Genomic DNA, 225,528 nt, shown 5'->3' on the forward strand with positions numbered 1-225,528 from the left:
AACGCCACCCTGATGCCGGTGATCGAGGCCATTTCAGGCAACGCCGATCTCAGGCCCATCCAGGACGAATATGACGAGCAGATCATCGCGCTTTACGCCGCCTGGCTGCGGCATGTGAATCCTGCTCTCGAAGACAAGATCGCCAAACGGCTCGGCCTTGTGATGATGGAGGTCGGGCACGCCTGCCGGCTGGTCGGACTGAAGAGAGATCGCAGGACATACAACCTCATCGAGGACGATGTCGAAGCCATGTGGCTGGCTCTGGTGAGTCCCTATCTCAACCTTGACTGATTGCGCATTTCGAGAGGAATTTCATGAAGACTGTCTATTCGCCGCTTCATGCTGGCCATGCAGGCCAGATGGAACTGGTCACCTCGGCCATCGTGCCGGGTTTTGAAAAACCCTCGCGGGTCGAATTCATCAAGGCGAGGGTCGAAAGCGAGAAGCTCGGTCCGATCGTCCTGCCGCTCGAGCACGATCTTGCCGCCGCCAAGCGCATCCACAAATCGGACTATATCGACTTCCTGCCGACGGTCTGGCCGCAATGGGTGGCTTCCGGTCATGAGGGCACGGCCATGCCCTTCACCTGGCCGACACGCGGCCTGCGCGGCGACGTGCCGCCAAAGCGTGTCGATGCGCTGCTCGGCTACTATTCCTTCGATGCCGGCGCCACCTTCGTCGAAGGCACCTGGGCCGCGATCAAATCGTCCTATGACGTGGCGCTGACCGCGGCCGGCCTGGTCAAGGGCGGCGAGAGGTCGGCCTTCGCGCTCTGCCGCCCGCCAGGCCACCATGCCGGCGCCGGCTTCATGGGCGGCTATTGCTACATCAACAACGCCGCCGTCGCCGCGCAGTGGTTCCTCGACCAGGGCGCCAAACGCATCTCCATCCTCGATGTCGACTACCACCATGGCAACGGCACGCAGGAAATCTTCTATGACCGCGCCGACGTGCAGGTCCTCAACCTGCATGGCGATCCGATGGTCGAGTATCCCTTCTTCCTCGGCCATGCCGATGAACGCGGCGCCGGCGCCGGCGAAGGCTTCAACATCAACTACCCCATGCCGTTCGGCACCGGCTGGGACGCCTGGAACGCCTCGCTTGAGGATGCCTGCGCCAGGCTCACCGCCTACGCGCCCGACATCGTCATCGTCTCGCTCGGCGTCGACACTTTCGAGAAGGATCCGATCAGCCAGTTCAAGCTGACAAGCCCCGACTATCCCAAGATCGGTCGCCGCATCGCCAGGCTCGGCCTGCCGACCCTGTTCGTCATGGAAGGCGGCTATGCCGTCGAGGAGATCGGCATCAACGCCGTCGGCGTGCTGACCGGTTTCGAGGACCGCTAAGCCCGCCCACAAACCCGGAGCGGACAACGCAGGTAGGAAGAAAAAGGGCGGCATATCAGCCTTTTTTGCAAGCTACGTTGCGGCGCCGGCGCTCGGCGCGGCCATCGGTGCGGCTGCCTTGCGTGAGCGGCCCAGATAATAGACGGCCGCCGCCGCGATGGCGCCCGCCGCCAGTATGCCTGCCGCCAGAACCGGCCGATACCAGAACCACGCAATCGCGATCGTCGTCGTGCCGGCCAGGATCGCCAGGAAGAAGGCGATGATGCCGGTTCCCATCCGCGCCATGCTGCCGAGGAACGGGATGACGTCGAGGATCACGCCGATCGGGCCGAGGAACAGGGCAAAGCCGATGGTCAGCAGCAGAAGGCCGGCGGCGCGCAGCAGCCAGGTGATCAGCGTGTTGGCGCTCACCGCCTCGGCGAACATCTTGTCGGCCGGCACATTGCCGGTATCGACCATCAGCAGCGCGTCGCCCGCTTGCGTCTGGTACGGTTCCAAGCGGCTGCCGGCCTGCCGCGCCACAATGCTGACCACGCCGAGCGGCGCAAGTTCGTAGCCGATGCGGTAATCGCCCAATGCGGGGGTCGTGTTGTCGCTGCCGAGATAGATCTTGCCATCGACGATGCTGAGCGGCTTCGTGCCGGTATAGGCGGCCTTTATCGCCGCCGACTGATTGGCCGACAGTGAATACGCCTTGTCGCCGTCGATGCGATCCAGCACCGGCGTGTCAAGATCGAAGGCGACGAGCTTGCCTTCAGGGATCTGGAAGGCGCGGCTGTGGATCGCCATCGGTGGATTCTGATGGCCGTCCGGCTTCCTGAAGTCCGACGAATCGATCTGGCCGTCGTCCCACACTTTCGAATAGCTGTAGGTGGTCTCTGTCTCCTCGCCGCCGCCAAGCTTCTTGGTGGTTTCGGATCTGGACTCTTCCTTCCACTGGTACATCTCGACGCTGCGCGACAGCCGCAGTCCTTGCGCGGCGATGCCGAAATCCGGATCCGACAGGCCGCTATCGGCCGTCACCGGCCCGCTGACATGCACCAGCCTGCCGTCATTGCCGGCATCGACGCTGTCGGCGTTGATCGACGCCACGGCGCCGGCGCCTTCGGCCAGTGAGCGCGCCGTCTGCACCGCGCGGCCCTCGTTCCAGAACAGCCCGATCACCATCAGCACGATCAAGAGCAGGCCGAAGATGACCCCGCCGACCGCGCGCTTGATCCGCCCGAACCACGAGACGGAAGTAACTTCCCGAAATGAATCGCTCATCGTTTCCCCCGAAACAAAAGATGCCAGGAGCCCGCATGGCACTGCCGCGAACGACCGCGGCCGTAATGCAGCTATGAACTCCCTTGCCGAAGGTGCCCACCCCTTCGACACTTGCGAATCTATCGCATCGGGCCGAGCGCGGATATGGCCCGCTTGCGCAGTCCCGGCATTTTCGCACGCTCGAAGGCGGCGAAAATCGACCTCTGAGTCGCACGCGAGTCCGTCGGATTCGATTTTGTCAAATCGCGTTTGATGTCGGATTCATCTGCGGGTAGATTAGACCCGAATCAGCCGGTCCTCGGGGGGCGCGGCGACCACCCAAAGTCTCACGTTCCGGAATTTTCCGGCGCCAGACGCGGATGTTTTCGCGTTCCCTGATGGATTCCGTCTGGTTGGGCGCGACCCCGCGCCTCGTGTGTGTCTCGTAAAAGTAACGCGTTTTCGGGTTCGGCGGCTGGCCTCCAGCATCCGGACGGCAGAAACGATTCCGGCCAAAAGCAGCAAATGAGCAGTTCCGCCGCGCTTCTTCAATCCGACACATTGGGCTCGCGCCTGACGTCGCGCGGCGATCTGACCAGCTTCTTCATGGAGCTGACCGCCGAGATCGGCGCCGACAGCTACATGCTGGTCGCCATCGTCCACGACCAGGACCGCAATGACGCGCGCATTGTCTCCTCGAACTGGATCTTCGACGCCATCGAGCTGATCGGCAAGCGGCTGATCGCCAGCCTTGCCCAAGGGGCCCTCACGGTCGCGCCCGGCATCCGGCCTAGACCACTGGTGGCCGCGCAGGCGCCCGATGCCGACGGGCTGGTCTCCGGCGAAGAGGCCCGCCTGCTCGACGTGCTCGGCCATGCCGAGATCTATTCGCTGCGGCTGAATGTCGGCCGCCAGCGTCTGTTCGCCCTGTTCTCGGCGGCGACAGCAGGCCATATCGACCAGCCGGCGCTGATGAAGGCGCAGTTGAAATGCTGCTACGCTCTCTCGCATATCCCGCAGCTGATCGCCGCCGCCGCCATGCAGGATCCGCTGTCCGATCGCGAGCGCGAATGCCTGTTCTGGGTCTCGGAAGGCAAGACCACCGATGAGGTGGCGGTCATCCTTGGCGTCTCCTCCAACACCGTCAACAGCTACATCACCCACGCCATCCAGAAATTCGCGGCCAGCAACCGCGCGATGGCCATCGCCACGGCGATCAGGAGCGGCATCATTTGAAACACGCCGACATCAAGGACGCCGCGGAGGCCCTTTTCAACGAGCAGCGCAGCCCCTTCGGTGCCTTCTCGCTCAGCTCCGAGACACATCACGCCGTCACCATTCCCGATGCTGTGCGCCGCTGTCGCTGGGTATCGGTCGACATCAACGCCTCGGCCTTCGGCCTGTACTTCGTCAGCCCGTCGCCGGAACGGGCGCGGCTGGTGCCGTGCTTCGATTCCGACTATCCCGGCATTGCCGTGGCGACGAAGTTCATCTCGGGCGCCAATGGCGAGGAGATCGTGCGCCACACCCACAACTCGACGGAGCCACGCTGGTGGACGGATGACGGCGTCGCGGCCATGGCCGAAATGTTCGGCAACCTTGCCTGGACCGCGCAGATATCCCCCCTGGCGCCCGGCACCAGCGGCATTGCCTTTCCCGTCCACGCCGATCGCGGTCAGTGCGGCCTTGTCGTCTTCCTGGGATCGGAGATCGCGCTGCCGCAGGATATGCTCTACGAAATCCACGCCCGCTGCTTTTCCCTGTTCGCCGCTGTCGCGCGCATCCGTCCGAGCGATGCCGGCAGGATGCGAGCCATCTCCAAGCGCGAACTCGAATGCCTGAAGCTGACCGCCAACGGCAACACCAGCGAGGAGATCGCGCGGCTCCTGAAGCTGTCGGTGCATACCGCCAACCAATACCTGACCCAGTCGACGCAGAAGCTCAACGCCGTCAACCGCAACCAGGCGGTCGCCAAGGCGCTGCGGTTGGGCCTGATCGAGTAACCAAACGATGAGCCGCTTAGGTTTGTTGAGATTCAGGTCAGGCCGAGTCGAAAATGGTTGATACCGAGAACCGGAGCGGAGCGTACTTTTCGTACGTGAGCACCGGAAGCGCAGGTGTCAGCCATTTGCAGGCCGGCCTCACCTGAATATCAACGGACCTCAGAACGCCATAGGCTCGACCTTGCGGATCCGGGCCTGTTCGATCACCGCCTCCAGCAGCGCCGTATTGTGCTCAGGGTCCTCGCCGGGCTTTTCGAACGACACATAATTGACCACGACCGAATTGCCGGCCTCGCTCAGCGTCAGCTGGAAATAGACGGTCACACCGGGTGGCCTGAGCTCCAGGTCGAGCACGATGCGCGGACTGCCGCTCCAGTCGACATGCGCCTCGCCGCCATGACCGAGTTTGAGCGTGCCCGGCATGAAGAACAGCTCCACCGCTGAATCGACCAGATCCGAAAGGCAGGCGAAATGCTCCAGCCGGATGAAGGCGATGTAGTCGGCGACATCGATCAATCTCAGTTCGCCGACCACCTGCTCGATGGCGCTGGCGACGATGATCTCGCGGGATTTTGCGTGTGGTTGGCGGTTCATGAAATCTGTCTGCGCTCAGCCTTTTTCGAGTACACGATCCGCACCAGTTCGGCGACGGCCTGGTAGAATTGCGACGGGATCACATTATCGACCGAAACTTGCTTGTACATGGAGCGGGCGAGCGTCACGTCCTCGAAGATCGGAATGTTGTGCTCCTTCGCGATCTCGCGGATTTTCAACGCCACCAGATCCTGCCCCTTGGCCACCACGAGCGGCGCCGAATCCTCGTCGCGCACATATTTCAACGCGATCGAGAAGTGGGTCGGGTTGGCGATGATCAGCGTCGCGCGCGGCACCGCCGTCATCATCCGCTTGCGCGCGCGGTCGCGTGCCAGCGAGCGCAGCCGCGACTTGACGATCGGGTCGCCTTCGGACTGCTTGAACTCGTCCTTCACCTCCTGCTTGGTCATGCGCAGGTCCTGCTTCCAATGGAAGCGAGACCAGACGATGTCGATCGCCGCGATCAGCCCCATGACGAAGACGATCGCCACCAATATGTCGACCGCGATGCCGCGGATGACGAGGCCGAAAGCAACCGGATTGGTGATCATGCCGGCAAGCAGCTTGCGATGATCCTCCGACAGCGTGAAGGTGAGCACGGCAATGGCGAAGCCGACCTTTGCCAGGGATTTCAGGAACTCGACCCAGCCCTGGGCACCGAACATCCGGTTCCAGCCCTTGGTGATCGAAATGCGCGACAGCTGCGGCCTGATCCGCTCGCCGACGAATTGCGGCATGTTCTGGAGCACCGAGGCGCCGATGCCGGCGACGGTCAAAAGCACCAGCAGGCTGACGACCGCGCGGCCAACTTCCAGCATGACGATCTTGTAGAGATCGATGACATCGGTCTCGGTGTTCATCGGCCAGGCCTCGGGCTTCTCGAGGAACATCGACAGGAACATGCCGAGGTTGATGACGGCGTCCTTGGCATAGAAGACGGTGAACACCAGTATGGCGACGAAGGAGGCGAGGATCGCGGTTTCCCTGGAATGGGGCAGCTTGCCCTGTTCGATGGTGTCGCGGACTTTCTTTTCCGTCGCCTCTTCGGTTTTTGAGTCCTTGTCGGCGGCGTCGGACATGCCTTAGGCGGCGTTCTGCGTCGCGGGAAGTTCGAATGCGCCCTCGCGCGACAGCCGGATCGTCGTCGTCACGATGGTCTTGCGCGCCGCCAGTATGTCGGCGGCCGGAACCCCCTCCGACCCCTGTCCAAGTTCGGCTTCGATCATGCGCCGCGACCGCGCGCCGATTGCCGAGAGCACCGCTTCGGCGAGTGCCGCCGATGTGCCGCGCAGCGCCAGCGTGACAAGCTCGGTCGACAGTCCGTCGAACAGAAGGACGCGTGCCTTCTGGGTGAGCAGCGGCAGGTCGTCGAAGGCAAAAAGCCTAGCCCGCACACCATCGAGGTCGGGCGTGCCGGCGGCTTCCAGGTCCTGCATGACCTCCTCGAGCAGCGGCTTGTCCAGCTCGTTGAGCACGCTGGCGACGCGCGCCTGCCCGGCCGAAGTGTCCTTGGTCGAGGTTTCCGAAAGCACGCTGGTGCGCAACCGGTTCTCGACGATCCTGGTGGCCGCGGCCGGAACATTGGCCATCGTCACCATGCGCTTGATGATTTCGCCACGCATCTCCTTCGTCAGCGTCAAAAGCACGCTCGCCGCCGCCTGCGGCGCAAGCTTCGACAGCACCATGGCCGCCGTCTGCGGATGTTCGCCGGCGAGGAAGGTGCCCAGCCGCGAAGGTTCGAGTTTTTCGAGATCGGGCCAGATCGGTGGCGGCCCTTCGGGTGCCGCCTCCGGCTTCTTGTTGCCCATGATGGCGTTCATCTCTTCGGGCGACAGCGATTCGTTGAGGATGGTGTCCATCCTGTCGGCGGAATCGAGCAGGCCGGCACCCTCGGTGAACTCGGCCTCAAACTCGGCGACGATGCGCTCGAGATCGCTCTGCGGAATGGTCCTGAGCAGCCGGGCGCCGTCGATCAGCGCCTTCAGCTCTTCCTGCTTGAAGAATTTCAACAGGCGGCTGGCGGACGGCTTGCCCATCGCCACCAATATGGCGGCCGCCTTCTGCGCGCGCGTCAGGGTCGTCAGCGGCGTCATGCTGCCTCTCGCCTCCGCTGCAACCGGCAAGCCCCACCAGCCATGTCTAGGCGCCCTTCGTGCCGGCGATGATTTCGGTCAGCCTGATGCCGAAGCGCGAGGGATCGCTTTCGAGCACCGTGATCTCGCCGCGGGCGATCTTGCGGCCATTGACCACGACGTCGACCGGCTCGCCAATGCGGCGGTTGAGTGCAACCGTGGAGCCCTTCTGCAGCGCCATCAGGTCGGCCACCGCCATCTCGGTGCTTCCCAGGATGATCTGGACATCGACGGGGATGTTCATGATGACGTTCGAATTGGCGCCCGCGGCGGCCCTGAAAGCCGCATCTGGGCGTTGCTCCTCTTCATGCAGGACCCCACGCAATTCTTCGATGGCGCGGTCGAGCTGCTCGTCCGGCTGGTCGAGTTCTGCTTCCACTTTGGTCTTGGCCATGAATCGTCTCCAAAAGCTCAGGCGCGCCCGGCACCAGCCGGCATGAGCCCATCGATGAAATCCTGCCCGGCATCGAAGGGATGCTTGATTCGGACGGTGTAATTCTGCCCCAGTTTGCCGAACTCGCATACGAACAGCGTCTGGCCGCGCGCGCTGAGGCGAGCCCGTGACTGCGCCGTTTCGTCGAAGTCGATGACCTGGCCCACTTGGAGATTGGCAAGGTCGCCAAGCGTCAGCCGCGTCAGCGGCATGGTGGCTTCGAGCGCCACCGTCGAGCGCATCACCTCTTCCGAAAAGCGTGCGCGCCAACTGGTGCCATGATCGTCCTCGCCGATGCCGGTGGTGCCGTCGCGGCCGGCAAGGACGACACGCTGCGGCATCGTCACCGTGATGGAGCCGCTGTCGACCGGCGTCGAGATGCCAAGGACGATGCGGATGGCGGCACCGTCGCGCAGCACATGCCGTTTCGCCTCGGTACCCGACATCGCCCGCGGCACGGGCAGCCGCAGGTCGAGCGAGCGCCGCCCGGATCCGTTCAGCGCCTGCGCCACCTCCTGGAACACCATGGTCGAGACATCGGCCTCGATCGGCGACAGGTCGCGCTCGATCGGCGACGCCGGCATATCCGGATCGCCGCCAAACAGCGTCGAGACCATGATCGCGATCGCGGCAGCGTCGATGACGAGCGTCATCGCATCCGAGGATGCCGGCGAACCAACGACTGTCATGGCGAAATTGTCGCCGGCGCGCGAACGCGCCTCGGGGACGCGGCTGACCTCGACGGACTTGAGGTCGACGATGACGGGAACGCCGAGTTCGCCCGAAAGGCCCTTCTGCAGCAGCGGCACGGCGCGTTCGGCCATGGCGCGGCCGGCATCGATGACCTGATCGGCCTCGCCGCTGTCGCCGACCAGGCGCTCGATGATCAGCGAGCGCGCTTGCGCGGGGCTGCCTGGGCTGGTCATGACCGTGTCGGCACCGATCTGTCGTGCATCGCTCAAGCGGCCTTCTTCTCGGCGCTGCCGGTGTTCATCGTGCTCTGCTCGACGGCGTCGATGGTCGGCCGCTCATAGGACGAGATGGTCTTGCGGCCGAATTCGATCGCCACCTGCGGCAGCGCGCCGTTCATGTAGGCGAGCAGCGTCTGCTTGACGATGATGTAGAGGCGGTTCTTCTTCTCGCGCACCGTCTTGATCTTGGTGGCGACAGGCCCGACCACGGCGTAGGACAGGAAGATGCCGAGGAAGGTGCCGACAAGCGCCGCGCCGATCAGGCCGCCGAGGATTTCCGGCGACTGGTCGAGTGCGCCCATCGCCTTGACCACGCCAAGCACGGCGGCGACGATGCCCAGCGCCGGCAGGCCGTCGCCGACCGCGACCATCGCGTGATAGGCCTTCATCTTGTCGGACTTGATGGTCTGGATCTCCTCGTCCATCAGCGCCTCGATCTCGTGCGAGCGGGCATTGCCGATGATGATGATGCGGCAGTAGTCGCAGATGAAATTCATCAGATCGTGATTCTTGAGCACCGTCGGAAAGGCCTGGAAGATGGCTGATTCTTCCGGATTGTCGATATGCGCCTCGACCTCGCTGCGCGACTTCGAGCGCAATTCGCGCATCAGGCTGTGCAGCACGCCGAGCGTTTCCAGGTAATCCTGTTCCTTCGGCACCGCCTGCTTGAAGGCCTCGATAATGCCCCTGCCGGTATCCTTGACCGTCTTCATCGGGTTGGCGACCAGGAAAGTGCCCAGTGCTGCGCCACAGATGACCACGGCTTCCCATGGCTGGACCAGCACGTGCAGATGCCCGCCCATGGCCATGAAGCCGCCAAGGACGCAGCCGAGCGTCACCACAAGTCCAATCAGAATGCCCACGACAGGTCCTTCCGCATTTCACGACAGATCCAAGGGATAGTCCCCGTGCCTTGTGTGAGGCTTGAATCCGGGCCGCCACGGAACCGAATGTTGGGCGATTCAGTTTCGCGCAAGGAAGTGAGGTTACTGTCGCGACACTAAGCTTCGGCCGGAGGCATGACGTTGCTCAATACCTTTACCAGCTACCAGTTGATCACCAGGGACATCAACAAGTCGATCGACCGCATCGAGCAGCAGCCGACTGTCGATCGCGATACCAAATATTACCTGGCCAACATAACCAAGGTGAAATCGATCGACGATTTCGTCAAAAATGACCGGCTGTTCAAATATGCCATGAAGGCCTACGGGCTGGAGGACATGGACTACGCCAAGGCCTTCATGGTCAAGGCGCTCAAGGAAGGCGTCACCGACCCTAACAGTTTCGCCAACAAGTTGACCGACAAGCGCTACGCCCAGTTCGTCAGCGCCTTCAACTTCGCCGCCAATGGCGCCAACGCCACCATCTACAACAAGGCGCAGCAGCTGGTGACGAAGAATTACGCCACGCAGGCGACGATCGCCGGCCTTGATCCGAATTCGGACTATGTGAAGGGCGAGACGACCTACTACCTCGCCAACATCACCAAGGTGAAATCGGTCGACGACCTGATGTCGAACAGCCGGCTCTACACCTACGCGCTGGCCGCGTTCGGTCTCGATTCGGCGACGGAGAATAAGGACCTCATCAAACAGGTTCTGCAGGGTGGCGTGCGCGACCCCAACAGCGTCGCCAACAAGCAGACGAACCCGGCCTACGCGGCATTGGCCTCGGCCTTCAACTTCGAGCAGTACGGCGAAGCCGCAACCACCATCAATCCGGCGCAGCAGCCGACTGTCGACAAGTATATGCGCCAGACGCTGGAGGAGGATGCCGGCAAGACCAATGAGGGCGTGCGGCTGGCGCTTTACTTCCAGCGCAAGGCGCCCGACATCACCAGCTGGTACGACGTGCTGGCCGATACGGCCCTTGCCAGTGTCGTGCGCACCGCGCTGGGACTCCCCGATTCCTTCGCCACCGCCGACATCGACAAGCAGGCGCAGCTCTTCGAACAGAAGCTCGACATCTCGGATTTCACCGACCCCGTGAAACTCGGCAAGTTCCTGACCCGCTTCACCAGCATGTACGAGATCAACAATCCGACCTCGACGGCCGTGACGTCAGTCAGCGTGCTCTTTGCCCAGCCGGTCACGGCGGGCATCTCCACCGACCTGATGATGGCCATGCAGAAGTTGAAGTTCTGATCATGCAGGACAGTCTCTACGTCGCCCTATCCGCGCAGATGGCGATCGAGCGCCGGCTCGACACCATCGCCGACAATGTTGCCAACGCCAACACTGTCGGCTTTCGCGCCACCGGCGTGAAATTCGAGGACATGGTGTCGGGCACCGGGCAGAAATCGGTGTCCTTCGCCTCGTCGGGCAAGACCTATCTTTCGGGCGCCCACGGTTCCCTGACCGAGACCGGAAATCCGTTCGATTTCGCCATCCAGGGCGACGCCTGGTTCGCCATCGACACACCGGCCGGCACCGTCATGACGCGCGACGGCCGCTTCTCAATGAACGAGAATGGCGAACTGATGTCGATCGAAGGCCATCCGGTGCTCGACGCCGGCGGCGCGCCGATCCAGCTCGACCCCCGCAACGGTCCGCCCAAAGCCGGCGCCGACGGCTCGCTGCGCCAGAACGACCAGCTTGTCGGCTCGATCGGCCTTTACAATTTCGACCCGGGCGAGAATTTCGTGCGCTACGGCAATTCCGGCATCGTGCCGGCGCGCACCCCCGAGCCGGTCACCGACCGCTCCGATGTCGGTATCGCGCAGGGTTTCGTCGAAGAATCCAACGTCAATCCGGTGCTGGAGATGACCCGCCTGATCATGGTCCAGCGCGCCTTCGAGAACACCGCCGCGCTGATGCGTCAAACGGATTCTTCCACCGACGAGGCGATCAAGACGCTCGGCTCGAAGTCGTAGCATGTCGCTCGACCGGTCCTCCATCCGTGCACCCGAAAGGCAGCTCCCACCGGCGCCCGAAGATCGGCTCGCCGCACTGGAACGGGTAATTCGGCGTTTCAGCAACACCGACGGGCTGGTCAAGCGTGGCGGTCTCGTCACCGAAGTCACGTCCACGCACTACAAGGTGCGCGGCCTTTCCGATTTCGCCAGGCTGGGCGACATCGTCGAGCAGCGCGGCCAGTCCGGCGCGCGCCGCGGCGAGATCGTCAAGATCAGCCGCGACGAAGTCGTCGTCGCCCCCTTCGAACGCAGCGCCGATGCCGGTATCGGCGATGCGGTGTTCCGCAGGGGTCCACTCGCGGTGGCGCCGCATGATTCATGGCGCGGCCGCACCATCGACGCGCTCACCCGGGCGATCGATGGCGGTGCGCCGCTGATCAGGGGCGAAGACCTGTCGGGCGGCGCCACGACGCCAGGCGCCATGGCGCGGCAGCGCGTCGGTACCGCCTTCATGACCGGCGTCAAGGTCATCGACATCTTCACGCCGCTGTGCTTCGGTCAGCGCATGGGCGTCTTTGCGGGTTCGGGCGTCGGCAAGTCGACGCTGCTCGCCATGCTCGCCGGCGCCGACGCGTTCGACACCGTCGTCGTCGCGCTGATCGGCGAACGCGGCCGCGAGGTCCGCGAATTCCTCGAGGACACAATCGGCGACAGCATGGCCAAGACCGTGGCCGTCGTCGCCACCAGCGACGAGAGCGCCATGATGCGCCGGCGCGCGCCCGACACCGCCATGAGGGTCGCCGAGCACTTTCGCGACCAGGGCCACCGCGTGCTGTTGGTGCTGGATTCGATCACCCGCTTCGCCCATGCCTTGCGTGAGGTGGCGACGGGAACCGGCGAGCCGCCGGTCGCCCGCGGTTATCCCGCCTCGGTATTCACCGAACTTCCCAAATTGCTCGAGCGCGCCGGACCGGGGGCCGAAGGCAAGGGGTCGATTACCGCCATCATTTCCGTGCTGGTCGACGGCGACGACCACAATGATCCGGTCGCCGATTCCGTGCGCGGCATCCTCGACGGCCATGTCGTGCTCGACCGCGCGATCGCCGAACAGGGTCGCTATCCGCCGGTCAATCCCCTGTCATCCATATCGCGCCTGGCCGGCAAGGCCTGGAGCGTCGAACAGCGCGCTTTGGTGACGCGGCTGAAGTCGATGATCGCCCGCTTCGAGGACACGCGCGACATCCGCCTGCTCGGCGCCTATCAGGGTGGCGCCGACGCCGAGCTCGACATCGCCGTGCGCCAGGTGCCGCTGATCTACGAGGCGCTGACGCAATCGCCCAGGGACCGCCCGTCAGCCGATCCGTTCTCCGATCTCGCCCGCCATCTCAAGGGAAAGCTGAATGCCGAATCAGGAGACTGAACGCCAATACACCGAGCGCATCCTGAATGAGATGATCGCCGCGGCGAACGCCGCCGAGGAGGCTCAAGCCGAGGAGGAGAGGAGGGCCAAGGCAAAGGCCGCCAGCGCCATCGCAGCCAAGACCGCGGCTGTTCTGGCCAGAGCCGTCAAGCCGGTCCTGCCCCGATCCGAACCTGTCGCTCGGGCTGCCGCGCCCGTGGTTCCCCGCGTCGAGGCCGCCGAGATCACGCAGGCAAGCCGCGAATCGCTGATCGATGGCCTGTTTCCCGTCACCGAATGGCCGCAACCGCCAAAGGCGCAATTTCCAAAATTGAGCAAGAAGGCGGACCGGCGCAGCGACTTCGTCATCGCCGCGCTCGGCGTCACGCTCGGCCTGATCTGCGCCCTGTTTCCCTGGTATATCTTCTTCAACCAGGAGCAGTTCGGCGTTCAGGCGATCAAGTTTGGCGGCACCGGCACCAATTCGGGACGCGAGGGTGGCGGCGTGGTGACCTCGCGCAGCGCGCCGCTGACGGCCAAGGACCTTCCCAACACCAGCATCGACCTGCTCGCCACCGGGACGGTGCAGGATGACGCCACCCCGGCGCAGCCGCCCGGCGACCAGCCCTTCCCGGCCGATGTCGCGAAATTCCGCATGGTCCATGTCGCCAACGGCCGTGCCATGATCGAGGACGACACCGGCCTGTGGATCGTCCAGCGCGGCTCGATACTGCCGGACTCGAGCACCGTGTCGTCGATCGAGCAGCGCAACGGCAAATGGGTCATGCTGACCAGCACCAACCAGCTGATCCAGCTTTCCAGGTAGCGGCTGCCCGCAAGGTCCGCGCAAGACTGGCGGCCTAGTCTTTGGGCACATGCCCGGAGATTCCCATGGAGCCCGTTTCCCTTTTCGATCTCGCCGCCAAGCAAGCGCAGTGGCTTTCCGTGCGCCAGTCGGCGATCGCCGGCAACATCGCCAACGCCAACACGCCGGGCTACACGGCAAACGATGTCGAGCCCTTCGAGAAGGTGCTCGACCGCACGGCTGTGTCGTTGCAGACCACCGAGGCCGGCCATCTCGGCAGCGCGGCGACCAATGCCGGCTTCACCATCAAGCCGCAGGAAGATGACGGCGTGGTCATGCCGTCCAAGAACACCGTCGTGCTTGAGGACCAGCTTCTCAAGGCCGGCGAGGTGCGCCGTTCCTTCGAGCTCAACACGGCGATCGTCAAGGCTTTCCACTCGATGATGATGATGGCGGTGAAGAGCTGACATGGACGCACTGACCGCAGCCCTGAAAGTCGCAGCATCCGGCCTCGGCGCCCAGTCCGAGCGCCTGCGCGTGGTCTCTGAAAACCTCGCCAATGCCCAGTCGACCGGCACGACGCCCGGCGCTGACCCCTATCGCCGCAAGACCATCAGCTTCGTCTCCGAGCTTGACCGGGCGTCCGGCGCCTCAACGGTTGAAGTGAACTCGATCGACCGCGATCCAAGTGTCTTCCCCGTCGAATTCCAGCCTGGCAACGAGGCCGCCGACGAGAAGGGCTACGTCAAGATGCCCAATGTCAACGCGCTGATCGAAATGGCCGACATGACCGAGGCCAACCGCTCCTACGAGGCCAACCTGCAAGTCGTGAAGCAGGCGCGCGACCTCATTTCAATGACCATCGACCTGATGAGGAACCAATGATCGTGAACGGCATCGGCGCGCTCAACCTGAAGCCCGGGCTGGGCGATACGGCGACCGACCTGCTTCAGGGCGGTGTCGCGCCGGCGACATCAGGCAACCTTGGCAGCTCCTTTGCCGAAGCGGTGAGCCAGGCAGCCTCCAAGACCGTCAACACGCTGCAGAATGCCGAACAGGTGTCGCTCCAGGCGCTCAAGGGCGATGCCGACACCCGCCAGGTCGTCGATGCCGTGATGAGCGCGCAGCAGGCGCTTCAGACCGCCGTCGCCATCCGCGACAAGGTCGTTTCGGCCTACCTCGAAGTCAGTCACATGGGTATCTGAGGAATAGGTCATGAAAGCACTTTCCATCGCCGCCACCGGCATGAATGCCCAGCAGACAAATCTGGAAGTCATCGCCAACAACATCGCCAACATCAACACCACCGGCTACAAGCGGGCGCGCGCCGAATTCTCCGACCTGCTCTACCAGGTTGACCGCACGCAAGGCGTACCCAACCGCTCCAACGCCTCGCTGGTGCCGGAAGGCGTTTCGATCGGTCTCGGCGTCAAGACGACGGCCGTGCGCAACGTGCACACCCAGGGCGAACTGACCAGCACCGGCAACAGTTTCGACATGGCGCTGACCGGCAGGGGCTGGTTCCAGATCGAGGGCGCCGATGGCGGCACGCTCTACACCCGCGCCGGCGCCTTCAACACCAACGCCACCGGCCAGCTGGTGACGGTGGATGGCGCCAATGTCATTCCGGCGATCACCGTGCCGACCGACGCGGTCGAGGTGATCGTCAACAAGACCGGTCAGGTGTTTGCCCGCATCGACGGCCAGACCGACCTGCAGAATCTCGGCCAGCTCCAGATCGTCAACTTCGCCAACGAGGCGGGCCTCGCGCCGCTCGGCGACAATCTGTTCCAGGAAACGACCGCCTCCGGCCCGGCCAATGCCGGCGTGCCCGGCGATCCCGGCTTCGCCACCATCCAGCAGGGCTATCTCGAGGCCTCCAACGTCGACCCGGTCAAGGAAATCACCGAGCTGATCTCGGCGCAGCGCGCCTATGAGATGAATTCCAAGGTGATCCAGGCCGCCGACGACATGGCCTCGGTCGTCTCCAAGAACATCAGGTAAGGGATGATGGCCATGCCGATCTCCTGCTCCGCATTCCGCCGCACCGCGCTGATCCTTGCGCTGGTAGTCGGTGGCTTGCCGGCTTTCGCACAGGAATCGGCAAATCAATCGACAAATCAGTCGGCAACGCAGATCGCCAGCGATCAGCCTGCCGGCGAGGTCGTGCTGATCCCCAGTCGCGTCATCTACCCCGGCGAGACCATCGAACTCGCCGCCCTGAAACAGGTGACCCTCATCGCGGGCAAACACAAGCCCGATGCGATGGTGACCCGCGCCGAAGAGCTTCAGGGCAAGATCGCCAAGCGCACGCTGCTGCCCGGTCGCTACATCCCGGCCGCCGCCATCCGCGAGGCCTGGCTGGTCGAACAGGGTGCAGCCGTGCAGGTCTTCTTCATCGCCGGCGGACTGACGATATCGGCCACCGCGGTAACCTTGCAGCCAGGTTCAGCCGGCGACCTCATCAAGGTTCGCAACAGCGATAGCGGCAAGATCCTCTCCGGCACAGTGATGGCCGACGGAACCATCCAGGTCAGCGCTTCATGATGCGCCCGCTTGCCCTTCTGCTTGCGGCCGTACTCGGCCTGCAGCCGGCGCTGGCCGACGGCCTGACACCCAAGGCGAAGCGCGAACTCGCCGCCAAGAACGGCGGCGTCTACGACGATCCGGAATATGATCCGGCGACCACCACCCGCATGTTCCGCGTTTCGCCCGGACCGAGCTCGCTGCCGCCTGGCCAGGTCGCCTCGCGCATCAAGGACATCGCCCAGCTGCAGAGTTCGCGCGACAACCAGCTGGTCGGCTACGGCCTGGTCATCGGCCTCGCCGGCTCGGGTGACAGTCTGCGCAATTCGCCGTTCACCGAGCAGTCGATCCGCGCCATGCTCGAAAATCTCGGCATCGCCACCGAAGGCGGCCGCGCGCGCGCCAAGAACGTCGCCGCCGTCATCGTCACCGCCAACATGCCCCCCTATGTGCAATCGGGCGCCCGCATCGACATCGACGTCTCCTCTATGGGCGACGCCACCTCGCTTGCCGGCGGCACGCTGATCATGACGCCGCTGAAGGCGGCGGACGGCGAGATCTATGCCGTCGGTCAGGGCGCGGTCATCGTTTCCGGCTTCACCGCCAAGGGCCAGGCCGAACAATTGACGCAGGGCGTGCCGACCGCCGGCCGGGTGCCGAACGGCGCCATCGTCGAGCGTTCGGTGAAGGCCGAATTCGACGACCAGTCGACGCTGACGCTGCAATTGCGCAATCCCGATTTCTCGACCGCCATCCGCATCGCCGACGCGATCAACGACTATACCAGCCAGCGCTTCGGCATGCGCGTCGCGGGTGAGCGCGATTCTCGCACCGTGCAGATCAGAAGGCCAAAGGGCGTTTCGGCCGCGCGCTTCTATGCCGAGATCGAAAACCTGGTGGTCGAATCCGATACGCCGGCCCGCGTCGTCATCGACGAGCGCACCGGCACCATCGTCATCGGCAACGACGTCAAGATCTCGCGCGTTGCCATCAGCCACGGCACGCTCACGGTGCGCATCACCGAAGCGCCGCGCATCGTGCAGCCCGAACCTTTCTCCAAGGGCGAAACCGCTGTCGAGCCGTTCACCGCCATCGACGCCAGCCGGCCCGATGCCCGCGTCGCGGTGCTCGACGGACCCGACCTGCAAACCCTCGTTTCCGGCCTCAACCGCCTCGGCGTCAAGCCGGACGGTATCATTGCCATCCTGCAAGGCATCAAGTCGGCCGGCGCCCTGCAAGCCGATCTGGTCCTCCAATAGGCGATGCCGATGATCCCCTCCCTTCTATCCCACGAAAGACGCTCCTGCCGCGCAATCCTGTCCGCGGCCGCGGCTCTCGCGGCCATGGCCGTTGCCAGTGGCGGCGCACATGGCGAGGATGTCGTTCGCCAGGTTCTGCCCGGAGCGCAGCCCGCGGTGGCGCCGCAGCAATTGGCCCGGGAGAAGGCGCCCGACCAGAGCGAGATCGAGCGCTTCTGCTCCAACATCGCCGACGCCGCCCGCGACCGCCGCTACGCCTTGCAGGCCGAGGAACTGAAGCAGCTGCAGGCCGGCATCGACGAGCGCATGAAAGCGCTGGACGCGAAGAAGGCCGAATACGAGACCTGGCTGAAGCGGCGTGAAGTGTTCCTGGCCCGGGCCGAGGACGGCGTCGTCAAGATCTACGCCGGCATGAAGCCCGATGCGGCGGCCGAACGCCTGGCGATCGTCAACGCCGACCTGGCCGCGGCCATTCTGATGAAGCTCGATTCACGCAAGGCCGGGGTCATTCTCAACGAAATGGACCAGAAGGCGGCGGCGACTCTCACCGGCATCATGGCCAGCGCAGCCCGAAGGGTAGATCCGTCATGATCCGCAGAACGCTCATCCTGTGCGCGGTGGCAGCCCTGTCCGGCTGCGGCACCAACCTCAGGGAAGTCGGCAAGGAACCGTCGCTGTCGCCGGTCGGCTCGGGCATTGACGGCGGCAACACGTCTTCCCTGTACAGATACCCCGAGCCGCCTCGGGCACCGGTGAAAAAGTTCTCGCTGTGGGACGATCGCCAGAGCCGCCTCTTCACCGATCCCCGGGCGCTCTCACAGGGCGACATCCTGACCGTCACGATCAAGGTCAACGACCGCGCCAATTTCAAGAACCAGAACGACAGGAGCCGCACCGCCAACCGCAAGCTCGGCTTCGACCTCAGCGCGCAATGGGACAAGTGGAGCACCGCCGGCAAGGGCGCCGGCACGCTCAACTCCGCAACGGACACGACGGCCGATGGCGAGATCAAACGATCGGAAACGCTTGAACTCAATGTCGCGGCGATCGTCACCGATGTCTTGCCGAACGGCAATCTGATGATCACGGGGTCGCAGGAAGTGCGCGTCAACGCCGAACTGAGGGTGCTGACCATCGCCGGCATCGTGCGGCCGGCCGATATCGGCGCCGAGAACACGATCCCCTACGAACGGATCGCCGAGGCGCGCATTTCCTATGGCGGGCGCGGCCGCATCACCGAGATCCAGCAGCCGGCCTACGGCCAGCAGATCCTCGACCAGGTTCTTCCGTTCTAGGGATTGGAGAACAGAGCGCCGTGGCCAATGTCGAACAACTCCAGCCTCGCAAGGGTCCATCCCTTGTGGTTCAGGGCGCCATGCTGCTGGTGGTGACGGTCGCCGCCATCGGCATGGGCTGGATGTCCGGAGGTTATCTCAAGGGCGCCGGCGCACCGCCATCGGTGCCGGCTGCTCCTGAAAATGCGGGCAAGGTTGCCGAACCCTCTGCTGCGCAACAGCCTGGCACGGGGCCGACGCTTGTCGCGCTGGCGCCGATCACCACGAATATCGCCTCACCCGCCGACACCTGGATCCGGATGGAAGCATCCGTGGTCTACGACGCGCCGCAGCCGCCGGCGATGACGGAGGACATCCATCAGGACCTTCTGGCCTTCGTGCGTACGCTGAAGATGCATCAGGTCGAGGGCGCCAGCGGTTACCAGCACCTGAAAGCCGATATCGAGGAACGCGCCTCGATCCGCAGCCAGGGGCACGCCAAACAGGTTCTCATCAGGACATTGCTGCTCGAATGAAGAAGTTCCTTCTCGCCGCGGCGCTGATCGGCGCCGCCACCTCCGTCGCGGCGGCGCAGCAGCTGGACCTAGGCGGCATCGGAAAGGCCGACGGTACCACCGTCGGCTACATCATCCAGATGTTCGGCCTGCTGACCGTGCTGTCGGTGGCGCCCGGGCTGCTGATCATGGTGACGAGCTTCACCCGTTTCGTCATCGCCTTCTCGATCCTGCGCGCCGGCATCGGCCTGCAGTCGACGCCGGCGAACCTCATCCTCATTTCGCTGTCGCTGTTCATGACCTTCTACGTCATGGCGCCGACGTTCGATCAGGCCTGGAACACCGGCGTCAAGCCGCTGATGGACAACCAGATCAGCCAGACCGAGGCCTTCGAGAAGATCTCGGATCCGTTCCGCACCTTCATGCTGCACAATGTGCGCGACAAGGATTTCGACCTTTTCGCCGACCTCGCGCGCGAGCGCGGCCAGGTCGTCGCCAAGGAGACGGTCGACCTGCGCATCCTGGTGCCCGCCTTCATGATCTCCGAGATCCGCCGCGGCTTCGAGATCGGCTTCCTGATCGTGCTGCCCTTCCTGGTCATCGACCTGATCGTCGCCACCATCACCATGGCGATGGGCATGATGATGCTGCCGCCCACCGTTGTCTCGCTGCCGTTCAAGATCCTGTTCTTTGTCCTGATCGACGGCTGGAACCTGCTCGTCGGCAGCCTGGTGCGCTCCTTCACCTGACCCTGCTCTCCGGCCCGAGGCCGCGTCTGCCCGACAGGACCGGGCAGTGCGCCGGACATCGTCGATTTTTTCTCGAATTATTTTCGATTAACCGTCCGATTTAGCCCTTTGGTAGGAACTCGCCGCCATAGTCGCTCGCAGATGGCGGGTGATCTCTCGACGATCATTGGCATGATGCCGCTCCGTCATACCGGAAAAGCCGGTATGTCAAAAAAACACCTGTAAAAACAAGGTACGAGTAGCCATGGCCAGTATCATGACCAACAGCGCCGCATTGACGGCCCTGCAGAGCCTTAACGCCACCCAGAACAACCTCTCCACCACCCAGGCCCGCATCTCGACGGGCTACCGCGTCTCCCAGGCTTCGGACAACGCCGCCTATTGGTCGATCGCCACCACGATGCGTTCCGACAACCAGGCCATGTCCACCGTTTCGGACTCGCTCGGCCTCGGCGCCTCGAAGGTCGACACCGCCTACACAGGCATGAACAGCGCGATCACCACCATCAATGCGATCCAGCAGAAGCTGACCGCGTCCTACGGTCAGACCGATGCCGCGAAGGAAAAGACCCAGGTCGAAATCGCCGCTCTGCAGCAGCAGCTGAAGGGTTACGCCGACTCCGCCACCTTCTCCGGCACCAACATGCTGTCGGTGTCCACCGCCACGGGCACGGCCGCCGACGTCAAGATCGTCTCGGCCTTCAACCGCAGCTCGACCGGCGCGGTTTCGCTCTCGACGATCGATGTCAACGTGGAAAGCATCAAGCTCTATGACTCCGGCGCCGCGCCGACCGCCAAGGGCCTTCTGGATACGGCCCGCCTCGGCACCACTGGCGCTGCAACCACCACGGCACAGAACCCGACCCTTGGTGCCGCTCCCGCTGCCGGCGATACCTATTCGGTCGCCTCGCTGAAAATCTTCTCGGGCACCACGGCCGCCAGCGACGCTCAGATCTCGCAGATGATGACCGTCGTCGACGCCGCGCTCAAGGACATGACGACCGCCGCCACCAAGCTCGGCGCCGCCAAGAGCTCCATCGACCTGCAGAAGACCTTCACGCAGAGCCTGATGGACTCCATCGACCGCGGCGTTGGCCAGCTGGTCGATGCCGACATGAACAAGGAATCGACCCGCCTCCAGGCGCTGCAGGTCCAGCAGCAGCTCGGCGTCCAGGCGCTGTCGATCGCCAACGGCTCGTCGCAGTCGATCCTGTCGCTCTTCCGCGGCTGATCGCTCTACACCGACCAACCAAGAAAACGGGCCGCGCCAAAAGCGCGGCCCGTTTTGCGTTTGCTCCAGCCCCGCGCAACCCTCGTTTCTTAACCCTCGAAAGCGAGCCTTTAACAGGCCGTTAACCATAACGCGCTAGTCATGGTTAACCAAAGCTTACAACGGATTGGCGAATCGGCCCGGTCGGGGCGACGGCAATCGACGGGCGGGCCAGCGGCTCGCGAGGGCAATGCCGGTTTTTGAGAAAGACCGGCCTGGGAAAAAGGAGCGAGTTTCTTGGCGAGCATCATGACAAACGCCGCGGCGTTGACCGCACTTCAAAGCCTCAACGCCACCAACAAATCGCTTGAGCAGACACAGTCGCGAATCTCGACGGGCTACAGGGTCTCCGAGGCCTCCGACAACGCCGCCTACTGGTCGATCGCCACGACGATGCGCTCCGACAACGCAGCCTTGTCGACGGTGCAGGACGCGCTCGGCCTCGGCGCCTCGAAAGTCGACACCGCCTATACCGGCATGAACAATGTTCTGACGTCGATCGGCCAGCTCAAGACCAAGCTGCTCTCCACCATTGGCCAGACAGCTGCCGCAAAGGCAAAGACGCAGACGGAAATCACCACGCTTCAGGCGCAGATGAAGTCCTTTGCCGATGCCGCCACCTTCTCGGGCTCGAACTACCTTTCGGTGACGTCAACGCAGGTCGCTGCCCCCAATGACGGCGTTCAGGCCGACGCCAAGATCGTCGCGTCCTTCAACCGCTCCTCCTCCGGCGCCATCTCGCTCGGAACGATCGACATCGATGTCGAGAGCACGAAACTGTTCGACAACGGTCTTGCCACCGCCGTCAAGAACCAGGGCACGCTCGACCGCCAGACGTCCGTATACGCGACAGCGGCCGCCCAGAACCTGTACGACACAGCCTATGCGGCTACGATCGCTGGCGGTGGCACGGACATCGCCGCCAACACCGCTGGCCAGACGGCCGCGGGCGCGGTGGTCCCCAGGATTGACAATGTTTCCGCCTTCAATCTCGACATCACGGCGGCGGGAGTGACCGACGACATCATCACCCAGATGATCGGCAAGATCGACAAGGTCATGAGCCAGCTGACCGACCAGGCCACCATCCTCGGCGCCGCCAAGAGCTCCATCGACCTGCAGAAGACCTTCACGCAGAGCCTGATGGACTCCATCGACCGCGGCGTCGGTCAGCTCGTCGATGCCGACATGAACAAGGAATCGACCCGCCTGCAGGCATTGCAGGTCCAGCAGCAGCTCGGCATCCAGTCGCTGTCGATCGCCAACAGCTCCTCGCAGTCGATCCTGTCGCTGTTCAAGAACGGCTAATCCGGCTGTAGCCGACAGATACCCCTCCCTCCAATTCACGGGCCGCGCCGCAAGCGCGGCCCGATTTCATTTTCGCACAAGCTTCGAGGGCTAGTGTTCCGGCGGACAATCATGCTGGGAGTCGCTCTATCGTGCCGGAACAGATCCAGAGCATCATCTCGAATCTCCGCGGTTTTGGTGTGAAGCGCCTCGCCATGCTGGCGGGCATCGCCGTTCTGGTGATGGGCGTCATCGGCATCGCCTCGGTCTACCTCAACCGCCCGGCCTACGACACGCTCTATGTCGGGCTCGACCGCTCCGACGTGAACCAGATCGGCCTGGTGCTGGGCGAGGCGGGCATCGGCTTCGATGTCGGCGCCGACGGAACCTCGGTTCTGGTGCCGGCCGGCACCACGGCACAGGCGCGCATGCTGCTTGCCGAAAAGGGTCTGCCGACCAGCGCCAATGCCGGCTACGAGCTGTTCGACAATGTCGGGGCGATGGGCCTGACCTCGTTCATGCAGCAGATCACCCGTGTGCGGGCGCTGGAAGGCGAGATTGCCCGCACCATCCAGTCCATATCAGGCATCAAGGCGGCTCGCGTCCACATCGTCATGTCCGAGCGTGCCAATTTCCGCCGCGACGAACAGCAGCCCTCGGCATCGGTGGTCATCCGCTATGCCGGCATCGACGCAGAGAAGAGCGCCCAGTCGATCCGCCACCTGGTCGCCGCCGCCGTGCCTGGCCTGTCGGCCGACAAGGTGACGGTGCTCGATTCCAACGGCAACCTGCTGGCCGCCGGCGACGATCCCTCCAACACCAGTGCGGCCCGCACGCTCGGCGTCGAGCAGACGGTCGAGGCGCAGATCGGCGACAACATCCGCCGCGCGCTGGCGCCATACCTCGGCCCTGACAATTTCCGCGCCAGCGTCAAGGCCGAGGTCAACACCGACACCCGCCAGACGGAAGAAACCATTTTCGATCCCAACTCGCGCGTCGAGCGCTCGGTGCAGTCGGTGCGCGCCAATGAGAACAGCAACCAGAAGCAGGCCTCGACCCCGGCCAGCGTCGAGCAGAATCTGCCGGAGACCCAGGCGACCAGCACCGAGGGTCCGCAAACGACCTCGGCGAACGACCGCAAGGAAGAGATCACCAATTACGAGATCAACTCCAAGAAGATCGCCACCGTCTCCAACGGCTACACCGTCACCAAGATGTCGATCGCCGTCGTCGTCAACCAGGATCGGCTGAAGGCGATCCTGGGCAAGGACGCGACCCCGGAGCAGATCGCCAAGCGCGTCGCCGAGATCCAGAAGATGGTGACGTCGGCCACCGGCCTCGACGACAAGCGTGGCGACGTCATCGACGTCTCGGCGGTCGAATTCATCGACGGGCTCGACGGCGAAGCGATCCCGCAGGCTGGAATGCTGGATTCCATCGGCCAGCACGCCGGCACGCTGATCAACGCCGGCGCTTTCATCGTCGTGGTGTTCCTGGTGGCCTTCTTCGGCTTGCGACCGATGGCGGCCGCGCTGACGGCAAAAGCGATGCCCGCTTTGCCGGGCCCGAATTTCGATGAAGTCCAGCGGTCGCTGCCGACACCCGAGGCGGCTGCTTCCGCCGATGCGGGTGCCGCCATCGGCGCCTTGCCCGGCTCGCGGCCGGGCACCAATCCGCTCGATGATCTTCGCCAGAAGATCAGGCCGGCGCCACAGGAGCGGCTTGCCCGCATGGTCGACCTCAACGAGGAGCGCACAGCGCAGATCCTGCGCAAATGGGCGGCCCAGGAAGTCGCGGCGTAAACCATGGCCTCCGCAGCCCTTTTCGATCTTCTCCCTGATTTCGGTACGCGCGCGCCGCGTGTCAGTCAGCCCCAGGCCGCATCCGAGCACAGGCCGGAAGCATCCGCACCGCAGGCCGATATCGGCACGCTGATCGCCGAGGCGGTTGCCCAGGCAGAAGCAGCGCTGACGGAACGGCTTGTCGCCGCCCACGACGCTGCGCTGGAAGCGGAGCGCCAGGCGCATGTTGAGGAAGCGAGGGTTTTCCTCGAAAGCTTCGGCGGCGACGTCGGCAAGGCGGTCTCGCTGCGCATCGACGCCATGGAGGCGCGCGTAACGGACCTTGTCACCGCCACGGTCGCACGCATCATCGGCGGTATTGTCAGCGACGATCTGCAGAAGCGCTCGCTCGAAGCGCTCGCCGGCGCGGTTCGCGAAGCCGTCGGCGATGGCGAAGCGGTGCGCATCGCCGTCCGTGGGCCACTGTCGCTGTTCGAAACGCTGAAGGCATCGCTTGGACCACGCATTGCAAATCTCGACTTCATCGAGGCACCAGGTTTCGACCTGACCGTGACCATTGACGAGGCCGTGTTCGAGACACGCATCGCCGAATGGTCGGCCACCCTTTCCGAGGTCTTGTCATGAGTGTCGCCGAGGCCGATCACGGCAGGCACGAGATCATCATCGTGCGGCGGGGTCATGACGACCACGACGAGGGCCATCACGGTGGCGTCTGGAAGATCGCCTTTGCCGATTTCATGACCGCCATGATGTGCTTCTTCCTGGTGATGTGGCTGATCAACGCCGCCAACGAACAGACCAAGGCGGCCGTCGCCAGCTACTTCAACCCGGTCAAGCTCGTCGACCGTGAGTCGAGCCGCAAGGGCCTTGAGGACCTCGGCAATGGGCCGCGCGCGGTCGGGATGACGACCGACGACCCGCAGGAGGCGACAAAAAAGTCTGGACAGGACGGCATCGGTGCGGCGGGCTCATCCAACCGCAAGCAGGACAAGCAGGAGCCGAACAAGGCTGAACAGTCGGATGAGCATCTGTTCGCCGACCCCTACGCCGTGCTCTCCGAAATCGCCACCGACACCGGCGTCATGCAGAATGTCAGCCAGAAGGGCGACGGCGGCGCGCAAAGCGCCGGGCCGGCGACGGGCGCCTCGGGCGGCGCGTCCTACAGGGATCCCTTCGAGCCGGACTTCTGGTCGCAGCAGGTGGCCACACCCGCCGCCGAGGCGAGTGCCCAGCGCCCCAAGATCGAGGGCGATCCGCTCAAACCAGGTGACAAGGCCGCCGAAACGCAGGTCGCCAAGGTCCAGGCCGTACCACCGGCGCCGCCCGTCAAGGACGCCCCGCTCGAGCCCCTGGATGGCAAGGACGCCGCCGCAACGATGGCCAAGGCCGGCGAAATCAAGGCCGGCGAAACCAAGGCCAGCGGTGCCAAGGCCGGTGATGCCAAGGCCGGCGATGCCAAGACGGGCGACAGCAAGGCCGTGGCTGCCGCCAAGGCGGATACCGCGGCCGCCGTGCAAGAGACGACCGCGCCTGAAGCCGGGGAGAAGCAGCCGACCGCTGCTGCCGTGAAGGCCGCGGCCGACGTCAAGCGGCAGCTGGCCGAAGCGTTCAAGCCTGGCGACAAGCTGCATGACGGCGTCTCGGTCGAAGCCACCGACAAGGGTGTCGTCATCTCGATCACCGACCAGCTCGACTTCGGCATGTTCGAAGTCGGATCGGCGGTGCCGAGCCGCGAACTGGTGCTGGCGATGGAAAAGATCGGCCGCATCGTCAACGGCCAGAAGGGCACGATCAGCATCAACGGCCACACCGATGCGCGCCCCTTCCGCAGCGCCAGCTACGACAATTGGCGGCTGTCGACGGCGCGCGCGCATTCCGCCTACTACATGCTCGTGCGCGGCGGCGTCGACGAGCGCCGCATCACCGAGGTCGCCGGCTTCGCCGACCGGCAGCCGAAGGATCCGGCCGATCCGCTGTCGGCGGCCAACCGCCGCATTGAGATCCTGATGGCGACCGGCGGATGAAGCGGGCGGCCGTCACCAGCCGGCTGATGGGCCTGTTGCTGCTGGCAGCCGGATATCCGTCGGCCGGCTTCGCCCAGGACACGCTGCAGCCCTACCAGCTGGTGCGCTCGCTGCAGCTGGTCCAGGACCGCATCGCCGCCGGCGATCACGCCGCGATGCCGATGCAGGCCAAGCTGCTCGAGATGATCGATACCCGCTTGCGCGAAGCGGATGCGGAGGACTTCAAGGACCCCAAGAATTTTCGCGCACTCCTGGTCTACGGCATGAGCGGCGGCAATCCGGTGACCGTCGAGGCGGCGGTTTCCCGTGCCAAGTCCGTGGATGCCGAAGACCTCTCAATCGCCAAGGGCGTCATAAACTATCTGGTTGGCCGGCCCGCCGGTGCTATCGAAGTCCTGAGGCCAATCGATCCTATGACGCTGCCCAGCGACCTCGGCGCCTTTCTTGCCTTGGTCAAAGGATCGCTGATGGCGACGGACGACCCGGTGATGGCGCTCACGCTGCTCGACGAGGCCAAGCTGCTCAGCCCCGGCACACTGGTCGAGGAAGCGGCCCTGCGACGTTCGGTCGGCATCGCCGCGAGCCGAGGCGATGCGGCACGGTTCGCGCGTGCCTCCACCCAATATGTCGAGCGTTACCTCTATTCGCCCTATGCCAGCCAGTTCGCCGATTCCTTCGTCTCCGGCGTCATCACCCTGCATATGTCGATCAGCCAGGACAAGCTCGCCGACATCACCTCGATGATGGATCCCGAGCGCGAGAAGGTGATCTATCTGCGCATCGCCCGCCGCGCCGCGATCGACGGCCTCAGCGAATTGTCGGCCTTTGCCTCCGCGCGGGCCGAGCAGGGCCGCGACGGCAACACCAACCAAGGCGATCCGCGCGCCGAGCTTTACTCGAGCCTGTCCACGGTGACTTCCGGTACGATCGAGGATGTGCGCACCAAGCTCGGCAAGATCGACCGCAGCAAACTGTCGGACGGTGACCGTGCCCTGCTCGACGCCGCTCAGGCGATCGCCGGTGAGGTGGTGGCGCCGCCTGCTTCCCTTCCGGCCACAACTCCGGCGTCTGCACCCCTAGCGCCGCAGCCCAAATCCGAGGTCGCCGCCACGCAGGCCGCCGACGCGGCCGGATTGCCGCCCGTCGAGGGTGCCGTCTCCGAACAGCCCGCCGCCTCGCCATCCCAGCCATCCCCGCCATCTGACGGGGCCGCGGCCGCAACGAGCGCGCCGCCGCCATCAGCCGATTCGGCGACGGTCCTGCCGGCATCGGCGCCGGCAGCTTCTGCCGGTCTCGACACAACCGACCCGACCGACGCCGCCATGATGAAAACCCGTCGACAGCTCGACCTGATCGACCAGATGCTTGGAGCCGCCCCGAAATGACCCCCAGTCTCGGCCCGGCCCTGCCAGGATTCACCGCCGCGCGCACGGCGGAGCAGCCGGCCGCCCCCGGCAAGAAGGATGATGCCGGTTTCGGCAAGATGGTGCATGGCCGCGCAGGCCAGGCGGAAAAGCAGCCAACCACCGAGGCAGGCGGGCGCGATCCGCGCTGGAGCAAGCTCGCCGCCGGCCTGGCGGCACAGGCAGGCGAGGACGAGCCGATGCCGGCCGGCAAGGCGAGGACCACGCCCATCGGATCGACGGCAGCGAAATCCACGAAGGACGGCAAGGGCGTTGAGGCGGACAAGGACGCCGATACCGAAAAGCCGGCGACCGACGCCGGTGCAACGCCGCTCGACGATCATCTGCCTTTGCTGATGGCGTTTCATGACCTGCGCCATTTCTCGACATCGGCCAAGTCAGCCGATGCAAGCGAGGCCGGACAGGAACCGGCGCTCGACGGGCAGCTCCTTTCGAAAGCCTATCGCGCGGCGTCCGCCGCCGGGCAAGACGACTTCGAACCTATGCCGAAACCCGAGCGGGTCTCACTCGTGGACGGGCCGTTGAAGAAGCTCGACGGCCAATCCGGCCGCGACGCGAGCGCCGGCACTGGCGCGCCACGGCGTGACAATGCAACCGCCGCCGGCCCGCTGCCCGAGATGACAACCGCCGATGTGCCGGGCGTCGAACAGAAGCAGGCGGCGCCACAGCTGAAGTCCATCGCCGACGTCCAGTCCTCGTTGCGGTTGGAGCCAGGAAAACAGCCCTCGGCCCAGGCGCGCGTCGACGTGGTTTCCGAGCGCAGCTTCCCCGCCCCGCCGCAGGCGCCGATGAGCCAGGCAGCACTCAACGTAATCAACGCCGTAGCGGCCGATGTTGGCCCGCAGCAGGCGTTTTCGACAGCCGCCGCGACCACCCACATGGCCGGCTCTGTTGCCGTTCCGACACATGTGTTGAAGATCGAACTTCACCCGGCCGAGCTGGGCATGGTCACCGCCCATCTTCGCCTCTCGGGAGAACAACTCTCGATTGAATTGAAGCCCGAAACACACGACGCCTACCGCCGGCTTTCCAGCGACAGCGAGGCAATCGTCAGGTCGCTGCGCGGGCTGGGTTTCGAGGTTGATAAGGTCACCATCATGCAACCTTCGGTAGCAGTTCCAGTTGCAACCCGGACGGATGCGACCGCCTCGCTTACCGCCGCGCCTGGCCGCGACCAATCCGCCTTTCAGCCCGGAAACTCCAGTGGCGGCAACGGTGGAGCCGGCGGCCAGCAACCGGGCCAGCAGTCCGCAAGGGGTAATCATGATGACGCGCAAGCCCGCGGCCGCGCCGCTTCGCCATCTCGCGAGCACGCTGGCGGCGATATGTTTATCTAGCCTCGCAACCAGCGCCCTCGCCGCCACCAATCCCTGCGAGCCCGAGATCCTGCGCGCCGCCGATCGCTATGGCGTGCCCGCCGGCATCCTCTATGCCGTCGGCCTGACCGAGACGGGCAAGAAGGGCAGCCTTCAGCCTAACGCCTTGAATATAGAAGGAAAAGCGATCTTTCCAAGGAGCCGGGCCGAAGCGCTTGCCACCTTCGCCAATGCCCGGCGCGAAGGCAAGACGCTGATCGATCTCGGCTGCATGCAGATCAACCACCACTATCATTCCTCGCACTTCCGCAGCGTCGAGGACATGCTCGACCCGCGCCAGAACGTCGATTATGCGGCGCGTTTCCTGGCCAGTCTCCACGCCCGCCACGAGACCTGGTCGATGGCCGTTGCCCGCTACCATGCCGGCCCCGACAACGACCCGGCGCAGAAGGTCTATGTCTGCAGGGTGATCGCCAATATGGTTGCCGCCGGTTTTGGCAAATGGACAACCAACGCCCGCGCCTTCTGCAACCCGTAAGCGTATCTTCTGCTCCTAATACGCCCGTGGCACTGCTCAGGGCTTGCCGTTTTGACTTACCCAGAACTTCCCCCCGTAAGCATATCTGGCTGCACGCTAATGCAACCGGCACGATTCCAGACTCCCAAGAAACTAGTTACAAGAAATGACGGTTGTTCAGGATTCCCGCCAACGGTTAGGCCTTTCCCCACGGGGCAAATGTGTTGATTCGGAGGCGGGGCCGATGATCGTGATCGTTGACGAGCGAGAGCTCGTAACTGAGGGATACAATTCACTTTTTGATCGCGAGGGCGTCGCCTGCGCGGGCTTCGCGCCCGGCGAATTCGGCGAGTGGGTCAACTCGGCCGCCGACACCGACCTGCGATCGGTGCGGGCCTTCCTGATCGGCGACTGCCGCGACGGCGCCATCTCTCCGCGCCAGATCCGCGACCGCACCGGCGCTCCTGTCATTGCGCTCAGCGAGCAGCATTCCCTGGAAAACACGCTGCGGTTGTTCGAGAGCGGCGTCGACGACGTCATCCGCAAGCCCGTCCACATCAGAGAGATCCTGGCCCGCATCACCGCCATCCGCCGGCGCGCCCATGAGGATGTCGCCTACACCGAGATCGGCGCCATGCGCATCTTCATGGACGGCCGCGACCCCGAGATTGACGGCCAGCCGCTGCCCCTGCCGCGCCGCGAACGCCGCATCCTCGAATATCTGGCGAGCAACCGCGGCCGGCGTGTAACCAAGACCCAGGTCTTCAACGCCATCTATGGCATCTTCGACGAAGAGGTCGAGGAGAACGTGGTGGAGAGCCACATCAGCAAACTGCGCAAGAAACTGCGCGAGAAGCTGGGCACCGACCCGATTGATTCCAAACGCTTCCTCGGCTACCGGCTCGTCTTCTGATGCCGCGCCGCGCCAGCCTCGCGCAAGACAGGACGCGTAGCCTCGCCGCCAGTGGCATGGATATTGCGGAGACATCTCGATGAGCCTCTACGGAATGATGCGGACCGGCGTTTCCGGCATGAACGCCCAGGCCAACCGCCTGTCGACAACCGCCGACAACATCGCGAATTCCGATACCACCGGCTACAAGCGGTCCTCGGCCGAATTCTCGACCCTGATCATGCCGTCGACGGGCGGCGCCTATAATTCCGGCGGCGTCACCACGACGATCCGGCAGGCAGTGAGCGATCCGGGCGTGCTGCAGTACACGACCTCTGTCTCCGACCTTGCCGTCAGCGGCGATGGTTTCTTCGTCGTCCAGGATCCGAGCGGCACGCCTTTCCTGACCCGCGCCGGCGCCTTCGTTCCCGACGCACAGGGCAGGCTGGTCAACGCGGCCGGTTTCCAGCTGATGGCCTACAGCTACGCCAATGGCACGCCGGCGGCGACGGTGAACGGCTTCGAGGGTCTGCAGCCGGTCGTCATCTCCGACCAGGGCCTAACCGCGACGCCGAGCACCCTGGGTACTTACAGCGGCAATCTGCCGGCAGGTGCCACGCCGGTCGTCGCCGCCAACCTGCCAGGTGCCAACGCCGCCACCGCGCAGTACACCTCGAAATCGTCGATGGTCGCCTATGACAACCTCGGCAACAAGAAGCTGCTCGACGTCTATTTCACCAACACCGGTACCGGCACCTGGCAGGTCGCGGTTTTCGATCAGTCGAAGGCGACGCCGGGAACATCATTCCCCTACACCGGCGGCGCGCTCGGCACGGCCAACCTGACCTTCGACACCACGACCGGCAAGCTCACTGGCGCGACCACCAGCGTTTCATTCACCGTGCCGGGCGGCGCGAGCCTCAATCTCGATCTGTCGAAGCTGACGCAGCTCGGCACCGGCTTCACGGTTTCCGACGCCCAGGTCAACGGCAACGCGCCCAGCACCATCGACAAGGTCCAGATCAGCAAGGACGGCACCATCTACGCCCAGTACAAGGATGGTTCCACCAAGCCGCTCTATAAAATTCCACTGGCCGACGTGCAAAGCCCGGACCAACTCAAGGCCCTGCCCGGCAACGTCTATGCGCAAGGCACCGACTCCGGCGCGATCCGTGTCGGCTTTGCCAATGAGGGCAAGGCCGGTTCGATCATCTCCGGCGCGCTCGAGAATTCCAACGTCGATATCGCCGAGGAATTGACCGACATGATCGCGGCGCAGCGCAGCTACACCGCCAATTCGAAAGTCTTCCAGACCGGTTCCGACCTGATGGACGTCCTTGTCAACCTGAAGAGATAAACCGGGCGCGGCCCGTGAAAGACCAGCATGTCGTTATCTTCCGCATTGAGCATCGCCCAATCTGCGCTTATGAGTACCGCGCGTCAGACCAGCGTTGTCACGCGCAACGTCTCGGACGCCTCCAATCCGGACTATGCGCGCCGCATCGCCGTCGTCACCAGCACGGCGCCCGGCGCGCGTTCGGTTGATATCCAGCGCGTCGCCAACGACCTGCTCTTCCGGCAGAATCTCGGTGCCTTGTCGGCCTATAGCGGCCAGAACGCGCTCTACAGCGGCATGGATCAGCTGGACGTTTCGGTCAATGGCGTCGACAATGCCTCCTCGCCCTCGACGGCAATCGCCAATCTGCAGCAGGCGCTGCAGCTCTACGCCACCTCGCCGTCCAACCAGAATCTCGGCTCGAGCGTCATCGACGCGGCCAACCAGGTCGTGCGCTCCCTGAATGAAGGCTCCAAGGCCATTCAGGATTTCCGCACCCAGACCGACGGCCAGATCGACACGGCGGTCAAGGACCTCAACGCGCTGCTCGGCCAGTTCCAGGACGCCAACCAGGCGGTCATTTCCGGAACCCGTTCCGGCACCGATGTTTCCGATGCGCTCGACCAGCGCGACGCGCTGCTGAAGAAGATCGCGGACTATGTTCCGATATCGACCTTCACGCGCGGCGACAACGACATGGTCATCACCACGGGTGACGGCACCACGCTGTTCGAGACGATACCGCGCACGGTAAGCTTCACGCCGGCGGCCGGCTATGCCGCCGGCGTCCCCGGCAACACCATCTATATCGACAATGTGCCGGTCTCGGCGGGAAGCGGCGGCAACACCACCGCCAGCGGCAAGCTCGCCGGCCTGCTGCAGTTGCGCGACGGCGTCGCCTCGACCATGCAGAGCCAGCTCGACGAGACCGCGCGCGGCCTGATCACGGCCTTTGCCGAAACCGCGCCCTCGATGCCCAACGCCGCCGGTCTGTTCACCTGGTCCGGCGCGCCGGCGGTGCCGGCTGCGAGCACGCTGGTCAACGGACTGGCCGGCACGATCAGCATCAATACCGCGATGGATCCGAGCGCCGGCGGCAATCCGACATTGCTGCGCGACGGCGGCGCCAACGGCGCGGCCTACGTCGCCAACACCACCGGCGGCCCTTCCTATTCCACCCTACTGATTGCCTATGGCGACCGGCTCGACCAGCCGATGACGTTCGACCCAGCCGCCGGCATTTCGGCAACATCAAGCGTTTCCGACTACGCTGCCAATTCGATCGGCTGGCTGCAGGGCATGCGCCAGCAGGCTTCGACCGCAGCCGATGCGAAGGAAGCGCTGGCACAGCGCAGCTCCGAGGCGCTATCCAATGCGACCGGCGTCAATGTCGACCAGGAAATGTCGCTGATGCTCGACCTCGAACATACCTATCAGGCATCGGCGCGGATGATGAAGACCGTCGACGACATGATGACGGCCCTGTTGAACGCGGTGGGATAATCCATGACCTCAGTCTCTTCGGCCGCCCTCACCAACGCCATGCGCTATCAACAGATGCGCATGCAGGCCGACCTCGTCAAAGCCACGAAAGAATCGTCGACCGGCAGGGTCGCCGATGTCGGCCTGGCACTGGGCGGACGCACCGCCCAGTCCGTCACTTTCTCGCGCGACCTCGACCGGCTGAACGTGATCGTCGATTCCAACGGGCTGGTCACCGCAAGGCTTGCGTCGACGCAGACGTCCCTCGCCCAGCTCTCCGGCGTGGCGCAGACCTTCCTGTCCGCCCTGACCACCGCGTCGTCCGGCGACAACTCCAACAGCCTGACCCAGTCGACCGGCCAGACGACCCTCCAGCAGCTGACCTCGATCCTCAACACCAGCATCAACGGCGAATATTTGTTTGCCGGCACCAACACCGACGTCAAGCCGATCAACGATTTCACGGCCGCCGGCTCACCGGCCAAGGCCGCCTTCGACGCCTCCTTCGTCGCCAAATTCGGCTTCACGCCCAACGATCCGGCCGCGGCCAACATCACCGCCGCCCAGATGGACGATTTCATCACCAACGACGTTGCGCCGCAGTTCCTCGGCGCCGGCTGGCAGACCAACATGTCTAACGCCACCGACCAGCAGATCGTCAGCCGCATCGCGCTCAACGAAACCACCGAGACCTCGACCAGCGCCAACAGCGACGGCATCAGGAAGCTCGCCATGGCCGCGGCAATGGTCTCCAGCCTGATGTCCACCAACATCAGCCGGGCGGCGAAGGACAGCATCGTCACCCACTCGCAGACACTGGTCGGCGAAGCGCTGAGCGGCATCGCCCAGATCCAGTCGGAGACCGGCATCGTGCAGAAGCGCGTCTCCGATGCCAGCGACCGCATGAAGACGCAGATCGATCTGTTCGAACGCCATATCCTCGATCTCGAAGCCGTCGACCCGGCCACGGCCGCCACCAGAGTCGCGGATCTGACACAGCATATCGAGACGTCCTTCGCCCTGACAGCGCGCCTGCAGCAGCTCAGCCTGTTGAATTACCTGACCTGACAACTTCCAGCGGAACGGTAGAGCCGACGATGTACCAATTCTCCTACGCCGACGTCCAAAGCACCTCCGTCTCGGACGCAAAGGACCGTGAGCGCGAACTCCTGACCCGCTCGATCGACATGCTGTCGGCGGCCGCCACGGCCGGCCAGGATTCGATGGAGGCGATCGAGGCGCTGAATTTCACCAACCGCGTGTGGACAATCTTCGTCGAGGATCTTGGCTCCAGCGACAATGCGCTTCCCAAGGAATTGCGTGCCAACCTGATTTCCATCGGCCTTTGGTTGCTGCGCGAGGCGGAGGACATCCGCCAGGGCCGCACCAACAATTTCGAAGGGCTGATCGAAGTGTCCCAGATCATCCGCGACGGCATTCAATGACCAACACACTGAAGATATCGCTGAAGCCCAACGAGAAGATCTACATCAACGGGGCGGTCATCCGCGTCGACCGCAAGGTCACCATCGAACTGATGAACGACGTGCAGTTCCTGCTCGAAGGTCATGTGATCCAGGCCGACCAGGCATCGACGCCGCTCAGGCAGCTTTATTTCATCGTGCAGGTCATGCTGATCAACCCGGCCGGCGCCGATGACGCCCGCGAGATGTTCCGCCGCTCGCTGCCGTTGCTCATCGCAAGTTTCGAGGATGCCGAGATCTGCGGCGCACTGAAGCAGATCGACCGTATGGTCGGCGAGGATCATATTTACGAGGCATTGAAGGCGATCCGTTCGCTCTATCCTCTCGAACGCCGCGCGCTTGGCGGCAATGACGATGTTCCGGGCGCACCGCGCCCGCTGGCCGTGGGAGCAAGCTACTGATGACCGTGGACATGACGACGACGATACCGGTTGGCGCCAATTCGACCACCAAGTCGACCTCCAAGACGGCGGTCGACTACCAGTCCTTCCTGAAGCTTCTGATCGCCGAGATGAAGAACCAGGATCCGACCAAGCCGATGGATTCGACGCAGTACGTCGCCCAGCTCGCCACCTTCTCGCAGGTCGAGCAATCCGTGCAGTCCAACACCAAGCTCGACCAGATCATGCAGTCCTCCGCACTGTCGCAGGCCGATGCGATCATCGGCCGCTCGATCACCTCGGCCGACGGCAAGACCACCGGAATAGTGGCTTCGGTGACGCTCGCCAGCAGCGGACTGATCGCGGTGCTGCAAGATGGCACCAAGGTCCCCGTCGGCCCAGGCGTGTCGGTCAAGCCGGCAAGCTAGGCCAGCCGCCCGCATGAACGAAGCCGACGCCCTCGACATCGTCCAGTACGCGGTGTGGACGGTGCTGACCGCGTCCGCTCCGGTGGTGCTGGTCGCCATGGCGGTCGGCATCGGCATCGCCCTCATCCAGGCGCTGACGCAGATCCAGGAAATCACCCTGACCTTCGTGCCGAAGATCGTCGCCATCATGCTGGTGGTGGCGCTCACCGGCCCGTTCATTGGCGGCCAGATATCGGCCTTCACCAACGTCATCTTCCAGCGCATCCAGAACGGGTTCTGAAGAAAGTCGCGGAAAACCGCTTCAGAACGTAACGGCTCGAAAAGCCGGCGCCGGCTATCGGCCGATTTCACCGCGGGCATGCAAGGCGTGCTGCGCGAAGGCGACCCCGGCCCTCGCAGCAAAGCTGGCCTTCCTCTATCCTCTTGTTGGACCATGATCTTGCGCGCATGACGTTCGCCCTTTGCGGCGCGATGCCATAGTTTCGGCAAACGATGCGGAGAAACCGCAAGGATCAGCACGTTCTGGCAGGAACCCATCCATGATTGACGAGAAACCGGATAGCGAAGGCGTTTCGGCGCTGGCGCCGTTCCGGCATGGCATTTTCCGCGCCGTCTGGTCGGCAAGTCTCGTTTCAAATTTCGGTGGCCTGATCCAGGGCGTCGGCGCCGCCTGGATGATGACCACGATCGCCACCTCGCCCTATCAGGTCGCTCTGGTCCAGGCCTCGACGACCTTGCCGATCATGCTGTTCGCGCTTGTCGCCGGCGCCATCGCCGACAGCTTCGACCGGCGCAAGGTGATGCTGGTGGCGCAGACCTTCATGCTGGTCGTTTCGGTGCTTCTGACCGTGTTCACCTGGTATGGCCTGATCACGCCCTGGACGCTGCTTGCCTTCACCTTCCTGATCGACAGCGGCACGGCGCTCAACAGCCCGTCCTGGCAGGCGTCCGTCGGCGACATGGTCCCCCGCAACAAGGTGCCCGCGGCCGTCGCGCTGAACTCCATGGGCTTCAACCTGACACGTAGCGTCGGTCCGGCAATCGGCGGCATCATCGTCGCGGCCACGGGCGCCGCGGCCGCCTTCGCGGCGAACGCGGTGAGCTATATCGGCCTCATCATCGTGATGGCCCGCTGGAAGCCGGATGTGCCGGTGTCGACCTTGCCGCGCGAGTCGCTGGGTGCGGCCATGGGGGCCGGCCTGCGCTATGTCGCCATGTCCCCCAATATCGGCAAGGTGCTGGTCAGGGGCGCGGCCTTCGGCTTCTCAGCCGGCGCCGTCCTGGCGCTCTTGCCGCTCGTCGCGCGCGACGTCGTCAAGGGCGATGCCTTGACCTACGGCATCATGCTGGGCTCCTTCGGCATCGGCGCCGTCGGCGGCGCGCTGATCAGCGTGCGGCTGCGGCAGTTGCTTTCCAGCGAGACGATGGTGCGCTGTGCCTTTGCCGGCTTCGCCGTCTGCGCCTTCAATGCCGCGCTCAGCCATCATGCCTGGCAGACCTCGCTCGGCCTGCTGGTTGGCGGCGCCTGCTGGGTGATCGCGCTCTCGCACTTCAACGTCACCGTGCAGATGGCGACGCCGCGCTGGGTGGTTGGCCGGGTGCTGTCGGTCTACCAGACCGCGACCTTCGGCGGCATCGCGCTGGGCAGCTGGATCTGGGGCGTCGTCGCCGATGCGCATGGCGCCGAGACGGCGCTGATCGCCGCCGCCATCGCCATGCTGGCCGGCGGCGCCATCGGCCTCGTGCTGCCGCTGCCGCAGCAGCAGGTGCTGAACCTCGACCCGCTCAACCGCTTCAAGGAGCCGCATCTGGCGCTCGACCTGAAGCCGCGCAGCGGTCCCATTGCCATCATGATCGAATACATCATCCGGCACGAGGACGAGGCGGAGTTCCTTGCCACCATGGCCGAACGCGGCCGCATCCGCCGCCGCGACGGCGCCCGCAACTGGACACTGGCGCGCGATCTCGAAAACCCCTCGATATGGATCGAGCACTACCACACGCCGACCTGGCTCGAATATGTGCGCCACAACGGCCGCATCACCCATGCCGACGCCATGGTCGGCGAGCGCCTGCGGGCGCTGCACAGCGGCGACGAGCCGCCGCGCGTGCGTCGCGTCATCGAGCGTCCGACCACCGCCGGCACAGCATTGGTGATGGCCAGGGGGCCGATCGAGCACTGATCCCGGGTAGCTGGTATCAGTCGATCAGCCGGCCGACTGGATCATGTAGAGCTTGCGCGTGGTCTCGCGGATGCTCCATTCGCCCTTCCATCCCTGCGGCAGCACGAGCAGGTCGCCTGGTCCCAGTTCGCGCGCCTCGCCGTCGGCGCGGCTCACCTCGACCCGCCCCGAAATGATATGGCATATCTCCGACGAAGCCGAGCGGTCGGCGGTGAAGCGGCCGGGCGTGCATTCCCAGATGCCGATGTCGACGCTCCCGTCCGGCGATTGGAAAAGCGAGCGCACGGCCTCGACCTGGTCCCCCTCGATGGAGGTGGGCTTGGGTGAGAACGCGCCGATGTCGGCCTTGGCGAGATCGTGGAAGGTCGAAAGGTCGATCAAACTGGTCTCCATCAGTCAGTGGCCGGTAATGCCGTCGGCGAGCGCGGCCAGTTTCGACGTATGCGCAAGCCCAGCGGCCTCGCGCCCATCGGCGATGCGATAAAGCTGGTACATCGAATGCACGCCAAGCCAGCGGAACGGCTCCGGCTCCCATGGCCTGACCTTGCGGTTGACCCAGGGCAGCTTCGTAAGCTCGGTATCCTGGCCGAGGATCAGGTCGGCCAGCGTACGCCCCGAAAGATTGGAGCTCGACACGCCAAGCCCGACATAGCCGCCGGCCCAGCCGATGCGGGTCGCGGGATCGAGCCCGACGGTCGTGCACCAGTCGCGCGGCACGCCGAGCACGCCGCACCAGGCGTGCTCGATGCGGCAGTTCGCCGTCTGCGGCAGCAGCGTCGTCAGGATCCGATGCAACTGGTCGATCGTGGCCTGCTGCGTCTGCCCATTGACGTCGGTCCGCGAGCCGTAGCGATAGGGCACGCCGCGCCCGCCCATGGTGATGCGCCCCTCGCGCGTGCGCTGGGCATAGCAATAGGCGTGGGCGGCGTTGCCGAGAAGCTCGTGACCCTCCCAGCCGATCTGGCGCCAAAGCTCCTCGGACAGCGGCTCGGTGACGATCTGCGCGCTGTTGAGCGCCAGCCAGGTCCGTTCCTCGCCGGGAATGCCTGATGTAAACCCCTCCGTCGCGCGGATGATGGTTTCCGCCCGCACCGTGCCGCGGTTCGTCGTCACGCGGCCCTCGGCGATGGCCGTCACCGTCGTCTGTTCGTAGATCGGCACGCCCAGGCGCTCGACGGCGGCGGCAAGCCCGCGCACCAGCTTGGCCGGCTGCACCCGCGCCTGGCCGTGGACGACGAAGCCGCCCATGACATTGCGGATGTTGATGCGCGCCCGCGTCGCCGCTTGATCCAGCATTTCGACGCGGGTCGGATCGACATCCCAGGCGCGGATCGTTTCGCACTCCTCGCGCGCGCGTTCGAGCTGCGCCAGGTTGGTGGCCACCGTCAGATTATCGACCCGGCGGATATCGGCATCGATGCCTTCCGCGCTCGCCACCCGGATCACCTCGTCGACGCAGCCAGCCATGGCCGCCTGCATGGCGCTGACACCTTGCCGGGTCGAGGTCTTGAGATATTTTTCGCGCGACCAGGAGAAGCCGCCCGACAGCCAGCCGCCATTGCGGCCCGAAGCGCCGAAACCGGCAAATTCGCGTTCGATCAGCGCGATGCGCAGCGAGGGCCTCGCCTTCTTCAGATAATAGGCGGTCCACAGGCCGGTATAGCCGGCGCCGACGATGGCGATATCGGCCTCGATATCGCCAGGCAAGGGCGGCCGGGGCGCGGGAACCCCTCCCAGATCCGCATACCAGAACGATATGTCGCCGTTGCGCTTGGCTTGCATGGGATGACTTTCGAATTGATTGGATCAGGTCAGCGTCGCATCGGCCGAGCTGTCATCGGCCAGAAGCTTGGCGTCGGCACCGTCGAAGCAGAGCTCCACCTTGTCGCCAAGGCCGAAACTGTCGCCGGTCAGCGGTGTGCGCACGATCGCCATGGAGCCGTCGGCGAGCCTGACTTCGTATTTCGATCCCGAGCCGAGATAGATGGCTTCCGCGATCGTCCCCGGCAGCCGGTTGGAGGTGCCCGCCGCGTCCTGACCGGGCCGGCGGATGGCGAGCTTTTCGGGGCGCAGCAGCATGACCGGGCTGGCTTCGCCCGCGATCCGGCGCGGCGCAGTCACCGTCTCGCCGGCAATACGCAGCGCCGTGCTCACGCCGTCGCTGCGCGCCTCTCCGCGCAGCACCGTGGAGTCGCCGATGAAGCGGCCGACGAACAGCGTCGTCGGCTCATCGTAGAGCTCGCGGCCGGTGCCGACCTGCTCGATGCGCCCGCGATTGAACACGGCGATGCGGTCCGACAGGACCAGCGCCTCTTCCTGGTCGTGCGTCACATAGACGAAGGTCGTGCCGAGCTCGCGATGGATGCGCTTGATCTCGAGCTGAAGCCATTCGCGCAGCTTCTTGTCGAGCGCGCCGAGCGGCTCGTCCATCAGCAACAGTGGCGGATCGAAGACGATGGCGCGGGCCAGCGCCACGCGCTGCTGCTGACCGCCTGACAGCTCACTGGGATAGCGATGCGCGAAGTCGCCCATCTTGACCATATCGAGCGCCCTGGCCACGCGCGCCTTTCGCTCTGCCTGATCGACGCCACGCAGCGTCAGCGGATAGGCGACGTTGCGGCCGACGCTCATATGCGGGAACAGCGCGTAGTGCTGGAAGACGACGCCGATATTGCGCTTGTGCGCCGGCACGCCGACGACGTTCCTGCCGCCGACCAGCAGCTTGCCGCTCGTCAGGTCGGTGAAGCCGGCCACGACATTCAGCGTCGTGGTCTTGCCGGAACCGCTCGGGCCGAGCAGCGTCATGAACTCGCCGGGCTCGATGCGTAGCGACACGCCGTCCAGCGCCTTGAAGCCGCCATAGGCCTTGCTGATCGATTCGAGATCGATCGCCGCGCCCTTGCTCTCCTGTCCCGGCTTCATTGGGATCCTTTCCGCTCGCGGCCAAGAAGAAGCATGCCGCCGCCGATCAGGATCGTGGTGGCGAAAAGCAAGATGGTGCCGACGGCGGCAACGGTCGGGTCGGCGTCGCGGGTGATGGAAGAGAATATCTGCACGGGCAAGGTCTTGAGATAGGGGTTGGTGATGAACAGCGACACGACGATCTCGTCGAAGGAGGTGGCGAAGGCGAAGAGCAGGCCGGACAGGATGCCGGGCAGGATCAGCGGCAAGGTCACCGTGCGGAACGCGGTCAGCGCTCCCGCGCCGAGACTCGCCGCCGCCGTCTCGAGGCGCCTGTCGAACACTTCGAGGCTGGCCGAGACCGCGATCAGCACGAAGGGAAGCGCAAGGATGGTGTGGGCCAGCACAAAGCCGGTCAGCGTGCCGACGAGATGGGCGTCGAGATAGACCGCGTAGATTCCGATGGCCAGCACAACGCCGGGGACCACCATGGGCGTCAGCATGAGCATGCGCAGGAGGTTGGCCGGCCGCGCTTTCATGCGGTCGAGGCCGAAGGCGGCAAGCGTGCCGAGCACTGTCGCCAGCACCGCCACGATCGAGGCGACCTTCACCGAGTTCAGGAAGCTCGACATCCAGTCCGGATTGGTGACGAAGTTCAGGTACCATTGCCAGGAGAAGCCCTGCGGCGGGAAGGCGAGCGACTTGTTCTCATTGAACGACATCGGCACCACGACCAGCGTCGGCGCGACAAGCCATATCGCCACCAGCAGGCAGACGAGGCCGAGGATGACGCGTGTGAGCGGCTTCATTTCCATCAGCGCCGCCCCGCTTCCCGATAGCGAGAGCGCATCACCGGGGCCGCCAGCGCCAGGAGCACGAAGGTGGTGACCAAAAGCACCACGCCCATGGCACCGCCGCGGCCCCATTGCAAAAGGCTCAGCACCTGGGTCTGCACCAGGGTCGACAGCATGGTCGAGCGCGGGCCGCCGAGCAGTGCCGGCGTGATGTAGAAGCCCAGCGCCAGGATGAAGACGATGATCGCGCCGGCATAGACGCCCGGCAGCGACAGCGGCAGGTACACCGTGAAGAACGCGCGCGAAGGCCGGGCGCCCAGGCTTTGCGCTGCCCGCATCAGCCTGAGGTCGATACCTTTCATCACCGAGTAGAGCGGCAGGATCATGAAGGGCAGCAGCACCTGCGCCATGCCGATGACCACGCCGGTCTGGGTGCGGATCAGACGGATGCCATCGAACCCGGCCGCGCGTAGCAGCGAATTGATGACACCTGAATCCTGCAGCAGAATCACCCATGAGAGCGTGCGTACGACCCCGCTCACCCAGAACGGGATCAGTACGCAAAGCACCAGGACAAGCCGCACGCGCGGCCCGACGGCGGTCATCAGATAGGCATAGGGATATGCGCAGACCACACAGACGACCGTAACCCACGCCGAGATGACAAAGGTGCGCTGGAGCACCGTGAGATTGACGGGCGCGCCGAAGAACCAGAGGTAATTCTGCACGCCCCATTGCGGTTCCGAGAGGCTGCGCACCATGATGGTGAGCAGCGGATAGCCGATGACGGCTGCCAGCAGGATCAGCGCCGGCAGCGTGAGCGCGAACGGCCGCGATACCCAACCCCGTTTCGCGACGGAAGGCGTTGTCGGTTCGAGCGCGCTCACGGGCTTTGCCTCCGTCAGCCGGTCAGTTGCCGGCCATCAGCGCCGACCACTTTTCCTGCGCCACCGCGAAGTTCGGAACCCAGAACTTGAAGTTCTGCTTGTAGCCCTGCTTCTGGCGTTCCGGCGTGTTGGTCAGGAAGGCGGAGACGGAAGCGTCGACCTTGGGCTGGGCATCGCTGTTGATCGGCGTGTAGGAGGTCTGCTCCGCCAGGACCTCCTGTGCGTGCTTGCCGAGATAGGCATTGAGCAGCGCGTAGGATGCATCCGTATCCTTGACGCCGACCGGGATCGTCATCTGGTCCATCACCACCAGCCAATCCTGCCAGGCCGGCGCGTATTTGGCGCCGTTCTTGACCGCGGTCATGGCGCGGCCCGTCCACATCATCAGCATGTCGGCCTCGCCGGATTCGGCGAGTTGCTGCGATTCAGCGCCCGTTTTCCAGAAGATGGTATCGGGGCCGAGCTTGCGGACCACATCGATGGCCTTGTCGATATCGGCCACCGTCATCGCCTTCGGATCGCCGCCGGCAACCTTGAACGCCTGTTCCAGCAAGCCGCCCGTCGGGCTGCCGGAGCCGTCGATTCCGCGCACGCCCGGGAACTTTGCCGTATCGAAGAAGTCGGCCCAGCTCTTGGGCGGATTATCCTTGTACTTCTCCTTGTTGTACATCAGCACGACGCCGTAATTCATCGCCGGCACCGAACATTCGCCAACCTGGCCTTCCGGGATTTTCGAGACGTCGAGCTTCGTCAGATCCAGCTTCTGGAACAGCTTGCCGCAATAGACATAAGGCGGCAGGTCGTCGGTATCGACAACGTCCCAGGTGACATTGCCGGACTCGACCTGCGCCTGCAGCTTGGCGATCTCGGTCGGACCGTCATTGAGCAACTTGACACCGGACTTGTCGACGAACTCCTTCAGCGCCGCGGCCTGGCCATCCTGGTAGATGCCGCCATAGGAGACGAACGTCAGGGTCTTGCCCTTCAGCGACCCCTCCTTGACCTCGCCCGCCACCGGCTTCTCCTGCGCGAATGCTGCGGTTGCCAGCACGCCAAGCGCCATCACGGCGCTGAGATACAAAGCTTTCGTTTTCTGCATGATTGTCATTCTCCCATTGATGCCCGCATTGGATTGGATCTACCTGGCCGCGAGCGGTTTCCAGGCCGTGTATTGATCGAGCTCGGCGCGCACCGAGGTCGGCGGCGCGATGATCCACATCACTTCGGCTCGGCCGCTGCCGATGTTCTCCGAGCGATGCGGCGTCGAAGTCGTGTATTCGATGCTGTCGCCCTCCTCGAGGACGTGACGGGCGTCGCCGAGCGAGACCTCGACGACCCCGCGCAGCACGACGAGCATCTCGTGCGCGTCGCCATGGGTGTAGCGATCGGGCCCGGTCGAGCCGCCAATGTCGAATTCCCCGACATAGACCTCCATGTCGCTCAGCGGCGGGCGCGACAGTAGCATCTTGCGGCAGCCGTCGCTGGGCGGCAGGCTCGGCCGCTCGCTTCGTCTCAGAACGCCATGGTTTTGCGCCGTGCTTTCCTCGAACAGCATGGCGACGCTGACGCCGAGCGCCGAAGCCATCTGGTTGAGCGAGGCGGTGCTGGCCCCTGTCAGGCCGCGTTCGAGCTGGCTGATGAAACTGGCGCTCGTCCCGGTTGCTTCCGCAAGCTCGCGCAGGGACAGCCTGCGGGCGAGGCGAAGGCTTTTGAGGCGCATGCCCAGCACTTGGTGGGCGTGCGTCGCGACCGGTGTCTCGCCCGTTTTCGACGAAGCCTTGTCCGACCCCTTGCTCATGCCGTCTCCTCACCGCACTTAACAAGATGTACAGTACCACTGTACAACTGACAAGCCATGTATGGGCGCCAGAACAGGGCCAGTCGCTGGGCCAGGCTGCAAGTCGGAAGGGTCACGTGAGCAAGCCGCGCCGCCGATTGACAAGGGGGCGCGTAGGGAGAAGCCTTATCCTTCGCCCGACAGGTCCCGGCGCGCCTTTTCGAGTTCCTCGGCATAGCGCCGCATCAGATGGCCCTCGGTTAGCAGACCGAGCACGATGTGGTCGGTGAAATCCTCGACGACGGCCAGTTCCTCGGCGCCGGCGCGCTGAAACGTCTCGGCGGCGGCCTGCACGTTCATGCTGGGCACCAGGACGGCATCCTTGTACTGCGCGAGATCGCGCACCGGCGCCTCGCCGCCGGCGGGATCGCTGTGCAGTTCGGCCACGATCAGCACGCCGACATACTGGTCGCCCGGGTCGACGGCGATGACGCGCTGCGCCGAACCCAGCGGGATCTGCTTGCGGAAGTCGGCCAGCGTCGTCGCGGCATCGATGGTCTTGATGTCCTTGCGCATCATCGAGCCGACGGTCAGGCTGCGCATCCAGCCGACATCGTGGGCGCTGCGGATCGTCTCGCCGCGCAGATGGAAGCGCCATGTCGAGAACGAATAGCCGAAGGTTTCGCGCACCAGGATCGCCGCCATGATCGAGGCGGCCAGCACGACGCCGGTGAGCGTCAGGTCGCGGGTCGATTCCAGCGCCAGGAAGGTCATCGTCAGCGGACCGCCGACGACACCGACGGCAAGCGAGGTCATGCCGACGACGGCGGCAACGGAAGGGTCGATGCCGGTGGCAGGCGAGACCAGCGCCATCACACCGGCGAATGCCTTGCCAAGCAGCGCACCGAGGAACAGCGAGGCGAAGAACAGGCCGCCGCGAAAGCCCGAGCCCAGCGAGATGGCTGACGCCGCCAATTTCAGCACGAAGACGCTGGCCACCACGGTCAGCCCATAGTTCATCGCGAATTCGCGGTGCAGCGCGCCATGGCCGCTGGACAGGACCTGCGGCGTGATCAGCCCCAGCAGGCCGACGATGACACCGCCGACGACGGGACGCAGCGAGGCATCGACCGACAGCCTGTTGAAACCGCGCTCGATCAGCGTCACCAGCTGCATGATGGCGATCGAGGCCGCGCCGCCCAGCAGCCCGAGCAGCAGGAACGGCACATACTGGCTGGGGGTCAGTTGCGGCAGCCCAGAAAGCTCCAGCGGAAACGGCACGCCGCCGAACATTTCCGCGGTCAGCGAGGCCGAGATCGCGGCCGTCATGACCGGCGCGACATTGGCGACCGAGTAGATGCCGATGACCAGTTCGAAGCCATAGAAGGCCCCGGTCAGCGGCGCGTCGAAGGCGGCGGCGATGGCCCCGGCCGCACCGCAGCCGACGAGGATGCGGACATCATTGCGGCGCAGCCTGAAGATGCGCGCCAGCCGCGACGCCAGGCCGGAGCCGACCTGCGTGTAGCCGGCTTCCAGGCCGACCGAAGCGCCGAAGCCGCTGGAGATCATCGTCTGGCCGGCGATGATGAAGGTGTCGGTCAGCGACATGCGACCGCCATAGAGCGCGTTGGCCTCGATCGGATCGACGGGTGTGCGGAATTTCCGCAGCCGCAGCCATATCACCGTCAGGCCGAGCAGGGCGCCGCCGACCGGCGGGATCAGCGCCTGCGTGGGATTGGCGAGCGAGAACATGCCCGAAAGCCGGCCACCGGGCTGAACGCCGAACAACAACCCGTGCAGATCCTGCACGATCTGGCTCATCGCGGTGACCAGTATACCCGCCATGACGCCGACGGCGCCCGCCAGCATGACCACTGCGATGCCGCGCGCCTCGAGCAGCGGAATTGACCTCAGAAGCACCGCACGCAGCCGGCGGGCGTAGACTTGTGGCTGGTTTCTGGAAAGCACCGGGCGGCTCGCCGATATCAAAAGGGACGTGGAAGGCTGATACGCCTAGGGATACCGCATGGCAACCGCGATGCCGGCTCCCCGAATGCCAGGATCGCTTTCGAACAGTCTGGAGGCTTCCTTTGATCAACCCGGAGCCAAAAAGGCATAAGTGAATTGGGCATCTGAAATCGGACACCGGATTCGCGGCAAAGGCCCTCCTCCCCCTCGCCTGCGAAATCGACGCAAGGCCTGAAAAGTGGTATTTTGGCCCGTCTCTATTTCCCTCCAGGAGGAGAACATGATTGCGCGGGGATTGTTTTCATTGGCTGCTTGCACGATTTTTTTGAGCTCGTCTGCAATGAGCCATTCAGACATAGACATGCCAGTTAAGTTGAGTATTTCATACCCCATGTCTCCTTTTGCGGGAGGCAATACGGAAAAACGGAGCCGGCCCGCAGAAGAACTTCTTCGGACCGCACAGCAGGATGTCTGCTGTCCTGGCGGTTATCCTTGGTACCGTAATTCAACGAACACGTGTTACGGCAGCTATGAAGATTGCCACGATACCGATGGCGGAGGTTGGTCCTGCAGGCAGGTCAACGCCTGCTAGGCGATAAGAGATTGGCCGGTGCGCAAGCGAGCTTGATTGCCGATCATATCGACGTCTCCGAATTCAGGCAGGCAAACGGAAGTCCGCTCGCCAACCCAGCTCCTCGACCGCCTTTTGCGTCGAGACCGCCGGGTTGGGTTCCGCCACGTTGAAGACGCCGGCCGCCCCCTTGTCGAGCGCGAGCAGCGCGGCATAGGCGGCGGCATCGACATGCAACGGCGATGCGCCGGCGGCCGTATCGGTTCCCGTTCCCGGCCCATAGAGCTGGCCATATCGCAGCACGACGCCGGCGAATGGCGCGCTGAGAACGGCCTTTTCCAAGGCGATGACGCCACTGACGCTGATGCCGCGATTGCCACTCGCGCCGCCAGCCAGAGGGTCGGCTTCGCCATGCGGCTCCGAGCCCGGCGCATAGGCCCAGGCGATGCTTTGCGCCACCATGCGCCGGACACCGGACGCAAGGGCGGCCGCGACCAGATTACGCGTGCCTTCGTCGCGGATGCGGGCATTGCGCACGACCGCCTCGCCCATCCGGCTCGGATCCAGCCCTGGCGGCAGGTCGGTCAGCTGATGGACGACCATATCAGGCTTGGCGGCGAGCATCGCGCGCGACAGCGCCTCGGCATCGAAGACGTCCACGACCACCGGCCCGACTCCGAGGGCGCGCAATGTCGCGGCCTTGTCCGCATTGCGCGTGGTGCCCGTTACCTGATGGCCGGCGGCCAGAAGTTGCGGGATCAGTCGCTGGCCGATGGCACCGGAGGCACCGGCAAGAAAGATTCGATGACCCATCGTCAGGGACTCCGCATTGTCTTAATATCAGTGCACGAACAATATATAAGAGCTCTTACATTATGCGCAAGCCGAATCCGCACGCATCGATACCCGCCGCCGGCGAAGGCAAACGCGGCGAGGAAGGCTATCTCGGCTATCTCCTGCGCCAGGCCGCCGGCGCGCATCGGCTCAGAATGGACCGGGCGCTGGGCGATCTCGGCGTGACGCAGCCGCAATTCGCCACGCTGACCATGCTTGCGGCCTATCCCGGTCTCTCCAATGCCGATCTGGCCCGGCTGGCGCTGCTCACCCCGCAAACGCTCAGCGTCATCGTCGCCAATCTCGAGCGGGCCGGCTCGCTGGTGCGCAAGCCGCATGCCGTTCACGGCCGCATCCAGCACATCGATCTCAGCGACAGCGGTCGCGCACTGCTGCACGCCTGCCGCCGGCGCGTGCGGGCGATCGAGAGCGAGCTGACGCAGGGGTTGTCGGAAGCGGAAGAACGCGCCGTCAGGCGCTGGCTGGTCGGCGTCGCCACGGCCACCGCCGCCGAGTCCTGATTATTCCCGGTTGCTGACCAGCCGAGCAGCGGTCGATCAGGTGGGCATGGGCTCACCGGCCTCGTAGAGCACAAGGTTGCGCTCGCCTATGCCCAGCGCCGGCCAGCTCGCGCGCCACTGTGCGATATGCGGCGAGCGGAAATGCGCATCGAGCGCCGCCCTGTCGCGCCACACCTCGGTAACCCGGATCAACCCCGCATCGAGCACATCCCGCGCGTAGGAATATTCAAGGCAGCCATCCTCGGCGCGGCTGCCCGAGATCATGCGCTCCATCGCCGGCCTTGCCTCCTCCAGCTTTCCTGCAGGCAAGCGGATCGTGCCGATGATGAGAAGCATGGGTCTTCCTCCTTGCGGGATCGTCGAGCTGGCCACTCTCCCACCCTCGCGCAAGCTTGGCCAGCTACCCTCGCCGGGCTGTCCCATGCGCGGCAGTCTATGGTTCGAGGACTTTTATGGCGATCAGCGAAAGCATCCAGCCCGGCGCGGTGGCCAAGAACGGCCGCGACATCTTCTTCGCGCTCGGCATCGTCATCATCCTGGCCGTGCTGTTCCTGCCGATCCCGGCCTTCCTCATCGATATCGGCCTGGCCTTCTCGATCGCGCTTTCGGTGCTGATCCTGATGGTGGCGCTGTGGATCCAGCGGCCGCTCGACTTCTCCTCGTTCCCGACCGTGCTGCTCATCGCCACGATGCTGCGGCTATCCCTCAACATCGCCACCACGCGCATGATCCTGTCGCATGGCAATGAGGGCACGCACGCCGCAGGCTATGTCATTGCCGGCTTCTCCAAGCTGGTGATGGCCAGCGACTTCGTCATCGGCCTCATCGTCTTCATGATCCTGATCGTGGTGAACTTCATCGTCATCACCAAGGGCGCCACGCGTATCGCCGAAGTCGGCGCCCGCTTCACCCTCGACGCCATCCCCGGCAAGCAGATGTCGATCGACGCCGACCTTTCCGCCGGCATGATCGACGACAAGACCGCGCAGTTGCGCCGCCGCGAACTGGAAGAAGAAAGCTCTTTCTTCGGCTCGATGGACGGCGCCTCGAAATTCGTGCGCGGCGACGCCATCGCCGGCCTCATCATCACCGCCATCAACATCGTCGGCGGCATCGCCATCGGCTACATCAGGCACGGCATGGGCATGGGCGAGGCCGCCGACGTGTTCATCAAGCTGTCGGTCGGCGATGGTCTCGTCACCCAGATCCCGGCGCTGATCGTTTCGCTCGCCGCCGGCCTGCTGGTTTCCAAGGGCGGCACCCGCGGCTCGACCAACCAGGCCGTGTTCGGCCAGCTCGGCGCCCATCCGCGCGCGCTTTACGTGGCGGCGGCGCTGCTGGTGCTGCTCGGCCTGATGCCCGGCCTGCCGCTGTTCCCCTTCTTCGCACTGGCCGGCGGCATGGCTGGCCTCGGCTACGTCATCCCGATGCGCGCCAACCGCGTCCTCGCCGAGGCCGAGGCGCTGAAGACCCAGGAAAAGGCGACCAAGGCCGAGGAAGAGAAGAACTCGGTCAAGGCCTCGCTCGCCACCGCCGAGATAGAACTGCTGATCGGCAAGCAGCTGTCGACCCGGCTGCTCGTGTCACATCAGGAGCTGGTCTTCCGCATGGCCAAGATGCGCAAGAAGTTCGCCCAGCAATACGGCTTCGTCGTGCCGGAAGTGCGCGTTGCCGACGATTTCGCCATCCCGCCGAAGAGCTATCAGATCAAGGTGCATGGCACGGTGGTCGCCGAATATTCGATGCGCGTCGGTGAGATCATGGTTCTGCTCGGCAGCCGCGAAGTTCCCGAAATCCCCGGTGAAGAGATCCGCGAGCCGGCCTTCGGAATGCGTGCCTATTCCGTCATGGAAACCTTCGCCGAGGATTTGAAACGCGAGAACTACACCTTCGCCGACAACATGTCGGTGCTGCTCACCCATCTCTCGGAAGTCATCCGCAACAACCTTCCGCAGCTCCTGTCCTACAAGGACATGAAGGCGCTGCTCGAGCGCCAGGACCAGGAATACCGCAAGCTGGCCGACGAGATCTGCACCACGCACATCTCCTATCCCGGCCTGCAGGCGGTGCTGAAGCTGCTGCTCGCCGAACGCGTCTCGATCCGCAATCTGCATCTGATCATCGAGGCCATCGCCGAGATCGCGCCGCATGTGCGCCGCACCGAGCAGATCGTCGAGCATGTCCGCATCCGCATGGCCCAGCAGATCTGCGGCGACCTCTCGGAAGGCGGCGTGCTCAAGGTGCTGCGGCTCGGCAACCGCTGGGATCTCGCCTTCCACCAGAGCCTCAAGCGCGACGCCAAGGGCGAGGTGCGCGAGTTCGACATCGATCCGCGTCAGCTCGAGGAATTCGGCCAGGACGCCACCAAGGCGATCAAGAAATTCCTCGAGGCCGGCGAGCGCTTCGTTCTCGTCACAGCGCCGGACGCCCGCCCCTATGTGCGCATGATCATCGAGCGGTTGTTCACCACGCTGCCGGTGCTCTCCCATGTCGAAATCGCCAAGGGCGTCGAGATCAGGGTGCTCGGGACCATATCGTGAGCCTTCTCTCGCAGAGCGTCGTCATCGCGGCGTTCCTCGCCTTCTGCCGCATCGGCGCCTGCTTCATGCTGATGCCGGGCCTGTCCAGCGCCCGCGTGCCGGTGCAGGTCAGGCTGTTCGTGGCGGTCGCCGCCACCGGTGGCCTGCTTGCGTTCCTGTGGGACCGCATCATTCCTTTCGTCGATCCGCGCCCGCAGATCCTGGTGCCGATGATCATCTCGGAACTCCTGGTCGGCGGGCTTATCGGCGCCATGACCAGGCTCTACATGGAAGCGCTGCGCTTCATGGGCTCGGCCATCGCCATGCTGATCGGCTATGGCGGCTCGGGCGGGCCGGCGATCGAGGAACCGGAACCGCAGGCAGCCCTTGCCGCCATCATCTCGTTCTCGGCGCTGTTGATGCTGTTCGTCTTCGACTTCGACCACGAAATCGTCCGCGCTTTGGTGGCGTCCTACACGGTCGCACCGGTCAACGTCTTCTTCAACCCGCAAGCGGCGCTGGTCGACATCACCGACACCGTGTCGGACACCTTCTTCCTGGTCATCCGCCTCGGCAGCCCGTTCGTCGCCTATGCCATTCTGGTCAATCTGACGATCGGCTTCGTCAACAAGCTGACCCCGCAGATCCCGATCTATTTCATTTCCCAGCCCTTCGTCATCGCCGGCGGCATGATCATCTTCTATTTCGCCATCGGCACCATGCTGTCGCTGTTCGTCGACGGCTTCGTCGACCTGACTTTGGCGAGGTGAGATGAGCACGCGCAAGGACCGTCTGCGGAAACTGGTCAAGGTGCAGGAGCAACTGAAGGCGCTGCACGAGACCCGCCACGCCACTTTCCTCGCCGCGGCAAACGCGGCGGAGACCGAGGCCAAGGAATTGATCGGCCATTTCGACCAGGACAATTCGCTCTCCGGCCTGTTCCCCGATCTCTATCACCGCCGCATCGCCCAGGCGGTGGTGCGCCAGGAGAAGAGCCTGGAAAGCGCCAGGCAGGAGGCCGGCCTCATCGCCACGGCAAATGCCCGCACCAACATGGTCGAGCGCGCCTACAAGGAGGTGCGCAACCGCGACGAGCGCGAACGCTCCGACCGCGAACGGCTGGATCTGATCGCGCAGAAGCGGAACGAGGAATAGCTGCGGGAATCGCTTCCCTCGCTACGATTCGTTCAACGACAAATGTGCGCGTTCGTGCCTCCAACGGCACCCCAGCTGACATCACTGGACGAAGGCGGCACCGCCTTTGCTCCGATCGACACAGTCATTGGAAGTCGCCTTGGTGTTTGAGATCACGGCAAGAAGCTCGTTCCATCTCGACTCCAAAGTAGGGTGCTCTAACGCGGGATCTTTCGCCCAGTCAAAAACCCTACTCGCGTCCTTCTGGTCATCGAACTTTGGAATGTCCCTGCTGAACAAAGCAACGACAAGCTTTTTGAGGTCAGCCGAATATAGCGTCACCGATCCCTGCGTCGGCTCCGTGAAGGTGAGTGATCCCGGCAGCAGCCAGTGCGTGCCGATGCCGTCGCGCAACACCCGAGGCATATCGAGCTCATGCCGGGTAGCGATCGATCGGTGCTCGCAATAGATGTCGTGTATGTCGGAGAACACTTCACCTTCCATTCCCAAGCCGAGTTGCCCACCCGCCTGCAGCACCGAATTGAAGCCAAAGCTCTCAGTATAGCCTCCAGCCGAAGCAGATACGTCGGCAATGACGATGTGAAGCGGCGCCAGAGGCACGGACTTGTCCAACGATTTCAGGGCGTCTCGAACAAAAAGGTAAAGCGTCATTGTACCGCGGTTTTCAACCGCGCCGCCGTCCGTCACCCAATAGCGCTGTCGGACAGAGTCTGTTCCATCCGGCAATACATCGATGGCTGCGTCGGAGAAAACGGGCGGAAAATTCGAACTGAGGGCGGCGGCGCGGGCGATTGAAAGGTTTACGTCATCGATAGGGACGACTTTCATCACGGCCGGTTCATTCGCCGCCGCCCCCTGGTTGGGCGCCTTGAGGTTCGTCAGCACCAGCCGCCCGCCCGCAACGCTGCCGTCAAGCAGTTTTGGACATTTCGCGGCGAGTTCTGGAAATGAAAGATTGTCATCAGTACAGGTTGTTGGCTTGGCTTCAAACGAACCCAGCAACGACGTGTTGAACATCAAGCCGAAAGGCGGCGATCCCATCACTCCCGCACCCATGTTGCAGACGAACGACTCTGCAAGGATATTGCCCAAACGGGTTCGCGCCGGGATCCATCCGTCCACGTGCTCATCTTTCAGGGGATTTTCACCGCACACAGCCGGCTGCCAGCTTCGCCGTCCAAAGGTTGTCCGCAGATCACCGGCTCTTTCGAGAACGTCCTCGATGAAGGGATCCGCCATGACCTTCGAAAAATTCCCCCAAGCGTCATTGTCTGGATCACCGGGTCGCCGCAGTTCGCGCTCATGCAAGGCAAAGTAGGCTAGAGCGGCACTGCCACCGGATACACCACTGACGAGGACGACGTTACAGATCTTGCCTTGTTGTGCGAGCCCGTGAAGGACTGATGCCGTGTAGATGGCGGCGCGAGTGCCACCGCCAGAAGCGGCAATGGCAATTCTGGCATCGCTCGGGCCTAAGGGCGGGCAAGCGCCTGTTTGCCCGGTCTCAGACCGCAAAAAGCTGGCGGGGTCGAGGTTCTTGGGCGCCATCGAATGGATTTCCAGTTCGGCAGGCTGAGCCGCGTGGAAGAACGAGACCCAAGACGGCCCGGCTATCAAAATGAAGGCCAAGGTGCTTGTGATTACCGGAAAGACCAGTGCGGAACGTTGAAAGTCGCGCAAGCTCGGCAGTGGGTCGGGGAATACGCTCTTTGATGCCGGCATCTGTTCGATCTGCCGGCGAAAAGTGGACAGCAGTTCCGATGGAGTCTGGAACTGTAAGGCTGCCCCCTGGGCTTCGTATCCCTTCTTATACTCGCCCTGAATTTTCAATCGTCCCGCCCCATGCAGCGCTACCAGGCGACCGTTCGGCTTGATGGGGCTGGTAGGCTGGTTACCGATGTAGTCGTATCGCAGCTCAAAGGGAGGCCCAGCGGCAACACTGCCACCAAGTAGATGGAGAATTCTCCGCGCCGCGAATTGATCGCACCAGAACGCGTAGTACCACGCCGCCAAATAGAAAAAAGCGAGGTAGCCCATGATCTTGGTATTGCCGTATCCGGTGCTGCCTGCGTTGAACAGATAAGTGATGTAGTGCACGTCACCCAAGCGCGCCAGGGCAACGACAATCACCAGCAAGCTTATGGCAAGTTGCGGGCCTATGAAGAAGAGACGACCGATAGTTTTAAGAACTTCCATCAATCTTTCGAAAAGCACGCCGAGGAAGAGCACTGCCCAGCAGAGAACGCCGACAATTGCAAACACCCACCAAAGAAATCGATCCGGTACAAAGAGCACCAATAGCGATCCAGGCAAAAGCAGCTCGACCGGGTAGCGGACGGGCACAATAAGCAAGGCGGAAACCAGCGCTGCGAAAGGGCTGGTCCCCATGAAGTCGTAGCGATTCGTCGGTGGAAACAGGTCGACTGCGGGAAGCGCCTGCGCAAGTTCACTTCGTCCTTGGGGATTGAACAATCGCACGGCTACACACCAGGCCATGCCGAGTGCGATCGCCAAGATGATGACAATCGCGACACCAATGTGCAGGCGTAGTGATCCTGAATGATCGTCGTAGGTCTCAGGTTGGGTGAAGAGAAGCATTGGGGCGATCAAGACACCCAGGATCGCAAGCTGCCCAGCGAGAAGGTATCGCTGGACCCATGGTTGCAACCACGCTCCGATATGTAGCGCCAGCAACAGTGAAAGCCCGAATATCAACAGTCCGATCGTGGCCAACGTAAAGTGGAATGTCGGGCAGCCGAGCGCGATAACGACGATTAACATGAGAGACAGGACCGGGACGAACCAGGCGTAGCCATCGGGCGCAATCCAGCTCCAATACCACGCTCTGCCCGTTGGCAACGGCTGGTTCACAAAACCATCAAACCTTCGCCACCAACGAACGAAACTCCTCGTCTTGGCACCCAACCAATTGTAAAGGCCTGGTTGGTCATTCGCGGTAGCAGCTTGATCCACAGCAAACCTCTTGGCTTTCGTCATGTCTGGATTGCCCATTGCTGTGCCATCCACCGTGAGGACGCGAGTACGAAAGCTGGGTGTTCTTGGAAGCCCCATGGCTCAATGCGGCTTCTGGCCCTAGCGCGGCCGGGCCAGCCGACACGCAACTGCCATGGGGAACACTCAGCCGGGCCACTTGAGTAGGGCGACCCGTTCATGCAGGTCAATCTAGTGGGATTGTAGGCATTCCCTGGTTCCACTTTTCAAGCTTTCCCAAGAAGCCCCACGCCGCAAGGCCAAGAAATAACGGCATTGCGAAAGGGCTTAACCCCATGGCTGGCGTGATATTGGACACTGCAGTGCCTACCGCGGTCAGATCACCCGACACGCCAGGCGAAGTCGCCAATTTGGAAAGCAGCTGCGTAATTATCGCCCCGCCAATACCAATCGCCGATTTCTTTCCGTCGAGCAGATTCCCGATCGTCTGACCGAGCGCACCGTTCACTGGGCCTAACGGCGCATCCTTGGCTTGGCCAGGGAGCAAGATGGCCGAGACCAGGTCGATCGCCCTTCGCAAGCGATCTTGCTGACTACCGCCCTGATTGACTGGCGGGACGGTGTTCGCCACGCGCTGAACTGCACCTCCCAACGCACTGACAATGCCCGCGAGGTCGCTGTTCACGCCAACCGTATTTACATGGACAGGTGAAGGCACCTTGTCCGATCTATCGGTCAAGGCGCGAATAGCGGCCTGCAAAGATTCGAGCTTCTCGCGAATATCACTTGCGGCGCCATCCGAGCTGGGCTGCAGCTGCCGGTCAATCGCCGCAATCGTAAGGGGATCTGCTAACCCCGTATCGTCCAGTCCGTTTTGTTGTTGAAAGCGCGACAGAGCTGTCCTGGTTAAAGGTCCGCTCCGCCCGTCTTCTACCAATTGCGGGTCTGCCCCCAGAGCGTTCAATGAATGCTGAAGCCAGACAACATCCTTTGCCATCTCATCGTCTGGTTCCAAGCCCGGCGAACCGCCGTTTGAACCGATGCTGATTGTTGGGTCAAGGCTGAGGAGAGCCTTCAAGATCACTGCCGTCCCGAGCTGCGTATCCGCAAAATTGGGGTCGAAAACATGGTCTTTGACATACTTGCCGGCTCGCGCCTCGGGCGGCCCGTACAAGGTGGAACCACCGTAAAGGTACGGAGAATTCACACCTTTTCCGTGGTAGCCAAAACCATTGAACCCCTCGAGCCTGAACAGAGTTCGCGCAATCCCCCAATCGCTGGCGCCGACAAAGCCCTCCAGCCGCAAAGCGTCCAACGCTCCGTCGACAAAAGCGTTCGGCCCGGTGAATGGCCCACGGCCCTTCGGAACAATGGTGGTACGTTGGCCAAGAGGCTGGCCATTGCCGAGATAAGTGCCGAAATTCAGCGAAGACTCACGGTAGTGACAGAGGCCGACAAACCACCATGGAACACCCGTCCGGCTTTCGATCTGAGCATAGATCGTCTTGCCATCCAGAATGCGCTTGGCTTCCTTTTTGACGACGCTGGCTCGGTTGGATCGGATTTCCAGCCTCTCCCAGTTGCGCTCATATCCCTCTTTATATTCATCAAAGAGTCCCATTGCCCATATCCCCTTCGAGTAGTGATTGACCAAATTCGACTAACGCTAAACCTCCGCCAAACTGGAAAGCCGGGCACACCTTTGTCAGGCGCCGGCAGGGGCGGACATCTCAAGAATCTCCGCCCTGCTTCGCCCCCGCCGAATTGTCGAAGATTGTCACGACATATCCGGTCGTCCCCTGACTTCACCCGCTGCCAAGGACTGGTTGTCACCGGTAGTGAAGCGGCGGCCCCATGCCGAGCCCGTAGGAGACCAGGTCCTTCAGTCTGAAGCCTGCCCCGCTCACAGGCTTCCACAAAGGATCGAGCGACAGGTAAGACCTGCCGTCGCCAAACAGCAATCCGAGGAAGACCTCCGCCACAATCCGGCCGCCCACCGGTCCAAGCTGCGGCGTGGAACGTGTGCCGCCGCCTGTAATCGGGATAGCCATGTTGGTCTTGTGTGTTGCCGCTTCGGCAAGGACATAGGTCCAAAGTGGGCAGTTGTCGGCGAAGGCCTTGCCGTCGCCACCCTTGGCTGTGACGGCATCGATGATCGGGCCTACGACATCACCATCCTCGGGAGCGTCCACAGCCTTGCCGATTATGATGTCCGCATCGGCCAGGGGCTCGATGGCCATGGCACGTGCGACGCTCTGGCCGGACGGCAGGCCGAGGAGCCAGCCCCGCAAGAGATTGCGCTCGCCGAGGGAGGCCGGCGGGTCACCCGCCACAGCTTTCGGCAGATCGTGCAGGAAACCGACGAGGGATGTGTCGATCCTGTAGGCAAATTGCAGCCGACGCACGTTGGCAGGATCTCCAGTCTCGGGATCCGATCCGCCTGCGCGCTTGTCAATGTCGATAAATCGACCCCAGTCCAGGGCGCGACCCGGCTTCATCGTCTGGAAGCCGGTAAGCGCCTCCTCATGCGGCTTGCCGGCGCGTGGGAAGATCGGCAGCAGCTTGTCGTCGTTCAGCCGATAACCGGGCCTTACCATCGAATGGCCAAGCCTGTAGGCGGCGACCGAAAACTCGACTGGCATGAACGGCAGGTTGCGCCAGTGATAGTACCGCAATCGCTTTTGATCGAAGCGGCCGTCCGTCTTGAGTGCGTCAAGGATCGGTTGCGAAACGATCCTGGCGAGGAAGTCATTCACGACAACATACTGGTAGTGGAAGCGGACGAGCTGCTGGACCGCTTCAAAATCCAGGCCCGGATTGTCATCGACCATCCGGTTGTGCACGTTGAGCATCAGCCCTTGCAGTTGCGAAACCAGACTGTTTTCATCGTTGCGGGGGTCGCCGATGATTGCGCGTCCGGCGAAGCGCGGCAGATCGTGTCCGGGCTGGCCACCGGCTCCTGTCATTGCATCGCCGTGGCGGAAGCGGCCTTCTTTCGTATACATGTAAGGCTGGTCGGCGGGACCCCGGCCATAGACATTATCCAGATTAAAGCTCGGCGTGCGGAAATCCACCAGCCCATCGGGATCCAGCGATTTACGCAAGGTGCTGACGGGATCGAAGGTGATGTCGTGATCAACGAACTGGCCAAAATAGGTATAGAGGGCAGGAATCCCGCTTTCCTCGGCGTCGAGCCCATCTTTCGGCTCGTCAATATCAGCAGACATGGCGGCGCCGAGCGCCTTGAGGTTGCGACGGTTGTCATCGTCGTTTGCCCCGAACGTTGCGGGTGCCAGATTTCGGAACATGCGGCCGAAGCGGCCTTCGAACAACGGCGATCGTGTCGCATCAATGCCACGGGGCGGGGTGCCATGCGCTGCCATTTTTGATCTCCTGTCTTGTCGAATTTCTGATCCGAGGATGGCCTTGTGTCGACGAAGCCGCTTCGCCCTTCCGAGTGGGCCGCGAGGCACAGGCCGGCCCCATCCGGTCATGGCCCCGCGGCGCCGCTCCCGGGAGGAAACCCGAAATGGGCCTTGTGTCGAAGAAGCCGCTTCGCCCTTCCCAGTGGGCCGCGAGGCACAGACCGGCCCCATCCGGTCATGGCCCCGCGGCGCCGCTCCCGGGAGGAAATGAATTGGCGCCGATTTTCCATCGTCTCGTCCGGTGCGGGTCGTTCAGCTCCGGGGCAGTCGAGATGACGTCTCGGAAACAACCATTAGACCAGCTAGCGTGAAATCAGCGTGAGATGACCGCCATCTTCGGCTCTCGCGTCTTTCAGAGATCGCTTTGCCTTGCCTGCGACGCTTGTTGACCCGATCAAAATCGTGAGGCGAAAGTGGCAGCCAGGAGTGAGAAGGCTTTCTTCAACAGCGAGGATGGTGAATTGACCGCCGCGAATGCGTTTGAACTGGCAGCGCGATTTTGTTCAAAGCCGCAAGATTTGGCACCTGACCAGGCTGCAATGGCACGCGGGTTGCTCACCTCACTTGGGTACTTTGGCTCCCGCGACACAGATCCCGACCCGGTGGTGGTCAACAACCGCCAAGGACTACTGTTGGCCGCAGCGAATTTTGGCAATCTGTTCCGCTTGCACGCCCGCCACGCACCGGGGCTGCACTTTTTTGGTGCGCAGGTACATCGCAGTTGGAGAGATTCGGCCTCACCCACTTCGGCGAGCTTCAGCGGTGTCGGCCTCACCCCGGGGCGCGCATTCGAGGCCTGCATCGGCGAGGGCATCGAATATCATAGCGAATGGCAAGTGCCGCACGGGACGACGCACGGCACGCCAGTAGATGGTGTAAGTCATTGGCAGGACATTCGGCTGGCTGAACACCTCGACGATTTCCAGGTGCAATCCGGTTTCGGTGAAAGTGACCGATGGGTGCCCGTGCGCCGGCTGGACGACGGTCGGCAGGGCTATCTGCCCGAGACACTTTTCATTCGCGGCGCAAACCGAAGCGCCTGGGTAACCAGTTGCGGATGCGCCGCAGGGATAACCCACGAGGCTGCCCTGACCTCGGCGCTGCTGGAAGCAATCGAGCGCGATGCGGCTGCCGCCTGGTGGCGCAGCAGGCGCGGCGGCCGGTTGATCGGACTGGAAGCGCTTGCTGGCGCGGGCGTGCTCGATCTGCTTGCGCGGATAAGGCAGGAGAAGCTCGGCAGATGCACCCAGTTTCTCGACATATCGGGTGAGTTTCCCTCGCCTGTAATCGCGGCGCTATCCTTCGACGCGGATGGTCGCGGCCCGGCAGTCGGGCTGGCTTGCAGGCTGGACGCGGGCAACGCCCTGAGGGCGGCGCTGCTGGAAATGTGCCAGATGGAACTGGCTCTCGATCTGGCGGCAATGAAACGCGCAGAACAGGGGGTTGAGAGGCTCGACGAGGTCGACCGCCTGCAGGCGGAGCGCGCCGAGACCCCTGGCGCAATCGACACGGGCCTCGTCTCACACCTGTCCAGTGGCGTGCTGATGCACAAAAATGATGAAAGGGACTTGAATTTCGTATCCTTGGTTGGCGAAATGCTTAAGAAGCAATACCGCATATACGCAGCAGATCTGACCACGCCGATGTTTGACATTCCCGTCGCCAAAGTCTTCGTCCCAGGGCTGCAGCCATTTCCGTCGCCGTTCCAGTCGCGTCGGCTTCGTTCCCTCATTGACCAGGCCGGCCCGAGCGGCCGCGCCGATCTTATGTAGACGGAGGCAGTTGCGGGACAACGATGATCGGGCACAACTCCCCAACGAGGACTGCGCCGCTGATCAGTGTCACGACGCTTGACAAGGTAGCGCTGAGCCAATTTGGGCGAGACGTCGCCGTGAGAAACCGCAAATCGCGTGCCGTCCTTGCCTATCTTGCACTGAGCCCTCATGGTTTTGAAACCCGCGAGCGCATCTGCGGCTTGCTCTGGAGTGAATCGGACGAGGCACGAGCGAGGGCCTCGCTTAGGCAAACCGTAGTCGATCTCAAGACCTGCCTGGCTGAAGTCGAAGGGGTCTTCCTCGGAGACCGGCTCAACGTGACGCTGAAGCAGTCGCTCGTCACAGTGGATGTGAGTGAGATCAGGCACGAGCTGAAGGCTGGAAGGATTCCGCCCGTCCTTCTGGAGAGGCAACGTGTCGCAGAAAGCTTTCTCAATGGCCTGGACGACATCGACCCCTCGTTTCGCAACTGGGTCCTCGTCCAGCGGCAATGCCTTCAGGACGAATTTATCTCATGTCTGGAAGCGATGGCCAAGGCCGCGGCAGACTGGCCAGCGCTAAAGCGAGCCGGACAAGCCCTGCTCAATCTCGATCCGACCAACGAGATCGGCTGCCGAGCAGTCATGGAAGCGTCGGCTCGGATGGGCGACCAAGCAACGGCCTTGAGGGCCTATAAGGGGCTTTGGGACCTGCTTGAAACAGAGTTCGACAGCGAACCTTCAGCCGCCACGCAGGCACTAGTCAGTGACATCAAGCTCGGTACGATCGGGGCCACGGACAGGGGGGCGGTAACCGCGATTGCCGCCGAGGCATTCGGGTCCCAGGCGCAACGGCTGCAAGAGCCCGCCGCCGGCGTGCTGCTGTTCGTGCGGGAGTTCGAATTGGTGAGCGGTTCCGTCCGCGCGCGGAACGCGGTGCAAATCTTCCGCAGTGAACTGGTCGCGTCGCTGGTGCGGTTCCGCGACTGGGCGGTAATGGAATGGGAAGGGCATCCCCCCCGCTTCACCGAGAATGCCTACTGCATCGAGGCGACCGGATTTGTCGACGGGCCGGCATTGCGTCTCAGCATGACGCTTAAGCAGCTTGCATCGGGGCGCTACATCTGGAGCGAGCAGTTTGTCATCGAAAACAGCCAGTGGTACCAGACCCAGCAGAGGCTCATCCGCCGCATCGCTGTCGCGCTGGGTGTCAGCATGTCGTCCGAACGGCTGGTTCAGATCGCCAGCATCCCGGACCTGTCGCTGGAGCAGTTCGACCGCTGGCTGAGGGCGCAGGAACTGATCTTTCAGTGGCGCCCGGAGTCAGAGGAGAGGGCCGAGGCTCTGTTCAGATCAATCATCGCGGAGTCACCGCGGTTCGCTGCCGCCTACGCCGGGTTGGCCGGCATCATCAATTCACGGCATCTGATCTTTCCCGGCATCGGCCGGCGACGCGAACGCCACGCAGAAGCGCTGACGTTTGCCAAGCAGGCGACCCAGATCGATCCGATCGATTCGCGAAGCCAACTGCATCTGGCGTGGTCCTACGCCATGAACGGCATCCCGCAGCAGGCGGCCATCAGCTTCCTTCTGGCCTGCGAACTCAATGGCAACGATCCCTGGACACTGGTCTCCGCTTCTCTCGGGCTTGCCTATTGCGACGATCGCGAGAACGCGCGGCGTATCGCCACTCTGGCGTTGCAGACCGGACTCGGCGTTTCACGCCTGCAATGGAGCTATCAGGCGGGCGTGCGGTTCCTGCTTGGCGACTATGCGGGTTGCGTCGAAGCAGCTGAGCGCGCCGCCGATAGCGTGTCGTACATCGGCGGCTGGAAGGCTGCGGCGCTCGCCTTGCTCGGCAATGAGCAAGCCGCGCATCAAGAGGCCGACCGATTTTTGGCGCAGCTGAAGACGACGTGGTTTGGAAATGAGTCACCGGAGCCGGGCAACGTCGGCACATGGCTCATGGACAGCTTTCCGATCTACAGTCCAGACGCCCTCGAGGCGCTGCGCCGAGGGCTAGCCGGGGCCGGCATTGTCGTCAGCCAGATACCTTTACCAGAGCCCGTTCTATCGGCAGCCCCGAATGGTGTAGTCCGCGATGCGTGAGTAGAAGAAACTGTCGCGGTTGAACGGCACCGTTTCGAGAATCGCATCGAAATAGAATTCCGGAATGCCATAATCGGCCATGCCGCCTTGTTCGGTCTGGAGCTTCTTTTGCGATTGCGTCACTTGATTGTTGGGCGGTAACCGCAGGAAGAAGACGTGGTCGTATCCCTGAACGATCTGGATTTCCTTATAGCGGTCCGGCACGACGACGAGTCCATCGAGTTGGGCCTTGAACTCGGCCAAGTCGCGCGGACGCGTGCTGGGGTCCTGTGCCCATTGCACCACCTTGCGGCCGGTCGCCTCGAAGTTAAGGGTTCGGATCGGTTCGGGAAAGGCGTCCAAATTGTCGACGGGGTCAGCCATGTTCAAGCTCCAGGAGTTGTAGGCGGGGTGATAAACCGGGGCCAGGCATCGCCCAGATTGAGCGCGCTGGCGACGAAAAGGATCAGGTCGGCCATTGTTCGCGGGATGCCGGTGGGAAACAGTCTGGCGACGAGGTCCTGCGTAATTGGGTCGTCTTCGATCATGGCGCGCGAGGCCGCGAGCCTTGCCATGAAGACATCCCCTACAATCACCGATCCGATGGTACCGAAACACAGCCCGTCCTGTTCGATCGCGGCCTCCAACAACAGCCAGAACAGCAACGGCGGATTTTCTGCCAGCTCAGTCGCCTCGGCCGCGGTGAAGGCAACGGTCGATCCTTGAAGCCAGGATCGAATAGCCTGGTGCCGTTTCCCGGCATCGCCGAGTAACGGCGCGGTCGCGAGAGCGGCCTGAGGCAATTGCTCGATCAAGGCATCGAGCCTGAGCAGGCCACCAATGGTTCCTCGGACCAGATCGCTGAACAAAAGTCCCGACGCATTCGGATCGGGTAGTGCAGCTCTGTCTGCTTCGCTCAACAGCCCCGCTGTGGCGGGGTCAAGTGGCTTTGAATCGGGGCCGACGCACAGGATCGGCATGCTGTAGGCACTCAGCAGCACTTCGTTGACCGTTGGTCCGATCCGCCGACTGAACTGCGGCGTCGAGCCGGCGATCTGGAAGAAATGCGACCAATCGGCGATCCAGTGTTCGGAGACCGGGAATCTGTGCGGGCGTGATGAGGAGCGGTTGAGCAACACGTTCTCCAGCCCTTCGCCTTCCGGATGCTGGTCATTGAAGACATAGGAAAGCCTGACCATGGAATGGCCCAAGCGGTATGCCGCGTGGGAAAACTCAATCGGGATGCCTTGCGGCATGTCGACCAGTGGTCTGAACCCGTTCGCGTTGTAGAGGTCCCATATCGGCTTGGCGATGAGGCGCGGCAGCAAATCATTTTGCAGCACATTCCGGTAAATCGCCGTCGTGACGCGGCGTGTCCGGTCGAAAAGATACGCGCCTGCCGGCAGTTCGACGTCCTTTTTGGGTATTCCGCTGCTGCTCAGTGCACCGGCCACGGCATTGTGCAGGTGCAGGAAAAGCGCCGTCATTTGCGCAATGTTGGCGTTGTCGTCGCTACGCTGGTCTGCGACCAGGACATCCGTCCGACCCCTTTCGACTCCATCGCTCAGATCGGCCTGTTGAAAGCGTGGCAAGTCGCGTATGGCAAAGGGACAGGCGCCCGCGGGAATCGCCATGGCGTTCGGTGACGGCGGTGCCATCGGCCCGGTACGCATGAGCGACCTGACGACTTCACCAGGCTTGGCCACGACATACATGCCAGGGTTCGAGAACGGTCCTCCGCCGTAAAGCACGTCGAGCAGGAGTGCCTCCTCGCGTTCGTTGCGGCGCTCTGCCTCGTGGGCCGCCAACAAGGGACTGAGCGAGGAATTGCGGATAATGTCGTGCGCGGCGAACTGGGCAAGATAGGTGTATCCTGCCGGAATCCGCTCGTTGGTTTTGTTGCCACCTCCGGCGGATGCCACACTCATCCTGCGCAGCAGCTTGGCAAACAGGCACTGAGTGGCCCAAGGTGTCTCCAGGCCATGATAGAGCTTGGCTTCGTCCGCGCCGGCAGCATTGCCGAAGTTGCGAAACTGCACCTGACGCGGATCAACAGTGCCGGCGATGCCTTGAACACCGCCCGACACGGCCAGCCCGGCGGTAGTCGTGCCGCGATGAGCGTTCATTCCGGTTCTCCCCGTCCCTTGGACCGTATTCCATACGTGTCGTGAAACCAGCGTGAAATGCTACTAATTTCGCGGCGCGCGAGCAAAGTTGACGGCCCAAAATCTGCCGGTCAGCAATGCGCCGCATGGTCGCCGTCCGCCGATCCCCGCCAAGCCTGGAAGCTGCCGTACTGTATCTTTGAACGGCGACATAAACAAAGTGCTTCGTGCCCGCTGGTGACCTTGGCCTCGAATCCAAGCTTCGCTAGAGTTCACGACATGCTGAACGCCATTCACCACGTCGCGCTCATCTGCACCGACTACGACCGGTCGCGACGGTTCTACGTCGATCTCCTCGGCCTCGATCTGATCCGGGAGGTCTATCGGGAGGAGCGACAGTCATGGAAGGCCGATCTGCGGATCGGGTCCGTCCAGCTGGAATTGTTCTCCTTCCCCGCCCCAGTGACGAGGCCGTCCTATCCAGAGGCGACGGGCCTGAGGCATCTGGCATTTGCCGTGGCCAATCTCGATCCCGTAATCATGCGCCTGGAAGCCGCCGGCGTCGCCGTTGAGCCAATCCGCATCGACCCATATACAGATCAACGGTTTACCTTCTTCAGCGACCCGGATGGATTGCCGCTGGAACTCTGCGAAGTCCCATAAGCAACGGTACGCTTTCGCCACCATGCCGGTCGCGGCCTGCCCGCGCCGTTGCATTGGCGCCGCCTCGGGTCGAAAATGCCCCCATGGAAGCAGTCCGATTTCCCAAACTCATGACACCAAGGCTCGTGCTTCGGGCGCCCAGCGAAAGGGATGTCCCGGCATGGTTTGCGCGCGCGACGGATGTCGAATCCGCCTCCCTCGCCGGTGATCCCATTCCCGGCGACATAAGCGCGGGCGAGCGATGGTTGGCCCGCTCGCGTCAGCGGTTCGCCGACGGCAAGGCGATCCAGTGGTCGATGGACCAGACGGGAGTATCGGACGCGATCGGGACGATAACCCTGACCTTCGGCGCAACCGATGCCAAGGCAGCCGCATTGGGATTTGTGCTGGCACGCGCGCATTGGGGGCACGGGCTGGGTAGCGAGGCGGTGCGCGAAGTCCTGCGCTACGCCTTTGAAACCCTGGCGCTTGAACAGGTGACGGCCGAGGCGGCGGCGCGCAATTTCGCGTCGCTGCGGATATTGGCGAAGCTCGGCTTCAGGCATATCGAGAGCTTCATCGATGAGTCCGATGGCGAGCGCTGCGAGCGTTTCGCACTCGACGCGGATATCGGATCGCCACTGTCGACGAGCGACCGCTAGGTCCCGTGCTTGCTCGATTCAATTGCAGGTATTCGCAGCCTTAAGCGCTTCGGCACGGGAGGGTTCGTGCAAATCCGCGATCCGGCGGACAGCAGCGTAGAACCTTGGATAGTCGCCGGAACACAAATCGAACAGATGAAGGAACGCCGGAACCTGTTCACCGTAGACGGCAGTCGCGGCGAGCTTTGCATTGTTGATCGGGGCATCGAACCAGGCATCGTATCCCCGGTATCCGGCCCAGCTTTTGTCGCGCATCTGTCGGTAGCGCATCCGCAGCCTGTCGATCGTGGCTGCCTTGGCAGCCGCCATCTGCTCAGGGGCGCGGGGACTTCCATAGACCTGCCGCAACTCATCCCGCGTTTTCGCGATCAGTCCGAGAAAATCCGCCTGGCGCTTGCGGTTCGTTTCGTAGCGGCGCAATCCGGCGCGATTTCCCATGGCGCGGAGCCATTTCCTCACACCGCTGGTTTCGACGGCTACCGCGAAAGCCTCGTTGAACGCGGAGTCGTTGTTCACATAGATTTTCTGATGCGCCAGCTCATGAAAGACAAGGCTGGCGATATAGGTGTCGTCCTGACGCAGCATGGTGCTGAGCAGCGGGTCGCTGAACCAGCCCAGCGTGGAGTAGGCGGTGACGCCTGACACATAAACGTCCAGTCCTTGCCGCTGCAGTTCGGCGGCGCTTTCAACCGCTGATTTGCGGGAAAAGTAACCCCGGTACGGAACGCAGCCGAAGACCGGAAAGCACCATGTTATCGGCGTAAGCGAGAATCGCGGCGCGGCAAAAACGGCAAGGGTCACATCGGCCCGGCCGATGTCGAAATAGCTGCGATAGCTGCTGTTGTCGGGCAGCGCCAGTTCTTCCGTGGCAAAGCGGCGTATGGCGCTGGCCGACGTCAATTTGGCGCGCAATGCCTCGGGCGTCGAGGGATCACGGATGAGCCTTCCGACATTTTTCCGCGCGGCCATGATCTGCACGTGGCCCTCCACCGACTGCGCGTAGTAGGAAATGCTGGTGCACCCGGCCAGGCCGGACGCCACAATCACAGCGGCAAGCATTCGAAGAACGCGCTTCACTGTTTGCCCACCGCTTGCCCATCTCCCATGCAGCAAATGTCTCGATCCCGTTCTCAAACAGGCGCACCAATTCCCGTCAAGATGTACAGGGGCAGCGGGCCGGACTTTCGACGTTGGCAGGATTGGCGATGCGGCCATTCGCCTACGGCGTGCCGTGTCCCCCTGGCTGTCGTCAGCTTGCGGGCTGCCGCGGTCATTCGAGAACGGCGGCGGATGCCCGCTTCCGGCCCGAAGCCGACACCTCGTCTCTACCCCACATTCCGCGCCCTCCCCTCGCGCAAGCCTGCCACAAGCTTGTTGAGGCATGGTCTGGCCAAGGAAAACCGGTAAAAGGCGGACTTTCTTGGCGATTTCTCCACCCAGCGACATCGTTATGGATGTCGCCCGAGCTGCCGATCCGATGGATATCGAGGCTGCCCGTGCCGCGCTGACCAGGCGCGCGGGTGGCGCGGCCGGTGCCTTTTCGGTCGACACCTCCGGTTCGCTGGATACCGCGGCGTCGGTCGACGCCGGCTCGATTCTGTCGCGCGCCACGGCTGACAAGGCGGCGGCGACAGCCGATCCGGCCAAGAAATTCAAGAAGTTCGAGGCGATGGTCTTGCAGACCTTCATTCAGAACATGCTGCCCAAGGACACGGAGGGCGTCTATGGCACGGGTCTGGCCGGCGACATGTGGAAGTCGCAGCTCGCCGAGCGCGTTGCCGACGTGATGGCCGAGCGCGGCGGCATCGGCATCGCCAAGTCGCTGCTTGCCGACCACTATATGGACGGCAAGCGCAAGGTGCCGATCGGCCCGGTTTCAAACGGACCGGAAAAGGCCGAGATCGATCAGCAGACCCGTCTGTCCAGCTCGCTCGTCCAGGAATTGCAGCGCAAGGCCGCCAGGTCGATGACCGGCGACGAGACAACCATAAAAACAGACATCAAGATCTAGACTGGGAAACACCATGGCCGATTCTTCCGAATTCACTGCCAACCTGCCGGCGCGCACGACCGCGTCGGAGGCTCCGATCCCGTTCGCGCGGCCCGGAAACCTTGCCGCCATCATCGGCCGCATCGAGGAGGTGGTCGAGGAAGAGACCGCCGGCATCCGCAGCGATACCGGCTATGATCTCAAGGCGTCGAACGCCCGCAAGAGCCGCTATCTCTACGAGCTGACCCGCGCCATGAAGGGCGGCAGCGAAGCCGAGTTCCTCGAACAGCACCGCGAGGGCCTGACCCGGCTGCGCCAGAAACTGGCGAAGAACGAGGCGGCGATCCTGGCGCATCTGAGCGCCGTCAATGAGGTCGCCGGCCTGCTGCGCAGCGCCATCCAGCGCGCCGAAACCGACGGCACCTACTCCGCCGGCGAGTTCGGCCGGATGAAAGGTTAGCGCGATGATCTCGGGCTCGGGCTCTGAATGATCAAGATCATCGCCATCGCGGTCTGGGTCTGCGCCGCCACGCTCGGCGCCGTCTTCTATTCGTTCCAGGCAGCCGGTGAACGCGGTGTCGGCGAGAAACCCAAGCCGATGCTGGGCGGGCTGGACTACGTCAAGACCGACGTCATTTCGGTGCCGCTGATCCGCGATTCCAAGATCGGCGGCTATTTCCTGGCCAAGCTCGTCTATACCGTCGAACCGGAGCAGATAAAGAAACTGTCGATTCCGGCCGAAGCGCTCATTACCGACCAGGTCTACAGCTACCTCTACGCCAATCCCCAGATCGACTTCACCAAGAAGGCGACGATCGACCTGGATGCCTTTCGCGCCGCCATTCGCGACACCGTCAATGCCCGCGTCGGCGCGAACCTGGTGCATGAGGTTCTGATCGATCAGGTCAATTTCCTGAGCAAGGACGAGATCCGCGACAACTGGCTACGCCGTCGGCAGGATTCCGACACCGCGGCTGCCGGGACCGTCAAGCCGCCCGAAGCGGACGCGCCGCCAGCCCACTGACCACCGGTGCCCCGACAGGCTACCTGGTGCGGCGATAGGAACCAGCCTCCAGGATTTGCGTTGACGTAAACGTCAACCAGAAGCTATATGCGGCAGCGACCGTGATCGCCAGAGATGCCGCATGGACTTCGGCCAGACCGAAATGCCCTGCGCGACAGGTGCAACCAGACAGGGAGAACAGCGTGAGCGTTCAGGAGATTGCCGAGAAGATCAAGTCGCGCGTGGCCAGCAGCGGGTTTGATCGTTCCGTGAAGTTCGACACCGGCGGCGACGGCGTCATCGTCATCGACGGCGCAACCGTCTCGAACACCGATGCCCCCACCGACTGCACCATCAAGCTCTCGCTCGACGATCTCGATTCACTGATCGCCGGCGACCTGAACCCGACCATGGCGTTCATGACCGGCAAGATCAAAGTCGAAGGCGATATGACGGTGGCCATGGCGCTCAGCCAGTTGATTGGCTGAACACACACGATTACCCGGTCGTCAATGGATCGTAAAACGCCGCCGCTTCAGGCGGCGTTATGTTTGAGGAATAGCGTGGTCGATTCCTCAGGCGGCCAGTGTCGGCGCCTGGGCCTTCAGCTTGCGGCCGCAGGCCTTCAGCGTGCCGTGCACGCCGTCGAGCGCACCGTCCACCAGTTCCAGCGCCAGCAGGCGATGCCGCTCATAGGGGCCTGGCATCGCCAGCCGGCCCGTCTTGTCGGCCGAGAAACCGAAGCGTCCGTAATAGGGCGCATCGCCGACCAGCAGGATCGCCGCGTGACCGAGACGCGCCGCCTCGGCCACGGCGTGGCGCATCAGCGCCGAGCCGATGCCGGCATTCTTGAGTGACGGATCGACGGCGAGCGGGCCAAGCAGCAATGCCGGCGGGCCGCCCTCGCCCAACCTGACATCCCACAGCCGCACCGTGCCGGCGACGCCGCCCGACGCGTCGCGCGCGACGAAAGCCAGGCCTTCCGAGGGCCGGCGGCCACGCCGCAGCTTCTCCGACGATTTTTTCCGCCGCATCGGCCCCATGGCACGATCGAGCAAGGCTTCGCGTGCCGCTACGTCGGCGACGGTTTCGGCGACCATGGAGAAGGCCGGCGCATGAGCTACGATTTCAACTGACATTTCCATTTCCGCAATCCCTGGCAAGCGGAGATCTGTTCCACAAGCGAGCCCGGGCGGGCGGCAAGCGCCCACCTGGGATGATCTGATCGGCTCTCAGCGCATTTTCAGGCGAGGTGGTATCCGGTTCGCCGTCCGAAAATGCGCCAAATAAAGAACCGTCAGATCACGTAGGATCGGAGAGGTTCGAAGCCGTTGAAGGCGACCGCCGAGTAGGTGGTCGTGTAGGCACCGGTGCCTTCGATCAGCACCTCATCGCCGATCGTCAGCGACAGGGGCAGTGGATACGGCGTCTTCTCGTACATCACGTCGGCCGAATCGCAGGTCGGGCCGGCGAGCACGCAAGGCGCGGTCTCCGAGCCGTCATGGCGGGTGACGAGGGGATAGCGGATCGCCTCGTCCATGGTCTCGGCCAGACCGCCGAACTTGCCGATGTCGAGGAACACCCAGCGCACATTGTCATTGTCGGCCTTCTTCGAGATCAGCACGACTTCCGACTTGATGACGCCGGCATTGCCGACCATGCCACGGCCCGGCTCGATGATGGTTTCGGGAATGGCATTGCCGAAATGCTTGCGCAGCGCCGAGAAGATCGCCTGGCCATAGGCCTGGGCCGCCGGCACGTCACGCAAATAGCGCGTCGGGAAACCGCCGCCCATGTTGACCATCTTCAAGACGATGCCTTCCTCGGCCAGCGTCGCGAACACCTTCTTGGCGTCGGCCAGCGCACGGTCCCAGGCGGTCAGGTCGGTCTGCTGCGAGCCGACGTGGAACGACACGCCATAGGCGTCGAGGCCGAGCGCCTTGGCATGGCGCAGCACGTCGACGGCCATGGCGGGCACGCAGCCGAACTTGCGCGACAGCGGCCACTCGGCGCCTTCGCCGTCGGTCAGCACGCGGCAAAACACGCGCGCGCCGGGAGCGACGCGGGCGATCTTCTCGACCTCCTCGACGCAGTCGACCGCGAACAGCCGGATGCCGAGCTGGTAGGCGCGTGCGATGTCACGCTCCTTCTTGATGGTGTTGCCGAAGGAGATGCGGTCCGCGGGCGCACCCGCGTCCATCGCCATCTCGACTTCGGCAACGGAAGCGGTGTCGAAGGACGAGCCCATCGCAGCAAGGAGGCGCAGGATTTCCGGCGCCGGGTTTGCTTTCACCGCATAGTAGATCTTGGAATCGGGCAGCGCCTTCTCGAAGGCGCGGAAATTGTCGCGCACGACATCGAGGTCGACGACGAGGCAAGGGCCGGACGGACGTCGGGTGGCGAGGAAATCGAGGATGCGCTGGGTAGCCATCGGGTTCTCCAAACACGCCTTTCGGCGCGCACAAGGGTGCGGACGCGGGCTGTCGGCCTCGCGAACACGCGGTGGACAAAGGCGGGACGGAAAATCCATGGAACCAGCCGGTGGAGACCCCGGAACCATGAAACGCCGTCTCGCGGCGATGAACCTCGGCCTTGCCCGGCTTCGGTCCGCTTTGTCTGCCTTGGCTTGGATTGGGAGAACCCCGTTCCGCACTGCAGGCAATGAAGGTGTGCCTCTTCAGTAACCCCGGTCTTTGGACAACCGGCAGAGAACCAGAAAGGCCCGCACCGTCGTTGCTTCAAGGTGTCCTCGGTCTGGCGGTTGGCCGCTAAACCGACTGGAGGGGTTGGCTCCAGTTACCTTACCGATTTCCCTCACCATTCGAGGATCGGCGGACACCCACAGGCACGTGCGACTTTGGGCAAGCGCGATATAGGGGCGAAGGATTTCACAATCAATAAAAATCGTATCGCAGGTTGTAAAATTTCCGGCATCGAACAATGTAGGTGCAACCGTATCCGGATATCGAACGATGACAGGCACGCACGGCCCCTACAACGCCTTCCTCGATCTTCGCCAGATACCGGTGGCCCATGCCAACCTCGGCCCGCTCGCCGGCCTGCGGCTGGCTGTCAAGGACATCTACGACGTCGCCGGCTACCGTACCGGCTGCGGCAATTCCAGGAAATTCGCCGAAAGCAATGCCGCCTCGAGCACGGCGCCGGCCGTACAGATGATTCTGGATGCTGGCGCGCGCTTCGTCGGCAAGACGCAGACCGACGAACTGGCTTTCGCGCTGTTCGGCCAGAACGCGCATTTTCCCTTTCCGGTGAACCCGGCGGCGCCCGACCGCGTCACCGGCGGCTCGTCGTCCGGATCGGCAGCGGCTGTGGCTGGCGGGCTGGCCGACATCGCCACCGGCTCCGACACCGGCGGCTCGATCCGCGCGCCGGCGAGTTTTTGCGGCCTGATCGGGTTGCGCACCACGCATGGCCGCATCGCGCTCGATGGCGCCATGAAGCTGGCGCCAAGCTTCGACACGTTCGGCTGGTTCGCCGACGACATCGAGACCTACGAGACCGTCGGCAAGCTGCTGCTTGGCCGCGACCCGCACCAGCATTCGCTGGACCGCCCGATATCGCTCACCTGGCTGGACGAGATGGTCGCTGGCCCCGCCCTTGCCGAATATGCCAGGATGAAGGCACTGGCGGGTGCGGTTTTCGGTACGCCGGCGACCTCCACCACGCGCTTCAGCTCTTCCCCTGATGAACTCTACTGGTGCTTTCGTCGGCTGCAGGCCAGGGAAGCGTGGGGGGTGCATGGCGAATGGATCACCAGCGGCGAACGCGACCTTGGTCCCGGCGTCGAGGAGCGTTTCGGCTTCGGCCGCGCCGTCGATGACCGCACGGCGCAGGCCGAAAACGTGCGCCGGCTGACCTTCCGCGGTGAACTCAGCGCCCTGCTCGGCAAGGACGGCTTCCTTGTGCTGCCGACCGTGCCGGGTCCGGCGCCCTATGTCGACTCGACGCCGGAGCAGTTCCAGGCCTATCGCGAGCGCGCCCTGCATCTTCTGTGCCTCGCCGGGCTTTCCGGCTTTCCACAGATCACCTTGCCCATCGGCTCGGTCGCCGGTGCACCGTTCGGGCTTTCGCTGCTTGGCCCTTCCGGCAGCGACATTGCCCTGATACGGCTCGGCCGAAAACTTCTCGACGCAGCACAAAAGGCCTGAACCATGGACACCCTGACCCGCATGCGCGCCTTCATCGACGTCGTCGAGGCCGAGGGCTTTTCGGCGGCGGCGCGCAAGATCGGCCGCTCCAAGGCGCTGCTGTCGAAATATGTGCGCGAGCTGGAAGACGAACTCGGCGCGCTGCTGCTGAACCGCACGACGCGCCAGTTCTCGATGACCGAGGCCGGCCATACCTATTACCGGCGCGCCTCGGAGATCGTGCGCGAGGTCGACAGCCTGGCGGACGCCGTGCGCGAATCCTCCGGCGACGTGCGCGGCAGGATCAAGGTGTCGGCACCGCGCACCTTTGCCGACGCGCCGATCGGCCAATCGCTGATCGACTTCGCCAAGCAGCACCCCGACATCGTGCTCGACATTCAGCTCGACGACCGCTTCGTCGACCTCGTCGAGGAAGGTTTCGATCTCGCCGTGCGCATCTCACGCCTGGAGAATTCGTCGCTGATCGCGAGACGCCTGGCGCCGTTTTCGATAAAACTCTGCGCTTCTCCCGAACTGATCGCCAAGCATGGCATGCCGACGCGGCCGCAGGATCTCGGCCACATGCCCTGCATCGTCGACACCAATGGCCGCGGGCTGAACAACTGGCCGTTCAAGGGCGACAACAACGATCAGCTGAGCGTCGCCGTGTCAGGTCCGATCGAGGTCAACAGCCCGATGGCGGCGCGCGCCGCCGCCGTGTCGGGTCTCGGATTTTGCGTCCTGCCGGATTTCATCGCCGGGCCCGATCTTGCCAGCGGCCGGCTGGTGACAGTGCTCGACGACCGTATCCTGTCCGGCGGCGGCATCTTCGCCGTCTACCCGCACCGCCGCTATCTGCCGGCCAAGGTCCGTGTTTTCGTCGACTTCCTGGTGCAGTGGTTCAAGACGCGTGAGGTCGCTTGACCTGTCCAGGGCTTCTGTTGCGTGCGTGTCGTAGTTCCAAAGCCGCCACGCACTTTTGGCTGACACGCTTTGGGTTTGTGCGTGTCATAAATCCCAAAACCGCCACGCACTTTTGGGTGACACGCACCGGCGGTCCCACTTTCGCCCCCTTTCTGGTAACTTTCGGTTCCTCTCCAAGGCCAAGGGAATCGCGACCGGGAATGCAGCTCAAACGGCACGCAATCATACTGGGTTCGGCCCTGGCGGCGACCTTTGCCTCGACGGAGCCGGCTTACGTGCATCCGCACGTCTTCGCCGAGGCACGCCTGGATGTCATCTTGTCCCCGGATCACCAAAGTGTGAAAGCGCTGCGTCATCTCTGGCGCTTCGACGACCTGTTTTCGAGTACCGTGATGATGGAGTTCGACAAGAATTCCGACCTGAAGCTTGACGACAAGGAGCTGAAGGAGGTCGCCGACACCGTTCATGCCTCGCTCGCCGAGTTCAACTATTTCCAGCTCGTCACGCAGGACGGCAAGGACGTGGCGATGACGCCACCGCCGCATCTGATGGCCAATTTCGACAACGACCAGTTGATCATCCTGTTCGAGTCCGAGCCGAAGGCGCCGATCAAGCTGACCGGCAAAATCGATATCGGCGTCTACGACCCGACCTTCTACACGGCGATCGACTTCACCGAGGATTCCAACATCACGGTCGAAGGCCTGCCGCCGAACTGCACCAGCAAGGTCGTGCGGCCGGATCCGGACGAAGCGATCAAGGAAAACCAGAAGACCCTGACGGATGCCTTCTTCAACGATCCGACAGGCACCGACATGAGTAAGATCTTCGCCACCAAGCTCGAACTGACCTGTCAGCCAGAAGGATGAAGCCAGTGACGAAACCGTCCCTGCGTTTGGCATTCGGCCTGTTGGCCCTCACCTTTGCCGCGATGCATTTCGCCAACGCCGCGCATGCCCAGTCCTCGCTCGGCATCGGCGTCAATGACGGCATGGCCCCCACCACCGGTCCGTTCGCCCACATACTGATGTGGATCAACCTGCGGCAACAGGAATTCTACCGCGCGCTGGCAACGGCCATGAAGGCGATGCGCCAGGACAACAGCAAGCTCTGGCTGCTCGTCGGCCTGTCCTTCGCCTATGGCATTTTCCATGCCGCCGGCCCCGGCCACGGCAAGGCGGTGATCTCGTCCTACATGGTGGCCAATGAAGTGGCGCTGCGGCGCGGCATCCTGTTGTCCTTCGTCTCGGCGCTGCTCCAGGGCCTGACGGCGGTCGCCGTGATGGCGGTCGCCTATTTCGTCCTGCGCGGCACCACGATCTCGATGACCGACGCGGCCTGGTTCATGGAGATCATGAGCTTTGTCTTCGTCACCCTGTTCGGCGCCTGGCTGCTGTGGCGCAAGCTCGGCCCGTCCATCCTGCGCCTGTTCGGCAGGGCGCCCGCCTACAGCCTGTCGGCGGCGCACGCCGGCCATTCGCATGCGGGTCATGCGCACAATGGGCATTCTCACGCGGGTCATTCCCACGCCGGCCATTCGCATGCCGCGCACAGCCATTCGGCGCACGGCCATTCACACGCGCTTCATGGGCAAGGCGACCACGACCATGACCATTCGCACGACCATCACGACCACGCCGCGCATGACCACCATCACGACCATGGCGCGCACGACCATGCGCATCATCATGACCATGCGCATCACGATCACGCCGCGGGCGAGGTCTGCGAAACCTGCGGCCACTCGCATGCGCCCGATCCGGCGCTGCTTTCGGGCGACCGTTTCGACTGGCGCACCGCCTGGTCGGCGGTAGCGGCCGTCGGCATCCGCCCCTGCTCCGGCGCGCTGATCGTGCTGAGCTTCGCGCTGCTCAACGGGCTCTGGCTCGGCGGCCTGCTGTCGGTGCTGGCGATGTCGATCGGAACCGCCATCACCGTCTCGGCGCTGGCGACGATCGCGGTGACCGCCAAGAACTGGGCGGTGTATTTCGCCGGCGACGGCCGCATGGGCAACCGCATCCATTCGATCGTCGAGATCGGCGGCGCTGCCTTCGTGTTCCTGTTCGGATTGCTGCTGCTGTCGGCCAGCCTGACGGGCAGCGTCTAGGTCTGTCCTATCCCATTGAAGTGGGATGGGGCCGGCAAATTCCTAACCAATCTTCCCGCCCAGTTCATCCTCGATATGCGCGCGGATGATCTCGTCAAAGCTCTTCTCGGCGCTGAAGCCGAGTTCCCGTGACCGCTTCGCCTCGAAGCGGGTCGGCCAGCCCTTGACGATCGCCCAGATCGTCGCGTCCGGCACCTCGCGGATCAGGCCTGCCGTCTTCGGCCCGGCGATGCGCTCCAGCGCCTCGATCTGCTCGCCGACGGTGACGGCGACGCCCGGCATCGTCAGGTTGCGGCGCGGCCCCACAGTGGCGCCGTCGATCTCGGCTGCATGGATCAGGAAATTCACCGCCGAGCGCGGGCTGGCATGGGTGTGCACGACCGAGCGTGGCACCGGCAGGATCGCCTCATGCCCGCTCAACGGCTCGCGGATGATGCCGGAGAAGAAACCGGAGGCCGCCTTGTTCGGCTTGCCGGGCCGCACGCAGATGGTGGGCAGGCGGATGCCGATGCCGTCGAAGAAGCCGCGCCTGGTATAGTCGGCGAGCAATGCCTCGCTCATCTGCTTCTGCGTGCCGTAGGAGGTCAGCGGCGTCGGATGGAAGTCATCGGGAATGACATCCGGGAACGGCGCGCCGAAGACGGCGATCGACGAGGTGAAGACCACACGCGGCGCAAAACCCGCCAGCCGGATGGCGTCGAACAGCGCCCGCGTGCCGTCGAGATTGACGCGGTAGCCAAGTTCGAAATTCGCTTCCGCCTCGCCCGACACGATGCCGGCGAGATGAAAGACGACATCGGGGCGCGACGCGACGAGGCTTTCGGCGGGGCCCGCCTCCGCGAGGTCGCCGGTGTGGGTGCCGATGCTGACGCCTTCCATGGTCGGGGCATGGGGCGGCACGATGTCGTGCAGATCGAGCGCGGTGATCGTCTTGCCGCGCAGCGTGCCGTCCTTGGCCAGCCGGGCGATGAGCTTGCGGCCGACCATGCCCGCGGCGCCGGTGATCAGAATGCGCATGTCAAAATTCCCTTACTTGCCCTGATTTTTGCGCTGGCTGCGCGCGCGCAGCCAGAACACGAGAAAAAACGCCAGCACGAAGACAATGCCGAATATGCCGGCGAGCACGGTCGAAAGGCTGCCCAGTGCCAGCATCACGGTCGGCAGGTAGAACGCCGCGATACCGAAAAGGAGCATGATCCACAGCGCGGCGATGGCGGCATTCCTGGTGTCGCGATCCATCATGCCGCACCGGGACAGCAAGCATTCGTAGGACTGGCTTTCAAAGCTGTGGAACTCCTGAGGCAGGGCCGGTTACCGACCGGACCTAGTGATGGTGGCTGTGATGCGCGGTCGCATCATGCTCATGCTCATGCTCATGATCGTGGTCGTCGGCCTCGTCGGCGCATTGGCCGAATTCCGGTTCCACGGTGGCATGGCTGATGCCGTGCTCGCTGGCAAGCCGCTTCTTGACGGCGCTGACCGCCTTGTGCGCATCGACGCCCTCATCGAGGCAGGCGTGCAGCGTCGCCATGTTGCTCGATCCATCGATCGACCAGACATGCATATGGTGTACTTCGCGCACGCCCTGGATCGTGGTTTCCAGGTCCCTTGCGATAAGATCGCGGTCGAGGGTTGGCGGCACGCCTTCGAGCAGCACGTGGGCGGCGGCGCGCATCAGCGACCAGGCCGTCGACAGGATCAGCAGCGAGACCAGCACGGACAGGATCGGGTCGATCGGCGTCCAGCCGGTCGCCAGGATAACCAGCGCCGCCACGATTGCCGCCGCCGAACCGAGCAGGTCGCCCAGCACATGCAGGATGGCGCCGCGCATGTTGAGACTTTCGTGGTCGCCGCCATGCAGCACCAGGAAGGAGCCGATATTGACCAGCAGGCCGAGGATCGCCACCACCAGCATCGGTCCGCCCAGCACCGGCGCCGGTGTGAGCAGGCGCTGCCAGGCCTCGTAGACGATCCACAGCGCGATGACGAAGATGGCGATGCCGTTGGTGTAGGCGACCAGCGTCTTGACCCGGCCGAAGCCATAGGTGAGGCGGACGGTCGCCGGCCGCCCGGCAAGATGGAAGGCATACCAGGCAAGGCCGAGCGCGATGGCGTCGGCAAGCATGTGGCCGGCATCCGCCAGCAGCGCCAGCGAACCGGTGAAGAGACCGCCAAGCGCCTCGGCCACCATGAAGCCCGCCGTCAGGCAGGCGGCGATCAGCACACGCTTCTTGTCGGTCGTGCCATGCACATGGACGGCCGCGCCGCGATCATGGCCGCTATGGTCGTGGGAATTCGCCAATGGCAGCTCCTGTCATGCGCCCCAAGCCGGACTTAAGCGCCGAATTCCGCGCGACAATCCTCAAGCCGTCGCTTCTGCTGGCCGGCGCCGTCGAAATTGGCCGGGTCGAGCCACGCTACATAGGCTTTGCGCAGGGCCGGCCATTCCTTGTCGATAATCGAATACCATGCAGTATCGCGGTTTTCACCCTTGACGATGAGATGCTGGCGGAAAATGCCTTCGAACTTGAAGCCGAACCGTTCCGCGGCCCGCTTCGAGGGTTCGTTGCGATTGTTGCACTTCCATTCGTAGCGGCGGTAGCCGAGTTCGTCGAAGATGTATTTCATGAACAGGAACTGCGCTTCCGTTGCGCCCGGCTTGCGCGAGATCAGCGGCCCCCAATAGATGTTGCCGATCTCGATGACGCCGTAGGCGGGATCGATGCGCATCAATGTCTGGCGGCCGGCGACCTTGCCGCTGGCCTTGTCGATGACGGCAAAGAACAGCGGGTCTTCGCTCGCCTCGACCTTGTCCAGCCAGGGTTGGAAGGCGGGGCGGGTTTCCGGCGGATAGTCGGGCAGCCAGGCGAAGCGGCCGTCGACATCGGACACGGAAGAGGCCTCATAGAGCCCGTCACCGTGCTTTGCGGCGCTCAGCGGTTCGAGCCTGACATAGCGGCCGTCGATCGCCTTGCGCTCGGGTCGCGGACGCGGTTGCCAATCTTTGAGATTTTCCGACACCGAAGACTCCAATCCGTTTGACTTTTGCGGGCCGAAGCTCACAAAAACGCAACCCCACAGTAAGAACCACACGGACGGGAAAAATGCTCCACACGATTTCGGCCTTCGACCGTCTCGGCGAGGAAAATGCCTTCGCGGTGCTGGCGCGGGCGACCGCATTGGCCCAACAGGGCCGCGACATCGTCAATCTCGGCATCGGCCAGCCCGACTTCAAGACGCCGCAGCACATCGTCGAGGCCGCGATCAAGGCGCTGCGCGACGGCCACCACGGCTACACGCCCGCCAACGGGCTTCTGGCGACGCGCGAGGCGGTGGTGCGGCGCACGCTGACCACCACCGGCATCGAGGTCTCGCCCGAGACGGTGATGATCCTGCCCGGCGGCAAGCCGACCATGTTCGCCGCCATCCTGATGTTCGGCGAACCCGGCGCCGAGATACTCTATCCCGACCCCGGCTTTCCCATCTACCGCTCGATGATCGAATTCACCGGTGCCGCACCCGTTCCCGTGCCGATGCGCGAGGAAAACGGCTTTGCCTTTTCGGCCGAGGAAACGTTGGCACTGATCACGTCCAAGACCAGGCTCTTGATCCTCAACTCGCCGGCCAACCCGACCGGCGGCGTCACGCCGCGCGCCGAGATCGAGAAGCTGGTCAAGGGACTGGAGAAGCACCCTGATGTCGCCATCCTCTCCGACGAGATCTACGACGTCATGACCTATGACGGCGAGACGCACTGCTCGCTGCTCGGCTTCCCCGAAATCCGCGACCGGCTGATCGTGCTCAATGGCTGGTCCAAGACCTGGGCGATGACCGGCTGGCGCATGGGCTGGTCGATCTGGCCGAATGGCGACAAGGGCGCCCATCTCTACGACAAGGTGCGGAAGCTGGCGGTCAATTGCTGGTCCTGCGTCAACGCGCCGAGCCAGTTCGCCGGCATCGCGGCCATCGACGGCCCGCAGGATGACGTCGACAAAATGATGGGCGCCTTCGACCGCCGCCGGAAGGTCGTGGTCGAGGGGCTGAACGCCTTGCCCAACATTTCCTGTATCACGCCAAAGGGCGCGTTCTACGCCTTCCCCAATGTCTCGAAGACCGGCTGGAAGGCAAAGAAGCTCGCCTCCGCGCTGCTCGACGACGCCGGCGTGGCGCTGATCGGCGGCCCTGATTTCGGCATTCTCGGCGAAGGCTATGTCAGGCTCTCCTACGCCAACTCCGAGGAGAACATCTTGCGCGCGCTGGAACGGATCGGGGCGTTCCTGGCCAAGTGAGCTTCGAGGTAGGCCGGAGCTCCTTTCCCGGATGGTCTGCGGCCGGCCGGCATGTCGGTGTCATGATCCGTCGGCAGGCTCGCGGCCAAGACTGTGCGTGCATGTCGGGAACGGTTACCGTCCAACGATCAGGATCGGAGTGAGGTTCCTCGGATGTTCTATGCAATCCTTGCCTATCACGTGGAAGATGCGATCAAGGCGCTGACGCCGCAGGAAGATGCGGCACTGATGGCCGAGCTGCTGAAGATCAACACAAGGCTTCGTGAGGAAGGCACACTTGGACCGTCCGCGCGTCTGGGGGCGACGCAGGATGCCTTCACCCTGCGCGGCCCAGGCGACGGCGTGGTCATCGACGGCCCTTTCGCCGAGACCAAGGAACAATTGCTTGGCCTCTATGTCGTCGACTGCGCCACGCGGGACGAGGCCATCGCGATCGCCCGCGACCTTCGCCGTGTCAATCCGACCGCCGTTTACGAGATCAGGCCCATTCTGCTTTTCAAGCCCGGCGCACCGCTGGCGGGCAAATAAGTCGGCGGCGGAGGCCCTGCCAGCGTCGGCTGCTCACCCACGCCCGACGAACGGCATCTTGGTTGCCATCACGGTCATGAACAGCACGTTCGCCTCGAGCGGCAGGCTGGCCATGTGGACGACGGCATCGGCGACGTGCTGGACATCCATCACCGCTTCAGCGGCGATCGAGCCATTGGCCTGCGGCACGCCGACGGTCATCGGCTGCGCCATGTCGGTCAGCGCATTGCCGATGTCGATCTGGCCGCAGGCGATGTCGTAGGGACGGCCGTCGAGCGCCAGCGTCTTGGTCAGCCCGGTGATGGCATGCTTGGTCGCCGTATAGGGCACCGAGCCCGGGCGCGGCGCATAGGCCGACACCGAACCATTGTTGATGATGCGCCCGCCCATCGGCCGCTGCTTGCGCATAGCACCGAAGGCGGCGCGGGCGCACAGGAACGAACCGGTGAGATTGACGCCGACAATATCGTTCCACACTTCGACCGGGATCTCGTCGATCGGCGTCGACTTGTAACCCATGCCGGCATTGTTGAAGAGCAGGTCGACGCGACCGAAGGCTTCCGCCACCGTCTCGAACAGATCGTCGACCTCGCCGGCCTTGCTGATGTCGCAGGCGACCGCCAGTGCCTTGGCCTCGGTCCGGCCGGCCTCGACGATCGCGGCATCCAGCACCGCCTTGCGGCGGCCACAGAACACCGTGTTCCAGCCGGCCTTGAGCAGCGCCGTGGCGACGCTCTTGCCGATGCCCGTGCCGGCGCCGGTGACGATGGCGGTTCTTTCCTCGGTCATGGCTGATGTCCTCCGGCAGCGCCGAGCGTGCCCGACTGATTTTCAGGATTTGGCTCGGCAGAAGGCATCGCAAATGACGGCAGCGATGGCAAGCGGACCCGCACGAACATGCCTTGAAAAATGCCGCTCGATTTGCGGAGCACGCCGCGGCGTGGACCGACAAAAAGGGCGGTCATTGGCGACCGCCCTGATCTGAACCGGGCTTGGGAGGAGGAAAAGCCGATCCGACTGTGTAGAATCATGCGCTTCCTGAGTTAACGAAAGGTTAACGCCGGAAAGACGGCCTGTCCCGATCTGACCCTACCAGCGTGGATTGGGCGAAGTCCCGGCCGTTGTTGCGGGAACCTTGACTGCCGAAACCGTCGCCTCGACATGGTCGACCAGCGCGTCCGGCAGGCCGAGCCGGCCGGCAAGCAGGTCGAGATAGCCGCGCTCGGCGCGCGTGTCGGGATCGATGGTGAGACGCGATGCCGTGTAGAGTTCGAGCTTCTGCGCGTCGGTCTTGGCCTGCGCCACCAGCGCGTCGAGGTCGAGCGGGCTTTCCAGCTCCGCCATCAGGAATTTCTCGGCATCGGAGCCGATCGCCGAAAGGCTGAGCTTGCCGGCGATCTTCTTGCGCTCCTCGTCGTCGACATGACCGTCGGCCTTGGCCGCCGAGATCATCGCCCGCACCAGGGTCAGCGTGAATTCATCCTCGCCCTGCGGCGCCTGTGACGGATGGAAGGCGGTGTCTTTGGGCGGCGGCAGCAATTCCGGTTCGCCGGCGGAGGGCGCCTGCTCCGGTGCGTTGCCGGCCTTGTAGTTCTGGTAGGCCTTGTAGGCAAGGCCGCCGATCGCGGCCAGGCCGCCGAGCTTCACCGCCGCACCTGTCACCTCGCGGCCGGCCCCTGTTCCAAGCAGCACGGCGGCAAGCGCACCCGCTGCCAGCGGGTTGTCCTTGGCCATCTGCACAGCCTGGCCCGCCTTGTCGCGAACGGTGCCGCTGGTGCCGGGAATTTGCGAACCGAGCAGATCGTCGAGAAGCTTCTTGGGATCGAACATTCAGTGCCTCCAGCATGTGCCCGGCCGAACGGGCAGGTTTCGAACGCCGAAGACGTAGGTCCCGAAACCTGACATTGCAATGACAGGCCGCCGCTTGCCGGGCTCGCTCTCCCGGATCAGGACCCGATATGCGGCCCCTTGCCCCGCGCCTGCGCAAGCTCGACCTGCCGCTGGCGCTCGGCGTAGCGCTGACGGTCCTCGTCGGTACGAGCGTCGAAGCAATGCGGGCAAGAAATGCCTGCGGCATATCTGGGCGATGCCAACTCACTTGCCGTCAGCGGATGGCGGCAGGCACGACAGAGTTGCGCGTCACCCTCGGCGAGACCGTGCGACACCGAAACCCGCTCGTCGAAGACGAAGCACTCGCCTTGCCACAGGCTCTGCTCGGCCGGAACCTCCTCGAGGTATTTGAGGATGCCGCCCTTGAGATGGAACACATCCTCGAAGCCGAGCGATTTCACGTAGGCGGTCGCTTTTTCGCAGCGAATGCCGCCGGTGCAGAACATCGCCACCTTGCGGCCCTCGAGTTCCGCCCGGTGCGCTTCCACCCAGGCCGGGAATTCGCGAAAACTCGCGGTGGCCGGATCGACCGCGCCCTGGAAGGTGCCGATAGAAACCTCGTAGGCATTGCGCGTGTCGATCACGATCGTGTCGGGCTCGGAAATCAGCGCGTTCCAGTCGGCGGGCGCGACATAGGTTCCGGCGCTTGTCGCCGGGTCGATGTCCTCGACGCCCATGGTGACGATCTCGCGCTTCAGCCGCACCTTCATGCGATGGAAAGGCATGTCCGTGGCTGCGCTGTATTTGATCTCGAGCCCTGCCAGCCCGTCGATGGCCTCGATATGGTCGATGAGCTCGGCGATCGCTGCTTCGCTGCCGGCGACGGTGCCGTTGATGCCCTCATGCGCCAGAAGCAGCGTGCCCTTGATGCCGCGTCCGCAGCAGAAGGCCGCGAGCGGCGCGCGCAGCCTCTCGAAGGCGTCGAGCCGGGCAAACCGGTAGAGCGCGGCGACGCGGACAGGCTGGGATGGAGCGGACAGTGTCATTGCCAGAGCAACTAGACGCTCGTAAAAGCCGATTCAAGGCGAAACCGGCTTCGGCGCCTGTCATGGCCCTGTCGGGAAAGAGCCGGTAAGCTGTCCGGTGGCGCGTGACATCGCGACGCGACCGGTTTCGTGGACAGGCAAACACCCGTCTGCTAATCGGTTGAAATCACCCCTTGGCAATGGAGAGACAGATGCCCAGCAAGACCGAAAAACTCCTGTCGCTCCTCGACGGCCAGCTGGTCATCCCGGTGCTGAAGATCAATGATGTCGCCAATGCGGTGCCGTTGGCCCGTGCCCTGGCACGCGGCGGCCTGCCGGCGATCGAGATCACACTGCGGACCGCCGATGCGCTGGAAGCGATCCGACGGGTGGCGGCCGAAGTCGAGGAAGCCATTGTCGGCGCCGGCACCATTCTGGACAGCAGGCAGTTCGACGAGGCCGCCAGCGCCGGCTCCCGCTTCATCGTCAGCCCCGGCATCACGCGCGAGCTTCTGGCGGCCGCCGCCGACAGCGAGGTTCCGCTGCTGCCCGGTGCCATCACGCCCGGCGAAATCATGGCCGCGCGCGAGGCGGGCCTGCGCTTCCTGAAATTCTTCCCAGCCGAACAGTCCGGCGGCATCGCCTCGCTGAAGGCTTTCGCCTCGCCTCTGGCCGACGTCAAATTCTGCCCGACCGGCGGCATCACCGGCAAGAACGCCGCCGACTACCTCAGCCTGCCCAACGTCATCTGTGTCGGCGGCTCCTGGGTCGCGCCCGACGACATGGTCAAGGCCGGCAAGTGGGACGAGATCGAAGCGCTCGCACGCGCTGCCAGCCAGCTCAGGAAATAGTCGGTCCCGGCTCACCAGGGCAACGGACCGTTCTCGTCGAAATAGCCGCCGGTCGGTCCGCCGGCCTCCAGCGTCGCCAGCTGCACGATGACCCCGGCGGCCTGCTGCACCGTACGGCCGCCTCTGTGCGCATTGAGGTCCGTCGCGGTGTAGCCGGGAGCGGCGGCGTTGATCATGATGCCGCGCGGCGACAGCTCCCGGGCGAAGGCCACGGTGACGGCATTGAGCGCTGTCTTCGAGCTGCCATAGCCCATGACATTGGGCGACGGGCTGTTGCCGGCGGCGCGCGCGATCGAGCCGAGATAGCTGCTGACCATGACGATACGGGCGGCGGGCGCTGCCAGGAGCAGCGGCAGGAAGGTCTGGGTGACGCGAACCGGTCCGAAGACGTTGACGTCAAAGGCGGCCTTCATATCCTCAACGTTCTCTCGGCTTGGCGGCCGTTCGTAGCGGCCGTCAGGTCCGAGCGCGTCAACATAACCTGGGGCAATGCCGGCATTGTTGACCAGCACGTCGAGGCTGGAGACCCGCGCCGTCAACGTTCTGGCCGCCGCCGCCACGCTGTCGTCGCTGGCGACGTCGAGAGCGAGCCATTCGACGTCGAGCCCTTCATTGCGCAACGCCCTTGCCGCGGCCTCCCCGCGCTCTGCATCGCGGGCGCCGAGCCAGACCTTGCACCCCATGGCTGCCAGCCGACGAGCGGTTTCGAGGCCGATGCCCTTGTTGGCCCCGGTGATCAGCGCATTCGTTTTCGTCGTCATGTCCACATCTCCTTCTTTGAACCCCAGACATGACGTGCGTCGGGCGATTTGGCGCGCCGGATACTCGCGTCCTCTTGCCTGATCCTCTCAACTGGTTGCGCGGCCTGCGTGGATCGGCAATGCTGAAGACATGGAAGACGCCTTGCAGGAACTGATCGCGATCGCCGGCCGCCATGCGCATGGGCGGCGCACAAGGACGGCCATCCCGCGGGTCACGATCGGCCGCAGCGAGGTTCCAACCGCGCCGCTGCCCGAGCTTTGTCAGCCGACGGTGCTGTTCGTTCTGCAAGGCGCCAAGACAGTGCTGATCGGCGACCGCACGCTCCGCTACGGCGCCGGCAGCTATTTCGTCTATGCGGTGGAGACTCCCGCCACCAGCCAGCTGATCGAGGCGAGCAGCGCCTTTCCTTACATGGCCATCGCCTTCGCCCTCGATGTCGGATTGATCGCCAGCCTGCTTATCGACCACAAGCCGGCGGTCGACGGCGACAACTTCGTGACCAACCGGGTGGATGACGAACTGCTCGATGCCTGGCGCCGCATGCTGCGGCTGCTCGACCGTCCGGCCGAAATTCCGGTGCTCGCGCCCATGCTCGAACGCGAGATCGCGTTCCGCCTGCTGCAGGGCCCGCAAGGCGCGAAACTGCGCCAGCTCGCGCGCGCTGACGGCCGCCTGTCGCAGATCCGCCGCGCCACCGCCTGGATACGATCGCACTACAACGAGCCTATCGATGTGACGGAGCTGGCGGCGCTCGCACATATGAGCAACGCTTCGTTTCACCGCCACTTCAAGGCGGCAACCGCCATGAGCCCGATCCAGTACCAGAAGCAGGTCCGGCTGCTGGAGGCGCGCCATCTGCTGATCGCGGAGCCAGGCAGCGCCGCGCGTGTCGCCTTTGCCGTCGGCTATGAAAGCACATCCCAGTTCAGCCGGGAATATGCGCGCCATTTCGGATTGCCGCCGGCGCGTGACGCCGCACGGCTTCTGGCCAGGGGCGAGGCCGCCACGCTGGAAATCGACTAAGGCTCGCAACCAGGACGTACGCGCTGCATCAGCTGGCACGAAAAAGGCCCGGCCGACTCCCGCCGACCGGGCCAATTCTCCCGGATCCTATCTGTTCCGGATCAGTGGCAGACCCTGACCTTCTCGGTCACCCTGTGATGGTGCACCCAATGCGTGACCAGCCTGGTCCTGCAGTGATGCTTGCCATTCTTGATGATCACGGTTTCGGCTTGCGATGGAGCGATCGCGGCAGATGCTGCAACCAATGCCAGAACTGACGCCAGTAGAATCTTCCTCATGAATATCCTCAGGTTGGAACGCACGCACACTAACCCGGAAATGAGGGTGCCGTTCCGGCCTCACGAGAAGTTCAGCCGCGTGTAATGCCCAGCATCACGGCATCGCATCTGCCGCAACCTGAAAAGCAAAAAGCCGCGCGGGTTGCCCAGCGCGGCGTTTGCTGTATCTGGCCAGCCGCTACTTCGTCTGGAAGCGGGCGACCGACAGGAACTTGACGGCATTGCCGGTGAAGCGGCTGGGGTCCGGCGCCTGGGCGTCGGTCTGGAAGCCAGCCGTATAGACCTCGCTCGGCGGCGTATGCACGATATTGTAGGCGTAGCCCGGCGCCGTCGTCGCGCTCGAAACGGTGGCGACGTTGTCGCCGCTGGTCAGCGCCCAGCGGGCGGCCTGGGGCGCCGCGGCGACCACCATGGCCCTGGGGCCCGGCTTCTGGTCGCGGGCGGTGGCCCTGGCTTCTTTGCGGGTTGTCTTCACGCCGGCGCCGATCGCTGCGGCCGGATCGGAACCGGCCGGACGGGCGGCAACGGCCTGGCGCGGCGATGCGACATCGACGTAAGACGGATCGTTGAAGGCCGAGCGCGGCTCTTCGGAGAGCGACGCAACCTGATATTGGTCGGCATTGCCGACCTGGGCGTTGGCCTCGTCGAGCACGGCCTTGACGGCGTCCGGCTTGGCCGGCTCGGGCCGTGCCGAGGGCAGCACCGAGAACGCATCAGTCGCGGTCTTCTCCTGTTCGGCCGTATCCGCCAGCGCCATCAGCACATCCTTGCTGGGCGGCGGCGCCAGATCCGCCGGCAGCGTGCGTTCGGGCCGCCATGTCGGCACGGGGATGTTGTTGACGGCAACCTGCGCCGGATCGGCGGCGGCAGCCGCAGCGAGCGCCGCGGGGTCAGCCTTGCCGAACGGCATGTTCGCCGGCGCCTGCGCGGTCGCCACGGCCTGTTCGGTGGTCGTCGTCGCGTCCGCCATGGCGAACGGAACGTTCTCGGGCTGCGCCCCGACATCGGCCTTTGGCCTCGGCGCGAAATCGGGCAGCGGAATCTCCTTGGCCGGCAAGGCGGCGATGATCGTCTCCGGCGTATCCTTTTCCGGGTCCGGTGCCGGTGCCTGTTCGTCGGCAATCTGCGGAACGTTGGCGCGCTGCGCATTCTCGGGCGCCACGATGGCGATGCCCGGCAGGTTGCCGCTCTTGGCGGTCGCCGCCGGCTTCAGGCTTCTGGGCTTGGGCGCGGGAGCGGCCGAAGCGGTCTCGACATCCGCGCTGTCGTCGGCTTCGTCGTCGCCGCCACCGCCGAAGAAAGCGGAAAGGAAGCCGCCGGATTTCTTGCCGCTGCCGCCTGCGCTCGCAAGCTCGACATTGGGCGTACCAGCACCCTTGCGTGCCTTGTAGGCGGCCATCGCCTGCTCATAGCCAGGCAGCGGCCGGCCGTCGCTCGGCACATGCAGCGTCTTGCCGTTGGGGAACAGGCTGACCAGTTCCTGGCGGCTGATGCCGGGCCAGTGGCGCACATTGCCGACATCCATATGGACGAACGGCGAACCGGAGGTCGGATAGAAGCCGACGCCACCGCCCTGCATCTTCAGGCCGATGTTGCGCAGCTTCTTCAGCGGCACGCCGGGAATGTAGAAATCCATCGCCTTGCCGAGCATATGCTGGCTCTTCTCGGCGACACCGCGGCTGCGGCTGCGCAGCATCGAGTTGGTCGCCGGCGAACGGTAGCCGCACACCACCTGGATATAGTCGGTGGCGCCGCTTTCGCGATAGGCCTCCCAGACCAGGTCCAGCAAGCGCGGATCCATCTTGGTCGGCTCATTGCGGCGCCAGTCGCGCAGGATGATGTTGATCTTGCGCAGGCCCTCGGGAACGTAGCGGCCGTTGCGCTTGTAGACGATCTCGGCCTTTTCGTGCGTGTGCAGGTGATAGAGCTTCAGCGAACGTGTTTCGGCGCTGGCGCCGGTGGCCGCCGCGGCAACAAAACCAAAAGCGACAATCACCGCTGCCAGCCATCTCGGCCAGACGCTCAAATGATCATGACGCCCGTTTGTGAGTCGTTCGATTCTGTTCAAATCAAAAGGCCTTGCAGGCTGCCGTTTGTCCCCGGATTTGCCCAAACGGATGTGTCGTTTTCACATCCGAATATCGATCCTAATGGTTAATCATCGCTTATTGAAGCCGAAATGCGGTAACACCATGGCGATATCCCGTCAAAAATCGTTCACAAGGTTTCTTGGTAAACCGCTGGTTTAGATCAGGAATCCGGCTTTGGCCGAACACGATCTGTTACCGTTAGCGTTAATGCGTGAACAGAGCTGTCCACAGGCATGCCATATTCCAGCCGAAACCCCGATAGAGGCGCAATCCTGCCATTGCAAGCTGGTCCCGGCCTTGCGTCGGGAACGTGATCGGTTTTGGAAGGGATCAGGCGCGCCCAAGGCGTGGAGAGATTCAGGTCAGGCCGGCCTCACCTGAATATCAACGCACCTTAGGAAGCGAGGCGGTCGACACGGCCCGTCTCCGGGTCGATGCCATATTCCTTGAGCTTGCGGTAGAGCGTCGAGCGTCCGATGCCGAGGCGGCGCGCGACTTCGCTCATCTGGCCGTTGTAATGGTCGATGGCGAGCTTGATCATCTCCAGTTCGACATCGGCCAGCGCGCGCACATTGCCGCGTTCGTCGAGCGCCCGCAGCGTGCCGAATCTGGGCTGAAGCAGGGCCGGCCGATCCGGCTGGTCGGCTGGAGCAGCATCGCCGACCAGGCCCCCCTCATCGCGGAGCTCCGGAGGCGATGGCAGGCGAGGTGCCACGTCGTCCGTTTCGAGATTGACGGTGCCTTCCACCTGCGCGCGGATCTGCGGAAAATCATCGACATCGAGCACGTCGCCTTCACACAGCACCGAGGCGCGGAACACGGCGTTTTCGAGCTGCCTTATGTTGCCGGGCCAGTCATAGGCCTCCAGCACGGCAAGCGCTGCCGGCGAAATGCCTTGCAGGCGATGGCGCGGGTCGGCGGGCGCCACCTTCTCCATGAAATGCGCGACCAGATGCGGAATGTCGTCTCGGCGGTCGCGCAGCGGCGGCACGAAGATCGGGTAGACGTTGAGCCGGTAGAACAGGTCCTCGCGGAACTTGCCGTCCTTGACCTGCTGCAGGAGGTTGCGATGCGTCGCCGAGATCAGCCTGATGTCGACCTTGACGGTCGAACGCCCGCCGACCGGATCGACCTCGCCCTCCTGCACGGCGCGCAACAGCTTGACCTGCACATCGAGCGGCAGGTCGCCAATCTCGTCGAGGAACAGCGTGCCCGAATGCGCTTCGACGAACTTGCCGGTGTGCTTGTCGGTGGCGCCGGTGAAGGAGCCCTTCTCGTGGCCAAACAGGATCGATTCAACCAGATTGTCGGGAATGGCGCCGCAATTGACGGTGACGAAGGGTTTCGAGCGGCGGTCGCCGCTGCCCTGAATGGCGCGCGCCACCAGTTCCTTGCCGACGCCGGATTCGCCTTCGATCAGGATCGGGATGTTGGATCCGGCCGCTTTCTGTCCGAGGCGTATCACCCTGTCCATGGCCGGGCTGTGGGTGATCATGTCCCTGAACGTCAGCAATCCGCCGCGCTTGCGCGACGTGCGCTTGACCTCGCCCTCGACCGCCTCGACCTTGAGCGCATTGGCGATCGAGGCCTGAAGCCTGTCGGGCGACGCCGGCTTGACGACGAAATCGAAGGCGCCGTGGCGCATCGCCGACACCACGGTTTCGATGCCGCCCTGGGCGGTCTGCACGATGACCGGGACGGAGATGTCGCGTTCGCGCATGGCTTTCAGCACGCCAATGCCGTCGAGACCGGGCATGACCAGGTCCAGGATCACCACCACGATGTCGCGGTCGCCAGGCCCGTCGAGCACGGCGAGGCCGGCTTCGCCGCCGTCGACGACGATTGCCGTGTGGCCGAACCGCGTCACCGCCGCCTCGAGCAGCCGGCGCTGCACGGGATCGTCATCGACTATGAGTATGGAACCTGTCATGACTGTCTTGAACTGCCCGCGCCCGAAATCCCCATGGATCATCTTGGCACAGGGTTCTAAATAAGGTTTCAAAAAACCCGGTGAACGAATTCCTTACGATTTGACCGGCTTGCCTGATCCCCTTGATTCTGACCTCATAATTCACAGAAGGTATTGTCGATGCGCATGATGTTTGGTCGGCGGCTTGCGGCACCGGCGTCCGGTCAGGGTGCGGCCGAGCTTGGCGATCTGCCGGAATGGAACCTTGCCGACCTCTATGCCGGCATGGAAGCCCCGGAACTGAAGCGTGACATCGTAAAAGCCGCCGCCGACGCAATCGCTTTCGAGACCCGCTGGAAGGGCACGCTCGCCGCCGAGGCCGGGCGCGGCGGCGCCGGCAAGCTGGGCGAGGCGCTGGTCGCCTACGAGGCGCTGGAGGAGCTGATCGGCCGCATCGTCTCCTATGCCGGCCTGGTCTATGCCGGCAACACCGCCGATCCGCAGCGTGCAAAGCTCTATGGCGACATCCAGGAGAAGATGACGGACGCCAGCGCGCATCTCCTGTTCTTCGCGCTAGAACTGAACCTGATCGACGACGACGCGATCGAAAGCGCCCTCACCAGCGATCCCGCTTTCGGCCACTACCGGCCTTGGGTGCTCGACCTCAGAATGGACAAGCCCTACCAGCTCGAGGACCGCGTCGAACAGCTTTTCCACGAGAAGTCGATCACCGGGCGCGGCGCCTGGAACCGGCTGTTCGACGAGACGATGACCGACCTTCGCTTCGACGTCGACGGCGAGGAACTGACGCTGGAGCCGGCCCTCAATCGCCTGCAGGATGCCGATGGCGAAGTGCGCCGCCGGGCCTCCGAGGCGCTGGCTGCGACTTTCCGCAAGAATTTGCGCACCTTCACCCTGATCACCAACACGCTGGCCAAGGACAAGGAAATTTCCGACCGCTGGCGCGGCTTCGAGGACATTGCCGATTCCCGCCATCTCGCCAACCGCGTCGAGCGCGGCGTGGTCGACGCGCTCGCCACCGCGGTGCGCGAGGCCTATCCGCGCCTGTCGCATCGCTACTACGCGATGAAGGCGCGCTGGCTCGGCACGGACGTGATGAACCATTGGGACCGCAACGCGCCGCTGCCGGAGACCCCGCAATCGGTGATCGGATGGGACGAAGCGCGCAACACCGTGCTGTCCGCCTATCAGCGCTTCTCGCCCGAGATGGCCGAGATCGCGCGCACCTTCTTCGACCGCAACTGGATCGACGCGCCGGTGCGCCCGGGCAAGTCGCCAGGCGCCTTTGCCCATCCGACCGTGCCGTCGGCCCACCCCTATGTGCTGCTCAACTACATGGGCAAGCCGCGCGACGTGATGACGCTGGCGCATGAACTCGGCCACGGCGTGCACCAGGTGCTGGCCGCCGGCCAGGGCGCGCTGATGGCCTCGACGCCGCTGACGCTGGCCGAGACGGCGTCGGTCTTCGGCGAGATGCTGACCTTCCGCTCGCTGCTCGAGCAGACCACCGACCGGCGCGAGCGAAAGGCCATGCTCGCCCAGAAGGTCGAGGACATGATCAACACGGTGGTGCGCCAGATCGCCTTCTACGAATTCGAGCGCAAGGTGCATGCCGAGCGTCGCAACGGCGAACTGACATCCGACAGGCTCGGCCAGTTCTGGCTGGAAGTGCAGGCCGAAAGCCTCGGCCCGGCGATCAAGCTGCGCGAGGGTTACGAGGTATTCTGGACCTACATCCCGCACTTCATCCATTCGCCGTTCTACGTCTATGCCTATGCCTTCGGCGACTGCCTGGTGAACTCGCTCTACGCCGTCTACCAGAATGCCGAGCGCGGTTTTCAGGACAAGTATTTCGAGATGCTGCGCGCCGGCGGCACCAAGCATCATTCGCAGCTTCTGGCGCCCTTCGGCCTCGACGCCACCGACCCCGCCTTCTGGCAGATCGGGCTCGGTGTCATCAGCGGCCTGATCGATGAACTGGAAACGCTCGACGGCTGAGACGCCTCTCGCTTGCAAAGAACAGTTTAGCCGGAATGCATGTTGGGACGGCACTGTTCTTTCGCTAAATATTTGTTCTTGAAGAACTCTAGGCGGAAGTTTTTCCCATAGCTTTCCACAAGCTCTATGATAGCCTTCGCCGCAAGCTCAGCCGGAGCCTACGCGGATCGGCGAGGGGAGATCTCAGCCGGCCGTGACGCTCAGGCGAACGCGACAACGGCCGTTGGCCATGGGCTTGAGAAGCCGATCGCCGACAGCTCGAACCGAAGCCGGCTGTTCTGCGAACCCGCGGAACCTTCACCGAGTAGTCCATCGCCGAAGGTCATGACCCACGGCAGACGGATCTGACTGGAGAGAGACAATGGGCACTTTTTTCTACGTGGTCCTGGCGTTCCTTGTAGGCGTTTTGGTTGGCTGGTTCATCTGGGGTCGCCTGCGTGGTGAGCTCGACGGTTTGCGCGGCGACCTCGACCGCACCCGCGGCGAGCGCGACAAGCTGCGTGCCGACAGCGACCGCCTGACCGGCGAACTCAATGCATGCGGCAAGACCCGCGCCGACCTCGAGCGCCAGTTGCGCGACGCGCAGACGGGTGGAGCAAAGGCCGCCAGTCAGCCGCCGGCCGCCCTGATGTCAACGCCGGCGGCCGCCAAATCCGCTCCGACAGCGGCCAAGGCCGCGCCTGCCAAACCAGCAGCCAAGGCTGCACCGGCGAAAGCCACCGCCACCAAGTCGGCTGCACCGAAGCCCGCGGCCGCCAAACCCGCGGCCTCCGCCGCTTCCTCGGCAAAGAGTTCGGCCGCGCCCAAGCCGGCAGCCGCCAAGAAGGCCGCACCGGCGGCAGCCAAGCCTGCGGCTGGCAAATCAGACAATCTGCGCCGGCTGATCGGTATCGGCCCGGTCAACGAGAAGCTGCTCAAGGCGCAGGGCGTCACCACCTTCGCCCAGATCGCCGCCTGGACCGCAGCCGACATCAAGCGGATCGAGGACGTGATGAATTTCGACGGCCGCATCGCCCGCGAACGCTGGATCGACCAAGCCAGGCTGCTCGCCGCCGGCGACGAGAAGGAATTCGCCAAGCAGTTTCCGACAGCCGGAACCGCCAGCAACACCTGAGCGCCAGAGACAGATCATCAAGCCGGCGGGGTCACAGGCCTCGCCGATTTCTTTTTTTGGCAGGCAAGGCCGCCACGAGGTCGGCTTTGAGTGGCAAGGTGCCGTTCCCTCGATTGCACGCGAGCGGCCCCCCATATAGAGCGATCGACGGCTTCATCGATCCCGGTCCCCATGTCCCTGCCCGCCGCCATTTTCCGCAACGACGAAAGCGCGCGTCAGCTCGTGTTCGACCGGCCGGCCGATATCATCGTCGCGCATGAGGCCAGGGATTTCGGGCCGGCGCTGGAAGCGGCACAGGCCGCGCACGACGCCGGCAAATGGCTGGCCGGCTATTTCTCCTACGAGGCTGGTTATCTGCTCGAACCGAAACTCGTTCCCTTGCTGCCGCGGGGACGTCGCGCGCCGCTGATCTGCCTCGGTGTCTTCGATGCTCCGGTCGAAGAAGCGGTGCCGCCGCGCGATGCGGCAACCCCGAACGGCCCGATCTTCGATGCGCGGGCGGCCTGGTCATTCGAGGATTATGAGAAACGCTTCTCGCGGCTGCACCAGCACATCAGGCAGGGCGACTGCTACCAGGGCAACCTGACCTTTCCGGTGCAGGCGCAATGGTCGGGCGACCCGCTTGCCGCCTTCGATGCGCTGACCGAACGCCAGCCGGTGAAGTACGGCGCACTGGTGGGGCTGGGCGATCCGATCGTGCTGTCGCGCTCGCCCGAACTGTTCTTCGAGATCAATGCGGCTGGGATGATCGAGACGCATCCGATGAAAGGCACGGCCCCGCGCGGCGCGACCAAGACCGAGGACGAGCGGCAGAAAACCTTCCTGCGCAATGACGAGAAGAACCAGGCCGAGAACCGGATGATCGTCGATCTCCTGCGCAACGACATCTCGCTGATCAGCGAGGTCGGCACGCTGGAAGTGCCGGAACTGTTCCGCATCGAGAGCTACCCGACCGTCCACCAGATGGTGAGCGACGTCAGGGCGAAGCTGCTGCCGGGCCTTACCATCCGCCAGGTGTTTGCAGCACTGTTTCCCTGCGGCTCGATCACCGGCGCACCGAAGATCCGCGCCATGGAGATCCTGCACGACCTGGAGGGCGCGCCGCGCGACGTCTATTGCGGCGCCATCGGCTGGATCGCACCCGGGGGCACGATGCGCTTTTCCGTGGCGATCCGCACCATCTCGCTCTTTGCCAGCGGCGAGGCCGTCTACAATGTCGGCGGCGGCATCGTCTTCGATTCGACGCCTGAGGAGGAGTATCAGGAGTGTCTGCTCAAAGCCCGCTTCGCGACGGGGACACCGCCGATTTCGAGCTGATCGAGACCATGCGCTGGCAGCCCGAGACGGGCTTCCTGCGCTTCGATCGCCACCTTGCGCGCCTCTATGGCTCGGCGGCGGAGCTTGGCTTTGCCTGCGATCCACAGAAGATAGGCGCCGTGCTGGGCAAGGCGGTCGACGGCGCCCGAACCGCCATGCGCACGCGGCTCGCCTTGGCGCGCAACGGCGACGCGACGGCCTCGGCACAGCCCTACGAACCGCTCGCCGCCGACAAGGTCTGGATATTGCGGCTGGCGCGGACACGGCTCGATTCGCAAAACACGCTGCTGCGCCACAAGACCAGCCGGCGCCAGCTCTACACCCATGCCCGTTCCGAGTATCTCGTCACCCAGGCCGACGAAGTGCTGCTGGCCAATGAGCGCGGCGAAATCTGCGAAGGGACCATCACCAATGTCTTCGCCGATTTCGGCGACGGCGTGCTGGCAACGCCACGGCTCGATTGCGGCCTGCTGCCTGGCGTATTGCGCGCCGAGCTTCTGGATGAAGGCCGGGCGGGAGAAGCGATCTACAGCTACGACGATCTGAAGTCGGCCAAGGCACTCTTCGTCGGCAATTCGCTGCGCGGCCTGGTTCCCGCAAAGTTGGTATGACTAGGAGAACGCCATGTTCGTCGTTTCGCTGAACTACAAGGTGGCCCTGACCGAGATCGACCGACTGCAGGCAGCGCATGTCGAATGGCTGAAGGCCTGCTACGCGGAGGGCATCTTCATCGCTTCCGGGCCGAAGAAACCGCGGACCGGCGGCATCATCATCGCGCAATGCCCACGCGAGATCCTCGACGCCAGGCTGGCGGCCGACCCCTTCGCCAAGGCGGGCGCCGCGGACTACGAGGTCACCGAATTCCTGGCCAGGATGACCGCCGCCGGTCTTGACGCTTTCAAGGAAGCATGAGCTTGGTCGAGGCCCTGCCCACCCACACCCCTTATGACGGCTCCTCGAAGCTGTTCAACATCGGGCTGAAGCCGCTCGACCCGGCAAACTGGATCGAGGTCGACGGCTATCTCCTGCCCTATCTCGCCGAGAAGCGCCGGCTTTATGCCGAAATCCCCGAACGGGTTTTCGTCGAGGAGGACGGCACCAGGGAAGCCCAGCAGGAAGTGCTCGGCTTGCTCGGCGCGTATCTGCCGGAGCGATTTCCGCGCACCCATCGCCGCAGCGATGCGGGCGTCGAGATCGTGGGCGCTGTGAACCACCCTGCCTTGCCTCCGGGTCTTGCCGACGCGCCACTGGTCGCGGCCTCGCTGCTGGTCCAGGAAGACCTGATCCTGATGCGGCGCGACGACAGCGGCTGGCGGCTCGCCGCCGGCTCGCTGTGCTTTCCCTCGTCCTGGTCGCTGCTCGAAAAATTCGGCAAGCCGCTGCAGCAGATTCACCAGCCCGTGCCGGGTTTCGGTCCGGGAACGCGTCCCGCCGAATTGATCAACCGCATGTTCGACGGCCTGCAGGGACAGGCGGTCGAGCGCTTCAACTGGTCGATCCAGGCCGACAATGTGCTCTACCATCCGCTGTCCAACGTCGAGCGCATCGACCGTGCCACCAACCGGCCGACGCGCTTCCCCGACGGTGATGTCAAGACGCACGCCTTCATCCGGGTCGAACGGCAGACGCTGCGCAAGCTGCCGTCCTCGCGCGACATCCTGTTCACCATCCGCATCCATCTCGACCCGCTCGCCGTGCTGGCGCGGCACCCGGATCGGGCGACGCTGGCACTGTCCTTTGCCGCCCAGCTCGAGGCGCTCGATCTCGACCAGCTCGACTACAAGGGCCTGACATCCGACCGCGACGGGCTGATCATGGTCCTTAACCACATGGCCAGGGACGGCTAGCCACGGGTTGGCGCTTTTCGCTGGTTTATGACAATGATCTGTGATGTAGCGCATGACCGTCGGGTGAAAATGCCCGGGTTTTGCGGGTGTTTGCCCGGCTTTTGCATGTGCCTGAAGGAGTGCTCGATAAAATGGCGAATGAAAACTGGCCCGTTTACGGTGAGATCACCGGCCCGGTGGTGATGATCGGCTTCGGCTCGATCGGACGGGGGACGCTGCCGCTCATTGAACGCCATTTCAAGTTCGACAAGTCGCGCATGACGGTCCTCGACCCACGCGACACCGACCGCACGCTGCTCGACGAGCGCGGCATCGCCTTCGTCCAGGAAGCGGTGACCGAGAAGAACTACAAGAAGCTTCTGACGCCGCTCTTGACCAATGGCGGCGGCCAGGGCTTTTGCGTCAACCTGTCGGTCGACACGGGCTCGGTCGATCTGATGCGTCTCTGCCGCAAGCTCGGCGTGCTTTACATCGACACCGTCGTCGAGCCGTGGCTCGGCTTCTATTTCGACGCCAAGGCCGACAATGCCAGCCGCACCAACTATGCGCTGCGCGAGGCGATGATCAAGGAAAAGCGCGACAAGCCCGGCGGCGCCACCGCCGTCTCCACCTGCGGCGCCAATCCCGGTATGGTCTCGTGGTTCGTCAAGCAGGCGCTGGTCAACCTCGCCACCGATCTTGGCCTTGAGTTCTCGGAGCCGGCGCAGGAAGACCGCGAGGGCTGGGCCAAGCTGATGAAAAAGGCCGGCGTCAAGGGCATCCACATCGCCGAGCGCGACACCCAGCGCACCAAGAAGCCGAAGCCGATGGATGTGTTCTGGAACACCTGGTCGGTCGAGGGCTTCATCTCCGAGGGCTTGCAGCCGGCCGAACTCGGCTGGGGCACGCATGAGAAGTGGATGCCGAAGAACGCCAAGAAGCACAAGCACGGCTCCAAGGCCGCGATCTACCTGGAGCAGCCCGGCGCCAACACGCGCGTTCGCTCGTGGTGCCCGACGCCGGGAGCGCAATACGGCCTGCTGGTGACGCATAACGAGTCGATCTCGATCGCCGACTTCTTCACCGTTCGCTCGAAGAAGGGCAAGGTGCAGTACCGGCCGACCTGCCATTACGCCTACCATCCCTGCAACGATGCGATCCTGTCGCTGGACGAGATGTTCGGTGCCGCCGGCAAGCCTCAGCCGGTGCACCACGTGCTCGACGAGAACGAACTGGTCGACGGCGTCGACGAACTCGGTGTCCTGCTCTACGGCCACGACAAGAACGCCTACTGGTTTGGCTCGCACCTGTCGCTGGGCGAGGCGCGCAAGCTGGCGCCCTATCAGAACGCCACCGGCCTTCAGGTCACCTCGGCGGTTCTGGCCGGCATGGTCTGGGCATTGGAAAATCCCGATGCCGGCATCGTCGAGGCCGACGAGATGGACTACAAGCGCTGCCTGGAAGTCCAGTCGCCCTATCTCGGACCGGTCGAAGGCCATTACACCGACTGGACGCCGCTCGACCGACGCCCGGGCCTCTTCCCGGAGGACCTCGACCGCAGCGATCCGTGGCAATTCCGCAACATCCTCGTCCGATAGCATCCTGCGCACCATGCGCCATTGCCTTGCAATCGCCCGGAAATCGGGCGATTGAAGAGATGCGGCCTGGGGCAGCGCACGTCTTGCGGGACGCACGCCCGTTCCAGCACTTTGGACGTTCGCATCGTGCCTCTCAAAATCGAAACCGATTTTTGGGCCGATGCGTTTGGAGAGGATTTAAGATGACTATTGCGCGCAAAGTTCTTTCGATGGGCGTGGCGGGTTCCTTTGCCATGATCCTCGCCGCCTGCACCACAGGCGGTCCCGAGGCACCGCCGATGGCGGCCACGCCGAAAGGCGTCGAGGGTTCCTGGATTGATGCAAAGGGCACCGGCCTGTCGACCTTCACCGGCGGCAAGTTCACGACCGTCGCCACCGACACCGGCCAGAAGCTGTCCGATGGCAGCTACACGATGACCGGAGCCACATCGGTCGAGATCAACGGGACGTCGCTGATCCGCCAGACGCCGGTCAGCTTCAACTGCCTGCTGATCTCCACCAGCCAGCTGAACTGCACCAGCTCGTCCGGCCAGAACTTCGTGCTGACGCGACGCGTCTGAACGAGCGAACGCTGGACTCATCGAGGATGGCGGCCGATTGGCCGCCGTCCTTTTTTGCGCCTGCAAAGAGTGGCGGCATTTCCGCTTGCGTCAGCCGAAACGCGATGGGAACATGGTCAAAACGCTGGCTGTTATACCCCAGTCAAGCAAGGGCGCTAAACGCCTCTGATCAGCCTACCGGGAGACGAAGATGAAGAAGCTTGCCGCCATTGCCGCCCTGTCCGCATCGACGCTTGGCCTGTCGGCCGGCGCATCCTTTGCCGACTACACATTGAACATTTTGCATTTCAATGACTGGCACAGCCGCATCGAAGGCAACAACAAATATGAGTCGACCTGTTCGGCCGACGAGGAGACCAAGGGCGAATGCATCGGCGGCGCCGGCCGGTTGATCACGGCGATCGCCCAGGAGCGCAAGAAGCTCGAAGGCCAGAACGTGCTGCTGCTCAATGCGGGTGACAGTTTCCAGGGATCGCTGTTCTACACCACCTACAAGGGCACCGTGGAGGAGGAATTCCTCAATCAGATGAAACCCGACGCGGTGACGCTCGGCAACCATGAATTCGACGATGGCGAGAGCGCGCTGGTGCCTTACCTCGACAAGGCGATGTTCCCGATCGTCAGTGCCAATGTCGTGCCCAACGACAAGTCCGGCGCGGCCGGCAAGATCAAGCCGTCGATCGTCGTGGATGTCGGCGGGCAGAAGATCGGCATTGTCGGCGCCGTCACCAACGATACGCCCGAACTCGCCTCGCCCGGTCCCAACATCGCCATTGCAGACGACGTCAAATCGATCACCGCCGAGGTCGAGAAGCTCAAGGCGCAAGGCGTCAACAAGATCATCGCCGTGACCCATATCGGCTATAACAGGGAACGCGACATCATTGCCAAGATCCCGGGCATCGACGTGGTTGTCGGCGGCCACAGCCATACGCTCTTGTCGAACACCGATCCGAAGGCGGCAGGCCCCTACCCGACGATGGTCGACAACCCGGACGGCTACAAGGTGCCGGTGGTGCAGGCGGCCTCCTATTCGAAATATCTCGGCGAGTTCAAGGTGGTGTTCGACGACAATGGCGTCGTCAAATCGGCCAGCGGCGACCCGATCTTTCTCGACAAGTCGATCACACCCGATCCCGCTGTGCTCGCCCGCATCAAGGAACTCGGCGCGCCGATCGAGGCTTTGAAGAACAAGGAAGTGGCCGAGACCACCGACGTCATCGACGGCAGCCGCGAGAATTGCCGCGCCAAGGAATGCGCGATGGGCAACCTCGTCTCCGATGCCATACTCGACCGGGTCAAGGGACAGGGCGTCGAGATCGTCATCTCCAATGGCGGCGGCCTGCGCGCCTCGATCGACAAGGGCACCGTCACCATGGGTGAAGTGCTGACCGTGCTGCCGTTCCAGAACACGCTGGCGACCTTCCAGATTTCGGGCAAGGACCTGGTCGCCGGCCTCGAAAGCGGCCTCAGCCAGATCGAGGACGGCGCCGGGCGCTTCCCGCAGGTGGCGGGCCTCAAATACGCCTTCGACAAATCGGTCGCGCCCAATGCCGGCCGCGTCAAATCCGTCGAGGTCATGGAGAACGGCGCCTGGACGCCGATCAAGCCCGACAAGGACTATCTCGTCGCCACCAACAATTACGTGCGCCAGGGCGGCGACGGCTACAAGGTCTTCGCCGAAAAGGCCAAGAACGCCTACGACTACGGCCCCGGTCTCGAACAGGTCGTGGCCGACTATCTCGGCGCCCACCGGCCCTACACGCCCAAGCTCGACGGCCGCATCACCGAGATCGCCGCGACCGTCGCGGCGGCCCCGGCGGCGGAACCAGCCAAGCCTGCAGAGCCGGCAAAGCCAGCCGAGGCAACTCCGGCCCCCGCGCCGGCGGAACCTGCCAAACCGGCCGAGGCCGCGAAACCGGCTGAACCGGCAAAGCCCGCGGAAGCGGCACCGGCAATGCCTGAACTGCCCGCGAACTCAGGCGATATCGCCAACACGCCGCCGGCCGTATCGACGGAGAATGCACCTGCGCCACCGGCCCCGCCGGCTCCCGCTGCTCCGGCACCTGCACCAGCCGAGCCGGCAAAGCCGGCAAAGCCCGCTGAAGCCGCACCAGCAACGGGCAGCCATGTCATCGTTACCGGCGACACCTATTGGGATCTGGCCAAGAAGGCCTATGGCGACGCCACCAAGTGGAACCTCATCTACGAGGCCAACAAGGGTCAAAGGCCGCATCGGCTGATGCCCGGCGCGACGCTGACCATCCCGGCGAAGTAACCTCACTTCGCCTCTTCCATCCAACACCCGCCTGGGAAACCGGGCGGGTGTTCTGTTTTCAGCTGGACACGCGTTAAGGTGCGGCCAGACGCGGCATTGAAAGCCCGTGCAGGATGATTAGGTTCGCGCCTCCTGGAGGACCGCTATGACGTTCACAACCGCTGTCGATCCCAAAGCCGCGAAGGCCCTCGGCCCACTGCCGGCCGGGCATCCGCCGGTCAAGACCGGCAAGATCGGTGTCATGCTGATCAATCTCGGCACGCCTGACGGCACCGACTTCAAGCCGATGTGGCGGTATCTCAGGGAATTCCTGTCCGATCCGCGCGTCATCGAACTCAACAGGGCGATCTGGTATCCGATCCTCTACGGCCTGGTGCTTACATCGCGGCCGAAGAAGTCCGGCGCCAACTATGCCCGGATATGGAACCAGGAAAAGAACGAGTCGCCGCTGCGCACCTACACCCGCGCGCAGGGCGAAAAGCTGGCCGAGGCGTTGCGCGACCTGCCCGATGTCGTCGTCGACTGGGCGATGCGCTACGGCAATCCTTCGACCGCGAGTGTCGCCGAAAGGCTGGTCGCGCAGGGCTGCGATCGTATTCTTTCGTTTCCGCTCTACCCGCAATACTCCGCGACGACGACGGCCACCGCCAATGATCAGCTGTTTCGCGCCTTGATGAAGATGCGCGCGGCCCCTGCCATCCGCAGCGTGCCGCCTTACTATGACGAGCCCGTCTATATCGAGGCGCTGGCGCGTTCGATCGAGCAGAATATCGCGACGCTGGATTTCGAGCCTGAAGTGGTCATCGCCTCATACCACGGCATCCCAAGACCTTATTTCGAAAAAGGCGATCCCTACCATTGCCACTGTCTCAAGACGACCCGGCTGTTGAGCGACAGGCTCGGCTGGGACGAGAAGAAGCTGATCACCACCTTCCAGTCCCGCTTCGGCGCCCAGGAATGGCTGCAGCCCTACACCGACAAGACGGTGGAGAAACTCGGCAAGGACGGCGTCAAATCCATCGCCATCGTCAATCCCGGCTTTTCCGTCGACTGCATCGAGACGCTGGACGAAATCGGCCGGGAAGCGGCCGAGACCTTCCATCATGCCGGCGGCAAGAACTTCGCTCACATCCCTTGCCTCAACGACAGCGTCGAAGGCATGGCGGTGATCGAGGCGATGGTGCGACGCGAACTGTCCGGCTGGGTCTAGGAGAAATTCCAGGAAAAGTGTGAAACGGTTTTCCCGGGAAAAGCGCATAGCGCTTTCCCTTGGGAATTTCGTCAACCAGAGAGTTGGAGCGGCTCGCCGCTCTGACACCGGAACAAGGGCCACTCCGGAGCGTTGAGCAGTTCCTCCGGAGAATTCGATGCCCCGCAAACTCGACCTCAGAACTGGCCGGCCCGTCTGGTCCGCCTATCGGGCACCTGCCGTGCCGACGGACAGGTTGACCCGCGACGTCAAGACCGACGTCCTGATCATCGGCATGGGCATCAGCGGCGCCATGACGGCCGAGGCGCTGACGGCGGACGGTCATCAGCTAATCTGCATCGACCGGCGTGGTCCGCTGAAAGGCTCGACCGCGGCGACCACGGCGCTGGTCCAGTTCGAAATCGACCAACCGCTTTCCGTGCTCTCGGAGATGATCGGCAGGATCAAGGCACAACAGGCCTGGCGCCGCTCGCGGCTCGCCGTTTCCAACCTGGCCGGCCGCATCGAATATCTCGCAATCGACTGTCGCCTGCGCCGCGCCCCGTCGCTCTATCTGGCCGGCACGCTGCTCGGACCGTCGGAACTGCGTGAGGAAGCCGAAGCGCGGCGACATGCGGGCATTGCGGCCGCCTATCTGACGCCGCAGCCGCTGGCGCAGACATTCGGCATAGACCGCGGCGGCGCCATCCTCAGCCATGGCAACATCGCGCTCGACCCGCGCAAGCTGACGGCCGGCTTGCTGCTCAAGGCGCTGGAGCGCAAGGCACGGCTTTACGCTCCCGCCGAAGCGACGGCGATCGAGGACAATGCCGATGAGGTGGTCGTGACGACAAAGGACGGCCCGACCATCACCGCACGGCATGTTGTCCTGGCCACCGGCTACGAACTGGTCGACATCGTGCCGGCGGCCGCCCACCGGATCATCTCGACCTGGGCGATCGCGACACGCCCGCAGCCGCGAAAACTCTGGCCGGGTCCGTCGTTCATCTGGGAGGCGTCGGATCCGTATCTCTACATGCGCTCTACGGCCGACGGCAGGGTCATCTGCGGCGGCGAGGACGAGGATTTTGTCGACGAGACGCGGCGCGACGGACTGATCGCCGACAAGAGTGCCCGCATTGCCGACAAGCTGGGCCGGCTGTTCCCCCGTCTCGACGTCAGGCCCGAATTCGCCTGGACCGGCTCGTTCGGCACAACCAGCACCGGCCTGCCCTATATCGGCGCCGTCCCCCGGCATCCGCGCATCCATGCAGTCATGGGTTACGGCGGCAACGGCATCACCTTCTCGCGCATCGCTTCCGAAATTATTTCGGCTTCGATCAAAGGGATGACCGACATCGATGCGGAGCTCTTCGCCTTCAACCGCTGAGTGCAGAGCAACAAACAATCCTTCATCACCTGATTGTAACGTTCCTGAAACACACTTAAGTCTTTGGTGAAGTCGGCTGCGCGGGAATGGCTCTCGCGGCCCGCTTCTGAGGGAGAGCCAAATGGATTTCAGTGGTTTCGATATTGCGGTCGTTGTTCTTGTCGCGCTTGTCGTGCTGGTGCTGTTCAAAGGCATCAAGACAGTTCCCCAAGGCTACAACTATACGGTCGAACGTTTTGGTCGTTACACCAAGACACTGAGCCCCGGCCTCAACATCATCACGCCGTTCGTCGACCGCATCGGCGCCAAGATGAACATGATGGAGCAGGTGCTCGACGTTCCGAGCCAGGAAATCATCACCCGCGACAACGCCATCGTCGGTGTCGACGGCATCGCCTTCTACCAGATCCTCAATGCGGCGCAGGCCGCCTACCAGGTTGCCGGCCTGCAGAACGCCATCCTCAACCTGACGATGACCAACATCCGTACCGTCATGGGCTCGATGGACCTCGACGAGCTGTTGTCCAACCGCGACGCCATCAACGAGCGCCTGCTGCGCGTCGTCGACGAGGCGGCGCATCCGTGGGGCATCAAGATCACCCGCGTCGAGATCAAGGACATCAACCCGCCGGCCAACCTCATCGAATCGATGGGTCGCCAGATGACCGCCGAACGTAACAAACGCGCCCAGATCCTGGCCGCCGAAGGTCTCAAGCAGTCGCAGATCCTCGAGGCCGAGGGTCGCAAGGAGGCCGCCTTCCGCGACGCCGAGGCGCGCGAGCGCTCGGCCGAGGCCGAGGCCCGCGCCACCCAGGTGGTGTCGGAAGCGATTTCCAAGGGCGACGTGCAGGCGCTGAACTACTTCGTCGCGCAGAAATACACCGAGGCGCTGGGCAAGATCGGCACGGCCACCAACAGCAAGATCGTGCTGATGCCTTTCGAGGCGTCGTCGCTGATCGGCTCGCTCGGCGGCATCGGCGAGATCGCCAAGGAAGTCTTCCGCAGCGAGGGCACGACCGGCGCTCAAAGGCAGGCCGCGCGCCCGCCAGTTGTGCGCCCGAGCGACAACTGAGTCCGCAGGAGCTCACTCCCATGTTCGATCGCATCATTTCCGAACTCGGTCCGTGGAACTGGATGGTTCTGGGCTTCGTGCTGCTGGTGGTGGAGGTCATCGCGCCGGGCTTCTTCATGCTGTGGATCGGCATCGCCGCGCTCATCATCGGCGCGGTGTCGCTCCTGATCTGGGATGCGGCGATCTGGAGCTGGCAGGTCCAGGTCCTCGCCTTCCTGGCGTTGTCGCTGGCTTCAGCCTTCGTCGGCAAGAAACTCATGGGCGGACGCGACCAGCCGACCGACCAGCCGCTGCTCAACCGGCGCGGCGCCCAGATGGTCGGCCGCATGGCGACGCTTGCCGAGCCGATCAAGGACGGCCGCGGCCGCATCAAGCTCGGCGACACGCTATGGCGCGTCTCCGGCCCGGACCTGCCCGCCGGCACGCAGGTGCGCGTGACAAGTGCCGCCGACACGGACCTGGAACTGACGGTGGAGCGCGTCTGAGTTTCCAGACGGCGCCGGTGCGAAAGATGTGTTGAGATCCAGGACAGGCGGAGCCGGAGTCGAAGACGGGCGCGAAGCGACCAAACAAGGCGGGTTACGGGAACCGGAGCGGAGCGTACTTAAGTACTTGAGCACCTGCCTAACCCGGCCGTAGCCTTAGTAGCGACGATCCCTCTTGAGTGCTTCGGCCGGCGAAGGCCGGAAGCGCAGGTATCAGCCGTTTGCAACCGGCCTCACCTGAATATCGGCATGCCTAGGCAGCGCCGATGCGCAGCAGGTCGTGGAAATGCACCACGCCCAGCGGCATGTTGTTCCTGGTCACCACCAGCGCGCCGATATTGTGCTCGTTGAGCAGCGCGATCGCCGTGCCGGCCAGCGTCTGCGGGTCGACCGTCTTGGGCGTGCGGGTCATCACCTCGTCGACGATGACGTCGGCCAAATTGCGGTGCAGGTTGCGTGCGACATCGCCGTCGGTGATGATCCCCGCCAGTTCGCCATTGGCGTCGACGATCAGCACGCAGCCGACCTTCTTCTGCGACAGCGTCATTACCGCTTCCGGCATCTTGGTGCCGAGCACAGCCAGCGGCATCTGGTCGCCGACCCGCATGATCTCGGAGACCATGGTCAGATTGGCGCCGAGCTGGCCACCGGGATGGAAGGTGCGGAAATGGTCTGGCGTGAAACCCCGCGCCTCGAGCAGCGCGATCGCCAGGGCGTCGCCGATGACCAGCTGCAGCAGCGTCGACGTCGTCGGCGCCAGCCCGTGCGGACAGGCCTCCGGGGTGCGCGGCAAAAGCAGCACGACGTCGGCGGCGCGCGCCAGCGCCGATGTCTCGCCTGACGTGACGGCGATGAGCGGAATGGAAAAACGCCTGGAATAAGCGACGATGCCGAGCAGTTCCTTGCTTTCGCCCGACCATGAGATGGCAATGATGGCGTCGTCCTTGGCGATCATGCCGAGATCGCCATGGTTGGCCTCGACGGGATGGACGAAGAAGGCCGGCGTGCCGGTCGAAGCCAGCGTCGCCGCGATCTTCGAGCCGATATGGCCGCTTTTGCCGACGCCGGTGACGATCAGCCGGCCTTCGATCTTCGAAATCATGCCGACGGCCTGCGCGAAAGGCGCGGCCAGCCCGTTCTCGAGCGCCTCGGCAAGGGCGGCGATGCCGGCCTGCTCGGTCGCCACCGTTCTCAGTGCCGAATCGATCGACGCTTGCCTGTCCAGGGGCTTCTTATCGAGGGATCTCGCATGCATGGATGATGCGATTAGCGCGTTGCCGCCCGCCTGTCCAACAGAAATGCCGCTGGCGCCCAGGCGGCGGTGGCTTCGGACAGGTCACGGGATCGGCAAACAGCGGCACTTTAACCGGTCGAACGATCGCCGCCTCAACCCTCCGTTAACCATCCCCATTTACGGTTCGGTAAGTATGGCGCGCACAGCGCCGCGCAAGCAGTGGTGGCGATGTCCGGGGCCCAGCCAGAGAAATCAAGAGGACGACAGGGCAAGGCGGTCTGCGCCTTGTTGCTGGCGACCAGCATGTTTGCCTTGTTGCGCCCGGGGCAGCTTCATGCCCAGGAAACCGAGCTGCGCGGCGAGGTGTCCGAATCGGCGATCCTGTCCGACCAGCAGCGCAAGGCAAAGCAGCTCGCCCTTGCCACCCAGCGCCAGCAGCAGTCGGCCAACTCTGCGCAGGACGATGCGCCGCCGCGCACCTATTTGCCGGCCAGTGCCGGCGCTGTCCCTGACGACACGAACACCGATGCCGCCACCGGCAGCATTTTCGATCCGCCGCAGGCGACCGACGACACGGCCACCGACAATCCGACGCCGCCCAAGCCTCGTCGCCGTCCGTCGAGCGCCGGCCAGAATGCTGCGGACCAGGACAAGACCAAGACGGACCGCAGGGCAACCGGCAAGTCGAAGAAAAAGAAGAAAGCGACCACCGCGACCACGGACACCACTCAGGCCGCGACCGACGATACCGACGGCGCGGACCAGGAAGCGGCCAACCGCCGTGCCCTCACCGTCGACAGCGCCGACAGGCAGAAGCTCGACCCCGGCGCCGAACGCACCGCCGCCATCGAAGGCCAGAACAAGAAGGCCGAGGAGGATCCGTTCCAGCCCACCGGCGTCAAATGGGGTTCCTTCGTCATCCGCCCGTCGATCGAACAGGGCATGACCGCCACCACGAACGGCGATTCGAGCAGTGCCGGCACCTCGGCGCTGCTGTCGGAGACGGCGTTGCGCTTTACCGCCGTCTCCGACTGGCGCGAAAACGCCGCCACCATCGACGGCTACGGCCTGTTCCGCGAGACGGTGTCGGGCTACCGGGTTCACGATGCGCAGGGCCGCATCGAAGGCCAGCTCAATATCGACCTCGACAACGAGCTGCGCGCCATAGCCAAGCTCGGCTATGAGGCCGTGCCTGAAACGGCGTCCTCGCCCAACGCCATTGCCGGCGTCAGCACCCAGCCGCTACGGCAGACCATCGACGGCAGCCTTGGCGTCGAAAAGGCCTTCGGCAAGATGCAGTACACGTTGACCGGCGCGGTCTCGCACGACTTCTACGGCGACGCCGAGCTTTCGGACGGCACCACGCTGTCACAGAAGGATCAGGACAACACGCTCTATACGGCGACCCTGCGCACCGGCTACGAAATCTCCCCGGTCCTCACCCCGTTCAGCGAAATCGAGGTCGGCCGCCGGGCCTACGATCAACGCATCGACAATGAAGGCTTCGAGCGGTCCTCGACCCGGCTCGGCGCCCGCGCCGGTCTGCAACTCGATATGGGCGAGAAGCTCTCCGGCGAGTTCTCCGCCGGCTGGCTGAGGGAAGCGATCGACGACAAGAGCCTGGAGGCGATTTCGGGCGCCACCGTCAACGCCGATCTCAAATGGTCGCCGGAACGCGGAACCACGATCGGCCTGACCGGCAAGACCACCGTCGAGACCACCACGACGGCGGGTGAAAGCGGCGATATCCTCTATTCCGGCCGCTTGACGGCCGAACGGCAGATCCGTGCCAACCTTACCGCGAATGCGGCTCTGGGGCTCGACTGGCGCGACTATGTCGGCATCGACGGCCATGACAGGATCCTGAGCGCCGAGACCGGGCTGACCTGGTGGCTGAACCGCTATGCCGGCCTCACCGGCCGGGTCAGAACCGAAAAGCTGACCAGCAACCTGCCCGGCCGCGACTACACCGCCAACAGCATCTACCTCGGCCTGAAGGTGCAGCGCTGAAACACGCCTGCGCAGGGGCGGTCAGCAGCTCGCGCTGGCATGACCCATCCAGTTAAGATACCGCGACTCGCCGATCCGATGGCGTCATCTCGTCGAGAAGCGTGCGGATGACGCCGGCCATGTTCTCCTTCATATCGCTGCGCCACAGCGCGAAGGCGACATTGGCCTCGACAAAACCCTCCGGCGATCCGCAGTCGAAGGTGCGGCCCTGATAGTGATAGCCGTAGAAGGCCTGCTGCTTTTCCAGCTTCAGCATCGCATCGGTGAGCTGGATTTCGTTGCCGGCGCCCTTTTCCTGGTCCTCGAGGATGTTGAATATCTCGGGCTGCAGGATGTAGCGGCCATTGATGTAGAGATTGGACGGCGCCGTGCCTGTCTTCGGCTTCTCCACCATCTCGGTGATACGGAAGCCGTGATGCGTATCCTCGCCACGGCCGACAATGCCGTATTTGTGAGCCTCCGCCGGATCGCATTCCTGCACGGCAATGATGTTGTTGCCGGTTTCCTCGTAGAGCTCGACCATCGATTTCATGCAGCTCTTTTCCGACTGCATGATCATGTCGGGCAAGAGCAGCGCGAACGGCTCGTCACCGACCAGTTCGCGCGCGCACCAGACGGCATGGCCGAGTCCCATCGGCACCTGCTGGCGCGTGAAGCTGGTCTGCCCCGGCGCCGGCTGCAACCGCTGCAGGCGGGCAAGCTGCTCGTCCTTGCCGCGCTGGGCGAGCGTGTCATAGAGCTCGAACTGGATATCGAAATGGTCCTCGATGACCGCCTTGTTGCGGCCGGTCACGAAGATGAAATGCTCGATGCCCGCCTCGCGCGCCTCGTCCACCACATACTGGATGACCGGCCGGTCGACGACGGTCAGCATTTCCTTGGGAACAGCCTTGGTGGCCGGGAGGAACCGCGTGCCGAGACCGGCGACCGGGAAAACTGCCTTGCGAACTCTCTTCATGCTTTCAATTATCCGTTTGCTGGCCGGCTTCGCAATCCCTGTCCCGCGACATTTTCACGCCGGAATTGAAGATTAGTGGGAGCGGGTGAGGGAAATTTCCACCGGTTAAAGCATCGAGGTGTCTTTTCGTTCCAGGAGACACCTATGGTAAACTAATTCCTAACCCGGTTCGGCGATGAATGGTCTTTCCTGAGACAGAGAAGGAGGAAAACATGTCCGTTCGCAATGCCGCAAAACGTTTCACCAGCGTCATGACGGCCGCCAGCCTCTCGCTCGCTCTGTTGATGCCTGCCGGACCCGCTTTCGCCGACGCCGGTTTCCGCCAATGGGTCGCCGGCTTCCGCGCCACCGCCGTGGCCGGCGGCGTTTCCGGCGCTGTCTACGACCAGGCTTTCCGGGACATCAAGGACCCTGATCCGGTGGTGCTGGAGAAGGCACGCACACAGCCCGAATTCACGGCACCCGCCTGGGACTATTTCGACAACCGCGTCCACGACCAGTCCGTCGCCGTCGGGCAGCAGATGGCGAAGAAGTGGAAGCCGTGGCTTGACAGGATCGAGGCGCGGTTCGGCGTCGACCGCTACATTCTGCTCGCTATCTGGTCGATGGAATCTAACTATGGCGAGATCCTCAAGCGCGACGACATCATGCGCAACGTCATCCGGTCGCTGGCGACGCTGGGCTATGGCGATCCGAAGCGGTCGAAATATGCCGGCACCCAGCTGGTCGCAGCCCTGAAGATCCTGCAGACCGGCGACATCGATGAAAGCCATCTGATGGGCTCCTGGGCCGGCGCCATGGGCCAGACCCAGTTCATCCCCACCAGCTACCAGCACTATGCCGTCGACATGGACGGCAACGGCAAGCGCGACATCTGGAATTCCATCCCCGATGCGCTGGCGACATCAGCCAATCTGTTGAAGAAGAATGGCTGGCAGGCCGGCAAGACCTGGGGCTACGAAGTCACCATACCGGCCGGCAAGCTGCCGGGCGGAGCGAAGTCGCTGGCGCAATGGCAGGCCCTTGGCGTCGTCAGGGCCAGCGGCAAGCCGTTCAAGAACCTCACCGACAAGGCGACGCTGAAAGTGCCTGACGGCCGTGGCGGGCCAGCCTTCCTGATGATCCGGAATTTCTCGGTCATCAAGGCCTACAACAACGCCGACAAATATGCCCTGGCCGTTGGCCTTCTTGCCGACGAGATCGCCGGTGGCAACGGCCTTGTCCAGGACTGGAAGCGGCCCTTCACCAAGCTCACCTTCGAGGAACGGCAGGAGCTGCAGAAGCGGCTTTCGCAGCACGGGCTTTACGACGGCAAGTTCGACGGCAAGATCGGTGACGGCTCCAAGACCGCCATCATGGCCTATCAGGCAAAGGTCGGCTTAAGCCAGGACGGCTACCCGAGCATGGAAGTGCTCAAATGGCTCAGGCAAAAATAGAGCCGGCCACGGCGCCGCGCGTATTTTGGGCGCGCATATCCAGGCGCCATGGCACTTTGAACTTGCGCCCGGCCGCAAAACCGGCTCCGGTTTGCCGGACCAGGCGCAAGGGGATGGAGGAGTGATTGGTTTCGGCCGCGCGTATCGCGATCCTTGCTCGTCGCACGCCGATCCTTTTTCTGGCGATCATCTTGTTGGCGATCGGCGCCGCCGGCGCCTTCCATGTGCCGGCCATGGCGCAGGAGCAGCCGCAGCAAGATCGTGGATGGTCGTTGCGTGACCTTCTGTTTCCGCGCCGCAGCGAGCGGGTCGAGCCGCCGCTCGACATCCAGAAGGCAAGACCGAAGGCCAAGGCGAAAAAGCGCGCCCCGCGTCCGCCCGCGGAGCCTGAAACCCCCGCGGTCGAAAAGGCGCCGGACGCCCGCACCGTGCTGGTGGTCGGCGACTTCATGGCGACAGGTCTTGCCGAGGGCCTGGACACCGCCTTCGCCGACAATCCAAGCGTCAGGATCGTCGTGCGCAGCAATGGCTCGTCGGGCTTCGTGCGCGATGATTTCTACAACTGGCCCGAACAGATCAAATCGCTGATCGAGACCGAGAAACCGGCCGCGGTGGTCGTCATGCTGGGCTCCAACGACCGCCAGCAGATGAAGGTGGGGGACGTGCGCGAGCAGCCCCGTTCCGAGAACTGGACCAAGGAATACGAGCGCCGCACCGACGAACTCGGCAAGGCCATTGCCACCGCCAAGGTGCCTTTCCTGTGGGTCGGCATGCCGGCCTTCCGGGTGCCGAAGATGACCTCCGACATGCTGGCCTTCAACGACATTTACCATCAGGCCGCCGAAAACCATGGCGGCGAATTCGTCGATGTCTGGGATGGTTTCGTCGACGAGAACGGCGCCTTCGTCACCAACGGCCCCGACATGAACGGCCAGCCGGTGCGGCTGCGGGCCGATGACGGCATCAACGTCTCCAAGGCCGGCAAGCGCAAGCTCGCCTTCTACACCGAAAAGCCGCTGGCCAAGATCCTGGGCCTCGCCGCGCCCGGCAGCGTGGCCCCGGCGACGGCACCGGCCGGCGCGCCCGTCGAGGCACCGGCGCCGGCCGCGGCACCCATTGTCATCGACCGCACCGCACCCATGCTGCTCAGCGACCCGGCGCTCGACGGCGGCACCGAGCTGCTCGGCGCCGCCCCGCCGGCAAACGCCAATCCGGCTCTTCCCGGGGAGCGACTGGTGATCGAAGGCAAGGCGCCGGAGGCCGCGCCCGGCCGCGCCGACGATTTCTCCTGGCCGCCGAAGGCAGAGCCGCCGGCGACAGCCGCGGCGACCGACACGACGACGGCGATCACCCCTTAATTACGCAGGACTCTTGAGATCGTCTCGCAACTCAGCGGGGCAATACGCTCGTCCCCATCAGCGCTTCATCGATCGAGCGCGCCGCCTGGCGTCCTTCGCGGATCGCCCAGACGACCAGCGACTGGCCACGGCGCACGTCGCCCGCCGCGTAGAGCCGGTCGACGCTGGTCTTGTAGTCGCGGTCATTGGCCTCGACATTCCGCGAGCGGCGGCTGTCGGTGACGATCTTCATCTCGCCCTCGAGTTCCTTCGCCACGCCCACCATCGCCGGTCCGGCAAAGCCGATGGCGATGAAGGCGAGATCGGCGCGGATGACGAATTCGGTGCCGGCGATCGGCCTGCGCTTGTCGTCGACCTCGCAGCATTTGACGCCGGTCAGTTGGCCGTCCTCGCCGATGAACTCGAGCGTCGCCACCTGGAATTCGCGCTCCGCACCCTCGGCCTGCGAGGACGAGGTGCGCATCTTGGTCGCCCAGTAGGGCCAGACCGCGAGCTTGTCTTCCTTCTCGGGCGGCTGCGGGCGGATGTCGAGCTGGGTGACGCGCACCGCGCCCTGGCGGAAGGCGGTGCCGACGCAGTCGGAGGCGGTATCGCCGCCGCCGACGACGACGACATGCTGCCCGCCGGCGATGATCGGGTGCGACGGCCACGCCACCGACTGGATCGGCTCGCCCCCGACGCGGCGGTTCTGTTGCACCAGATAGGGCATGGCATCATGCACACCGCCGAGATCGTCGCCCGGAATGTTGGCCGCACGCGGTGTTTCCGAGCCGCCGCAATAGAGCACCGCATCATGTTCGGCGAGCAGTTCGGCGACGGGCTTGTCGACACCGACATTGACGCCGCAATGGAAGGTCACGCCCTCGCCCCGCATCTGTTCGATGCGCCGGTCGATATAGTGCTTCTCGATCTTGAAGTCGGGAATGCCGTAGCGCATCAGCCCGCCCGGGCGGCTCTCGCGCTCATAGACATGGACGTCGTGGCCGGCGCGACCGAGCTGCTGTGCGGCGGCCATGCCGGCAGGGCCGGAGCCGATGATGGCGACCCGCTTGCCGGTCTTCTTCTCCGGCGGATAGGGCCTGATATGGCCGGTCTCGTAAGCCTTGTCGGCTATCGCCTGTTCCACCGTCTTGATGGCGACCGGAATGTCCTCGAGGTTCAGCGTGCAGGCTTCCTCGCAAGGGGCGGGGCAGATGCGGCCGGTGAACTCCGGGAAATTGTTGGTCGAGTGCAGGTTGCGGATCGCGTTGTCCCAGTCCCTGTTGTAGACGAGGTCGTTCCAGTCCGGGATCTGGTTGTGGATCGGACAGCCCGTCGGCCCGTGACAGAACGGGATGCCGCAATCCATGCAGCGCGCGGCCTGTTTCTCGACCTCCTTGTCCGACATCGGCAGCGTGAACTCGCGGAAGTGCCGGATTCGGTCGGAGGCCGGCTGGTACTTGTGCACCTGCCGGTCGATTTCGAGAAAGCCTGTTACCTTGCCCATAGTCCAGTTCCTGCTGTCCAGATGGTGCGGTTTTCGCCGCACCCGTTAACCTCTTGAGGCAGCCATGGCAACCTTGCGCCAGAGGTCAAACTGTCGATGAAGGGGGCCGGGAAGCCTGGGCTCCCCGGCAATTCTCGCAAATCTATTCGGCCGCGACGCCCATGCGCATGCGTTCCATCTCGATCAGCGCGCGGCGGTATTCGACCGGCATGATCTTGCGGAATTTCGGCCGGAACGTCGCCCAGTCGTCGAGGATCTCGCGGCCGCGCACCGAACCCGTATAGTGCACATGGTTCGAGATCAGCTGGTAGAGGCGTTCCTCGTCATGGCTGGTCATGTCGCCGGACACGTCGACGCGACCCTTGTGGTCGAGGTCGCCGCCATGGTGCAGCAGCCTTTCCATCAGGTCGTCTTCTTCCGGCACCGGCTCCAGTTCGACCATCGCCATGTTGCAGCGCTCGGCGAAATCGCCCGCCTCGTCCAGCACATAGGCGACGCCGCCCGACATGCCGGCGGCGAAGTTGCGGCCGGTCTTGCCGATGACGACGACGACACCGCCGGTCATGTATTCGCAGCCATGGTCGCCGACGCCTTCAACGACGGCGGCGACGCCCGAATTGCGCACCGCGAAACGCTCGCCGGCGACACCGGCGAAATAGGCTTCACCCTCGGTCGCGCCATAAAGCACCGTGTTGCCGACGATGATGGAGTCCGCCGTCACGATCCTGGCCTCTTCCGGCGGCCGGATGACGATGCGCCCGCCCGACAGGCCCTTGCCGACATAGTCGTTGCCGGCGCCGACGAGTTCGAACGAGACGCCGCGCGCCAGGAAGGCGCCGAAGGACTGGCCGGCTGTGCCGGTCAGTCTCACCTGGATCGTGTCCTCGCGCAGCCCCTTGTGCTTGAAGCGCTTGGCGACTTCGCCCGACAGCATTGCGCCGGTGGAACGGTCGACATTGCGGATATCGACCTCGATCTTGACCGGTTGCTTGGCCTCCAGTGCCGGCTTGGCCAGCTCGATCAGCTTGCGGTCGAGGACGTCGTCGATCGGGTGCTTCTGCCGCTCGGTCCAGTGCACCGCTTCGTGCGGCGCATCGGGCTTGTAGAACATCTTCGAGAAATCGAGGCCGCGCGCCTTCCAGTGCTGGATCACGTCGCGCTTTTCCAGAAGATCGCTGTCGCCGATGATCTGGTCGATATGGGTGTAGCCCATCTCGGCCAGCAGCGCCCTCACCTCTTCCGCCACGTAGAAGAAGAAGTTGATGACATGCTCGGGCGTGCCCTTGAAGCGCTTGCGCAGCACCGGGTCCTGGGTGGCGACACCAACCGGACAAGTGTTCAGGTGGCACTTGCGCATCATGATGCAGCCGGCCGCGATCAGCGGCGCGGTCGAGAAGCCGAACTCGTCGGCGCCGAGCAGCGCGCCGATGATGACGTCGCGCCCGGTGCGCAAGCCGCCGTCGACCTGCAGCGCCACTCTGCTGCGCAAGCCGTTCAGCACCAGCGTCTGATGCGTCTCGGCCAGGCCCATCTCCCACGGGCTGCCGGCATGCTTGAGCGAGGTCAGCGGCGAGGCGCCGGTGCCGCCATCATAGCCCGAGATGGTGATGTGGTCGGCGCGCGCCTTGGCGACGCCGGCCGCGACCGTGCCGACACCGACTTCCGACACCAGCTTGACCGACACGTCGGCCGCCGGGTTGACGTTCTTCAGATCGTAGATCAGCTGCGCCAGATCCTCGATCGAATAGATGTCGTGATGCGGCGGCGGCGAGATCAGGCCGACGCCCGGTGTCGAATGCCGGACCTTGGCGATGGTCGCGTCGACCTTGTGGCCGGGCAGCTGGCCGCCCTCGCCGGGCTTGGCGCCCTGCGCCACCTTGATCTGCATGACATCGGAATTGACCAGATATTCGGCCGTCACGCCGAACCGTCCCGAGGCGACCTGCTTGATCGCCGAGCGTTCCGGGTTCTTGCCGCCGCCGGGCAGCGGCAAATAGCGGTCGGCCTCTTCGCCGCCCTCGCCGGTGTTCGACTTGCCGCCGATCTGGTTCATGGCGCGCGCCAAAGTGGTGTGCGCTTCCCTGGAGATCGAACCGAACGACATCGCCCCGGTCGAGAAGCGCTTGACGATCTCGGCCGCCGGCATGACGTCGTCGAGCGCGACCTTCTTGCGGCCGGTCTCTTCAGCCAGCCTGATCTTGAACAGGCCACGTATGGTCTGCGCGCGGGCGGTCTCGCTGTCGATCTGCGCGGAATATTCCTTGAAGGTCTCCCACGAGCCCTGGCGCACGGCATGCTGCAGGGTGGCGACCGCGTCGGGCGACCACATATGCGCCTCGCCGCGCATGCGGAAGAGATATTCGCCGCCGACCTCGAGGCTGTTGCGCAGCACCGGATCGTTGCCGAAACCGTCCGTGTGGCGGCTGACGGTTTCGCCCGCGACCTCATCCAGCCCGACGCCTTCGATCAGCGTCGCCGTGCCGGTGAAATACTTCTCGACGAAATCGGACTTCAGCCCGATGGCGTCGAAGATCTGCGCGCCGCAATAGGACTGGTAGGTCGAGATGCCCATCTTGGACATCACCTTGAGGATGCCTTTGCCGATCGACTTGATGTAGCGCGACACGACCTCGTAGGCGTCGACCTCTTCCGGCAGCTCGCCGCGCTTGTGCATGTCGAGCAACGTATCGAAGGCGAGATAAGGGTTGATCGCTTCGGCGCCGTAGCCGGCAAGGCAGCAGAAATGGTGCACTTCGCGCGGCTCGCCGGATTCGACGACCAGGCCGACGGAAGTACGCAGCCCCTTGCGGATCAGGTGATGGTGCACCGCCGCCGTCGCCAGCAGCGCCGGGATGGCGATACGGTCCGGGCCGAGCTGACGGTCGGACAGGATGATGATGTTGTAGCCGCCGGCGACCGCCGCCTCGGCGCGTTCGCACAGGCGGTCGATGGCGCCCTGCATGCCGGCAGCGCCCTCATTCGAGCCATAGGTGATGTCGATGGTCTTGGTGTCGAAACGGTCCTCGGTGTGGCCGATGGAACGGATCTTCTCCAGATCGCCATTGGTCAGGATGGGCTGGCGCACTTCGAGCCGCTTGCGGCGCGAATTGCCGACCAGGTCGAAGATGTTCGGCCGCGGCCCGATGAAGGACACCAGGCTCATCACCAGCTCCTCGCGGATCGGGTCGATCGGCGGGTTGGTGACCTGGGCGAAGTTCTGCTTGAAATAGGTGTAGAGCAACTTCGACTTGTCCGACATCGCCGAGATCGGCGTGTCGGTGCCCATCGAACCAACGGCTTCCTGGCCGGTGGTCGCCATTGGCGACATCAACAGCTTGGTGTCTTCCTGGGTGTAGCCGAACGCCTGCTGGCGATCGAGCAGGCTGACATCCTTGCGCAGCGCGCGCGGTTCGACCGGCTTCAGGTCTTCCAGGATGAGCTGCGTGTTGGCGAGCCAGGTCTTGTAGGGGTGCCTGGTGGCGATCTCCGACTTGATCTCCTCGTCGGGCACGATGCGTCCCTTGGCAAGGTCGATCAACAGCATGCGGCCGGGCTGCAGCCGCCACTTCTGGACGATCTTCTCCTCCGCTACCGGCAGCACGCCGGCTTCGGAAGCCATGATGACGCGGTCATCGTCGGTGACGATGTAGCGTGCAGGGCGCAGGCCGTTGCGGTCGAGGGTGGCGCCGATCTGGCGGCCATCGGTGAAGGCGACCGCCGCCGGCCCGTCCCACGGCTCCATCAGGGCGGCGTGGTATTCGTAGAAAGCCTTGCGATCGGCATCCATGAGCTTGTTGCCGGCCCAGGCTTCCGGGATCAGCATCATCATGGCGTGGCTGAGGCTGTAGCCGCCCTGGAACAGGAATTCGAGCGCATTGTCGAAGCACGCCGTGTCGGACTGGCCGTCATAGGAGATCGGCCACAGCTTCGAGATGTTGTTGCCGAACAGCTCGGAATCGACCGAGGCCTGGCGCGCCGCCATCCAGTTGTTGTTGCCGCGCACCGTGTTGATCTCGCCATTGTGCGCGACCATGCGGTAGGGATGCGCCAGCTTCCATGACGGGAAGGTGTTGGTCGAGAAACGCTGGTGGACGAGGATCAGCGCGGTCTCGAAGCGCGGGTCCTTGAGATCCTTGTAATAGGCGCCGACCTGATAGGCCAGGAACATGCCCTTGTAGACGATGGTGCGCGCCGACAGCGACACGCAATAGGCGCCGATGTCCTTGTTGTCGTTCTCGGCATAGATGCGGCCCGAAATGACCTTGCGCAGCAGATAAAGCCGGGCCTCGTATTCCTCGTCATCTGGAATATCGGCCGTGCGGCCGATGAAGACCTGGCGATGGAACGGCTCGGACGCGACGATATCGGGCGCCTTCGACAGCGACGAATTGTCGACGGGCACGTCGCGGAAGCCGATGAGCGGCAGTCCTTCGGACTGTGCCGATTCGGCGATGATGTCCTCGATATGGGCGCGCAGCGCCGCGTCCTGCGGCATGAACCAGTGTCCGACGCCATATTGGCCCGAAGGCGGCAGTTCGATGCCCTGGGCCGCCATCTCCTCACGGAAGAACTGGTCGGGAAGCTGCACCAGCACGCCGGCGCCGTCGCCGACCAGCGGGTCGGCGCCGACAGCGCCGCGATGCGTCAGGTTTTCGAGCACGGCAAGCCCGTCCTTGACGATCTGATGCGACTTCACGCCCTTCATGTTGACGATGAAACCGACGCCGCAGGCGTCATGCTCGTTGCGCGGATCGTAGAGGCCCCGAGGGGCAAAACCGGTTCGGCCGATATCGGTTCGGTCAATGTCGGTTCGAGAGGTATTTTTGACGGCAGCCGCTTTCGTCTGCGCGGCCTGGCCGTTCGTCGCAGAGAGCGTCATGTCCGTCATTGTCCTGTCCTCCGTTCCAGCCCTTCAGGCGCTGGTTTGCCTCGGCAAGCGCTTGGCTCACCCTGATCCTTGCGGCACGTCTTGCGAAATCCTTGCCGAACCAGGCGGCTTTCCACATGGTTCGCGTCTGGTATCGTACAGGCCAGAGTCTGGCCGTCCACCTGTCGCTCGCAGCAACAGCCGGAGAGGCCAATATGTTACGCCAATCCAGCCTGTTTTGTGCGACAAAATAAGACAGCACTACTGTCCTAAATTTTTATGGCAGAATTCCCCGACGCACACAAGACCGATTCACAAAAAACTTGAGCCTTCCGCGACATAAAATTACGTGAAGTTGAGAGAAAACGTAAGCTTCAGTCGCCGATCCCTGCCTTGTCGGCATGACTGGCTTTAACGGTTTTCCGGCACTTGGCCCTTGCGGTTGGCGCGTGGAACCGTTCAACTCCGCGCTGATTTTCCCCGATCTTCCCCAGACATAGGCAGATGCATGTTCTTCGCTTCCGACAATTGGGCAGGCGCCCATCCCAATATCGTTGCCGGCCTGTCGGCCGCGGCCGGCGGCTTTGCCACCGCCTATGGCGACGGCGCGCTCGACCAGGCGGTCTACCAGCGCTTCAATGAGATTTTCGAACGCGAGGTCGCGGTGTTCTTCGTGGCGACCGGCACCGCCGCCAACGCGCTGTCGCTGACCACCTTCAACAAGCCCGGCGGCATTTCCTTCGCGCACCGCGAATCGCATGCCATCGAGGACGAATGCGGCGCGCCGGAGCATTTTTCCGGCGGCGCGCGCTTGCACGCCGTAGACGGCGCACTGGGCAAGATCGACGCGCACAATCTGGAGCGGACCATTGGCCGCTTCGCGCCCGAAATCGTCCACTGGGGACGGCCAATGGCGGTTTCGATCACCCAGTCGACCGAGGTCGGCACCATCTACGGCCTGAACGAGATCGAGACGATTTCGGCCATCGCAAAACGGCATTCCGTGCCGCTGCACATGGATGGCGCCCGCTTTGCCAATGCGCTGGTCGCGCTCGACACGACGCCGGCCGAAATGACCTGGAAGCGCGGCGTCGACATCCTGTCCTTCGGCGGCACCAAGAATGGTTGCTGGTGCGCCGAGGCGATCGTGCTGTTCGACCTCGACCGCGCCAGGGAATTGGCCTTTCTGCGCAAGCGCGCCGCCCAGCTGTTTTCGAAGTCGCGCTTCGTCGCGGCGCAGTTCGAAGCCTATTTCAAGGACGGCCTGTGGCTCGACACAGCGCGCCACGCCAACGCCATGGCCGCCCGCCTCGCGGCGGCGATCGAGGATTCGGCCCACGCGAAGCTGGCCTGGCTGCCGCAAGCCAACGAGGTGTTCGCCGTGATCAAGAAGACCGAGGCCGAGAGACTGCAGGCGGCGGGCGCCGTCTTCTATGATTGGCACAAGCCGCATGGCTTTGACGGCCATATCGGCGAGGAGGAACTGCTCTACCGCTTCGTCACCAGCTTCGCGACGTCAGCCGAGGAAGTCGACCGCTTTGGCCAATTGATCGCCGGATAATCGGCCCCCGAACAACAAAAAAGCGGCGCCTTTCGGCGCCGCTTTCGTCTCGGGAGGAGACGCTTCTATTCCTGGGCTACATTACGCAGCGGTCTTGGCCTCGATCTGCTTGGCCTTGGCCGAAGCCGAGGTGATCGCGATCTTGCGCGGCTTCAGTTCCTCGGGAATGTTGCGTTTGAGGTCGACGAAGAGCAGGCCGTTCTTCAGCGTGGCGCCGACGACTTCAACGTGGTCGGCAAGCTGGAAGCGGCGCTCGAAGGCCCTGGAGGCAATGCCGCGATAGAGCAATTCGGCGCCTTCACCGTCACCTTCGTCCTTGCGCTCACCCTTGACGGTCAGCACGTTGCGGTGAGCTTCGATCGAGATTTCCTCGTCCGAAAAGCCGGCAACCGCCATGGAGATCCGGTAGGAATCCTCACCGGTGCGCTCGATATTGTAGGGCGGATAGGTCTGCGCGCCATCGGGCTGCGCAAGCGAATCCAGCATGGTGAAGAGACGGTCGAAGCCGACGGTCGAACGGTAAAGCGGGGAAAAATCAACGTGACGCATGATGTGTTCTCCTGTTGAGCAACATGGTTTGCGTATGGCCGGTGCGAAACCCGTAAGCGGCGTTTCGGCAGGACCAGCGGCCCCGACATTGGCGACCGCACTCAACATTTGGGGAGCGCTCGAATGCATTTCAAGATTTCCTCCGGCTGCAAAAACTGAATGGCCTGCCCCTTGATGAACGGCAGATGAACCGGCGCTTCGGCGCCTGTTCAGACAGCCGCCGCTAGAGTGAGGTCAACATCAAGGATTGGCGGCACCGGATATTACAGGGATGCCGCAACGAGGCCGAACCGGGTGTTAACGTCCCTTCCTCCCGGATCGACAGAGGCCGGAAGCACGCCCTCGGGCGGCTTCCGGCCTTCCCATTGCGATCCCGGCACGACCCGGATTTGCTTTGCTTTTAATGCATTGGCGTCTATCACCTTGACGAGGCCAGCCGCGACAGGCTGGCACCTGAAGACGCCGAGCACAAAGCGCCGCATGACGGACCTTCTCCACGACACGCCGCTTTTCCACGAAACCGAGGGCAATCCGCGACCGGAAAACGCCACCGGTGGCTTTTTCATCACGCGCGACCGCAAGAAGATCCGCTATGGCCTGTTCCCGGCGGCCGCGCGCCCGATACGGGGCACCGTGGTGCTGCTGTCCGGCCGCAATGAGTGCATCGAGAAATATTTCGAAACCATTCGCGACCTTGCCGCCCGCGGCTTTGGCGTCGCCACCCTCGATTGGCGCGGCCAGGGAGATTCCGACCGGCTGATCCGCGATCGCCAGCGTGGCTATGTCAGGTCCTTCCGCGACTACACGGCCGATCTGGAGCAGTTTTTCGAGGAGATCGTGCTGCCCGATTGCCGCGGGCCGTATTACATCCTTGCCCATTCAGCCGGGGCCGTGATCGCGCTGCTTGCCGCGCCGTCCATGGTGAACCGCGTGCGCCGCATGGTGCTGATCGCACCGTTCCTGACCCTGCCCGACCTGCCGGTCTCGATCCGAACAGTCCGCCGTATCTGTTCGGTTTTCTGCGCTTTGGGGCTGGGCCGGCTCTATGCCGCCTGGGGTCCACGGCCCAGACACACGCTGCCTTTCCTAGCCAACAAGGTAACGTCGGATCCGCGACGCTACCGCCGCAACACGCGCATCTACGAAGAGTATCCGCGAATGGCGCTTGGCGGTCCGACGATCCGCTGGCTGCAGGCGGCGGCGAAGGCGTCGGAAGCCATCAGCGACCCCGACTTCAAGGCCCGGATTCAGGTGCCTCTGCTGATCATCGCCGCCGGCACCGACCAGGTCGTGTCGACCAGGGCGGTGGAAGCCTACGCCAGAAGCCTGAGGCTCGGCTCGCTGCTGATGATCGACGGCTCCAAGCACGAAATCCTGCAGGAGGTCGATCTCTACCGCGAACAATTCCTTGCCGCCTTCGACGCCTTCATCCCCGGCTCGGACGATCCGACGGTCTGACAGGCACCGCGGTCCTCTCACAGGCCGGCATAGCTGACACACCGTTGTCAGGATGATCGGCCAGCCGCTTCCCGCGGCGCGCAAACCGCTAAAGATTCTGACAGCCGGCGCTCGCGCCGAAATGCTCATCTCAACGCGTCGAATTGAACGCCATGGAGATGAGATCATGACCGAGAAAACCTGCGCCGCCTGCGATTGCCAGTTGGACGCCGACCCGATCCGCGTCAAGGTCGGCGGCAAGACCGTCGAGGTCTGCTGCGAGGAATGCGCGACGGCGCTGAACGAAGCCGGCGTCTCGGCGGCCGGCGTGAGCGAGGATTGAGCCATGCGCACCGATCACGCGGCGGCACAACGCCTGGCTGGCCAGCCGCCAGCCCATACCGAAACCATCCTGCAGGCCTTGCACGTCCAATGCAGCGCGGCGGCGAGATGGATCAGCCGCCAGATGGAGAAGCGCCGAAGCCGGCTTGCCTTGCTGGAAATGACAGACGAACAGCTCAAGGACATCGGTCTGTCACGCGGCGAAGCCTATTCGGAATTCAGGCGTCGCTCGTGGGACTGAGAAGCGTCCGTCGAGAAGTCTCCTGACAGGATTGGGCAGGCCGTTTGGATAGAGTGCCCATCGCAATGCCGGAATCATTCCGGCGCGAGGGAAAACGCAACGGCCATGTCGCAATTCACGGTTCAGCTCCTTCTGGACACCGGCACCGTCAGGGTGCGGGATGTCGTCTGCAGCGGCGAATGCCGTCACAGGAGCGATGAGGAGTGCACGTCTGCCACGCATCTGGTGTTCCCCTATCGCGGCGTCTTCGTGCGCCATGTCGGCCGCAATGATGCGGTCGCGGAAGCCAATCAGCTTCTGTTCTTCAATGAGGCGGAAGCTTACCAGGTCAGCCATCCCATCGAGGGCGGTGACGCCTGCCTCGACCTCGTCATCGAGGAAGGCCAATTGCGGGAACTGGCGCCGAAGGAGCAGTTGCGCGCCAGTGGCGTCCTGGCGTTTCGCCGCCAGCACCGGCGCATCGATCCGCGCGCGCAAGCCTTGGTGGCGCTGCTGCGCCACAGCCTGAGCTGCAATGTCGCCGAAACGCTGGAGGCCGAGACGCTGGCGCTAACGCTGGCGCGGCGCTCGCTCGGCGAGCGCACCTCGCATGTCGCGGGCGCCAGCCCCGGACGGCAAAAACTGGTCGACCGCGCCAAGCTGGTGCTGGCGTCGGATCTGTCGCGGCGCTGGAGGCTGGCCGAGATTGCCGCTGAGGTCGGAGTCTCGCCGGTCTATCTGACGCAAATATTCCAGCAGGTCGAGGCGATGCCGCTCTATCGCTATCATCTGCGCCTGCGGCTGGCGCGCGCGCTCGACCTGCTCGGCCGCTACGACAATCTGACCACGCTCGGCATGGACCTCGGCTTTTCAAGCCACAGCCATTTCAGCGCGTCGTTCAGACAGGTCTACGGACGCACGCCGGCGGCATTCCAGCGCTCGATCAGGTCGCGCTGAAGCGACTGCTTCGAAGAAAGCCCGGAGATATCAGCCGCGCAGGGCAGCCATGGCGGCCGCGTGAAGCTCCGGCGTCGCCGCCGCCAGCACATCGCCGCCCTTTTCCGCCGGTCCGCCATCGAAGGTGGTGACGACGCCGCCGGCCTTCTCGATGATTGGGATCAGCGCCACGATGTCGTAGGGTTTCAGGCCGGGATCGGCGACGATGTCGACGCTCCCCGAGGCGATCATCGCGAAGGCATAGCAATCGACGCCGTAGCGGGCGAGTTGGACCTGTTTCTCGAACGTGTCATAGCGCGTGCGCGCCTCGCCCTGGAACAGCGCTGGCGTGGTGGTGAACAGCGTCGCCTCATCGAGCCTTGTCGTCTTGCGGGTCGCAAGCTTGCGCGGACCGCCCGGCCCCTCATAGTGCGAGCCCGAGGCGTTGGCGTAGAACAGCTCGCCAGTGAAAGGCTGCGCCATCATGCCGGCGACCGCGTCGCCGTCGACCGTCAATCCGACCAGTGTCCCCCACACTGGCAGGCCGGAAATGAAGGCGCGCGTGCCGTCGATCGGGTCGATCACCCAGACATGCCGGCTGGAGGTGTTTTCGCTGCCATGCTCCTCGCCGAGAATGCCATGGTCGGGATACTGCGCCGATATCAGTGCGCGGATGGCGCGTTCGGTCTCACGGTCGGCTTCCGTGACCGGGTCGAAACTGCCCTTTTCCTTGTTTGCGACGGCACCCTGGGCGCGAAAGCGCGGCAAGGTCTCGGCCGCTGCCGCCTGCGCAATGCGGCGCATGAAATCGATGCTGATGTCCAATTGATTCTCCCGCATTGCCCAGTGCCCAATCGGGCTCTGCCGACACTTTCCCGCCAAAACAAGCCTGTTTATCGATTTATTCGCGGCGACACTTGTTGCCCAAATGTCACATCCGCGTCATCGAAAGGCAATTTCCACATCACTCTGAATTAAAAAAGCCTGAACATCGCTTGACATTTGTGCACCGCACAATACCCTCAGCCTCGGACAGGGTTTCCTGTCCATGCCCTCCTTGGGCGTTTCCTCCCTAGACTTCGACCGTATCGTGCAAACGATGCGGTCTTTTTTTACACCTGCACCTCGGGCCGGCTATTTCACTCCGCGGCCAGCGGCAGGTCGATGAAGTGATGGTCGGGCATCGCCATCAGATCCGCTGAAAATCGCGTCAGATCGTCGGCCAGCGCGTCGAAGCCAGCGACTTTCTCGAACGTCCGCTCATTCATGTAGAGCCCGCGATTGACCTCGATCTGCAGGGCATGCAGATGGCGCGCCGGACGGCCATAATGTTCCGTGATGAAGCCGCCGGCATACGGCTTGTTGTGGGCGACCGTATAGCCCATCGCGGTCAAGAGGCCGATCGCCGTCTCGGTCAGGGCGGCGGTGGCCGAGATGCCGAAACGATCGCCGATGATGAAGTCCGGCCGCAGGCCGCTGTCGCCGACGCGGATGCTTGCCGGCATCGAATGGCAGTCGATCAGCACTGCAAAGCCGAAGCGGGCATGGGTTCTGGTCAAAAGCCGCTTCAGCGTTTCATGATAGGGCTTGTAGACGGCCTCGATGCGGGCGACGGCTTCGGCGAGCGGCAGGCGACCGGAATAGATGTCGAGCCCTTCACCCACCAGCTTGGGCACGGTGCCAAGTCCACCGGCCACCCGCGCCGAACGGATGTTGCAGAAGGACGGCACCGGCTCGGCGAACATGCGTGGGTCGAGTTCCCACGGCTCGCGGTTGACGTCGAGATAGGCGCGCGGGAAATTCGCCGCCAGCATCGGCGCGCCAAGCGCCACGGCGCCGCCGAACAGTTCATCGACGTAGCAATCTTCCGAACGGCGGATGGCGTTGCGGTCGAGCCTCGCCATGGCGAGGAAGCGTTCCGGATAGTAGCGGCCGCTATGCGGTGAGTTGAACAGGAAGGGGACGCGCTGTTCGACGCCCGATCGGATTTCGAAGGGTTGAACGACCGAAAAATCCTCGGCTGCCGTCTTCAATTTGCACGAACCCGAAAACACCGATGCATCATCGTATGAAAGTGCCACCTTGCCGGCCGCATGTCCAGCATTTCGCCGTCCGCATCGCGCTGCCGAATGCGGATAACGCTTCGCCGTATTCACTTGATGTTTACCGTCACCGCCTCATATACAGGATGGTTAACGGGCTGCCTGGGCGGCAGTCTCGGGCGGGTGATTCGGACGGGATATCATGGCACGCATTCTTCTGGCGGAAGACGACGACGATATGCGCCGTTTCCTCGTCAAGGCGCTGGAACGCGCCGGCTACCAGGTCAGCGATTTCGACAATGGCGCCAGCGCCTATGAGCGGCTGCGCGAGGAGCCGTTCTCGCTGCTGTTGACCGACATCGTCATGCCGGAGATGGACGGTATCGAACTGGCGCGTCGCGCCACCGAGATCGATCCCGACCTCAAGGTCATGTTCATCACCGGTTTCGCCGCCGTTGCGCTGAACCCGGATTCCAAAGCGCCGAAAGACGCCAAGGTGCTGTCGAAGCCCTTCCACCTGCGCGATCTCGTCAACGAGGTCGAGAAGATGCTGCAGGCGGCCTGAGCCGCCTTCAGCTGAGGCATGGGCACCTGTTTGCCGGTGCGGCGAGACGACGCCTTCTTTCCTTTTTCTCGCTATTGACGCGCCGGACCAAAAATGGTGTATGCGCGACGTCGGATGGGCGTGTAGCTCAGCGGGAGAGCACTGCATTGACATTGCAGGGGTCACAGGTTCAATCCCTGTCACGCCCACCATCCTTTCAACTACTTGGCTGACACCCTCCTCCGTTTGGCGCAGAAACGGATGATGTTTGCTTTTTAGGGGAAAAGCAAAATCCGCCGCCCGGGTGGACGACGGATCTTGACCCATAGGCCGATTTGTCGAGCGTCTTGGCCGACATGCCGCGTGAGCTACCGTTTTTATTTGGGGTAGACCGAGGGGCCGCCTAGCCGCACAGCGTCAACTTTCTCTGTCGATAAGAAATTCCTGTTACGCAAGTACCAGAAAATGCGCGTCGCCTCTGAATGGATTCTGTCGGCCATTCGCTTGTTTACATGGGGTCTGGGAGCAAGTTGGATCAAGCTCAAAGGTCCCTCGATGCCAACGACGGCCGCTTGCGCGCAGAGAGCCGGCATCAATTGGTAGACCGTGTTGCGCGCGGCCGTCATCTGATTTGGGCTGAAAAGGGCGACGTCGACTGCTGCCCTAAAGCGTTCCGTATTTCTGAGCAGGCCATAGGCGGCACTTTTGGAAATCACGTAGCCGCACGAACCTAAGTGTTGCCCGAGAAGCCGCCTTGCTGAGTATCCGTTTTTGACGGGGATGTGCCGGCTCCCGAGTCTTACTCGGCTGAGGAATGTTTCCAGCTTGATGATATCGGCATCTGGCGGGACCCAGGAGTCATCAGCCAAAACGCCACCAGCGTCCTGGCTGAAAACAACATCGTCCTCGAATACCGCGCCATACTTGTCGGGACCATCCGCGATGGTTTTCCAGCAGCGGCGGTGACTGAGAAAGCAACAGATTTCGGTTTCGGTCAGCGGCGGCGCGGTAAACGGAGCCCCGTTCATTGCGTCGATACCGGCGACGCGCTCGAAATCAATCCCAATACGAGAAAACTGAGCTGTAGCCGAGGCCATCCGATCAACTGATCGGTCAAGATTAATCACCAAACATTTCATTGTCGCCCCCGCAACCTACAAATAAACTATCAGCTATATTGGTGCCGCTTCAACGTCAATATTGGACATCGAACCAACTCGTCCTGCCGCTGGCGAAATGCGTCACCCTGATCCATTCGCCGGATGGTGGCTCCCGAACTGGCCTGGCAGCGATGCCGAAGCCGCGAAAACCTTTGGATCGGTGAAGGATGGCCTGAACCTCGGCACGCCTGATGGCGGTCGCGTCCCGGAGAAATTGGCTCAAAAGAAAATTCGGATCTCTGCGCGAACCATCGTCAGATGCCTGCGACGGCACACAGGTTCTTCATCCGCGATACGGCAAGGTCAGGGTCGGCCAGCAGGCCTGCCTGGTCGGCAAGGCGAAAGATTTCGGCATAGTGGCAGATACCGCGCGCCGACTGCATGCCGCCGACCATGGTGAAGTGATCCTGGTGGCCGTTCAGCCAGGCCATGAAGACGATGCCGGCCTTGTAATATTCGGTCGGCGCCTCGAAGATTTTTCGCGACAGCGGCACGGTCGGCGCCATCAGCGCGTCATAGCCGGCGCGGTCGCCCTCGGCGAGCCTTGCCAGGGCGGCATTGGCGGCCGGCGCGATGGCGTCGAAAATGCCAAGCAGCGCGTGCGAATGCCTGTCGCCGTCGCCGGCGATCAGTTCGGGGTAGTTGAAGTCGTCGCCGGTGAACATCACGACGCCGTCCGGCAGCCGGTTGCGCAGCGCGACCTCCTTGCCGGCATCGAGCAGCGATATCTTTATGCCTTCGACCTTGTCTGCGTGGCGTTCGATGATGGCGACCACCGTATCGAGCGCGGCCTCGAAATCGCCGCTGCCCCAGTAGCCCTGCAAGGCCGGGTCGAACATGTCCCCCAGCCAGTGCAGGATGACCTTGCCGGAGGCCTGGCTCAAGATGCGGTCATAGACGCGCGCATAATCGTCCGGACCCTTCGCGACGGCCGCCAAGGCACGGCTGGCCATCATGATCGCCTTGCCGCCCTGTCCTTCGATGAAAGCGAATTGCTCGTCATAGGCAGCGATCACCTCGTCGAGCGTCCTGGCAGCGGTCGGCGTCAGCTGGTCGGTTCCAGCACCCGAGGCAAGATCGGCGCCCTCGACAGTGCGCGCCTCGGCGATCGAGCGGCGGATCAATTCCTTCGCATTGGCCCAGTCGAAACCCATGCCGCGCTGCGACGTGTCCATTGCCTCGGCAATGCGGAAGCCGAGCCGCCACAAATGATGGCGGAATGCCATCGTCCTGTCCCAGTCGACCGCCGGCCGCGACCATGGATCGGTCATTTCGAGGGGGTCGGCAACGACATGCGCGGCGGCATAGGCGATGCGCGAGAACCGCGCGCCGACCGCCGGCTGCACCGGCTGTCCGACAAGCGCGTAACGGGCGCCGCGGCCACCTTCACCAGGCAAGACAATATCCATCGACCTCTCCCTTCGCCGTGCCTATTAAATGGAACGTTCCAATAAATCAAGAACCTTTAAGATTCGGAGCGAATCTGACGGCAAATGCTGCGTTGCAACACGGAAGGCCTTACCGGCCGTGCTATTTGAGTACGCACAATCAGTTTTTGCGGCTGAGAAAAATTCGCGATTGACTCAAGATTGAACCAGTGATTAGAACGTTCCAATAGATTTGAGTGAGAAAAGCTGGGAGGACGCATCGAGATGGCCAGCCGGGCCAAGGCCACGATATTCGACATTGCCCGCGAGGCGGGCGTGTCCAAATCGACGGTATCGCTCGTGCTCCAGGGCAGCGGGCTGATCCGGCCTGAAACCGCGGTCAAGGTGCGCAAGGCGATCGAGGATGTCGGCTACGTCTACAACCGCGGCGCCGCCAATCTGCGCAAGGCCCATTCCAATGTCATCGGCATGGTCATCAACGACCTCACCAACCCGTTCTTCGCCGAGCTGGCGGTCGGCATGGAACGCGTCTTCCAGTCGGCCGGCATCGTGCCCTTCATCGCCAACACGGCGGAGAATCCGGTGCGCCAGGAAGAGGTGCTGAAGTCGCTGATGGAACAGGGCGTCGCCGGTCTCATCGTGTCACCGGCGCGCGGCACCACGCCAGGCGCTTTCCGGCGGCTGGAATTGGCGGGCGTGCCGGTGGTCTTCGCCATGCGCCGCCTGCCTGAAAGCCGCATCCCTGTTATCGCGCCCGACAATCATCGCGGCGCCTATCTTGCCGCGGCCCATCTGATCGCCAAAGGACATCGCCGGCTCGCCTTCTTCGGCGGCACCTCGGATCTGGTGGTTTATCAGGAACGGCTGGGCGGCTTTCGCGAGGCCTGCGAGACGCTGGGCATCTCCGCCCGCGACGTATTGGTCGTCGAGGGCGAAACAAACCGCCGAGGCGGCCTCGCTTGCCTGGAGACCGCCCTTACAATGGCCGAGCCACCGACCGCCGCCCTCTGCTTCAACGATGCCGTCGCGTTTGGCGTGATGCTGGCATTGCGCAAGCGTCGGCTTGAGCCGGGACCGGATTTCGCCGTCGTCGGCTTCGACGACGTGGTCGAGGCCGAACATTACATGCCGGCGCTGACCAGCGTCGCGGTGGACACAGCCGGCCTCGGCGAGCGCGCCGCCCACGTCATGCTCAAGCTGATCCAGTCCCGCACCACGCGGGCCGAAGACCATATCGGCGCGGTCAATCTCGTGGTCAGGGAAAGCTGCGGTCCGGATCTCCGCACGCGAAACAGGCCCACGGGAACGGGAGGCGCCGCGTGAGTGTCAAATGGGGGCTGATCGGCGCCAGCACGATCGCCAGGCAATTCATGATCAACGCCATTCGCGCGCAAGAGGGCGGCGAGATCGCGGCGGTGATGAGTTCCAATCCGGAACGCGCGGCGGCCTATGCCAGGGAAAACGGCATTCCAGCCGCGGTGTCTACGCTGGATGCCTTGCTGAAGTCCGACATCGACGCCGTCTACATCTCGACCACCAACGAACTGCATCTCGAACAGGCGCTTGCCGCCATCGCGGCGGGCAAGCATGTGCTGTGCGAGAAGCCACTGGCGCTGACCAGCGCCGACGCGCGCAAAATGGTCGCGGCGGCCAGGGCGGCCGGCATCGTGCTCGGCACCAACCATCATCTGCGCAACGCCGGCGCGCATCGCGCCATGCGTGACGCCATCGCATCGGGGCGCATCGGCAAGCCAATCGCCGCGCGCGTCTTCCATTCCGTCTATCTGCCGGAGAATCTGCAGGGCTGGCGCATCACCAAACCGGAAGCCGGCGGCGGCGTGGTGCTCGACATCACAGTCCACGATGCCGACACGCTGCGCTTCGTGCTCGGCGACGATCCGGTCGAGGTCTCGGCCTTCACGCAATCGGCCGGCATGGCCGCCGGCGGTCTGGAAGACGGTGCCATGTGCATCTGGCGCTTCAAGTCGGGCCTCATCGCCCAGTCGCATGAGGGTTTCACCACCAAATTCGCCGGCACCGGCTTCGAAGTGCATGGTTCGGAAGGCTCGCTGATCGCCAGCGATGTGATGACCCAGAAACCGGACGGCTCGGTGCTGTTGCGCACAGCCAAGGGTGAGGAGCAATTGAGCTTCGACCGCGAGGATCTCTACGTCAGATCGGTGCGTCGGTTCCATGTCGCGATCCTCGGCAAGGGCCAGCCTGCCGCCGCCGGCGAGGACGGCATCTGGTCGCTCGCATCAGCCGAGGCGGCGTTGCAGTCGGCCAGCTCCGGCAAGGCCGTCAAGATCGACCCGAAACTCGGGAGCATGAAGTGAGCAAGGTCGTTTCAGCGGCACAGGCAGCCAGCCTGATCAAGGATGGCATGACGGTATCCGTGTCGTCGTCGAGCGGCCTTGGCTGTCCGGACGCGGTGCTGGCCGCCATCGGCGAGCGCTTCGATGGCGAAGGTCACCCCAAGAACATCACCACGCTGCACCCGATCGCCGCCGGCGACATGTACGGCATCAAGGGCATCGATCATCTGGCCAAGCCGGGCCTCTTGAAGCGCACGCTATGCGGTTCCTATCCTTCCGGCCCCTCCTCGTCCGAGCCGCCGCAGATATGGAAGATGATCGGCGACAATTCGGTCGCCGCCTACAACGTGCCATCCGGCATCCTGTTCGACATGCACCGCGAGGCCGCCGCCAAACGGCCGGGCGTGCTGACAAAGGTCGGTCTCGACACCTTTGCCGACCCGCGCCATCAGGGCTGCGCCATGAACGCCGCGGCCAGCGAGCCGATCGTGTCGGTACAGCAGTTCGACGGCGAGGAATGGCTCTATTTCCGCTCGATCGTGCCCAACATCTCGATCATCCGCGCCACCACGGCGGACGAGCGCGGCAACCTCACCTATGAGCATGAAGGCGCCTATCTCGGCGGCCTCGAACAGGCGCTCGCCGCCCGCAACAATAGCGGCATCGTCATCGCGCAGGTCAAACGCGTCGTCGAGAACGGCACGCTGAAGCCGCATGATGTGCGTGTGCCGGGCGTGCTGGTCGACCATATCGTGGTGGCGCCCGACCAGCTGCAGACGACGCTGACGCCTTACGACCCGGCGATTTCGGGCGAGATCTTCCGGCCGCTGTCGACCTTCCGCAACGCCGAGATGAACGTGCAGAAGGTGATCGCGCGCCGCGTCGCCATGGAATTGCGTGACGGCATGGCCGTCAACATAGGCTTCGGCATCTCGGCCAATGTGCCGCGCATCCTTCTGGAAGAAGGCCAGCACGGCAAGGTCACCTGGGTGATCGAGCAGGGCGCCGTCGGCGGGGTGCCGCTGCTCGACTTCAAGTTCGGCTGCGCCTCCAACGCCGAGGCGATCATGCCCTCGCCGCACCAGTTCATCTATTTCCAGGCCGGCGGTTTCGACGCCTCGCTGCTGTCTTTCCTGCAAATCGACCGCCACGGCTCGGTCAACGTGTCGAAACTGTCGGCGCGGCCGCATGTCACCGCCGGCGCCGGCGGCTTTGTCGACATTACCGCGCGGGCGAAGAAGATCGTCTTCTCCGGCTTCTTCAATGCCGGTGCCAAGCTTTCGCTGGCCGACGGCGGCATCCGCATCGACCAGGAGGGCAAGGTCAAGAAGGTGGTCAACGAGGTCGAGCACATCTCGTTTTCCGGCAAGCGCGCCGTCGCCCAGGGCCAGGACATCACCTATGTCACGGAGCGCTGCGTGATGAAGCTGACGCCCGACGGCCTGATGGTCACCGAGCTGGCGCCGGGCATCGACCTCGGGCGCGATGTCCTGGCGCAGGCCGAGATGCCGCTCGGTGTCGCCAACGACCTCAAGGTGACGCCGGCGGCGCTCTACCAGGACCGGCCGATCGGCCTGTCGCTCAATGGCGGCGCCTCGCTCGGAGGCGCGCATGGCTGACCGCCTCGTTACATTCGAAAAGGACGGCGCCATCGGCATCGTCACGCTGCGCCGCCCGGAAAAGTTCAACGCGCTGGACATTCCGATGCTGCGGGCGCTCGAAGCCGCGCTCGACGAAGCGGAGCTGGCCGAAGGCGTCCGCGTCGTGCTCTTGCGCGGCGAAGGCAAGGGCTTTAGCGCCGGCGGCGATGTCGAGGCCTGGGGCGCGATGAGTGCTGCCGATTTCCAGGTGCAATGGGTGCGCTACGGCCACCGCGTCTTCGACCGGCTGGCGCGGCTGCGGCAACCGACCATCGCCGTGCTGTCCGGCCATGCGCTGGGCGGCGGGCTGGAACTGGCGGTCGCCTGCGATTTCCGGGTCGCCGAGGCGCATGTGAAATTGGGCTTCCCCGAAACCTCGATCGGCGTCGTGCCCGGCTGGTCCGGCACGCAGCGCGCCGTGCGCCGCTTCGGCGCACAGACGGTGCGGCGCATGGCCTTGGGTGGTGATATACTTCTCGCTCCCGAAGCGCAGGCCCTTGGCGTGGTGGACCGGGTGGCCGAAACCGGCAAGGCGTTCGACGATGCCAAGAGCTGGGGGGAAAAGATCGCCGAGCGCGGCCCGCTGGCGACGGAAGCGGCCAAGCTGATGATCGCGGTGGCCGAGGGCGAGGAAAGTGCGGCCGCTGCCGAAGCGCTGGCCAGCGGCTTTATCGCGCTCACCGGCGACCTCAAGGCTGGCGTCGACGCCTTCAAAACCAAGCAGAAGCCAGCATTTTCAAGAAGCTAGAGAAAACCTCCTGATGAATGCACCCCTCAACATCGCCATGCCTGCCGAGGCCTCGGCCGCGCCGAAATCTCACCGGCTGCTGATCGACGGCAAGCACGTCGATGCTCGCGACGGCCGCACGCTGGAACGCAAGAGCCCCGGCCACGGCTTCACCGTTTCGCGCTATGCACAAGCCGGCCAAGCCGAGGTGGAAGCGGCGGTGCAGGCCGCGCACAAGGCGTTCCAGACCGGCCCATGGCCACGCATGAAGGCCGGCGAGCGCGCCGCGATCCTGTTCAGGGCGGCCGACCTGATCGAGACACGGCTGGAAGACATCGCCCGGCTCGACGCGCTGGAATCCGGCAAGCCGATCGCCCAGGCGCGCGGCGAGATCGGCGGCGCCGTCGACATCTGGCGCTATGCCGCCTCGCTCGCCCGCACACTGCATGGCGAGAGCTACGCCAACCTCGGCGATGCCATGCTGGGCGTGGTCGTGCGCGAGCCGATCGGCGTCGTGTCGATCATCACGCCGTGGAATTTCCCGTTCCTCATCGTCAGCCAGAAACTGCCTTTCGCGCTCGCCGCCGGCTGCACGGCAGTGGTCAAGCCGAGCGAAATGACCTCGGCCTCGACCTTCGTGCTGGGCGACATCCTGCTCGAAGCCGGCCTGCCCGCCGGGGTCGTGAACATCCTGGCCGGTCTGGGCGCCGATGTCGGCGCGCCGATGGTCGGCCATCCCCTGGTCGAGATGGTGTCGTTCACCGGCTCGACCCGCGTCGGCAAGATGACCATGGCGTCCGCCGCGCAATCGCTGAAGAAGGTCTCGATGGAACTTGGCGGCAAGAACGGCCAGATCGTCTTTCCCGATGCCGACCTCGAGGCCGCCGCCGACGCGGCGGTGTTCGGTGGCTTCTTCAATGCCGGCGAATGCTGCAATGCCGGCAGCCGGCTAATCGTGCACGAGGCGATCGCCGGAGATTTTCTCAGCGCCGTCAAGGCGCTCACCGCCAGGGTGAAGGTCGGCGACCCGCTCGACGAGCAAACCAAGGTCGGCGCGATGATCTCGTCCGACCATCTGGCCAAGGTGACGGATTACGTTGCGGCAGCGGCGGGCGAAGGCAGCAATGTCTTCAGCGGCGGCAAGCAGCTGGCCTCCAATGCCGGCCAATATCTCGACCCGACCATCCTGCGTGGCGTCACCGAGGACATGGCCATTGCGCGTGAGGAAGTGTTCGGACCGGTGCTCTCAGTGCTCACCTTTGAATCGATTGAGAAGGCGTTGCACATCGCCAACAACACGCCCTATGGTCTCTCTGCAGGCGTGTGGAGCGCCAGCATCGACACCTGCATGTCGGTGGCGCGTGGGGTGCGTTCGGGGACGGTTTGGGTGAACACATTCATGGAAGGTTATCCCGAGCTGCCTTTCGGGGGCTACAAGCAGTCCGGTCTCGGACGCGAACTCGGCAAACGCGCCGTCGAGGACTATACCGAGGAAAAGACAATCCAGTTTCATCGCGGCCAGCGCACCGGATGGTGGGTCGGCTGAGTTGGGAAGAACCCGGTGGGCTTCCACCGGTCGTGTAATGCAACAAGGGAGGAAGTACATGTTGCGCAAACTGCTTATCGGAACGGCTCTTGCGACGAGCTTTGCGTTCTCGGCGCACGCCGCGGACGTCAAGGAAGTGCAGATGCTGCATTGGTGGACGTCGGGCGGCGAAGCGGCTGCCCTCAACGTGCTGAAGGGCGACCTGGCCAAGGAAGGCTATGCCTGGAAGGACGTCCCTGTCGCCGGCGGCGGCGGTGATGCTGCCATGACCGCCCTGAAGGCGATGGTCGCGGCCGGCAACTATCCGACCGCCTCGCAGATGCTCGGCTACACCGTGCTCGATTATGCCGCGGCCGGCGTCATGGGCGACCTGACCGAGACGGCGAAGAAGGAAGGCTGGGACAAGTCGGTTCCGGCGGCCCTGCAGAAGTTCTCGGTCTATGAAGGCAAGTGGGTCGCGGCTCCGGTCAACGTCCACTCGGTCAACTGGCTGTGGATCAACAAGGCCGTCATGGACAAGATCGGCGGCACCGAGCCGAAGACCTTCGACGATTTTGTCGCCCTGCTCGACAAGGCCAAGGCCGCGGGTGTGATCCCGCTCGCTCTCGGCGGCCAGAACTGGCAGGAAGCCACCATGTTCGACTCCGTCGTGCTGTCGACCGGCGGACCCGAGTTCTACAAGAAGGCCTTCAACGACCTCGACGATGCTTCGCTCAAGTCCGACACGATGAAGAAGTCGTTCGACAACCTCGCCAAGCTCGTCACCTATGTCGACCCGAACTTCTCGGGCCGCGACTGGAACCTTGCCACCGCCATGGTCATCAAGGGCGATGCCCTGGTGCAGGTCATGGGCGACTGGGCCAAGGGTGAGTTCCACGCCGCCAAGAAGACCCCGGGCACCGACTTCCTGTGCTATCGCTTCCCGGGCACCGACGGCTCGGTGATCTACAACTCAGACATGTTCGGCATGTTCAACGTTCCGGACGACCGCAAGGCCGCCCAGGTCGCGCTGGCCACCGCCACCCTGTCGAAGAGCTTCCAGTCGGCCTTCAACGTCGTCAAGGGTTCGGTTCCGGCCCGCACCGACGTTCCGGACACCGACTTCGACGCTTGCGGCAAGAAGGGCATCGCCGACCTGAAGGCGGCCAACGAAGGCGGCACGCTGTTCGGCTCGCTGGCCCAGGGCTACGGCGCCCCGCCGGCTGTCGCCAATGCCTACAAGGACGTGGTCTCGAAGTTCGTCCACGGTCAGATCAAGACCTCGGACGAGGCCGTGACCGAACTGGTCAAGGCGATCGACGACGCCAAGTAAGCGCAACGCTCGAAATCACCTTCCCCGCTTTGGCGGGGAAGGTTTTATCTCAGGATTGGCCGGCTCGACACCATGCCGACCGAAGACCCGTATACACGGGGCCGCCTTGCCGCCTGACGGCGGAGCACGGACGACCCGAAACGGGAGGAGCTCATGAGCACAGTAGCAACAAGCCAGATCAAGCTGACGCCGGAGCGGTCGCGCACCTCGGTGCGCTCGCGCCTGCAGGACGCCTTGCCGAAGATCGTTCTGGCGCCGAGCTTCGCCATCACCATCGTCTTCGTCTACGGCTTCATCCTGTGGACGATCTATCTGTCCTTCACCAATTCCAAGACCTTCCCGTCCTACGTCATCACAGGTTCGCGCGCCTATCAGCGGCTGTGGGGCTGGACCTTCGACACCGACCCGCCATCGAGCTGGTACACGTCGATAACCAATATGGGCATTTTCGGCTTTCTCTACATCCTGATCTGCCTGGCGCTTGGCCTGTTCCTGGCCATCCTGCTCGACCAGAAGATCCGCGGCGAAGGCGTCCTGCGGCCGATCTACCTCTATCCGATGGCGCTGTCCTTCATCGTCACCGGCGTCGCCTGGAAATGGTTCCTCGATCCCGGCCTCGGCCTCGAACAGACGCTGCATCAATGGGGCTGGACGAGCTTCCATTTCGACTGGATCAAGAACAAGGATTTCGTCATCTACACCGTGGTCATCGCCGGCGTCTGGCAGGCCTCCGGCTTCATCATGGCGATGTTCCTGGCCGGCCTGCGCGGCATTGACGGCGAGATCATGAAGGCAGCGCAGATCGATGGCGCCACAACCTTCCAGCTCTACCGCCGCATCGTCATCCCGCTGCTGCGGCCAATCTTCCTGTCGGCCTTCATCGTGCTCGCCCACCTCGCCATCAAGTCATACGACCTTGTCGTGGCGCTGACGTCCGGCGGCCCCGGCGGCTCGGCCTGGCTGCCTTCGAATTTCATGTACGAATACACTTTCAAGCGCAACGAAATGGCTGTCGGATCGGCCAGTGCGGTGATCATGCTGATGACCATCGTCGCCATCATCGTGCCCTATCTCTATTCGGAACTCAGGGAGAAGCCGCGATGAGCGCTGTCGCCACCCCTGCCCGCCAGGCCTCCGGCGGCATCAACACCAAGCTCGTCAACCGCATCGTCATCTACGGGCTTCTGGCGCTGTTCGCGCTGTTCTACCTGATGCCGCTGTTCGTCATGCTGGTCACCTCGTTCAAGACCATGGACGAGATCCAGAACGGCAACATGCTGGCGCTGCCCAAGGCGCCGACCTTCGACCCGTGGCTGAAGGCCTGGGGCGAGACCTGCGTCGGCCTCACCTGCGCCGGCATCAAGGGCTATTTCTGGAACTCCATCAAGATGGTGGTTCCGGCCGTGCTGATCTCGACCATGCTCGGCGCCCTCAACGGCTACGTGCTGACCAAATGGCGCTTTCGCGGCGCGACGCTGGTGTTCGGGCTGATGCTGTTCGCCTGCTTCATTCCGTTCCAGTCGGTGCTGCTGCCGATGGCGACGATCCTTGGCAGCGTCGGCCGCTTCGGCGTGACCTTGCAGAACTCCGTCGGAACCAGCTTCGGCCTCGGCAATTCGACGGTCAATCTGGTCTTCGTCCACGTCGTCTACGGCATCGGCTTCACCACGCTGTTCTTCCGCAACTATTACGAGGCCTTCCCGACCGAATTGATCAAGGCCGCGCAGGTCGACGGCGCCTCCTTCTTCCAGATCTTCCGCCGCATCATGCTGCCGAACTCGATGCCGATCTTCGTCGTCACCGTCATCTACCAGTTCACCAACATCTGGAACGACTTCCTGTTCGCCTCGGCCTATGCCGGCACCGGCGATGCGATGCCGATGACGGTGGCGCTCAACAATGTCGTCAACACCTCGACCGGCGTCGTCGAATACAACGTCAACATGGCGGCCGCGATGATCGCCGCCCTGCCCACCCTGATCGTCTATGTCGTCGCCGGCCGCTATTTCGTGCGCGGGCTGATGGCCGGCGCGGTCAAAGGCTGACCAATTCAGAAGGAACGACCATGGCTTTTCTGGAAATTGATGGGCTGAAGAAGCGCTTCGGGAATGTCGAGATCCTGAAGGGCATCGATGTAGAGCTCGAAAAGGGCGGCTTCCTGGTGTTGGTCGGTCCGTCCGGCTGCGGCAAGTCCACCTTGCTCAACACCATCGCCGGCCTGGAGCAGATCACCGAGGGCGAGATCCGCGTCGACGGCCGCGCCATCAACGATCTGCACCCTTCGAAGCGCGACATCGCCATGGTGTTCCAGAGCTACGCGCTGTACCCGAACATGACGGTGGCCGGGAACATCTCGTTCGGCATGGAGATGCGCGGCGTGCCGGCCGACGAGCGCCAGAAGGCGATCGACAAGGTGGCCAAGGTCCTGCAGATCGGTCATCTCCTGCAGCGCAAGCCGAGCCAGCTTTCGGGCGGCCAGCGCCAGCGCGTCGCCATGGGCCGGGCGCTGGTGCGCGACCCCAAACTCTTCCTGTTCGACGAGCCTTTGTCCAACCTCGACGCCAAGCTGCGCGTCGACATGCGCATCGAGATCAAGCGCCTGCACGCCACGACAGGCACCACAATCGTCTACGTCACCCACGACCAGATCGAGGCGATGACGCTGGCGACAAAGATCGCCGTCATGCGCGACGGCGAGGTGCAGCAGTTCGGCACCCCGGCCGAGATCTACAACAACCCCGCCAATCTCTTCGTCGCCGACTTCATGGGCTCGCCGGCCATGAACCTGATCCCGGCGACCATCACCACATCGGGCAATGCGCTCTCCGTCGTTCTGCAGCGTGAGGCCCGCGAGCCGATCACGCTGCCGATGGCCAATGCGCCAGCAGGTCTCTCGGCATTCCAGGGCAAGCCGATCATCTTCGGCGTACGGCCGGAAGCGCTGACCGATCCGGAGGGCGCCGAGCGCAACGCCTCGAACATCGCCACCGCCGACCTGCATATCGAGGTCGTCGAGCCGGCCGGTTCCGACACGTTCGCCGTCACCAATCTCGGCGGCAAGGGCGTGGTGGCACGGCTGCGCGCCGACGCCAACATCCAGCCTGGCACCAGCACGCCGCTCGCCTTCAACCTGACCAAGGCGGTGTTCTTCGATCCGGCGACCGAGAACCGCATCCGCTGACGGCCATGGCAGATCCGGACATCGTCATCATCGGCTCCGGCATTGGCGGCGCCACGATCGCCTCCGGCCTGGCCGGCAGCGGCGCCTCGATCCTGATGCTGGAGCGTGGCGAGCCCTTGCCGGCAACCCCGCATGCCCGCGACACCCGCTCGATCTTCGTCGACGGCCACTATCGCCCAAAGGAGATGTGGCGCGAGGCCGGCGGTGCCGCCTTCAACCCCGGCAATTACTACTATGTCGGCGGCAATTCGAAATTCTACGGCGCGGTGCTGATCCGTTACCGCAAGGAAGATTTTTCGGCCATGGAGCATTACGGCGGCGTCTCGCCCGCCTGGCCGTTTTCCTACGACGAGTTCGAGCCCTGGTATTCCAGGGCGGAGCAGCTGTTTCGCGTGCGCGGCACGCTGGGTGAGGATCCGACCGAACCGTTCCACTCGATCCCCTACGCCTTCAAGCCGGTGCCCGACGAAGCACCGATCGCGCGCGCCCGTGCTGAACTGAAGGGCCTCGGCCTGCATCCGGCCTCGCTGCCGCTCGGCGTCGACATCGATACCTGGCTGAAGGAAGGCAGAACCGGCTGGGACGCTTTCCCCAACACCGGCCTGGGAAAGATGGACGCCCAGACAGCGCCACTGGCGGCGGCGCTTGGGGACAGCAACATCCGGCTCGAGACCGGCTGCTACGTCGAGTATCTCGAGGTGGCGCCCGACGGCAAAAGCATCGCCGCGATCCACTACCGGCAGAACGGCGAACTGAAGAAAGTGTCGCCGAAACTGGTCATCCTGTCCGCCGGCGCGGTCAATTCCGCCGTCATCCTGCTGCGCTCGCCCTCACCGGGCAACGGCAAAGGAGGCGGCAAGGGCCTCGCCAACCGCTCCGACCAGGTCGGCCGCAACTTCATGAACCACAATTCCAGTGCCATGCTGGCGATCGATCCGCGCCGCAGGAACGATGCCGTCTACCAGAAGACGCTGATGCTGAACGACTATTATCTGTCGGACGGCAGGGGCGGCAAACCGCTCGGCAATGTCCAGCTGCTCGGCAAGATCGACGGCAACATGCTCAAGGCCAATGTGAGGACGATGCCGAAATTCGTGCTCGACTTCATGGCCGGCCATGCCGTCGACTGGTATTTGATGTGCGAGGACCTGCCCGATCCCGAAAGCCGCATCATGGTCGACGGCAAGGACATCGTCATGCAGTGGCGGCGCTCCAACATGCAGTCGCTCGACGGACTGACCAAGGTGATGCGCGAAAACTTCCGCGCCTGCGGCTACCCCATCGTGCTGTCGCGCCCCTTCGATAGGCGCACGCCCTCGCACCAGTGCGGCACGGTCAGGATGGGCGACGATCCGGCGACCGCGCCGCTCGACCCGTTCTGCCGGTCGTTCGACCACCGGAACCTGTTCGTCGTCGATGCCAGTTTTTTGCCGAACTCGGCTGCGGTCAACCCGGCGCTGTCGGTCGCCGCTCAGGCGTTGCGGGTGGCTGACCATATCCGCAAGATGGAGCTTGCCGCATGACCCGCCCCGCAGCCATCGTCACCGGCGGCGCGCGCGGGATCGGGCTGGCTTGCGCGGAAGCGCTGGCCGATGCCGGCTTTGACATTCTGGTTGCCGACCTCGCCGAACAGGCGCCTGACGGGCTCGACGCAGACATCTCGGCGCGCGGTGCGAAACTCGCCTATGTCAGTTGTGACGTCGCCAATCTCGACGGCCACGCCGTGTTGGTCGATGCCGCGATGCGCGTCTTCGGCCGCATCGACTGTCTCGTCAACAATGCCGGCGTCGGCGCCGTGGTGCGCGGCGACCTGCTGGAGCTGAAGCCCGAAAATTTCGACCGCACGCTTGATATCAACCTGCGCGGCACGGTCTTCCTCAGCCAGGCCGTCGCCAAGGCAATGCTGGCCACACCCGGCGGCCATGCAAGATCGATCATCACCGTCACCTCGGTCAGCGCCGAGATGGCTTCGCCGGAGCGCTCCGAATACTGCATATCGAAGGCGGGGCTTTCCATGTGGGTGAAGAACCTGGCGCTCAGGCTCGCCCCTGAAAATATCGGCGTGTTCGAGTTGCGTCCGGGCATCATCCGCACCGACATGACGGCAGGCGTGACCGCCAAATACGATGCCTTGATCGACAGCGGGCTGGTGCCGGCCAAACGCTGGGGCGAAGCGTCAGACATCGGCGCGGTGGTGGCGACGCTTGCCGCCGGCAGGCTCGGCTTTTCGACCGGCTCGATCATCAATGTCGACGGCGCGCTCTCCGTGCCGCGGCTATAGGTGGAAACGACATGACAGACTACATCATCGTGGGCGCCGGCCCGGCCGGCTGTGTTCTGGCCAACCGGCTGAGCGAGGATCCCTTGAATTCCGTGCTGCTGCTGGAAGCCGGCGGCAAGGACTGGCATCCCTACATCCATATGCCGGCGGGCTTCGCCAAGATGACCAAGGGCATCGCGTCCTGGGGCTGGTCCACCGTGCCACAGAAAAACATGAAGGACCGGGTCTTCTGGTACACGCAGGCCAAGGTGGTCGGCGGCGGCTCCTCCATCAACGCCCAGATCTACACGCGCGGCAATGCCCGCGACTACGACGCCTGGGAAAAGGAAGAGGGTCTCGCCGGCTGGGGCTACCGCGACGTGCTGCCCTATTTCAAGCGCGCCGAGAACAACCAGCGTTTCGCCAACGATTTTCACGGCGACCAGGGACCGCTCGGCGTGTCGAACCCGATCTCGCCGCTGCCGATCTGCGAGGCCTATTTCCGCGCCGGCCAGGAGATGGGCATTCCCTTCAACCCCGACTTCAACGGCGCTGCCCAGGAAGGCGTCGGCTATTACCAGCTCACCCAGAAGGATGCCCGGCGATCCTCGGCCTCGGTCGCCTATCTCAAGCCGATCCGCGCCCGCAAGAACCTCACCGTCCGGACCGATGTGCTGGTGACACGTATCGTCGTCGAGAACGGCCGAGCTGTCGGCGTTGAAGTCGTCGACCGGCCAGGCGGCGAGAAGAAGATCATGCGCGCCGGGCGCGAGGTGATCGTCTCGTCCGGCGCCATCGGCTCGCCGAAGCTTTTGATGCAATCGGGCATCGGTCCGGCTGACCACCTGAAATCGGTCGGCGTGACGCCGGTGCACGACCTGCCCGGCGTCGGCTCCAACATGCAGGACCATCTCGATCTGTTCGTCATCGCCGAATGCACCGGCGACCACACCTATGACAATTACGCCAAGCTGCACCGCACGGCCTGGGCCGGCTTGCAATATCTGCTTTTGAAGAAGGGGCCGGTGGCCTCCAGCCTGTTCGAGACCGGCGGCTTCTGGTACGCCGACCCGACCGCCGCCTCGCCCGACATCCAGTTCCATCTCGGCCTGGGCTCCGGCATCGAGGCCGGCGTCGAGAAGTTGAACAATCCGGGCGTCACCTTGAACTCGGCCTTCCTGCGGCCGCGCTCGCGCGGCACGGTGCGACTGAAGAGCGCCGACCCGGCCGACCATCCGCTGATCGATCCCAACTACTGGTCCGATCCCTATGACCGCGCCATGTCGATCAAGGGCCTGCGGCTGGCGCGCGAGATCATGCGGCAGAAGGCGCTTCAGCCCTACGTGCTGCGCGAAGTGCTGCCCGGCCCGTCGCTGGCGACCGACGACGAACTGTTCGACTACGCCTGCCGCAGCGCAAAGACCGATCACCATCCTGTCGGCACCTGCCGCATGGGCCATGACGAGATGGCTGTCGTGACGCCGGATTTGCGGCTGCGCGGCATCGAAGGCTTGCGCGTCTGCGACGCCTCGGTGATGCCGCGCGTGCCCTCCTCAAATACCAATGCACCGACCATCATGGTTGGCGAGAAGGGTGCCGACCTGATCCTCGGCCGCGAACCGCTGCCGCCGGCCGTGTTTTCCAGCAACCGGGCTGCTTGAAGGGGATGAAGAAATGATCAGGCACTGTGTCTTCGCCCGGTTTCGCGGCGATGTCTCCGAAAGCGAACGCACGGCGATCCATGCCGACCTGGAAGCGCTTCGAAAGGTTATCGACGGCATGGACACGGTCCACTTCAGTGCCAATGTCAGCCCCGAGCCCTTCGCCCGCGGCTTTGGCCATGGCTTCACCATCGATTTCCGCGATGCCGCCGCCCGCGACGCCTATCTCGTCCATGAAGCTCATCAGCGCGCCGGCGCCCGGCTGGTCGCCGCACTCGAAGGCGGCACGGACGGATTGATGGTCTTCGACCTCGACCTTACGAAAAAGTGACCGCCGGTTCCGGCTGATCGCTGTTCTCTTTTGCGAGAGGGGCGACATATCGTCCTTTGGGGGCACCAAAGGAGGACGCCTTGAATCTCACTGCCGAGCAGAAGAAAACCGTTCTGGCCTCATTCCTGGGCTGGACGCTCGACGCTTTTGATTTCTTCCTTCTGACATTCCTGCTCACCGATATTGCGAGTGAATTCCACACCGATGTCCCGGCAGTCTCAAAGGCGCTGTTCCTGACCTTGGCGACGCGCTTCATCGGCGCGTTTTTCTTCGGCATGCTCGCCGACAAATATGGGCGCAAGCCCATCCTCATGCTCAACATCGTCAGCTATTCGGTGATCGGCGCGCTCGCCGCCTTCTCGCCCAATCTCGGCATTTTCCTCGCCCTGCGCGCTTTGTTCGGCATCGCCATGGGCGGCGAATGGGGGCTTGGCAGTTCGCTCGCCATGGAATCCATCCCTCCCAGCGCGCGCGGCTTCGTATCGGGCATCCTGCAATGCGGCTATCCCGCCGGCTACCTCCTGGCGGCGGTGGTCTACGGCCTGCTCTACCAGCAGACGATCGGCGGCTACACGATCGGCTGGCGTGCCATGTTCCTGCTCTCCTTCTTGCCGGCGCTGATCGTGCTCTTCATCCGCTCGCACGTGCCGGAATCGCCGGCCTTCGCCGAGGCGCGGAAATCGGTCAAGCCGGGGCTCCTGGAAACGCTGCAGAAGCACTGGGGCGTCGCGCTCTATGCCGTCGTGCTGATGATGTTCTTCAATTTCTTCAGCCATGGCACGCAGGACCTCTACCCGACCTTCTTGAAGAAGCAGCATGGCTTCGATCCGCACACGGTGAGCTGGATCACCATCGTCGCCAATATCGGCGCCATCGTCGGCGGCCTGGCCTTCGGCGCGCTGTCGGAGAGGATCGGCCGCGTCAACGCCATCACGCTCGCCTGCCTGATCGCCCTGCCGTCGATCCCGCTATGGGCCTACAGCACCACGCCCTTCATGTTGGCCATCGGCGCATTCGTCATGCAGGTCGCCGTCCAGGGCGCCTGGGGCGTCATCCCGGTTCATCTCAACGAACTGTCGCCGGGGGCGGTCCGCGCGACCTTGCCCGGCTTCATCTATCAGGCCGGCAACCTTGCCGCATCCTATGGCGGTCCGTATCAGGCGGGCATAGCGGAGTCGGCCGGAGGCAGCTACGGCTATGCGCTGGCGCTTTTCGCCGGCGTGGTCGCCGTCTGCATCATCGTCGTCATCCGCTTCAGCCCGGAGCGGCGCGGCCAGGTGATGACAGTCCTGGGTTGAGTGCGGCCTAACCCATCCGGAGCGCGATAACCCCGGCAACAATGCTGAGCGCGGCGGCGCCGCGCCAGCCCGTCATCTTCTCGCCGAGCGCGTAGACCGAGATCAGCATGGCGAACAGGATCGACGTTTCGCGCAGCGATGCCACCGAGGCGATCGGCGCCTTGGTCATCGCCCACATCACGATCCAGTAGGCCGCGCCGCTGAGCACGCCGGTGAACAGCCCGGCCTTCCAGTCGCGCGCCAGCACGGGCAGTGACTGCGGCCCGCGGAAGATGAGGCACAGCACCAGCGCCCATGTCGCGTCGCAGACGAACAGCCAGGCCGCGTAGCTTTGCGCCGTCGCCGCCAGCCGCGCGCCGCTGCCGTCCGACAATGTATAGCTGGCAATGAAGATCGACGTGCCGAGCGCAAAGCCGACGGCGCGCAGGTTGAGCCTCTCCAGATGCGCGCCGCCGCGAAACGACATCACCAGCGTGCCGGCCGACAAAAGCAGGATGCCGAGAATGGCAAACGGCGCCGGCACCTCCTGCACCACCACGATGCCACCAAGTGCTGCCAGCAGCGGTGCCGTGCCGCGCGCCAGTGGATAGGTCTGGGCGAAATCGCCGGCCTTGTAGGCGCCGATCAGGAAGGTTCGGTAGCCCATGTGGAAGACCACCGAAGCGAGAATGAACGGCCAGACCGCGGCCTTCGGGAACTCGACGAAAGGCAGCACGAACAGCGCGGCAAACCCCATGCCCAATGTCATCAGCGTGATCGACAGGAAGCGGTCGAGATGCACCTTGACCAGCGCGTTCCAGATCGCGTGCATGGCGGCTGCGGCAAGCACCGCGAAGAAGACGAAAAGCGTCATTTCGGGTCTATCGACCTCCCAAGCCGAGTGGCGTTTCGAGATCGATGTCGACCCGGACCGGGAAGTGATCGGACGCCACCTCGCCTGTATCGGATGCGACCGAGCGGACCCGCCCCGCGAACATACCGCCGACGAAGCAGTGGTCGAGCCGGCGCTTTGCCAGCCTGCCGTCGATGATCTTCTCATGCGTGTGGAAGTCATCAGCGGGTTCGATCGCCACAACGGCGGCATCGACGAAGCCGTCGAGATAGGCAGCACCCCGATGATAGGGCGTGCTGCCGACGATGCGGCGGTATTCGGCGCTGCCCGGCTCCATGTTGAAATCGCCCATCCAGATCGCCGCCAGCGGATTTTCCGGCTCGGCTTCGCCGCTGGTCCAGTTGCGCGAAGGCTCGTCATCGATGCCGCTCCACGGCCCGCCTTCGGACGGCGCACGGCGGTGTTCGGCCAGCAGATAGTCGATCTGCTCCAGCCGCTCTTCCGCCGCGATATGGGCGAGATGCAAGGACAGCACCCGCACCGGGCCGGCCGGTGTGCCGATCATGCATTCGAGCGCCGCGTTGCGCGTGTTGAGCGGCCTGAGCGTCCGGCGCATCGGCAGCGCATGCAGGCGCGACCAGACGATCGGCAGTTTCGACAGAACCATGGTGCCGAACTGCCGGCGCCGATTGACCAGGCGACCGTCCCGCCGCTCGCTGGCGTCCATGTCGAAGGCCGGGCCGTAGATCCAGTGATAGTCCGGCAGCAGGCGCGACAGCAGCTCCGGCTGGTCGTCGAAATGGCTGCGCTGCCAGTGCCGCTCGACTTCCTGCAGGGCAATGACATCGGCGCCGTCGACGATGCGCGCCGCGCGCGAAAGGTCATAGCGGCCGTCGCTGCCGAACCCGTACTGGATGTTGTAGCTGACCAGCTTCATTGCTTATCCGGCTCACCTTCGGCGATGGCAGTAGCGGCTCAGTGGATTGCTTGCAATGTGCAGGAGAATGCAAGCGGCTTGTGCCAGCAGCCTCCCCTGCCCCGCCGCGCGATCTTCTAATCCGTCGTCAACGGCTGGAACCGGCCCGCTGGCGACGCCGCCAGTTCCGCCCAGTCGATCTCTTCTTCCAGCCGGTGATAGGCCTCGTCGCCGATCGTGCCGTTGCTGCGCAATTCCTCCAGCGTGTCGCGCTGGCGGTTGATGGCGTAGAGGCGCAGCCGGTCGTATTCGGTTGCCGCCTGTGCGTCCTCCGGGTTTTCCGCGATCACGCGCTGAGCCTCGTACTGCTCGCGCACGACAGCCGCCGCGGCCGATGTCTTGCGGCTCAACACGTCAAGTGCGGCCTGCATGACGGCAACGCGCGCCTGCGCAACCTCATTGTCGACGGTTCTGTCGGGATCGAAGTTGAGTATCCGCAGCAGAGGCTTCAGCGTCATCCCCTGCAGCACCAGCGTACCCAGAACCACCGCGAAGGCGGCAAGCACGATCGGATCGCGGCCGGGAAAGCCGGCAGGCAGGGCAATGGCCACCACCAGCGTCACCAGCCCGCGCATACCGCACCAGCCGACCAGCACGGCGCCGCCAAATGTCGGCAAATCCCGCTTTCTGTCTTCGCCGCCGAGACGGGCAAGCCATCGGATGATCGCAACATAACTCGCCACCCAGACGAGGCGCGCAGCGATGACGACAACCAGCACCGTCGCGGCAAACAGAAAGGCCTCGCCCTGCCCTTCGCCGGAAAGCCGGCCGACGATCGACCGTGCCTGCAGGCCCATCAGCACGAAAGCCAAAACGTTGAGAACGAACACCGCCGACTCCCAGACCGAATAGGTGCTGACACGGCGTCTCGCCGACATGCGGCGCGGTGCACTGCGCGCAATCGTGATGGCGTAGACGACGATGGTGATGATGGCGGAAAGACCGAGCTTGTCGGCCAATATCCACACGCCGAATGTCCCGGCGAACTGCACCACGGTGCTGCTCGCCGCATCCTCGATGCGGGTCAGCGTCAAGAGCGAGAGGCGGCCAAGCAGATAACCTCCAATCAGGCTGCCGATCGTTGACAGCAGGATCACCGGAATGGCGTTGCTCAGCATGATCGAGCCGAGTGCTGCCGAAACCGCCAGCCGGTAGATCAAGAGTGCGGTGGCATCGTTGAGCAGGCTTTCGCCCTGCAGGATGGCGGTGATGCGGTGCGGCACCTTGAATTGCCCGAGAACGGCACTCGCCGCCACGGCATCCGGCGGCGCGACGATGGCGCCAAGCGCGATCGCCGCGGCGATCGGCAGGCCGGCCATCTTCCAGCCGACGAAGGCAACCACCACAGTGGTGAAGACGACGGCGCCAAGCGCCAGCAGCAGCAGCGACAGCCGGTAGCGCTTCAGGTCGCGCAGCGACGTGTCATAGGCGGCATCGAGAAGCACCGGCGCTATGAACAGCGCAAGCGCCAGTTCCGGATCGATCTCGATCATCGGTGCGCCAGGCACGAAGGCGATGCCGACCCCGGCCAGGGCCAGCAGCGACGGATAGGGGACCTCCAGCCGCCGCGACAGCGCCGTCAGCGCGACAGCCGTCAAAAGCAGGACAAGGGTGAGTTCAAAAAGGGCCATGGCTCATCGTAGCGGCGAAGAGCGACTGTTGGCAGTACCCCTCGGCAGGATACTGTTGATTGTCGAAGCCTTGGCCTGCCCTGGGATTTAAAAGTGACCTGAGGGGCGGCGCCGACGGTTCGTCACTACAGACATCGAACCCACGGCATCGAGGGTTGCGAGCATCGACGATCAAGACGCGTTGTTCGGCGCATTAGAGACCGCCGCGGAATGACGTTCGCTCCGCTAGTGCAAGACCAGCATGTCGCCCGATGAGAACGAAATCTCGGCCTTCTCACCGACCGCGGGTGGCGGCGTGGCCGAGTTGTTGAAGGTGTCGAGCGACACCGTGTTGCCGCCGATGCCGACGCGGACCCGGATCACCGAGCCGAGGAAGTGCACTTCGGATATCTCTCCGATCAGGCTGGAATCGCGGCCGGGCTGGCGGCCGAGCGAAATCGCCTCGGGCCGCAGCGCCAGCGACAGCGTGTCGCCGGACTTCGAGCCGTTGAGCTTGCCCTTGAGCGAGACTTCCTGCGTGTTGACCTGAACCGTGCCGGCCGCGGCGTCGGTAACCTTGCCTTCGAGCACGTTGAGCGTGCCGACGAAATTGGCGACGAATTTGGTTGCCGGCCGGTTGTAGATCTCGAACGGCGTGCCGACCTGCTCGGCCTTGCCGCCATACATGACGGCGATGCGGTCGGAGATCGACAGCGCCTCTTCCTGGTCATGCGTGACGAAGATGGTGGTGATGCCGAGCTTCTTCTGGATCGAGCGGATTTCCTCGCGCAGCGACACGCGCACCTTGGCGTCGAGCGCCGACAGCGGCTCGTCGAGCAAAAGCAGCTTCGGCTTCGGCGCGATCGCACGGGCCAGCGCGATGCGCTGCTGCTGGCCGCCCGAGAGCTGGTAGGGATAGCGGTCGGCCATCTGCGGCAGCTTGATGATGCCGAGCATCTCGGCAACGCGGGCGTCGATGTCCGCTTTGGGCATGCCGGCGACTTTCAGGCCGAAGCCGATGTTCTGCGCCACGGTCAGGTTAGGGAACAACGCATAGGCCTGGAACACCATGCCGACATTGCGCTGATTGGGCTTCAGCCGGGTGATGTCCTTGCCGGCGACGACGATCTTGCCGGCGCTCGGCTCCTCGAAGCCGGCGACCATACGCAGCACGGTGGTCTTGCCGCAGCCGGACGGCCCGAGGAAGGAGACGAATTCACCCGGCTCGACGTCGAGATTGAAATCCTCCACGACCGTGGTGGCGCCGAAGGACTTCCGGACGTGCTGGATGGAGAGGAATGGCTCGGCCATGGTGGTGTTCTTTCGATCAGTTCGGGCGGTTCGCCGATTTCGGCGCGAAGCGGGACAGGATCTGGATCAGCGACATGCAACCCCAGGTGATGGCGAAGGCAATGATTGCAAGCGCTGCCGGCTCATAGGCGCGGTTGGCGCCGATGTTCTGCAGATACGGACCGAAGGCCGGCCGGTTGAGCAGGCTTGCCATGGTGAATTCGCCAATGACAATCGCGAAGGTCAGGAACGCACCCGACAACACCGCGATCAACACGTTGGGCAGGATAACACGGGTGACGATCGTCCCCCAGCCGGCGCCCAGAATCTGCGCCGCTTCCGTCAGAGTGCGCACGTCGATGGTGCGAAGTCCTGTATCCACCGCGCGGTACATATAGGGCAACGACAGTGTGGCATAGCCGATGACCAACAAGGCATTGGTGCCCGTGTCGGTCGCCAGGAACGGCAACGGCGAATTCGAGCCATACATTCTGATGTATCCGAAGACGATGACGATGGCCGGGATGACCAGCGGCAGCAAGGTGATGAACTCGACGATCGGGCGCAGCTGCGGCAGGCGCAGCCGGATCCAATAGGCGGCGGGCACCACGATCAGTACGCCGAGAATGATGGTGAAAACGGCGGCAAGCACCGAATAGCCGAATGTCGCCTGGAAGCGTGCGTCGCCCAGCACGACCTTGTAGGCATCAAAGGAATAGGCACCGCGCCGCATGCGCATGGAAAACTCCACCGTCGCGATCAACGGGATGAAGAAATAGGCCGCGCCCAGCGCGAAGACGACCCAGGCCCAGAATCTGCCAGCCTTCATTTGAGCCACCTCTCGGAACGGGTGCGGAACCAGATGTAGAAGACATTGGCAAGACCGGTAATCAGGATCATGCCGAAGGCAATGGCATAGCCGAGATGGGCATTGTGCAGCACGTCGCCACGAATCTGGGCATAGAGCAGGATCGGCACGATGTTGAGTGACGAGCCGGTCAACGCATAGGCGGTGGCGATGGCGCCGAAGGCATTGGCGAACAGCAGGATCACGGTACCGAGGAAGCTCGGCCAGATCACCGGAATGACCACCATGCGCCAGTACTGGGACACGGTCGCGCCCAGCGTCGCGGCGGCCTCGCCCCATTCCTTCTTCAGCCCGTCAATGGCCGGCACGATGATGACCACCATCAACGGGATCTGGAAGTAGACATAGGTCAGCGTCAGGCCCCAGAACGACAGGATGTTGAAACCGTGTGCGTAAATGTTGAGGCCGAACAGGGTGTTCAGTATGACCGTCGCGAGGCCGAGCCGGCCGAGTGTGGCGAGGAATGCGAAGGCCAGCGGCACGCCGGCGAAATTCGAGGCCACGCCGGAAAACGTCAGTGTCGCCGAGCGTATCCAGTCCGGCAGGCCACCGCGCACGATGGCGATCGCAATCGCCAAACCCGCAAAGGCGCCAATCAGCGATGAGGCAAGACTGACCTTGATCGAAATCCAGTAGGCGGCAACGATCGACGGCTGCGCCAATGCGACTATGTTTTCGAGTGTGAATTCTCCGGCATCGTTCTGGAATGCGCCCAGCATAAGGTAGAGCGTGGGCAAGATCAGGAACATGATGGCGAAAATGAAGAACGGCGCGACGCCAAGCCATTGCGTCGGCAGCCTCACGCTGCGCGCCTCGGCGGGAGGCGCCGTCTTGCCGGTAACAGCGGGGTCGGACATTGAGATATCGGTCATGCGCCGGCTACCGTCTTCGAGAGAAAGAACCGGGCGACCGTGAAGCCGCCCGGTGGATCTCAACTGTTACTTGACGTTGGCGCCGACAACGGCGTCCCAGTTCTTGGTGATGGCTTCCTTGGCCTTGCCCTGCTCGTCGAGCGTCGGGAACACCGCGGCCGCATAGGACTCAACCGGCGGCAGCTTGGCCAGCACGTCCGCCGGGATCTTGCCGTTCTTGGCGAGATCGTTGAAGCGGATCGGGTGGCAATAGCCCTTCAGCCAGGCGATCTGGCCTTCGTCGGAATACAGGTATTCCAGCCAGAGCTTTGCTGCGTTCGGGTGCGGTGCGTAGGCGCTGATTGCCTGCACGTAGACACCGGCGACGACACCTGTCTTCGGCACGACGACGTCGACGGGCGGGTTGCCCTTCAGCGTGTCGCGACCGGCGAGCGCGTTGTAGTCCCAGGTGACGAGGATCGGGGTCTGGCCCTGGGCCAGCGTCGCGGCCTTGCCGATGACCGGCACGAAATTGCCGGCGGCGTTGAGCTTCTTGAAGAAGTCGAGACCAGCCGTGCCTGCGGCTTCACCGGCTGCCGCACCACCGGAAAGGCCGGCGGCGTAGACTGCCTGGATGGCCTGGTTCGAAGCGCGCGGATCACCGGCAAGTGCGACCGAGTTGGCGAATTCCGGCTTCAGCAGGTCGGCCCAGTCCGTCGGCGAAACCTTCACCAGATCCTTGTTCACCTGGAAGGAAAGCACACCGTAGTAATCGCCCGTCCAGAAGCCGTCGGCATCCTTGGCGCTGTCGGGGATCGAGTCCCAGGTCGACACCTTGTAAGCCTGGATCAGACCGTCCTTCTTGGCGGACGGGCCGAAAGACAGGCCGACGTCGATGACGTCGGGAGCCTGCGGACCCTTGTTGTCCTTGTTCGCCTTGATCGCCTCGACCTCGTCGCCGGAACCGGCATCGGGGTTGAGTTCGTTGATGGTGATTTCCGGATACTTCGCCTTGAAGCCGTCGATGACCGCGCCGTAACCGCACCAGTCATGCGGCAGCGCGATGGTGGTGAGCTGGCCTTCGGCCTTCGCGGCCTTGACGAGATCATCCAGCGAAGCCGCGGACGAAATCACCGACGACACCATCAGGGTCGCGGCCGAAAGGGAAAGCACCTTCCCCGTGAATTTGAACATGTGTTCTCTCCGTTGAACTGACGCCGTTGGACGCCTGCGATGCGGTATCGTTTTCATGTGACAGCCAGATGAAAGCTTTGTGAAACCGGCTGCTCGCAGTGCGAAAAAGTAAACTCTTTTTAACCGGTTGTAGCAATCGCCTCGCGATTCTTTTTCCGGCTAATTAGTTTGTGCCTTGCCCTTCATCTCCTCCCCTTGTTTTTCTGCCCCTTTTTCAGATCAATTTTCCACGCGGAAAGCGTCTCAGATCGTGCCGGCGATGGCGTTTTCCAGCAGCGTCAGCGCCGCCTTCTTGGTCAGCTTGACGGGGTTGCCGCCGGCAGTCGGATCGACCACCGCCATGTCGGCGATAAGCGCCTTGCGCTTCTTGTCCATGTCGAGCCCCTTGATCAGGCCCGGCAGCGCGTGCGGCACCTTCAACTCCTTGCGCAGTTTGATGATCGCCTTGGCGAAGCCGTCGAAGCCGCCCTTGATGCCGCAATAGGCGGCGAGCCGGGCGATACGCTCCTCGATGGAGTCACGGTTGAAGGCGAGCACATAGGGCATGAACACCGCATTGGTCATGCCGTGATGGGTGTCGTAGAGCGCGCCGATCGGGTGCGACAGCGAGTGGATGGCACCCAGCCCCTTCTGGAAAGCGGCGGCGCCCATGGCGGCCGCGCTCATCATATGGGCGCGCGCGACAAGGTCCTTGCCGTTGGCATAGGCCTTCGGCAGGTTCTCGAACACCAGCCGGACACCCTCGACGGCAATACCGTCGGCCATCGGGTGATAGCCCGGCGCGCAATAGGCTTCCAGGCAGTGGGCAAGCGCATCCATGCCGGTGCCGGCGGTGATGAAAGCGGGCATGCCGACCGACAGTTCCGGATCGGCGATGACGATCGCCGGCAAGAGCTTCGGATGGAAGATGACCTTCTTGGTGTGCGTCTCCTCATTGGTGATGACCCCCGCGCGGCCGACTTCCGAGCCGGTGCCGGCCGTGGTCGGCACGGCGATGATCGGCGCGATCGCATCCGAATTGGCGCGCGTCCACCAGTCGCCGACGTCCTCGAAATCCCACACCGGCCGCGTCTGGCCGGCCTGGAAAGCGATCAGCTTGCCAAGATCGAGCGCCGAGCCGCCGCCGAAGGCAATGACGCCGTCATGCTTGCCCTTCTTGAACACGGCGATGCCGGCGGTGAGGTTGGAATCGACCGGGTTCGGCTTCACCTCGGAAAACACACCGTAAGGCACCTTGGCGTCGTCGAGGATTTTCAGCGTCGAAGCGACGACCGGCAGTTTCGCCAGGCCCGGATCGGTGACGAAGAGCGGCCGCTTGATACCGGTGGCTGCAAGCACCTCTGGGAGTTCCTTGATGCGCCCGGCGCCGAAACGGACGGTGGTGGGGTAGTTCCATTTGGAGATGAGCTGGGACATTTTTTGTCTTTCGAAAAATCAGATGGCTTCGCGCAGGTGGAAGGATTTCGGCCGAGTCAGATTGTCGTAGCCGATGGCCGACAGTCCCGCGCCCTTGCCGGTGTCCTTGACGCCGGTCCAGACCAGCGCCGGATCGAGGTAGTCGCAGCGGTTCATGAACACCGTGCCGGTCTCGACGCGGTTGCCGATCGCCACCGCGTGTTCGGTATCGCGCGTCCAGATCGAGGCGGTCAGCCCATAGGCGCTGTCGTTCATCAGCGCGATCGCCTCCTCGTCGTTGCGCACCTTCATGATGCCGACGATCGGGCCAAAGCTTTCCTCGCGCATGACGCTCATCTGGTGGTCGACTTCGGTCAGCACTTCCGGCGCCAGATAGGGCGAACCGGCCTTGTCGTCAGCCACCTTCATGTTGATGTGCGCCTTGGCGCCCTTGCGCAGCGCTTCGGCCTTCTGCTCGCGGATCAGGTCGGCGAAACGCGCCTGCGCCATCGGCCCCATCGTCGTCGCCTGCTCCAGCGGATTGCCGACGACATAGTTTTTCGTCTCGGCGATGAAGCCTTCGACGAACTCGTCATAGACCTTCTCGTGCACGTAGACGCGTTCGATGCCGCAGCAGCACTGGCCGGAATTATAGAAGGCACCGTCGACCAGATTGGCAACCGCATGGTCCATCTTGGCGTCGGGCAGCACATAGGCCGGGTCCTTGCCGCCAAGCTCGAGGCCGAGCGTCATGAAAGTGCCGGCCGCCGCCTTTTCGATGGCGCGGCCGCCGCCGACCGAACCGGTAAAGTTCACATGGTCGATCTTGCCTGAGCCGAGCAGCTTTTCGGTCTGCGCGTGGTTGAGCACGACATTCTGGAACACGCCCTTTGGCAGGCCGGCTTTGTCGAAGGCCTGCTGAAAACGCTCGCCGACGAGCAGCGTCTGTGCGGCATGCTTGAGGATGACGGCATTGCCGGCCATCAGCGCCGGCACGACGGTGTTGACGGCGGTCAGGTAAGGATAGTTCCACGGCGCGATCACCATGACGACGCCGAGCGGATCCTTCTTCACATAGCGGCGAAACCCATCCTTCGGGTTTGAGGCCGGCACCGATTTCAGCGCCAGCTCGGCGATCTCGACCATGTAATTGGTGCGTTCCTTGACACCGCCGAACTCGCCGCCATAGCGCACCGGACGTCCCATCTGCCAGGCGATCTCCGGCACGATCTCGTCGGTCATCGCCACCAGCGCTTCGAGCATCGCGAGAATGTACTTGCCGCGCTCGACGATCGGTACCTGCGCCCACTTCTCCTGCGCCGCCTTGGCGCGCTCGACCGCGGCGTTGACCGCCTGGTCCGTTGCCACGGGCCGCTCGGCGTAGATCGAGCCGTCGATGGGGGATTTCAACTTGACCGTTTCGGCCATTCCTTCAGTCCTCGCACTTCATGAAATCTTGATTTTTGACGCCGCCCGCCATTCAGGCGATGGCCAAGGGCGGCGAAGCCCCACATAGTTTAGTACCGCTCGAACCCCCTGTGCAGTTCCCAATCCGTAATGCGGCGGTCGTATTCCAACTGCTCCCACTTGGCGGTGTGGACATAATGTTCGAGCACGTCCTCGCCGAGCGCCTGTTTCAGCATCTTCGACTTGGCCAGCGTCTCGGTGGCGTCGCGCAGCGTCTTCGGAATCTCCGGGAGGCGCGAAGCCTGATAGGCATCGCCGACGAAAGGTTTCTGCAGTTCGAGCTTCTCGTCGATGCCGGCAAGGCCGGCGGCGATCAGCGCCGCGAAGGCGAGATAGGGGTTCAGGTCGGCGCCGCCGATGCGGCATTCCATGCGGATGCCCTTGGTGCCCTCGCCGCACAGGCGGAAGCCGGCGGTGCGGTTGTCCTCGCTCCACATGATCTTGGTCGGCGCGAAGGTGCCCGCCTGGAAGCGCTTGTAGGAATTGATGTACGGCGCCAGGAACCAGGTGAACTCCTTGGCGTATTTCAACTGCCCCGCCGCCCATTGCTGGCCGAGCGTCGACAGCGTCCAGTCAGCCTTCTTGTCGAAGAACAGCGGCGTCTTGCCGTCGGCGCTCCACAGCGAATTGTGGATGTGGCTGGAATTGCCGGCGAGCCCGTAATTGTACTTGGACATGAAGGAGATCGCCTTGCCCTCGGACTCGGCGATCTCCTTGGCGCCGTTCTTCAGGATGACGTGGCGGTCGGCCATGTCGAGCGCCTCGGCATAGCGCACATTGATCTCTTCCTGGCCGGGACCCCATTCGCCCTTGGAGTTCTCGATCGGAATGCCGGCCGCTTCCATCTCGTTGCGAAGCCGGCGCATGACGCCTTCTTCCTTGGTGGTGATGCCGATCTGGTAGTCGCCGATATAGGGCGAGGCGGTGTCGAGGCCCTGCCAGTGCTTCTTGCGGGCCGAATCGTAGGTCTCGCTGAACAGGTAGAATTCGAGCTCGGAGGCAAAGTAGCCGATATAGCCGCGCTCGGAGAGCCGCTTGACCTGCTTCTTCAGGATGGCGCGGGGCGAGTGTGCCAAATCCTCATGGTCGTGGTGATCGAGCACGTCGCAGATCACCAGCGCCGTCTTTTCCAACCATGGAATGCGCCGCAGCGTGGCGAGATCCGGCTTCATGACGAAATCGCCATAGCCCTTCGACCAGCTTGCCGCCTTGTAGCCCGGCACCGGCTCCATATCGATGTCGGCGGCCAGGAGATAGTTGCAGCCATGCGTCTCGTCATGCGCGGAATCGACGAAATACTGCGCCAGGAACCGCTTTCCCGCGAGCCGCCCCTGCATGTCGACGATGCAGGCCAGCACCGTGTCGATCTCACCGCCGGAGACCGCTTTCTTCAACTGATCGAACGAGAAATTTCCGGCCATTCCTGTGGCACTCCAGCGCTGGTCGATTGAGAGGGAGTAACGAAACCATGGCCGGCACGATGCCGGCCATGGTCATGAAGAAAAGTATCAGTTTCCGGTCTCGCCGACCGCCTGTTCGGCGGCCTTGATCGCCGCCTGACGCGCTGCGATCTGGTCGCCAATCGGCGGCCCCTGGAAGCGGCGGTTCTCGAAGCCGTACCAGAGCACCGCGGTCAGCACGAGGAAGCCGACGGTAATGTAGAGTACCTTGTCGTTCGGCGGCTGGACGGCGATGTAGAAGATAATCGCCATGCCGATGACGGACAGGACGCAGAATAGTTTGAACAGGCCGCTGCCGAGATTCCAGGGGCCGGGATTCGGCCATTTGGCGGTTCCGAAAGTCATCATGCCGAGCACAATCGGAATGATGAAGGACAGGAACAGGAAGACCAGCGTCGAGTTGACGACGATGGTGTAGATGTTTGTACCGCCGATCGAGATGAACTGGGCCAGGAAAACATAGACGATCTCGAGAATCGCGGCCGTCCAGATCGCGTTGACGGGAGTGCGATATTTCGGCGAGACCTTCGCCAGTCCGGCCGATCCGACGGGCATGCCGCCGTCACGCGAGAACGCAAACAGCATCCGCGAGGCGGAGGTGACGGTCGCAAGGCCGCACAGAAACTGCGAGATCAGGATCGCAAGGTAGAGCAGTTCCTTGAGCCAGACCGGCAGGATTGTGTCCATGGTCGAGAAGAACACGCTCCAGCCCTGCTTGGCACCTGCCGCCAGGTCCGGAATGGCCAGAGTGATCGCGCAAACCATCACCCAGCCGATCAGCGACGACCACAGCACCGACGAGATGATCGCCCGCGGCACGGAGTGCGCCGCCTTCAGGGTTTCTTCCGAAGTGTGCGCCGACGCATCATAACCGGTGATCGTATAGACCGGCAGCAGCAGGCAGAGCAGGAACAGATAGGTCATGGAATCCGACTGCGGGAAAACGCCGCCGCCGGCATCGCCGGAATAGTTGGTGAAGGTCCACAGCCGCGTGACGTCGATCGCCGGAGCAAACACGAGGCAGGCCACGATCAGCACGGCCGTGGCGCCGAGGATCAGGAAGCCGGAGGCATCCGTCAGCATGGCAGTCAGTCTGATGCCGAAATGATTGCAGAGCGCCTGGATGACCGTGATGATGGCAACAAATCCGACGATCTCGCCGGGCGTGCCGGTGATGCCGAACCAGCTTCCGAACGTACCAACGAAGAAGAATGCGGTGCCGATATTGATGGCACCGAGCACGGTGATCAGCCCGAGCAGATTGAGCCAGGCGGTAAGCCAGCCGGTGAAGCGGTTTCCAAGAATCGACGACCAGTGGTAGAGGCCGCCCGCGGTCGGAAATGCGGATGCGATCTGCGCCATGGCAAGGGCGAAGAATCCGGACACGGCGCAGCCGACGATCCAGCCGATGCCGGCGCCGGCGCCTCCGATCGACGAGATGGCCTGGGCGAAGGAATTGATGCCGCCCGACAGAATGCAAATAATCGAGAACGATATCGCGAAATTCGAGAAGCGGCTCATGCTTCGCGACAATTCCTGGGCATAGCCCATCCCGTGGAGAACCTTTAGGTCCTCGTGCTTGTCGACTTCTGTGTAGTCTTGCGCTGACATTTTAGTCCCCTATTTGGTTTTTAGCTGGCCGATTGAACTGACTTTCCCATGGCGCGTTGTCGGGAGCCCCTGGCCTCCTCGGGCTCCAGATTCGAAAATATGCCGGTGAGCAGATCCGCCCATTTCCGCTGCCCGGTCTCACCGGAGATTTCATCGTTGCGGATTTCGATCATCGCGCAGGGCAACCCGCGCGAGCGTGCATGCCGTTCCAGCGTGAAATAGACGCGGTCGGCCGGCGAATAGGGCTCGTTGACACCGACGGTGATGCCGGCAAGCCGCTTGAGCGCCGATATCAGTGGCGACGCCAGCCGGCGATCCTCGTCATGGATGATGCCGATATGCCAGGGCCGGTCGCGGCCCTTGTAGACCGGTGTGAAGGAATGCACGGACACCAGCCGGGTCTCCTGGCCGCGCGCCAGCCGTTCCTCGACGATGCGTTCGATGGTGCCGTGAAATGGCTGCCATGACAGGGCGATCCGTGCCGCGCGCTGCTTTTCCGACAGGCCGGCATTGCCCGGTATGGATGTCGTCTCGCTGACCGGCGGCACGAGGTCCGGCGCGTCGAGCGGCCGGTTGCAGTCGATGACCAGACGCGAAATGCGAGTTTCGACCAGCGTCGCATCGAGCGCTTGCGCCATGCGCGTTGCCACCGGCAGCGCGCCTGGATCCCAGGCGATGTGGCGGGACAGGTCTTCGGCGGCAAGGCCGAGCGTGCCGAATTCGGCGGGCAGGAAATTGGAGGCGTGGTCGCAAGTCAGCACGAAAGGGCTCGATCCGCCCGGGTTCGTGACCCTCACGGTATCGGGCGATGCAAGGCTGGCGGGCCGTGCTTTCTCCATAGTCTGTCGTCCCCGGGGAGCGCTGTATCGTATGTTACGTATTTTGCCTCATTGCGTCCCTATGGATGATTTCATACAGTTTACCAGGCTTTGTCAAATGCGATCTCATGGACCAGGCCAAGGGGTGGGGGAAAGATGATTTCCAGCATTGCCGAACTGATAGCCGACCGCATCGGCACGATGCCGGCCGGCGAACGGCGCGCGGCGCAGACGCTGATCGCCAGCTATCCGATGATCGGCCTGAAGACGGTCGCCGAATTCTCGACTGCGGCGGGCGTCTCCTCGCCGACGATCCTGCGCTTCGTGGCCCGGCTCGGCTTCCAGAACTATCCGGAGTTCCAGTCGAGCCTGCAGGACGAATTGGCGGCGCAGCTGCAGTCGCCGGCAATACGAACGCTCAACCCGCCCTCGCCCGGCGGCGGCACGGTCTCGCCGATGCTGGAAGCGACGCTCGACAATATGCGCGAGACCTTCCGCCACCTCTCCGACAAGCAGCTGGCGGATATCGCGGCACGGCTTGCCGACCGGCGTGGCAAGACATTCCTCATCGGCGGACGCTTCACCGATCCGCTGGCGCGCTACATGGCCGCCCACCTTGCCGTCATCCAGCCCGACGTCTTTCACCTCGCCGGCCAGGAGAGCATGTGGCGCGACCGGCTGATCGACATGGGCAAGCGCGACGTTCTGGTGATCTTCGACATCCGGCGCTACCAGGACAGCCTCGTCCGCTTCGCCGAAAAGGCGCATCAGCGCGGCGTCCAGATCGTGCTGTTCACCGACCAGTGGCTGTCGCCGATCGCCCGGTTTGCCCGCCACGTCATCGTCGGACGAACCGCGGTGCCTTCCGCCTGGGATTCCTCGGCCGCGCTCTTCGTCGTCGCCGAAACGCTGATCGGCGCCGTCACCAGACAGCTCGAGGCCGACGGCGCCCGGCGCATCCGCGAGATGGAAGGTCTGCGTTAGCAAGGTCACCTGCCAATCGCATCCGTTCCAGGCGGGCATCTCGAATTCACGTTACCGAGATTTAATGTGCACGATTGCGTGATAATTGCCATAAACCGCTGATACCGGGATGTGGCGTGGCCGGTTTTCGCCGCCAGCCCGTATCGTCGCTGCATCCGCTTCCGTCTGGAACCGGCAGGCGATTCTTGCCGCTGGAGTGTCGATGCCGAGCTGGAAACAGATTGTCCTTGCGTTTGTGGTCGTGGTCGCGGCAGCGGCTGTGTGGGCGCGCTTCTACCCCGGCGCTCCTCAAGTGCTGGCGCGTTGGGGCATCGACTGGGCTTATGGCGCGACACCTTCGGCGCAGGACACTGCGGCGGCTGGCTCCCGGCAGGCGGGGCGCAACGGCCTCCGGATTGCCACCATCGTTGCATCGCCGGCCGCCTCGGCTGTCATCAACGACCGCCTGCAGGCGATCGGCACCGGCCGCGCCAACGCTTCGGTGACCGTCAATCCCTACAGTTCCGGCCGCCTTGCAGAATTGCTGGTCGAATCCGGCGGCCATATCGACAAGGGACAGATGATCGCGACGCTCGATTCCGAGACCGAGATCATCGCACAGAACCGCGCCAAGCTCGCCTTGCAGGATGCGCAGTCCAAGCTCGACCGCGTCAAATCGCTGCGCGCTTCCAATGCCGCGACGCCGGTCGCCGTCGCTGATGCAGAGGTGATTCTGGCGGGCGCCAAGCTGGCGCTGCAGGACGCCGAGCTTGCGCTGCAGCGCCGCTCCATTTTGGCGCCAATATCAGGCACCGTCGGCATCCTGCCGATCTCGGCCGGCAACTACGTGACAAACCAGTCGGCCATCGCCACGCTCGACGACCGCTCCTCGATCCTGGTTGATTTCCAGGTGCCCGAGCGCTTCGCCGCCGCCGTCAAGGTCGGCGCGCAACTGACGGCGACGCCGATCGCCAATCCGAGCAGCGCCTATACCGGCACGGTCTCGGCCATCGACAACCACATCGACGAGAAGAGCCGCACGCTGCTGGTCAAGGCCAAGATCGCCAATCCCGCCGATTCGCTGCGCGCCGGAATGTCATTCTCCATCACCATGAAATTCCCTGGCGAGACCTACCCGGCCGTTAGCCCGCTGGCGATCCTGTGGGGCTCGGACGGCGCCTATGTCTGGCAGATCGAGGGCGGCAAGGCCAAGCGCGTGCCGGTGCGCATCATCCAGCGCAACACCGAGACCGTGCTGATCGATGCCGAGATCGACAGCGGCGACATGGTGGTCACCGAAGGCACGCAGAGCGTCAGCGAGGGCGGCGAGGTCCGCATCGCCGGCCAGGAGCAGCGCGCCGCCGACACCGCCGAAGGCTCATGACCGGACCCGTCAACGCCGCCGGCAATACCGGCTTCACCGCGCTGTTCATCCGCAGGCCGGTCATGGCCTTCGTGCTCAACGTCCTCATCGCGGTTGCCGGCCTCGCTGCCTTCTACGGCGTCGAGATCCGCGAACTTCCGGACGTCGACCGCGCCGTGGTCACCGTTTCCACCACCTTCCAGGGCGCCGCGGCCGAAACCGTCGACCGCGAGCTCACCGACACGATCGAAGGTGCCGTCGCCCGCGTCTCCGGCGTCAAGTCGATCTCGTCTTCCTCCTCGTTCGGCCAGAGCCGCGTCACCATCGAATTCAACGACGGCGTCGACCTCAACGTCGCGGCCTCCGACGTGCGCGATGCCGTCGGCCGCGTCGCCAACCAGATACCGGACACCGCCGATCCGCCGCGCATCGTCAAGGCCGATGCCAATTCCGATGCGGTGATGCGGCTTGCTGTGACGTCCGACAACATGTCGGTCCAGGACATGACCGTGGTGGTGCAGGATCAGATCGAGGACGAACTGGCAGCCGTGCCCGGCGTCGCCGACGTCCAGGTCTATGGCGACCGCGACAAGATCTTCCGCATCGACGTCGACCAGAACAAGCTCGCCAGCCTCGGCTTCACCGTCGCCGACCTCCGGACAGCCCTGGCGTCGGTCGCCTTCGATTCCCCTGCCGGATCGATCACCACGACCAACCAGGACCTCATCGTCCGCACCACGGCGGACGTGACCACGCCCGAGGAATTCGAAAACATCATCATCGGCGGCACGACGCGCATCCGCGATATCGCCACCGTCACGCTCGGCCCCGATGTCGGCCAGACCACGCTGCGTTCCGATGGCAAGACCGGCATCGGCATCGGCATCATCCGCCAGGCGGAATCGAACACTTTGGACATCTCGACCGGCGTTCAGGCCGCTGTCGCCAAGCTGCAGGAAAACCTGCCCAAGGGCATGGCGATCAAGATCACCAGCGACGACGCCGTCTTCGTCAAGGGCGCGGTCCACGAGGTCGAGATCGCGCTCGGCCTGTCGGTGACCATGGTGCTGATCGTCATCTACATCTTCCTGCTCGACTGGCGCGCCACGCTCATCCCCGGCCTGTCGATGCCGGTCGCCATGATCGGCACCATCGCCGCCATCTATCTGGCCGGCTTCTCGGTCAACATCCTGACGCTGCTCGCCATGGTGCTGGCGACGGGCCTTGTCGTCGACGACGCCATAGTTGTGCTTGAAAACATCGTGCGACGGCGCAACGAAGGCATGGGGCCGCGTGCGGCCGCCGTGCTCGGCGCGCAGGAAGTGTTTTTCGCCGTCGTTGCCACGACGCTGACACTGGTCGCCGTCTTCGTGCCGATCTCCTTCCTGCCCGGCCAGACCGGCGGCCTGTTCCGCGAATTCGGCTTCGTGCTTGCCATGTCGGTGCTGCTGTCCTGCGTGGTGGCGCTGACGCTTTGCCCGATGCTCGCCTCGCGCATGCTGACCGGCGCCTCACTTCACCACGAGGGCGGCCACGGCTTCGGCGCCCGTATCGGCGGCGTGTTGAATACCGCCTACAGGCGCGCCCTGCACGCTTGCCTCGATGCGCCCTGGATCGTGGTCCTGGTCGCGGTGCTGTTTGCCGGCACTGCCTTCACCCTGTTCGGCACCATCCGCCAGGAACTGACGCCGACCGAGGACCGCGCGGCCGTGCTGTTGCGCATCAATGCGCCGCAAGGCGTCAGCCTCGATTACACGACGCAGCAGATGCAGAAGATCGAGAAGCTGATCCAGCCGATGCGCGATTCCGGCGAGATCCGCTCGACCTTCGAGAATGCCGGCCAGAACGGCTCCTACAATTCCGGCTTCATGGTGATGACGCTGGCGCCCTGGAACGAGCGCAGCCGCAGCCAGCAGGAGATCATGGCCGAGATCAGCCAGCTGACCAGGCAGGTGCCGAGCGTGCGCATCTTCCCGGTGCAGCCCAACAGCCTCGGCATCCGCGGCGCCGGCAACGGCCTGCAATTCGCGCTGGTCGGCAACGACCGCAAGGCGCTCGGCGACGCGGCGGTGAAGATCATCGCCGAGATGCAGAAGGACCCGCGCTTCCAGACGCCGCGCTTGTCGATCGACCCGACGCAGCCGCAGCTGGCCGTCGCCATCGATCGCGAGCGCGCCTCAGACCTCGGCATCGACATCACGGGGCTGGCCAACACCATGCAGGCCATGCTCGACGGCAACGATGTCGTCGACGTCTACATCGCCGACCGCAGCTATGGCGTGAAACTGGTCTCGACCACCAATCCGATCAACGATCCGACCGATCTGGAAAACGTCTTCCTGAAGACGGGAGACGGCCGCTTCGTGCCGATGTCGACCATAGCCACGCTGACCGAACGCGCCGTGCCGCCATCGCTGTCTCGCGAACAGCAGCAGCCATCGGTGGCCATCACCTCCAACCTCTCGGGCAATTTCGCGCTTGGCGACGCGCTGAGCCGCGCCGAGGAGATCGCCACGCCGCTCTTGCCGCCGGGCAGCCGCATCCTGCCGCTGGCCGAAGCCGCCACGCTGGGCGAAACCAACAGCGCCATGGTCACCATCTTCGGCTTCGCGCTGGTCATCATCCTCCTGGTGCTGGCCGCCCAGTTCGAAAGCTTCGTCAGCGCCGTCATCATCATGGCGACCGTGCCGCTCGGCCTGGCCTGCGCGATCTTCGCCTTGCTGCTGTCGGGCACCAGCCTCAACGCCTACAGCCAGATCGGCCTGGTGCTGCTGGTCGGCGTGATGGCGAAGAACGGCATCCTGATCGTCGAGTTCGCCAACCAGCTGCGCGATCGCGGGCTCGGCGTGCGCGAGGCGATCGAGCAGGCTTCGACCATCCGCCTGCGGCCGGTGATGATGACGATGATCTGCACCATACTTGGCGGCGTGCCGCTGGTGCTGGCGGCGGGCGCGGGTGCCGAGGCACGCGTGGCGCTCGGCTGGGTCATCGTCGGCGGGCTGGGGCTGGCCACCGTCTCGACACTGTTCCTGACGCCGGTCGCCTATCTCCTGCTTGGCCGCTTCGTCACACCGAAGACCCACGAGGAAACACGCCTGAAGCGCGAGCTCGAGGAAGCCGCTTACGTCGGTGCGGAGCGGGCGCAGTAGCCGTTACTTCAGCAACCGGCCTTCGATCGACCAGCGCGCGGCAAGGAAATTCAGCACCGCCGCCACGATGACACCGCCGATCTTTGCCGGCCACACGCCTGCGATGCCGGCGAACAGCGCGATCGACAGGCTGGAGACGCCGAGCGAAATCAATGCCCCAAGCGAGACGAAACGCACGAAGGCGTCATGCAGCCGGATGGCCTGGTTGCGCTCGAACGACCAGAAGCCGTTGGCCAAGAAAGAGAAGATGACGGCGATCGACCATGAGACGACATTGGCCGGCAGCGGCGGGACATGCAGCTTGAGCAGCAGAAAAAAGCCGGCAAGGTCGATGGCCGTGTTCGCCAGTCCGACAGTGGCAAAGCGCACGATCTTGCTGCCGGTCGAACGCCGGGGCTGGTCGGCGCCGCTCATCCCTTGCCGTCCATGATCTCGACGCCGGCGCGTGCGAGGCTCGCACCGAACGCGTCGGAGGCCAGCACCGCGTATTCCACCTCGCGCACGCCTTGCATCGGGTCGCGCGCCCGCAGCGTCTCGTCAACATGGCCGGGATGGCACATGAACAGGCCTCGTTCCGGCAGCGCCTCGAGGGCGGCCTGCAGAACCGGCGCGAACCGTTCGGGCTGCCGCCAGTCATAGATGCCGGCGAGCGGCTCGAAAAGGGTAAAGCCGGCGCGTGCCATCGACCGGTTGAAGCCGGCGGCCACGGCGGCGATTGCCGCGACCTTCGGCGCGACGACGGCATCGCCCAGCGCCGGAGCGCCACGCAGCGCCGGCCGGCCGCCGGCTTCGGGAAAACACCCCCGCAGCCATGTGCGCACGACGGGCAGGAAATGCACGTGCTGATGCCCGTCGATGAAGTCGGGCTGGCGGCCAAGCGCCTCGACGAAGCGGCTGTGCTGCGCGTCCAGCTCGGCATGGACATCGCGCTCATCAATGCTTGCGCGCAGCACCGGCAGCGCCAGCGAACGCAGCGGCGGCAGCCGGCCTTCCGGCGCCAGGCTCGACCGGCCGGTGACGGCTGGCTGGTCGGTGAGGGTCAAGTGCAGCCCCACCGCTGCGCGGCCGCGCAGCGGCTTTATGCGCGCCGCCGCATCACGCCATTCCGGAAAGCCGGTCATGCAACTGGTGCCGGTCAGGCGGCCGCGATCGAGCAGGTCGAGAATTCCGGCGGAAACGCCGGGCGCCAGGCCGTAATCGTCGGCGATCAGGCGGATGCGCCGCGTCATGCGCCGGACGCGCCTGGCGGCCTGTCCGAAACGCCGCGCACGACGTCGCGCACGATATAGACCGGGCGGTCCTTGCTTTCCGAAAGCGTGACCCAGACATATTCGCCGATCAGGCCGAGCAAGGTGAGGTTGAGGCCGCCGAGCAGGACGACGGCGACCATGAGGCTGGGATAGCCGGGGACGGCGATGCCGTAGAACAGCACCTCGAAGAACACCTTGGCTCCGTAGAGGATCCCCGCCAGCGCCGCCAGCATCCCGCTCAGGCTGATGATGCGCAGCGGAATGACGGAAAAGGACGTAAACCCTTCCAGCGAGAAGGCGATCAGGTTGAGCCGGCTCCATTTCGACTTGCCGGTGACACGGTTTTCCGGCGAATAGCTTATGGCCTTCTGGCGGAAGCCGGCCCAGGCGAACAGGCCCTTGTTGAAGCGCCTTTTGTCACGCAGGCTGGTCAGTGCGCGTACCACGGCGCCACGCATGACGCGGAAGTCGCCGGCATTTTCTGGAATGTCGAAACGCTGGCTGCTGTTGATCAGACTGTAGAACAGCTTCGCCAGCTGGCTGCGCCGCCAACTGGCCTCGCGGCGGTCGTTCTGTGCGTAGACGACGTCGATATCCAGATTTTCCACCAGTTCGGCGATCATCTTCAGGCTGATGTCCATCGAATGCTGGAGATCGGCGTCCATGACCAGCGCCATGTCGCCGCGCGACTGGTCGAGGCCGGCGAGCACCGCGACCTCCTTGCCGAAATTGCGGCTGAGCCGGACGATCTCCCAGGAACCCGACAGCGCCTGAGAAAACCGCTCGGCGCCGTCGTCGCGGCTGCCGTCGTCCACCAGAATCTTGTGGACTTCCATGCCGAAACGCTGCGACACTTCGGCTTCGAGCTTGTCGAGCAATGCGGCAAAGGCCGATGCCGACTGGGCCTCGTTCAAGAACGGCGCGACGATATCGAGAACGGGCCGCGCCTCAGCCATTTGCGACAGGCCTTTCATTCATCACCTTGACTCCCCTCACCTTGCCTCGCGCCCTGGCCCAGAACCACCAGATCAGGGGACCGGCAATGAGGGTCACCGCGATCGGCCGGAACCAAGGGTACAGGAAATCATGGATGTGACGTTCGACGCCCGTCAATCCGGTCAGGAACAGCATCACGGACAGCACCGAAGCCAGGACACCACCCCGTTCCTCGCGCCACAACAAGGCGATAGCGAGACCGGCCGGCACGGCGATCATGGCATAGGTGTTGGGCTCGACGCGCGGGTTGAAGACGCACATGTAGAAGGTCGCCGCCAGGAAGATGACGAGACCAGCCGTCCCGCGTTCGAGCTTGCGATCGAACCAGATGACGAATGAAAGCGTGAACAAGGCCATGACGATGCGCACGATCGTGGCGCCGAATTCCGGGAGGGGCAAGCCGATTGTCGTGAAGGGCGCCGTGAAGTCGGTGGGAACAAAGTGGCTGGTATTGTCGACAGCCATCGAGGTCAGCATCCCGCCAAAGACACGATACTGGTCGTTGAGATAGCTCGCGGGAGCGAACGCATAGGGCAAGGCGAGCACGAACAGCACCGCCAGCACCAGCACCGGTATCAGCCGCAGGCGCAGGGCACCGACCAGCAAAAGCATGATGATCGCGGTCGGCTTGGCGATGATGGCGACCGAAGCCCAGAAGAAGGTTTCGGCACGCCGCCCTTCGAGCGCCGACAAGGTGAGAAGCCAGCAGGCGCCGGTCAGTAGGATCGTCGCCTGGCCGTTGCGGATCGCCCCCAGCGCCATCGGCAAGGCAAGGAACAGGCCGTAGGAAAGCAGCCATGGCAATTCCCCGCCGCCGAGCCTGCGCACCTGCCGCATCGCGGCGTAGGTCAGCACCGCGAAACCGATGATATGCCACGCCAGTCCACCCAGATGCGGTCCGAGCTCGAGTATGGGAACATAGAGCGCGGCAAAGGCCGGGGCGTAGAGATATCCCATCTCGGACTGGATATCGTAGAGCGGCCGGCCGGCCAGGAATTCCTGACTGCCGTATCTGTAGGCCTGCAACACCGAACGCGTGTCGGGCGACCACAGGATCATGGCAAGGACGACCAGGAACGCTCCCATCCACAGGCCAAGTCCCAGACGGTCGAAAACCGGCTTGGAAATCGTCATCAAAGGCACCCCACACATTCCGGAACAAGCCCTTGCCCGCACCGTCCGGCATTTCGATGGCGGCATATCACGGACAAAGCGAAGTGGCATAGGGGCTGAAAGACGCGGCCATCATCTCCGCGGGCCGCCGCGGATGGTTGGACGCCGCGGCTTCTGACCGGGAAGAACCTCTGAACGGCCTCGTATTCGCGTCTCTGGAGTTGCTTCGAACAGCATCAAGGCCGAATGAAAACCTTGCCGTTGGGCTTGGCCAGTTCCGCCGGCACCCGCGCGATCGCCTCGGCGAGCGGCACGACAGCCGTGACATCGGTCGACCAGCGTCCGTCGGAAAAGCGCTTCTGCGCTTCCAGGATCGCTGGACCGCGCCGCTCCTTGAATTGCCGCATCCATTCGCTCAGCCAGAAGCCCTCGATATGCTTGTGTTGGAAGATCAGTTGGCCGGGTTCGCGGATGATGGTGGCGTCGGCATCGAGCCGTCCATAGATGATCCAGCGCGAGCGCTTCGGCATGGCGTTGAAGATGGCCGAAGCCAGCGGCCCGGTGACCGCATCGAGGAAGATGCGCGGTTGCTCCGCCTTCATCACCTCGCGCAGCGTGGCCTCGAAATCCGGCGCCTTCTCGTTGAGCACATGGGCAGCGCCGATCTCCTTCAGCAGCGCGATCTGCTCATCGCGGCGCACGGTGACGATAGGCCGGAACCCTTCCTCCTTGGCCAGGCCGATGATCAGCTTGCAAAGCTGGCTGGCGCCGGCGGTCATGACGAAGGCCTTTTCGCCCTCCTGCTTGACGATGTCGAACATGGCGATGGCGGTAATCGGATTGACGATCATCGCAGCGCCGTCCTCGTCGCGCACCGTCTCGAGCAGCGGAATGCAGGCCGCCGCTTCGGCGACGGCATATTCAGCCCACGAGCCCCAGTTGCTAAGGCCGGTGGCGAAGGCGACGCGCTTGCCGACGAGGCTTTTGGCATAGGGGTCGTCGCCGCCGGCAACGACCGTGCCGACGCCCTCGAAGCCGGCTGGCCGGCCCTTGACGCGCGGCTGGCCGTACTGACCCTTGATGAAGGCGACGTCGGATGGGTTGATCGAAGCCAGGCTGACCCTGATCAGCACCTGGCTCGGGCCCGGCGTAGGCACCGCGATGCGGCCCGGCTCGAGATAGGGCTCCATCGACGCGAGCGCGCTGCCGCTCGGCGTCTTGGTGTAGCCGTCGCCGACCAGGAGCAACGCCTTCATTTCGGAGGGAATGGTCATCGGTGACACTCCTTGTTGTTGGCAGAAGGCCCATGGCACGGTTGACCGAGCGCCTGCTCAGAGCTTCTCCTGCGTGTACTTCTTCAGCTCCGTCCGCGCCACTTGCCGGCGATGCACGGCGTCTGGCCCGTCGGCCAGGCGCAATGTCCTCAGATGCGTCCACGAGCGCGCCAGAGGCGTGTCCTGGCTGATGCCTTGCGCGCCGAACATCTGCACCGCCTCGTCGGTGATCCTCAGCGCGACGCGCGGCGCGATGACCTTGATCTGGCTGACCCAGGGGGCAGCGGCGCGCGCATCGCCCTGGTCGATCATCCAAGCCGCCTTGAGGCAGAGCAGCCGGGCCATCTCGATCTCCATGCGGCATTCGGCGATGATGTCGAAATTGGCGCCGAGTTTCGCCAGCTTCTGGCCGAAGGCCTCGCGGCGCACGGAGCGCTGGCACAGCATCTCCAGCGCCATCTCGGCCTGGCCGATGGCGCGCATGCAGTGATGGATGCGCCCGGGACCGAGCCGCCCTTGCGCGATCTCGAACCCCCTGCCCTCGCCGAGGATCAGGTTCGAGGCGGGCACACGCACATTGTCGAAGCGCAGGTGCATATGGCCATGCGGCGCGTCGTCGTCGCCATAGACCTGCATGGCCCGAGCCTTGGTCACGCCCTTTGTGTCCGAAGGCACTAGGATCATCGAATGGCGGCGGTGCTGCGGCTCGCCGTCGCCGCCGGTCCGCACCATGACGATGTAGATGGCGCAGCGTGGATCGCCGGCGCCCGAGGCCCACCATTTCTCGCCGTTGAGCACATAGTCGTCGCCCTGCCGCTCGCAGCGCATCGCAATGTTGGTGGCGTCGGACGAGGCGACATCCGGCTCGGTCATCAGATAGGCCGAGCGGATTTTTCCGTCCAAAAGCGGCTCAAGCCACTCCTTCTTGTGGTCGGCCGAGCCGTAGCGCTCCAGCACCTCCATATTGCCGGTGTCCGGCGCCGAGCAATTGAAGGTTTCGGCGCCGAGATGCGCCTTGCCCATTTCCTCGGCGAGATAGGCATATTCGACGGTGGACAGGCCATAGCCGCGTTCCGAGCCGGTCAGCCAGAAATTCCACAGGCCGCGCTCCCTTGCGGTCTTCTTCAGCCCTTCGAGGATTTCGCCCTGGCGTGGGCTGTAGACCCAGCGGTCGCCTGCCTTGCCCACTTCGCCCAAGAATTCCTTGTCGAGCGGCATGATCTCGTCACGCACCATGGCCGCGACGCGCGCGTGGATCGGCTTCAGCCGCTCGGTCATGCCGAGATTCATCTCCGTCATCGGTCGCTAACCCTTCATAGAGGCCCGGCAATTTACCCGTGGCAAGGATGACCGTACTTCGGATAGCCTTGTCAACGCGAACTCTTTGCCCAGGGCAGAGCGCGGAGGATTGGAATGGCCTATCTCGACGAGCTGTTTTCGGTGGCCGGCAAGACCGCGCTGGTGACGGGCGCGGCGACCGGCATCGGCCGCATGGCGGCGACAGCGCTGGTCAAGGCCGGCGCCAGCGTGATGATCGCTTCGCGCAAGGGCCAGGATTGCATCAGGGTCGCCGATGCGTTGAACGGACTTGGCGCCCCTGGCCGGGCCGAGGGCTTTGCCGGCGACGTCTCCAGCGAAGCCGGCATCGCCGCACTCGTCGCCGAGGTCAAGGCGCGGACCGCCAAGCTCGATATCCTGATCAACAATGCCGGCGTTTCCTGGGGCGCGCCGCTGGAGAGTTTTCCTTATTCGGCATGGGCCAAGGTGCTCGGCGTCAATGTCACCGCCGTCTTCCACCTGACCCGCGAGTTGCTGCCGCTGCTCGAGGCCGCGGCAAGCGACGCCGATCCGGCCCGGGTGATCAATCTGGGTTCGGTGATGGGGACGCAGCCGCTGGCCGACGACGCCTATTCCTACACGGCGTCCAAGGCCGCGGTGCATCACCTGACGCGTACGCTCGCACTCGAATTCGCCGCTCGCCGCATCACCGTCAACGCCTTCGCCCCCGGCCCTTTCCAGAGCCGCATGACGGCCTTTGCCACCGGTACGGATGAGCAGGCCAAACATGTCGGCAACCATGTTCCGATCGGCCGTATCGGCGCACCGGATGACATTGCCGGCGCAACGCTCTATTTGTGCAGCCGTGCAGGCAGCTATGTCACCGGCGCCATCCTGCCGATCGACGGCGGGCAGTCGGTGCAGCATGGATTGACCTTGTTCAAGGAATGACATTTTCCGGCCGTAGAAGCCGGAGGTGAACTGGAGGACATGAGCGTGGAACCGATCAGTCTCGATGTGCTTCTGGCCAGTGTCGGCAAGGAGGTTGGCGTTTCGCCGTGGCGGGTGGTGACGCAGCGCATGATCGACCAGTTCGCCGACGCCACCGACGACCACCAGTTCATCCACTGCGATCCCGAGCGGGCCAAGCGCGAGACGCCGTTCGGCGGCACCATCGCGCACGGCTTCCTGTCGCTGTCGCTGCTGTCGGCAATGACGTTCGAGACAATGCCGCCGCTGGAAAACAGCAAGATGGGCGTCAACCACGGCTTCGATACGCTGCGCTTCCTGGCGCCGGTGAAGACCGGCGCGCGCATCCGCACCCGTTTCGTGCTGGCCGACGTCAAGGTGAGACCCTCGGGCTGGGTGCAGACGGCGCACGACGTGACGATCGAGATCGAGGGCTCGAAGAAACCGGCCCTGACCGCCCGCTGGCTGACGCTGACGCTGATCGAACGCCAGCCCGAGACCGCATGATCGACCCCAACGCGCTCGACCAGGCAGCGCTTGCGCCTTACCTCGAGACGGAAATACCCGGCTTTTTCGGGCTTGCTTCAATCGAAAAATTCAAATCCGGCCAGTCCAACCCGACCTATCTCATCACGGCGGACAGCGGCCGCTATGTGCTGCGCGCCAAGCCGCCGGGGCAGTTGCTGAAATCGGCGCATCAGGTCGACCGCGAATTCCGCGTGATGAAGGCCCTTGCCGGCACCGCCGTTCCGGTGCCCGAAATGCTGCATCTGTCGGCCGAGGACTCGCCGATCGGCCGCATGTTCTATGTCATGGATTTCCTCGACGGCCGTATCTTCTGGGATCCGGCATTGCCCGAGGCACGTGACAACGAAGAACGCGCCGCCATCTACGACGCCATGAACGGCACGCTCGCGGCCCTGCACGATGTCGATGTCGACGCGGTGGGTCTCTCCGATTTCGGCCGGCCGGGCAATTATTTCGAACGGCAGCTGGCACGCTGGACCAGCCAGTACCGCGCCTCCGAAACCGCCATCATTGCCGACATGGACCGACTGATCGCCTGGCTGGAAACGCACCTGCCCGCCGATGACGGCCTGATATCGCTGGTGCATGGCGACTACCGGCTGGACAATCTGATCTTCGCGCCGGGCCAGCCAAGGGTCATCGCGGTGCTCGACTGGGAGTTGTCGACGCTTGGCCACCCCTTTGCCGATATCGCCTATCAATGCATGCAATGGCGCCTGCCGCATGCTTCCGGCTTTCGCGGCCTCGGCGGCGTCGACCGCGCCGCGCTCGGCCTGCCTTCCGAGGAAGACTACGTCGCTGCCTACTGCCGGCAGCGCGGCCTCAGCGGCATCGGCAACTGGACCTTCTTCCTCGCCTTCTCCTTCTTCCGGTTGGCGGCGATCTGCCAGGGCGTCTACAAGCGCGCGCTGGACGGCAATGCCTCCAATCCCGAAAAGGCCAGGACCTATGGCGAGGCGGTGAAGCTGCTGTCGCATCTCGCCGCCAGACTGATCGACAAGCAGACGTGACGGGGAGCCATTATGGGCCGCTTTGACGGGGCAACGGTGCTGATCACAGGCGCCGCCGGCGGTCTCGGCCGGGGTGCTGCGAAAGGCTTTGCCACCGAGGGCGCGCGGCTGGTGCTGTCGGACATCGACGAAAAGGCGCTCACCGATCTCGCCGCAACCTTGCCCGCCGAGACGGCGTTCCTGGCCGGCAACGTAGCGGACGAAAAATTGTCCGAGGACCTGGTCCGGCTGGCGGTCGAAAGATTCGGCAGGCTGGATGTCGCCATCAACAATGCCGGCATCGTCCAGAGTTTCGTGCGCCTGCCGCAGGTTGCGTCGGACGAGGCCCGCCGCGTGCTTGAGATCGACCTGCTTGGCGTCTTCTATGCCATGAAGCACCAGATCCCGCAGATGGAGCGCCAGTTCGGGGCGACGGCCAAGGGCGGCGCTATCGTCAATATCGCCTCGGTTGCCGGACTGGTCGGCGCGCCGAAACTCTCGGTCTATGCGGCCGCCAAGCATGGCGTCGTCGGGCTGACCAAATCGGCGGCCGCCGAATATGCCACCAAGGGTGTGCGCATCAACGCCATCTGCCCGGCCCACACAAGGACGGCAATGGTGGACAGTTTCGTGCGCGCCTCGGGTGCCCCGGAGGCAGAAGCGTTGGCCGAACTGACACGCGGCGTGCCTATGAAACGCGTGGCGGAGGTCGACGAAATCACCGCCGCCATCCTCTTCGCCGCCGACCCGGCCAACTCCTTCATGACCGGCCATGCGCTGGCCATAGACGGTGGCGTCGGGGCGATCTGATGCCTCCCGCTTGGGAACCTGCGGCGCCCTTGTCCGTTTCCGTACAGCGTATATAATTTAGCCCAGATACCGCCAACCCCAGACACCACCGAAAGGCACCGGACTTGCCGCTGAGCGTCCAGAAACGCCGCGAAAAACAGAAGGCCGAGCTGCGTTCCGAACTGGTCGAAGCCGCGCATAAGCTCGTTCAGGAAGAAGGCTATGAGGGCCTGACCATCCGCAAACTGGCCAAGCGGGTCGGCTATGCGCCGATGTCGGTCTATTCCTATTTCGCCGACAAGCAGGACATTCTGTTCGCGCTGGCCGAAGACGCCTTCGAAACGCTCGCCCGCCGCATCGAGGAGCATCCGTCCGACGATCCGATCGAGGCCTTGCAGGCGGTGATGACTGAATATGCCGCCTTCGGCCTCGGCAATCCCAATGAATACCGCACCGTTTTCATGACCGAAAAGACCAGGCCGCCGGAAGGTCGGAGTTTTCAAGAAATGCACGAGGCCAACCCGGCGATGAAGGTGCTGATCACGCGGGTCGAAGCCTGCGTCGCCGCAGGAAAACTGCAAGGCGATCCGCGCGCCATCGCCACCATGTTGTGGGCGGTCGGCCACGGCACGATCTCGCTGCTGATCACCTTTCCCTTCTACCCCTTCGGCGACCCGCAGGCTTTCGTGAAACGCATGTGCGATTTCCAACTGGCCGCACTCAGCACCCAGAACGTGCCGCCATTGACCGACACACCGGTCAACTGCTGAACGACATCTCCTTCGTTTCCACGCTTCCTCGCCACCTTTCGAACCAAACCGAGGGCAAATTCTTGGTTAACAAAAAATTTATCGTACGCGTACGATCTTGACTTGAACTTCGCGATCGGCGGACGTATCTGTACGCAGCACCGTACATGTACGAAAGAAATTCACTCGTCGAAAACGGAGACTGACGATGAAAAAGACACTCCTCACCCTCGCCGCCGTGCTGGCACTTTCCGGTTCGGCCTTCGCCGCCGGCACCACCCAGCCGGTCAAGCACCTGCCGGCCGCGACCTGCGTCGACACCAAGACCAATGTGAAGCTGGATTGCGCCTCGACCGGCTCGGTCGAGAAGAAGGGCGCCGCGGAAAATACTGCTGAAGGCAAGGGCCCGCGCCTTGGCATCAGCATCAATCCCTGGATCCTGCCGAGCGCCTTCTAAGATCGACCGCATACCCGCCCGGGGTTTCCCCGGGCATGGACGAGATAGGTAGCCCAGGTTCTGCGCCTGATATCGAGTAGGTACGCAGCCAACCTTGCCGCTGAAGGCGGTGCTGAAGGCGCCAAGACTGCCAACCGCTGCGATGGCCGGATGTCAGCCGACCGAGATCGGCAGCCTGCTCGCCGAACTCTCGAAGGCGGCGTCGATAAGCTTCTGAATGTCGGCGGCGCGCCGAAAGGACGGGTCGCCATTCCGCCCGGCATCCAGCGCGTCGACAAAACGCCGGGCGTTGCGCTTGACATCCGGCAGGGCCAGCTCTCGCCAGAGCTGAACATCGACATCCTCTCCCAGGCACGCCGACAGCCGCGCTGCCTTGCCATCGGTCTCGACCTTGAGCGCTCCTTCGGTGCCGTGCAGCGTCAGCGACAGGTCATTGCCATGGCCGGTTGTGTAGCGGCTTGCAATGATCGTCGCCAGCGCGCCGGATGCCAGCCGTGCCGTCATCGCCACACTGTCATTGGCGTCCAGCACATAGTCGCCGATCCGGTCGCCTTCGGCCTTCGGAAACGTCACCAGGTCGGCGTGCAGGCTGACAATATCCTGGGCCGCGCCATAGGTGGCGAAGTCGAGGATGTGGATGCCGACATCGCCCAGAACCCCGGTCGAACCGTGCCGGGTCGACAATCGCCACAGCCATTTGTCCTCGACGCGCCAGTCGCCCCAGGATTTGCTGACCAGCCAGCTCTGCTTGTAGCTCGCCTCGACATGGCGCAATTCGCCGATCGCGCCCGCCAACACCAGACGCCGTGCTTCCTGGATCGCCGGTGAATTGCGGTAGGTGAGATTGACCATGTTGACGAGGCCGGCGGCCTCGGCCGCTTCGGTCATGGCAAGCGCATCGGCATGGTTCGGTGCCAGCGGCTTTTCGCAAAAGACATGTTTTCCCGCGGCAAGCAGCGCCAGCGTCGTCGCCTTGTGCACACCGTCCGGAGTGGCGTTGATGGCGGCGTCGAAATCGCCCCAGGCGATCGCCGCTTCAAGGCTCTCGAAAGAAGCGCCGATGTCGTTGGCAGCGGCAAACGCCGCGGCGCGGCCAGGCAGTTGATCGACGCAGGCGACGATGCTGCAACCAGGAACCTTTGCGAACTCTTCGATATGATGTCCGGCGATCCAGCCGGTGCCGAGCAAGAGCAGGCGATGCATCAGATCAGGTTCCCCATCAACTCAACCCCTTATCGCCATCGGCATGCAGGCGCAGGCCCTTCTGCACGATCTTCTCCTTGGCCTTGTCCGTCGGCACGTTCGGCGCATTGGTGATGCCGGACCATGCGGGTGCCGGATTGTGCGCCCAGTGCACGGCATTGCGCAGCACCTGCTGCACGCCCTCATTGTGGTAGATCGGATAGGTCTCGTGGCCGGGTGAGAAATAGAAGATGCGGCCCGCGCCACGCTGGTAGGTCAGCCCGGAACGGAACACCTCGCCGCCCTCGTACCAGGAGACGAAGACCGTCTCCAGCGGCTCCGGCACCGCGAAGGGCTCGCCATACATTTCCGTCTCGCCGATCTCCAGGCATTCGCCGATGCCTTGCGCGATCGGGTGACAACGGTTGATCGCCCAGACACGCTCGCGCTCGCCCGCCTCGCGCCATTTCAGCGAACAGGGCGTGCCCATCAGCCGCTTGAAGATCTTCGAGTAATGGCCGGAATGCAGCACGATCAGCCCCATGCCTTCCCAGACCCGCTTCTGCACGCGCTCGACGATCTCGTCCTTGACCTCGCCATGCGCGGCATGGCCCCACCACAAAAGCACGTCGGTGGCGGCCAGGCGCTTCTCGCTCAGCCCGTGCTCCGGCTCCTGCAAGGTGGCGGTGGTTGCCTCGATGCCCTTGTCCTGGTTGAGCGCCGCGGCAATGGTGCCATGCATGGTCAACGGATAGAGGTCGCGCACGACGGCATTGGTCTGTTCATGGACGTTCTCGCCCCAGACAACAGCTTTTATCGGCATTTTTCCTCCTCCAAAGCGCTTTGAATATCCCAACTGGCGATGCCTTGGAAAGATGCCTGTCGACCAAAATTGCTGAAAATCAGGGCTTGCGGGTTTTTCGACCAGAAACGGCCTTGGCCTTGCCCGGCTTGGCGGGCGCGCCGGGGATCGCCGAACTGGTGATGGACACAGGATCGCTGGCCGGGAACGTGTCCTCCAAGCCTTCCTCGAGTTCCTCTTCGGCGTCGGCCTCGCGATGCCGCTCATGTTCAAGCGAGCGCACCGCCGCGGTTTTGGCATTCGACTGCGGCGATTTCGGCGCGGACTTCGACGGCATCGACACTTCTCCCTCGACCTGTTGCCGCACAACGAACGCCGGCGGCAAAACGTTCCGGGTCAGCCAGCCGCGTCGCGGGCTCCCTCGGACAGGAAAGTAAAGACATAGTCCGAGAACGAACGCCAGCACTCGACCCGGAAGGCATCGTCCGACGTGCGCAACAGCACGATCTCGGCCTTGCCGAGGATGGTGCGCGAAGCCGCGCCCGCCGGGAAGGCGTCGAGCGACAGGTCCTGCGGGCAGCCCGCATTGATCGTGGCTTCGGCCGCCGGACCGGCGACGGAGATCGCGATGTTGCGGTGTGAGATGCCGACAGCCGAATGAAGCGCGGCGACCGTCGCACAGTCGGCGAGCGGATCGTTTCCGCCTTCGTCGATGACAAGCCACTCGTCGGGGCCGAGCCACAAAGCGGTGCGCCCGCCCTTCGACGCGGAAGTCTTCGGCTTCTTCGGCAAGGTCAGGCCAAGCGCCTTCGACAGCGCCGCGACCGAAGCCTCCGGCGCGCGCAACGAGATGCGCTCGGCTGGCGGCAGCACTTCAACCTTCACGCCCGTCGCTGTCGTACTGCGTCCAGCCAATGCCGGACGGCGGTCGACCGAAGGCGCAGCCGTCTTCTTTGCAGCAGCCTTAGCCATTGAGGCGGCCTCCCGTCTCGTCGAAGAACACCATGCCGGTAACCTCCACTTCGATCACCCCGTTCGGCATCGGCACGTAGAGCGTATCGCCCATCCGGTCGCGGCCGCCGGCAACCAGCGCCAGCGCGATCGAGCGGCCGCAATTCTGCGACCAGTAGCTGGACGTCACGTGGCCGATCATCTTCATCGGGATTGCCTGCTTCGGATCCTCGACGATCTGCGCGCCTTCCTCCAGCACCACCTTCGGGTCCTTGGTCTTGAGGCCGACCAGTTGCTTGCGGCCCTTGGCGACCAGGTCCGGCCGCGCCATGCCGCGGATGCCGACGAAGTCGGTCTTCTTCTTGCCGACCGCCCAGTCGAGACCGGCATCGTTCGGCGTCACCGTGCCATCCGTGTCCTGGCCGACGATGATGTAGCCCTTCTCGGCGCGCAGCACGTGCATGGACTCCGTGCCGTAAGCGGTGGCGCCGTGCTTCTGGCCTTCCGCCCACAGCGCTTCCCAGACGGCCTGGCCGTAATCGGCCGGCACATTGACCTCGAAGCCGCGCTCGCCGGTGAACGACATGCGGAACAGCCTTGTCGGCACGCCGCAGATCTTGCCTTCGCGCACCGACATGTGCGGCAGCGCCTCGTCGGACATGTCGATGCCTTCGACCAGGGGCGCGATGATGTCGCGCGATTTCGGCCCCTGCACCGCGATGACCGCCCACTGTTCGGTGATCGAGGTCAGCCAGACATTCAGATGCGGGAACTCGGTCTGGAGATAGTCTTCCATGTGGTTCATGACGCGCGGCGCACCGCCGGTCGTCGTCGTCACATGGAAACGGTCCGGCGCCAGCCGGCCGACGACGCCGTCATCGTAGATGAAGCCGTCCTCGCGCAGCATGATGCCGTAGCGGCAGCGACCGGGCTCGAGCTTCTCCCACGGATTGGTGTAGAGCAGTTCCATGAACTTGGCCGCATCCGGCCCGACCACTTCGATCTTGCCGAGCGTCGAGGCGTCGAACAGGCCGGCCGTGGTGCGGACCGCAACGCATTCGCGGTCGACCGCGGCATGCATGTCCTCGCCGGCTTTCGGGAAATACCAGGCACGCTTCCACTGGCCGACATCCTCGAAGACCGCGCCTTGCGCCTCGGCCCACGGATGCGTCGCCGTCTTGCGCGTCGGGTCGAACAGCGGCCCACGCGCATGGCTGACGATCGCGCCGAAGGTGACCGGCGTGTAGGGCGCGCGGAAGGTCGTCAGGCCGACCTCGGGGATCGGCTTGCCCAGCGTCTCCGCGGCGATCGCCAGGCCGTGCATGTTGGAGGTCTTGCCCTGGTCGGTCGCCATGCCGTTGGTGGTGAAGCGCTTGACGTGCTCGATGGAGCGCATGCCCTCGTGCACCGCCTGGCGGATGTCCTTGGCGGTGACGTCGTTCTGGAAGTCGACGAAGGCCTTCACCGTCGTGTCCGGGCCGGCGCCGGGCGCGGCACCCAGCATGCCGCGCGACCAGCTTTCCGAGGCGTCGACCTTCGGCTTCACACCCTTGGCGGTCTTCGCACCGGAATCCTTGGCCGCCTTGGCCCCGGCCGCATAGGCCTCGTCTACCGTCGCCGACAAGCCGTCCGTGCCATTGCAGGCACCGACGGAGACGCAATCCTGCGCATAGGTGCCGGGCACGAAGCGCTTGGTCTCGTCGTTGAAGGCGACCTTGCCGCGCGACTGCGAGAACAGATGCACCGACGGTGTCCAGCCGGCCGACATCAGGATCGCATCGACGGAAATGGTGCGCTCGCCGCCGCCATTCTTCGGCTGCACGGTCATCGAGGACACGCGCAATTTGCCGCCGGCACGGATCACCGCACGGCCGAAATTGATCTCGATGCCGAGCGCCCGCGCCTCGTCGATTACGGGACCGGTCGGGTTGTCGCGCAGATCGACGATCGCCGCGATGTTGACGCCAGCCTTTTTCAGGTCGATCGCCGCGGCGTAAGCCGAGTCATTGGCGGTGTAGACGCCGACATTCCTGCCGACCGCCACGCCATGGTGATTGAGGAAGGTGCGCGCGGCACTCGCCAGCATGATGCCCGGTCGGTCGTTGTTGGCGAACACCATGTGGCGTTCGATGGCGCCCGAAGCCAGCACCACGCGCTTGGCCCGCACCTGCCACAGCCGCTCGCGCGGCAAATCATGGCCGGGTGCCTTCAAATGGTCGCTGACGCGCTCGACCAGCCCGACGAAATTCTGCGCGTAATAGCCGAAAGCCGTCGTGCGCGGCAGCACGCGGACATTGTCCATCGCGCTCAGCCTGGCGATCGCCGCTTGCGCCCAGGCAAAACCGTCCTGGCCGTCGATCCTGGCACCCGTCTCGAAACGCAGGCTGCCGCCGAACTCGGCCTGCTCGTCGGCGAGGATGACGCGCACGCCGGTTTCCGCTGCCGCCAAGGCCGCCGCGAGCCCGGCCGCGCCGCCACCCAGCACCAGCACGTCGCAATGCGCGTAGCGCGACGAATAATGGTCGGGATCGGGTTTGTCGGGCGAAACGCCAAGGCCGGCGGCTTCACGGATCTTCGGCTCGTAAAAGCTTTTCCAGGCCGCCTTCGGCCACATGAAGGTCTTGTAGTAGAAGCCGGCCGAAAACATCGGCGATGCCAGGTCGTTGACCGCGCCGACGTCGAAGGACAGCGACGGCCAGCGGTTCTGCGAATTGGCGGCGAGCCCGTCATAGAGCTCCTGCACGGTGGCGCGCACATTCGGCGTCTTGCGCGCATCGTCGCGCACGATCTGCACCAATGCGTTCGGCTCTTCCGCGCCGGCCGACAGGAAGCCGCGCGGCCGGTGGTATTTGAACGAGCGGCCGACCAGATGCACGCCATTGGCAAGCAGCGCGGAGGCCAGCGTGTCGCCCTCGATGCCGGTATAGGACTGGCCGTCGAAGCTGAACCGCGCGGTCTTGGCCTGGCTGAGGCGACCGGCTCTCGGGATGCGGAACGCGCCGCTCATTTGGCAACTCCGGGCAGCTTGGCGGGTTTGGGTTCGCCGGCCTTGTAGGTCATGACGAACTTGTCGGTGACGGTGTCGCGCACTGCGTTGAAGAAGCGCGCGCAGCCATGCATGTGCCGCCAGCGCTCATAGATGATGCCCTTGGGGTTGGAGCGGATGAAGAAGAACTTCTCGAAATCGTCGTCGCTCTCGCCAGCAATGTCGGTCGAGCGCGCAATATGCGCCTCGCCGGCGTTGCGGAATTCGAGTTCCGGGCGCTCTTCCTCGCAATAGGGGCAGCGGATGAGAAGCATTCTGTTTGTTCCTACAATTCGCCGTGGCCGACGCGGGCGCCGGGGGGTTGGTCGCAAAGTTTCTGGCCCATCGTCACGAACGGCGCGACGAGCCGCAGCCGCTCCTCGACGTCAGCGGAATCGCGAAACAGGGCGCGGTTGGCCATGTTGCCGAACGTCAGCTGCACCGGGTCGGTCGTGACGATGACGCCACGCGGCTTGAAATCCTCGTCTTCATCCAGGTCCTTCGGCCGGCCTTCGAAGAACATCACCATTTTCTGGCCGCCACCCCAGACGCAGGCGAGCGTTCCCTCGTCGACCGAAAACGGCCATCCGGCCTCGTTGCCGGCGCGCGTGATCGGCTGCAGCCGCACCTCTTCAGCCGAAGGCATGTGGAACATGCCTTGTTCCCCCGCCAGCATCAGCGGCATCGCGACAGCCATCTGCGCCATCATCAGTGCGCCACTGCCGCCGCCGCCGCCTCGTCAATCAGCCGGCCGGTGCGGAAGCGTTCGATGGTGAAGGGCGCATTGATCGGATGCGGATCGTCCCTGGCGATGGTGTGGGCAAAGACATGGCCCGAACCAGGCGTCGCCTTGAAGCCGCCCGTGCCCCAGCCGCAATTGACGTAGAGGCCGGGCACCGGCGTCTTGGCCAGGATCGGCGAGCGGTCGGGCGTCACGTCGACGATGCCGCCCCACGAGCGCAACATCTTCATGCGCGTGAAGATCGGGAACATCTCGCAGATGGCGTCCAGCGTATGCTGCAATATGTGCAGGCCGCCGGTCTGCGAATAGGAGACATACTGGTCGGTGCCGGCGCCGATCACCAACTCGCCCTTGTCGGACTGCGAGATATAGGCGTGCACCGTGTTGGACATGACCACACATGGCACCACCGGCTTGACCGGCTCCGACACCAACGCCTGCAGCGGATAGCTTTCCAGCGGCATGCGCACGCCGGCCATGTTCATGATGACCGAGGAATGGCCGGCGGCAACGACGCCGATCTTCTTGGCGCCGATGAAGCCGCGCGTCGTGTCGACGCCCATGACCGCGCCATTGGCGGCGCGCTTGACGCCGGTGACCTCGCAATTCTGGATGATGTGGACGCCGCGCGCCGAAGCGCCGCGCGCATAGCCCCAGGCGACCGCGTCATGGCGCGCCGTGCCGCCGCGCCGCTGCAGCGCGGCACCGACGACCGGATAACGCGCATCCCTGGAGATGTTGAGCGGCGGGCAGAATTCCTTCGCTTGCTCAGGCGACAGCCATTCATTGTCGATGCCGTTCAGCCGGTTGGCGTGGACATGGCGCTTCAGCACCTGGATGTCGTGCACATTGTGCGCCAGCATCATGACGCCGCGCGCCGAATACATGACGTTGTAGTTGAGCTCCTGGCTGAGCCCGTCCCACAGCTTCAGCGCATGGTCGTAGATGCCGGCGCTTTCGTCATAAAGATAATTGGAGCGGATGATGGTGGTGTTGCGGCCGGTGTTGCCGCCGCCGAGCCAGCCCTTTTCCAGCACCGCGACATTGGTGATGCCATGCACCGTGGCGAGATAGTAGGCGGTGGCCAGGCCATGGCCGCCGGCGCCGACGATGATGACGTCGTATTCCTTCTTGGGCTCAGGCGAGGACCATTGTTCCTCCCAACCCTTGTGGCCGCGCATGGCCTCGCGGGCGATGGCGAATACCGAATATTTTTTCAACGTCCCAGCCTCGCGCCAACAGATCTCGCGGATTGCAGCCGGGCTTTTGTTCGGCCCGGCGCGCGAGGTGTATCACTAGCGAAACAGCGCTTCCACCCTTGCGCTGTTTGCGACGGCGCTTGCCGTTTTGCGCCACGACGAAAAAGACCCATGCGGGCTGGCTGCCGTGGTTGGGTTCAGCCACATTATCCGTCGGGCGATTCTGGAGGACGAATATGGGCAATGCCTGGTGGAATCTGACCTTGCGCTTCCTGCTGGAGCTTGCCGCCCTGCTCGGTCTCGGCATTGCCGGCTGGCATGTCGCCGACGGATGGTGGCGCTGGGTCCTCGCTTTGGCCTTACCGATCATTGCGGCCGTGCTGTGGGGTACTTTCGCGGTGCTCAACGACCCAAGCCGGTCGGGCCGCGCACCTGTGCCGGTTCCGGGCACGGTGCGGCTGGCGCTCGAACTGGTCATCCTGTTCGGCGGCGCTGCCGGATTCTATGCCGCGGGTCACACGACCGCGGGCATCGTCGTCGCGCTGCTCATCGCCATCAGCTACGCATTTTCGCTCGACCGGCTGGGCTGGCTGCTGAAGCAATAGTTCAGGACGACGCGACCTTCGCAGGTATCGGGTGGCTCCGACCTGCTCCATCTGCGACCAACATCCCGATTGCCGGCCAGACCGGCGCGAAAAACAGGGATGCCAAAAAAATGCTCGCACTCGCCAACAAGATCGCCATCGTCACTGGCGCCAGTTCCGGCATCGGCCGCGCCACGGCAAAACTCTTCGCCGAGGAAGGGGCCAGGCTCGTCGTCGCCGCCCGACGTCAGGCCGAGCTCGATACGCTTGTCGCCGAGATATCGGACGTGGAGGGCAAGGCCATCGCGCTTGCCGGCGACGTCAGGGACGAAGCCTATGCGAAGGCGCTTGTCGATCTGGCGGTCGAACGCTTCGGCGGCCTTGACATCGCCTTCAACAATGCCGGCGCCGTCGGCTTGATGGCGCCCCTGCCCGACATGATGCCGACAGCATGGCACGAGACGATGGACGTCAATCTGACCGGCGCCTTTCTCGGCGCGAAGTATCAGATACCGGCCATGCTGGAGCGCGGCGGCGGCTCGCTGATCTTCACTTCGAGCTTTGTCGGCTACACTGCCGGCATGCCGGGCATGGCCGCCTACGCCGCCGCCAAGGCCGGCCTGATCGGCCTGACACAGGTGCTGGCCGCCGAATACGGGCCGAAAGGCCTGCGCGTCAACGCATTGCTGCCGGGCGGCACCGACACACCGGGCGCAACGACAACGACGCCCGAAGCCCGCGCTTTCGTCGAAGGCATCCATGCGCTGAAGCGCATGGCGCAGCCGGAGGAGATTGCCCGCTCGGCGCTTTATCTCGCCTCCGATGCCTCGAGCTTCACAACGGGAACCGCGCTGTTCGCCGACGGCGGCGTCTCGATCAGCCGGACGTGAAGTTTTTTTGTGGCGAACAGGCCGGTTCACCGCTTTGACGCAGGCAGCCGGTCTTGCTTTTTCCGCGCGATTTGGCGATTCCGTTTCCTGTCGAAACGGGTCCCGAAACCATGATGCTGATCCGAACCTATGTGGCCGCGAGCGCGATCGAGGGCGTGGGCATGTTCGCCGCCGAGCCAATCCGGAAGGGCGCGTCGATCTGGCGGCTTAACCCGGATTTCGACCGGCTGATCCCGATGGACGAATACGAGGCCGCACCCCAGCCTCTGAAGGAATTGCTCGACCGTTATGCTTATCCGAGCCCGGATCGGCCGGGCTTCATGGTCTATGAGGTCGACAATGGCCGCTTCATGAACCATTCGGCGACGCCGAACACCGATTTTTCGCAATATGGCGGCGCGACAGCGACCCGCGACATTGCCTCCGGCGAAGAGATCACTTGTGACTACGGCGAATTCTTCGAGGATTTCGAACGGCTGCACCTGGCCACGGCGTAATTGGCGCCCTATCTCGGGGCGACCGTGGCAATTTGGCTGTTGTCCTGCATTTCGGCTGTGGACAGCGCGGCCTGATTCTGCTATCAGCCGCCACAATTCGTGGTGTCGACCGCCGCGGAGGCTAGTGGCTATGGCTACTTGCCTGTTGATATCAAACCCGAAAGACAGGATTGCCCGTGCAGGTACTCGTCCGCGACAATAACGTTGATCAGGCGCTTCGCGCGCTCAAGAAGAAGATGCAGCGCGAAGGCATTTTCCGCGAAATGAAGATGCGCGGTCACTACGAGAAGCCTTCCGAGAAGCGCGCCCGCGAAAAGGCAGAGGCCGTGCGCCGCGCCCGCAAGCTGGCCCGCAAGCGCGCCCAGCGCGAAGGCCTGCTGCCGATGACGCCGCGTCCGGTGGCTGCCGGTGGTGCTGCTGGCGCAGCGCGTCCGCCGCGCTGATTATCGCCAATATTTCGTCCTTTTCGAAGGATACCAAGGTGGCGCGATGCGGAATCGCCGCCACCTTTTTATTTTGATTGTGACCCGGCCCGGAGGGGGGATCCGGACCTGAACGACGCGGCATAAGTGAGGACAGGGCAGACATGAACGCAATAAGCGTGGAGCGCGGGACCGCATTGCGTGGTTTCGCCCTGACGGCAGCCCTGCTTTCCGGATTGGTGCTGGCCGGCTGCCAGACATCGGGCCCGACCGGCGAGTTCAACAACATCGACAAGGCGCAAGGGTCGAGCGAGAACATCTCCTCGCTGTCGGCCGTCATCCAGCGCAATCCCCAGGACCCCGAAGGCTACAATGTGCGCGGCTCGGCCTATGGCCGCGGCGGCCAGTATCAGGCGGCGCTCAAGGACTTCAACCAGGCCATCCAGCTCAATCCGAATTTCTACCAGGCCTATTCCAACCGCGCGCTCATCCAGCGCTTCCTCGGCAATCAGGCGGCCGCGCTCGACGACTACAACAAGTCGATCCAGATCAACGGCAATTATGACGCCGCCTATATCGGCCGCGGCAATCTCTACCGCAAGGCGGGCCGCACCCAGGACGCCTTCAACGACTTCCAGAAGGCGATCCAGCTCGACACGACGGACGCCCGCGCCTACCACAATCGCGGCCTGATCTATCAAAGCCAGGGCCAGCACAAATTCGCCATCGAGGATTTCTCGACCGCCATCTCGCTGGCGCCGGATGCCGCCGAGCCCTACAACGGCCGTGGCCTCTCCTATCTGGCGACGGGCGACGAGGACAACGCCTTCTCCGACTTCAACATGGCCATCAAGCTCGACGGCAAGAACGCCGAGGCCTGGGCCAATCAGGCGCTCATTTACGAGCGGCGCGGCGACAAGGCGAAGGCGGCGAAATCCTATAAGGAAGCCGTGCGCCTCAACCCCAATTACCAGCCGGCCAAGGACGGCCTCGCCCGCGTCAGCTGATATCGGCGTTAGCAGAGCCGGCTAAGCATTATGGCGACGTCGGCGTGTCCGAAAGGACACGCGGCGTTGCAGATCGCCGCCCATCCGGCAACCGCGCGTTAACCCCCGCACCAAGCCGTTGACCCTTGCCTTGTTCGCGCCAAGTTTTCAGCGGAACGGTCTGGTCACTCGAGCCGTTATTCCAAGCGATTTGCGAAAGGACCCTCCCATGATCAAGAAACTCGTCAGCGCCGCTGCCCTTGCAACGACCGTGTTCGCTGCCGCTCCGGCCAGCGCCGGAAAGCTGCAGCTCGGCACTCTCGACTGCACCATCGACGGCGGCACCGCCTATATCGTCGCCTCCAACAAGGGCGTGTCCTGCGTCTTCCGTCCCTACCACCACGGCCCGTCGGAGATCTACACCGGCGTCATCTCCAAGATCGGTGTCGATCTCGGCCAGACACATCAGGGCCAGCTCGTCTGGGCGGTTCTTGCCGCGACCCGCGACCGCGACGCGGGCGACCTTGCCGGCAGCTATTATGGCGTCAATGCCGAGGCGAGCGTCGTCACCGGCGGCGGCGCCAACCTGCTGGTCGGCGGCTTCGACGGCGCCTTCATGCTGGAGCCGCTCAGCGTCCAGGCGCAGACCGGCGTCAATCTCGCCGTGGCCGTGACCTCGCTTCAGCTGATTCATTCGCTGAAGTGATCGAACGGAGCCTTGCGCTCCTCTCTACCTTACGGCGCGGAACCATATAGGATGGTTCCGCGCCGTTAGATTTTGAGGGGGAACGATATGCCGAAGACAGCCATCGCCGCTGCCGCGATCGCACTCGTGCTCGGCGCGACACAGGCGCAGGCGCAGGACCGAGGCATCGAACTTGGTACCCTTGAATGCGCCATTGGCGGGGGCACCGGCTTCATCTTCGGCTCGACCAAGGATCTGAGCTGCACCTTCACGCCGACCGACAAGAGCTTCGCGCCGGAGGCCTATTTTGGCGCGGTCAACAAATACGGCCTCGACATCGGCACGACAAAACAGTCGGTGATGCGCTGGCTGGTGCTGACGCCGCTGAAGAACATCTACGCGCCGGGTGCGCTGGCGGGCGACTATATCGGCGCCAGCGCCGAGGTGACGGCCGCCGTCGGCGCCGGCGCCAATCTCCTGGCCGGCGGCTCCTCGCAGGCCTTCACCCTCCAGCCGCTCAGCCTGCAGACGCAGACCGGCATCAATCTCGCCATCGGCGTCAGCCAGTTCCAGCTGCGCAGCACCGAGAACTGACCTCCTTGAAAAAACCGCTTGAGCTCAACCGCGGTTGAGGTTCTACAAGCCCAGCCCGACCGGACCGGCACCCCGATGGGCACGCTATCCGGCGCTGTTGCCGCGCATGGTCCTGCCGGAAAGCCTTGCTGGCTTCTGGTGCCGTGCGCCGGCATCGCGATATGCAAAAGCATGGGGTGGACATGACTGAAATCAGCACAAACAGGGTCGACTGGCGCGCATTGTGGGCGAGCGGCGACCTGGCGCGCTTCTGCTTCATCAGCCTCGGCATCCTGCTGCACGCCACCAACGAGACGATGGTGGCAACCGTCATGCCGGCGATGGTCGGCGAACTGGCCGGGGTGCAGCTCGTCGGCTGGTCATTGGCGATCTACGAGCTCGGCGCCATCGTCGCCGGTGCCGCCGCCGGGCGACTGGTGAGCTACGTGGCGCTGCGCACCAATATGGTGGTCGCGGCCCTGCTCTACGCCGCCGGCGCGCTGATCTGCGCCACCTCGCCTTCCATGCAGTTGTTCCTGGCCGGCCGGCTGATCGAGGGGCTGGGCGGCGGCGCGCTGGTATCGCTCGCCTTCGTCTCGGTCGAGCGGCTGTTTTCGCGCACCATCTGGCCGCAGCTCTTCGGCATCATGTCGGCGATCTGGGGCGTCGCGGCGTTCAGCGGCCCGTTGCTGGGCGCTATCATGACCGAATTCCTGTCGTGGCGCTGGGCCTTCGGCGTCTTCACCCTCGGCGGTACCGCCATGGCGTTGGCAAGCTTCCTCGTGCTCAACACGCCGGAGGCGAAGAAACCCAGCAGGAGCGCCGGCAAGACCCCGCCCTTCCCCTTCGCCGCCCTTGCCTGCCTGGCCGTCGCCGTGGTGCTGATCGCCTCGGCCGGCATCGACATCGCCCTGCTGCGTTCCTCTCTGCTGGTCGTGCTGGGCCTGGCCGGGCTCGCGCTGTTCTTCACCATCGACGCGCTGAAGCCGCGCTCGCGGCTGTTCCCGGCGCGGCTGTTTTCGTGGCGCACTCCGGTCGGTGCCGGCATGACCATGGTCGCCGCCTTTTCCGTCGCGACCTGCTCCTTCGGCGTCTACGGGCCCCTGCTTTTGACCAGCCTGCACGACATCCCGCTGCTGACCACCGGCTACATCATCGCCGCCGAATCGATCGCCTGGTCGATCCTGTCGATCCTCGTCGCCAACGCGCCGCCGCAGCGTGAACGGCTGATCATTGTTACCGGCGCGCTGATGATCGCGGCGGGCATCGCCGGCTTTGCCTATACGATACCCCTGGGCTCGATCCCGCTGATCCTGGTCTGCGCCTTGCTGCAGGGCGGCGGCTTCGGCATTGCCTGGCCGTTCCTGACCCGCGTCATCGTCGCCTCCGCCCCGGACGACGAGCAGACCATCGCCTCGGCCGCGGTGCCGACCATGCAGCGCATCGGCTACGCCGTGGGGGCCGCCCTTGCCGGCATCGTCGCCAATGCCAGCGGCTTCTCGCAAGGCTTGAACCACGACGCGGCGGCCAATGTCGCGAGCTGGCTGTTCCTTGCCTTCGTCCCGCTTGGCATCCTCGGCTGTCTCGCCGCCTTGCGGACGTCGGTGGCCGCAACTCGGCCGCTGGAAGCCGTCGGCTGACTGGAGCAATTCCAGGAAAAGTGTGTACGGTTTTCCGCCCGGAATTGCGTCAAAACAAAAAGTTAGAACTTCAATTCGAGCTGTCTCAATCGACACGCAGCCGATAGCCGACACCGGTCTCGGTGGTGATGTAGCGCGGCTGGTCGGGGGTCTTCTCGATCTTCTGCCGGAGCTGCCTGACATAGACCCGGAGATACTGCACGTCGGTCGAATCATCCCAGATCTGCTTCAGGATGAAATGGTGGGTCAGCACCTTGCCGGCATGCTGCACCAGGATGCGCAATATGTCGTATTCCTTCGGCGAGAGTTTTATCTCCTCGCCCTCGACCTTGACGATGCGCTTGACCAGATCGACGCTGAGGTCGCCGCTTTGGAATACAGGCTTCTCGCCCTGTTGCTGGAACTTGTGCCGCAACGCCACGCGGATGCGCGCCACCAGTTCGTTCATGCCGAACGGTTTGGTGACATAATCGTCGGCGCCGAGTTCGAGCGCATTGACGATGCCGGCCTCGTCGGTGCGGCTGGAGAGGATGACGACGGGAATGTCGAGGCCCTCGTCACGCCATTTGCGCAGGAGCTCATGACCGCCCATGCCAGGCAGGCCGAGGTCGAGCAGCACCAGATCCGGCTTTTCCTGTTCCATCAGTTCGATCGCCACCTTGGCGTTCGGCGCCTCGCTGATGACATAGCCCTGGCTGCCGAGGCCGACCCGAAGCAGCTTGCGGATCGGCGGCTCGTCATCGACGACCAGTATCCTGACATTCGAATTTGTCATGAAGGCCGATCCACGCTGGTCTCTTCGCCGCGATTGCCGGCATCGGGTGCTTCCGCCGGCACCGGCATCCTGATGGTGAACGCAGCCCCTGTGCGGTCGGTCCGGTTGGCGGCCGAGATGGTGCCGCCCATCGATTCGACAAAGCCGCGGCAGATCGACAGGCCAAGGCCGGTGCCGGCGCGCACCTGATCGCCCTTGCGCGCCCGGTAAAACGTGTCGAACACACGTTCCAAATCATGCGCCGGAATGCCCGGCCCCTCATCCATGATCTGCACGATGACGGATCCATTGTCGGCCCATCCCTGCACGCGGATCGTCGAGCCGGATGGCGAATATTTCGACGCATTGTCGAGAAGATTGAACAGAACCTGCTCGAACAGCACGGGATCGAGCTTCAGCATCGGCAATTCGGGCGGAATATCGACCTCGATCTTGTGTTCGCTGGTGATCTTGCGGGCGCGGTTGAGCGCCGTGCCGACAATATCGCCGACATAGTGCAAGGCATAGTTCGGCTCCATCGCCCCGGATTCGATCTTGGTCATGTCGAGCAGATTGGCGATGAAGCGGTTCAACCGTTCCGATTCGTCGATCACCGTCGACAGGAGCTCCGCCCGGTCCTGCTCGGGTAGATCCGGCGCGAATTCCTTGAGCGTGCCGGCCGCTCCCATGATCGCCGAGAGCGGCGTTTTCAGATCATGCGAAATCGAGGTCAGCAGGGCAGAGCGCAGCCGGTCGGCTTCGGCAGCAAGCTTGGCCCGGTCGACATCGGCGACCAATTGGACGCGCTCGATCGCCACCGCCGCCTGGTCGGCCAGCGCGTCGAGCAGGCGCTGCTGCTCGGGCGTCAGCAGCGGGCCCTGCTTGTCATTGTCGAGGCCGACGACACCGATCGCGGTGCGTCCGGTCCGCAAGGGCAGATAGAGACGCTTGGCGCCAGGCAGCGTGTCGGCGCCGCGCCCGGCGGCGCGGTTGTGTTCCCAGGCCCAGCGGGCTGCGGCGATATCTGCCTCTGCCAGCGTGTCGTCCGGCGGATAGCCTGCCTTGACGGTGATGGTGCCGTCTTCGGGCAGCAGCACCACCACGCGCAGCTTCAGCATCGAGGCGATCTGGAAGGCGGTGGCCCACAGCACGTCGTCGAGTGTGCCGGCGCCGGCGAGCTTCTTGGAGAAGAGGTAGATGTCCTCGGTGGCCCGTGCCCGCGAGCGGGCGGCGACGGCCTGGCGCTGCATGCGCGCGGCGAGATTGCTGGCGATGACCGCGACGGCCAAGAAGACGGCGAGCGCCACGATGCTCTCGGGATCCCGGATCGTCAGGGTGTAGCGCGGCTCCAGGAAGAAATAGTTGAAGGCAAGGGCGCTGAGGAAGCACGCATAGAGCGCCGGCCAAAGGCCGCCGGCCACCGCCGATGTCAGCACCGCCAGGAGGAAGACGATCGCCAGATTGCGGACGTCGAGGAACTGGTCGAGGACGGTGCTGACGGCCAACGAACCCGCGACATAGGTGGTGGCGAGCAGATAGGGCCAGATCTGGAATTGCTTCTGCTCGGCCGCCGCCTTGACCCTTCTCGAGGCCGCCTCGGCATCCCGCTCGGTCCCCGAAATGACGTGGACGCTGATATCGCCGGCATTGCGGATCAAATCATAGGTGAGCGAGCCCTCGATCAGTTCGCGCCAGCGCGACCGGGTCGGCCGGCCGACCACGATATGGGTGAAATTGTTCGCCGTCGCATGGCGCACGATGTCCTGCGCGACATTCTGGCCGGGAATGGTCGTCACCTCGGCGCCGAGCTGCTCGGCAAGGCGCATCAGCGTGGCGAGCCGGTCCTTGTCTTCCTCGGACATGCCGGCCGAGCGCGGCGTATCGACATGCAGCGCCGTCCATGGCGCGCGAAGCCGGTCGGCCAGCCTGCGCGCGTAGCGGATGCGAGCCGCACCGCCCGGACGCGCGTCGACGCACACGAGCACCCTCTCGCCGGCGGCCCATGGGCCCTGAATGGCGTGGGATTGCATGTGATTGAGCAACTGCTCATCGACGCGCTGGGCGGTGCGGCGCAGCGCCAGTTCGCGCAGCGCCGTCAGATTGCCCGACGAGAAATAGTTCTCGATGGCGCGCTGCGCCGTGTTGGGGAAATAGACCTTTCCCTCTTCCAGCCGCTTGATCAGGTCGTCGGGCGTCAGGTCGATGATCTCGACATCGTCGGCCTGGTCGATGATGGAATCGGGAACAGTCTCGCGCACCCTGACCCGCGTGATCTGCGCGACGACATCGTTCAGGCTTTCGACATGCTGGATGTTGAGCGTCGTGTAGACGTCGATGCCGCGCGCCAGGATCTCCTGGACGTCGAGATAACGCTTCGGGTGGCGGCTGCCGGGCGCGTTGGTGTGGGCGAGCTCGTCGACCAGAACCAATGCGGGGCGCCGGGCGAGGATGGCGTCGATGTCCATCTCGTCGAGGACGCGCCCCTTGTAGTCGATCTTGCGGCGGGGGATGACTTCGTAACCCTCGACCAGGGTCTGGGTTTCCCTGCGGCCATGCGTCTCGACGACGCCGATCACCACATCGATGCCGTCCGCCAGCCTGGCACGGCCCGACATCAGCATTTCGTAGGTCTTGCCGACACCGGGCGCGGCGCCGAGGAATATCCGCAGGCGGCCGCGTCCCTCCCGCTCGGCGTGCTCGAGCAGCGCGTCGGGGGAAGGTCGGTTTTCGTTGCTTCTGTCGTCCGGCATCAGGATCGATCATGGCGAGGTCCGGGGATGCTGTCGATCCCCGGACCTCTCCACCACCTATTTAGCCGCGTCGAGCGCCAGGTTGAGCGCGAGCACGTTGACGACAGGCTCTCCCATGAAGCCGAGCTCCCTGCCCTCGACCTGGCCGTCGACGAGCGCCTTGACCTTGGCTTCGTCGATGCCCCTGGCCTTGGCCACGCGCGGAACCTGGAAATAGGCGGCCTCCGGGCTGATCTGCGGGTCAAGGCCGCTGCCCGACGTCGTCACCAGATCCATTGGGACCGGTGCGTTCGGATTCTCCGCCTTCAGCTTCTCGGCATCGCCCTTGATGCGCTCGATCAGCTTGGGATTGGTCGGGCCGAGATTGGTGCCGCCGGAGGCGGTGGCATCGTAACCATTGCCGGCCGCCGAAGGCCTTCCATGGAAATACTTGTCGCTGGCGAAGACCTGGCCGATCAGCTCGGAGCCGATGACCGTTTTGTCCTTCTCGATCAGGCTGCCATTGGCTTGGTGCGGAAACAGCGCCTGGGCAATGCCGGTCATGCCGATCGGATAGATCAGTCCGGTCAGGACCGTGAAGAAGACGATCATGATGATCGCGGGTCTTATCTGGGTGAGCATGGATCTATTCCTTAAGCGAGGCCGAGGGCGGTGACGATCATATCGATCGCCTTGATGCCAACGAACGGCACGATGATGCCGCCGAGGCCGTAGACGAGGAGGTTGCGGCGGAGCAGCGCGCCGGCGCCGATGGCGCGATATTTGACGCCTTTCAGCGACAGCGGGATCAGCGCGATGATGATCAGCGCGTTGAAGATGATGGCCGACAGGATGGCGCTCTGCGGCGTGCCCAGATGCATGATGTTGAGCGCCTGCAACGGGCCGGTCGTCTGTCCCGGCGCGACGTAGAAGATCGCAAACATCGCCGGGATGATGGCAAAATACTTGGCAACGTCATTGGCGATGGAGAAGGTCGTCAGCGAGCCGCGTGTCATCAGCAGCGCCTTGCCGATCTCGACGATCTCGATGAGCTTGGTCGGATCGCTGTCGAGGTCGACCATGTTGCCCGCCTCGCGGGCGGCGACCGTGCCGGTGTTCATCGCGACGCCGACATCGGCCTGGGCAAGGGCCGGCGCATCGTTGGTGCCGTCGCCGCACATGGCGACCAGCTTGCCCTTGGCCTGTTCGTCTCGGATCAGCTTCAGCTTGTCCTCGGGCGTTGCCTGGGCGAGAAAGTCGTCGACGCCGGCTTCCGCCGCGATCGCCGCTGCCGTCATCGGATTGTCGCCGGTGATCATCACCGTGCGGATACCCATCTTGCGCAACTCGGCAAAGCGCTCCCTGATGCCACCCTTGACGATGTCCTTGAGGTGGACGACGCCGAGCAGGCGACCATCGCGCTCGACCGCCAGCGGCGTGCCGCCAGACTTGCCAATCTCGTCGGCGATCGCCTGGAGATCCCTGACGGTATCGCTGCCGGGACGCGTGCCGTGGGCGGCCACCGTCGACTGATTGACGTGGGCAAGCACGGAATCGACGGCGCCCTTGCGTACCGACGAGCCGTCGATGTCGACGCCGCTCATGCGGGTCTGCGCCGTGAAGGGCACGAAGGTGGCGTGCAATGTCGCCATGTCACGGGCGCGGATGCCGTATTTCTCCTTGGCCAACACGACGATCGAGCGCCCCTCAGGCGTCTCGTCGGCGAGCGAGGCGAGTTGCGCCGCGTCGGCCAGTTCCTGCTCGGTGACGCCCTTGACCGGGCGGAATTCGGTCGCCTGGCGGTTGCCGAGCGTGATGGTGCCGGTCTTGTCGAGGAGCAGCGTGTCGACGTCGCCGGCGGCTTCCACGGCACGACCCGACATGGCCAGCACGTTGAAGCGCACCAGGCGGTCCATGCCGGCAATGCCGATGGCCGAGAGCAGCGCGCCGATGGTGGTCGGGATCAAGGTGACGAACAGCGCGACCAGCACAGTCACCGAGATATAGCCGCCGGAATAGGAGGCAAAGCTCGGGATGGTCGCGGTGGCCAGCACGAAGATCAGCGTCATGCCGACGAGCAGGATGTTGAGCGCGATCTCGTTCGGTGTCTTCTGGCGCGCGGCCCCTTCGACCAGTGAGATCATGCGGTCGAGGAAGGTGTGGCCGGACGCGGCTGATATGCGCACGCGGATCCAGTCGGACAGAACCTGCGTGCCGCCGGTGACGGCAGAACGGTCGCCGCCGGATTCGCGGATGACCGGTGCGGACTCCCCGGTGATTGCCGCCTCATTGACCGAGGCCACGCCTTCGATCACCTCGCCGTCGGACGGGATGATGTCGCCGGCTTCGACCAGCACGATGTCGCCGACCTTCAGGCTGGTGCCGGGCACCAGCTTGAATTTGGAGCGGTCCTCGCCGGCCAGCAGCTTGGCCTGGGTCTCGGTGCGCGCCTTGCGCAGCGAGTCGGCCTGCGCCTTGCCGCGCCCCTCGGCGACCGCTTCGGCGAAATTGGCGAACAGCACCGTGAACCACAGCCAGATGATGATCTGCAATGTGAAGCGCAGGTCGCCGCCGCCGGTGATGAGGTCCCTGACGAACAGCACTGACGTCAGCGCCGAGACGATTGCGACGACGAACATCACCGGGTTGCGGGCCAGCGTGCGCGGGTCGAGTTTGCGGAAGGCACCGCCAATGGCGGGCCAAAGAATGCTGGCATCCATGATGCTGGCTGATTTTGTGTGACTCATTTTGAAGCTCCGGCTTCGCTGTTGTTGGGCGGCACCGGGTGATTGGATGCCGAAAAGGGTGGGCCGTAGACCAGCAGCCAGATCACGATCATGACGGCCGCAATGCCGAGGAACGTCGAAACGGTCGGGAAGGGAGGAGGCTTGGCCTCCCCCTCGCTGTCGGCCGGCGGCCTGGCCTTGCGACGCTTGCTGCTGAACAAGGGCATGGCCGCCTCAGAAGGTTTGCCCATGGATCATCGCCAGGTGCTCGATGATCGGCCCGACGGCGAGCGCAGGGAAGAAAGTGAGGCCGCCAACGATGACGATGACGCCGATCAGCAGCCCGACGAACAGCGGACCGTCGGTCGGGAACGTGCCGGCCGACGCCGGCACCGTCTTCTTCGCCACCAGCGAGCCGGCAATGGCCAGTGCGGGGATGATGACCAGGAAGCGGCCCATCAGCATGGTGATGCCGAGCGTGATGTTGTACCAGGGCGTATTGCCTGAGAGGCCGGCAAAGGCCGAGCCGTTGTTCGCCGCCGCCGAGGTATAGGCGTAGAGTATCTCGGAGAAGCCATGCGGCCCGCTATTGGCGATCGATGCCACGGCGCTTGGCAGAACCGCCGCGATGGCCGTGAATGTCAGCATCGCCAGCGGCAGGCACAGGATGGCCAGCATCGCCATCTTGACTTCCTTGGCCTCGATCTTCTTGCCGAGATATTCCGGCGTGCGGCCGACCATCAGGCCGGCAACGAAGACGGCAACCACGACGAACATCAGGATGCCGTAGAAGCCGGCGCCGACACCGCCGACGATGACCTCGCCGAGCTGCATGTTGATGATCGGGATCAAGCCACCGAGCGCCGTGAAGCTGTCATGCATGGCATTGACCGCGCCGCAGGAGGCGGACGTGGTGATGACGGCGAACAGCGCGGAAAGGGCGATGCCGAAGCGACTCTCCTTGCCTTCCATGTTGCCGCCGTCGATGCCCAGTGCATGCACCAGCGGGTTGCCGGCGGCTTCCGCCCAGTAGCAGACGGCAACGCCGGCGATGAACAGCACGCCCATGGCGGCGAGGATCGCCCAGCCCTGGCGCTGGTTGCCGACCATGCGGCCGAAGACATTGGTCAGGGCAGCGCCGAGCGCGAAGATCGTGACCATCTGGATGAAATTGGAGATCGCGTCGGGGTTTTCAAAAGGATGCGCCGAGTTGGCGTTGAAGAAGCCGCCGCCATTGGTGCCCAGCATCTTGATGGCGAGCTGCGAGGCGACGGGCCCGACCGCGATCGTCTGCTGCGCCCCCTCCAGCGTCGTTGCGTTGACATAGCGTCCGAGCGTCTGCGGCACGCCGAGCCAGACATAGGCAAGGGTCAGGACGATACAGAGCGGCAGGAGTATGTAGAGGGTGCAGCGGGTCATATCGACCCAGAAATTGCCGATCGACTTGACCGAAGCGCGGGCAAAGCCACGGATCAGCGCGACCGCGATGGCGATGCCGACGGCCGCGGACATGAAGTTCTGCACCGCGAGGCCGGCCATCTGCACGAGATAGGACATCGTGCTTTCGCCGCCATAGTTCTGCCAGTTGGTGTTGGTCGGAAAGCTGACGGCGGTGTTGAATGCGAGAGTGGGTTCGACGGCTGTCATGCCGGCCGGATTGTACGGCAGGACGCCTTGCAGCCGTTGCATGACATAGAGCACCAGGAAGCTGGCCAGGCTGAAGAACATGATGCCTGCCGCGTAAGTGGTCCAGTGCTGCTCCTCGCGCTCGCTGGTTCCCGAGATGCGATAAAGCCCGCGTTCAATCGGGCCTAGAACCGGCGAAAGAAATGTCCGGTCGCCATTGAAGACGCGGTACATGTAGCCGCCGAGCGGCTTCACCAGCAAAAGGACGATCCCGCAGTAGACGAGGATCTGTAGCCATCCGTTGAGAGTCATGGTTGTAGCTTTCCGTGCCTTGCACCAGTTGCCATCAGAAGCGTTCTGGGCGAACGAGGGCGTATGTCAGGTAGACGAGGAGGAACACTGTCACACCGCCACCGAGAATATAGTCGAGAAACATGTTTCGATCCTCCGGCTTAAAGAATGTCGCAGGCTTTGATGTAGACCAAGGACAGGGCAAAAAACAAAACCCCTATCCCGAGAACAATAATGTCCATTGTGCTTGTTCCTTGCTTTGATTTTTCTACTCGGCAGCTGCCGGAGCAGGCCTGCAATTACGTGAAAACGGCGCGCCGCATTCCTATTGGCGGCGTCCGACGTTTTTCCCATGCGGAATATGGAGCCGATCGCCATAAAGGTTCGAGACGGCGCGGGGCGGAAAGAAATAGGAATTTTATAAAGGTTTTTGCCGGCCCCGTCGGTGTCGGGGGAGATAGCGTCCCGATAAGGATTTATCGGGTTGGATCGCTCGACCGCCCTATGCCGCGCGGATGGAACGAATCAATCTGCGGGAGATTGTCGACCTGAGGGTTCACGCATCAGAGGATATGACGATGGCAAAGCAGAAAATGCTCGACGACCTGTTTCATGACACGCTGAAGGACATCTATTTCGCCGAAAAGAAGATATTGGCGACACTGCCGAAAATGGCCAAGGCCGCGCAAAGCGCCGAGCTGAAGGCCGCCTTCGAAAAGCACCGCACCGAGACCGAGGGCCACGTCGCCAGACTGGAGAAAGTCTTCGGCGTGATCGGCAAGAAGCCGGTCGGCAAGACCTGTGCGGCGATCATGGGTATCACCGAGGAAGGCGCCGAGATCATGGAGGAGTACAAGGGATCTCCCGCGCTCGATGCCGGTCTGCTGGCCGCCGCGCAGGCGGTCGAGCACTACGAGATCTCACGCTATGGCACGCTGAGGACGTGGGGCGGTGAACTCGGCCTGAACGAAGCCGTGACGCTTCTCGAAGCAACGCTGAAGGAAGAGAAGGCCACGGACGAGGCCCTGACCAAGATCGCGGAGACGGCGGTCAACGTAGCAGCCGAAGCGGCTTGAACGTCTCGCCCACAGGATCGGGAGCCGCGTCTGGAATAAACTAACGCGGCTCCCGCATCATGCTGAGATAGGTGGGATCGAACTCGGCGATTTCCTGCAGCCGGTGCCAGTCGAGAATGGTCACCGTGTGGTTTGCCCAGTTGACGACCCCGACCTTGCGCAAGGCGCCGATAACCCGGTTCATGTGCACCACCGACAAGCCTAGCACATCGGCCAGTTCAACCTGCGAGAGCGGCAGGTGAAAGCTCATGCCGCTGGTCCGCTGCACCACCTGCAGCCGCACGAAGAGTTCACAGACGAGATGGGCCAGATGCGAGGTCTTGGAGCGCCGCCCCATGGCGACGATCCACTCGCGGTGGATGGCGCCGTCGACCAGCGTGTCCAGCCACAACAGCCGGGTCAGGTGCGGCGCCTGCTCGGTGATGGCGCGAAGCCGGCTATGGTCCGCGAACATGACATGACAGGGCGACAGAGCGACGATGCCGTGATCCATGGTCTTCAGCAGGAAAGCGTGGAGATCGACGAAATCGCCGGACACCTGCAATGAGGTGAACTGCCGGCCGCCATTCTCCAGCACCTTGTAGCGCGCCGCCAGCCCGTCGAGGATCAGCGTCGAATAAGTCGGCCGCGCCCCCGATGCGACGATGTCCTGGCCGGTGGCGAAATGCCTCTCGAACGTCATGGCGCCGGCGAGCAGCGCCTTCTCGGCGTCTGACAGCGCGTCATGCTGCCCCAGGTTCAGATAGAGGGATTCAAGCACCGCAATCTCCGGCGAAAGGGCTTCGACAGCCGATCGCCATCTTGTTCTGTCGGAAGCAAAGGCGGCTTCGGCTGCATACGCCGTTGGCCGCTGCTAAGCATTAACATTTGTTAGCGCCTGCTTGTTCCGCGGCAAATGCCCCTCTGACGGAACAACTGGTTGGTCCGCGAATTGTCGGTTGAATATTTCGCCATCTCATCAGTCTGAGGTTCAGCCCATCATGCCTCGATATTATCTTGACCTCTACAATGGCGACGGTCTGACGGTCGATGATGACGGCCAGGTCTTCGAGACGCGCGAACGCCTACGGCGCGAAGCGATCCGCATTCTGCCCGACATCGTCCGCGACGAGATCATCGAAAACGGCCACACCGCCATCACCGTCAAGGTACGCGACGAGGAGGGACACCAGATATTCGAGGCCTCGCTCGTCGTCTCGTCAGGTTGGTGTGACTGACACCTCTATCCCGGAACATCGATGACAAAAGCCTTCCAACCATCATTTGTAATCGCCGCCCCCGCCGCAACGCTGCACCATGCGGGGCCGGAAGATGATGGAGGCGGCGATTTGTTCCAAATCAACGCTGGTTCGTAATGGAGTTAGCAGCACATGGTCCGTGCAAAAGTCGACACCCAGCGCGATGAGCGCGCCAAGCGTGAATCGCAGATCGTACTCGACGCCGAGCGGGCGGCCCGCGAAGCGAAGACAGCCAGATTGAGAGAGCTGCGCCTCGCAGCGCAGTCATCGCAAGAGCCCGATCCGACGAGGCCCAAGCCGACGCGTCGGCGCGCGCCTTCGAAAGGTTGATCGCCTACACCGTTGGGCAAAACATCATCGGCAGATGACGGCGATCCTTGTGATCGCCTTGCAACAAAGCGAAGCCCGGCTCGGGAAGGCCAAGCCGGGCTTTCGGTGGTGGCGGCGTTAGCCGCCACCACGGGAGGTGGCCTCAAACTCAGGCGGCGTAGCCGCCATAGCCGCGCGCGACGGCGCGCGCCACGATGTCCGGCTCGACTTCGGGCCAGAGGATGCCGGTTGCTTGTGCGAACTCGACGAGCGCATGGCGCGCCTCGTCCCTGGTGATACAGCCTTCCAGCGCAAGGCCGCACGCCTCCACGGCATTGCGATGGAGGGGGCCACGGCGCGAGGTCGTCCAATCGGTCAGGAAATCGTGCATTTCGGCCAGCGAGGCAATCTCGCGCTTGAAGCCAAGGCCGACGGTCAGTGCGACCGGTGAATGAAACAGCTTGTCGTGCATGAAGCAGGCTCCTGATTATAGCAGCGCCAGGAGAAATATCCGGGCTGGTCCACGGAGGGGACGCCGTGAAACGCGCTGCGGGCCAAGAGGTTCCGGGCCGGGAGCATTTCATATGAAATGCGGCGGTCGTGCTCTGATCGCGATGCCCGCATCGTTCGCGTCAGCCCAGGCCAAACAGCGTTCGAATGGCCCGGAAATCATCGCTCTTGGGCGTTGTGCGCGGCCTGCAGACTGTCTTGTGAGACGTCCGCGGTGCGCCAGGGCTGCGCTGCGTCAGCGGCTGTCGTCTCACGCACCTCGCGCTGCGTCGACAGGCGAAGAACTGCCGCAAGACGGTTTCCCAGCGAGACGCCCGGCTTTTCGATCACAAGGTGCGCGACCAGCGCCATGAGGACCAGAAGCACCATCGCAATCAATATCACGAGCCAATATTGGGCGGCATTGTCCATGGCGAAGGCCCGCAGGGGGGCGATGGAGAACGTCGAGACGAAGGCAAGCCCTTGCAAGAGATAGATGCCAAAGCTGATCTCGCCCAGCCGCACTGAGCGGGAGGCCGTCAGCAGACCAAAGAAATCAGCGCCCGTCACCACCAGGAAGAAGGTGGCAATGCATAGCAGCATCGGCCCCGGCGCGTAGGCAGTCTTATAAACGGCGAAGATACACACCAGCATCACCAGGGCGGCGGCGGACAAGGCATGCCGATGCCACTTCACCAGCAGGCCTTGCGCTTCAAGCGTTGCGCACAACATTCCGCCCGCGAAAAGCCCCAGAAAGCCGTAGGCGGGGCGGCCCCCGTTCACTGACATGAGAATTGAAAACGCCAGGAGAAAGGCTGGCAAGCCCATGCGGGCCACCGGATGCCGGCTGAATATCGCCGCGATCGGCAGGCTGAAATACAACAGCCATTCATAGGGCAAGGTCCAGGTTACGCAGGCCAATACGCAGACGCGGGAACTCGAAAGCGGGACATAGCCGAAGACACCGAACAGCAGATTGAAAAATGCCCGCTCGTAGGTCGCGAAGGCCGAATAGTCGATCGCGCCATCGGCGACCTCCAAAGCCATCGCCGTACCGACGGCCAGAACATAGAGCGGCCCGATCCTGAAAGCCCGCTTGAGGAACAGGGTCGGAAAATCCACGGAGGACTTTGCCGACAGCAGTTTCCCCCAGAACAGATAGGCGGAGATGATGAAGAACAAGGATACGCCCACCTGTCCCAGTGGGCCATAGAAAGCCGAAGGCGGATACTTCCATGCGCCGGTCGCCAGCATTTCATGGTAGATGACGGCGTGGTGAAGCACGACGGCAAGCGCCAGATAGCCTCGCATTCCGTCTATTGCCCGCACCCTGGAGGAGTTCGATTCGAAACCTACCCGCTGAAACAGCGGCATGCCCGCAAGCGGCCAAAGCAGCGCGACGACCACGAAAGCGGGCCAGATGTCATAAAGTCCAATCACGATTGCTCCGAGCCGATGCGCACAGCACGCTGAGTCGCCTTGTTGGACTATGCAACCTTGCCCGGAGCCGGCACAAGCGCTCGCCACCATCCGCCAACCGAACAATCATTGGGGCCGAAGCCGTCGAGCGCATGCACGACGACCGGTTCTTGGCGAGCACAAGACCGCCCACAATGCACCGCGCTTGCTGGCCATGGTTGCCGTGGTGCTGGAACGGGAACTGTGGAGGCCGCAAGACGGAGACGATGACAAGCGACCACGCCGTGGCGCGCACTGCCTTGCTCCTGACGCCGAACGACGCCCAAACTATGTAGAATTGGAATTCGCGTGTGGATCGATCTTCGTCAGGCGCTTTCTGGCCTCGATGACACGCTGCTGAGCGGCTCTTATCCTGCCGCAGAGCGCAATATTAATTCCCACCCCGCAATCTTCGTCCAGCATTTCCTTGGCGCGTCTGAGGGTGACCTCCGCCCGCTTAACTCGCCGGCGCGCCGACCGCGTGCGGTTCGTTCCGTTCAATCTGTGAAGGTCCAGACACCGGCCGCCCTAAACTGCGGATCTCGGAAAACCTAATGACGCTTCGGAGGCCTGCGCGCCCTATTGTTTGGTGTTGGATCTCTTGATCAAGCCATGGGCATCCCGCCGACGCCGCAGCGCATCATGCCTCGCACTGCCGAGGATGTTCGGGGTCGGTGGCTTTGTACTACTCTTCGAATTTCACGGCGTACAGACGGCCACCTCGGAGTGTGCTATAGTGAAAGATAAGTTGGACTGAAGAAGTGCGGGCCGCATGCGTTTGGAGCTGGTGGTCGGCAACTTTGACTTATTGAGATGCAGACTAGCGAAAATACCGTGGAGGGGGATTTTTTAACATGGAGGACCCACAGCCCGCTGACCGCGCCTCAAAAATCATTAACAATACTAAGGTCATATTCGAAATACTTGGTATAATAGCGGCTGGGGTTTGGGCTTTTTTCGTTTTTGGAAAAACTCAAGACCCCCAATTCCATTCGCAATTGAACGTTTCGTCCAAGATAAATTTCTTTAGGTCCGTAAGCGAATCCGGCTCTTGCGTTACAGCGATCAACGTAACGATCTCCAACGATCGAAATGCTAGCGTTAAGGTAAAGAGCCTGAGCCTTCGAGTATGGCATTTCGACTTTCCGTCCTCTCAGAGCGGAGGGGGGGGGTATTTTGACTACGAAGCGCTCAAGCAGACAAAACCGACCTGGGAGTTGCCCAAAGGAGCAGGGTCAGTGCTTATGGGACAATACTACCCGAAAACCGATTACGGATACCAGTTTCAATTTATTGGCGATAGAAAAGAGAGGTATGTATACTACATAGCCCAGATTGAAACTGACCCAGTTGAGGTCGGAATGGAAACTTTTTCTTCCTCTGAAGCTGAAAATAATTGCAACAGAGTGTAAAATTCTCGAAGGGGCTAACAGTTCGTCACAGGGCGACATCAGCTCCCTTCCACTCACCGGACAAACGAAACTTCCATGTCCGGCACGTCACCATTGACAAACGGCGTGGTCGGCAGGCCGTAATCGACAACCACCGGGTCGGCATCCAGGCTCCAGGCGATGACGCCCACATGGTTACTAGCCAATGCCTTTGCAGTTCGGATTGCCCGATCTTCGCTCTGCTGATCAGTCGGCCCGTACATCGGAAACAGTTCGCCATGGTCGCCTCGGTCGAACGCGACCACGACAATCAGCTTTCGTTTCTTCTGACTCGGCAGCACTAGAAAGCGCAACGGAAACAGCGGCACCCGGGAGTGCGCCGATCCGATAAGATTTCTGGGGCACCAGCATGGGGCACCGGCATTCAAAGTCGCCGCTAAAAACGGAGGAACTTCAAAACGTTAGGAAGTCCTTGATATACTGGCGGAGAGAGCGTCCGTACGCCGAACTTCTGCCTAGGTCCGCCAAGTTCCGAAAGTACAACTCGAACAATGCGGTAGCCTCCTTTCGCGTTCCGAGGAGTTCTGTATAATTCCGGCGCAATCCAATACTTGTTTGTTGGTTGAATTGTAGGTAAGATATGCCATTATGCATTTTAGGCACACCAATGGCTAGGACGATCAACAAACTAAGTGCTGTCGAGGTGGTGAAAAAGACTAAGCCAGGCCTTTACGGTGATGGTGGCGGGCTCTATTTGCAAGTTGCCAAAAGCACCTCGAAGAAAGCCGGCGAGGGAGACGTTACGAAGTCTTGGCTCTTCCGCTTCATGCTCGCGGGCAAGCCCCGGTACATGGGCCTCGGGGATGCTCAGACGTTCAACCTGAAAGAGGCGCGGGAAAGAGCTCGGGAGGCCCGCCAAAAGGTCACCGATGGCATAGACCCAATCGAGCAGCGCAACGAAAGGAAAGCGGCCCTCCGCGCCGAGGATGCGAAGCGCATCACGTTCAAGCAGGCCTCCGAGCGCTACATTGCCGCGCACTCGCCGGGCTGGAAGAATGCCAAGCACGCTGACCAGTGGAAGAACACCCTTGAGACCTACGCTTACCCTGTCATGGGTGACCTGCCCGTGGAGAAGGTCGATGACGGCCATATCAGCCAGATACTAGATCCGATCTGGACGACGAAGAACGAGACGGCCAATCGTGTGCGCGGTCGAATTGAAAACATTCTCGATTGGGCGAGGGTGAAGGGTTTTCGTCCGAAACACAGTCCCAACCCTGCTGTGTGGAAGGGCCACCTCGACAAGTCCTACCCTAAGCCGTCGAAGGTCAAGAAGGTGGTGCACCAGCCGGCGTTGCCGTTCGAGGAACTCCCGGCATTCATGGCGAGGCTTCGCGCCAATGTCGGCATTTCCGCCCGCGCCCTTGAGTTCGCCATTTTGACCGCCGCGAGAACTGGCGCCGTGATCGGGGCTAGGTGGGATGAAATCGATTTTACCGAGAAGGTCTGGACTGTGCCGGCTTCGCGGGCCGGCACCAAACTAGGTGACGATCGCAAGCGCGAACACCGCGTTCCTCTGAGCGACAGGGCACTGGAAATCCTGCAAACGGTTCCGCGCGAGAAGGACAACGAGCATGTCTTTGCCGGAGGGCGCCGAGGCAAGGCCCTGTCCAACATGGCAATGAACGAATTGATGAAGGGCTTCGGTGAACTTCCGTCCGACACGCCAGGACGACAGCCGGTCCCGCATGGTTTCCGCTCGACGTTCAAGGATTGGGCAAAGGAGCGGACGAATTTCGCGGACGACATTTCCGAGGCCGCGCTTGCCCATGTGATCTCCGATAAGACGCAATCGGCATACGAGCGCCGGGACAAGTTTGAGAAGCGCCGCAAGCTGATGGCAGCGTGGGCGGCCTTTGCAGCCACGGCAAAACCGGTGAGCTAGTTGGAAGAGGCCGATGCTTTGGCCCGAACGATGAAGTCGGAGGAGATGTCATTGCAGATTGCGCCAAACGTCTGAAAATTTCGCTTGTGCTCGTCCTGACCGGTTGGGTCGGTGTCGAAGATGTTCTTCAGGGCAACTTTGTTCTGTCGAGCTGCCTTCTCGTAGCCATCCCAATTCAGTTTGCCTTCGATCAACCGGTTGGCAGCGTCTGTTTCAGCGTCATAGTAGGCTCGCATATCCGACCAATTCGCCGCCTTTGCTAACTCGGCCATTTGCGCACTTTCAAACGCACTGACTTTCAAAGCCCAGAGGGTATCGTTTCCACCCTTCTGGAGGGTTTGGGCAACGGTGTCTCGATAATTTACGCTGATGGTTCCTCGAATGCAGAGGACGACTGACTTCTTTTGGGTCGCGCTGAGACCCCTCAGCCTAGTATCTATGTCTCTTTGCCACTTTCCCACGCCCTCAGAAAACGCTTGGCTGTGCGCCAGCAGAACGCACGTCAAAGCAAATAGGCCGGCCCTCGTCAGACGTATCCGCAAGCTCATGTCCCCCTGGCTTCGGGATAAATACTCGTCTTATATGACGTGGTTTCATAGAGTGCCAGATGTTGCTCTGACTAAATGGATGTCAGGGAACGGGTCGGCTGGAATGTGCGGCGTTTGCGGGTTGAGAAAGGCATATCGCAAGATCACCTTGCGTATGCCGCCGAGGTCGAGCGCGCCTATGTCGGATACCTGGAACGCGGCAAGCGAAATGCGACGATTACCACGTTAGAAAAGCTGGCAAGGGTTCTCGGGCACGACGTGTCGGAGCTTTTCGCTGTTCCACCCAAGGGCGCCGAGCCTATTGCGCCGCTCAATCCCGGGAGGCGCAAGAGATAACGTGTCCCATGATCGAGTGGCTTGAATTACGCGAGCCCTACCAACCACATCGTCGGTGGAAGTTCGAGCTTTGCTAGTGCAGTGGATTCCGCGAAACCATTGGCGTCAGCAAAGCCAACCAAAATAGTGACAAGTGCAGGAAAGAAGCGGGTCATGACGAGTTGTCGCGGTAGCTCGCCGACCGTCACGCCTCCTATTTCACCCATGCGAATTAGGACGCGGTTATGTTCATCCCTGGCATAGAATTCATCCAGACCATCGGTTGGTACGTCGAAGTCCACAATCGGCCGGTCGAGATAGGGGCCCGGCCATGCCTGTAAGTATGTCTCGCTGGGAAGCTTTTGGGACCAACCCCACGGACGACCAGTGCGACGGACTGCAGCAGCGAGCAATTTGTGGTCGTAGCCGAACTCATTTACGAGCAGTGGATCGGTCAGAAGCAAGGTCAGTGCACGACGGATGCGGCGTGCGTGCTTTCGATAATTTTCAAGAATGTCTAGGCGGACAATTGCATCTTTGCGCTGCTCTGCTGTGGGGTGGGATAGATCGCGCACTGCGTCGATGCTTGCGATTAGATCCGCCTCGCCCTCGACTTCAATCTCAATTCGACACGCTGCTCCCCGCAAAGCGGCACGGCCAAATTCGAGCGCCTTTAGACCAATCTCCTCTTCGGAGCCGAGGATGCCCTCATCCACGCTGTAGATTAGGGTAAAAACCTCTTCGGGAGCAGAAGCCGAAACAATGCGTGTATCGGCAAGAGACCTAAGTTGCAGGAGAGCATCATTATTATTGAGGTCGCTGGAGTCGGGTAGATCGATTGCATAGCCGTGGCGAGTGCGGCGGATGGTTTCGTCACTTACATGCTGCCAGCGAATACGTTTTGTGTCGGGTTCGCAATGCACGACGATAACTGGAAGGGAATGCCCACGCCAATAATTCGCATGCTGCTCAGTGCAATATAGCGTCCGGCCATATCGAGTCTCTTTGACCACGCTGAGGCCCCGCTTGACCTGAACAGCTATTTGACGTCCGCTCGCTTGCTTCACGTCGCCATCGGTTACCAACTCAATTACCCCGTCTACGCCGAAGTCGAGGCCAGAGCGTCGCTCGTAAAGTTGACCGAGATTGAGTATCGCAACCTCAACGGATGCCTCGCCTAGTTGGCCAGACACTGCGTTTTCACCAAGCGCTGGCAGATCATCTTTTTTCTTTCGCTCATCCACAATCTGCCCCCATAAGCACGCAATCTTAGTCTAGCGGTCAGGTTCGCCATCTCGAGCCGGATCAAAAGCTCTTTCCGGGAACGGTCCCGCGTAGAGCGCTAACCCAGTCATTTGCCGTTGGCCCGGTATCAATGCGAGCACCTTCGCGACTATTTCGAGCATCGCCACATATGCAGCCAATGCCTCATCGCGCGAGGTCGCGATTTCTCCGTAGCGCGCCTTTCCGGTGCAGCTTGCATCGGCGAGTAACTTGGGTGGAAGGTTGCAGCCGATCAGTTTGGACGAGAGTTTTGGAAGGTTGTCCAGCTTATGTCCCTGCTTGGGATAGGTTCCCGTTTCCCACTGGATCACCGCCTTCATGCACTTTTCGGCAGCTTGCTCAAAGCACCAGCGTGCGTGTCCAAATGATATACCGTCCATAAGGGCTCTGACGCCAGCGTCCAAATCCACGGAAGCCTCGGCCACTAATGGAGTCTGGTGATGGGTGAACATCTCACTACAGGCGAGCATCGCTTTCGAGAACTGGACCAATATGCTGTCATATTGTTGAGCCGGGATGCTGTCAGCATAGGCCTGTGTCAACGCGTCCATCTCCTGCAGGACGTTGCCCTTTGGAGGACTATCCTTGCCGAGCCTTCGATATTTAAAGCGCAGGCGCGCAGGGTTGATCTCGAAGTGCATCTGCCCCCAAATCCGCATAACGCGCAGGAGGAACAGATCGCCGTCGATGTCTATAATCCCGCTCGATGGCGAGTAGACGAAATTCAGCTTGCGTCCGTACCGGGCATCAAACCAATCGAGAATGTGGGCGGTAAGGGCATCGTATGACAAGTCACCAGGACTTGGATTTTCTATTGTTGAGGGGAAGCGCAGCCCAAGCCCATGACGATGCGAGAAACGCCGAAATCCTTCGAAGCCTCGGCCTTGTAGCTTGAACCTTTTACGACGCAGTTCGCGGTCGATTGCTGCCAATTCAGCATGCAATTCGTTGAGGGTCTTGGGTAAGCTTGTTGTCAAAGGCGTACTCAGAGCGAGATTGACCTAGCCCAGATATGCGCAGCAACTGGTGATTAGACTCGTCCCTGTTTTTTCAAAACCTCGGCCGCATCAAATGCGCCTTGCGCTCCCGGCTCGTTGGCATGGAACATGATGACCGTCACACCTATCGAGCGGGTCGGTGCATAGACGGGACTTGAGATTGTGGTGCCGCTGTATGTCCCGTAGGCGGTATTGCCAAACCCCGTTGCCGTAGCTTGTCCGAATGTGTTGCTGGTCATCCCTGCGAACCGACTTCCACTCGCCGTCGAAGCCTGATCAAGGCGGAAATGCGTGTAGCCGCGAGCAAGCGTCGCCTCGGCGGCCTTCTTCATGGTTATTGCGCCTGCGGAACCCGTAAACAAGGCGCCGCTTGCTTCGGTATCGAGCCGAACGACATTGGGCGCGAGCGGCATTTCGGAGGTGGTGGCGCAGCCGGCTAATGCGATAGCCAACAATGCCAGAATTCGCTTTCTCGACATGTCCCCAATCCCCTCTTATTAGGACGATCTTGCGCCAGCGCTAAAGCGCCTCATTCTTCCAGAAGTAGACGAATGCAGTGATGATGCCGGCAGCCAGCTGGCCCAGGCTATTAATCTGGTTGAGTTGCATCGGCACGAGAAACAACTCAGCAGCCAACGCTGCCGCAGCAAGTGCCGCGAACATGATGAAAACCGCCTTGCCTGAATATCCGCGCAAGACGGTGTCGCAAGCCTTTCTTGCTGCCGTCATTCCGATGACAGATCCGATGACCATTGCGAAAAAAGCGATGATGCCTGGGCGAACAACAGTCAGCAGAGTCTGGACGAAATAAATGGCCATGCCTGCGACTGTGGCGACGACCATATAGACCACGAAGGCTAGCACCATCGCCACTAAAGTCTGCAACAAAAGTGAGCCCTTGGAGGTTTGTATAGCTTCCATTTCAACCCCGCGCTTCATTTACTCGATATGCCGTGAACCCGAATAGGCCGGCCGCACCAAGATTGAAGATCGCCCAAATTTCCCTCGGCAAATGAATGGGAAGGAATGGATTAAAGATCAGCGCTGCCGCGAATAGCGCCCATGCGAGGCGTTGATTTTCAGCGCCAGTCGAGCGGACGAAAATCCCGCAATATATGCCGGCGAAAAAGACGATGATCCTGAGCAATTGGTAGTAGCCGTATGGCCACGGCAACACGGCCAAGAGCGACAGAACGACCACGGAAATACAGACCAAGCGAAACATGCCGGTTCGCGTCGACAACATCGTTTTCAGCAAGGGGCCCCCTCCCGACTCATATTTGTAACAACACCTTATTGAAAGGCGCCTAACCACTCCACTATGCTCAGCGTGAAATCTGGGGATGGGATGGGGACTATGACCGAAAAGAAAGATGAGGGTCGGCTCGACATTTCTTTCGAATTCACCGATCGAGGTGTGACAGGTTCCACCAATCTTCGAACCGTCTCAGTATTTGACCGCCTAATAGGCGCTATCTTTGGACATTGGACCCCCGACTTGGAACGCAAGCCTGTGTTGACGGAGGCCGTCACCGAAGGCCAGCGGCGGTTGATCGAAGCGGCGGTAAATGCGGGTGTCGAAGATATCGAAAAGAAGGGCATGTCAGCAGGTGAAGCCGCTCGGCTCCTGGCGCAGCTTGATCCGAAGGCGCGAAACGTTGCCCATGTTGCGCTCGAGGCTTTCGAAGAACTGACCTCTCCGATCCCTGCAATTGAGGACCATACCGGTCAAAAAATTGAACATGATACCATTGCCAACTTAGAGGACGATTGGCTGAACTTTTTCGAGGACTACGCCGAGAAAGCCAGCAGCGAGAATATGCGCAAGCTTTGGGGGCGCATCCTTGCGGGAGAAATTAGAAAGCCGGGGGCGTTCTCACTACGAACGCTACGGATAGCGTCGGAGCTTGATCGTCCAACCGTTTCTCTGTTCCAAGAGTTCGCAGCGCGTCGATTGGGTGGGACGATGTTAAGCAGCGAAGTTGCAGTGGATGCGAACATTTTGAAGCTGGCCAAGCCGATGCCTAGAGTTGATGAACTAGATGCGGCGGGACTTGTTGATTCAGCAGGAGGGATGGGGGTCTCGAAGAAACTTAAACGAACCGATGACAACTCACTCTCGGGTCAGAGAGTCGAGGAAAAATTTGTTGTGTTCCATATCAAACCAGGCCACGAAATTCAGCTTCAGGGGTACAACCTGACTAGGGCCGGAATTGAGCTTGCCTCTTTTCTGCCCGTTGACGAGCAGGCCACGATTGCCAACTTGGTTATGCAAGCCAAAAAGGATTGTGATCTTATTACCTTGCATGAAATGGTAAAGCTTAGTGATGGCAGAGAGGAGATGTCTGAAAATCCGATCGCTACACTTTATGATGCCTCTTGATCGAAATTCTTACACGCTGCCCTGAGAAGGGCTTTCCTCGTCCGGCGAGGTGTCTGCGATATGGTCGGGCCGCGCTTTGCAGTTCCATCACGAATCAATAGCGGGAAATCAATCACGCTCCTCGGGCAGGCTGTCGAAATGACCAATCGACCTGCCGTCCTTGTCTTTGATGTCGCCCATCTCTTCGCCGCGCTCAAGACGATCCGCAACCTCACGCAATGACAAGACGGTCTGCGCTAGGCACTCTTCCATCAGGGGGCGCTCGATGTTGATCTCGACAGTGAGCGAGATGGCATGTCCCTCGACTTCCCACTCTTCAGGCGCAGCCATTGCTCCCCTCCAGCGACGTTGATCTGCACAGTGAACGAAATGGGAACAAAAATGTCAAGCTGCCATTGACCGGCTAGGAATTTGTTCCCTATTCAGATGCATCGGAGGACGGGATGGAAGGGACGGGCGTCTCAGCTCGACGGCGAAGCTATGGCAAAAACTCCCGAGGACAATTTCCGGATTGAAGTGTGGGACCGAGACGAGTCGTCGCTTGTCGAAACCATATCTCGCTCTCCTGATTTCGTCGTGTCTCATGCGGGATGGCAGGCCGCAATTCGGCGTAGGCCGGGCAAGCTGCTAGTCCATCGCAATGCCAACCACACGATGGAAAAGCTGCTCACGCCGGGAGAGCCGACCGTCCCGCCCGAGACCATTGTGGACGGCAGCATTCACGCCGGCCTGGCCGTGGCGCTTGGCGATCTGCGGAACTGGCACGCCCTTCGCGCCTGGTGCAAAAACTGCTCACATCATGCCCAGGTGAAGCCCGAGGCGCTTATCCGACGGTATGGGAAGGGGGCGCTTTTCAGCTCCGTGGAGCGGGCGCTGTTTTGCACAAGCTGCAACCGAGGCGGGCCGGTGCGGTTGGAGATTTTGTCGATGCAGAGGTAGAGGGCTTGTCGCGCTCAGGGTCGGAAGGCGCATCATGCGAAATGAATAGACAGAAGTACTTGTGGCAATTCGCTCTTGACGGAACTGGACCAATAAACCCAATAGGGGTTGGGAGGGCGGCGGCATGACTGCGGAAGAACTCGAAGCGCTGCTTGCGGGTGCTGAGGAAACGGATCGGCTCGAATTCAAGGGGCCGATGTCTTGGCACAAGCATACACTGGCCAAGGACATACTTGCTTTGGCCAACGTCCAAGATGGCGGGACCATCGTCATTGGCATTGAAGACGAGACACTGGTGCGTCAGGGAGTTACGGTCGAGCAGTCGGATACCTATGTTGCTGATCATATGCGCGACCAGATTGCAGAATATGCGGACCCGGAAGTCAGGTTCTCGGTGCGCAAGCCAACTGATCACAATGGCCTCCGGTATGTCGTTATCCAGGTGGCGTCGTTCGAGACCTTACCGGTGATCTGCAAAAAAGACGGCCCAGATGTTGAAAAGGGCTCGGTCTACTTCCGCAGTCCCGCCGCCAAACCTCAAAGCGCCCGGATTTCAAACTCCACGGATATGCGGCGCGTAGTTGAGCGCTCAGTGGCAAAGAGATGGGCGGAGCTGCAACAGATAGGTTTGGCAGCCGCCCCTGCTGGGCCTGCACATGACTATGACCAAGAGCTCGGGGGGCTTTAGAGGAATGGACGCGGCCCTGCTGGAAGACATCAAAGGGGCGGGATATTGGCGGGTTAATCTCCGACCACTTTCCGTACTTGGCGAAAAGCTCTCCATTCAAAAGTGCCGAGACACTGTTTCGGCCAGCAGTGTCCAACTGCGAGGGTGGGATTACCCGCACATACAACACGGAAACGATCAATACGGCGGCGTCGAAAACGGCGATGGCTTTTTCGAATCGTGGACAAGCTTTTTGAATCATCGCGAGTTCTGGCGGATGTACCAGAGTGGGCAATTCCTTCACTATGCTTCAATGTGGGAGGATCGAGATGACTCTGTCGATACCGCGCGACCATTCCTCTCCATCGTGGGTACAATCTATCTCTTCACCGAGATCGTCGAATTCACTAGCCGATTGGCTAACGGACTGCAATTCAAGGACGGCTTTGCGATTTCGATTGAGGCGCACCACACTCGTACTAGGCGGCTTTGGGTCGGGCCAAATCGAATGCCGTTTTTTGCGCCAAAAACAACTGCTGCCGAAAATGTGGCAGTTAATGCTAAAATGACGGTAGATGGAGCTCAGAGCTCGCAGCAAGTTGCACTGGCCATGTGCAAAGAATTCTTTGACCGATTTGGTTGGAACCCGGCGGACGACCAAATTCAAGCGGATCAAATCCGGCTGTTAAAACAACAGTTTTAGCCTCCGCATCATCCAATCAGTGCCCCCCGAGAACGGAGGCGGCTGAACACGGCGCGCCATAAATTTTGCACAAAATTTGCGAGGGTCCATGTTGTGGGGGACCCCGCCGCCGGCACCAGCGAAAGCCACCCCCGCCACTCGCTCATAAAGAGGGGGTGGGGGTCGAGTTCAAAAGCCGTATGCATTCATTCGCCCGCATTGGCCGCGTGGTGGGCGTGGGCATTGCCCCGGTCGGATGGGTCGGGCGATGGCATGACCGCGTCCACGGCCCGCCCACGGCCACGGCGCACACGGTCGCCCGACACGTCATCCACCACGATCCGCGCCACGCCCCAAGAGCCATATCCCAGGCCTCCGCACCGTTCAAAAAACCCCTCCGGAATGACCCGTCCGCGAGCCCCCATTTCCGGGCGTTTCCGCAGCCCAATTTTGTGTTCAAAAACCATTTGTTTTTCGCACATTAACGCTTGACTGCCGTGCATAGCAGAGCGAAATTTTTCAAATAAGTTCAGTTACTTAACGCGGTTCAGCCGCACCAACCAAAGGAGATACACCTATGCAAGTCACGCGCACTTTTTCGCATCGCGAGTTCGGCAATCTGGGCGAGGCCACCCTGGCCGTGGAAAAGGGCAAATGGATGCTCGACGGACAGGCTCTTCCCGACACTTCGGTTGAGTACCTCATGGGCTTTGCCCTCCAATCCCTGCAGGACGCATACGCGGGCGCGAAGAATCAGGAAGCCGCCGGCGCTGCTTTTGACGCCAAGCGCAAACGGCTGATTGAGGGCGTGATCGGGCGTCAGTCGGGACAGGCCGAGGAGCCGCATGTTCGCTTCATCCGCCAGATGGTCCGTAACGCTCTAAGCCCCGACAACAAAGCGCGCTATGAGACCACCGACGCGAAGGAGCGGAACAAGTTCCTCATGGGGCTTTTCGGTGGCCTCGCCCCGGCGAAGCGTGACCGTCTCGACGCCCAAGCCCGGACTGCCTACGAGGCATCGCTCGCCGCGAAGGCCGCGACCGAGTTTGAACTGACCATCTAAAGCAAATTGCTAACGTTCTGCTGGGCGGCTCGCGCAAGCGCGCCGTCTAGTTGAACGCTAGGCCATCGAAAGGGCGAACGCGATGCGCGCCGCACTCTACCTCCGAGTATCCACCGACCAGCAAACCACCGACCGCCAAGAGCGAGAACTCCGCGAGGTGGCCGAGCGCACGGGCTGGACCATTGTCGACGTCTATCGCGACCACGGCGTTAGCGGAGCCAAGGGACGGGATAAGCGTCCCGCCTTCGATGCGCTTTGCAAAGACGCGGCACGCCGTCGCTTTGATGTCGTGATGGCGTGGAGCGTGGACCGTCTAGGGCGATCCCTGCAGGGCCTCGTCGCCTTCCTTTCCGATCTCCACGCCCTTCGCGTCGATCTATTCCTGCACCAGCAGGGCATCGACACCACTACCCCGGCGGGCAAGGCCATGTTTCAGATGATGGGCGTGTTCGCGGAGTTCGAACGCGCTATGATCAGCGAGCGCGTCAAATCGGGGCTCAATATGGCGCGAGCGAAAGGCAAGAAGCTGGGTCGGCCTCGCGTTGCCAAGGCTACGGAAGAGGCGATTGCCCACGACGAGGGCACCGTCCGGGCGATTGCGGCTAAGCACAGGGTTAGCGTCGGCACTGTGCATCGGATCAAGGCGGGATCGGCCTAGCGCGCGCGACCGCGCCTCATTGGGCGCTCTCCAAATGAATGACCTTGCTGCGACGATACGCAACCGCGCTGACCCAGGCGATCACCCAAATCACAGCGCACCCGAAAAAGGCAACTGATGCTGGAATTTGAGAGAGGAGCCAGTGAAGCCCCAGCCAACTTTGTGGCGCCCCGGCCCATTGCGAAACTATCCAGTCGTAGTCGATCCGGCTGATCATCTCTGTAAGGGAGAGGGCAACCCATTTCGCCGACCGCAGAAACACGAATAGTTGGGCACCGAGGACCACCAGACCATAGAACACTAAGGCACCAACTCCGACGTACTGGAGATAGTAAAGGTAAGACAGTATGGAAGGAGTCGCCGCTTTGATTTCAGCTTTAATGAATGACCAATACGAATTCATGAAATACCCCCGCCCCAATTGAGGCAGGATGAGATATTTGCAGACCTATCGCAAGTATGCGATTGGCTAATTCATTGCCTTCCGCTTCGCTTCCGCCTTCACCCTCGCCTCTTCCAGCCGCTTGCCCAGCCCCTCCATCGGGTCCGCGCCCCTCGTCGTTCCGGGCGACACGCGGCGAGCCTCGACCTTGCGAATTAGCTTCAAGGCTTCCAGTTGGAGGCCGACATCGGCCTTCGGGTCTTGAGCCACTCCCATCAGAAATTGGTAGGTTAGGTCAAAGACCTCGGGCGGAGCCTCATACTCAATAATCGCCTTGGCCGCTTCGATCGATCGCTCGACAGGCACATCTGGCGAGGTCATGATGTCTAGCAGCTTACGCAGGGCGGGGCTGATGATTTCAGGGTCGGTCATTTCTTCCTCGTTGTCAGTCAGCTGCCCGCCAAAGCAGTAGATGCGGTAGCGACCGGTAGCGGCTTAAATGGTTGTATTTGAATGACTTCTACCGGTTCTACCGGTTCTACCGGTCCAATTTGATAATCGGATAGAATGTGATCCGGGGGAAAAGTCTATAGACGCTACCGGTAGCACCGGTAACACCGGTAGCGCATGGCCGAGAGCCATATCATCCGCTCACTTTCAAAGGCGCTTTCCAGTAGCCCTTAACGTTAGCGCCATTGATGCGGAGGACCTTCGGCCCGCTCCAGCCTAGCTTGCGCATGCAATCACCCAGGCGCCGATAGTCGCCCATCCGAGCATGACGCATCTCGAGGCCCATGATTTTCTCGAAGACCGTCACGGTCGAAATCCGCAGTTCGCCTTCCACAACCTTCGAAAGGGCGGGCAAGGCGCTCAAAAGCACATCCTCCCAAGGATCGCCTGTCACCCTTTCCGCCTGCCTTTCCGCTGCCGCTGCCCACAGCCCTTGCGGGATCGAGATCGGGTCGGGTGCATCTCGTTCTGCCTCCGCGGCCTCAGCCCAAAGCTGGGGCATGTCGGCCTCCAGTCCCTTCAGATCGATCTTGCCCACGGCCACCGGCCACCACCTTCGATTGCCCGTCGTGTCGCGCAGATACTGCGCATCGTTAGTTGTGCCGATGAAGATGCATCCTCGGGGCATTTCCTTCACTGAGCGCTCAAACGCCCCTCGCGCCCTGTCGTGGGTTTTCGTTATAAACTGCTTCACCCGGCTGACTTCTGCGCGACTAAGCCCGGCCAGTTCAGGCAACTCGACTATCCATCGGCCCTGTAGGAGTTCCTGTTGTTCCTTGTAGCTCACTCCAATGGCGATTTCGTCGCTGAAGAAGTCCTCACCCCCCGCCATGATCTTCAGCGCGGTCGATTTCCCTCGGCCTTGCGGTCCCTCCAGCACCAGCACGTAGTCGAACTTACAGCCCGGTCGCCGCGCCCTCCGAACGCCTGCGATCAAAACCGCTCGCCCGAATGCCCGGTTTAGTTCGTTGTCTTCCGCGCCCATGTACACGCTCAACCAAGTGTCGATCCTCGACACCCCGTCCCACGGCTGCGCCTCAATCCAATCAAGCACCGGATTGAACGAGTTTTCCTGGGCAAGGAGACGGATCGCATCCCGCGTGTATGTCGGCTCAGGATCGAACCCGAGCGCCTGGATCACCGCTCTCCGCACATGCAGCACAATGTCGTCCATTGTCACCCCGAGCCGGCCTTCCACGCCCTCGCAGATGACCTTCTGCCGGAACTCGTCATACCGAAACACGACCCCGAGTTTCCGAACCGCCATCACCGCATTGTCCAACGAAGCGACGATACCTGAGGGATTGCGGACCCGGCTTAGTCCCGAGGTAGTATCCGTGTTCGTGGGCGCTGGAGCCGCAGACGCTTCTTGCTTGCGCGTCAGCTGATCGGCAAACTTCTTCACGAGAGTTCCGATGCCACTGGCCGGCATGTCCTGCTCGCGCCGAAATGCCTCCCACTCCAGCTCCACTGCCGCCGGAAGCTCCGCGATATCTTCTGACGTGATCGGCCCGACCACTTCGAACTCGAATGCGTCTGACACCCTCATCACCTCGCGCACTGGCGCAATCTCCTCTTTTCCATCTCCAGCATCACCTCTAAACCCCGCAGCAGCAGTTCCCGCGCCCGGGCGGTCTTCGGCAAGGGAATGGTTTCGACCAATTCCAATGCCTCGAAAATCGGTTCAAAGGCCGCCACAAATGCCGGACTGGCGACCTGATCATCCTCGGTCCCAATCCGCCCCTTCTGCACCCGCCGACGCTCTTCCAGTGAAATGACCACGCCCATCACCGCCCCCCTTCGTCACGACGAAGCAGCCGCCGCTTTTCCTCGCGGGCAATAGCGGTCAGCAATTCGGCATGGACGGTGAGCAGCCGCTTGGCCCCTTCGGGGCTCATGATATCGTCAATTGTGCGGGTGGCCGCATGGACCTCCCGCGCCGCCTCCGTGAGTTTGTCCAGGTGCCGCACAGGCACCCCCGCTCTGCTCAATTTAAGTGAGCCCATTTCCGTCTCCTTCAGGTCGCCAGCACGATGTACAGAATCACCATTGCCGAGAGGGCGAGGGCTGCGAGCGCAGGAAGAGTCCCTCGCAGACCCCCGCACCTTTCGGCATGTCAAAGCGGTTCAAGCGAAGCTGTCTCATCGAAGAACCCGCGCCGCCGCAGTTCCGCCTCGGCCAGCGCCCTTGTGCGTGCTTCCTGAGCAAGCAATTCGGGAGTGGGTTCAATCCCCATGATCCTCATCGTTTCGTTGATGGCCCGACAGGCTCCGAACAAAACGCTCGTCGGAGCGTCCTTCGGGGGCTCGATCTCGGCCAGCCAAGCAGCGTGGTGCTTGACGAAAAGCAGACGGAATGCGGCTTCCACCTCGACCCATCCGGCTGACAGCCACATCAGCGCCATCATCACCGCCAGCGTGTCGTCGGACGCGGCGATCACTTGGCCCGCCAAGTTGCCCTCTGGGACGCGAAGCCCGGCGAGAATGTGCCGAGCTTCTGCCTCCGTGCTCCGCCGCTTAGCCTTCCGCATAGCCGTTCGCCTTCAGGAAGACGGGGAGGAGGTAGGCCGCCACCAGCGGATACGAGCGTACCATGATGGCAAAATCTTCTGGTGCGCCCGGCGCAAGCGTCAGAACCTCCGTCGCGATCCGCTCCGCTTCTGTCTGTCGCAGCTGATCGGCTGCATGCATCGCGATTAGGTCGCTTCGATATGCCTCGCCCGCAATCGGCATCATGCCACCGTCCTTCGGCTTGCCCTGGGCATAATAGGGGTCCCCCTGCGTGAGGATGGTGTGAGAGTTTTTGTCAGCCATTGTCATATCTCCTTAAGCTGCTGCCTTGGCGCGCTTGGCCAGGCATTGCTCCTGCCAAAGTGCTATTTCCGTTGCGTCCCAGCCGACCGTCCTAGGACCGAGCGGCACCGACTTAGGGAACGTTCCAGCTTTCATCATCTCGTAGATCGTTGATCGACCAAGACCAGTTAACCTGGATACTTCCTTTCGCCTGATGAATATTGTATTATCCATTCTGATTACTCCTCTTTCAAAGCAATGGTCCAATAACGGCAATGATGCCGGGGACGGCCGCCGCAGTCAATATGTTCCGGATCGCGATACGATCGAATTTATTAAACAAAATCAATGGCTTAAAAAACTAAATCATAACCATACTTTGATGCTGTGATGCAAAGATATACTTGGGCGAACCTTGGGGATCAGATTGGGGACAACCAGCCTCGCGTGCGAAGCGCGCGGGCAGTGAGGGGGACCAAATGGCAACCGCAACTGGAAGCATTTCTTGCGCCCGTGCGATGAGTCATAGCTCAGTTCCTGGCCACATCGATTGTCGGGCAAGGGGTCGATCGTATGGCTTTTGCGCGGCACGCAATGGCCATACTTGAAAACTGGGTGGCGCCGGTCCTGCTACAGTCGCATGGCTAACAGTTCGGAAGGGGAGTCTCTGCGTCGCCACAGACGATTTGCGGACGGATGAAACGAGGAAAATAATCCTATCGTGGGTAGAAAAGTTGATAGATATCGACGCGTTTCAATAAAGCCAATAAAATCAATATGTTAGTACGAAAAATGGCGGAGAGAGCGGGATTCGAACCCGCGTTACGGTCTCCCGTAAACACACTTTCCAGGCGTGCGCCTTCAACCACTCGGCCACCTCTCCGTCCGTGCCTTCGCGCCGGCCGGTTTCGCCGCGCGGGTTGGGGAGATGCATCTCCTTGGGGCCGCGGCGCGGAATGTCCGCGCCATGGATGCCGCCCAACCAGCGGACATCCTTCCCCGGCACCTGAGCCGTCGAAGCAACAGGCGCGGGGCTCATCTAGTCGATCCCGCGCCGAATGCCAAGCCATAACGGCACTCTATTCGCTTTGCCGGCCACATGGCGGTTCGCGGGGCCGCCCTCGCACCGGTTTCCGCCGGCGCCGGCGCCGAATGATGTGCACAGGCAAGGCCATAAGACCCGCCGCGCTTGACTTCGCCGCCGGCCACCTGTCGAGTGAGGCAGAGGCTTTGCGGGGGCATCGTCCGGACATGACATCGAGCAGCGAACAACCGAGTGGGCAGGCGCCGGCCGGCCGCCCGGGTGGCGACCTTTTTTACGTCCCGGTGGGCTGGCTCATCTTCGTCATGGCGTGGTCGGTCTATGGCCTGGCCTCGGCATGGTGGCTGGTCGGCAATTCCGGCCTGCCCGACAAGATCTTCTATTTCCTCGTTGGCGGGCTCGTCGCCAATGTCATCACCATCCTGTGGGGGCTTTACCTGCTCGGCCTCGCCTTTGGCCGTTCAGGGCGTTTCCCCCGCCATTTCACCATCTGGCAGATCGCCACCATCGTCTGGGTGCTGGCGAGACAGGCCTATGTGCTGACCGTGCCGGAATTCGTCTTCTCCGCCAGGAGCCTCGGCATCACCGCCATCGAGATCGGCATCGGCCTGCTTTGCATCTACCTGTTGCGCCCCGGCTCGGGCGCCGGGACCGTCTACGCCAGGCCGCAAACCGAAGCGCCGCCGGTCTTCGTTTCCATCATCGCCGCCTTGCTCGGCATCATTCTGGGCGCCGTCATCGGTGCCCTTGTCGGCTTCTTCGCCGGCTCGGTGATCGCCGATGTCGCCCAGGTGAGCTGCTTCGAGGGTGGCTGCGGCTATTTCGCCGCCTTCATCGGCCTGGCCGGGCTGGTGGTCGGCGCCATTGGCGGCGGCATTCTCGCCGTCTGGCTCGTCCATCGGCGCAGGCGCAAGCCTGTGGCATAGGGACAGAAAAGCGCGGGCCTTCAAATTCGCGTATCGCGGTTGCGGGCGGGCCAGACAAATTCTATTTCTCGTTTCGGGACACGTGCCGGAGATCCCTTGGGAAAGCATCCAGGATCGGCCGGGGGAGAACCTGGATGTTTCGCTTCATTTTCCGCCTTGCCGCGATGGTCGCGCTGTCGGTCTCCGTCATCATGGCGGTGCTCGACACGACGCGCACGGTGGCGGCTTCGGCGCTTGTGCTGACCCCGCTCAATGCCAGCTGGCTGGCGGTGTCGCCGGAAACGCGGGCGGCCTTCGAAACCTTCGTCCGCGCCAAGGCCAGCCCGCTTTTGTGGGATGGCGCCATCGCCTGGGTGCTCGACCAGCCGGGATTTGCCGTGTTCGCGGTGCTGGCCTTCCTGCTCTACGCCATCGGCTACAGGCGCCAGCGGCGCACCGGCCAATTCGCCGCCAACTGATCGGCAAAGGTTCGCCAGGCAAGATCGAGCTGCGGCGCGGCCTGCCCCGGCACGCTTTTCCAAAAGGTCAAAATTCCGCGTGAATTTTGTTTCGGGCCGTGCCAGATTGCCGCCGAGCGGGAGGGGAATACACTCCTGGCTGACGTCGCATGCCGGCCGCAGAACCGGGCAGGCAGGCGGGGCGTAACGGAAAAAATAACCGACAGGGTGTGGATCACATGAAACGTATCGTTCTCGGCCTCCTGGCCGCAACCGCAATGGTTCTTCCGGCTTTCGCCGCGGATGTCCAGCCGGCCATCCTCTATGATCTGGGCGGCAAGTTCGACAAATCCTTCAACGAGGCTGCCTTCCATGGCGCCGAGAAGTTCAAGACCGAGACCGGCACGCCCTATGTCGAGTTCGAAGTGTCCAACGCCTCGCAGCGCGAGCAGGCGCTGCGCCGCTTCGCCGAGGACGGCCACAACCCGATCGTCATGGCGGGCTTTGCCTGGGAAGATGCGCTGAAAGCGGTCGCGAAAGATTATCCCGACCTCAACTTCGCCATCATCGACGATGCCGTCGATATGCCCAATGTCCGCTCGCTGGTGTTCAAGGAAAACGAGGGTTCCTATCTCGTCGGCATCATGGCGGCGATGGCCTCGAAGACCAAGAAGGTTGCCTTTATCGGTGGCATGGACATCCCGCTGATCCGCAAGTTCGAATGCGGCTATGTCGGCGGCGCCAAGTCGGCCGGCGCTACCGACGTCATTCAGAACATGACCGGCGACACCCCGGCCGCCTGGAACGATCCGGCCAAGGGCGGCGAGATCGCCAAGACGCAGATCGACCAGGGCGCCGACGTGGTCTACGCCGCGGCCGGCGGCACCGGCGTCGGCGTGCTGCAGGCGGCGGCTGATGCCGGCAAGCTCGGCATCGGCGTCGATTCCAACCAGAACGGCCTGCAGCCCGGCAAGGTGCTGACCTCGATGATGAAGCGCGTCGACATTGCCGTCTACACCGCCTTCATGGATGGCAAGAACGGCACCTTCAAGGGTGGCGTCGAGAATCTCGGCCTCAAGGAAGGCGGCGTCGACTACGCCATGGACGACAACAACAAGGCGCTGGTGACGGACGAGATGAAGGCGGCGGTCGAGAAGGCCAAGGCCGACATCATCTCCGGCAAGATCCAGGTGCACGACTACACGGCAGACAACGCCTGCCCTTATTGATCGGCAGAGACTGATTTGCGAACCGCCGGGTGAAAGCCCGGCGGTTCTGCGTCGGCCTATAGTTTTCCGACGAAATAGCCGAGCGCGAAGACCACTATCAGCACGACGGCGACGACAAATCCGCGCCGGCCGCCAAGCGAATGCACGCCAACGCCGTATGGTGACCGGGACAGGCTTCGGATCACCGTCTGCGGTTTGGCATCATTGCCGAGCCCAACGCTGCGCATCTGTGGCAATTCGGCGAGGCGTTGCGTCACCAGCGTCCAATGATTGGCAGGCAAGGCAGGCTTTTCGGCACGATCAAACACATGCATGCGTTCGGCAAGCTGCAGCACGGCGTCGCGGAAGGCAGGGTCTATCTCCAGATCGCGCTCGGCCCGTTCGCGATCGGTATCGTTCATCAGGCCGAGCACGTAGTCGCCGGCTCGCGCGATACGATCCCTTTCACCGACCATGGCTTGTTCCCTCCCCTCGTCCTCACCAATGCGGCGGCTTGGTCACCGGCACGTCGGGCGCCGCCTGCTCCTCCAGTGCCAGGAAGCGATCGGTCAGCGCGTCGAGCTTGCGCTGCATGCGCTCGATCACCGTCCACTGCTCGGCGATCTGTCCCGACAGTTCCTCGATGGTCCTTTCCTGCTCGGCGGCGCGGATTTCCAGCGTCGTCAGCCGGTCGGCGGGCATGTTCATTCGCAGTCCCTGATCTTGCACCACAATGCCTTGCGTCGTGATGCGAATTTCGACGCCGTCATATTAGCGAATATGAAGCCTGCGGACACGTTGGAAATTGACAAGCGCACCGGGATTTGCCGAGAGTGGATACTGCTCCGGCCAATTGGCACGGGCCGGGCGTCATGCTAGGCATTTTGACCAAGCGATAAAAAAATAAGAGTGGGACTGGCTGCATGGCGCAAGCCGCAATCGAACTGATCGGCATCAACAAGAGTTTTGGCGCCGTGCGCGCCAACCGCGACATCAATCTGGAGATCGCGCGCGGCACCATCCACGGCATCGTCGGCGAGAACGGCGCCGGTAAGTCGACGCTGATGTCGATCCTCTACGGATTCTACCAGGCCGACAGCGGCGAAATCCATGTCGGCGGCAAGCCGGCATCGATCAAGACCCCCAATGACGCGATCGCGCTCGGCATCGGCATGGTGCACCAGCATTTCATGCTGGTCGACAATTTCTCGGTGCTGGAAAACATCATTCTCGGCGCCGAAAGCGATGCCCTCTTGAAAAGCAGCATCGCCAAGGCGCGCTCCGAACTCGACCGCCTCGAAAGGGAATATGGGCTCGAAGTCGACCCCGACGCCATCATCGAGGAACTGCCGGTCGGCCTGCAGCAGCGCGTCGAAATCCTCAAGGCGCTCTATCGCGGCGCCGAGATCCTCATTCTCGACGAGCCGACGGGCGTCTTGACGCCGGCCGAAGCCGACCATCTCTTCCGCATCCTCAAGCAATTGAAGGAACAGGGTAAGACGGTGGTGCTGATCACCCACAAGCTGCGCGAGATCATGGCCATCACCGACAATGTCTCGGTCATGCGCCAGGGCACGATGGTGGCGACGCGCGAAACCAGCAAGACGACGGTGGGCGAACTGGCCGAACTGATGGTCGGGCGGCGCGTGCTTCTAAGGGTCGAAAAGGGCGAAGCGGAAGCCGGCGCCGTCAAGCTCGCGGTCAAGAACCTGACGGTGAAGGATTCGCGTGGCGTCACCATGGTCGACGACATCTCCTTCGACCTGCGTGCCGGCGAGATCGTCGGCATCGCCGGCGTCGCCGGCAACGGCCAATCCGAACTGCTCGAGGCGATTTCCGGCATCAGGCATGCCGTTTCCGGCTCGGTCATGCTCGACGGCAAGCCGATCGACCTGACGGGTGCAGCCGATCCCGGCGAATTGCGCGACCGCGGCCTCGCCCATGTGCCGGAGGACCGGCACCATGTCGGGCTGGTGCTGGCCTTCGAGGAGAACGAGAATTCCATTCTCGGCTATCACGACGACCCCCGCTATCTCAAAGGGCCGTTCCTCAACGTCGATGCCATCATGGCTGATGCCAAGGACAAGATCGAAAAATACGACATCCGGCCTGGCAATCCGCGCCTGAAGACGGCGAACTTCTCCGGCGGCAACCAGCAGAAGATCGTCCTGGCGCGGGAGATGGAACAGGATCCGGGTGTGCTGATCGTCGGCCAGCCGACGCGCGGCGTCGACGTCGGCGCCATCGAATTCATCCACAAGCGCCTGATCGCCATGCGCGACCAGGGCAAGGCGGTGCTGGTGGTCTCGGTCGAACTCGACGAGATCCGTTCGCTCTCCGACCGCATCCTCGTGATGTTTGCCGGCCGCATCGTCGGTGAGCGCGGTCCGGAAGCGACCGAGGGCGAGCTTGGCCTGCTGATGGCGGGCGTCGAGCGTCAGGAGGCAGCACTTTGAGCACGCCATACGCCAAACTGCCGGCCTGGGCCGATTATGGGCTGATCCCGCTGATCAACCTGGCGGTGGCCTTCATCGTCGCCGGCTTCGTCGTGCTTCTGGTCGGCGAGAACCCGTTCCGCGCCGCCGTCATCCTGGTCGAGGGCGCCTTCGGCAAGGGAACGGGCATCGCCTTCACCCTCTTCTATGCCACCACCTTCATCTTCACCGGGCTTTCGGTGGCGATGGCGGCGCATTGCGGCCTGTTCAACATCGGCACCGAGGGACAGGCCTACATTGCGGGCCTCGGCATCGCCATCGTCTGCCTGTCCTTCGACAGCACCCTGCCCTGGTGGCTGACATTTCCGATGGCCATCGTCGCTTCGGCGCTTGTGGGCGCCTTGTGGGCGCTGATCCCCGCCTACCTTCAGGCCCGGCGCGGCTCGCACATCGTCATCACCACCATCATGTTCAACTTCATCGCCGCCTCGATCATGGTCTATCTGCTGGTCGGACCGCTGAAGCCGGCGGGGTCGCAGGCACCGCAGACCCGCAACTTCCTTGCCGGCGCCGAACTGCCGAAACTCAACTGGATCATCGAGCTGTTCGGCGCCAAGATCCGCTCGGCGCCGCTCAACGTCACCTTCCTGCTGGCGCTGCTCATGGCCTTCCTGGTCTGGCTGCTGATCTGGCGCACCAAGCTCGGCTATGAGATGCGCACCTATGGCCATAGCCCCAAGGCGGCGCGCTATGCCGGCATTTCGGAAACCCGCATCATCATCACCGCGATGATGATCTCGGGCGCGCTGGCCGGCATGATGGCGCTCAATCCGGTGATGGGCGACCAGCACAATGTCGCGATCGACTTCGTCTCCGGCGCCGGTTTCGTCGGCATCGCCGTGGCGCTGATGGGGCGCCT

At 63.2% G+C, this 225,528-nt stretch carries 225 protein-coding genes and 2 tRNA genes (2 of these 227 running past the window's edge); 125 read left to right on the forward strand and 102 right to left on the reverse strand.

Features of this window, described 5'->3' with window-relative positions:
- Together FJV80_RS03255 and FJV80_RS03260 are read left to right on the forward strand one after the other, a co-directional pair.
- On the forward strand, positions 1 to 291 hold the 3' portion of the coding sequence (locus FJV80_RS03255) for a TetR/AcrR family transcriptional regulator (protein ID WP_095772678.1). It extends 363 nt beyond the left edge of the window; the window shows 291 of its 654 coding nt (coding positions 364-654); the start codon falls outside the window, past its left edge; the stop codon is at positions 289 to 291.
- Between the two features lie 23 nt (positions 292 to 314).
- The gene (locus FJV80_RS03260) at positions 315 to 1,346 is read left to right on the forward strand and encodes a histone deacetylase family protein (protein WP_142875545.1); all 1,032 of its coding nucleotides are present in this window, start codon (positions 315 to 317) and stop codon (positions 1,344 to 1,346) included.
- 72 nt (positions 1,347 to 1,418) lie between these two features.
- Here FJV80_RS03260 and FJV80_RS03265 read toward each other — a convergent pair whose 3' ends face one another.
- Positions 1,419 to 2,612: a TMEM43 family protein gene (locus tag FJV80_RS03265; protein ID WP_185975126.1), complete on the reverse strand. Its 1,194-nt coding sequence runs from the start codon at positions 2,610 to 2,612 to the stop codon at positions 1,419 to 1,421.
- 504 nt (positions 2,613 to 3,116) lie between these two features.
- Between FJV80_RS03265 and FJV80_RS03270 the strand changes: the two genes are divergently transcribed.
- Both FJV80_RS03270 and FJV80_RS03275 read left to right on the forward strand, forming a co-directional pair.
- Positions 3,117 to 3,827: a helix-turn-helix transcriptional regulator gene (locus tag FJV80_RS03270; RefSeq protein ID WP_095772675.1), complete on the forward strand. Its 711-nt coding sequence runs from the start codon at positions 3,117 to 3,119 to the stop codon at positions 3,825 to 3,827.
- Positions 3,824 to 4,594: a helix-turn-helix transcriptional regulator gene (locus FJV80_RS03275; RefSeq protein WP_142875547.1), complete on the forward strand. Its 771-nt coding sequence runs from the start codon at positions 3,824 to 3,826 to the stop codon at positions 4,592 to 4,594. Before FJV80_RS03270 ends, FJV80_RS03275 begins: the two co-directional genes overlap by 4 nt.
- A 159-nt stretch (positions 4,595 to 4,753) precedes the next feature.
- Here FJV80_RS03275 and FJV80_RS03280 read toward each other — a convergent pair whose 3' ends face one another.
- Genes FJV80_RS03280 through motA form a run of 6 tightly spaced genes read right to left on the reverse strand, consistent with a single transcriptional unit; the run spans position 4,754 to position 9,587 of the window.
- On the reverse strand, positions 4,754 to 5,188 hold the full coding sequence (locus FJV80_RS03280) for a hypothetical protein (protein WP_095772673.1): 435 nt from the start codon (positions 5,186 to 5,188) through the stop codon (positions 4,754 to 4,756).
- Positions 5,185 to 6,267: a flagellar biosynthesis protein FlhB gene (gene flhB, locus FJV80_RS03285; protein ID WP_019860936.1), complete on the reverse strand. Its 1,083-nt coding sequence runs from the start codon at positions 6,265 to 6,267 to the stop codon at positions 5,185 to 5,187. Before flhB ends, FJV80_RS03280 begins: the two co-directional genes overlap by 4 nt.
- A gap of 3 nt (positions 6,268 to 6,270) precedes the next feature.
- On the reverse strand, positions 6,271 to 7,281 hold the full coding sequence (locus FJV80_RS03290) for a flagellar motor switch protein FliG (protein ID WP_095772672.1): 1,011 nt from the start codon (positions 7,279 to 7,281) through the stop codon (positions 6,271 to 6,273).
- A 46-nt stretch (positions 7,282 to 7,327) separates the two neighbouring features.
- On the reverse strand, positions 7,328 to 7,714 hold the full coding sequence (gene fliN, locus FJV80_RS03295; RefSeq protein ID WP_019860938.1) for a flagellar motor switch protein FliN: 387 nt from the start codon (positions 7,712 to 7,714) through the stop codon (positions 7,328 to 7,330).
- Positions 7,715 to 7,731: 17 nt separating this feature from the next.
- Positions 7,732 to 8,679: a FliM/FliN family flagellar motor switch protein gene (locus tag FJV80_RS03300; RefSeq protein WP_142875686.1), complete on the reverse strand. Its 948-nt coding sequence runs from the start codon at positions 8,677 to 8,679 to the stop codon at positions 7,732 to 7,734.
- A 32-nt stretch (positions 8,680 to 8,711) separates the two neighbouring features.
- Positions 8,712 to 9,587 carry a flagellar motor stator protein MotA gene (motA, locus tag FJV80_RS03305; protein ID WP_095772671.1) on the reverse strand — a complete coding sequence of 292 codons (876 nt, stop codon included), beginning with the start codon at positions 9,585 to 9,587 and terminating at the stop codon, positions 8,712 to 8,714.
- Between the two features lie 162 nt (positions 9,588 to 9,749).
- On the opposite strand from motA, the gene FJV80_RS03310 reads away from it, so the two are divergent.
- The 31 genes from FJV80_RS03310 to FJV80_RS03460 all read left to right on the forward strand — a co-directional run bounded on the left by FJV80_RS03310 (position 9,750) and on the right by FJV80_RS03460 (position 37,933).
- Positions 9,750 to 10,871 (forward strand): DUF1217 domain-containing protein, encoded by a 1,122-nt coding sequence (locus FJV80_RS03310; protein ID WP_095772744.1) that lies wholly within the window; start codon positions 9,750 to 9,752, stop codon positions 10,869 to 10,871.
- 2 nt (positions 10,872 to 10,873) lie between these two features.
- Entirely contained in the window at positions 10,874 to 11,599 is a 726-nt protein-coding gene (gene flgF, locus FJV80_RS03315) for a flagellar basal-body rod protein FlgF (protein ID WP_142875548.1), read from the forward strand.
- A 1-nt stretch (position 11,600) separates the two neighbouring features.
- Positions 11,601 to 13,001 carry a flagellar protein export ATPase FliI gene (gene fliI, locus FJV80_RS03320; RefSeq protein WP_095772670.1) on the forward strand — a complete coding sequence of 467 codons (1,401 nt, stop codon included), beginning with the start codon at positions 11,601 to 11,603 and terminating at the stop codon, positions 12,999 to 13,001.
- Complete coding sequence (locus FJV80_RS03325; RefSeq protein ID WP_095792695.1) at positions 12,982 to 13,806, forward strand: hypothetical protein; 825 nt, start codon at positions 12,982 to 12,984, stop codon at positions 13,804 to 13,806. The genes fliI and FJV80_RS03325 overlap by 20 nt, the downstream gene beginning before the upstream one ends.
- Positions 13,807 to 13,871: 65 nt before the next feature.
- Positions 13,872 to 14,252: a flagellar basal body rod protein FlgB gene (flgB, locus tag FJV80_RS03330; protein WP_019860948.1), complete on the forward strand. Its 381-nt coding sequence runs from the start codon at positions 13,872 to 13,874 to the stop codon at positions 14,250 to 14,252.
- A gap of 1 nt (position 14,253) precedes the next feature.
- Positions 14,254 to 14,670 carry a flagellar basal body rod protein FlgC gene (gene flgC, locus FJV80_RS03335; RefSeq protein ID WP_095772668.1) on the forward strand — a complete coding sequence of 139 codons (417 nt, stop codon included), beginning with the start codon at positions 14,254 to 14,256 and terminating at the stop codon, positions 14,668 to 14,670.
- The gene (locus FJV80_RS03340; protein ID WP_185975127.1) at positions 14,667 to 14,990 is read left to right on the forward strand and encodes a flagellar hook-basal body complex protein FliE; all 324 of its coding nucleotides are present in this window, start codon (positions 14,667 to 14,669) and stop codon (positions 14,988 to 14,990) included. Before flgC ends, FJV80_RS03340 begins: the two co-directional genes overlap by 4 nt.
- Positions 14,991 to 15,000: 10 nt before the next feature.
- Positions 15,001 to 15,789: a flagellar basal-body rod protein FlgG gene (gene flgG, locus FJV80_RS03345; RefSeq protein WP_019860950.1), complete on the forward strand. Its 789-nt coding sequence runs from the start codon at positions 15,001 to 15,003 to the stop codon at positions 15,787 to 15,789.
- A 6-nt stretch (positions 15,790 to 15,795) separates the two neighbouring features.
- Complete coding sequence (gene flgA, locus FJV80_RS03350; RefSeq protein ID WP_185973266.1) at positions 15,796 to 16,332, forward strand: flagellar basal body P-ring formation chaperone FlgA; 537 nt, start codon at positions 15,796 to 15,798, stop codon at positions 16,330 to 16,332.
- 149 nt (positions 16,333 to 16,481) lie between these two features.
- Positions 16,482 to 17,570: a flagellar basal body P-ring protein FlgI gene (locus tag FJV80_RS03355; protein ID WP_245318115.1), complete on the forward strand. Its 1,089-nt coding sequence runs from the start codon at positions 16,482 to 16,484 to the stop codon at positions 17,568 to 17,570.
- 3 nt (positions 17,571 to 17,573) lie between these two features.
- Positions 17,574 to 18,161 carry a MotE family protein gene (locus FJV80_RS03360; protein ID WP_185975128.1) on the forward strand — a complete coding sequence of 196 codons (588 nt, stop codon included), beginning with the start codon at positions 17,574 to 17,576 and terminating at the stop codon, positions 18,159 to 18,161.
- Positions 18,158 to 18,865, forward strand: coding sequence for a flagellar basal body L-ring protein FlgH (gene flgH / locus FJV80_RS03365; RefSeq protein ID WP_095786944.1), 708 nt, complete (start codon positions 18,158 to 18,160; stop codon positions 18,863 to 18,865). Before FJV80_RS03360 ends, flgH begins: the two co-directional genes overlap by 4 nt.
- A 20-nt stretch (positions 18,866 to 18,885) precedes the next feature.
- Complete coding sequence (locus FJV80_RS03370; RefSeq protein ID WP_095772664.1) at positions 18,886 to 19,380, forward strand: flagellar basal body-associated FliL family protein; 495 nt, start codon at positions 18,886 to 18,888, stop codon at positions 19,378 to 19,380.
- Complete coding sequence (gene fliP, locus FJV80_RS03375) at positions 19,377 to 20,108, forward strand: flagellar type III secretion system pore protein FliP (RefSeq protein ID WP_019860957.1); 732 nt, start codon at positions 19,377 to 19,379, stop codon at positions 20,106 to 20,108. Before FJV80_RS03370 ends, fliP begins: the two co-directional genes overlap by 4 nt.
- A gap of 244 nt (positions 20,109 to 20,352) precedes the next feature.
- Positions 20,353 to 21,339 (forward strand): flagellin, encoded by a 987-nt coding sequence (locus FJV80_RS03380; RefSeq protein ID WP_032931520.1) that lies wholly within the window; start codon positions 20,353 to 20,355, stop codon positions 21,337 to 21,339.
- 276 nt (positions 21,340 to 21,615) lie between these two features.
- Positions 21,616 to 22,686, forward strand: a complete 1,071-nt coding sequence (locus FJV80_RS03385) for a flagellin (RefSeq protein ID WP_095772663.1) — start codon at positions 21,616 to 21,618, stop codon at positions 22,684 to 22,686.
- Between the two features lie 131 nt (positions 22,687 to 22,817).
- Positions 22,818 to 24,467, forward strand: a complete 1,650-nt coding sequence (gene fliF, locus FJV80_RS03390) for a flagellar basal-body MS-ring/collar protein FliF (protein ID WP_142875551.1) — start codon at positions 22,818 to 22,820, stop codon at positions 24,465 to 24,467.
- Positions 24,468 to 24,470: 3 nt separating this feature from the next.
- Entirely contained in the window at positions 24,471 to 25,091 is a 621-nt protein-coding gene (locus FJV80_RS03395) for a hypothetical protein (protein ID WP_142875552.1), read from the forward strand.
- Positions 25,088 to 26,491, forward strand: a complete 1,404-nt coding sequence (locus FJV80_RS03400) for a MotB family protein (RefSeq protein WP_142875553.1) — start codon at positions 25,088 to 25,090, stop codon at positions 26,489 to 26,491. The genes FJV80_RS03395 and FJV80_RS03400 overlap by 4 nt, the downstream gene beginning before the upstream one ends.
- A complete protein-coding gene (locus tag FJV80_RS03405) occupies positions 26,488 to 27,876 on the forward strand; it encodes a chemotaxis protein MotC (RefSeq protein ID WP_142875554.1) in 1,389 nt (462 codons plus the stop codon). Before FJV80_RS03400 ends, FJV80_RS03405 begins: the two co-directional genes overlap by 4 nt.
- Positions 27,873 to 29,252, forward strand: coding sequence for a flagellar hook-length control protein FliK (locus FJV80_RS03410; RefSeq protein WP_142875555.1), 1,380 nt, complete (start codon positions 27,873 to 27,875; stop codon positions 29,250 to 29,252). Before FJV80_RS03405 ends, FJV80_RS03410 begins: the two co-directional genes overlap by 4 nt.
- Positions 29,182 to 29,769 carry a transglycosylase SLT domain-containing protein gene (locus FJV80_RS03415; protein WP_179301078.1) on the forward strand — a complete coding sequence of 196 codons (588 nt, stop codon included), beginning with the start codon at positions 29,182 to 29,184 and terminating at the stop codon, positions 29,767 to 29,769. The genes FJV80_RS03410 and FJV80_RS03415 overlap by 71 nt, the downstream gene beginning before the upstream one ends.
- A 223-nt stretch (positions 29,770 to 29,992) precedes the next feature.
- Positions 29,993 to 30,661 carry a response regulator transcription factor gene (locus tag FJV80_RS03420; RefSeq protein ID WP_010911291.1) on the forward strand — a complete coding sequence of 223 codons (669 nt, stop codon included), beginning with the start codon at positions 29,993 to 29,995 and terminating at the stop codon, positions 30,659 to 30,661.
- A gap of 79 nt (positions 30,662 to 30,740) precedes the next feature.
- Positions 30,741 to 31,997, forward strand: coding sequence for a flagellar hook protein FlgE (locus tag FJV80_RS03425; RefSeq protein ID WP_095772657.1), 1,257 nt, complete (start codon positions 30,741 to 30,743; stop codon positions 31,995 to 31,997).
- Positions 31,998 to 32,024: 27 nt separating this feature from the next.
- Complete coding sequence (gene flgK, locus FJV80_RS03430) at positions 32,025 to 33,479, forward strand: flagellar hook-associated protein FlgK (RefSeq protein WP_142875556.1); 1,455 nt, start codon at positions 32,025 to 32,027, stop codon at positions 33,477 to 33,479.
- A 3-nt stretch (positions 33,480 to 33,482) separates the two neighbouring features.
- Complete coding sequence (locus FJV80_RS03435; RefSeq protein WP_095786949.1) at positions 33,483 to 34,526, forward strand: flagellar hook-associated family protein; 1,044 nt, start codon at positions 33,483 to 33,485, stop codon at positions 34,524 to 34,526.
- Between the two features lie 29 nt (positions 34,527 to 34,555).
- The gene (gene flaF, locus FJV80_RS03440) at positions 34,556 to 34,903 is read left to right on the forward strand and encodes a flagellar biosynthesis regulator FlaF (protein WP_019860973.1); all 348 of its coding nucleotides are present in this window, start codon (positions 34,556 to 34,558) and stop codon (positions 34,901 to 34,903) included.
- A complete protein-coding gene (flbT, locus tag FJV80_RS03445; protein WP_095786950.1) occupies positions 34,900 to 35,343 on the forward strand; it encodes a flagellar biosynthesis repressor FlbT in 444 nt (147 codons plus the stop codon). Before flaF ends, flbT begins: the two co-directional genes overlap by 4 nt.
- Entirely contained in the window at positions 35,343 to 35,750 is a 408-nt protein-coding gene (flgD, locus tag FJV80_RS03450) for a flagellar hook assembly protein FlgD (RefSeq protein WP_095772653.1), read from the forward strand. The genes flbT and flgD overlap by 1 nt, the downstream gene beginning before the upstream one ends.
- A 13-nt stretch (positions 35,751 to 35,763) precedes the next feature.
- A complete protein-coding gene (fliQ, locus tag FJV80_RS03455) occupies positions 35,764 to 36,030 on the forward strand; it encodes a flagellar biosynthesis protein FliQ (RefSeq protein ID WP_010911298.1) in 267 nt (88 codons plus the stop codon).
- Positions 36,031 to 36,289: 259 nt separating this feature from the next.
- Positions 36,290 to 37,933 carry an MFS transporter gene (locus tag FJV80_RS03460; RefSeq protein ID WP_095786951.1) on the forward strand — a complete coding sequence of 548 codons (1,644 nt, stop codon included), beginning with the start codon at positions 36,290 to 36,292 and terminating at the stop codon, positions 37,931 to 37,933.
- A 24-nt stretch (positions 37,934 to 37,957) separates the two neighbouring features.
- On the opposite strand, the gene FJV80_RS03465 is transcribed toward FJV80_RS03460, so the two are convergent.
- The 9 genes from FJV80_RS03465 to FJV80_RS03505 all read right to left on the reverse strand — a co-directional run bounded on the left by FJV80_RS03465 (position 37,958) and on the right by FJV80_RS03505 (position 47,644).
- Positions 37,958 to 38,326 carry a cupin domain-containing protein gene (locus tag FJV80_RS03465; RefSeq protein WP_095792689.1) on the reverse strand — a complete coding sequence of 123 codons (369 nt, stop codon included), beginning with the start codon at positions 38,324 to 38,326 and terminating at the stop codon, positions 37,958 to 37,960.
- Positions 38,327 to 38,329: 3 nt separating this feature from the next.
- Positions 38,330 to 39,715 carry an FAD-binding oxidoreductase gene (locus FJV80_RS03470; protein WP_142875557.1) on the reverse strand — a complete coding sequence of 462 codons (1,386 nt, stop codon included), beginning with the start codon at positions 39,713 to 39,715 and terminating at the stop codon, positions 38,330 to 38,332.
- 24 nt (positions 39,716 to 39,739) lie between these two features.
- Complete coding sequence (locus FJV80_RS03475) at positions 39,740 to 40,855, reverse strand: ABC transporter ATP-binding protein (protein ID WP_095792688.1); 1,116 nt, start codon at positions 40,853 to 40,855, stop codon at positions 39,740 to 39,742.
- Positions 40,852 to 41,649 carry an ABC transporter permease gene (locus FJV80_RS03480; protein WP_095792687.1) on the reverse strand — a complete coding sequence of 266 codons (798 nt, stop codon included), beginning with the start codon at positions 41,647 to 41,649 and terminating at the stop codon, positions 40,852 to 40,854. Before FJV80_RS03480 ends, FJV80_RS03475 begins: the two co-directional genes overlap by 4 nt.
- Positions 41,649 to 42,515 carry an ABC transporter permease gene (locus tag FJV80_RS03485; RefSeq protein WP_095786954.1) on the reverse strand — a complete coding sequence of 289 codons (867 nt, stop codon included), beginning with the start codon at positions 42,513 to 42,515 and terminating at the stop codon, positions 41,649 to 41,651. Before FJV80_RS03485 ends, FJV80_RS03480 begins: the two co-directional genes overlap by 1 nt.
- A 22-nt stretch (positions 42,516 to 42,537) precedes the next feature.
- Positions 42,538 to 43,614, reverse strand: a complete 1,077-nt coding sequence (locus FJV80_RS03490) for a PotD/PotF family extracellular solute-binding protein (RefSeq protein WP_095792737.1) — start codon at positions 43,612 to 43,614, stop codon at positions 42,538 to 42,540.
- A 39-nt stretch (positions 43,615 to 43,653) separates the two neighbouring features.
- A complete protein-coding gene (locus FJV80_RS03495; protein WP_142875558.1) occupies positions 43,654 to 44,313 on the reverse strand; it encodes an XRE family transcriptional regulator in 660 nt (219 codons plus the stop codon).
- Positions 44,314 to 44,478: 165 nt separating this feature from the next.
- Positions 44,479 to 46,260, reverse strand: a complete 1,782-nt coding sequence (locus FJV80_RS03500; protein ID WP_142875559.1) for a chloride channel protein — start codon at positions 46,258 to 46,260, stop codon at positions 44,479 to 44,481.
- A 655-nt stretch (positions 46,261 to 46,915) separates the two neighbouring features.
- A complete protein-coding gene (locus FJV80_RS03505; protein WP_142875560.1) occupies positions 46,916 to 47,644 on the reverse strand; it encodes an NAD(P)-dependent oxidoreductase in 729 nt (242 codons plus the stop codon).
- Positions 47,645 to 47,706: 62 nt separating this feature from the next.
- Between FJV80_RS03505 and FJV80_RS03510 the strand changes: the two genes are divergently transcribed.
- Positions 47,707 to 48,186: a MarR family transcriptional regulator gene (locus FJV80_RS03510; protein ID WP_142875561.1), complete on the forward strand. Its 480-nt coding sequence runs from the start codon at positions 47,707 to 47,709 to the stop codon at positions 48,184 to 48,186.
- A 36-nt stretch (positions 48,187 to 48,222) separates the two neighbouring features.
- Here the strand turns inward: FJV80_RS03510 and FJV80_RS03515 are convergent, their stop codons facing one another.
- Positions 48,223 to 48,522, reverse strand: a complete 300-nt coding sequence (locus FJV80_RS03515; protein ID WP_142875562.1) for a putative quinol monooxygenase — start codon at positions 48,520 to 48,522, stop codon at positions 48,223 to 48,225.
- Between the two features lie 116 nt (positions 48,523 to 48,638).
- Here FJV80_RS03515 and flhA point away from each other — a divergent pair, with 116 nt between their 5' ends.
- The 3 genes from flhA to FJV80_RS03530 are packed head-to-tail and all read left to right on the forward strand — an operon-like array spanning position 48,639 to position 51,860.
- Positions 48,639 to 50,726, forward strand: coding sequence for a flagellar biosynthesis protein FlhA (gene flhA / locus FJV80_RS03520; RefSeq protein WP_095786957.1), 2,088 nt, complete (start codon positions 48,639 to 48,641; stop codon positions 50,724 to 50,726).
- On the forward strand, positions 50,723 to 51,475 hold the full coding sequence (gene fliR / locus FJV80_RS03525; protein ID WP_095786958.1) for a flagellar biosynthetic protein FliR: 753 nt from the start codon (positions 50,723 to 50,725) through the stop codon (positions 51,473 to 51,475). The genes flhA and fliR overlap by 4 nt, the downstream gene beginning before the upstream one ends.
- A gap of 1 nt (position 51,476) precedes the next feature.
- A complete protein-coding gene (locus FJV80_RS03530) occupies positions 51,477 to 51,860 on the forward strand; it encodes a hypothetical protein (protein WP_095792684.1) in 384 nt (127 codons plus the stop codon).
- A gap of 81 nt (positions 51,861 to 51,941) precedes the next feature.
- On the opposite strand, the gene FJV80_RS03535 is transcribed toward FJV80_RS03530, so the two are convergent.
- From FJV80_RS03535 to FJV80_RS03545, 3 genes are all read right to left on the reverse strand, one after another.
- Positions 51,942 to 54,872: a patatin-like phospholipase family protein gene (locus tag FJV80_RS03535; RefSeq protein ID WP_245318109.1), complete on the reverse strand. Its 2,931-nt coding sequence runs from the start codon at positions 54,870 to 54,872 to the stop codon at positions 51,942 to 51,944.
- Between the two features lie 166 nt (positions 54,873 to 55,038).
- Positions 55,039 to 56,433 (reverse strand): peptidoglycan-binding protein, encoded by a 1,395-nt coding sequence (locus FJV80_RS03540; protein WP_142875563.1) that lies wholly within the window; start codon positions 56,431 to 56,433, stop codon positions 55,039 to 55,041.
- A 208-nt stretch (positions 56,434 to 56,641) separates the two neighbouring features.
- On the reverse strand, positions 56,642 to 58,195 hold the full coding sequence (locus tag FJV80_RS03545; protein WP_185973268.1) for a heme peroxidase family protein: 1,554 nt from the start codon (positions 58,193 to 58,195) through the stop codon (positions 56,642 to 56,644).
- Positions 58,196 to 58,650: 455 nt separating this feature from the next.
- Between FJV80_RS03545 and FJV80_RS03550 the strand changes: the two genes are divergently transcribed.
- Positions 58,651 to 60,009 (forward strand): YcaO-like family protein, encoded by a 1,359-nt coding sequence (locus FJV80_RS03550; RefSeq protein WP_246688891.1) that lies wholly within the window; start codon positions 58,651 to 58,653, stop codon positions 60,007 to 60,009.
- Between the two features lie 23 nt (positions 60,010 to 60,032).
- Positions 60,033 to 62,099: a BTAD domain-containing putative transcriptional regulator gene (locus FJV80_RS03555; RefSeq protein WP_142875564.1), complete on the forward strand. Its 2,067-nt coding sequence runs from the start codon at positions 60,033 to 60,035 to the stop codon at positions 62,097 to 62,099.
- Here the strand turns inward: FJV80_RS03555 and FJV80_RS03560 are convergent.
- Positions 62,061 to 62,462 carry a hypothetical protein gene (locus FJV80_RS03560; protein WP_095772636.1) on the reverse strand — a complete coding sequence of 134 codons (402 nt, stop codon included), beginning with the start codon at positions 62,460 to 62,462 and terminating at the stop codon, positions 62,061 to 62,063. The genes FJV80_RS03555 and FJV80_RS03560 overlap by 39 nt on opposite strands.
- 2 nt (positions 62,463 to 62,464) lie before the next feature.
- Complete coding sequence (locus tag FJV80_RS03565) at positions 62,465 to 64,204, reverse strand: peroxidase family protein (protein WP_142875565.1); 1,740 nt, start codon at positions 64,202 to 64,204, stop codon at positions 62,465 to 62,467.
- A gap of 258 nt (positions 64,205 to 64,462) precedes the next feature.
- Here FJV80_RS03565 and FJV80_RS03570 point away from each other — a divergent pair, with 258 nt between their 5' ends.
- Together FJV80_RS03570 and FJV80_RS03575 are read left to right on the forward strand one after the other, a co-directional pair.
- Positions 64,463 to 64,846, forward strand: coding sequence for a VOC family protein (locus FJV80_RS03570; RefSeq protein ID WP_142875566.1), 384 nt, complete (start codon positions 64,463 to 64,465; stop codon positions 64,844 to 64,846).
- Positions 64,847 to 64,971: 125 nt separating this feature from the next.
- The gene (locus tag FJV80_RS03575; RefSeq protein WP_095792736.1) at positions 64,972 to 65,487 is read left to right on the forward strand and encodes a GNAT family N-acetyltransferase; all 516 of its coding nucleotides are present in this window, start codon (positions 64,972 to 64,974) and stop codon (positions 65,485 to 65,487) included.
- Positions 65,488 to 65,505: 18 nt separating this feature from the next.
- Here the strand turns inward: FJV80_RS03575 and FJV80_RS03580 are convergent, their stop codons facing one another.
- Positions 65,506 to 66,546 (reverse strand): aminopeptidase, encoded by a 1,041-nt coding sequence (locus FJV80_RS03580; protein ID WP_142875690.1) that lies wholly within the window; start codon positions 66,544 to 66,546, stop codon positions 65,506 to 65,508.
- A 322-nt stretch (positions 66,547 to 66,868) separates the two neighbouring features.
- On the opposite strand from FJV80_RS03580, the gene FJV80_RS03585 reads away from it, so the two are divergent.
- The 4 genes from FJV80_RS03585 (at position 66,869) to FJV80_RS03600 (ending at position 68,968) form a co-directional block, all read left to right on the forward strand.
- Positions 66,869 to 67,498 (forward strand): rod-binding protein, encoded by a 630-nt coding sequence (locus FJV80_RS03585; RefSeq protein WP_185975129.1) that lies wholly within the window; start codon positions 66,869 to 66,871, stop codon positions 67,496 to 67,498.
- Positions 67,499 to 67,511: 13 nt separating this feature from the next.
- Positions 67,512 to 67,937 carry a hypothetical protein gene (locus tag FJV80_RS03590; protein WP_095786967.1) on the forward strand — a complete coding sequence of 142 codons (426 nt, stop codon included), beginning with the start codon at positions 67,512 to 67,514 and terminating at the stop codon, positions 67,935 to 67,937.
- A 27-nt stretch (positions 67,938 to 67,964) separates the two neighbouring features.
- Positions 67,965 to 68,501 carry a hypothetical protein gene (locus tag FJV80_RS03595; RefSeq protein ID WP_142875567.1) on the forward strand — a complete coding sequence of 179 codons (537 nt, stop codon included), beginning with the start codon at positions 67,965 to 67,967 and terminating at the stop codon, positions 68,499 to 68,501.
- Positions 68,502 to 68,683: 182 nt separating this feature from the next.
- The gene (locus FJV80_RS03600; RefSeq protein ID WP_019861010.1) at positions 68,684 to 68,968 is read left to right on the forward strand and encodes an SCP2 sterol-binding domain-containing protein; all 285 of its coding nucleotides are present in this window, start codon (positions 68,684 to 68,686) and stop codon (positions 68,966 to 68,968) included.
- An 87-nt stretch (positions 68,969 to 69,055) separates the two neighbouring features.
- Here FJV80_RS03600 and FJV80_RS03605 read toward each other — a convergent pair whose 3' ends face one another.
- Positions 69,056 to 69,625 carry an N-acetyltransferase gene (locus tag FJV80_RS03605; RefSeq protein WP_095786968.1) on the reverse strand — a complete coding sequence of 190 codons (570 nt, stop codon included), beginning with the start codon at positions 69,623 to 69,625 and terminating at the stop codon, positions 69,056 to 69,058.
- 152 nt (positions 69,626 to 69,777) lie between these two features.
- Positions 69,778 to 70,911 carry an ornithine/lysine decarboxylase gene (odc2, locus tag FJV80_RS03610; RefSeq protein WP_095786969.1) on the reverse strand — a complete coding sequence of 378 codons (1,134 nt, stop codon included), beginning with the start codon at positions 70,909 to 70,911 and terminating at the stop codon, positions 69,778 to 69,780.
- Positions 70,912 to 71,452: 541 nt separating this feature from the next.
- Between odc2 and FJV80_RS03615 the strand changes: the two genes are divergently transcribed.
- From FJV80_RS03615 to FJV80_RS03630, 4 genes are all read left to right on the forward strand, one after another.
- Positions 71,453 to 72,649, forward strand: coding sequence for an amidase (locus FJV80_RS03615; RefSeq protein WP_095786970.1), 1,197 nt, complete (start codon positions 71,453 to 71,455; stop codon positions 72,647 to 72,649).
- 3 nt (positions 72,650 to 72,652) lie between these two features.
- On the forward strand, positions 72,653 to 73,552 hold the full coding sequence (locus tag FJV80_RS03620; protein WP_095772626.1) for a LysR family transcriptional regulator: 900 nt from the start codon (positions 72,653 to 72,655) through the stop codon (positions 73,550 to 73,552).
- A 200-nt stretch (positions 73,553 to 73,752) separates the two neighbouring features.
- The gene (locus FJV80_RS03625) at positions 73,753 to 74,421 is read left to right on the forward strand and encodes a DUF1007 family protein (protein WP_142875568.1); all 669 of its coding nucleotides are present in this window, start codon (positions 73,753 to 73,755) and stop codon (positions 74,419 to 74,421) included.
- Positions 74,418 to 75,659, forward strand: a complete 1,242-nt coding sequence (locus FJV80_RS03630) for a nickel/cobalt transporter (protein WP_095786971.1) — start codon at positions 74,418 to 74,420, stop codon at positions 75,657 to 75,659. Before FJV80_RS03625 ends, FJV80_RS03630 begins: the two co-directional genes overlap by 4 nt.
- Positions 75,660 to 75,701: 42 nt before the next feature.
- Here the strand turns inward: FJV80_RS03630 and denD are convergent, their stop codons facing one another.
- The 4 genes from denD to FJV80_RS03650 all read right to left on the reverse strand — a co-directional run bounded on the left by denD (position 75,702) and on the right by FJV80_RS03650 (position 78,680).
- Entirely contained in the window at positions 75,702 to 76,676 is a 975-nt protein-coding gene (gene denD / locus FJV80_RS03635; RefSeq protein WP_142875569.1) for a D-erythronate dehydrogenase, read from the reverse strand.
- Between the two features lie 12 nt (positions 76,677 to 76,688).
- A complete protein-coding gene (locus tag FJV80_RS03640; RefSeq protein ID WP_081295203.1) occupies positions 76,689 to 76,901 on the reverse strand; it encodes a hypothetical protein in 213 nt (70 codons plus the stop codon).
- A gap of 82 nt (positions 76,902 to 76,983) precedes the next feature.
- Entirely contained in the window at positions 76,984 to 77,961 is a 978-nt protein-coding gene (locus FJV80_RS03645) for a cation diffusion facilitator family transporter (protein ID WP_095772622.1), read from the reverse strand.
- Positions 77,962 to 77,993: 32 nt separating this feature from the next.
- Positions 77,994 to 78,680 (reverse strand): GNAT family protein, encoded by a 687-nt coding sequence (locus tag FJV80_RS03650; RefSeq protein ID WP_142875570.1) that lies wholly within the window; start codon positions 78,678 to 78,680, stop codon positions 77,994 to 77,996.
- Positions 78,681 to 78,763: 83 nt separating this feature from the next.
- On the opposite strand from FJV80_RS03650, the gene FJV80_RS03655 reads away from it, so the two are divergent.
- Both FJV80_RS03655 and FJV80_RS03660 read left to right on the forward strand, forming a co-directional pair.
- Positions 78,764 to 79,948: a pyridoxal phosphate-dependent aminotransferase gene (locus tag FJV80_RS03655; protein WP_142875571.1), complete on the forward strand. Its 1,185-nt coding sequence runs from the start codon at positions 78,764 to 78,766 to the stop codon at positions 79,946 to 79,948.
- Between the two features lie 153 nt (positions 79,949 to 80,101).
- Positions 80,102 to 80,476, forward strand: coding sequence for a YciI family protein (locus tag FJV80_RS03660; RefSeq protein ID WP_019861024.1), 375 nt, complete (start codon positions 80,102 to 80,104; stop codon positions 80,474 to 80,476).
- 33 nt (positions 80,477 to 80,509) lie between these two features.
- Here the strand turns inward: FJV80_RS03660 and FJV80_RS03665 are convergent, their stop codons facing one another.
- The 4 genes from FJV80_RS03665 to FJV80_RS03680 all read right to left on the reverse strand — a co-directional run bounded on the left by FJV80_RS03665 (position 80,510) and on the right by FJV80_RS03680 (position 83,352).
- Positions 80,510 to 81,265 (reverse strand): SDR family oxidoreductase, encoded by a 756-nt coding sequence (locus FJV80_RS03665; protein WP_010911332.1) that lies wholly within the window; start codon positions 81,263 to 81,265, stop codon positions 80,510 to 80,512.
- Entirely contained in the window at positions 81,262 to 81,441 is a 180-nt protein-coding gene (locus tag FJV80_RS03670) for a hypothetical protein (protein ID WP_142875572.1), read from the reverse strand. Before FJV80_RS03670 ends, FJV80_RS03665 begins: the two co-directional genes overlap by 4 nt.
- Before the next feature lie 124 nt (positions 81,442 to 81,565).
- Complete coding sequence (locus FJV80_RS03675; RefSeq protein WP_142875573.1) at positions 81,566 to 82,306, reverse strand: tellurite resistance TerB family protein; 741 nt, start codon at positions 82,304 to 82,306, stop codon at positions 81,566 to 81,568.
- A 116-nt stretch (positions 82,307 to 82,422) separates the two neighbouring features.
- The gene (locus FJV80_RS03680) at positions 82,423 to 83,352 is read right to left on the reverse strand and encodes a rhodanese-related sulfurtransferase (RefSeq protein WP_142875574.1); all 930 of its coding nucleotides are present in this window, start codon (positions 83,350 to 83,352) and stop codon (positions 82,423 to 82,425) included.
- A 191-nt stretch (positions 83,353 to 83,543) separates the two neighbouring features.
- Between FJV80_RS03680 and FJV80_RS03685 the strand changes: the two genes are divergently transcribed.
- Entirely contained in the window at positions 83,544 to 84,182 is a 639-nt protein-coding gene (locus FJV80_RS03685) for a 2-dehydro-3-deoxy-phosphogluconate aldolase (RefSeq protein ID WP_142875575.1), read from the forward strand.
- 11 nt (positions 84,183 to 84,193) lie between these two features.
- Here the strand turns inward: FJV80_RS03685 and FJV80_RS03690 are convergent, their stop codons facing one another.
- Entirely contained in the window at positions 84,194 to 84,943 is a 750-nt protein-coding gene (locus FJV80_RS03690) for an SDR family NAD(P)-dependent oxidoreductase (protein WP_142875576.1), read from the reverse strand.
- Between the two features lie 130 nt (positions 84,944 to 85,073).
- Between FJV80_RS03690 and FJV80_RS03695 the strand changes: the two genes are divergently transcribed.
- Entirely contained in the window at positions 85,074 to 85,967 is an 894-nt protein-coding gene (locus FJV80_RS03695; RefSeq protein ID WP_142875577.1) for an AraC family transcriptional regulator, read from the forward strand.
- Positions 85,968 to 86,068: 101 nt separating this feature from the next.
- Here FJV80_RS03695 and FJV80_RS34425 read toward each other — a convergent pair whose 3' ends face one another.
- From FJV80_RS34425 to FJV80_RS03705, 3 genes are all read right to left on the reverse strand, one after another.
- Positions 86,069 to 86,245: a hypothetical protein gene (locus tag FJV80_RS34425; protein WP_185975130.1), complete on the reverse strand. Its 177-nt coding sequence runs from the start codon at positions 86,243 to 86,245 to the stop codon at positions 86,069 to 86,071.
- Positions 86,246 to 86,423: 178 nt separating this feature from the next.
- A complete protein-coding gene (locus FJV80_RS03700) occupies positions 86,424 to 88,241 on the reverse strand; it encodes a DUF882 domain-containing protein (RefSeq protein WP_245318107.1) in 1,818 nt (605 codons plus the stop codon).
- A 488-nt stretch (positions 88,242 to 88,729) separates the two neighbouring features.
- Complete coding sequence (locus FJV80_RS03705) at positions 88,730 to 90,265, reverse strand: sigma-54 dependent transcriptional regulator (protein WP_095787131.1); 1,536 nt, start codon at positions 90,263 to 90,265, stop codon at positions 88,730 to 88,732.
- A gap of 159 nt (positions 90,266 to 90,424) precedes the next feature.
- On the opposite strand from FJV80_RS03705, the gene FJV80_RS03710 reads away from it, so the two are divergent.
- The 13 genes from FJV80_RS03710 to FJV80_RS03770 all read left to right on the forward strand — a co-directional run bounded on the left by FJV80_RS03710 (position 90,425) and on the right by FJV80_RS03770 (position 105,092).
- Positions 90,425 to 92,263 carry a M3 family oligoendopeptidase gene (locus tag FJV80_RS03710; RefSeq protein WP_179295804.1) on the forward strand — a complete coding sequence of 613 codons (1,839 nt, stop codon included), beginning with the start codon at positions 90,425 to 90,427 and terminating at the stop codon, positions 92,261 to 92,263.
- Between the two features lie 361 nt (positions 92,264 to 92,624).
- The gene (locus FJV80_RS03715; protein ID WP_095772615.1) at positions 92,625 to 93,377 is read left to right on the forward strand and encodes a proton-conducting membrane transporter; all 753 of its coding nucleotides are present in this window, start codon (positions 92,625 to 92,627) and stop codon (positions 93,375 to 93,377) included.
- Between the two features lie 171 nt (positions 93,378 to 93,548).
- Positions 93,549 to 94,694, forward strand: a complete 1,146-nt coding sequence (locus FJV80_RS03720) for an aminodeoxychorismate synthase component I (RefSeq protein ID WP_142875578.1) — start codon at positions 93,549 to 93,551, stop codon at positions 94,692 to 94,694.
- On the forward strand, positions 94,643 to 95,305 hold the full coding sequence (locus FJV80_RS03725; RefSeq protein ID WP_095772613.1) for an aminotransferase class IV family protein: 663 nt from the start codon (positions 94,643 to 94,645) through the stop codon (positions 95,303 to 95,305). The genes FJV80_RS03720 and FJV80_RS03725 overlap by 52 nt, the downstream gene beginning before the upstream one ends.
- 13 nt (positions 95,306 to 95,318) lie before the next feature.
- On the forward strand, positions 95,319 to 95,606 hold the full coding sequence (locus tag FJV80_RS03730; RefSeq protein WP_095772612.1) for a YciI family protein: 288 nt from the start codon (positions 95,319 to 95,321) through the stop codon (positions 95,604 to 95,606).
- Positions 95,603 to 96,541, forward strand: coding sequence for a DUF3445 domain-containing protein (locus tag FJV80_RS03735; RefSeq protein WP_142875579.1), 939 nt, complete (start codon positions 95,603 to 95,605; stop codon positions 96,539 to 96,541). The genes FJV80_RS03730 and FJV80_RS03735 overlap by 4 nt, the downstream gene beginning before the upstream one ends.
- Before the next feature lie 131 nt (positions 96,542 to 96,672).
- On the forward strand, positions 96,673 to 98,118 hold the full coding sequence (locus FJV80_RS03740) for a homospermidine synthase (protein ID WP_095786985.1): 1,446 nt from the start codon (positions 96,673 to 96,675) through the stop codon (positions 98,116 to 98,118).
- A 182-nt stretch (positions 98,119 to 98,300) separates the two neighbouring features.
- On the forward strand, positions 98,301 to 98,678 hold the full coding sequence (locus tag FJV80_RS03745; protein WP_095772609.1) for a hypothetical protein: 378 nt from the start codon (positions 98,301 to 98,303) through the stop codon (positions 98,676 to 98,678).
- A 190-nt stretch (positions 98,679 to 98,868) separates the two neighbouring features.
- Positions 98,869 to 100,956 (forward strand): 5'-nucleotidase C-terminal domain-containing protein, encoded by a 2,088-nt coding sequence (locus FJV80_RS03750; protein WP_142875580.1) that lies wholly within the window; start codon positions 98,869 to 98,871, stop codon positions 100,954 to 100,956.
- Between the two features lie 145 nt (positions 100,957 to 101,101).
- Entirely contained in the window at positions 101,102 to 102,166 is a 1,065-nt protein-coding gene (gene hemH, locus FJV80_RS03755; RefSeq protein ID WP_142875581.1) for a ferrochelatase, read from the forward strand.
- A gap of 157 nt (positions 102,167 to 102,323) precedes the next feature.
- Positions 102,324 to 103,535, forward strand: coding sequence for an FAD-binding oxidoreductase (locus FJV80_RS03760; protein WP_142875582.1), 1,212 nt, complete (start codon positions 102,324 to 102,326; stop codon positions 103,533 to 103,535).
- Positions 103,536 to 103,656: 121 nt separating this feature from the next.
- Positions 103,657 to 104,607: an SPFH domain-containing protein gene (locus FJV80_RS03765; RefSeq protein ID WP_095772605.1), complete on the forward strand. Its 951-nt coding sequence runs from the start codon at positions 103,657 to 103,659 to the stop codon at positions 104,605 to 104,607.
- Positions 104,608 to 104,627: 20 nt separating this feature from the next.
- The gene (locus tag FJV80_RS03770; protein ID WP_095786989.1) at positions 104,628 to 105,092 is read left to right on the forward strand and encodes an NfeD family protein; all 465 of its coding nucleotides are present in this window, start codon (positions 104,628 to 104,630) and stop codon (positions 105,090 to 105,092) included.
- Between the two features lie 253 nt (positions 105,093 to 105,345).
- Here the strand turns inward: FJV80_RS03770 and FJV80_RS03775 are convergent, their stop codons facing one another.
- On the reverse strand, positions 105,346 to 106,347 hold the full coding sequence (locus tag FJV80_RS03775) for a KpsF/GutQ family sugar-phosphate isomerase (protein WP_142875583.1): 1,002 nt from the start codon (positions 106,345 to 106,347) through the stop codon (positions 105,346 to 105,348).
- A 207-nt stretch (positions 106,348 to 106,554) separates the two neighbouring features.
- On the opposite strand from FJV80_RS03775, the gene FJV80_RS03780 reads away from it, so the two are divergent.
- Positions 106,555 to 108,336, forward strand: coding sequence for an outer membrane beta-barrel protein (locus FJV80_RS03780; protein WP_185975131.1), 1,782 nt, complete (start codon positions 106,555 to 106,557; stop codon positions 108,334 to 108,336).
- Positions 108,337 to 108,388: 52 nt separating this feature from the next.
- Here FJV80_RS03780 and galU read toward each other — a convergent pair whose 3' ends face one another.
- Complete coding sequence (galU, locus tag FJV80_RS03785) at positions 108,389 to 109,303, reverse strand: UTP--glucose-1-phosphate uridylyltransferase GalU (RefSeq protein WP_179295816.1); 915 nt, start codon at positions 109,301 to 109,303, stop codon at positions 108,389 to 108,391.
- A 203-nt stretch (positions 109,304 to 109,506) separates the two neighbouring features.
- Between galU and FJV80_RS03790 the strand changes: the two genes are divergently transcribed.
- Positions 109,507 to 110,730, forward strand: a complete 1,224-nt coding sequence (locus tag FJV80_RS03790; protein WP_142875584.1) for a lytic murein transglycosylase — start codon at positions 109,507 to 109,509, stop codon at positions 110,728 to 110,730.
- Here the strand turns inward: FJV80_RS03790 and FJV80_RS34430 are convergent.
- Positions 110,717 to 110,920 (reverse strand): hypothetical protein, encoded by a 204-nt coding sequence (locus tag FJV80_RS34430; RefSeq protein WP_179295797.1) that lies wholly within the window; start codon positions 110,918 to 110,920, stop codon positions 110,717 to 110,719. The genes FJV80_RS03790 and FJV80_RS34430 overlap by 14 nt on opposite strands.
- Between FJV80_RS34430 and FJV80_RS03795 the strand changes: the two genes are divergently transcribed.
- Complete coding sequence (locus FJV80_RS03795) at positions 110,856 to 112,088, forward strand: DUF459 domain-containing protein (protein WP_142875585.1); 1,233 nt, start codon at positions 110,856 to 110,858, stop codon at positions 112,086 to 112,088. The two genes, FJV80_RS34430 and FJV80_RS03795, sit on opposite strands and share 65 nt — an antisense overlap.
- A 31-nt stretch (positions 112,089 to 112,119) precedes the next feature.
- On the opposite strand, the gene FJV80_RS03800 is transcribed toward FJV80_RS03795, so the two are convergent.
- Complete coding sequence (locus FJV80_RS03800; protein WP_142875586.1) at positions 112,120 to 113,574, reverse strand: glutamate synthase subunit beta; 1,455 nt, start codon at positions 113,572 to 113,574, stop codon at positions 112,120 to 112,122.
- Between the two features lie 142 nt (positions 113,575 to 113,716).
- Entirely contained in the window at positions 113,717 to 118,462 is a 4,746-nt protein-coding gene (gene gltB / locus FJV80_RS03805) for a glutamate synthase large subunit (protein ID WP_142875587.1), read from the reverse strand.
- A 487-nt stretch (positions 118,463 to 118,949) separates the two neighbouring features.
- Here gltB and FJV80_RS03810 point away from each other — a divergent pair, with 487 nt between their 5' ends.
- Positions 118,950 to 120,002: a low specificity L-threonine aldolase gene (locus FJV80_RS03810; RefSeq protein ID WP_142875588.1), complete on the forward strand. Its 1,053-nt coding sequence runs from the start codon at positions 118,950 to 118,952 to the stop codon at positions 120,000 to 120,002.
- Between the two features lie 81 nt (positions 120,003 to 120,083).
- On the opposite strand, the gene FJV80_RS03815 is transcribed toward FJV80_RS03810, so the two are convergent.
- Positions 120,084 to 120,551 carry an Hsp20 family protein gene (locus FJV80_RS03815; protein ID WP_095772596.1) on the reverse strand — a complete coding sequence of 156 codons (468 nt, stop codon included), beginning with the start codon at positions 120,549 to 120,551 and terminating at the stop codon, positions 120,084 to 120,086.
- Positions 120,552 to 121,031: 480 nt separating this feature from the next.
- Between FJV80_RS03815 and FJV80_RS03820 the strand changes: the two genes are divergently transcribed.
- The 4 genes from FJV80_RS03820 to FJV80_RS03830 all read left to right on the forward strand — a co-directional run bounded on the left by FJV80_RS03820 (position 121,032) and on the right by FJV80_RS03830 (position 123,507).
- Positions 121,032 to 122,009 carry an alpha/beta hydrolase gene (locus tag FJV80_RS03820; RefSeq protein ID WP_142875589.1) on the forward strand — a complete coding sequence of 326 codons (978 nt, stop codon included), beginning with the start codon at positions 121,032 to 121,034 and terminating at the stop codon, positions 122,007 to 122,009.
- A gap of 166 nt (positions 122,010 to 122,175) precedes the next feature.
- A complete protein-coding gene (locus FJV80_RS34435) occupies positions 122,176 to 122,331 on the forward strand; it encodes a hypothetical protein (protein WP_179295806.1) in 156 nt (51 codons plus the stop codon).
- Between the two features lie 3 nt (positions 122,332 to 122,334).
- Positions 122,335 to 122,571, forward strand: a complete 237-nt coding sequence (locus FJV80_RS03825; RefSeq protein WP_142875590.1) for a DUF1127 domain-containing protein — start codon at positions 122,335 to 122,337, stop codon at positions 122,569 to 122,571.
- A 105-nt stretch (positions 122,572 to 122,676) separates the two neighbouring features.
- Positions 122,677 to 123,507, forward strand: a complete 831-nt coding sequence (locus FJV80_RS03830) for a helix-turn-helix domain-containing protein (RefSeq protein ID WP_142875591.1) — start codon at positions 122,677 to 122,679, stop codon at positions 123,505 to 123,507.
- A 30-nt stretch (positions 123,508 to 123,537) separates the two neighbouring features.
- Here FJV80_RS03830 and hisN read toward each other — a convergent pair whose 3' ends face one another.
- A complete protein-coding gene (hisN, locus tag FJV80_RS03835) occupies positions 123,538 to 124,311 on the reverse strand; it encodes a histidinol-phosphatase (protein WP_095772731.1) in 774 nt (257 codons plus the stop codon).
- 314 nt (positions 124,312 to 124,625) lie between these two features.
- Positions 124,626 to 125,567 (reverse strand): N-formylglutamate amidohydrolase, encoded by a 942-nt coding sequence (locus tag FJV80_RS03840; protein WP_095786999.1) that lies wholly within the window; start codon positions 125,565 to 125,567, stop codon positions 124,626 to 124,628.
- 163 nt (positions 125,568 to 125,730) lie between these two features.
- Between FJV80_RS03840 and FJV80_RS03845 the strand changes: the two genes are divergently transcribed.
- Entirely contained in the window at positions 125,731 to 126,093 is a 363-nt protein-coding gene (locus FJV80_RS03845) for a response regulator (RefSeq protein ID WP_006199474.1), read from the forward strand.
- Between the two features lie 116 nt (positions 126,094 to 126,209).
- Positions 126,210 to 126,284, forward strand: a tRNA-Val gene (locus FJV80_RS03850).
- 165 nt (positions 126,285 to 126,449) lie between these two features.
- Here FJV80_RS03850 and FJV80_RS03855 read toward each other — a convergent pair.
- Together FJV80_RS03855 and FJV80_RS03860 are read right to left on the reverse strand one after the other, a co-directional pair.
- The gene (locus FJV80_RS03855) at positions 126,450 to 127,211 is read right to left on the reverse strand and encodes a glycosyltransferase family 25 protein (protein WP_095792653.1); all 762 of its coding nucleotides are present in this window, start codon (positions 127,209 to 127,211) and stop codon (positions 126,450 to 126,452) included.
- Between the two features lie 275 nt (positions 127,212 to 127,486).
- Positions 127,487 to 128,641: a dihydrodipicolinate synthase family protein gene (locus tag FJV80_RS03860; protein ID WP_142875592.1), complete on the reverse strand. Its 1,155-nt coding sequence runs from the start codon at positions 128,639 to 128,641 to the stop codon at positions 127,487 to 127,489.
- A 243-nt stretch (positions 128,642 to 128,884) separates the two neighbouring features.
- Here FJV80_RS03860 and FJV80_RS03865 point away from each other — a divergent pair, with 243 nt between their 5' ends.
- The 14 genes from FJV80_RS03865 (at position 128,885) to FJV80_RS03930 (ending at position 144,891) form a co-directional block, all read left to right on the forward strand.
- On the forward strand, positions 128,885 to 129,943 hold the full coding sequence (locus tag FJV80_RS03865) for a LacI family DNA-binding transcriptional regulator (protein ID WP_095772588.1): 1,059 nt from the start codon (positions 128,885 to 128,887) through the stop codon (positions 129,941 to 129,943).
- Complete coding sequence (locus FJV80_RS03870; RefSeq protein WP_142875593.1) at positions 129,940 to 130,956, forward strand: Gfo/Idh/MocA family oxidoreductase; 1,017 nt, start codon at positions 129,940 to 129,942, stop codon at positions 130,954 to 130,956. Before FJV80_RS03865 ends, FJV80_RS03870 begins: the two co-directional genes overlap by 4 nt.
- The gene (locus tag FJV80_RS03875; RefSeq protein WP_142875594.1) at positions 130,953 to 132,554 is read left to right on the forward strand and encodes an acyl CoA:acetate/3-ketoacid CoA transferase; all 1,602 of its coding nucleotides are present in this window, start codon (positions 130,953 to 130,955) and stop codon (positions 132,552 to 132,554) included. The genes FJV80_RS03870 and FJV80_RS03875 overlap by 4 nt, the downstream gene beginning before the upstream one ends.
- Entirely contained in the window at positions 132,547 to 133,323 is a 777-nt protein-coding gene (locus FJV80_RS03880) for an enoyl-CoA hydratase/isomerase family protein (RefSeq protein WP_142875595.1), read from the forward strand. Before FJV80_RS03875 ends, FJV80_RS03880 begins: the two co-directional genes overlap by 8 nt.
- Before the next feature lie 13 nt (positions 133,324 to 133,336).
- Entirely contained in the window at positions 133,337 to 134,848 is a 1,512-nt protein-coding gene (locus FJV80_RS03885) for an aldehyde dehydrogenase family protein (protein WP_095792648.1), read from the forward strand.
- A gap of 58 nt (positions 134,849 to 134,906) precedes the next feature.
- A complete protein-coding gene (locus FJV80_RS03890) occupies positions 134,907 to 136,160 on the forward strand; it encodes an ABC transporter substrate-binding protein (protein WP_095772584.1) in 1,254 nt (417 codons plus the stop codon).
- Positions 136,161 to 136,313: 153 nt separating this feature from the next.
- On the forward strand, positions 136,314 to 137,264 hold the full coding sequence (locus FJV80_RS03895; protein WP_027047381.1) for a sugar ABC transporter permease: 951 nt from the start codon (positions 136,314 to 136,316) through the stop codon (positions 137,262 to 137,264).
- Positions 137,261 to 138,205: a carbohydrate ABC transporter permease gene (locus FJV80_RS03900; RefSeq protein WP_064980812.1), complete on the forward strand. Its 945-nt coding sequence runs from the start codon at positions 137,261 to 137,263 to the stop codon at positions 138,203 to 138,205. Before FJV80_RS03895 ends, FJV80_RS03900 begins: the two co-directional genes overlap by 4 nt.
- Before the next feature lie 20 nt (positions 138,206 to 138,225).
- Complete coding sequence (locus FJV80_RS03905; protein WP_142875596.1) at positions 138,226 to 139,341, forward strand: ABC transporter ATP-binding protein; 1,116 nt, start codon at positions 138,226 to 138,228, stop codon at positions 139,339 to 139,341.
- Between the two features lie 5 nt (positions 139,342 to 139,346).
- Complete coding sequence (locus FJV80_RS03910; protein ID WP_142875597.1) at positions 139,347 to 140,864, forward strand: GMC family oxidoreductase; 1,518 nt, start codon at positions 139,347 to 139,349, stop codon at positions 140,862 to 140,864.
- Entirely contained in the window at positions 140,861 to 141,622 is a 762-nt protein-coding gene (locus FJV80_RS03915; RefSeq protein WP_095787008.1) for a 3-ketoacyl-ACP reductase, read from the forward strand. The genes FJV80_RS03910 and FJV80_RS03915 overlap by 4 nt, the downstream gene beginning before the upstream one ends.
- An 11-nt stretch (positions 141,623 to 141,633) precedes the next feature.
- The gene (locus tag FJV80_RS03920; RefSeq protein WP_142875598.1) at positions 141,634 to 143,262 is read left to right on the forward strand and encodes a choline dehydrogenase; all 1,629 of its coding nucleotides are present in this window, start codon (positions 141,634 to 141,636) and stop codon (positions 143,260 to 143,262) included.
- A gap of 13 nt (positions 143,263 to 143,275) precedes the next feature.
- On the forward strand, positions 143,276 to 143,593 hold the full coding sequence (locus FJV80_RS03925) for a Dabb family protein (RefSeq protein WP_095787010.1): 318 nt from the start codon (positions 143,276 to 143,278) through the stop codon (positions 143,591 to 143,593).
- Between the two features lie 80 nt (positions 143,594 to 143,673).
- Positions 143,674 to 144,891, forward strand: a complete 1,218-nt coding sequence (locus FJV80_RS03930) for an MFS transporter (protein ID WP_179295808.1) — start codon at positions 143,674 to 143,676, stop codon at positions 144,889 to 144,891.
- A 7-nt stretch (positions 144,892 to 144,898) separates the two neighbouring features.
- Here FJV80_RS03930 and FJV80_RS03935 read toward each other — a convergent pair whose 3' ends face one another.
- The 12 genes from FJV80_RS03935 to FJV80_RS03990 form a co-directional block, all read right to left on the reverse strand.
- On the reverse strand, positions 144,899 to 145,744 hold the full coding sequence (locus tag FJV80_RS03935) for an EamA family transporter (protein ID WP_095787011.1): 846 nt from the start codon (positions 145,742 to 145,744) through the stop codon (positions 144,899 to 144,901).
- Positions 145,745 to 145,751: 7 nt separating this feature from the next.
- The gene (locus FJV80_RS03940) at positions 145,752 to 146,660 is read right to left on the reverse strand and encodes an endonuclease/exonuclease/phosphatase family protein (RefSeq protein ID WP_095772576.1); all 909 of its coding nucleotides are present in this window, start codon (positions 146,658 to 146,660) and stop codon (positions 145,752 to 145,754) included.
- A gap of 116 nt (positions 146,661 to 146,776) precedes the next feature.
- Positions 146,777 to 148,330: a sodium:proton antiporter gene (locus FJV80_RS03945; protein ID WP_095772575.1), complete on the reverse strand. Its 1,554-nt coding sequence runs from the start codon at positions 148,328 to 148,330 to the stop codon at positions 146,777 to 146,779.
- Between the two features lie 225 nt (positions 148,331 to 148,555).
- Positions 148,556 to 149,620: an ABC transporter ATP-binding protein gene (locus tag FJV80_RS03950; RefSeq protein WP_095772574.1), complete on the reverse strand. Its 1,065-nt coding sequence runs from the start codon at positions 149,618 to 149,620 to the stop codon at positions 148,556 to 148,558.
- Between the two features lie 16 nt (positions 149,621 to 149,636).
- Positions 149,637 to 150,428 carry an ABC transporter permease gene (locus tag FJV80_RS03955; RefSeq protein ID WP_095772573.1) on the reverse strand — a complete coding sequence of 264 codons (792 nt, stop codon included), beginning with the start codon at positions 150,426 to 150,428 and terminating at the stop codon, positions 149,637 to 149,639.
- The gene (locus FJV80_RS03960) at positions 150,425 to 151,324 is read right to left on the reverse strand and encodes an ABC transporter permease subunit (RefSeq protein WP_179295817.1); all 900 of its coding nucleotides are present in this window, start codon (positions 151,322 to 151,324) and stop codon (positions 150,425 to 150,427) included. Before FJV80_RS03960 ends, FJV80_RS03955 begins: the two co-directional genes overlap by 4 nt.
- An 81-nt stretch (positions 151,325 to 151,405) precedes the next feature.
- A complete protein-coding gene (locus tag FJV80_RS03965; RefSeq protein WP_142875599.1) occupies positions 151,406 to 152,512 on the reverse strand; it encodes an ABC transporter substrate-binding protein in 1,107 nt (368 codons plus the stop codon).
- Between the two features lie 243 nt (positions 152,513 to 152,755).
- Entirely contained in the window at positions 152,756 to 153,928 is a 1,173-nt protein-coding gene (locus FJV80_RS03970; RefSeq protein WP_095787014.1) for an iron-containing alcohol dehydrogenase, read from the reverse strand.
- A gap of 18 nt (positions 153,929 to 153,946) precedes the next feature.
- Positions 153,947 to 155,335, reverse strand: a complete 1,389-nt coding sequence (locus tag FJV80_RS03975; RefSeq protein WP_095787015.1) for an aldehyde dehydrogenase family protein — start codon at positions 155,333 to 155,335, stop codon at positions 153,947 to 153,949.
- Between the two features lie 89 nt (positions 155,336 to 155,424).
- Positions 155,425 to 156,795: a glutamine synthetase family protein gene (locus tag FJV80_RS03980; RefSeq protein ID WP_095787016.1), complete on the reverse strand. Its 1,371-nt coding sequence runs from the start codon at positions 156,793 to 156,795 to the stop codon at positions 155,425 to 155,427.
- 87 nt (positions 156,796 to 156,882) lie between these two features.
- The gene (locus FJV80_RS03985; RefSeq protein ID WP_095787017.1) at positions 156,883 to 158,445 is read right to left on the reverse strand and encodes an amino acid permease; all 1,563 of its coding nucleotides are present in this window, start codon (positions 158,443 to 158,445) and stop codon (positions 156,883 to 156,885) included.
- A gap of 20 nt (positions 158,446 to 158,465) precedes the next feature.
- Positions 158,466 to 159,284, reverse strand: a complete 819-nt coding sequence (locus FJV80_RS03990; protein WP_095772565.1) for an N-formylglutamate amidohydrolase — start codon at positions 159,282 to 159,284, stop codon at positions 158,466 to 158,468.
- A gap of 135 nt (positions 159,285 to 159,419) precedes the next feature.
- Here FJV80_RS03990 and FJV80_RS03995 point away from each other — a divergent pair, with 135 nt between their 5' ends.
- The 3 genes from FJV80_RS03995 to FJV80_RS04005 all read left to right on the forward strand — a co-directional run bounded on the left by FJV80_RS03995 (position 159,420) and on the right by FJV80_RS04005 (position 164,738).
- Entirely contained in the window at positions 159,420 to 160,247 is an 828-nt protein-coding gene (locus FJV80_RS03995; RefSeq protein WP_095787019.1) for a MurR/RpiR family transcriptional regulator, read from the forward strand.
- 202 nt (positions 160,248 to 160,449) lie between these two features.
- Positions 160,450 to 161,610 (forward strand): efflux RND transporter periplasmic adaptor subunit, encoded by a 1,161-nt coding sequence (locus FJV80_RS04000; protein ID WP_142875600.1) that lies wholly within the window; start codon positions 160,450 to 160,452, stop codon positions 161,608 to 161,610.
- Positions 161,607 to 164,738: an efflux RND transporter permease subunit gene (locus tag FJV80_RS04005; protein ID WP_142875601.1), complete on the forward strand. Its 3,132-nt coding sequence runs from the start codon at positions 161,607 to 161,609 to the stop codon at positions 164,736 to 164,738. The genes FJV80_RS04000 and FJV80_RS04005 overlap by 4 nt, the downstream gene beginning before the upstream one ends.
- Positions 164,739 to 164,741: 3 nt before the next feature.
- Here FJV80_RS04005 and FJV80_RS04010 read toward each other — a convergent pair whose 3' ends face one another.
- The 6 genes from FJV80_RS04010 to FJV80_RS04035 form a co-directional block, all read right to left on the reverse strand.
- A complete protein-coding gene (locus FJV80_RS04010; RefSeq protein WP_095792639.1) occupies positions 164,742 to 165,152 on the reverse strand; it encodes a GtrA family protein in 411 nt (136 codons plus the stop codon).
- Entirely contained in the window at positions 165,149 to 165,967 is an 819-nt protein-coding gene (locus tag FJV80_RS04015; protein WP_095787021.1) for a ChbG/HpnK family deacetylase, read from the reverse strand. The genes FJV80_RS04010 and FJV80_RS04015 overlap by 4 nt, the downstream gene beginning before the upstream one ends.
- Positions 165,964 to 166,962 carry a glycosyltransferase family 2 protein gene (locus FJV80_RS04020; protein WP_246688893.1) on the reverse strand — a complete coding sequence of 333 codons (999 nt, stop codon included), beginning with the start codon at positions 166,960 to 166,962 and terminating at the stop codon, positions 165,964 to 165,966. The genes FJV80_RS04015 and FJV80_RS04020 overlap by 4 nt, the downstream gene beginning before the upstream one ends.
- Positions 166,937 to 168,118: a glycosyltransferase family 87 protein gene (locus FJV80_RS04025; RefSeq protein ID WP_095772559.1), complete on the reverse strand. Its 1,182-nt coding sequence runs from the start codon at positions 168,116 to 168,118 to the stop codon at positions 166,937 to 166,939. Before FJV80_RS04025 ends, FJV80_RS04020 begins: the two co-directional genes overlap by 26 nt.
- Positions 168,119 to 168,333: 215 nt before the next feature.
- A complete protein-coding gene (locus FJV80_RS04030) occupies positions 168,334 to 169,371 on the reverse strand; it encodes a zinc-binding dehydrogenase (protein ID WP_095792637.1) in 1,038 nt (345 codons plus the stop codon).
- 57 nt (positions 169,372 to 169,428) lie between these two features.
- Entirely contained in the window at positions 169,429 to 170,670 is a 1,242-nt protein-coding gene (locus tag FJV80_RS04035; RefSeq protein WP_095792636.1) for an acyl-CoA dehydrogenase family protein, read from the reverse strand.
- A gap of 114 nt (positions 170,671 to 170,784) precedes the next feature.
- On the opposite strand from FJV80_RS04035, the gene FJV80_RS04040 reads away from it, so the two are divergent.
- The 6 genes from FJV80_RS04040 to FJV80_RS04065 all read left to right on the forward strand — a co-directional run bounded on the left by FJV80_RS04040 (position 170,785) and on the right by FJV80_RS04065 (position 175,130).
- Positions 170,785 to 171,600: an SDR family oxidoreductase gene (locus tag FJV80_RS04040; protein ID WP_095792635.1), complete on the forward strand. Its 816-nt coding sequence runs from the start codon at positions 170,785 to 170,787 to the stop codon at positions 171,598 to 171,600.
- A gap of 39 nt (positions 171,601 to 171,639) precedes the next feature.
- Entirely contained in the window at positions 171,640 to 172,125 is a 486-nt protein-coding gene (locus FJV80_RS04045; RefSeq protein WP_281408725.1) for a MaoC family dehydratase, read from the forward strand.
- Positions 172,122 to 173,156: a phosphotransferase gene (locus FJV80_RS04050; RefSeq protein WP_142875602.1), complete on the forward strand. Its 1,035-nt coding sequence runs from the start codon at positions 172,122 to 172,124 to the stop codon at positions 173,154 to 173,156. Before FJV80_RS04045 ends, FJV80_RS04050 begins: the two co-directional genes overlap by 4 nt.
- A 12-nt stretch (positions 173,157 to 173,168) precedes the next feature.
- Entirely contained in the window at positions 173,169 to 173,945 is a 777-nt protein-coding gene (locus FJV80_RS04055) for an SDR family oxidoreductase (protein ID WP_142875603.1), read from the forward strand.
- Between the two features lie 104 nt (positions 173,946 to 174,049).
- Positions 174,050 to 174,694 carry a TetR/AcrR family transcriptional regulator gene (locus tag FJV80_RS04060; protein ID WP_095787029.1) on the forward strand — a complete coding sequence of 215 codons (645 nt, stop codon included), beginning with the start codon at positions 174,050 to 174,052 and terminating at the stop codon, positions 174,692 to 174,694.
- 187 nt (positions 174,695 to 174,881) lie between these two features.
- A complete protein-coding gene (locus FJV80_RS04065) occupies positions 174,882 to 175,130 on the forward strand; it encodes a DUF680 domain-containing protein (RefSeq protein ID WP_095787030.1) in 249 nt (82 codons plus the stop codon).
- Between the two features lie 153 nt (positions 175,131 to 175,283).
- Here the strand turns inward: FJV80_RS04065 and FJV80_RS04070 are convergent, their stop codons facing one another.
- From FJV80_RS04070 to FJV80_RS04105, 8 genes are all read right to left on the reverse strand, one after another.
- Complete coding sequence (locus FJV80_RS04070; protein WP_095792632.1) at positions 175,284 to 176,333, reverse strand: Gfo/Idh/MocA family oxidoreductase; 1,050 nt, start codon at positions 176,331 to 176,333, stop codon at positions 175,284 to 175,286.
- Between the two features lie 16 nt (positions 176,334 to 176,349).
- Positions 176,350 to 177,135: a ThuA domain-containing protein gene (locus FJV80_RS04075; RefSeq protein ID WP_142875604.1), complete on the reverse strand. Its 786-nt coding sequence runs from the start codon at positions 177,133 to 177,135 to the stop codon at positions 176,350 to 176,352.
- Positions 177,136 to 177,214: 79 nt separating this feature from the next.
- On the reverse strand, positions 177,215 to 177,451 hold the full coding sequence (locus FJV80_RS04080; protein ID WP_142875605.1) for a hypothetical protein: 237 nt from the start codon (positions 177,449 to 177,451) through the stop codon (positions 177,215 to 177,217).
- 59 nt (positions 177,452 to 177,510) lie between these two features.
- Positions 177,511 to 178,086, reverse strand: coding sequence for a sarcosine oxidase subunit gamma (locus tag FJV80_RS04085; RefSeq protein ID WP_142875606.1), 576 nt, complete (start codon positions 178,084 to 178,086; stop codon positions 177,511 to 177,513).
- Positions 178,079 to 181,072: a sarcosine oxidase subunit alpha gene (locus tag FJV80_RS04090; RefSeq protein ID WP_142875607.1), complete on the reverse strand. Its 2,994-nt coding sequence runs from the start codon at positions 181,070 to 181,072 to the stop codon at positions 178,079 to 178,081. The genes FJV80_RS04085 and FJV80_RS04090 overlap by 8 nt, the downstream gene beginning before the upstream one ends.
- Complete coding sequence (locus FJV80_RS04095) at positions 181,069 to 181,365, reverse strand: sarcosine oxidase subunit delta (protein WP_095772546.1); 297 nt, start codon at positions 181,363 to 181,365, stop codon at positions 181,069 to 181,071. Before FJV80_RS04095 ends, FJV80_RS04090 begins: the two co-directional genes overlap by 4 nt.
- Positions 181,366 to 181,376: 11 nt before the next feature.
- The gene (locus FJV80_RS04100; protein WP_142875608.1) at positions 181,377 to 181,799 is read right to left on the reverse strand and encodes a hypothetical protein; all 423 of its coding nucleotides are present in this window, start codon (positions 181,797 to 181,799) and stop codon (positions 181,377 to 181,379) included.
- Positions 181,799 to 183,052 (reverse strand): sarcosine oxidase subunit beta, encoded by a 1,254-nt coding sequence (locus FJV80_RS04105; RefSeq protein ID WP_142875609.1) that lies wholly within the window; start codon positions 183,050 to 183,052, stop codon positions 181,799 to 181,801. The genes FJV80_RS04100 and FJV80_RS04105 overlap by 1 nt, the downstream gene beginning before the upstream one ends.
- Positions 183,053 to 183,267: 215 nt before the next feature.
- On the opposite strand from FJV80_RS04105, the gene FJV80_RS04110 reads away from it, so the two are divergent.
- From FJV80_RS04110 to FJV80_RS04145, 8 genes are all read left to right on the forward strand, one after another.
- On the forward strand, positions 183,268 to 183,636 hold the full coding sequence (locus tag FJV80_RS04110; RefSeq protein WP_095772543.1) for a YrdB family protein: 369 nt from the start codon (positions 183,268 to 183,270) through the stop codon (positions 183,634 to 183,636).
- A gap of 110 nt (positions 183,637 to 183,746) precedes the next feature.
- On the forward strand, positions 183,747 to 184,505 hold the full coding sequence (locus tag FJV80_RS04115; protein WP_095772542.1) for an SDR family oxidoreductase: 759 nt from the start codon (positions 183,747 to 183,749) through the stop codon (positions 184,503 to 184,505).
- A 110-nt stretch (positions 184,506 to 184,615) separates the two neighbouring features.
- Positions 184,616 to 185,002 (forward strand): SET domain-containing protein-lysine N-methyltransferase, encoded by a 387-nt coding sequence (locus tag FJV80_RS04120; protein WP_095787137.1) that lies wholly within the window; start codon positions 184,616 to 184,618, stop codon positions 185,000 to 185,002.
- Between the two features lie 176 nt (positions 185,003 to 185,178).
- A complete protein-coding gene (gene rpsU / locus FJV80_RS04125) occupies positions 185,179 to 185,445 on the forward strand; it encodes a 30S ribosomal protein S21 (protein ID WP_010911429.1) in 267 nt (88 codons plus the stop codon).
- 143 nt (positions 185,446 to 185,588) lie between these two features.
- Entirely contained in the window at positions 185,589 to 186,431 is an 843-nt protein-coding gene (locus FJV80_RS04130; protein WP_095772541.1) for a tetratricopeptide repeat protein, read from the forward strand.
- Positions 186,432 to 186,639: 208 nt separating this feature from the next.
- Complete coding sequence (locus FJV80_RS04135; RefSeq protein WP_095772540.1) at positions 186,640 to 187,116, forward strand: DUF992 domain-containing protein; 477 nt, start codon at positions 186,640 to 186,642, stop codon at positions 187,114 to 187,116.
- A gap of 87 nt (positions 187,117 to 187,203) precedes the next feature.
- Complete coding sequence (locus FJV80_RS04140; RefSeq protein WP_095772539.1) at positions 187,204 to 187,689, forward strand: DUF992 domain-containing protein; 486 nt, start codon at positions 187,204 to 187,206, stop codon at positions 187,687 to 187,689.
- Between the two features lie 182 nt (positions 187,690 to 187,871).
- Positions 187,872 to 189,308, forward strand: coding sequence for an MFS transporter (locus FJV80_RS04145; protein WP_142875610.1), 1,437 nt, complete (start codon positions 187,872 to 187,874; stop codon positions 189,306 to 189,308).
- A gap of 85 nt (positions 189,309 to 189,393) precedes the next feature.
- On the opposite strand, the gene FJV80_RS04150 is transcribed toward FJV80_RS04145, so the two are convergent.
- From FJV80_RS04150 to FJV80_RS04180, 7 genes are read right to left on the reverse strand one after another with little or no spacing between them, the layout of a single operon-like run.
- The gene (locus tag FJV80_RS04150) at positions 189,394 to 190,083 is read right to left on the reverse strand and encodes a response regulator transcription factor (protein ID WP_095787035.1); all 690 of its coding nucleotides are present in this window, start codon (positions 190,081 to 190,083) and stop codon (positions 189,394 to 189,396) included.
- Positions 190,080 to 192,812 (reverse strand): sensor histidine kinase KdpD, encoded by a 2,733-nt coding sequence (locus FJV80_RS04155; protein ID WP_142875611.1) that lies wholly within the window; start codon positions 192,810 to 192,812, stop codon positions 190,080 to 190,082. The genes FJV80_RS04150 and FJV80_RS04155 overlap by 4 nt, the downstream gene beginning before the upstream one ends.
- A 57-nt stretch (positions 192,813 to 192,869) precedes the next feature.
- A complete protein-coding gene (gene kdpC / locus FJV80_RS04160) occupies positions 192,870 to 193,433 on the reverse strand; it encodes a potassium-transporting ATPase subunit KdpC (protein WP_095772536.1) in 564 nt (187 codons plus the stop codon).
- Between the two features lie 11 nt (positions 193,434 to 193,444).
- The gene (gene kdpB, locus FJV80_RS04165) at positions 193,445 to 195,538 is read right to left on the reverse strand and encodes a potassium-transporting ATPase subunit KdpB (RefSeq protein WP_142875612.1); all 2,094 of its coding nucleotides are present in this window, start codon (positions 195,536 to 195,538) and stop codon (positions 193,445 to 193,447) included.
- Complete coding sequence (locus FJV80_RS04170) at positions 195,535 to 195,744, reverse strand: hypothetical protein (protein WP_245433474.1); 210 nt, start codon at positions 195,742 to 195,744, stop codon at positions 195,535 to 195,537. The genes kdpB and FJV80_RS04170 overlap by 4 nt, the downstream gene beginning before the upstream one ends.
- Positions 195,745 to 195,751: 7 nt before the next feature.
- Complete coding sequence (kdpA, locus tag FJV80_RS04175) at positions 195,752 to 197,455, reverse strand: potassium-transporting ATPase subunit KdpA (protein ID WP_142875613.1); 1,704 nt, start codon at positions 197,453 to 197,455, stop codon at positions 195,752 to 195,754.
- A 34-nt stretch (positions 197,456 to 197,489) separates the two neighbouring features.
- Positions 197,490 to 197,579 (reverse strand): K(+)-transporting ATPase subunit F, encoded by a 90-nt coding sequence (locus FJV80_RS04180; protein WP_095792620.1) that lies wholly within the window; start codon positions 197,577 to 197,579, stop codon positions 197,490 to 197,492.
- A gap of 433 nt (positions 197,580 to 198,012) precedes the next feature.
- Between FJV80_RS04180 and FJV80_RS04185 the strand changes: the two genes are divergently transcribed.
- Complete coding sequence (locus tag FJV80_RS04185; RefSeq protein WP_179295809.1) at positions 198,013 to 198,510, forward strand: ferritin-like domain-containing protein; 498 nt, start codon at positions 198,013 to 198,015, stop codon at positions 198,508 to 198,510.
- A gap of 40 nt (positions 198,511 to 198,550) precedes the next feature.
- On the opposite strand, the gene FJV80_RS04190 is transcribed toward FJV80_RS04185, so the two are convergent.
- Complete coding sequence (locus FJV80_RS04190; RefSeq protein ID WP_095792619.1) at positions 198,551 to 199,270, reverse strand: Crp/Fnr family transcriptional regulator; 720 nt, start codon at positions 199,268 to 199,270, stop codon at positions 198,551 to 198,553.
- A 220-nt stretch (positions 199,271 to 199,490) separates the two neighbouring features.
- Between FJV80_RS04190 and FJV80_RS04195 the strand changes: the two genes are divergently transcribed.
- Positions 199,491 to 199,727 carry a hypothetical protein gene (locus FJV80_RS04195; RefSeq protein ID WP_095772530.1) on the forward strand — a complete coding sequence of 79 codons (237 nt, stop codon included), beginning with the start codon at positions 199,491 to 199,493 and terminating at the stop codon, positions 199,725 to 199,727.
- Between the two features lie 499 nt (positions 199,728 to 200,226).
- Here the strand turns inward: FJV80_RS04195 and FJV80_RS04205 are convergent, their stop codons facing one another.
- Together FJV80_RS04205 and FJV80_RS04210 are read right to left on the reverse strand one after the other, a co-directional pair.
- A complete protein-coding gene (locus FJV80_RS04205; protein WP_095772528.1) occupies positions 200,227 to 200,529 on the reverse strand; it encodes a DUF982 domain-containing protein in 303 nt (100 codons plus the stop codon).
- A 197-nt stretch (positions 200,530 to 200,726) separates the two neighbouring features.
- Positions 200,727 to 201,986, reverse strand: a complete 1,260-nt coding sequence (locus FJV80_RS04210) for an acyltransferase (RefSeq protein WP_095772527.1) — start codon at positions 201,984 to 201,986, stop codon at positions 200,727 to 200,729.
- Positions 201,987 to 202,858: 872 nt separating this feature from the next.
- Here FJV80_RS04210 and FJV80_RS04220 point away from each other — a divergent pair.
- Positions 202,859 to 203,416: a hypothetical protein gene (locus tag FJV80_RS04220; protein ID WP_142875615.1), complete on the forward strand. Its 558-nt coding sequence runs from the start codon at positions 202,859 to 202,861 to the stop codon at positions 203,414 to 203,416.
- A gap of 53 nt (positions 203,417 to 203,469) precedes the next feature.
- On the opposite strand, the gene FJV80_RS04225 is transcribed toward FJV80_RS04220, so the two are convergent.
- Complete coding sequence (locus FJV80_RS04225) at positions 203,470 to 203,763, reverse strand: hypothetical protein (RefSeq protein WP_246688894.1); 294 nt, start codon at positions 203,761 to 203,763, stop codon at positions 203,470 to 203,472.
- A 299-nt stretch (positions 203,764 to 204,062) separates the two neighbouring features.
- Between FJV80_RS04225 and FJV80_RS04230 the strand changes: the two genes are divergently transcribed.
- Positions 204,063 to 205,340, forward strand: a complete 1,278-nt coding sequence (locus FJV80_RS04230; RefSeq protein ID WP_142875616.1) for a site-specific integrase — start codon at positions 204,063 to 204,065, stop codon at positions 205,338 to 205,340.
- Here the strand turns inward: FJV80_RS04230 and FJV80_RS04235 are convergent.
- Entirely contained in the window at positions 205,337 to 205,612 is a 276-nt protein-coding gene (locus tag FJV80_RS04235; RefSeq protein WP_142875617.1) for a hypothetical protein, read from the reverse strand. The genes FJV80_RS04230 and FJV80_RS04235 overlap by 4 nt on opposite strands.
- A gap of 351 nt (positions 205,613 to 205,963) precedes the next feature.
- Here FJV80_RS04235 and FJV80_RS04240 point away from each other — a divergent pair, with 351 nt between their 5' ends.
- A complete protein-coding gene (locus FJV80_RS04240; protein WP_142875618.1) occupies positions 205,964 to 206,224 on the forward strand; it encodes a helix-turn-helix transcriptional regulator in 261 nt (86 codons plus the stop codon).
- Positions 206,225 to 206,250: 26 nt separating this feature from the next.
- On the opposite strand, the gene FJV80_RS04245 is transcribed toward FJV80_RS04240, so the two are convergent.
- The 5 genes from FJV80_RS04245 to FJV80_RS04265 all read right to left on the reverse strand — a co-directional run bounded on the left by FJV80_RS04245 (position 206,251) and on the right by FJV80_RS04265 (position 209,743).
- Positions 206,251 to 207,447, reverse strand: a complete 1,197-nt coding sequence (locus tag FJV80_RS04245; RefSeq protein WP_185975132.1) for a DUF4365 domain-containing protein — start codon at positions 207,445 to 207,447, stop codon at positions 206,251 to 206,253.
- 30 nt (positions 207,448 to 207,477) lie between these two features.
- Positions 207,478 to 208,419 (reverse strand): hypothetical protein, encoded by a 942-nt coding sequence (locus FJV80_RS04250; protein ID WP_142875620.1) that lies wholly within the window; start codon positions 208,417 to 208,419, stop codon positions 207,478 to 207,480.
- 98 nt (positions 208,420 to 208,517) lie between these two features.
- Entirely contained in the window at positions 208,518 to 208,964 is a 447-nt protein-coding gene (locus tag FJV80_RS04255) for a hypothetical protein (RefSeq protein WP_142875621.1), read from the reverse strand.
- A gap of 40 nt (positions 208,965 to 209,004) precedes the next feature.
- The gene (locus tag FJV80_RS04260; RefSeq protein WP_142875622.1) at positions 209,005 to 209,424 is read right to left on the reverse strand and encodes a hypothetical protein; all 420 of its coding nucleotides are present in this window, start codon (positions 209,422 to 209,424) and stop codon (positions 209,005 to 209,007) included.
- Positions 209,408 to 209,743, reverse strand: coding sequence for a DUF6804 family protein (locus tag FJV80_RS04265; protein WP_142875623.1), 336 nt, complete (start codon positions 209,741 to 209,743; stop codon positions 209,408 to 209,410). The genes FJV80_RS04260 and FJV80_RS04265 overlap by 17 nt, the downstream gene beginning before the upstream one ends.
- 99 nt (positions 209,744 to 209,842) lie before the next feature.
- Between FJV80_RS04265 and FJV80_RS04270 the strand changes: the two genes are divergently transcribed.
- On the forward strand, positions 209,843 to 210,868 hold the full coding sequence (locus FJV80_RS04270; RefSeq protein WP_185975133.1) for a DUF2806 domain-containing protein: 1,026 nt from the start codon (positions 209,843 to 209,845) through the stop codon (positions 210,866 to 210,868).
- Between the two features lie 108 nt (positions 210,869 to 210,976).
- On the opposite strand, the gene FJV80_RS04275 is transcribed toward FJV80_RS04270, so the two are convergent.
- Positions 210,977 to 211,198, reverse strand: a complete 222-nt coding sequence (locus FJV80_RS04275; protein WP_142875625.1) for a hypothetical protein — start codon at positions 211,196 to 211,198, stop codon at positions 210,977 to 210,979.
- Between the two features lie 150 nt (positions 211,199 to 211,348).
- Between FJV80_RS04275 and FJV80_RS04280 the strand changes: the two genes are divergently transcribed.
- The 5 genes from FJV80_RS04280 (at position 211,349) to FJV80_RS04300 (ending at position 214,877) form a co-directional block, all read left to right on the forward strand.
- On the forward strand, positions 211,349 to 211,807 hold the full coding sequence (locus FJV80_RS04280) for a hypothetical protein (RefSeq protein WP_142875626.1): 459 nt from the start codon (positions 211,349 to 211,351) through the stop codon (positions 211,805 to 211,807).
- Between the two features lie 124 nt (positions 211,808 to 211,931).
- Positions 211,932 to 212,495: an ATP-binding protein gene (locus FJV80_RS04285; RefSeq protein WP_142875627.1), complete on the forward strand. Its 564-nt coding sequence runs from the start codon at positions 211,932 to 211,934 to the stop codon at positions 212,493 to 212,495.
- A 4-nt stretch (positions 212,496 to 212,499) separates the two neighbouring features.
- Complete coding sequence (locus FJV80_RS04290; protein WP_142875628.1) at positions 212,500 to 213,177, forward strand: hypothetical protein; 678 nt, start codon at positions 212,500 to 212,502, stop codon at positions 213,175 to 213,177.
- 556 nt (positions 213,178 to 213,733) lie between these two features.
- The gene (locus FJV80_RS04295; protein WP_142875629.1) at positions 213,734 to 214,219 is read left to right on the forward strand and encodes a hypothetical protein; all 486 of its coding nucleotides are present in this window, start codon (positions 213,734 to 213,736) and stop codon (positions 214,217 to 214,219) included.
- 82 nt (positions 214,220 to 214,301) lie between these two features.
- A complete protein-coding gene (locus FJV80_RS04300; RefSeq protein ID WP_185975134.1) occupies positions 214,302 to 214,877 on the forward strand; it encodes a recombinase family protein in 576 nt (191 codons plus the stop codon).
- Between the two features lie 16 nt (positions 214,878 to 214,893).
- Here the strand turns inward: FJV80_RS04300 and FJV80_RS04305 are convergent, their stop codons facing one another.
- The 9 genes from FJV80_RS04305 to FJV80_RS04345 form a co-directional block, all read right to left on the reverse strand.
- Complete coding sequence (locus FJV80_RS04305) at positions 214,894 to 215,280, reverse strand: hypothetical protein (RefSeq protein ID WP_142875631.1); 387 nt, start codon at positions 215,278 to 215,280, stop codon at positions 214,894 to 214,896.
- Positions 215,281 to 215,346: 66 nt separating this feature from the next.
- Positions 215,347 to 215,691 (reverse strand): hypothetical protein, encoded by a 345-nt coding sequence (locus FJV80_RS04310; RefSeq protein WP_142875632.1) that lies wholly within the window; start codon positions 215,689 to 215,691, stop codon positions 215,347 to 215,349.
- Positions 215,692 to 215,902: 211 nt separating this feature from the next.
- Positions 215,903 to 217,318, reverse strand: a complete 1,416-nt coding sequence (locus FJV80_RS04315) for a VapE domain-containing protein (protein WP_246688905.1) — start codon at positions 217,316 to 217,318, stop codon at positions 215,903 to 215,905.
- Positions 217,318 to 217,557 (reverse strand): hypothetical protein, encoded by a 240-nt coding sequence (locus tag FJV80_RS04320; protein ID WP_142875634.1) that lies wholly within the window; start codon positions 217,555 to 217,557, stop codon positions 217,318 to 217,320. Before FJV80_RS04320 ends, FJV80_RS04315 begins: the two co-directional genes overlap by 1 nt.
- Positions 217,557 to 217,775 carry a hypothetical protein gene (locus tag FJV80_RS04325; RefSeq protein ID WP_142875635.1) on the reverse strand — a complete coding sequence of 73 codons (219 nt, stop codon included), beginning with the start codon at positions 217,773 to 217,775 and terminating at the stop codon, positions 217,557 to 217,559. The genes FJV80_RS04320 and FJV80_RS04325 overlap by 1 nt, the downstream gene beginning before the upstream one ends.
- A gap of 110 nt (positions 217,776 to 217,885) precedes the next feature.
- The gene (locus FJV80_RS04330) at positions 217,886 to 218,209 is read right to left on the reverse strand and encodes a hypothetical protein (RefSeq protein ID WP_142875636.1); all 324 of its coding nucleotides are present in this window, start codon (positions 218,207 to 218,209) and stop codon (positions 217,886 to 217,888) included.
- 76 nt (positions 218,210 to 218,285) lie between these two features.
- Positions 218,286 to 218,582, reverse strand: a complete 297-nt coding sequence (locus FJV80_RS04335) for a hypothetical protein (protein ID WP_142875637.1) — start codon at positions 218,580 to 218,582, stop codon at positions 218,286 to 218,288.
- Between the two features lie 12 nt (positions 218,583 to 218,594).
- Positions 218,595 to 218,795, reverse strand: a complete 201-nt coding sequence (locus FJV80_RS04340; protein WP_142875638.1) for an AlpA family transcriptional regulator — start codon at positions 218,793 to 218,795, stop codon at positions 218,595 to 218,597.
- A gap of 559 nt (positions 218,796 to 219,354) precedes the next feature.
- A tRNA-Ser gene (locus tag FJV80_RS04345) sits at positions 219,355 to 219,444 on the reverse strand.
- Positions 219,445 to 219,812: 368 nt separating this feature from the next.
- Between FJV80_RS04345 and FJV80_RS04350 the strand changes: the two genes are divergently transcribed.
- From FJV80_RS04350 to FJV80_RS04360, 3 genes are all read left to right on the forward strand, one after another.
- Entirely contained in the window at positions 219,813 to 220,529 is a 717-nt protein-coding gene (locus tag FJV80_RS04350; protein WP_246688895.1) for a hypothetical protein, read from the forward strand.
- A gap of 134 nt (positions 220,530 to 220,663) precedes the next feature.
- Entirely contained in the window at positions 220,664 to 220,987 is a 324-nt protein-coding gene (locus tag FJV80_RS04355) for a hypothetical protein (protein WP_095772521.1), read from the forward strand.
- A gap of 218 nt (positions 220,988 to 221,205) precedes the next feature.
- Positions 221,206 to 222,195, forward strand: a complete 990-nt coding sequence (locus FJV80_RS04360; RefSeq protein ID WP_095772520.1) for a BMP family ABC transporter substrate-binding protein — start codon at positions 221,206 to 221,208, stop codon at positions 222,193 to 222,195.
- 56 nt (positions 222,196 to 222,251) lie between these two features.
- Here the strand turns inward: FJV80_RS04360 and FJV80_RS04365 are convergent, their stop codons facing one another.
- Together FJV80_RS04365 and FJV80_RS04370 are read right to left on the reverse strand one after the other, a co-directional pair.
- Complete coding sequence (locus FJV80_RS04365; protein WP_095772519.1) at positions 222,252 to 222,650, reverse strand: hypothetical protein; 399 nt, start codon at positions 222,648 to 222,650, stop codon at positions 222,252 to 222,254.
- Between the two features lie 22 nt (positions 222,651 to 222,672).
- Positions 222,673 to 222,882, reverse strand: a complete 210-nt coding sequence (locus tag FJV80_RS04370; RefSeq protein ID WP_095772518.1) for a SlyX family protein — start codon at positions 222,880 to 222,882, stop codon at positions 222,673 to 222,675.
- A 215-nt stretch (positions 222,883 to 223,097) separates the two neighbouring features.
- On the opposite strand from FJV80_RS04370, the gene FJV80_RS04375 reads away from it, so the two are divergent.
- Positions 223,098 to 224,630, forward strand: coding sequence for an ABC transporter ATP-binding protein (locus FJV80_RS04375; protein WP_095792616.1), 1,533 nt, complete (start codon positions 223,098 to 223,100; stop codon positions 224,628 to 224,630).
- Positions 224,627 to 225,528, forward strand: partial view of an ABC transporter permease gene (locus tag FJV80_RS04380; protein WP_142875640.1) — the 5' portion only. The gene runs 238 nt beyond the window's last position; the window shows 902 of its 1,140 coding nt (coding positions 1-902); it begins with the start codon at positions 224,627 to 224,629; the stop codon falls past the right edge of the window. The genes FJV80_RS04375 and FJV80_RS04380 overlap by 4 nt, the downstream gene beginning before the upstream one ends.

Origin of the sequence: Mesorhizobium sp. WSM4310, from assembly GCF_007003935.1 — a bacterium.
Lineage (GTDB): Bacteria > Pseudomonadota > Alphaproteobacteria > Rhizobiales > Rhizobiaceae > Mesorhizobium.

Excerpts from the sequence above, each read along its gene's own strand:
- FJV80_RS04000 (WP_142875600.1), top strand. The coding sequence starts at position 160,450 with ATGCCGAGCTGGAAACAGATTGTCCTTGCGTTTGTGGTCGTGGTCGCG.
- FJV80_RS03260 (WP_142875545.1), top strand. The coding sequence starts at position 315 with ATGAAGACTGTCTATTCGCCGCTTCATGCTGGCCATGCAGGCCAGATG.
- FJV80_RS04090 (WP_142875607.1), bottom strand. The coding sequence starts at position 181,072 with ATGAGCGGCGCGTTCCGCATCCCGAGAGCCGGTCGCCTCAGCCAGGCC.
- FJV80_RS04275 (WP_142875625.1), bottom strand. The coding sequence starts at position 211,198 with ATGGCTGCGCCTGAAGAGTGGGAAGTCGAGGGACATGCCATCTCGCTC.
- FJV80_RS03950 (WP_095772574.1), bottom strand. The coding sequence starts at position 149,620 with ATGGCCGAGCCATTCCTCTCCATCCAGCACGTCCGGAAGTCCTTCGGC.
- FJV80_RS04195 (WP_095772530.1), top strand. The coding sequence starts at position 199,491 with ATGCCTCGATATTATCTTGACCTCTACAATGGCGACGGTCTGACGGTC.
- FJV80_RS03515 (WP_142875562.1), bottom strand. The coding sequence starts at position 48,522 with ATGCTTCTCATCATCGGCACGATCCGCTTGCCTGCAGGAAAGCTGGAG.
- FJV80_RS03360 (WP_185975128.1), top strand. The coding sequence starts at position 17,574 with ATGCCGATGATCCCCTCCCTTCTATCCCACGAAAGACGCTCCTGCCGC.
- FJV80_RS04255 (WP_142875621.1), bottom strand. The coding sequence starts at position 208,964 with ATGTCGAGAAAGCGAATTCTGGCATTGTTGGCTATCGCATTAGCCGGC.
- FJV80_RS04100 (WP_142875608.1), bottom strand. The coding sequence starts at position 181,799 with ATGATGGCGCAGATGGCTGTCGCGATGCCGCTGATGCTGGCGGGGGAA.
- FJV80_RS03895 (WP_027047381.1), top strand. The coding sequence starts at position 136,314 with ATGAGCACAGTAGCAACAAGCCAGATCAAGCTGACGCCGGAGCGGTCG.
- FJV80_RS04025 (WP_095772559.1), bottom strand. The coding sequence starts at position 168,118 with ATGACGATTTCCAAGCCGGTTTTCGACCGTCTGGGACTTGGCCTGTGG.
- FJV80_RS03995 (WP_095787019.1), top strand. The coding sequence starts at position 159,420 with ATGATTTCCAGCATTGCCGAACTGATAGCCGACCGCATCGGCACGATG.
- FJV80_RS03665 (WP_010911332.1), bottom strand. The coding sequence starts at position 81,265 with ATGACCGAGGAAAGAACCGCCATCGTCACCGGCGCCGGCACGGGCATC.
- FJV80_RS04135 (WP_095772540.1), top strand. The coding sequence starts at position 186,640 with ATGATCAAGAAACTCGTCAGCGCCGCTGCCCTTGCAACGACCGTGTTC.
- FJV80_RS04055 (WP_142875603.1), top strand. The coding sequence starts at position 173,169 with ATGGGCCGCTTTGACGGGGCAACGGTGCTGATCACAGGCGCCGCCGGC.
- flhB (WP_019860936.1), bottom strand. The coding sequence starts at position 6,267 with ATGTCCGACGCCGCCGACAAGGACTCAAAAACCGAAGAGGCGACGGAA.
- FJV80_RS03540 (WP_142875563.1), bottom strand. The coding sequence starts at position 56,433 with ATGGGACTCTTTGATGAATATAAAGAGGGATATGAGCGCAACTGGGAG.
- FJV80_RS04050 (WP_142875602.1), top strand. The coding sequence starts at position 172,122 with ATGATCGACCCCAACGCGCTCGACCAGGCAGCGCTTGCGCCTTACCTC.
- FJV80_RS03675 (WP_142875573.1), bottom strand. The coding sequence starts at position 82,306 with ATGTTCGATCCCAAGAAGCTTCTCGACGATCTGCTCGGTTCGCAAATT.
- hemH (WP_142875581.1), top strand. The coding sequence starts at position 101,102 with ATGACGTTCACAACCGCTGTCGATCCCAAAGCCGCGAAGGCCCTCGGC.
- FJV80_RS03990 (WP_095772565.1), bottom strand. The coding sequence starts at position 159,284 with ATGGAGAAAGCACGGCCCGCCAGCCTTGCATCGCCCGATACCGTGAGG.
- FJV80_RS04115 (WP_095772542.1), top strand. The coding sequence starts at position 183,747 with ATGCTCGCACTCGCCAACAAGATCGCCATCGTCACTGGCGCCAGTTCC.
- FJV80_RS04120 (WP_095787137.1), top strand. The coding sequence starts at position 184,616 with ATGATGCTGATCCGAACCTATGTGGCCGCGAGCGCGATCGAGGGCGTG.
- kdpA (WP_142875613.1), bottom strand. The coding sequence starts at position 197,455 with ATGACTCTCAACGGATGGCTACAGATCCTCGTCTACTGCGGGATCGTC.
- FJV80_RS03980 (WP_095787016.1), bottom strand. The coding sequence starts at position 156,795 with ATGGCCGGAAATTTCTCGTTCGATCAGTTGAAGAAAGCGGTCTCCGGC.
- FJV80_RS03580 (WP_142875690.1), bottom strand. The coding sequence starts at position 66,546 with ATGCTTGCCGCTGTGATTGTGGCGTCCGGCCTGGCCGGGTGCACCAGC.
- FJV80_RS03720 (WP_142875578.1), top strand. The coding sequence starts at position 93,549 with ATGTCCCTGCCCGCCGCCATTTTCCGCAACGACGAAAGCGCGCGTCAG.
- FJV80_RS03745 (WP_095772609.1), top strand. The coding sequence starts at position 98,301 with ATGACTATTGCGCGCAAAGTTCTTTCGATGGGCGTGGCGGGTTCCTTT.
- FJV80_RS04285 (WP_142875627.1), top strand. The coding sequence starts at position 211,932 with ATGACTGCGGAAGAACTCGAAGCGCTGCTTGCGGGTGCTGAGGAAACG.
- flgK (WP_142875556.1), top strand. The coding sequence starts at position 32,025 with ATGTCGTTATCTTCCGCATTGAGCATCGCCCAATCTGCGCTTATGAGT.
- FJV80_RS04030 (WP_095792637.1), bottom strand. The coding sequence starts at position 169,371 with ATGACCATTCCCTCCGAAATGAAGGCGTTGCTCCTGGTCGGCGACGGC.
- FJV80_RS04350 (WP_246688895.1), top strand. The coding sequence starts at position 219,813 with ATGACATCGAGCAGCGAACAACCGAGTGGGCAGGCGCCGGCCGGCCGC.
- FJV80_RS03595 (WP_142875567.1), top strand. The coding sequence starts at position 67,965 with ATGATCAAGATCATCGCCATCGCGGTCTGGGTCTGCGCCGCCACGCTC.
- FJV80_RS04080 (WP_142875605.1), bottom strand. The coding sequence starts at position 177,451 with ATGCCGTCGAAGTCCGCGCCGAAATCGCCGCAGTCGAATGCCAAAACC.
- FJV80_RS03280 (WP_095772673.1), bottom strand. The coding sequence starts at position 5,188 with ATGAACCGCCAACCACACGCAAAATCCCGCGAGATCATCGTCGCCAGC.
- FJV80_RS04290 (WP_142875628.1), top strand. The coding sequence starts at position 212,500 with ATGGACGCGGCCCTGCTGGAAGACATCAAAGGGGCGGGATATTGGCGG.
- FJV80_RS04095 (WP_095772546.1), bottom strand. The coding sequence starts at position 181,365 with ATGCTTCTCATCCGCTGCCCCTATTGCGAGGAAGAGCGCCCGGAACTC.
- FJV80_RS03945 (WP_095772575.1), bottom strand. The coding sequence starts at position 148,330 with ATGGCCCTTTTTGAACTCACCCTTGTCCTGCTTTTGACGGCTGTCGCG.
- FJV80_RS03420 (WP_010911291.1), top strand. The coding sequence starts at position 29,993 with ATGATCGTGATCGTTGACGAGCGAGAGCTCGTAACTGAGGGATACAAT.
- FJV80_RS03620 (WP_095772626.1), top strand. The coding sequence starts at position 72,653 with ATGGACACCCTGACCCGCATGCGCGCCTTCATCGACGTCGTCGAGGCC.
- FJV80_RS03740 (WP_095786985.1), top strand. The coding sequence starts at position 96,673 with ATGGCGAATGAAAACTGGCCCGTTTACGGTGAGATCACCGGCCCGGTG.
- fliI (WP_095772670.1), top strand. The coding sequence starts at position 11,601 with ATGTCGCTCGACCGGTCCTCCATCCGTGCACCCGAAAGGCAGCTCCCA.
- FJV80_RS03680 (WP_142875574.1), bottom strand. The coding sequence starts at position 83,352 with ATGACACTGTCCGCTCCATCCCAGCCTGTCCGCGTCGCCGCGCTCTAC.
- FJV80_RS04085 (WP_142875606.1), bottom strand. The coding sequence starts at position 178,086 with ATGGCTAAGGCTGCTGCAAAGAAGACGGCTGCGCCTTCGGTCGACCGC.
- FJV80_RS04340 (WP_142875638.1), bottom strand. The coding sequence starts at position 218,795 with ATGGATAATACAATATTCATCAGGCGAAAGGAAGTATCCAGGTTAACT.
- FJV80_RS03960 (WP_179295817.1), bottom strand. The coding sequence starts at position 151,324 with ATGTCCGACCCCGCTGTTACCGGCAAGACGGCGCCTCCCGCCGAGGCG.
- FJV80_RS03845 (WP_006199474.1), top strand. The coding sequence starts at position 125,731 with ATGGCACGCATTCTTCTGGCGGAAGACGACGACGATATGCGCCGTTTC.
- FJV80_RS04365 (WP_095772519.1), bottom strand. The coding sequence starts at position 222,650 with ATGGTCGGTGAAAGGGATCGTATCGCGCGAGCCGGCGACTACGTGCTC.
- FJV80_RS03505 (WP_142875560.1), bottom strand. The coding sequence starts at position 47,644 with ATGGGTCATCGAATCTTTCTTGCCGGTGCCTCCGGTGCCATCGGCCAG.
- FJV80_RS03750 (WP_142875580.1), top strand. The coding sequence starts at position 98,869 with ATGAAGAAGCTTGCCGCCATTGCCGCCCTGTCCGCATCGACGCTTGGC.
- FJV80_RS03970 (WP_095787014.1), bottom strand. The coding sequence starts at position 153,928 with ATGTCCCAGCTCATCTCCAAATGGAACTACCCCACCACCGTCCGTTTC.
- FJV80_RS04170 (WP_245433474.1), bottom strand. The coding sequence starts at position 195,744 with ATGCCCTTGTTCAGCAGCAAGCGTCGCAAGGCCAGGCCGCCGGCCGAC.
- FJV80_RS03400 (WP_142875553.1), top strand. The coding sequence starts at position 25,088 with ATGAGTGTCGCCGAGGCCGATCACGGCAGGCACGAGATCATCATCGTG.
- FJV80_RS03765 (WP_095772605.1), top strand. The coding sequence starts at position 103,657 with ATGGATTTCAGTGGTTTCGATATTGCGGTCGTTGTTCTTGTCGCGCTT.
- odc2 (WP_095786969.1), bottom strand. The coding sequence starts at position 70,911 with ATGGCTACCCAGCGCATCCTCGATTTCCTCGCCACCCGACGTCCGTCC.
- FJV80_RS04070 (WP_095792632.1), bottom strand. The coding sequence starts at position 176,333 with ATGCATCGCCTGCTCTTGCTCGGCACCGGCTGGATCGCCGGACATCAT.
- FJV80_RS04035 (WP_095792636.1), bottom strand. The coding sequence starts at position 170,670 with ATGACGGAGATGAATCTCGGCATGACCGAGCGGCTGAAGCCGATCCAC.
- FJV80_RS03830 (WP_142875591.1), top strand. The coding sequence starts at position 122,677 with ATGTCGCAATTCACGGTTCAGCTCCTTCTGGACACCGGCACCGTCAGG.
- FJV80_RS04315 (WP_246688905.1), bottom strand. The coding sequence starts at position 217,318 with ATGAGGGTGTCAGACGCATTCGAGTTCGAAGTGGTCGGGCCGATCACG.
- FJV80_RS03790 (WP_142875584.1), top strand. The coding sequence starts at position 109,507 with ATGTCCGTTCGCAATGCCGCAAAACGTTTCACCAGCGTCATGACGGCC.
- FJV80_RS04230 (WP_142875616.1), top strand. The coding sequence starts at position 204,063 with ATGGCTAGGACGATCAACAAACTAAGTGCTGTCGAGGTGGTGAAAAAG.
- FJV80_RS03860 (WP_142875592.1), bottom strand. The coding sequence starts at position 128,641 with ATGGATATTGTCTTGCCTGGTGAAGGTGGCCGCGGCGCCCGTTACGCG.
- flbT (WP_095786950.1), top strand. The coding sequence starts at position 34,900 with ATGACCAACACACTGAAGATATCGCTGAAGCCCAACGAGAAGATCTAC.
- FJV80_RS04040 (WP_095792635.1), top strand. The coding sequence starts at position 170,785 with ATGGCCTATCTCGACGAGCTGTTTTCGGTGGCCGGCAAGACCGCGCTG.
- FJV80_RS04110 (WP_095772543.1), top strand. The coding sequence starts at position 183,268 with ATGGGCAATGCCTGGTGGAATCTGACCTTGCGCTTCCTGCTGGAGCTT.
- FJV80_RS03825 (WP_142875590.1), top strand. The coding sequence starts at position 122,335 with ATGCGCACCGATCACGCGGCGGCACAACGCCTGGCTGGCCAGCCGCCA.
- FJV80_RS04360 (WP_095772520.1), top strand. The coding sequence starts at position 221,206 with ATGAAACGTATCGTTCTCGGCCTCCTGGCCGCAACCGCAATGGTTCTT.
- FJV80_RS03435 (WP_095786949.1), top strand. The coding sequence starts at position 33,483 with ATGACCTCAGTCTCTTCGGCCGCCCTCACCAACGCCATGCGCTATCAA.
- FJV80_RS03915 (WP_095787008.1), top strand. The coding sequence starts at position 140,861 with ATGACCCGCCCCGCAGCCATCGTCACCGGCGGCGCGCGCGGGATCGGG.
- FJV80_RS03265 (WP_185975126.1), bottom strand. The coding sequence starts at position 2,612 with ATGAGCGATTCATTTCGGGAAGTTACTTCCGTCTCGTGGTTCGGGCGG.
- FJV80_RS03910 (WP_142875597.1), top strand. The coding sequence starts at position 139,347 with ATGGCAGATCCGGACATCGTCATCATCGGCTCCGGCATTGGCGGCGCC.
- FJV80_RS03775 (WP_142875583.1), bottom strand. The coding sequence starts at position 106,347 with ATGCATGCGAGATCCCTCGATAAGAAGCCCCTGGACAGGCAAGCGTCG.
- flgF (WP_142875548.1), top strand. The coding sequence starts at position 10,874 with ATGCAGGACAGTCTCTACGTCGCCCTATCCGCGCAGATGGCGATCGAG.
- FJV80_RS04045 (WP_281408725.1), top strand. The coding sequence starts at position 171,640 with ATGAGCGTGGAACCGATCAGTCTCGATGTGCTTCTGGCCAGTGTCGGC.
- flaF (WP_019860973.1), top strand. The coding sequence starts at position 34,556 with ATGTACCAATTCTCCTACGCCGACGTCCAAAGCACCTCCGTCTCGGAC.
- flgB (WP_019860948.1), top strand. The coding sequence starts at position 13,872 with ATGGAGCCCGTTTCCCTTTTCGATCTCGCCGCCAAGCAAGCGCAGTGG.
- flgH (WP_095786944.1), top strand. The coding sequence starts at position 18,158 with ATGATCCGCAGAACGCTCATCCTGTGCGCGGTGGCAGCCCTGTCCGGC.
- flhA (WP_095786957.1), top strand. The coding sequence starts at position 48,639 with ATGGCGATCAGCGAAAGCATCCAGCCCGGCGCGGTGGCCAAGAACGGC.
- FJV80_RS03615 (WP_095786970.1), top strand. The coding sequence starts at position 71,453 with ATGACAGGCACGCACGGCCCCTACAACGCCTTCCTCGATCTTCGCCAG.
- FJV80_RS03495 (WP_142875558.1), bottom strand. The coding sequence starts at position 44,313 with ATGAGCAAGGGGTCGGACAAGGCTTCGTCGAAAACGGGCGAGACACCG.
- FJV80_RS03480 (WP_095792687.1), bottom strand. The coding sequence starts at position 41,649 with ATGGAAATGAAGCCGCTCACACGCGTCATCCTCGGCCTCGTCTGCCTG.
- FJV80_RS03535 (WP_245318109.1), bottom strand. The coding sequence starts at position 54,872 with ATGGGCAATCCAGACATGACGAAAGCCAAGAGGTTTGCTGTGGATCAA.
- FJV80_RS03270 (WP_095772675.1), top strand. The coding sequence starts at position 3,117 with ATGAGCAGTTCCGCCGCGCTTCTTCAATCCGACACATTGGGCTCGCGC.
- FJV80_RS04375 (WP_095792616.1), top strand. The coding sequence starts at position 223,098 with ATGGCGCAAGCCGCAATCGAACTGATCGGCATCAACAAGAGTTTTGGC.
- FJV80_RS03865 (WP_095772588.1), top strand. The coding sequence starts at position 128,885 with ATGGCCAGCCGGGCCAAGGCCACGATATTCGACATTGCCCGCGAGGCG.
- FJV80_RS03545 (WP_185973268.1), bottom strand. The coding sequence starts at position 58,195 with ATGGCAGCGCATGGCACCCCGCCCCGTGGCATTGATGCGACACGATCG.
- FJV80_RS03640 (WP_081295203.1), bottom strand. The coding sequence starts at position 76,901 with ATGATGGATCGCGACACCAGGAATGCCGCCATCGCCGCGCTGTGGATC.
- FJV80_RS04260 (WP_142875622.1), bottom strand. The coding sequence starts at position 209,424 with ATGAAGCGCGGGGTTGAAATGGAAGCTATACAAACCTCCAAGGGCTCA.
- FJV80_RS03410 (WP_142875555.1), top strand. The coding sequence starts at position 27,873 with ATGACCCCCAGTCTCGGCCCGGCCCTGCCAGGATTCACCGCCGCGCGC.
- FJV80_RS04370 (WP_095772518.1), bottom strand. The coding sequence starts at position 222,882 with ATGAACATGCCCGCCGACCGGCTGACGACGCTGGAAATCCGCGCCGCC.
- FJV80_RS03730 (WP_095772612.1), top strand. The coding sequence starts at position 95,319 with ATGTTCGTCGTTTCGCTGAACTACAAGGTGGCCCTGACCGAGATCGAC.
- FJV80_RS03710 (WP_179295804.1), top strand. The coding sequence starts at position 90,425 with ATGCGCATGATGTTTGGTCGGCGGCTTGCGGCACCGGCGTCCGGTCAG.
- FJV80_RS04320 (WP_142875634.1), bottom strand. The coding sequence starts at position 217,557 with ATGGGCGTGGTCATTTCACTGGAAGAGCGTCGGCGGGTGCAGAAGGGG.
- FJV80_RS04005 (WP_142875601.1), top strand. The coding sequence starts at position 161,607 with ATGACCGGACCCGTCAACGCCGCCGGCAATACCGGCTTCACCGCGCTG.
- fliQ (WP_010911298.1), top strand. The coding sequence starts at position 35,764 with ATGAACGAAGCCGACGCCCTCGACATCGTCCAGTACGCGGTGTGGACG.
- FJV80_RS03300 (WP_142875686.1), bottom strand. The coding sequence starts at position 8,679 with ATGACCAGCCCAGGCAGCCCCGCGCAAGCGCGCTCGCTGATCATCGAG.
- FJV80_RS03800 (WP_142875586.1), bottom strand. The coding sequence starts at position 113,574 with ATGGGCAAGGTAACAGGCTTTCTCGAAATCGACCGGCAGGTGCACAAG.
- FJV80_RS03355 (WP_245318115.1), top strand. The coding sequence starts at position 16,482 with ATGTTCCGCGTTTCGCCCGGACCGAGCTCGCTGCCGCCTGGCCAGGTC.
- FJV80_RS04300 (WP_185975134.1), top strand. The coding sequence starts at position 214,302 with ATGCGCGCCGCACTCTACCTCCGAGTATCCACCGACCAGCAAACCACC.
- fliP (WP_019860957.1), top strand. The coding sequence starts at position 19,377 with ATGAAGAAGTTCCTTCTCGCCGCGGCGCTGATCGGCGCCGCCACCTCC.
- FJV80_RS03965 (WP_142875599.1), bottom strand. The coding sequence starts at position 152,512 with ATGTTCAAATTCACGGGGAAGGTGCTTTCCCTTTCGGCCGCGACCCTG.
- flgG (WP_019860950.1), top strand. The coding sequence starts at position 15,001 with ATGAAAGCACTTTCCATCGCCGCCACCGGCATGAATGCCCAGCAGACA.
- FJV80_RS03695 (WP_142875577.1), top strand. The coding sequence starts at position 85,074 with ATGGAAGACGCCTTGCAGGAACTGATCGCGATCGCCGGCCGCCATGCG.
- FJV80_RS03325 (WP_095792695.1), top strand. The coding sequence starts at position 12,982 with ATGCCGAATCAGGAGACTGAACGCCAATACACCGAGCGCATCCTGAAT.
- FJV80_RS04205 (WP_095772528.1), bottom strand. The coding sequence starts at position 200,529 with ATGCACGACAAGCTGTTTCATTCACCGGTCGCACTGACCGTCGGCCTT.
- FJV80_RS03460 (WP_095786951.1), top strand. The coding sequence starts at position 36,290 with ATGATTGACGAGAAACCGGATAGCGAAGGCGTTTCGGCGCTGGCGCCG.
- FJV80_RS03885 (WP_095792648.1), top strand. The coding sequence starts at position 133,337 with ATGAATGCACCCCTCAACATCGCCATGCCTGCCGAGGCCTCGGCCGCG.
- FJV80_RS03415 (WP_179301078.1), top strand. The coding sequence starts at position 29,182 with ATGACGCGCAAGCCCGCGGCCGCGCCGCTTCGCCATCTCGCGAGCACG.
- FJV80_RS03975 (WP_095787015.1), bottom strand. The coding sequence starts at position 155,335 with ATGGCCGAAACGGTCAAGTTGAAATCCCCCATCGACGGCTCGATCTAC.
- FJV80_RS03510 (WP_142875561.1), top strand. The coding sequence starts at position 47,707 with ATGCGCAAGCCGAATCCGCACGCATCGATACCCGCCGCCGGCGAAGGC.
- FJV80_RS03715 (WP_095772615.1), top strand. The coding sequence starts at position 92,625 with ATGGGCACTTTTTTCTACGTGGTCCTGGCGTTCCTTGTAGGCGTTTTG.
- FJV80_RS03855 (WP_095792653.1), bottom strand. The coding sequence starts at position 127,211 with ATGAAATGTTTGGTGATTAATCTTGACCGATCAGTTGATCGGATGGCC.
- FJV80_RS03690 (WP_142875576.1), bottom strand. The coding sequence starts at position 84,943 with ATGACGACGAAAACGAATGCGCTGATCACCGGGGCCAACAAGGGCATC.
- FJV80_RS03685 (WP_142875575.1), top strand. The coding sequence starts at position 83,544 with ATGCCCAGCAAGACCGAAAAACTCCTGTCGCTCCTCGACGGCCAGCTG.
- FJV80_RS03565 (WP_142875565.1), bottom strand. The coding sequence starts at position 64,204 with ATGAACGCTCATCGCGGCACGACTACCGCCGGGCTGGCCGTGTCGGGC.
- FJV80_RS03475 (WP_095792688.1), bottom strand. The coding sequence starts at position 40,855 with ATGAAGCCGGGACAGGAGAGCAAGGGCGCGGCGATCGATCTCGAATCG.
- FJV80_RS03900 (WP_064980812.1), top strand. The coding sequence starts at position 137,261 with ATGAGCGCTGTCGCCACCCCTGCCCGCCAGGCCTCCGGCGGCATCAAC.
- FJV80_RS03630 (WP_095786971.1), top strand. The coding sequence starts at position 74,418 with ATGAAGCCAGTGACGAAACCGTCCCTGCGTTTGGCATTCGGCCTGTTG.
- FJV80_RS03815 (WP_095772596.1), bottom strand. The coding sequence starts at position 120,551 with ATGCGTCACGTTGATTTTTCCCCGCTTTACCGTTCGACCGTCGGCTTC.
- FJV80_RS03530 (WP_095792684.1), top strand. The coding sequence starts at position 51,477 with ATGAGCACGCGCAAGGACCGTCTGCGGAAACTGGTCAAGGTGCAGGAG.
- FJV80_RS03490 (WP_095792737.1), bottom strand. The coding sequence starts at position 43,614 with ATGCAGAAAACGAAAGCTTTGTATCTCAGCGCCGTGATGGCGCTTGGC.
- FJV80_RS04075 (WP_142875604.1), bottom strand. The coding sequence starts at position 177,135 with ATGCCGATAAAAGCTGTTGTCTGGGGCGAGAACGTCCATGAACAGACC.
- kdpC (WP_095772536.1), bottom strand. The coding sequence starts at position 193,433 with ATGCTCACCCAGATAAGACCCGCGATCATCATGATCGTCTTCTTCACG.
- FJV80_RS03560 (WP_095772636.1), bottom strand. The coding sequence starts at position 62,462 with ATGGCTGACCCCGTCGACAATTTGGACGCCTTTCCCGAACCGATCCGA.
- FJV80_RS03605 (WP_095786968.1), bottom strand. The coding sequence starts at position 69,625 with ATGGAAATGTCAGTTGAAATCGTAGCTCATGCGCCGGCCTTCTCCATG.
- FJV80_RS03655 (WP_142875571.1), top strand. The coding sequence starts at position 78,764 with ATGCTCCACACGATTTCGGCCTTCGACCGTCTCGGCGAGGAAAATGCC.
- FJV80_RS03935 (WP_095787011.1), bottom strand. The coding sequence starts at position 145,744 with ATGACGCTTTTCGTCTTCTTCGCGGTGCTTGCCGCAGCCGCCATGCAC.
- FJV80_RS03590 (WP_095786967.1), top strand. The coding sequence starts at position 67,512 with ATGGCCGATTCTTCCGAATTCACTGCCAACCTGCCGGCGCGCACGACC.
- FJV80_RS03760 (WP_142875582.1), top strand. The coding sequence starts at position 102,324 with ATGCCCCGCAAACTCGACCTCAGAACTGGCCGGCCCGTCTGGTCCGCC.
- FJV80_RS34435 (WP_179295806.1), top strand. The coding sequence starts at position 122,176 with ATGACCGAGAAAACCTGCGCCGCCTGCGATTGCCAGTTGGACGCCGAC.
- FJV80_RS03780 (WP_185975131.1), top strand. The coding sequence starts at position 106,555 with ATGTCCGGGGCCCAGCCAGAGAAATCAAGAGGACGACAGGGCAAGGCG.
- FJV80_RS04235 (WP_142875617.1), bottom strand. The coding sequence starts at position 205,612 with ATGGCCGAGTTAGCAAAGGCGGCGAATTGGTCGGATATGCGAGCCTAC.
- FJV80_RS04180 (WP_095792620.1), bottom strand. The coding sequence starts at position 197,579 with ATGTTTCTCGACTATATTCTCGGTGGCGGTGTGACAGTGTTCCTCCTC.
- FJV80_RS03890 (WP_095772584.1), top strand. The coding sequence starts at position 134,907 with ATGTTGCGCAAACTGCTTATCGGAACGGCTCTTGCGACGAGCTTTGCG.
- FJV80_RS04305 (WP_142875631.1), bottom strand. The coding sequence starts at position 215,280 with ATGAATTCGTATTGGTCATTCATTAAAGCTGAAATCAAAGCGGCGACT.
- FJV80_RS04295 (WP_142875629.1), top strand. The coding sequence starts at position 213,734 with ATGCAAGTCACGCGCACTTTTTCGCATCGCGAGTTCGGCAATCTGGGC.
- FJV80_RS03820 (WP_142875589.1), top strand. The coding sequence starts at position 121,032 with ATGACGGACCTTCTCCACGACACGCCGCTTTTCCACGAAACCGAGGGC.
- FJV80_RS04270 (WP_185975133.1), top strand. The coding sequence starts at position 209,843 with ATGACCGAAAAGAAAGATGAGGGTCGGCTCGACATTTCTTTCGAATTC.
- FJV80_RS03340 (WP_185975127.1), top strand. The coding sequence starts at position 14,667 with ATGATCGTGAACGGCATCGGCGCGCTCAACCTGAAGCCCGGGCTGGGC.
- FJV80_RS03395 (WP_142875552.1), top strand. The coding sequence starts at position 24,471 with ATGGCCTCCGCAGCCCTTTTCGATCTTCTCCCTGATTTCGGTACGCGC.
- FJV80_RS03770 (WP_095786989.1), top strand. The coding sequence starts at position 104,628 with ATGTTCGATCGCATCATTTCCGAACTCGGTCCGTGGAACTGGATGGTT.
- FJV80_RS04150 (WP_095787035.1), bottom strand. The coding sequence starts at position 190,083 with ATGACAAATTCGAATGTCAGGATACTGGTCGTCGATGACGAGCCGCCG.
- FJV80_RS04280 (WP_142875626.1), top strand. The coding sequence starts at position 211,349 with ATGGCAAAAACTCCCGAGGACAATTTCCGGATTGAAGTGTGGGACCGA.
- FJV80_RS03880 (WP_142875595.1), top strand. The coding sequence starts at position 132,547 with ATGGCTGACCGCCTCGTTACATTCGAAAAGGACGGCGCCATCGGCATC.
- FJV80_RS03425 (WP_095772657.1), top strand. The coding sequence starts at position 30,741 with ATGAGCCTCTACGGAATGATGCGGACCGGCGTTTCCGGCATGAACGCC.
- FJV80_RS03735 (WP_142875579.1), top strand. The coding sequence starts at position 95,603 with ATGAGCTTGGTCGAGGCCCTGCCCACCCACACCCCTTATGACGGCTCC.
- FJV80_RS03470 (WP_142875557.1), bottom strand. The coding sequence starts at position 39,715 with ATGCAAGCCAAGCGCAACGGCGACATATCGTTCTGGTATGCGGATCTG.
- FJV80_RS34430 (WP_179295797.1), bottom strand. The coding sequence starts at position 110,920 with ATGATCGCCAGAAAAAGGATCGGCGTGCGACGAGCAAGGATCGCGATA.
- gltB (WP_142875587.1), bottom strand. The coding sequence starts at position 118,462 with ATGACGGACATGACGCTCTCTGCGACGAACGGCCAGGCCGCGCAGACG.
- FJV80_RS04065 (WP_095787030.1), top strand. The coding sequence starts at position 174,882 with ATGAAAAAGACACTCCTCACCCTCGCCGCCGTGCTGGCACTTTCCGGT.
- denD (WP_142875569.1), bottom strand. The coding sequence starts at position 76,676 with ATGCGCATTCTGATCACCGGCGCCGCGGGCATGGTCGGCCGCAAGCTC.
- FJV80_RS03570 (WP_142875566.1), top strand. The coding sequence starts at position 64,463 with ATGCTGAACGCCATTCACCACGTCGCGCTCATCTGCACCGACTACGAC.
- FJV80_RS03625 (WP_142875568.1), top strand. The coding sequence starts at position 73,753 with ATGCAGCTCAAACGGCACGCAATCATACTGGGTTCGGCCCTGGCGGCG.
- FJV80_RS04130 (WP_095772541.1), top strand. The coding sequence starts at position 185,589 with ATGAACGCAATAAGCGTGGAGCGCGGGACCGCATTGCGTGGTTTCGCC.
- fliN (WP_019860938.1), bottom strand. The coding sequence starts at position 7,714 with ATGGCCAAGACCAAAGTGGAAGCAGAACTCGACCAGCCGGACGAGCAG.
- FJV80_RS04240 (WP_142875618.1), top strand. The coding sequence starts at position 205,964 with ATGGATGTCAGGGAACGGGTCGGCTGGAATGTGCGGCGTTTGCGGGTT.
- FJV80_RS03290 (WP_095772672.1), bottom strand. The coding sequence starts at position 7,281 with ATGACGCCGCTGACGACCCTGACGCGCGCGCAGAAGGCGGCCGCCATA.
- FJV80_RS03670 (WP_142875572.1), bottom strand. The coding sequence starts at position 81,441 with ATGACCGCCCTTTTTGTCGGTCCACGCCGCGGCGTGCTCCGCAAATCG.
- FJV80_RS03660 (WP_019861024.1), top strand. The coding sequence starts at position 80,102 with ATGTTCTATGCAATCCTTGCCTATCACGTGGAAGATGCGATCAAGGCG.
- FJV80_RS04010 (WP_095792639.1), bottom strand. The coding sequence starts at position 165,152 with ATGAGCGGCGCCGACCAGCCCCGGCGTTCGACCGGCAGCAAGATCGTG.
- flgC (WP_095772668.1), top strand. The coding sequence starts at position 14,254 with ATGGACGCACTGACCGCAGCCCTGAAAGTCGCAGCATCCGGCCTCGGC.
- FJV80_RS04155 (WP_142875611.1), bottom strand. The coding sequence starts at position 192,812 with ATGCCGGACGACAGAAGCAACGAAAACCGACCTTCCCCCGACGCGCTG.
- FJV80_RS03925 (WP_095787010.1), top strand. The coding sequence starts at position 143,276 with ATGATCAGGCACTGTGTCTTCGCCCGGTTTCGCGGCGATGTCTCCGAA.
- FJV80_RS03705 (WP_095787131.1), bottom strand. The coding sequence starts at position 90,265 with ATGACAGGTTCCATACTCATAGTCGATGACGATCCCGTGCAGCGCCGG.
- FJV80_RS03405 (WP_142875554.1), top strand. The coding sequence starts at position 26,488 with ATGAAGCGGGCGGCCGTCACCAGCCGGCTGATGGGCCTGTTGCTGCTG.
- FJV80_RS04335 (WP_142875637.1), bottom strand. The coding sequence starts at position 218,582 with ATGGCTGACAAAAACTCTCACACCATCCTCACGCAGGGGGACCCCTAT.
- FJV80_RS03380 (WP_032931520.1), top strand. The coding sequence starts at position 20,353 with ATGGCCAGTATCATGACCAACAGCGCCGCATTGACGGCCCTGCAGAGC.
- FJV80_RS03810 (WP_142875588.1), top strand. The coding sequence starts at position 118,950 with ATGTTCTTCGCTTCCGACAATTGGGCAGGCGCCCATCCCAATATCGTT.
- FJV80_RS03555 (WP_142875564.1), top strand. The coding sequence starts at position 60,033 with ATGATCGGGCACAACTCCCCAACGAGGACTGCGCCGCTGATCAGTGTC.
- FJV80_RS34425 (WP_185975130.1), bottom strand. The coding sequence starts at position 86,245 with ATGAGGAAGATTCTACTGGCGTCAGTTCTGGCATTGGTTGCAGCATCT.
- kdpB (WP_142875612.1), bottom strand. The coding sequence starts at position 195,538 with ATGAGTCACACAAAATCAGCCAGCATCATGGATGCCAGCATTCTTTGG.
- flgA (WP_185973266.1), top strand. The coding sequence starts at position 15,796 with ATGGCCATGCCGATCTCCTGCTCCGCATTCCGCCGCACCGCGCTGATC.
- FJV80_RS04015 (WP_095787021.1), bottom strand. The coding sequence starts at position 165,967 with ATGACGCGGCGCATCCGCCTGATCGCCGACGATTACGGCCTGGCGCCC.
- FJV80_RS03955 (WP_095772573.1), bottom strand. The coding sequence starts at position 150,428 with ATGAAGGCTGGCAGATTCTGGGCCTGGGTCGTCTTCGCGCTGGGCGCG.
- FJV80_RS03940 (WP_095772576.1), bottom strand. The coding sequence starts at position 146,660 with ATGAAGCTGGTCAGCTACAACATCCAGTACGGGTTCGGCAGCGACGGC.
- FJV80_RS03585 (WP_185975129.1), top strand. The coding sequence starts at position 66,869 with ATGGTCTGGCCAAGGAAAACCGGTAAAAGGCGGACTTTCTTGGCGATT.
- FJV80_RS03985 (WP_095787017.1), bottom strand. The coding sequence starts at position 158,445 with ATGTCAGCGCAAGACTACACAGAAGTCGACAAGCACGAGGACCTAAAG.
- FJV80_RS04220 (WP_142875615.1), top strand. The coding sequence starts at position 202,859 with ATGGAGGACCCACAGCCCGCTGACCGCGCCTCAAAAATCATTAACAAT.
- flgD (WP_095772653.1), top strand. The coding sequence starts at position 35,343 with ATGACCGTGGACATGACGACGACGATACCGGTTGGCGCCAATTCGACC.
- FJV80_RS04020 (WP_246688893.1), bottom strand. The coding sequence starts at position 166,962 with ATGAAAGGCCTGTCGCAAATGGCTGAGGCGCGGCCCGTTCTCGATATC.
- FJV80_RS04310 (WP_142875632.1), bottom strand. The coding sequence starts at position 215,691 with ATGACCGACCCTGAAATCATCAGCCCCGCCCTGCGTAAGCTGCTAGAC.
- FJV80_RS04355 (WP_095772521.1), top strand. The coding sequence starts at position 220,664 with ATGTTTCGCTTCATTTTCCGCCTTGCCGCGATGGTCGCGCTGTCGGTC.
- FJV80_RS03905 (WP_142875596.1), top strand. The coding sequence starts at position 138,226 with ATGGCTTTTCTGGAAATTGATGGGCTGAAGAAGCGCTTCGGGAATGTC.
- FJV80_RS04185 (WP_179295809.1), top strand. The coding sequence starts at position 198,013 with ATGGCAAAGCAGAAAATGCTCGACGACCTGTTTCATGACACGCTGAAG.
- FJV80_RS04140 (WP_095772539.1), top strand. The coding sequence starts at position 187,204 with ATGCCGAAGACAGCCATCGCCGCTGCCGCGATCGCACTCGTGCTCGGC.
- FJV80_RS03465 (WP_095792689.1), bottom strand. The coding sequence starts at position 38,326 with ATGGAGACCAGTTTGATCGACCTTTCGACCTTCCACGATCTCGCCAAG.
- FJV80_RS04325 (WP_142875635.1), bottom strand. The coding sequence starts at position 217,775 with ATGGGCTCACTTAAATTGAGCAGAGCGGGGGTGCCTGTGCGGCACCTG.
- FJV80_RS04145 (WP_142875610.1), top strand. The coding sequence starts at position 187,872 with ATGACTGAAATCAGCACAAACAGGGTCGACTGGCGCGCATTGTGGGCG.
- FJV80_RS03920 (WP_142875598.1), top strand. The coding sequence starts at position 141,634 with ATGACAGACTACATCATCGTGGGCGCCGGCCCGGCCGGCTGTGTTCTG.